General features: G+C 69.3%; 219 protein-coding genes, 2 tRNA genes, 3 rRNA genes and 1 pseudogene (2 of these 225 cut by a window edge). 101 read left to right on the top strand and 124 right to left on the bottom strand.

The window, feature by feature from the left end:
• From gltB to ACU6WY_RS06650, 5 genes are all read left to right on the top strand, one after another.
• Positions 1–1488, top strand: partial view of a glutamate synthase large subunit gene (gltB, locus tag ACU6WY_RS06670; RefSeq protein ID WP_483821664.1) — the 3' portion only. The gene continues 3090 nt to the left of window position 1, outside the view; only the last 1488 of its 4578 coding nucleotides appear in the window; its start codon lies off the left edge, out of view; it ends in the stop codon at positions 1486–1488.
• Positions 1481–2947, top strand: coding sequence for a glutamate synthase subunit beta (locus tag ACU6WY_RS06665; RefSeq protein WP_483821663.1), 1467 nt, complete (start codon positions 1481–1483; stop codon positions 2945–2947). Before gltB ends, ACU6WY_RS06665 begins: the two co-directional genes overlap by 8 nt.
• Positions 2948–3002: 55 nt before the next feature.
• Positions 3003–4448 carry a pyruvate kinase gene (pyk, locus tag ACU6WY_RS06660; protein ID WP_483821662.1) on the top strand — a complete coding sequence of 482 codons (1446 nt, stop codon included), beginning with the start codon at positions 3003–3005 and terminating at the stop codon, positions 4446–4448.
• Between the two features lie 84 nt (positions 4449–4532).
• A tRNA-Leu gene (locus tag ACU6WY_RS06655) sits at positions 4533–4615 on the top strand.
• A gap of 124 nt (positions 4616–4739) precedes the next feature.
• Positions 4740–5360 carry an ANTAR domain-containing response regulator gene (locus ACU6WY_RS06650; RefSeq protein ID WP_483821661.1) on the top strand — a complete coding sequence of 207 codons (621 nt, stop codon included), beginning with the start codon at positions 4740–4742 and terminating at the stop codon, positions 5358–5360.
• 52 nt (positions 5361–5412) lie between these two features.
• Here the strand turns inward: ACU6WY_RS06650 and ACU6WY_RS06645 are convergent, their stop codons facing one another.
• Positions 5413–5850 (bottom strand): hotdog fold thioesterase, encoded by a 438-nt coding sequence (locus ACU6WY_RS06645; RefSeq protein ID WP_483821660.1) that lies wholly within the window; start codon positions 5848–5850, stop codon positions 5413–5415.
• Positions 5851–5909: 59 nt separating this feature from the next.
• On the opposite strand from ACU6WY_RS06645, the gene polA reads away from it, so the two are divergent.
• The 13 genes from polA (at position 5910) to ACU6WY_RS06580 (ending at position 22625) form a co-directional block, all read left to right on the top strand.
• A complete protein-coding gene (polA, locus tag ACU6WY_RS06640; protein WP_483821659.1) occupies positions 5910–8549 on the top strand; it encodes a DNA polymerase I in 2640 nt (879 codons plus the stop codon).
• A 66-nt stretch (positions 8550–8615) separates the two neighbouring features.
• Positions 8616–10292 (top strand): DUF885 domain-containing protein, encoded by a 1677-nt coding sequence (locus ACU6WY_RS06635; RefSeq protein ID WP_483821658.1) that lies wholly within the window; start codon positions 8616–8618, stop codon positions 10290–10292.
• A gap of 107 nt (positions 10293–10399) precedes the next feature.
• Entirely contained in the window at positions 10400–11458 is a 1059-nt protein-coding gene (locus ACU6WY_RS06630) for an LLM class flavin-dependent oxidoreductase (RefSeq protein ID WP_483821657.1), read from the top strand.
• Positions 11455–12795: an MFS transporter gene (locus tag ACU6WY_RS06625; RefSeq protein ID WP_483821656.1), complete on the top strand. Its 1341-nt coding sequence runs from the start codon at positions 11455–11457 to the stop codon at positions 12793–12795. Before ACU6WY_RS06630 ends, ACU6WY_RS06625 begins: the two co-directional genes overlap by 4 nt.
• Before the next feature lie 54 nt (positions 12796–12849).
• Positions 12850–13614, top strand: a complete 765-nt coding sequence (locus ACU6WY_RS06620; RefSeq protein WP_483821655.1) for an SGNH/GDSL hydrolase family protein — start codon at positions 12850–12852, stop codon at positions 13612–13614.
• Between the two features lie 137 nt (positions 13615–13751).
• A complete protein-coding gene (locus ACU6WY_RS06615; protein ID WP_483821654.1) occupies positions 13752–14153 on the top strand; it encodes an arsenate reductase ArsC in 402 nt (133 codons plus the stop codon).
• 32 nt (positions 14154–14185) lie between these two features.
• Positions 14186–14989 (top strand): SDR family NAD(P)-dependent oxidoreductase, encoded by an 804-nt coding sequence (locus tag ACU6WY_RS06610; protein WP_483821653.1) that lies wholly within the window; start codon positions 14186–14188, stop codon positions 14987–14989.
• Between the two features lie 148 nt (positions 14990–15137).
• Positions 15138–16313, top strand: coding sequence for a glycosyltransferase family protein (locus ACU6WY_RS06605; RefSeq protein WP_483821652.1), 1176 nt, complete (start codon positions 15138–15140; stop codon positions 16311–16313).
• Entirely contained in the window at positions 16303–17541 is a 1239-nt protein-coding gene (locus ACU6WY_RS06600) for a glycosyltransferase (protein ID WP_483821651.1), read from the top strand. The genes ACU6WY_RS06605 and ACU6WY_RS06600 overlap by 11 nt, the downstream gene beginning before the upstream one ends.
• Complete coding sequence (locus ACU6WY_RS06595) at positions 17541–18677, top strand: glycosyltransferase family 4 protein (RefSeq protein WP_483821650.1); 1137 nt, start codon at positions 17541–17543, stop codon at positions 18675–18677. Before ACU6WY_RS06600 ends, ACU6WY_RS06595 begins: the two co-directional genes overlap by 1 nt.
• Positions 18620–20518, top strand: a complete 1899-nt coding sequence (locus ACU6WY_RS06590; protein ID WP_483821649.1) for an ABC transporter ATP-binding protein — start codon at positions 18620–18622, stop codon at positions 20516–20518. Before ACU6WY_RS06595 ends, ACU6WY_RS06590 begins: the two co-directional genes overlap by 58 nt.
• Positions 20515–21603, top strand: coding sequence for a phosphotransferase family protein (locus ACU6WY_RS06585; protein WP_483821648.1), 1089 nt, complete (start codon positions 20515–20517; stop codon positions 21601–21603). The genes ACU6WY_RS06590 and ACU6WY_RS06585 overlap by 4 nt, the downstream gene beginning before the upstream one ends.
• Complete coding sequence (locus ACU6WY_RS06580; protein ID WP_483821647.1) at positions 21600–22625, top strand: hypothetical protein; 1026 nt, start codon at positions 21600–21602, stop codon at positions 22623–22625. The genes ACU6WY_RS06585 and ACU6WY_RS06580 overlap by 4 nt, the downstream gene beginning before the upstream one ends.
• Here the strand turns inward: ACU6WY_RS06580 and ACU6WY_RS06575 are convergent.
• Together ACU6WY_RS06575 and ACU6WY_RS06570 are read right to left on the bottom strand one after the other, a co-directional pair.
• Positions 22610–23265, bottom strand: a pseudogene (locus ACU6WY_RS06575) (response regulator transcription factor). The gene ACU6WY_RS06580 and the pseudogene ACU6WY_RS06575 sit on opposite strands and share 16 nt — an antisense overlap.
• Before the next feature lies 1 nt (position 23266).
• Positions 23267–24799: a sensor histidine kinase gene (locus ACU6WY_RS06570; RefSeq protein WP_483821646.1), complete on the bottom strand. Its 1533-nt coding sequence runs from the start codon at positions 24797–24799 to the stop codon at positions 23267–23269.
• Positions 24800–24925: 126 nt separating this feature from the next.
• Between ACU6WY_RS06570 and ACU6WY_RS06565 the strand changes: the two genes are divergently transcribed.
• Positions 24926–25315 carry a hypothetical protein gene (locus ACU6WY_RS06565; protein WP_483821645.1) on the top strand — a complete coding sequence of 130 codons (390 nt, stop codon included), beginning with the start codon at positions 24926–24928 and terminating at the stop codon, positions 25313–25315.
• Between the two features lie 5 nt (positions 25316–25320).
• On the opposite strand, the gene ACU6WY_RS06560 is transcribed toward ACU6WY_RS06565, so the two are convergent.
• Positions 25321–25971: a hypothetical protein gene (locus tag ACU6WY_RS06560; RefSeq protein ID WP_483821644.1), complete on the bottom strand. Its 651-nt coding sequence runs from the start codon at positions 25969–25971 to the stop codon at positions 25321–25323.
• Positions 25972–26226: 255 nt separating this feature from the next.
• Here ACU6WY_RS06560 and ACU6WY_RS06555 point away from each other — a divergent pair, with 255 nt between their 5' ends.
• The 3 genes from ACU6WY_RS06555 to ACU6WY_RS06545 all read left to right on the top strand — a co-directional run bounded on the left by ACU6WY_RS06555 (position 26227) and on the right by ACU6WY_RS06545 (position 29573).
• Complete coding sequence (locus ACU6WY_RS06555; protein WP_483821643.1) at positions 26227–27933, top strand: sensor histidine kinase; 1707 nt, start codon at positions 26227–26229, stop codon at positions 27931–27933.
• Positions 27934–28025: 92 nt separating this feature from the next.
• On the top strand, positions 28026–28943 hold the full coding sequence (locus ACU6WY_RS06550) for an AEC family transporter (protein ID WP_483821642.1): 918 nt from the start codon (positions 28026–28028) through the stop codon (positions 28941–28943).
• Between the two features lie 78 nt (positions 28944–29021).
• Positions 29022–29573, top strand: coding sequence for an HdeD family acid-resistance protein (locus ACU6WY_RS06545; protein WP_483821641.1), 552 nt, complete (start codon positions 29022–29024; stop codon positions 29571–29573).
• Positions 29574–29636: 63 nt separating this feature from the next.
• Here the strand turns inward: ACU6WY_RS06545 and ACU6WY_RS06540 are convergent, their stop codons facing one another.
• Positions 29637–30401 (bottom strand): SDR family oxidoreductase, encoded by a 765-nt coding sequence (locus tag ACU6WY_RS06540; protein WP_483821640.1) that lies wholly within the window; start codon positions 30399–30401, stop codon positions 29637–29639.
• 208 nt (positions 30402–30609) lie between these two features.
• Between ACU6WY_RS06540 and ACU6WY_RS06535 the strand changes: the two genes are divergently transcribed.
• Together ACU6WY_RS06535 and ACU6WY_RS06530 are read left to right on the top strand one after the other, a co-directional pair.
• Complete coding sequence (locus ACU6WY_RS06535; RefSeq protein WP_483821639.1) at positions 30610–31407, top strand: glycerophosphodiester phosphodiesterase family protein; 798 nt, start codon at positions 30610–30612, stop codon at positions 31405–31407.
• 109 nt (positions 31408–31516) lie between these two features.
• Positions 31517–31885 (top strand): RNA polymerase-binding protein RbpA, encoded by a 369-nt coding sequence (locus tag ACU6WY_RS06530; protein ID WP_483821638.1) that lies wholly within the window; start codon positions 31517–31519, stop codon positions 31883–31885.
• A 15-nt stretch (positions 31886–31900) separates the two neighbouring features.
• Here ACU6WY_RS06530 and lnt read toward each other — a convergent pair whose 3' ends face one another.
• The 9 genes from lnt to ACU6WY_RS06485 form a co-directional block, all read right to left on the bottom strand.
• Complete coding sequence (gene lnt, locus ACU6WY_RS06525; protein WP_483821637.1) at positions 31901–33466, bottom strand: apolipoprotein N-acyltransferase; 1566 nt, start codon at positions 33464–33466, stop codon at positions 31901–31903.
• A gap of 32 nt (positions 33467–33498) precedes the next feature.
• Positions 33499–35973 (bottom strand): DEAD/DEAH box helicase, encoded by a 2475-nt coding sequence (locus ACU6WY_RS06520; protein WP_483821636.1) that lies wholly within the window; start codon positions 35971–35973, stop codon positions 33499–33501.
• Positions 35970–36728 (bottom strand): twin-arginine translocase subunit TatC, encoded by a 759-nt coding sequence (gene tatC, locus ACU6WY_RS06515; RefSeq protein WP_483821865.1) that lies wholly within the window; start codon positions 36726–36728, stop codon positions 35970–35972. The genes ACU6WY_RS06520 and tatC overlap by 4 nt, the downstream gene beginning before the upstream one ends.
• A 63-nt stretch (positions 36729–36791) precedes the next feature.
• A complete protein-coding gene (gene tatA, locus ACU6WY_RS06510; RefSeq protein ID WP_483821635.1) occupies positions 36792–37046 on the bottom strand; it encodes a Sec-independent protein translocase subunit TatA in 255 nt (84 codons plus the stop codon).
• Positions 37047–37124: 78 nt separating this feature from the next.
• Positions 37125–38108, bottom strand: coding sequence for a helix-turn-helix transcriptional regulator (locus ACU6WY_RS06505; RefSeq protein WP_483821634.1), 984 nt, complete (start codon positions 38106–38108; stop codon positions 37125–37127).
• Positions 38105–39097, bottom strand: coding sequence for a helix-turn-helix transcriptional regulator (locus ACU6WY_RS06500; protein WP_483821633.1), 993 nt, complete (start codon positions 39095–39097; stop codon positions 38105–38107). The genes ACU6WY_RS06505 and ACU6WY_RS06500 overlap by 4 nt, the downstream gene beginning before the upstream one ends.
• 27 nt (positions 39098–39124) lie before the next feature.
• Positions 39125–40081, bottom strand: a complete 957-nt coding sequence (locus ACU6WY_RS06495; RefSeq protein WP_483821632.1) for an FKBP-type peptidyl-prolyl cis-trans isomerase — start codon at positions 40079–40081, stop codon at positions 39125–39127.
• Positions 40082–40090: 9 nt separating this feature from the next.
• Positions 40091–41116: a tRNA (adenine-N1)-methyltransferase gene (locus ACU6WY_RS06490; protein ID WP_483821631.1), complete on the bottom strand. Its 1026-nt coding sequence runs from the start codon at positions 41114–41116 to the stop codon at positions 40091–40093.
• Positions 41113–41817 carry an HAD family hydrolase gene (locus ACU6WY_RS06485; RefSeq protein WP_483821630.1) on the bottom strand — a complete coding sequence of 235 codons (705 nt, stop codon included), beginning with the start codon at positions 41815–41817 and terminating at the stop codon, positions 41113–41115. Before ACU6WY_RS06485 ends, ACU6WY_RS06490 begins: the two co-directional genes overlap by 4 nt.
• A 96-nt stretch (positions 41818–41913) precedes the next feature.
• Between ACU6WY_RS06485 and ACU6WY_RS06480 the strand changes: the two genes are divergently transcribed.
• On the top strand, positions 41914–42780 hold the full coding sequence (locus tag ACU6WY_RS06480) for a PAC2 family protein (protein ID WP_483821629.1): 867 nt from the start codon (positions 41914–41916) through the stop codon (positions 42778–42780).
• Positions 42781–42838: 58 nt separating this feature from the next.
• On the opposite strand, the gene ACU6WY_RS06475 is transcribed toward ACU6WY_RS06480, so the two are convergent.
• Both ACU6WY_RS06475 and ACU6WY_RS06470 read right to left on the bottom strand, forming a co-directional pair.
• Positions 42839–43687 carry an undecaprenyl-diphosphate phosphatase gene (locus ACU6WY_RS06475; RefSeq protein WP_483821628.1) on the bottom strand — a complete coding sequence of 283 codons (849 nt, stop codon included), beginning with the start codon at positions 43685–43687 and terminating at the stop codon, positions 42839–42841.
• Positions 43688–43695: 8 nt separating this feature from the next.
• The gene (locus ACU6WY_RS06470) at positions 43696–44997 is read right to left on the bottom strand and encodes a M20/M25/M40 family metallo-hydrolase (RefSeq protein WP_483821627.1); all 1302 of its coding nucleotides are present in this window, start codon (positions 44995–44997) and stop codon (positions 43696–43698) included.
• 159 nt (positions 44998–45156) lie between these two features.
• On the opposite strand from ACU6WY_RS06470, the gene ACU6WY_RS06465 reads away from it, so the two are divergent.
• A tRNA-Leu gene (locus ACU6WY_RS06465) sits at positions 45157–45241 on the top strand.
• A 224-nt stretch (positions 45242–45465) separates the two neighbouring features.
• On the opposite strand, the gene ACU6WY_RS06460 is transcribed toward ACU6WY_RS06465, so the two are convergent.
• The gene (locus tag ACU6WY_RS06460; RefSeq protein WP_483821626.1) at positions 45466–46608 is read right to left on the bottom strand and encodes a sensor histidine kinase; all 1143 of its coding nucleotides are present in this window, start codon (positions 46606–46608) and stop codon (positions 45466–45468) included.
• A gap of 288 nt (positions 46609–46896) precedes the next feature.
• Between ACU6WY_RS06460 and ACU6WY_RS06455 the strand changes: the two genes are divergently transcribed.
• From ACU6WY_RS06455 to ACU6WY_RS06420, 8 genes are all read left to right on the top strand, one after another.
• Positions 46897–47598 carry a response regulator gene (locus tag ACU6WY_RS06455; RefSeq protein WP_483821625.1) on the top strand — a complete coding sequence of 234 codons (702 nt, stop codon included), beginning with the start codon at positions 46897–46899 and terminating at the stop codon, positions 47596–47598.
• 133 nt (positions 47599–47731) lie between these two features.
• Positions 47732–47902: a hypothetical protein gene (locus ACU6WY_RS06450; RefSeq protein ID WP_483821624.1), complete on the top strand. Its 171-nt coding sequence runs from the start codon at positions 47732–47734 to the stop codon at positions 47900–47902.
• A gap of 79 nt (positions 47903–47981) precedes the next feature.
• A complete protein-coding gene (locus ACU6WY_RS06445) occupies positions 47982–48515 on the top strand; it encodes a PH domain-containing protein (RefSeq protein WP_483821623.1) in 534 nt (177 codons plus the stop codon).
• A gap of 59 nt (positions 48516–48574) precedes the next feature.
• Positions 48575–49975, top strand: a complete 1401-nt coding sequence (locus ACU6WY_RS06440) for a PH domain-containing protein (protein ID WP_483821622.1) — start codon at positions 48575–48577, stop codon at positions 49973–49975.
• Between the two features lie 40 nt (positions 49976–50015).
• Positions 50016–50918 carry an ABC transporter ATP-binding protein gene (locus ACU6WY_RS06435; RefSeq protein WP_483821621.1) on the top strand — a complete coding sequence of 301 codons (903 nt, stop codon included), beginning with the start codon at positions 50016–50018 and terminating at the stop codon, positions 50916–50918.
• Entirely contained in the window at positions 50915–51673 is a 759-nt protein-coding gene (locus ACU6WY_RS06430) for a hypothetical protein (RefSeq protein ID WP_483821620.1), read from the top strand. The genes ACU6WY_RS06435 and ACU6WY_RS06430 overlap by 4 nt, the downstream gene beginning before the upstream one ends.
• 211 nt (positions 51674–51884) lie before the next feature.
• On the top strand, positions 51885–52541 hold the full coding sequence (locus tag ACU6WY_RS06425; RefSeq protein ID WP_483821619.1) for a 2-oxoglutarate and iron-dependent oxygenase domain-containing protein: 657 nt from the start codon (positions 51885–51887) through the stop codon (positions 52539–52541).
• Between the two features lie 9 nt (positions 52542–52550).
• Complete coding sequence (locus ACU6WY_RS06420) at positions 52551–52928, top strand: 2OG-Fe(II) oxygenase family protein (RefSeq protein WP_483821618.1); 378 nt, start codon at positions 52551–52553, stop codon at positions 52926–52928.
• Between the two features lie 234 nt (positions 52929–53162).
• Here the strand turns inward: ACU6WY_RS06420 and ACU6WY_RS06415 are convergent, their stop codons facing one another.
• Positions 53163–54242: a VIT1/CCC1 transporter family protein gene (locus ACU6WY_RS06415; protein WP_483821617.1), complete on the bottom strand. Its 1080-nt coding sequence runs from the start codon at positions 54240–54242 to the stop codon at positions 53163–53165.
• A 164-nt stretch (positions 54243–54406) separates the two neighbouring features.
• Entirely contained in the window at positions 54407–56323 is a 1917-nt protein-coding gene (locus ACU6WY_RS06410; RefSeq protein WP_483821616.1) for a DEAD/DEAH box helicase, read from the bottom strand.
• A 341-nt stretch (positions 56324–56664) separates the two neighbouring features.
• On the opposite strand from ACU6WY_RS06410, the gene ACU6WY_RS06405 reads away from it, so the two are divergent.
• Positions 56665–57525, top strand: a complete 861-nt coding sequence (locus tag ACU6WY_RS06405; RefSeq protein ID WP_483821615.1) for an SGNH/GDSL hydrolase family protein — start codon at positions 56665–56667, stop codon at positions 57523–57525.
• A 26-nt stretch (positions 57526–57551) separates the two neighbouring features.
• Here ACU6WY_RS06405 and ACU6WY_RS06400 read toward each other — a convergent pair whose 3' ends face one another.
• The gene (locus ACU6WY_RS06400; protein ID WP_483821614.1) at positions 57552–58358 is read right to left on the bottom strand and encodes a TrmH family RNA methyltransferase; all 807 of its coding nucleotides are present in this window, start codon (positions 58356–58358) and stop codon (positions 57552–57554) included.
• Positions 58359–58419: 61 nt separating this feature from the next.
• Positions 58420–59622, bottom strand: coding sequence for an amidohydrolase family protein (locus ACU6WY_RS06395; RefSeq protein ID WP_483821613.1), 1203 nt, complete (start codon positions 59620–59622; stop codon positions 58420–58422).
• Positions 59623–59740: 118 nt separating this feature from the next.
• Here ACU6WY_RS06395 and ACU6WY_RS06390 point away from each other — a divergent pair, with 118 nt between their 5' ends.
• Complete coding sequence (locus ACU6WY_RS06390) at positions 59741–60589, top strand: Sir2 family NAD-dependent protein deacetylase (protein WP_483821612.1); 849 nt, start codon at positions 59741–59743, stop codon at positions 60587–60589.
• Positions 60590–60632: 43 nt separating this feature from the next.
• Entirely contained in the window at positions 60633–61220 is a 588-nt protein-coding gene (locus ACU6WY_RS06385; protein WP_483821611.1) for a histidine phosphatase family protein, read from the top strand.
• 16 nt (positions 61221–61236) lie between these two features.
• On the opposite strand, the gene ACU6WY_RS06380 is transcribed toward ACU6WY_RS06385, so the two are convergent.
• On the bottom strand, positions 61237–61701 hold the full coding sequence (locus ACU6WY_RS06380) for a MaoC family dehydratase (RefSeq protein WP_483821610.1): 465 nt from the start codon (positions 61699–61701) through the stop codon (positions 61237–61239).
• A gap of 187 nt (positions 61702–61888) precedes the next feature.
• On the opposite strand from ACU6WY_RS06380, the gene ACU6WY_RS06375 reads away from it, so the two are divergent.
• Positions 61889–62362 carry an Lrp/AsnC family transcriptional regulator gene (locus ACU6WY_RS06375; protein WP_483821609.1) on the top strand — a complete coding sequence of 158 codons (474 nt, stop codon included), beginning with the start codon at positions 61889–61891 and terminating at the stop codon, positions 62360–62362.
• A gap of 19 nt (positions 62363–62381) precedes the next feature.
• Here the strand turns inward: ACU6WY_RS06375 and ACU6WY_RS06370 are convergent, their stop codons facing one another.
• Positions 62382–63374: an EamA family transporter gene (locus ACU6WY_RS06370; protein WP_483821608.1), complete on the bottom strand. Its 993-nt coding sequence runs from the start codon at positions 63372–63374 to the stop codon at positions 62382–62384.
• A gap of 71 nt (positions 63375–63445) precedes the next feature.
• Here ACU6WY_RS06370 and ACU6WY_RS06365 point away from each other — a divergent pair, with 71 nt between their 5' ends.
• Positions 63446–64009 (top strand): CGNR zinc finger domain-containing protein, encoded by a 564-nt coding sequence (locus tag ACU6WY_RS06365; protein WP_483821607.1) that lies wholly within the window; start codon positions 63446–63448, stop codon positions 64007–64009.
• Here the strand turns inward: ACU6WY_RS06365 and ACU6WY_RS06360 are convergent.
• Positions 63966–64862: an alpha/beta fold hydrolase gene (locus ACU6WY_RS06360; RefSeq protein ID WP_483821606.1), complete on the bottom strand. Its 897-nt coding sequence runs from the start codon at positions 64860–64862 to the stop codon at positions 63966–63968. The genes ACU6WY_RS06365 and ACU6WY_RS06360 overlap by 44 nt on opposite strands.
• A gap of 108 nt (positions 64863–64970) precedes the next feature.
• Between ACU6WY_RS06360 and ACU6WY_RS06355 the strand changes: the two genes are divergently transcribed.
• The 4 genes from ACU6WY_RS06355 to ACU6WY_RS06340 all read left to right on the top strand — a co-directional run bounded on the left by ACU6WY_RS06355 (position 64971) and on the right by ACU6WY_RS06340 (position 68997).
• Positions 64971–65705, top strand: a complete 735-nt coding sequence (locus tag ACU6WY_RS06355; RefSeq protein ID WP_483821605.1) for an exonuclease domain-containing protein — start codon at positions 64971–64973, stop codon at positions 65703–65705.
• 71 nt (positions 65706–65776) lie between these two features.
• On the top strand, positions 65777–67279 hold the full coding sequence (locus ACU6WY_RS06350; protein ID WP_483821604.1) for an HNH endonuclease signature motif containing protein: 1503 nt from the start codon (positions 65777–65779) through the stop codon (positions 67277–67279).
• Between the two features lie 121 nt (positions 67280–67400).
• Positions 67401–68348, top strand: a complete 948-nt coding sequence (locus ACU6WY_RS06345; RefSeq protein WP_483819342.1) for an IS481 family transposase — start codon at positions 67401–67403, stop codon at positions 68346–68348.
• Between the two features lie 49 nt (positions 68349–68397).
• Positions 68398–68997, top strand: coding sequence for a GNAT family N-acetyltransferase (locus tag ACU6WY_RS06340; protein WP_483821603.1), 600 nt, complete (start codon positions 68398–68400; stop codon positions 68995–68997).
• An 80-nt stretch (positions 68998–69077) separates the two neighbouring features.
• Here the strand turns inward: ACU6WY_RS06340 and ACU6WY_RS06335 are convergent, their stop codons facing one another.
• From ACU6WY_RS06335 to glgA, 3 genes are all read right to left on the bottom strand, one after another.
• Positions 69078–69329, bottom strand: a complete 252-nt coding sequence (locus ACU6WY_RS06335; protein WP_483821602.1) for a type B 50S ribosomal protein L31 — start codon at positions 69327–69329, stop codon at positions 69078–69080.
• A 108-nt stretch (positions 69330–69437) separates the two neighbouring features.
• Positions 69438–70223 carry an ABC transporter ATP-binding protein gene (locus ACU6WY_RS06330; protein ID WP_483821601.1) on the bottom strand — a complete coding sequence of 262 codons (786 nt, stop codon included), beginning with the start codon at positions 70221–70223 and terminating at the stop codon, positions 69438–69440.
• Positions 70224–70262: 39 nt separating this feature from the next.
• Complete coding sequence (gene glgA / locus ACU6WY_RS06325; protein WP_483821600.1) at positions 70263–71459, bottom strand: glycogen synthase; 1197 nt, start codon at positions 71457–71459, stop codon at positions 70263–70265.
• Between the two features lie 76 nt (positions 71460–71535).
• On the opposite strand from glgA, the gene glgC reads away from it, so the two are divergent.
• A complete protein-coding gene (gene glgC, locus ACU6WY_RS06320; protein ID WP_483821599.1) occupies positions 71536–72780 on the top strand; it encodes a glucose-1-phosphate adenylyltransferase in 1245 nt (414 codons plus the stop codon).
• 57 nt (positions 72781–72837) lie between these two features.
• Here glgC and ACU6WY_RS06315 read toward each other — a convergent pair whose 3' ends face one another.
• A complete protein-coding gene (locus ACU6WY_RS06315; protein ID WP_483821598.1) occupies positions 72838–73311 on the bottom strand; it encodes an S-ribosylhomocysteine lyase in 474 nt (157 codons plus the stop codon).
• A gap of 99 nt (positions 73312–73410) precedes the next feature.
• Here ACU6WY_RS06315 and serB point away from each other — a divergent pair, with 99 nt between their 5' ends.
• Together serB and ACU6WY_RS06305 are read left to right on the top strand one after the other, a co-directional pair.
• Positions 73411–74052 carry a phosphoserine phosphatase SerB gene (gene serB / locus ACU6WY_RS06310; protein ID WP_483821597.1) on the top strand — a complete coding sequence of 214 codons (642 nt, stop codon included), beginning with the start codon at positions 73411–73413 and terminating at the stop codon, positions 74050–74052.
• 211 nt (positions 74053–74263) lie between these two features.
• Positions 74264–74935: an alpha/beta fold hydrolase gene (locus ACU6WY_RS06305; protein WP_483821596.1), complete on the top strand. Its 672-nt coding sequence runs from the start codon at positions 74264–74266 to the stop codon at positions 74933–74935.
• Between the two features lie 15 nt (positions 74936–74950).
• Here ACU6WY_RS06305 and fabG read toward each other — a convergent pair whose 3' ends face one another.
• Entirely contained in the window at positions 74951–75661 is a 711-nt protein-coding gene (gene fabG, locus ACU6WY_RS06300) for a 3-oxoacyl-ACP reductase FabG (RefSeq protein ID WP_483821595.1), read from the bottom strand.
• Positions 75662–75796: 135 nt separating this feature from the next.
• Here fabG and ACU6WY_RS06295 point away from each other — a divergent pair, with 135 nt between their 5' ends.
• Genes ACU6WY_RS06295 through ACU6WY_RS06280 form a run of 4 tightly spaced genes read left to right on the top strand, consistent with a single transcriptional unit; the run spans position 75797 to position 77789 of the window.
• Entirely contained in the window at positions 75797–76300 is a 504-nt protein-coding gene (locus ACU6WY_RS06295; protein ID WP_483821594.1) for a DUF4190 domain-containing protein, read from the top strand.
• A gap of 42 nt (positions 76301–76342) precedes the next feature.
• Positions 76343–76711 carry a DUF3099 domain-containing protein gene (locus ACU6WY_RS06290; RefSeq protein WP_483821593.1) on the top strand — a complete coding sequence of 123 codons (369 nt, stop codon included), beginning with the start codon at positions 76343–76345 and terminating at the stop codon, positions 76709–76711.
• On the top strand, positions 76708–76914 hold the full coding sequence (locus ACU6WY_RS06285) for a hypothetical protein (protein ID WP_483821592.1): 207 nt from the start codon (positions 76708–76710) through the stop codon (positions 76912–76914). The genes ACU6WY_RS06290 and ACU6WY_RS06285 overlap by 4 nt, the downstream gene beginning before the upstream one ends.
• A gap of 35 nt (positions 76915–76949) precedes the next feature.
• Positions 76950–77789: an SURF1 family cytochrome oxidase biogenesis protein gene (locus ACU6WY_RS06280; RefSeq protein ID WP_483821864.1), complete on the top strand. Its 840-nt coding sequence runs from the start codon at positions 76950–76952 to the stop codon at positions 77787–77789.
• A gap of 42 nt (positions 77790–77831) precedes the next feature.
• Here ACU6WY_RS06280 and ACU6WY_RS06275 read toward each other — a convergent pair whose 3' ends face one another.
• Positions 77832–79430: an ABC-F family ATP-binding cassette domain-containing protein gene (locus ACU6WY_RS06275; protein ID WP_483821591.1), complete on the bottom strand. Its 1599-nt coding sequence runs from the start codon at positions 79428–79430 to the stop codon at positions 77832–77834.
• 235 nt (positions 79431–79665) lie between these two features.
• On the opposite strand from ACU6WY_RS06275, the gene ACU6WY_RS06270 reads away from it, so the two are divergent.
• Genes ACU6WY_RS06270 through ACU6WY_RS06250 form a run of 5 tightly spaced genes read left to right on the top strand, consistent with a single transcriptional unit; the run spans position 79666 to position 84543 of the window.
• Entirely contained in the window at positions 79666–80688 is a 1023-nt protein-coding gene (locus tag ACU6WY_RS06270; RefSeq protein ID WP_483821590.1) for an iron-siderophore ABC transporter substrate-binding protein, read from the top strand.
• Positions 80689–80710: 22 nt separating this feature from the next.
• Positions 80711–81754 carry a FecCD family ABC transporter permease gene (locus tag ACU6WY_RS06265; RefSeq protein ID WP_483821589.1) on the top strand — a complete coding sequence of 348 codons (1044 nt, stop codon included), beginning with the start codon at positions 80711–80713 and terminating at the stop codon, positions 81752–81754.
• Positions 81751–82800 carry a FecCD family ABC transporter permease gene (locus tag ACU6WY_RS06260; protein WP_483821588.1) on the top strand — a complete coding sequence of 350 codons (1050 nt, stop codon included), beginning with the start codon at positions 81751–81753 and terminating at the stop codon, positions 82798–82800. Before ACU6WY_RS06265 ends, ACU6WY_RS06260 begins: the two co-directional genes overlap by 4 nt.
• Positions 82797–83651, top strand: coding sequence for an ABC transporter ATP-binding protein (locus ACU6WY_RS06255; RefSeq protein ID WP_483821587.1), 855 nt, complete (start codon positions 82797–82799; stop codon positions 83649–83651). The genes ACU6WY_RS06260 and ACU6WY_RS06255 overlap by 4 nt, the downstream gene beginning before the upstream one ends.
• On the top strand, positions 83635–84543 hold the full coding sequence (locus tag ACU6WY_RS06250) for a siderophore-interacting protein (RefSeq protein ID WP_483821586.1): 909 nt from the start codon (positions 83635–83637) through the stop codon (positions 84541–84543). Before ACU6WY_RS06255 ends, ACU6WY_RS06250 begins: the two co-directional genes overlap by 17 nt.
• Before the next feature lie 122 nt (positions 84544–84665).
• Here ACU6WY_RS06250 and ACU6WY_RS06245 read toward each other — a convergent pair whose 3' ends face one another.
• From ACU6WY_RS06245 to sufB, 6 genes are all read right to left on the bottom strand, one after another.
• Positions 84666–85829: a MalY/PatB family protein gene (locus ACU6WY_RS06245; protein ID WP_483821585.1), complete on the bottom strand. Its 1164-nt coding sequence runs from the start codon at positions 85827–85829 to the stop codon at positions 84666–84668.
• A gap of 131 nt (positions 85830–85960) precedes the next feature.
• Positions 85961–86290, bottom strand: a complete 330-nt coding sequence (locus tag ACU6WY_RS06240) for a metal-sulfur cluster assembly factor (protein ID WP_013586729.1) — start codon at positions 86288–86290, stop codon at positions 85961–85963.
• Positions 86291–86299: 9 nt separating this feature from the next.
• Positions 86300–87070, bottom strand: a complete 771-nt coding sequence (gene sufC / locus ACU6WY_RS06235; protein ID WP_483821584.1) for a Fe-S cluster assembly ATPase SufC — start codon at positions 87068–87070, stop codon at positions 86300–86302.
• A gap of 47 nt (positions 87071–87117) precedes the next feature.
• Positions 87118–87447 (bottom strand): non-heme iron oxygenase ferredoxin subunit, encoded by a 330-nt coding sequence (locus tag ACU6WY_RS06230; RefSeq protein WP_483821583.1) that lies wholly within the window; start codon positions 87445–87447, stop codon positions 87118–87120.
• The gene (gene sufD, locus ACU6WY_RS06225) at positions 87444–88637 is read right to left on the bottom strand and encodes a Fe-S cluster assembly protein SufD (RefSeq protein WP_483821582.1); all 1194 of its coding nucleotides are present in this window, start codon (positions 88635–88637) and stop codon (positions 87444–87446) included. The genes ACU6WY_RS06230 and sufD overlap by 4 nt, the downstream gene beginning before the upstream one ends.
• On the bottom strand, positions 88638–90056 hold the full coding sequence (gene sufB / locus ACU6WY_RS06220; protein WP_483821581.1) for a Fe-S cluster assembly protein SufB: 1419 nt from the start codon (positions 90054–90056) through the stop codon (positions 88638–88640).
• Between the two features lie 254 nt (positions 90057–90310).
• Between sufB and ACU6WY_RS06215 the strand changes: the two genes are divergently transcribed.
• Positions 90311–91276 carry a COX15/CtaA family protein gene (locus tag ACU6WY_RS06215; RefSeq protein ID WP_483821580.1) on the top strand — a complete coding sequence of 322 codons (966 nt, stop codon included), beginning with the start codon at positions 90311–90313 and terminating at the stop codon, positions 91274–91276.
• Between the two features lie 112 nt (positions 91277–91388).
• A complete protein-coding gene (locus ACU6WY_RS06210; protein WP_483821579.1) occupies positions 91389–91886 on the top strand; it encodes a dinucleotide-utilizing enzyme in 498 nt (165 codons plus the stop codon).
• Positions 91887–91964: 78 nt separating this feature from the next.
• Here ACU6WY_RS06210 and ACU6WY_RS06205 read toward each other — a convergent pair whose 3' ends face one another.
• Positions 91965–92891 carry a heme o synthase gene (locus ACU6WY_RS06205; protein WP_483821578.1) on the bottom strand — a complete coding sequence of 309 codons (927 nt, stop codon included), beginning with the start codon at positions 92889–92891 and terminating at the stop codon, positions 91965–91967.
• A gap of 230 nt (positions 92892–93121) precedes the next feature.
• On the opposite strand from ACU6WY_RS06205, the gene tkt reads away from it, so the two are divergent.
• Genes tkt through pgl form a run of 6 tightly spaced genes read left to right on the top strand, consistent with a single transcriptional unit; the run spans position 93122 to position 101268 of the window.
• On the top strand, positions 93122–95218 hold the full coding sequence (gene tkt / locus ACU6WY_RS06200) for a transketolase (protein ID WP_483821577.1): 2097 nt from the start codon (positions 93122–93124) through the stop codon (positions 95216–95218).
• Positions 95219–95237: 19 nt separating this feature from the next.
• Positions 95238–96359 (top strand): transaldolase, encoded by a 1122-nt coding sequence (gene tal / locus ACU6WY_RS06195; RefSeq protein ID WP_483821576.1) that lies wholly within the window; start codon positions 95238–95240, stop codon positions 96357–96359.
• Complete coding sequence (locus tag ACU6WY_RS06190; RefSeq protein ID WP_483821575.1) at positions 96356–97981, top strand: glucose-6-phosphate isomerase; 1626 nt, start codon at positions 96356–96358, stop codon at positions 97979–97981. The genes tal and ACU6WY_RS06190 overlap by 4 nt, the downstream gene beginning before the upstream one ends.
• 4 nt (positions 97982–97985) lie before the next feature.
• Complete coding sequence (gene zwf, locus ACU6WY_RS06185) at positions 97986–99536, top strand: glucose-6-phosphate dehydrogenase (protein WP_483821574.1); 1551 nt, start codon at positions 97986–97988, stop codon at positions 99534–99536.
• Positions 99533–100480 (top strand): glucose-6-phosphate dehydrogenase assembly protein OpcA, encoded by a 948-nt coding sequence (locus tag ACU6WY_RS06180; RefSeq protein WP_483821573.1) that lies wholly within the window; start codon positions 99533–99535, stop codon positions 100478–100480. Before zwf ends, ACU6WY_RS06180 begins: the two co-directional genes overlap by 4 nt.
• Positions 100477–101268 (top strand): 6-phosphogluconolactonase, encoded by a 792-nt coding sequence (gene pgl / locus ACU6WY_RS06175; protein ID WP_483821572.1) that lies wholly within the window; start codon positions 100477–100479, stop codon positions 101266–101268. The genes ACU6WY_RS06180 and pgl overlap by 4 nt, the downstream gene beginning before the upstream one ends.
• A 60-nt stretch (positions 101269–101328) precedes the next feature.
• Here the strand turns inward: pgl and ACU6WY_RS06170 are convergent, their stop codons facing one another.
• From ACU6WY_RS06170 to ACU6WY_RS06120, 11 genes are all read right to left on the bottom strand, one after another.
• Positions 101329–101682, bottom strand: coding sequence for an RNA polymerase-binding protein RbpA (locus ACU6WY_RS06170; RefSeq protein ID WP_483821571.1), 354 nt, complete (start codon positions 101680–101682; stop codon positions 101329–101331).
• 1 nt (position 101683) lies between these two features.
• Positions 101684–101932 carry a preprotein translocase subunit SecG gene (gene secG, locus ACU6WY_RS06165; protein WP_292903004.1) on the bottom strand — a complete coding sequence of 83 codons (249 nt, stop codon included), beginning with the start codon at positions 101930–101932 and terminating at the stop codon, positions 101684–101686.
• A 112-nt stretch (positions 101933–102044) separates the two neighbouring features.
• Positions 102045–102833 carry a triose-phosphate isomerase gene (tpiA, locus tag ACU6WY_RS06160; protein ID WP_483821570.1) on the bottom strand — a complete coding sequence of 263 codons (789 nt, stop codon included), beginning with the start codon at positions 102831–102833 and terminating at the stop codon, positions 102045–102047.
• Positions 102824–104038: a phosphoglycerate kinase gene (locus ACU6WY_RS06155; RefSeq protein WP_483821569.1), complete on the bottom strand. Its 1215-nt coding sequence runs from the start codon at positions 104036–104038 to the stop codon at positions 102824–102826. Before ACU6WY_RS06155 ends, tpiA begins: the two co-directional genes overlap by 10 nt.
• Positions 104039–104044: 6 nt before the next feature.
• Positions 104045–105055: a type I glyceraldehyde-3-phosphate dehydrogenase gene (gap, locus tag ACU6WY_RS06150; RefSeq protein WP_483821568.1), complete on the bottom strand. Its 1011-nt coding sequence runs from the start codon at positions 105053–105055 to the stop codon at positions 104045–104047.
• A 103-nt stretch (positions 105056–105158) separates the two neighbouring features.
• Positions 105159–105785, bottom strand: a complete 627-nt coding sequence (locus tag ACU6WY_RS06145; RefSeq protein WP_483821567.1) for a superoxide dismutase — start codon at positions 105783–105785, stop codon at positions 105159–105161.
• Between the two features lie 173 nt (positions 105786–105958).
• Positions 105959–106936, bottom strand: a complete 978-nt coding sequence (gene whiA, locus ACU6WY_RS06140; protein ID WP_483821566.1) for a DNA-binding protein WhiA — start codon at positions 106934–106936, stop codon at positions 105959–105961.
• A gap of 83 nt (positions 106937–107019) precedes the next feature.
• On the bottom strand, positions 107020–107898 hold the full coding sequence (gene rapZ / locus ACU6WY_RS06135) for an RNase adapter RapZ (RefSeq protein WP_483821565.1): 879 nt from the start codon (positions 107896–107898) through the stop codon (positions 107020–107022).
• Positions 107899–107929: 31 nt separating this feature from the next.
• Positions 107930–109873: an excinuclease ABC subunit UvrC gene (uvrC, locus tag ACU6WY_RS06130; RefSeq protein WP_483821564.1), complete on the bottom strand. Its 1944-nt coding sequence runs from the start codon at positions 109871–109873 to the stop codon at positions 107930–107932.
• Positions 109874–109876: 3 nt separating this feature from the next.
• On the bottom strand, positions 109877–112816 hold the full coding sequence (gene uvrA, locus ACU6WY_RS06125) for an excinuclease ABC subunit UvrA (RefSeq protein WP_483821563.1): 2940 nt from the start codon (positions 112814–112816) through the stop codon (positions 109877–109879).
• 98 nt (positions 112817–112914) lie between these two features.
• Positions 112915–113349: a MarR family winged helix-turn-helix transcriptional regulator gene (locus ACU6WY_RS06120; protein WP_483821562.1), complete on the bottom strand. Its 435-nt coding sequence runs from the start codon at positions 113347–113349 to the stop codon at positions 112915–112917.
• Positions 113350–113383: 34 nt separating this feature from the next.
• Between ACU6WY_RS06120 and ACU6WY_RS06115 the strand changes: the two genes are divergently transcribed.
• Positions 113384–113620 carry a hypothetical protein gene (locus tag ACU6WY_RS06115; protein WP_483821561.1) on the top strand — a complete coding sequence of 79 codons (237 nt, stop codon included), beginning with the start codon at positions 113384–113386 and terminating at the stop codon, positions 113618–113620.
• Between the two features lie 60 nt (positions 113621–113680).
• On the opposite strand, the gene uvrB is transcribed toward ACU6WY_RS06115, so the two are convergent.
• Together uvrB and coaE are read right to left on the bottom strand one after the other, a co-directional pair.
• Complete coding sequence (gene uvrB / locus ACU6WY_RS06110) at positions 113681–115750, bottom strand: excinuclease ABC subunit UvrB (protein ID WP_483821560.1); 2070 nt, start codon at positions 115748–115750, stop codon at positions 113681–113683.
• Positions 115751–115847: 97 nt separating this feature from the next.
• The gene (gene coaE, locus ACU6WY_RS06105) at positions 115848–116447 is read right to left on the bottom strand and encodes a dephospho-CoA kinase (RefSeq protein WP_483821559.1); all 600 of its coding nucleotides are present in this window, start codon (positions 116445–116447) and stop codon (positions 115848–115850) included.
• Between the two features lie 126 nt (positions 116448–116573).
• On the opposite strand from coaE, the gene ACU6WY_RS06100 reads away from it, so the two are divergent.
• Positions 116574–116948 (top strand): response regulator transcription factor, encoded by a 375-nt coding sequence (locus tag ACU6WY_RS06100; RefSeq protein ID WP_483821558.1) that lies wholly within the window; start codon positions 116574–116576, stop codon positions 116946–116948.
• Positions 116949–116971: 23 nt separating this feature from the next.
• On the opposite strand, the gene ACU6WY_RS06095 is transcribed toward ACU6WY_RS06100, so the two are convergent.
• The 9 genes from ACU6WY_RS06095 to rpsA form a co-directional block, all read right to left on the bottom strand.
• Positions 116972–118135: a hypothetical protein gene (locus tag ACU6WY_RS06095; protein ID WP_483821557.1), complete on the bottom strand. Its 1164-nt coding sequence runs from the start codon at positions 118133–118135 to the stop codon at positions 116972–116974.
• A gap of 4 nt (positions 118136–118139) precedes the next feature.
• On the bottom strand, positions 118140–119744 hold the full coding sequence (locus ACU6WY_RS06090; protein WP_483821556.1) for a sensor histidine kinase: 1605 nt from the start codon (positions 119742–119744) through the stop codon (positions 118140–118142).
• A 242-nt stretch (positions 119745–119986) separates the two neighbouring features.
• Positions 119987–122290: a maltose alpha-D-glucosyltransferase gene (gene treS, locus ACU6WY_RS06085; protein WP_483821555.1), complete on the bottom strand. Its 2304-nt coding sequence runs from the start codon at positions 122288–122290 to the stop codon at positions 119987–119989.
• Between the two features lie 74 nt (positions 122291–122364).
• Positions 122365–123573, bottom strand: coding sequence for an MFS transporter (locus ACU6WY_RS06080; RefSeq protein WP_483821554.1), 1209 nt, complete (start codon positions 123571–123573; stop codon positions 122365–122367).
• 155 nt (positions 123574–123728) lie between these two features.
• Positions 123729–123845, bottom strand: a 5S ribosomal RNA gene (gene rrf, locus ACU6WY_RS06075).
• A 99-nt stretch (positions 123846–123944) separates the two neighbouring features.
• Positions 123945–127055: ribosomal RNA gene (locus ACU6WY_RS06070) — 23S ribosomal RNA — on the bottom strand.
• Positions 127056–127460: 405 nt separating this feature from the next.
• A 16S ribosomal RNA gene (locus tag ACU6WY_RS06065) occupies positions 127461–128982 on the bottom strand.
• Together the 16S, 23S and 5S rRNA genes form the textbook arrangement of a ribosomal RNA operon.
• A 570-nt stretch (positions 128983–129552) precedes the next feature.
• Positions 129553–129726, bottom strand: coding sequence for a hypothetical protein (locus tag ACU6WY_RS06060; protein ID WP_483821553.1), 174 nt, complete (start codon positions 129724–129726; stop codon positions 129553–129555).
• Between the two features lie 102 nt (positions 129727–129828).
• Positions 129829–131283, bottom strand: coding sequence for a 30S ribosomal protein S1 (gene rpsA / locus ACU6WY_RS06055; RefSeq protein ID WP_483821552.1), 1455 nt, complete (start codon positions 131281–131283; stop codon positions 129829–129831).
• 424 nt (positions 131284–131707) lie between these two features.
• Here rpsA and ACU6WY_RS06050 point away from each other — a divergent pair, with 424 nt between their 5' ends.
• Positions 131708–132697, top strand: a complete 990-nt coding sequence (locus ACU6WY_RS06050; RefSeq protein WP_483821551.1) for an aggregation-promoting factor C-terminal-like domain-containing protein — start codon at positions 131708–131710, stop codon at positions 132695–132697.
• Positions 132698–132775: 78 nt separating this feature from the next.
• Here ACU6WY_RS06050 and ACU6WY_RS06045 read toward each other — a convergent pair whose 3' ends face one another.
• The 5 genes from ACU6WY_RS06045 to ACU6WY_RS06025 all read right to left on the bottom strand — a co-directional run bounded on the left by ACU6WY_RS06045 (position 132776) and on the right by ACU6WY_RS06025 (position 138987).
• Complete coding sequence (locus ACU6WY_RS06045; protein WP_483821550.1) at positions 132776–134473, bottom strand: ABC1 kinase family protein; 1698 nt, start codon at positions 134471–134473, stop codon at positions 132776–132778.
• Between the two features lie 52 nt (positions 134474–134525).
• A complete protein-coding gene (locus ACU6WY_RS06040) occupies positions 134526–135104 on the bottom strand; it encodes a PadR family transcriptional regulator (protein WP_483821549.1) in 579 nt (192 codons plus the stop codon).
• 107 nt (positions 135105–135211) lie between these two features.
• Complete coding sequence (locus tag ACU6WY_RS06035; protein ID WP_483821548.1) at positions 135212–136114, bottom strand: aggregation-promoting factor C-terminal-like domain-containing protein; 903 nt, start codon at positions 136112–136114, stop codon at positions 135212–135214.
• A 404-nt stretch (positions 136115–136518) separates the two neighbouring features.
• The gene (pgi, locus tag ACU6WY_RS06030) at positions 136519–138198 is read right to left on the bottom strand and encodes a glucose-6-phosphate isomerase (RefSeq protein WP_483821547.1); all 1680 of its coding nucleotides are present in this window, start codon (positions 138196–138198) and stop codon (positions 136519–136521) included.
• 63 nt (positions 138199–138261) lie between these two features.
• Complete coding sequence (locus ACU6WY_RS06025) at positions 138262–138987, bottom strand: NUDIX hydrolase (protein ID WP_483821546.1); 726 nt, start codon at positions 138985–138987, stop codon at positions 138262–138264.
• A 109-nt stretch (positions 138988–139096) separates the two neighbouring features.
• Here ACU6WY_RS06025 and ACU6WY_RS06020 point away from each other — a divergent pair, with 109 nt between their 5' ends.
• Positions 139097–139387: a hypothetical protein gene (locus tag ACU6WY_RS06020; RefSeq protein ID WP_483821545.1), complete on the top strand. Its 291-nt coding sequence runs from the start codon at positions 139097–139099 to the stop codon at positions 139385–139387.
• A gap of 40 nt (positions 139388–139427) precedes the next feature.
• Here the strand turns inward: ACU6WY_RS06020 and ACU6WY_RS06015 are convergent, their stop codons facing one another.
• The gene (locus tag ACU6WY_RS06015; RefSeq protein ID WP_483821544.1) at positions 139428–140255 is read right to left on the bottom strand and encodes an SDR family NAD(P)-dependent oxidoreductase; all 828 of its coding nucleotides are present in this window, start codon (positions 140253–140255) and stop codon (positions 139428–139430) included.
• Positions 140256–140442: 187 nt separating this feature from the next.
• Here ACU6WY_RS06015 and msrB point away from each other — a divergent pair, with 187 nt between their 5' ends.
• The 3 genes from msrB to ACU6WY_RS06000 all read left to right on the top strand — a co-directional run bounded on the left by msrB (position 140443) and on the right by ACU6WY_RS06000 (position 141958).
• Positions 140443–140901 carry a peptide-methionine (R)-S-oxide reductase MsrB gene (msrB, locus tag ACU6WY_RS06010; protein WP_483821543.1) on the top strand — a complete coding sequence of 153 codons (459 nt, stop codon included), beginning with the start codon at positions 140443–140445 and terminating at the stop codon, positions 140899–140901.
• Between the two features lie 47 nt (positions 140902–140948).
• Complete coding sequence (msrA, locus tag ACU6WY_RS06005) at positions 140949–141503, top strand: peptide-methionine (S)-S-oxide reductase MsrA (protein ID WP_483821542.1); 555 nt, start codon at positions 140949–140951, stop codon at positions 141501–141503.
• 86 nt (positions 141504–141589) lie between these two features.
• Positions 141590–141958 (top strand): GntR family transcriptional regulator, encoded by a 369-nt coding sequence (locus ACU6WY_RS06000; RefSeq protein WP_483821541.1) that lies wholly within the window; start codon positions 141590–141592, stop codon positions 141956–141958.
• Here ACU6WY_RS06000 and ACU6WY_RS05995 read toward each other — a convergent pair.
• Both ACU6WY_RS05995 and ACU6WY_RS05990 read right to left on the bottom strand, forming a co-directional pair.
• On the bottom strand, positions 141955–142359 hold the full coding sequence (locus ACU6WY_RS05995) for a carboxymuconolactone decarboxylase family protein (protein ID WP_483821540.1): 405 nt from the start codon (positions 142357–142359) through the stop codon (positions 141955–141957). The genes ACU6WY_RS06000 and ACU6WY_RS05995 overlap by 4 nt on opposite strands.
• Positions 142356–142763, bottom strand: coding sequence for a MerR family transcriptional regulator (locus tag ACU6WY_RS05990; RefSeq protein WP_483821539.1), 408 nt, complete (start codon positions 142761–142763; stop codon positions 142356–142358). Before ACU6WY_RS05990 ends, ACU6WY_RS05995 begins: the two co-directional genes overlap by 4 nt.
• Positions 142764–142905: 142 nt before the next feature.
• Between ACU6WY_RS05990 and ACU6WY_RS05985 the strand changes: the two genes are divergently transcribed.
• On the top strand, positions 142906–144138 hold the full coding sequence (locus ACU6WY_RS05985; RefSeq protein WP_483821538.1) for an NAD(P)/FAD-dependent oxidoreductase: 1233 nt from the start codon (positions 142906–142908) through the stop codon (positions 144136–144138).
• Between the two features lie 40 nt (positions 144139–144178).
• Entirely contained in the window at positions 144179–144868 is a 690-nt protein-coding gene (locus ACU6WY_RS05980; protein WP_483821537.1) for a hypothetical protein, read from the top strand.
• Between the two features lies 1 nt (position 144869).
• Here ACU6WY_RS05980 and ACU6WY_RS05975 read toward each other — a convergent pair whose 3' ends face one another.
• Both ACU6WY_RS05975 and ACU6WY_RS05970 read right to left on the bottom strand, forming a co-directional pair.
• Positions 144870–145367, bottom strand: a complete 498-nt coding sequence (locus ACU6WY_RS05975; RefSeq protein ID WP_483821536.1) for an N-acetyltransferase family protein — start codon at positions 145365–145367, stop codon at positions 144870–144872.
• On the bottom strand, positions 145364–146116 hold the full coding sequence (locus ACU6WY_RS05970) for a sulfurtransferase (protein ID WP_483821535.1): 753 nt from the start codon (positions 146114–146116) through the stop codon (positions 145364–145366). Before ACU6WY_RS05970 ends, ACU6WY_RS05975 begins: the two co-directional genes overlap by 4 nt.
• 86 nt (positions 146117–146202) lie before the next feature.
• On the opposite strand from ACU6WY_RS05970, the gene ACU6WY_RS05965 reads away from it, so the two are divergent.
• From ACU6WY_RS05965 to ACU6WY_RS05955, 3 genes are read left to right on the top strand one after another with little or no spacing between them, the layout of a single operon-like run.
• On the top strand, positions 146203–146937 hold the full coding sequence (locus ACU6WY_RS05965) for a glycosyltransferase (protein ID WP_483821534.1): 735 nt from the start codon (positions 146203–146205) through the stop codon (positions 146935–146937).
• Positions 146937–147773 (top strand): endonuclease/exonuclease/phosphatase family protein, encoded by an 837-nt coding sequence (locus ACU6WY_RS05960; protein WP_483821533.1) that lies wholly within the window; start codon positions 146937–146939, stop codon positions 147771–147773. The genes ACU6WY_RS05965 and ACU6WY_RS05960 overlap by 1 nt, the downstream gene beginning before the upstream one ends.
• Positions 147770–148357: a DUF2238 domain-containing protein gene (locus tag ACU6WY_RS05955; protein ID WP_483821532.1), complete on the top strand. Its 588-nt coding sequence runs from the start codon at positions 147770–147772 to the stop codon at positions 148355–148357. The genes ACU6WY_RS05960 and ACU6WY_RS05955 overlap by 4 nt, the downstream gene beginning before the upstream one ends.
• A gap of 23 nt (positions 148358–148380) precedes the next feature.
• Here ACU6WY_RS05955 and ACU6WY_RS05950 read toward each other — a convergent pair whose 3' ends face one another.
• The 3 genes from ACU6WY_RS05950 to ACU6WY_RS05940 all read right to left on the bottom strand — a co-directional run bounded on the left by ACU6WY_RS05950 (position 148381) and on the right by ACU6WY_RS05940 (position 151815).
• Positions 148381–149910, bottom strand: a complete 1530-nt coding sequence (locus ACU6WY_RS05950; protein ID WP_483821531.1) for a catalase — start codon at positions 149908–149910, stop codon at positions 148381–148383.
• A 313-nt stretch (positions 149911–150223) separates the two neighbouring features.
• Positions 150224–151663, bottom strand: a complete 1440-nt coding sequence (locus ACU6WY_RS05945) for a cryptochrome/photolyase family protein (RefSeq protein ID WP_483821530.1) — start codon at positions 151661–151663, stop codon at positions 150224–150226.
• On the bottom strand, positions 151660–151815 hold the full coding sequence (locus ACU6WY_RS05940; protein ID WP_483821529.1) for a DUF2256 domain-containing protein: 156 nt from the start codon (positions 151813–151815) through the stop codon (positions 151660–151662). The genes ACU6WY_RS05945 and ACU6WY_RS05940 overlap by 4 nt, the downstream gene beginning before the upstream one ends.
• 113 nt (positions 151816–151928) lie before the next feature.
• On the opposite strand from ACU6WY_RS05940, the gene ACU6WY_RS05935 reads away from it, so the two are divergent.
• The 3 genes from ACU6WY_RS05935 to ACU6WY_RS05925 all read left to right on the top strand — a co-directional run bounded on the left by ACU6WY_RS05935 (position 151929) and on the right by ACU6WY_RS05925 (position 154097).
• Positions 151929–152060, top strand: coding sequence for a hypothetical protein (locus ACU6WY_RS05935; RefSeq protein WP_483821528.1), 132 nt, complete (start codon positions 151929–151931; stop codon positions 152058–152060).
• A 499-nt stretch (positions 152061–152559) separates the two neighbouring features.
• Positions 152560–152763 (top strand): cold-shock protein, encoded by a 204-nt coding sequence (locus ACU6WY_RS05930; RefSeq protein WP_026095524.1) that lies wholly within the window; start codon positions 152560–152562, stop codon positions 152761–152763.
• A gap of 239 nt (positions 152764–153002) precedes the next feature.
• A complete protein-coding gene (locus ACU6WY_RS05925) occupies positions 153003–154097 on the top strand; it encodes a fatty acid desaturase family protein (RefSeq protein WP_483821863.1) in 1095 nt (364 codons plus the stop codon).
• Between the two features lie 66 nt (positions 154098–154163).
• On the opposite strand, the gene ACU6WY_RS05920 is transcribed toward ACU6WY_RS05925, so the two are convergent.
• On the bottom strand, positions 154164–154769 hold the full coding sequence (locus ACU6WY_RS05920; protein ID WP_483821527.1) for a M15 family metallopeptidase: 606 nt from the start codon (positions 154767–154769) through the stop codon (positions 154164–154166).
• 77 nt (positions 154770–154846) lie between these two features.
• The gene (locus ACU6WY_RS05915) at positions 154847–155359 is read right to left on the bottom strand and encodes a metallophosphoesterase family protein (protein ID WP_483821526.1); all 513 of its coding nucleotides are present in this window, start codon (positions 155357–155359) and stop codon (positions 154847–154849) included.
• Positions 155360–155410: 51 nt separating this feature from the next.
• Here ACU6WY_RS05915 and ACU6WY_RS05910 point away from each other — a divergent pair, with 51 nt between their 5' ends.
• Both ACU6WY_RS05910 and ACU6WY_RS05905 read left to right on the top strand, forming a co-directional pair.
• Positions 155411–156079, top strand: coding sequence for a response regulator transcription factor (locus ACU6WY_RS05910; protein ID WP_483821525.1), 669 nt, complete (start codon positions 155411–155413; stop codon positions 156077–156079).
• Positions 156072–157151: a sensor histidine kinase gene (locus ACU6WY_RS05905; RefSeq protein ID WP_483821524.1), complete on the top strand. Its 1080-nt coding sequence runs from the start codon at positions 156072–156074 to the stop codon at positions 157149–157151. Before ACU6WY_RS05910 ends, ACU6WY_RS05905 begins: the two co-directional genes overlap by 8 nt.
• A gap of 31 nt (positions 157152–157182) precedes the next feature.
• On the opposite strand, the gene ACU6WY_RS05900 is transcribed toward ACU6WY_RS05905, so the two are convergent.
• A complete protein-coding gene (locus ACU6WY_RS05900) occupies positions 157183–157608 on the bottom strand; it encodes a VanZ family protein (RefSeq protein ID WP_483821523.1) in 426 nt (141 codons plus the stop codon).
• A gap of 111 nt (positions 157609–157719) precedes the next feature.
• On the opposite strand from ACU6WY_RS05900, the gene ACU6WY_RS05895 reads away from it, so the two are divergent.
• The 3 genes from ACU6WY_RS05895 to ACU6WY_RS05885 all read left to right on the top strand — a co-directional run bounded on the left by ACU6WY_RS05895 (position 157720) and on the right by ACU6WY_RS05885 (position 159251).
• On the top strand, positions 157720–158118 hold the full coding sequence (locus tag ACU6WY_RS05895; protein ID WP_483821522.1) for a DUF3054 domain-containing protein: 399 nt from the start codon (positions 157720–157722) through the stop codon (positions 158116–158118).
• Positions 158119–158146: 28 nt separating this feature from the next.
• Positions 158147–158434, top strand: coding sequence for a DUF6412 domain-containing protein (locus tag ACU6WY_RS05890; RefSeq protein ID WP_483821521.1), 288 nt, complete (start codon positions 158147–158149; stop codon positions 158432–158434).
• An 85-nt stretch (positions 158435–158519) separates the two neighbouring features.
• On the top strand, positions 158520–159251 hold the full coding sequence (locus ACU6WY_RS05885) for a YidC/Oxa1 family membrane protein insertase (protein ID WP_483821520.1): 732 nt from the start codon (positions 158520–158522) through the stop codon (positions 159249–159251).
• Here ACU6WY_RS05885 and ACU6WY_RS05880 read toward each other — a convergent pair.
• The 3 genes from ACU6WY_RS05880 to ACU6WY_RS05870 form a co-directional block, all read right to left on the bottom strand.
• A complete protein-coding gene (locus ACU6WY_RS05880) occupies positions 159233–160477 on the bottom strand; it encodes an MFS transporter (protein WP_483821519.1) in 1245 nt (414 codons plus the stop codon). The genes ACU6WY_RS05885 and ACU6WY_RS05880 overlap by 19 nt on opposite strands.
• Positions 160478–160589: 112 nt before the next feature.
• Positions 160590–160805: an SCO4848 family membrane protein gene (locus ACU6WY_RS05875; RefSeq protein ID WP_483821518.1), complete on the bottom strand. Its 216-nt coding sequence runs from the start codon at positions 160803–160805 to the stop codon at positions 160590–160592.
• 28 nt (positions 160806–160833) lie between these two features.
• A complete protein-coding gene (locus ACU6WY_RS05870) occupies positions 160834–161175 on the bottom strand; it encodes a TraR/DksA family transcriptional regulator (RefSeq protein WP_483821517.1) in 342 nt (113 codons plus the stop codon).
• 76 nt (positions 161176–161251) lie between these two features.
• Here ACU6WY_RS05870 and ACU6WY_RS05865 point away from each other — a divergent pair, with 76 nt between their 5' ends.
• Entirely contained in the window at positions 161252–161602 is a 351-nt protein-coding gene (locus ACU6WY_RS05865) for a DUF2834 domain-containing protein (protein WP_483821516.1), read from the top strand.
• Between the two features lie 15 nt (positions 161603–161617).
• Here ACU6WY_RS05865 and ACU6WY_RS05860 read toward each other — a convergent pair whose 3' ends face one another.
• Entirely contained in the window at positions 161618–162475 is an 858-nt protein-coding gene (locus ACU6WY_RS05860; RefSeq protein WP_483821515.1) for an SDR family oxidoreductase, read from the bottom strand.
• A gap of 93 nt (positions 162476–162568) precedes the next feature.
• Here ACU6WY_RS05860 and ACU6WY_RS05855 point away from each other — a divergent pair, with 93 nt between their 5' ends.
• Genes ACU6WY_RS05855 through ACU6WY_RS05845 form a run of 3 tightly spaced genes read left to right on the top strand, consistent with a single transcriptional unit; the run spans position 162569 to position 164719 of the window.
• The gene (locus tag ACU6WY_RS05855; protein WP_483821514.1) at positions 162569–162940 is read left to right on the top strand and encodes a winged helix-turn-helix transcriptional regulator; all 372 of its coding nucleotides are present in this window, start codon (positions 162569–162571) and stop codon (positions 162938–162940) included.
• Between the two features lie 22 nt (positions 162941–162962).
• Entirely contained in the window at positions 162963–164003 is a 1041-nt protein-coding gene (locus tag ACU6WY_RS05850) for an FUSC family protein (RefSeq protein ID WP_483821513.1), read from the top strand.
• A gap of 59 nt (positions 164004–164062) precedes the next feature.
• Positions 164063–164719: an LON peptidase substrate-binding domain-containing protein gene (locus ACU6WY_RS05845; protein WP_483821512.1), complete on the top strand. Its 657-nt coding sequence runs from the start codon at positions 164063–164065 to the stop codon at positions 164717–164719.
• Positions 164720–164784: 65 nt separating this feature from the next.
• Here the strand turns inward: ACU6WY_RS05845 and ACU6WY_RS05840 are convergent, their stop codons facing one another.
• The 3 genes from ACU6WY_RS05840 to ACU6WY_RS05830 all read right to left on the bottom strand — a co-directional run bounded on the left by ACU6WY_RS05840 (position 164785) and on the right by ACU6WY_RS05830 (position 166662).
• Complete coding sequence (locus ACU6WY_RS05840; RefSeq protein ID WP_483821511.1) at positions 164785–165453, bottom strand: SDR family oxidoreductase; 669 nt, start codon at positions 165451–165453, stop codon at positions 164785–164787.
• Positions 165454–165569: 116 nt separating this feature from the next.
• Entirely contained in the window at positions 165570–165839 is a 270-nt protein-coding gene (locus tag ACU6WY_RS05835) for a YchJ family protein (RefSeq protein WP_483821510.1), read from the bottom strand.
• Positions 165840–166122: 283 nt separating this feature from the next.
• The gene (locus ACU6WY_RS05830; RefSeq protein WP_483821509.1) at positions 166123–166662 is read right to left on the bottom strand and encodes a hypothetical protein; all 540 of its coding nucleotides are present in this window, start codon (positions 166660–166662) and stop codon (positions 166123–166125) included.
• Between the two features lie 73 nt (positions 166663–166735).
• Between ACU6WY_RS05830 and ACU6WY_RS05825 the strand changes: the two genes are divergently transcribed.
• Positions 166736–167662, top strand: a complete 927-nt coding sequence (locus ACU6WY_RS05825) for a 5'-3' exonuclease (protein WP_483821508.1) — start codon at positions 166736–166738, stop codon at positions 167660–167662.
• 10 nt (positions 167663–167672) lie between these two features.
• Here the strand turns inward: ACU6WY_RS05825 and ACU6WY_RS05820 are convergent, their stop codons facing one another.
• Together ACU6WY_RS05820 and trpD are read right to left on the bottom strand one after the other, a co-directional pair.
• On the bottom strand, positions 167673–168662 hold the full coding sequence (locus tag ACU6WY_RS05820; protein WP_483821507.1) for a PHP domain-containing protein: 990 nt from the start codon (positions 168660–168662) through the stop codon (positions 167673–167675).
• A 3-nt stretch (positions 168663–168665) separates the two neighbouring features.
• Positions 168666–169727, bottom strand: coding sequence for an anthranilate phosphoribosyltransferase (gene trpD, locus ACU6WY_RS05815; protein ID WP_483821506.1), 1062 nt, complete (start codon positions 169725–169727; stop codon positions 168666–168668).
• A 167-nt stretch (positions 169728–169894) separates the two neighbouring features.
• On the opposite strand from trpD, the gene ctaE reads away from it, so the two are divergent.
• From ctaE to ACU6WY_RS05790, 5 genes are all read left to right on the top strand, one after another.
• Positions 169895–170530 (top strand): aa3-type cytochrome oxidase subunit III, encoded by a 636-nt coding sequence (gene ctaE / locus ACU6WY_RS05810; protein WP_483821505.1) that lies wholly within the window; start codon positions 169895–169897, stop codon positions 170528–170530.
• Positions 170531–170546: 16 nt separating this feature from the next.
• Positions 170547–171356, top strand: a complete 810-nt coding sequence (gene qcrC, locus ACU6WY_RS05805; RefSeq protein ID WP_483821504.1) for a cytochrome bc1 complex diheme cytochrome c subunit — start codon at positions 170547–170549, stop codon at positions 171354–171356.
• Between the two features lie 38 nt (positions 171357–171394).
• The gene (qcrA, locus tag ACU6WY_RS05800; RefSeq protein ID WP_483821503.1) at positions 171395–172453 is read left to right on the top strand and encodes a cytochrome bc1 complex Rieske iron-sulfur subunit; all 1059 of its coding nucleotides are present in this window, start codon (positions 171395–171397) and stop codon (positions 172451–172453) included.
• Entirely contained in the window at positions 172450–174282 is a 1833-nt protein-coding gene (gene qcrB, locus ACU6WY_RS05795; protein WP_483821502.1) for a cytochrome bc1 complex cytochrome b subunit, read from the top strand. Before qcrA ends, qcrB begins: the two co-directional genes overlap by 4 nt.
• Positions 174283–174435: 153 nt before the next feature.
• Positions 174436–174843, top strand: coding sequence for a rhodanese-like domain-containing protein (locus ACU6WY_RS05790; RefSeq protein WP_483821501.1), 408 nt, complete (start codon positions 174436–174438; stop codon positions 174841–174843).
• Between the two features lie 73 nt (positions 174844–174916).
• Here the strand turns inward: ACU6WY_RS05790 and ACU6WY_RS05785 are convergent, their stop codons facing one another.
• The 6 genes from ACU6WY_RS05785 to ACU6WY_RS05760 all read right to left on the bottom strand — a co-directional run bounded on the left by ACU6WY_RS05785 (position 174917) and on the right by ACU6WY_RS05760 (position 180777).
• Positions 174917–175609: a PP2C family protein-serine/threonine phosphatase gene (locus ACU6WY_RS05785; RefSeq protein WP_483821500.1), complete on the bottom strand. Its 693-nt coding sequence runs from the start codon at positions 175607–175609 to the stop codon at positions 174917–174919.
• Positions 175610–175709: 100 nt separating this feature from the next.
• Entirely contained in the window at positions 175710–176129 is a 420-nt protein-coding gene (locus ACU6WY_RS05780; RefSeq protein ID WP_483821499.1) for a cytochrome c oxidase subunit 4, read from the bottom strand.
• Positions 176130–177893, bottom strand: a complete 1764-nt coding sequence (ctaD, locus tag ACU6WY_RS05775; RefSeq protein ID WP_483821498.1) for an aa3-type cytochrome oxidase subunit I — start codon at positions 177891–177893, stop codon at positions 176130–176132.
• 2 nt (positions 177894–177895) lie between these two features.
• Positions 177896–178777, bottom strand: coding sequence for an aa3-type cytochrome oxidase subunit II (gene ctaC, locus ACU6WY_RS05770; protein ID WP_483821497.1), 882 nt, complete (start codon positions 178775–178777; stop codon positions 177896–177898).
• A 167-nt stretch (positions 178778–178944) separates the two neighbouring features.
• Positions 178945–179310: an iron-sulfur cluster insertion protein ErpA gene (gene erpA, locus ACU6WY_RS05765; protein ID WP_483821496.1), complete on the bottom strand. Its 366-nt coding sequence runs from the start codon at positions 179308–179310 to the stop codon at positions 178945–178947.
• Between the two features lie 72 nt (positions 179311–179382).
• A complete protein-coding gene (locus ACU6WY_RS05760; protein ID WP_483821495.1) occupies positions 179383–180777 on the bottom strand; it encodes a M20/M25/M40 family metallo-hydrolase in 1395 nt (464 codons plus the stop codon).
• Positions 180778–180824: 47 nt separating this feature from the next.
• Here ACU6WY_RS05760 and ACU6WY_RS05755 point away from each other — a divergent pair, with 47 nt between their 5' ends.
• A complete protein-coding gene (locus tag ACU6WY_RS05755) occupies positions 180825–181397 on the top strand; it encodes a DUF3043 domain-containing protein (protein ID WP_483821494.1) in 573 nt (190 codons plus the stop codon).
• Positions 181398–181465: 68 nt separating this feature from the next.
• Here the strand turns inward: ACU6WY_RS05755 and ACU6WY_RS05750 are convergent, their stop codons facing one another.
• The 5 genes from ACU6WY_RS05750 to dnaE all read right to left on the bottom strand — a co-directional run bounded on the left by ACU6WY_RS05750 (position 181466) and on the right by dnaE (position 189170).
• Entirely contained in the window at positions 181466–182491 is a 1026-nt protein-coding gene (locus tag ACU6WY_RS05750) for a quinone-dependent dihydroorotate dehydrogenase (protein ID WP_483821493.1), read from the bottom strand.
• Positions 182492–182501: 10 nt separating this feature from the next.
• On the bottom strand, positions 182502–182993 hold the full coding sequence (gene nrdR, locus ACU6WY_RS05745; RefSeq protein WP_483821492.1) for a transcriptional regulator NrdR: 492 nt from the start codon (positions 182991–182993) through the stop codon (positions 182502–182504).
• 12 nt (positions 182994–183005) lie between these two features.
• The gene (gene hisD / locus ACU6WY_RS05740) at positions 183006–184307 is read right to left on the bottom strand and encodes a histidinol dehydrogenase (RefSeq protein ID WP_483821491.1); all 1302 of its coding nucleotides are present in this window, start codon (positions 184305–184307) and stop codon (positions 183006–183008) included.
• 63 nt (positions 184308–184370) lie between these two features.
• A complete protein-coding gene (locus ACU6WY_RS05735) occupies positions 184371–185609 on the bottom strand; it encodes a hypothetical protein (RefSeq protein ID WP_483821490.1) in 1239 nt (412 codons plus the stop codon).
• A gap of 96 nt (positions 185610–185705) precedes the next feature.
• Entirely contained in the window at positions 185706–189170 is a 3465-nt protein-coding gene (dnaE, locus tag ACU6WY_RS05730; RefSeq protein ID WP_483821862.1) for a DNA polymerase III subunit alpha, read from the bottom strand.
• Between the two features lie 98 nt (positions 189171–189268).
• Between dnaE and ACU6WY_RS05725 the strand changes: the two genes are divergently transcribed.
• The gene (locus tag ACU6WY_RS05725; RefSeq protein ID WP_483821489.1) at positions 189269–189745 is read left to right on the top strand and encodes an NUDIX domain-containing protein; all 477 of its coding nucleotides are present in this window, start codon (positions 189269–189271) and stop codon (positions 189743–189745) included.
• 21 nt (positions 189746–189766) lie between these two features.
• On the opposite strand, the gene ACU6WY_RS05720 is transcribed toward ACU6WY_RS05725, so the two are convergent.
• From ACU6WY_RS05720 to ACU6WY_RS05630, 19 genes are all read right to left on the bottom strand, one after another.
• A complete protein-coding gene (locus ACU6WY_RS05720; protein ID WP_483821488.1) occupies positions 189767–190690 on the bottom strand; it encodes an RluA family pseudouridine synthase in 924 nt (307 codons plus the stop codon).
• A gap of 1 nt (position 190691) precedes the next feature.
• On the bottom strand, positions 190692–191279 hold the full coding sequence (gene lspA, locus ACU6WY_RS05715) for a signal peptidase II (protein ID WP_483821487.1): 588 nt from the start codon (positions 191277–191279) through the stop codon (positions 190692–190694).
• Between the two features lie 9 nt (positions 191280–191288).
• Positions 191289–191900: a DivIVA domain-containing protein gene (locus tag ACU6WY_RS05710; RefSeq protein WP_483821486.1), complete on the bottom strand. Its 612-nt coding sequence runs from the start codon at positions 191898–191900 to the stop codon at positions 191289–191291.
• 120 nt (positions 191901–192020) lie between these two features.
• Entirely contained in the window at positions 192021–192323 is a 303-nt protein-coding gene (locus ACU6WY_RS05705; RefSeq protein ID WP_022877736.1) for a YggT family protein, read from the bottom strand.
• 6 nt (positions 192324–192329) lie between these two features.
• On the bottom strand, positions 192330–192800 hold the full coding sequence (locus ACU6WY_RS05700) for a cell division protein SepF (protein ID WP_483821485.1): 471 nt from the start codon (positions 192798–192800) through the stop codon (positions 192330–192332).
• A 31-nt stretch (positions 192801–192831) separates the two neighbouring features.
• Complete coding sequence (locus tag ACU6WY_RS05695) at positions 192832–193515, bottom strand: YggS family pyridoxal phosphate-dependent enzyme (RefSeq protein WP_483821484.1); 684 nt, start codon at positions 193513–193515, stop codon at positions 192832–192834.
• A 67-nt stretch (positions 193516–193582) separates the two neighbouring features.
• Positions 193583–194761, bottom strand: coding sequence for a cell division protein FtsZ (ftsZ, locus tag ACU6WY_RS05690; protein WP_483821483.1), 1179 nt, complete (start codon positions 194759–194761; stop codon positions 193583–193585).
• Between the two features lie 150 nt (positions 194762–194911).
• Complete coding sequence (locus ACU6WY_RS05685; RefSeq protein ID WP_483821482.1) at positions 194912–195910, bottom strand: cell division protein FtsQ/DivIB; 999 nt, start codon at positions 195908–195910, stop codon at positions 194912–194914.
• Between the two features lie 3 nt (positions 195911–195913).
• Complete coding sequence (gene murC / locus ACU6WY_RS05680) at positions 195914–197320, bottom strand: UDP-N-acetylmuramate--L-alanine ligase (protein ID WP_483821481.1); 1407 nt, start codon at positions 197318–197320, stop codon at positions 195914–195916.
• A gap of 53 nt (positions 197321–197373) precedes the next feature.
• On the bottom strand, positions 197374–198447 hold the full coding sequence (locus tag ACU6WY_RS05675) for a UDP-N-acetylglucosamine--N-acetylmuramyl-(pentapeptide) pyrophosphoryl-undecaprenol N-acetylglucosamine transferase (protein WP_483821480.1): 1074 nt from the start codon (positions 198445–198447) through the stop codon (positions 197374–197376).
• 84 nt (positions 198448–198531) lie between these two features.
• Positions 198532–199770 carry a putative lipid II flippase FtsW gene (gene ftsW, locus ACU6WY_RS05670; protein ID WP_483821479.1) on the bottom strand — a complete coding sequence of 413 codons (1239 nt, stop codon included), beginning with the start codon at positions 199768–199770 and terminating at the stop codon, positions 198532–198534.
• A gap of 11 nt (positions 199771–199781) precedes the next feature.
• A complete protein-coding gene (murD, locus tag ACU6WY_RS05665) occupies positions 199782–201308 on the bottom strand; it encodes a UDP-N-acetylmuramoyl-L-alanine--D-glutamate ligase (RefSeq protein WP_483821861.1) in 1527 nt (508 codons plus the stop codon).
• Complete coding sequence (gene mraY, locus ACU6WY_RS05660; protein ID WP_483821478.1) at positions 201305–202411, bottom strand: phospho-N-acetylmuramoyl-pentapeptide-transferase; 1107 nt, start codon at positions 202409–202411, stop codon at positions 201305–201307. Before mraY ends, murD begins: the two co-directional genes overlap by 4 nt.
• Positions 202408–203820, bottom strand: a complete 1413-nt coding sequence (locus ACU6WY_RS05655; RefSeq protein WP_483821477.1) for a UDP-N-acetylmuramoyl-tripeptide--D-alanyl-D-alanine ligase — start codon at positions 203818–203820, stop codon at positions 202408–202410. The genes mraY and ACU6WY_RS05655 overlap by 4 nt, the downstream gene beginning before the upstream one ends.
• A gap of 52 nt (positions 203821–203872) precedes the next feature.
• Positions 203873–205663, bottom strand: a complete 1791-nt coding sequence (locus ACU6WY_RS05650; RefSeq protein ID WP_483821476.1) for a peptidoglycan D,D-transpeptidase FtsI family protein — start codon at positions 205661–205663, stop codon at positions 203873–203875.
• Positions 205664–205667: 4 nt separating this feature from the next.
• A complete protein-coding gene (gene ftsL / locus ACU6WY_RS05645; RefSeq protein ID WP_483821475.1) occupies positions 205668–206285 on the bottom strand; it encodes a cell division protein FtsL in 618 nt (205 codons plus the stop codon).
• Entirely contained in the window at positions 206282–207235 is a 954-nt protein-coding gene (gene rsmH / locus ACU6WY_RS05640) for a 16S rRNA (cytosine(1402)-N(4))-methyltransferase RsmH (RefSeq protein WP_483821474.1), read from the bottom strand. Before rsmH ends, ftsL begins: the two co-directional genes overlap by 4 nt.
• A gap of 96 nt (positions 207236–207331) precedes the next feature.
• Entirely contained in the window at positions 207332–207763 is a 432-nt protein-coding gene (gene mraZ / locus ACU6WY_RS05635) for a division/cell wall cluster transcriptional repressor MraZ (protein ID WP_483821860.1), read from the bottom strand.
• A gap of 315 nt (positions 207764–208078) precedes the next feature.
• The gene (locus ACU6WY_RS05630; RefSeq protein ID WP_483821473.1) at positions 208079–208465 is read right to left on the bottom strand and encodes a DUF3040 domain-containing protein; all 387 of its coding nucleotides are present in this window, start codon (positions 208463–208465) and stop codon (positions 208079–208081) included.
• A 64-nt stretch (positions 208466–208529) separates the two neighbouring features.
• On the opposite strand from ACU6WY_RS05630, the gene ACU6WY_RS05625 reads away from it, so the two are divergent.
• Entirely contained in the window at positions 208530–209621 is a 1092-nt protein-coding gene (locus ACU6WY_RS05625) for a polyprenyl synthetase family protein (RefSeq protein WP_483821472.1), read from the top strand.
• Positions 209622–209639: 18 nt separating this feature from the next.
• Here the strand turns inward: ACU6WY_RS05625 and ACU6WY_RS05620 are convergent, their stop codons facing one another.
• Positions 209640–209984 (bottom strand): Rv2175c family DNA-binding protein, encoded by a 345-nt coding sequence (locus ACU6WY_RS05620; protein ID WP_483821471.1) that lies wholly within the window; start codon positions 209982–209984, stop codon positions 209640–209642.
• A gap of 137 nt (positions 209985–210121) precedes the next feature.
• Between ACU6WY_RS05620 and ACU6WY_RS05615 the strand changes: the two genes are divergently transcribed.
• Both ACU6WY_RS05615 and pknB read left to right on the top strand, forming a co-directional pair.
• Positions 210122–211114, top strand: a complete 993-nt coding sequence (locus tag ACU6WY_RS05615) for a LysM peptidoglycan-binding domain-containing protein (RefSeq protein WP_483821470.1) — start codon at positions 210122–210124, stop codon at positions 211112–211114.
• A gap of 54 nt (positions 211115–211168) precedes the next feature.
• Positions 211169–213100 (top strand): Stk1 family PASTA domain-containing Ser/Thr kinase, encoded by a 1932-nt coding sequence (gene pknB, locus ACU6WY_RS05610; protein ID WP_483821469.1) that lies wholly within the window; start codon positions 211169–211171, stop codon positions 213098–213100.
• A gap of 70 nt (positions 213101–213170) precedes the next feature.
• Here pknB and ACU6WY_RS05605 read toward each other — a convergent pair whose 3' ends face one another.
• Genes ACU6WY_RS05605 through ACU6WY_RS05595 form a run of 3 tightly spaced genes read right to left on the bottom strand, consistent with a single transcriptional unit; the run spans position 213171 to position 216169 of the window.
• Entirely contained in the window at positions 213171–214508 is a 1338-nt protein-coding gene (locus ACU6WY_RS05605; RefSeq protein WP_483821468.1) for a class II 3-deoxy-7-phosphoheptulonate synthase, read from the bottom strand.
• Positions 214509–214517: 9 nt separating this feature from the next.
• Positions 214518–215231 (bottom strand): lysophospholipid acyltransferase family protein, encoded by a 714-nt coding sequence (locus tag ACU6WY_RS05600; protein ID WP_483821467.1) that lies wholly within the window; start codon positions 215229–215231, stop codon positions 214518–214520.
• A gap of 2 nt (positions 215232–215233) precedes the next feature.
• Positions 215234–216169: an ROK family glucokinase gene (locus ACU6WY_RS05595; protein ID WP_483821466.1), complete on the bottom strand. Its 936-nt coding sequence runs from the start codon at positions 216167–216169 to the stop codon at positions 215234–215236.
• A gap of 156 nt (positions 216170–216325) precedes the next feature.
• Between ACU6WY_RS05595 and ACU6WY_RS05590 the strand changes: the two genes are divergently transcribed.
• Complete coding sequence (locus ACU6WY_RS05590; protein WP_483821465.1) at positions 216326–218152, top strand: AMP-dependent synthetase/ligase; 1827 nt, start codon at positions 216326–216328, stop codon at positions 218150–218152.
• Between the two features lie 129 nt (positions 218153–218281).
• Here the strand turns inward: ACU6WY_RS05590 and ACU6WY_RS05585 are convergent, their stop codons facing one another.
• From ACU6WY_RS05585 to ACU6WY_RS05575, 3 genes are read right to left on the bottom strand one after another with little or no spacing between them, the layout of a single operon-like run.
• Positions 218282–218773 carry a peptide deformylase gene (locus ACU6WY_RS05585; RefSeq protein ID WP_483821464.1) on the bottom strand — a complete coding sequence of 164 codons (492 nt, stop codon included), beginning with the start codon at positions 218771–218773 and terminating at the stop codon, positions 218282–218284.
• On the bottom strand, positions 218770–220803 hold the full coding sequence (locus ACU6WY_RS05580; protein WP_483821463.1) for a MinD/ParA family ATP-binding protein: 2034 nt from the start codon (positions 220801–220803) through the stop codon (positions 218770–218772). Before ACU6WY_RS05580 ends, ACU6WY_RS05585 begins: the two co-directional genes overlap by 4 nt.
• Positions 220804–220850: 47 nt before the next feature.
• Positions 220851–224258 (bottom strand): pyruvate carboxylase, encoded by a 3408-nt coding sequence (locus ACU6WY_RS05575; RefSeq protein ID WP_483821462.1) that lies wholly within the window; start codon positions 224256–224258, stop codon positions 220851–220853.
• 68 nt (positions 224259–224326) lie between these two features.
• Here ACU6WY_RS05575 and ACU6WY_RS05570 point away from each other — a divergent pair, with 68 nt between their 5' ends.
• Complete coding sequence (locus tag ACU6WY_RS05570) at positions 224327–225139, top strand: ParA family protein (protein WP_483821461.1); 813 nt, start codon at positions 224327–224329, stop codon at positions 225137–225139.
• A gap of 142 nt (positions 225140–225281) precedes the next feature.
• On the opposite strand, the gene ACU6WY_RS05565 is transcribed toward ACU6WY_RS05570, so the two are convergent.
• From ACU6WY_RS05565 to ACU6WY_RS05555, 3 genes are all read right to left on the bottom strand, one after another.
• Positions 225282–225827: a MerR family transcriptional regulator gene (locus ACU6WY_RS05565; protein WP_483821460.1), complete on the bottom strand. Its 546-nt coding sequence runs from the start codon at positions 225825–225827 to the stop codon at positions 225282–225284.
• 96 nt (positions 225828–225923) lie between these two features.
• Positions 225924–226610: a transcriptional regulator FtsR gene (gene ftsR / locus ACU6WY_RS05560; protein WP_483821459.1), complete on the bottom strand. Its 687-nt coding sequence runs from the start codon at positions 226608–226610 to the stop codon at positions 225924–225926.
• Positions 226610–227104, bottom strand: coding sequence for an FHA domain-containing protein (locus ACU6WY_RS05555; RefSeq protein WP_483821458.1), 495 nt, complete (start codon positions 227102–227104; stop codon positions 226610–226612). The genes ftsR and ACU6WY_RS05555 overlap by 1 nt, the downstream gene beginning before the upstream one ends.
• 260 nt (positions 227105–227364) lie before the next feature.
• Between ACU6WY_RS05555 and ACU6WY_RS05550 the strand changes: the two genes are divergently transcribed.
• On the top strand, positions 227365–227471 hold the beginning of the coding sequence (locus tag ACU6WY_RS05550; RefSeq protein ID WP_483821457.1) for a copper resistance CopC family protein. It continues 547 nt past the right edge of the window; 107 of the gene's 654 nt are visible here — the first part of the coding sequence; its start codon is at positions 227365–227367; its stop codon lies beyond the right edge, outside the window.

Here is a 227471-nt window from a genome sequence, read left to right as displayed (position 1 = left end):
CAGTCGGGTATCGGTGCGGTTGCGGCCGGCGTCGCCAAGGCGTTGAGCGATGTCATCCTCGTCTCGGGACAGGACGGCGGCACGGGCGCGAGCCCGATGAACTCGCTCAAGCACGCGGGCACCCCGTGGGAGCTGGGCCTGGCCGAGACGCAGCAGACGCTCATGCTCAACGGCATGCGCGACCGCGTCGTGGTGCAGGTCGACGGTCAGATGAAGACCGGTCGCGACGTCATCATCGGCGCGCTGTTGGGCGCCGAGGAGTTCGGTTTCGCGACCGCTCCGCTGGTGGTCTCGGGCTGCATCATGATGCGGGTCTGCCACCTCGACACGTGCCCGGTGGGTGTCGCGACGCAGAACCCGGTTCTGCGCGAACGCTTCACCGGCAAGGCCGAGTACGTCGTGAACTTCATGGAGTTCATCGCGCAGGAGGTGCGCGAGTACCTCGCCGCCCTCGGCTACCGTTCGATCGACGAGATCGTCGGCCGCTCCGAGCTCCTCGACGTCAACGGCGCCGTGGAGCACTGGAAGGCCCGGGGCCTCAACCTCGCCCCGATCCTCGAGGGTCCGCGCTTCGCCGACGACGAGCCCCGTCGTCACGGTCGCAACCAGGACCACGAGCTCGACGAGCACTTCGACGTGCAGCTCATCGAGCGCGCGCAAGACGTCATCGCCCACGGGGGACAGATCACGATCGAGCTCCCGGTGCGCAACACCGCGCGCGCGGTCGGGACCATGCTCGGTCACCACGTGACCAAGGCCCACGGCGAGCACGGCCTGCCCGACGGCGCGATCGACGTGCGCCTGACCGGCTCGGCCGGACAGTCGTTCGGCGCGTTCATGCCCGCCGGCATCACGCTGCGCCTCGAGGGCGACTCCAACGACTACGTGGGCAAGGGACTCTCGGGCGGCAAGATCGTCGTGCGTCCGCCGCGTGGGTCGTCGTTCGCGGCGTCCGAGAACGTCATCGCCGGAAACGTCATCGGCTACGGCGCCACGCAGGGGCAGATGTTCCTCAATGGCGTCGTCGGCGAGCGGTTCCTCGTGCGCAACTCCGGGGCGACCGCGGTCGTCGAGGGCGTGGGCGACCACGCGCTGGAGTACATGACCGGTGGTCTGGCCGTCATCCTCGGCGAGACCGGCCGCAACCTCGGCGCGGGCATGTCCGGCGGACAGGCCTACGTGTACAAGCTCGACGTCGACCTGGTGAACCGCGAGGCCATGGCATCCGGTGAGCTCGAGCTCGGCGCCCTCGGATCGGGGGATGCCGAGATCCTGCGCGACCTGCTTGAGAAGCACGTCGCCGAGACCGATTCCACGCTGGCCCGTCGTCTGCTCGCGGACTTCGAGGTCGAGGTGGAGAACTTCGTCCGGGTACTGCCGCGCGACTACGCCGCGGTGCTGCAAACCCGCCAGGAGGCGGTCGCCGAGGGGCTGGACCCCGACGGCGACGTCGTCTGGACGCGCATTCTGGAGGTGACGGGTGGCTGACCCGAAGGGCTTTCTCAAGACCACGCAGCGGGAGCTTCCGCCGCGTCGTCCCGTTCCCGTGCGGATCATGGACTGGAAAGAGGTGTACGAGCCGGGTGACCAGGCCGTCCTCCGTCGCCAGGCCGGCCGCTGCATGGACTGCGGCATCCCGTTCTGCCACCAGGGCTGCCCGCTGGGGAACCTGATTCCCGAGTGGAACGACCTCACCTGGCGCGGCGAGGGGCGTGCGGCGATCGAACGCCTGCACGCGACGAACAACTTCCCGGAGTTCACCGGGCGGCTGTGCCCGGCGCCGTGCGAGAGCTCGTGCGTACTGGGCATCAACCAGCCCCCCGTGACGATCAAGCAGGTCGAGGTCTCGATCATCGACGAGGCGTTCTCGAACGGCTGGGTCGAGCCCGAGCCGCCGGAGCGCCTGACCGGCAAGACGGTCGCCGTCGTCGGCTCCGGCCCCGCCGGTCTCGCCGCCGCCCAGCAGCTCACGCGCGCCGGACACACGGTCGCCGTGTACGAGCGCGACGACCGGATCGGCGGACTGCTGCGCTACGGCATCCCCGACTTCAAGATGGAGAAGCGCCACCTCGAGCTGCGCCTGCGCCAGATGCAGGCGGAGGGCACCCGCTTCCGCGCGGGCGTCCAGATCGGCACCGACATCTCGTGGAGCGACCTGCGCGCGCGCTACGACGCCGTCGTGGTGGCCACCGGTTCCACGGTGCCGCGTGACCTGGCGATCCCCGGCCGCGACCTCGACGGCGTGCACTTCGCGATGGAGTACCTCGTCGAGGGCAACAAGGCCGTCGCGGGTGACCAGGTGCCGCAGCAGATCAGCGCCGAGGGTAAGCACGTCGTCGTCATCGGCGGTGGCGACACGGGCGCCGACTGCATCGGTACCGCGCACCGGCAGGGCGCGCTGAGCGTGACCAACCTGGCGATCGGCACGCAGCCGCCGTCGGAGCGGACCGCCGATCAGCCGTGGCCGATGATGCCGAACCTGTTCGAGGTCACCTCGGCGCACGAGGAGGGCGGTGAGCGCACCTTCCTCGCCTCGACGGTCGAGTTCCTCGGCAACGCCGCGGGCGAGGTCCGGGCGCTCCGCGTCGCCGAGACCGAGTACGTCGACGGCCGTCGCGTACCCAAGAGCGGCACCGAGCGCGAGATCCCCGCCGACCTGGTGCTCATCGCGATGGGCTTCACGGGTGCCGAGCGCGAGCACCTCGAGCACCAGCTGGGGGCGCAGTTCACCGGGCGCGGCAACGTCGAGCGCGACGCCACCTACGCCACGACCGCCCCGGGCGTGTTCGTGGCCGGCGACGCGGGACGCGGCCAGTCGCTCATCGTGTGGGCGATCGCCGAGGGTCGCGCCGCGGCCGCGGAGGTCGACACGTTCCTCATGGGCGAGACGGTGCTGCCTGCACCGGTGCGCCCAACCGATGTCGCCATCGGCCTCCTGCCCGCCTAAGCTGGCAAGGGCCGATCGGCCACTTCCCGAATATCCTCACGGAGCTTGAAAACGGATGAGACGCGCCAAGATCGTCGCAACACTCGGGCCCGCCACGTCGTCGTACGAGATGGTTCGCGCCATCATCGACGCCGGCGTTGACGTCGCCCGCCTAAACCTGAGCCACGGAGACTACTCCGTGCACGATGCCAACTTCGCCAACGTGCGCAAGGCGGCCGAAGACGCCGGCCGCCCGGTCGCCGCCCTCGTCGACCTGCAGGGGCCGAAGATCCGTCTCGGAAAGTTCGAGAACGGCCCCCACCACCTCGCCCCCGGCGACATCTTCAAGATCACCGTCGAAGACATCCTCGGCACGAAAGAGATTGTCGGCACGACGTTCAAGGGTCTGCCCCACGACGTTCGCCCCGGCGACTTCCTGCTGATCGACGACGGCAAGGTGCGCGTCGAGGTCGTCGAGACCGACGGCACCGTCGTGACCACCAAGGTCATCGTCGGCGGTCCGGTGTCCAACAACAAGGGCATCAACCTCCCCGGTGTCGCCGTCAACGTCCCCGCCCTGAGCGAGAAAGACGAGGCGGATCTGCGCTGGGGCCTGCGCGCCGGAGCCGACCTGATCGCGCTGTCGTTCGTGCGGGATGCCAAAGACATCGAGCGCGTGCACGAGATCATGGGCGAAGAGGGCCGGTACGTGCCGGTCATCGCCAAGATCGAGAAGCCGCAGGCGGTCGACAACCTCGAAGAGATCATCGATGCGTTCGACGGCATCATGGTCGCGCGCGGCGACCTGGGCGTGGAGCTTCCCCTGGAAGCCGTGCCCATCGTGCAGAAGCGCGCGGTCGAGCTGTCGCGCCGCATGGCCAAGCCCGTCATCGTCGCGACCCAGATGCTCGAGTCGATGATCAGCAACCCGGTGCCGACCCGCGCCGAGACCAGCGACGTCGCCAACGCGGTGCTCGACGGCGCCGACGCGGTCATGCTCTCGGGCGAGACGAGCGTCGGCACCTACCCGGTCGTCGTCGTCGAGACGATGGCGCGCATCGTGCAGTCCACCGAAGAGCACGGTCTCGAGCGCATCGCGCCGCTGACGAACAAGCCGCGCACCCAGGGTGGCGCGATCACGCTCGCTGCCGTCGAGGTCGCCGAGTTCGTCGACGCGAAGTACCTCTGCGTGTTCACCGAGTCCGGTGACTCCGCCCGCCGCATGTCGCGTCTGCGCTCGACGATCCCGATGATCGCGTTCACGCCGGAGCCCGGCATCCGTCGCCGCCTCGCTCTCACGTGGGGCGTCCGCTCGACCCTCGTCGAGCACGTCTCGCACACGGACAAGATGTTCCTGCAGGTCGACGACTACCTGCTGTCGAACGACCTCGCGAAGGTCGGCGACAAGGTCGTGGTCATCTCCGGTTCCCCTCCCGGAATCGCGGGCTCGACCAACGACCTGCGCGTGCACCGCGTGGGTGACGCCGTGCACGGCGCGGCGCCCGGTTACCAGGAGTCCTGATCCTCACGGCGCCGCGCATCCCTCGGGGTGCGCGGCGCCCCGAGGGATCGGCCCGTACGCTAGGGTCGATCCGCGCGACACCCGGCCGGTGTGGCGGAATGGCAGACGCGGGGCACTCAAAATGCTCTGTCCGAAAGGGCGTGTGGGTTCGAATCCCACCACCGGCACGATGACGGGTCGGCCCCCACTGGGGTCGACCCGATACTCTTTCCCCCCGCGGCGTCGTACGACGTCGCCACACGCGGGCCCCGATTCAGGGGACTCCCGCCCCCACAGACTTAGGATGGAACCGTGACAGATCACGAAGCCGCGCCGGTGGGCGCGCCCACCGCCCCCCGTCGCGTCGTCGTGGCGGAAGACGAGTCGCTCATCCGCCTCGACATCGTCGAGATCCTGCGCGACAACGGCTTCGACGTCGTCGGTGAGGCCGGCGATGGAGAGACCGCCGTCCAGCTGGCCACCGAGCTGCGTCCCGACCTGGTGATCATGGACGTGAAGATGCCGCAGCTCGACGGCATCAGCGCCGCCGAGAAGCTCAGCAAGAACCACATCGCGCCGGTCGTGCTGCTGACCGCGTTCAGCCAGAAAGAGCTCGTGGAGCGGGCGAGCGAGGCCGGTGCGCTGGCCTACGTCGTCAAGCCCTTCACGCCGAACGACCTGCTTCCCGCGATCGAGATCGCGCTGGCCCGCTACGAGCAGATCATCACGCTCGAGGCCGAGGTCGCCGACATGGTCGAGCGCTTCGAGACCCGCAAGCTCGTCGACCGGGCCAAGGGCCTGCTCAACGAGAAGATGGGCCTGTCCGAGCCCGAGGCCTTCCGCTGGATCCAGAAGGCGTCGATGGACCGGCGCCTCACCATGCAAGACGTCGCGAAGGCGATCATCGAGCAGCTCGCACCCAAGAAGGGCTGATCGACCCCGATCTTTCGAAGGGATGCCACTGCGGTGGCATCCCTTCGTCGTTTCACGCCTCGCGGACCGGTGCGTCCTTGATGAGGTTGGTGATGCGGATGGTGGAGCAGCGACGGCCCTGCTCGTCGGAGACGGCGATCTCGTGAACGGTCAGCGAGCGACCGAGGTGGATCGGCGTGCAGACGCCGGTCACGATGCCCGAGGTGGCAGAACGCGTGTGCGTGGCATTGATGTCGATGCCGACCGCGAGGCGCCCCGCTCCGGCGTAGAGGTTGGCGGCCATCGACCCCAGCGACTCGCCGAGCACGACATACGCCCCGCCGTGCAGGAGCCCGACCGGCTGTGTGTTGCCTTCGACGGGCATCGTGGCGACGCTCCGTTCGACCGAGAACTCCACCCATTCGATGCCCATCTTCTCGGCGAGGGCGCCCATTCCGCGCTCCTTCGCCCAGTCGAGGCCGGGGGTGGTGTCGGGGGTCGTAGAGGTCATCGTCGCCTTCGAGGAGCCGGGGCCGGGGGAGTGTCCGTGGTTCTCGTTACGCTGGTCGAGTGACGGATGCCGAAAAGCCTACTCTCCTCGTCGTCGACGGCCACTCGCTGGCCTACCGAGCGTTCTACGCGCTGCCGGTCGACAACTTCTCCACGAAGGACGGCCAGCACACCAACGGCATCTACGGCTTCTTGTCGATGTTCGTCAATCTCGTCAAGGCCGAGAAGCCCACGCACCTCGCGGTTGCCTTCGACACGTCGCGGCAGTCGTTCCGCACGCGCGAATACACCGAGTACAAGGCCAACCGCAGCGAGTCACCGGCCGAGTTCAAGGGTCAGATCCCGCTGCTCCAGGACTGCCTGCGCGCACTGAACGTGACGGTGCTCACGAAAGAAGACTTCGAGGCCGACGATATCCTCGCCACCCTCGCCACCCAGGGCGCCGACCAGGGCTTCTCGGTGCTGGTGTGCTCGGGCGACCGCGACACGATCCAGCTCGTCACCGACGACGTCACGCTGCTGTACCCGAACGTGCAGGGGGTGTCGCAGCTCAAGCGATACGACACCACTGCGGTGATCGAGAAGTACGGGCTCCCGCCGGCGCAGTACCCCGAGATCGCCGCCCTCGTCGGCGAGACCAGCGACAACCTCTCGGGCGTGCCGAAGGTCGGCGAGAAGACGGCGGTCAAGTGGCTCACGCAGTGGGGCTCGCTCGACGCGCTCCTCGAGAACGCCGACAAGGTCACGGGCGTCGTGGGCAACAACCTCCGCGAGCACCTCGACGACGTCAAGCGCAACCGGACGCTGAACCGCCTGCTGCGCGACGTGGAGCTGCCCGCCGGCCCCGCCGACCTCGCCGTGCAGCCGATCGACACGCAGGCGGTGCGCGACATCTTCGCCCGACTGGAGTTCCGCACCCTCCTCCCGCGAGTGTTCGACGCCTTCGGCGCCGACCCGGCGTCGGCGACCGAAGAGGCCCGGCCCACCGCGTCGGCCCCCGTTCCGGCCGTTCTCGACGCCGCCGCCCTCGCCGCGTGGGCGGCCGATGCCGAAGGAACGGTGGGAGTCACCGTCACCCTCGACGGCGGTACACCCGCCCGCATCGGCCTGGCGACCGCCGACGCCGGGGTCGAGGCCGAGTGGAGCGACGCGGTGCGCGACGCCCTCGCCGGGTGGCTGGCATCCGACGCGCCGAAGGTGCTCGCCGGGGCGAAACCGCAACTCAAGGCGCTCGCGCGCGAGGGCATCGAACTCGGGGGCATCGCCGACGACGTCATCGTTTCGGGGTGGCTGGTGCGCCCGAGCTTCCCCGACAAGACGCTGGCCGATCTGGTCGACCGAACCCTGGGGGAGAAGCTCCCCGAGGCCGATCCCACCCAGCTCGTTCCCGAGACCGAGGGCGCCACTCCGGCGCAGCTGTCGTGGTTCGTGCGGCGCGTGTCCGAGGCGCAGCGCGCCGATCTGCCCGAGAGCGTCGCCCGCGTTCTCGACGACATCGAGCTGCCCACCCTCGGTGCCCTGGCCGGCATGGAGCTCGCGGGCGTTGCCGTCTCGCACGAGAAGCTCGCCCGGTTCTCGGCCGAGCTGGCCGAACGCGCCGAGGGCCTCGCGCAGCAGGCCTACGCCTCCATCGGACACGAGGTGAACCTCGGTTCCCCCAAGCAACTGCAAGAGGTCCTCTTCGACGAGCTGCAGCTGCCGAAGACGCGCAAGACCAAGAGCGGTTACACGACCGATGCCGCCGCCCTCGCCGATCTGCAAGAGAGCGCGCCGCACCCCTTCCTCGACCTGCTGCTGCGTCACCGCGAGGCCACGAAGCTCAAGCAGATCATCGACGCTCTCGACGCCGCGATCGGCACCGACGGGCGGATCCACACCACCTACGTGCAGACCGGTAGCCAGACGGGACGCCTGTCGAGCACCGACCCGAACCTGCAGAACATCCCGATCCGCACCGAAGAAAGCCGTCGCATCCGCGCCGCATTCGAGGTGGGTGAGGGCTACGAGACGCTGCTGACCGCCGACTACTCCCAGATCGAGATGCGCATCATGGCGCACCTCTCGGGCGACCCCGGTCTCATCGAGGCGTTCCAGTCCGGCGAAGACCTGCACCGATTCGTCGGCGCGCGGGTGTTCGGCGTCGAGCCGTCCGAGGTCACGCCGGCGATGCGCACGAAGGTCAAGGCGATGTCGTACGGCTTGGTCTACGGGCTCTCCGCTTTCGGCCTGTCGAAGCAGCTGCGTATCGAGCAGTCCGAGGCCAAGCAGCTCATGCTGGAGTACTTCGCCCGGTTCGGGGCGGTGCGCGACTATCTGCGGGGCTCCGTCGAGCAGGCGCGCCAAGACGGGTACACCGAGACGATCTTCGGCCGTCGCCGTCCCTTCCCCGACCTCACGAGCATGAACCGGGTGCTGCGCGAGAACGCCGAGCGCGCGGCGCTCAACGCCCCCATCCAGGGCAGCGCCGCCGACATCATGAAGATCGCCCTGTTCCGCATCCGCGACGAACTGGCATCCGCGGGCCTGCGCTCGCGCGTGCTGCTCCAGATCCACGACGAGCTCGTCGTCGAGGTCGCCGCGGGGGAGTGGGACGCCGTCGAGGGCATCGTGCGGGCGCGCATGGCCGACGCCGCCGAGCTGTCGGTCCCCCTCGACGTGCAGATCGGCCGCGGCGGCGACTGGGACGAAGCGGGCCACTGATCGCGACCCGGGGCGGATCACCCGCCCCGGGTGGTCACGCCCCCGGGCCTTGCCTAGGCTCGGTGTATGACTGATGCACAACGCACCCGCACGCCGATCGACACGATCGCCGACGCGTGGGTGGACACCCTGGCCGAGCGGGTCCCGACCCTCGCCACCTACATCGGACGCACCGAGTACAACGACCGCTTCGGCGACTACAGCCCCGAGGGCGCCGAAGAACTGGCCGATCAGGCCCGCGCGACGAAGGCGGCGCTCGACAACGCCACTCCCGTCGACGCGATCGACGAGGTCACGAAGATGGACCTCGGCCGCGAACTCGACCTGCACGTCGAACTGCACGGTGCTCAGACGCACCTGCGCGACGTGAACGTGATCGCCTCGCCCGCACAGGATCTGCGCCAGGCATTCGACCTCATGCCCACCGCGACGGTCGAGGACTGGTCGACGATCTCGACGCGACTGAAGTCGCTCCCGGGCGCGATCGACGGCTACATCGAGACGCTGCGCGAAGGCATGTCCCGCGGTGTGGTCCCCGCCCGCCGTCAGGTGATCGAGGTGGCCACGCAGATCGGACGCTACACCGCCGACACGGGCTTCTTCGCGGAGTTCGTCGGCGACGCCGCCCCCGCGGAGGGGCAGCTCCCCGCCTCGCTGGCGCGCGACCTCGCACAGAACTCTGGAGCGGCCCGGGTCGCCTATGACGGCCTGGCCTCGTTCCTGTCGTCCGAGCTGGCTCCGGTGGCGGGCGAGACCGACGCGGTGGGGCGCGAGCTCTACGCGCTGCATTCCCGCCAGTTCCTCGGCGCGACGATCGACCTCGACGAGACGTACGAGTGGGGCGTCGAAGAACTCGCGCGGATGGTTGCCGAGCAGGAGTCCATCGCGAACGAGATCCTGCCGGGCGCGAGCGTCGAAGAGGCCGTCGCCTTCCTCGAGAAGGACGACTCACGCAAGCTCCACGGCACGGCAGCCCTACAGGAGTGGATGCAACGCACGAGCGACCGGGCCGTCGAGGAGCTGGGGCGCACCCACTTCGACATCGCCGACCCGATCCGACGCCTGGAGTGCATGATCGCCCCCACCAACGAAGGCGGCATCTACTACACCGGTCCGACCGACGACTTCTCCCGCCCCGGCCGTATGTGGTGGTCGGTGCCCGAGGGTGTCACCACGTTCGACACGTGGCGAGAGCTCACGACCGTCTATCACGAGGGTGTTCCGGGCCACCACCTGCAGATCGCCCAGGCCGTGTACAACCGCGGTGAGCTCAACTCGTGGCGCCGGCTGCTCGCGGGCACGAGCGGCCACGCCGAGGGCTGGGCCCTGTACGCGGAGCGCCTCATGGAGCAGCTCGGTTTCCTCGATGACCCCGCCGACCGCCTCGGCATGCTCGACGCGCAGCGCATGCGCGCCGCCCGCGTGGTGCTCGACATCGGCGTGCACCTGGGCAAGCCTCGCCTCGACGGTCAGGGCGTGTGGGACCACGACTACGCGCTGGCGTTCATGTTGCGAAACGTCAACATGCCCGAGGAGTTCGTGCGCTTCGAGGTCAACCGCTATCTCGGCTGGCCGGGTCAGGCTCCGTCGTACAAGGTGGGCCAGCGCATCTGGGAGCAGGTGCGCGACGAGTACCGTGAGCGCGCCGGTGCCGACTTCTCGATGAAGGCGTTCCACACGAAGGCGCTGGACATCGGCGGCGTCGGGCTCGACACGCTGCGCGCGGCTCTGGCATCCGCCTGACACGAATCGGGGCGCCGCACGGCCGGTGACGCCCCGATTCACGGGAATACCGCCGGGGGGCATAAAGTTCATTCATCCGAATGCTTCTCATTCGGCAAGGAGACGCCATGAACGATCACCCGCTCGAGCTCGGTCTCGACACCTTCGGAGACATCTCGCGCGGCCCGGACGGAACCCTGCTGTCCGACGCGCAGACCATTCGCAACGTCGTGGAGCAGGCGGTGCTCGCCGATGAGGTAGGACTGTCGTTCTTCGGCGTGGGGGAGCACCACCGCAAGGACTTCGCCGTCACGAGCCCCGAGATCGTGCTGGCGGCGGCGGCGGCCCGCACGAAGAACATCCATCTCGGTACCGCCGTGACGGTGCTGTCGTCCGACGACCCCGTGCGGGTGTACGAGCGGTTCGCGACCCTGGATGCCGTGTCGAACGGCCGTGCCGAAGTGATCCTCGGGCGCGGCTCGTTCATCGAGTCCTTCCCGCTGTTCGGCTACGACCTGCGCGACTACGAGCAGCTGTTCGAGGAGAAGCTCGAGCTCTTCTCTCTGCTGCTCGACGAGAAGCCCGTCACGTGGTCGGGCCGTACGCGCGCGGGCCTGCAGGACGCCGACGTGTTCCCGAAGACCGAGAACGGCCTGAAGGCGTGGGTCGGCGTCGGCGGCTCGCCCGAATCGGTCGTGCGCGCTGCGCGCTACGGCTACGGCCTGGTGCTCGCGATCATCGGTGGGTCTTCCGCCCGTTTCCGCCCGTTCGCCGACCTGTACCGCCGCTCGCTCGACGAGCTCGGCAAGGCGCAGATGCCCATCTCGGTGCACTCGCCCGGCCACATCGCCGAGACCGACCAGCAGGCCTGGGACGAGGCGTTCGAGGGCGTCGCCGAGCTCAACAACACGATCGGCCGTGAGCGCGGATGGCCCGAGTACAACCGGATGCGCTTCCAGCACGACGTCGGCCCCGAGGGCTCGATGTACATCGGCTCGCCCGAGACCGTCGCCCGCAAGATCGCCGCGACCGTGCGGGCGCTGGGCAACACGCGCTTCCAGATGAAGATCGCCAGCGGCTCGATCTCGCACGAGCGGCTCCTCACGAGCATCGAGCTGTATGGCACGCGCGTCCTTCCGCTCGTGCACGAGATGCTCGCCGACAGCGAGACGGCCGGCATCCGGTGACCACCTCGACCGACGTCGCGCGCATCGCCGACCGCCTCGACGCCCTCCCGTTCACCCGTCGCCACGCGCGGGTGCTCGGCGGGTCGGGTCTGGGCTGGGCACTGGATGCCATGGACGTCGGGCTCATCTCGTTCGTCATCGCCGCCCTCGCGGCGCAGTGGCAGCTCGCGCCGACCGAGGCGTCGTGGATCGCGTCGGCGGGATTCGCCGGCATGGCGATCGGCGCGAGCCTCGGGGGACTCCTGGCGGACCGGTTCGGCCGTCGCCATGTGTTCGCGCTGACGCTTCTCGTGTACGGTCTCGCGACCGGGGCGAGCGCGCTGGTCGGGGGACTCGCGGCGCTGCTCGTGCTGCGGTTCGTGGTCGGTCTGGGTCTCGGCGCTGAGTTGCCCGTCGCCTCGACCTACGTCAGCGAGTTCGCTCCGGCGCGGATGCGTGGGCGGGTCATCGTCTTCCTTGAGGCGTTCTGGGCGATCGGCTGGACGGCCGCCGCGCTCATCGGCTTCCTCGTGGTGCCGGCTTCCGCTGACGGCTGGCGCTGGGCGTTCGCGCTCGGGGCCATCCCCGCGGCCTACGCGCTCGTCGTGCGATGGGGGCTCCCGGAATCGCCGCGCTGGCTGGCGAGCCGGGGCAGGGATGCCGAGGCCTCGGCGATCGTGCGCGACTTCGAGGCCGCGGCGGGTCGGGTGTCACTCTCGCCCGCGCCGGCCATCGACGAGCGCGGATCGCACGTGCAGCACACCCGCGTGCGAGCCCTGTGGGCACCGCGCCTGCGCGCGCGGACCGCGGCCCTCTGGGTGCTGTGGTTCTGCGTGAACTTCTCGTATTACGGCGCGTTCATCTGGATCCCGACGATCCTCGTCTCGCAGGGCTACGACCTCGTGCGCTCCTTCGGGTTCACGCTCATCATCACCCTCGCGCAGCTTCCCGGGTACGCCGTCGCGGCGTGGCTCATCGAGGCGTGGGGGCGCCGGGCGACCCTCGCGACGTTCCTCGCCGGTTCCGCGGTGGCCGCGGTGTTCTTCGGTACCGCCTCCGGCGAGGCCGCGATCATCGCGGCGGGCATGGCCCTGTCGTTCTTCAACCTCGGCGCCTGGGGTGCCCTGTACGCGGCGACGCCCGAGACCTACCCGACGACGCTCCGCGCGACCGGGGCAGGGTGGGCGGCCGGAGTGGGACGCATCGCCTCGATCCTCGCGCCCCTGAGCGTTCCGCCGCTGCTCGGGATGGGCGGCGCGCCGCTCCTGTTCGTGGTGTTCGCCGCGTTCTTCGCGATCGCTGTCGTCGCGGCGCTGACCCTGCGCGAACAGCGCGGCCGCACCCTCGCCGAGCACTGACGCGCCCGCAGCACGCCGCGGCCCACGACCGCGACCCGCGCGTAGGCTGGCGCGATGGCATCCGTACGCTACGTCGCCCTCGGCGACTCGTTCACCGAAGGCGTCGGCGACGAACTGCCCGACGGCACCGTCCGCGGCTGGGCCGATCTCGCAGCCCAGGGGTGGGCGGATGCCGCGGGCGAACCGATCCAGTACGCCAACCTCGCGATCCGCGGAAAGCTCATCCGGCCGATCGTCGACGAGCAGCTGGAACCGGCGCTCGCGCTGAAGCCCACGCACCTGTCGTTCAACGGCGGCGGCAACGACATGCTGCGTCCGCGCACCGGCATCGAGCGGATCGTCGACGTCTTCGACCACGTCGTGCGCCGCTGCGACGAGGAGGGGGTGCAGCTCATCGTACTGTCGGGAGCGAACCCGTCGGCGGGCCTGCCGTTCGGGCGGGTCGTCCAGGGGCGAGGCGATCGCCTCTCGCACGCGGTCGAGGAGCGGCTGCGCTCGCGCCCCGACGTGATCACGGCCTACAACTGGTTCGACCGCGAGCTCGCCGGAGCGGAGTTCTGGTCTGTCGACCGCCTGCACATGAACGGCCGCGGTCATCACCGGGTCGCTGCCCGCGTGCTCGAAGCCGTCGGCGCGTCCGCTCCGCAGGACTGGTGGCACCTGCGCGAGATCCCCGAGAGCGAGCGGCTTTGCGGAACCGCGTATTACCGCGAGCACGTCGGCCCGTGGGTGCGCCGGCGCCTCACCGGAACGTCCTCCGGCGACGGCCGCGCCGCGAAGTTCGGCGGCGGGTGGGTGAAGCTGGCGCCGCGGGCGTAAGCCGCGCGCATCCGTGGACATCTGGGGTGTCCGCTTGCGCCGACCCCATTACCTCAACGATGATTGAGGCAATCGCATCCATTCGTCCCGTGCCGGATCGCACACATGCGCATCCACGAGCCCACGAAAGAGACCCCATGTCCCGTCCCACCGTCTTGTTCGTCTGCGTCCACAACGCCGGGCGCTCGCAGATGGCCGCCGGCTACCTGCAGCACCTCGCCGGTGACCGTATCGACGTCCTCTCTGCGGGCTCCGAGCCCAAGGACCAGATCAACCCCGTCGCGATCGAGGTGATGGCCGAAGAGGGCATCGACATCGCGGGCAACACCCCGAAGATCCTGACCGTCGAGGCCGTCCGCGAGTCCGACGTCGTCATCACGATGGGGTGCGGCGATGCGTGCCCGATCTTCCCCGGCAAGCGGTACGAGGACTGGCAGCTCGACGACCCCGCCGGGCAGGGTGCCGACTCCGTGCGCCGCATCCGCGACGACATCCGCGGGCGCATCGAGACGCTCATCGGCGAGCTCACCGCCGAGTGACCGGGCCCGCACCGCGGGTCTAGGGTCGGAGCATGAGCATCGCCCTCGTGACCGGAACGTCCAGCGGCATCGGTCTGCACACCTCCGTCGGTCTCGCCCTGGCGGGCGTCTCGGTGGTCGCGACGGTCCGCGATCCCGCCCGCGCCGAGGCCCTCCGCGCCGCGGCGGACTCGGCGGGCGTGCCTCTCGATATCCGCGCGCTCGACGTCACCGACGCCGATGGTGCGCGAGCACTCATCGACGACCTCGGCCCGCTCGACATCCTCGTCAACAACGCCGGGCGCGGCGCGGTCGGCACCCTCGAACAGCTCTCGGATGCCGACCTTCAGGCGCAGCTCGAGACGAACTACCTCTCGGTCGCGCGGTTGACCCGCCTCGTGCTGCCCGGCATGCGCGAGCGTGGTCGCGGCCGCATCGTCACGGTCACGAGCGTCGGGGGAGCGGTGGGGCAGCCGTTCGCCGACGCCTACTGCGGTGCGAAGTTCGCGGTCGAGGGCCTCATGCAATCTCTCGCCCCGGTCGTCGCGCCCTTCGGCATCGACGTCGCGATCGTCGAACCGGCAGCCGTGGCGTCGTCGTTCACCGAGTCGGTCGACCGGTACGACGGCGGCGCCTACCAGGCGCAACTCGATGCGTACCTGGAACGCACGACCACCTCCTTCGCTCAGGCCCAGTCGGCGGAGGATGCGGCGAAGACCGTCGTCGAGGCCGCGATCACCGACACCCCGAAGTTCCGCTGGCAGACCTCCGAAGCGGCGGTCCGCTTCGCGGGGCTGTCACTCGGTGACCTCGACGGATCGCGCGTGATCGACGTGACGTCGACCTGGATCCGGTGACACCCGTACCGCCCCGGAGCTGGCGAGCGAACATAAGAACCGTCTCGTCATCGGCTTAGGCCCGCTTTACCCCTGATCTCCAGCATGGGGTGAGCGGGACGTTCCCGCACTCGCGGGGCGTCCCGCGTCACATCGACTGGAGAGTGCCGTGGTCTTTCGAATCGCCCTTTCGTCCCACGACTCCGTGGGGCTCGGACACGTGCGGCGCAACCTCGCCATCGCCCACGCCCTCACGCGAACTCTCCCGGAGCTCACCGGGGAAGAGGTCACCGGCCTGCTCATCACGGGCCAGGCCTCGGCGACCTCGTTCGCGGCGCCGCCGGGCTGGGACTGGGTCGTGCTCCCCAGCGTCACGGTCGGCGAGGGCGGCTACCGCTCCCGCCACCTGTCCGCGGGAATCGACCGGGTCACCGGTATGCGGGCCGGGGCGGTCGCCGGGGTTCTGCGTGCCTTCGGGCCCGACCTGTTCGTGGTCGACCGTCATCCGTTCGGCGTCCACGGAGAGCTGCTCACCGCCCTGCGGGAGCTCCGGGCCACGCGGCCATCGTGCGCCATGGTGCTGGGCCTTCGCGACGTGCTCGACGAGCCCTCCGTCGCGCGTGCCGAGTTTCGCGCGCTCGGCGGCGCCCGCGCCATCCGTGAGCACTTCGACGCGGTGTGGGTCTACGGCGACCCCGCCGTGCACGATCCGCGCGAGAGCGGCGAGACGCCGCCCGGGCTGGCGCCGCTCATCCGCCACACCGGCTATCTGTCCCACGGACGCCCCTCGGATGCCGCTCCGTCGGTCAGCGGCCCCTTCGTGCTGACCACGGTCGGTGGGGGCTCCGACGGCGTCGACATCGCCCGGGCCGCGGCCGCGGCATCCCCTCCGGCCGGACACACGCACCTCATCGTGACGGGGCCGCAGATGTCGGAGGCCGACCGCACCCGCGTGCGGGCAGCCGCCGGCGCCGCCACCGAGGTCGTCGAGAGCGTCCCCGACATGCTCGGCCTTCTCCGTCAGGCGTCCGCCGTGGTGACCATGGGGGGCTACAACACCGTGTGCGAGGTCATGAGCACCTCGACCCCGACGCTCGTGGTCCCGCGCTGCGGCCGGCGCGACGAGCAGCGCATCCGCGCCCGCGCACTGGAGCGCATCGGCGCGATCGAGAACGTCGAGGCGTCGCTCCTCGACGGCGCAGTCGTCTCCGACTTCTTCGACAGAGCCCACCGCACCCGCGTCGACCGCAGCGGCATCGATCTCGACGGGCTCTCGGCCGTGGCCCCGCTCGCCGCACAGCTTCTCACCCGATCGACACAGGAGGTCGTCGCTCATGCCGTCTGAATCCGCCCCCCTCATCGGGTACGTCCTGAAGATGTACCCGCGCTTTTCCGAGACGTTCGTCGTGACCGAGATCCTGGCGCGCGAAGCCCGCGGCGAGCGCCTGGAGATCTTCGCGCTCCGCCCGAACGACGACACCCGCTTCCACGCCGAACTGGCCCGCGTGCAGGCTCCCGTGCGCGCCGTTCCCGTTCCCCGCCGTCTGTCGTCCGCCTGGGAGGGTCTGCGCGGTGCGGCCCGAGAGCCCGAGCTTTCGGCGGCCGTAGCCCGTCACCTCCCCGAGCTGCTCGCGGCCGACGCCGATGACGCCCTGCAGGCGATCGAAGTCGCGCGCCAGGCTCACCGGCGGGGGATCACGCACCTGCACGCGCACTTCGCCTCGACCGCGACGACCGTCGCCCGGCTGGCGGCTCTGCTCGCCGGCGTCCCGTATTCGTTCACGGCGCACGCGAAAGACATCTTCCACTCCTCGGTCGACCCGATCGACCTGGAGCAAAAGCTCGCGGATGCCGCGTTCGCGGTGACCGTGAGCGACTTCAACCTGCACCACCTCCAGCGCACCTCCCGCGCCACCGCCACCGTCGCGCGCGTGTACAACGGCCTCGACCTCGACCGGTTCCCGTTCGTGCCGCGCCCGGCGCGCGGCGGAACCCTGCGCCTGCTCGCGGTCGGCCGGCTCGTGGAGAAGAAGGGCTTCGCGCTGCTCATCGACGCCGTCGCGCGCCTTTTCGGCGACGGGATCGACGTCACGCTCGACATCGTCGGCGACGGCGAACTCTCCGCGTCGCTCCGGGCACGCGCGGAGGCGTCGGCGGCGAGCGCCGCGATCCGCTTCCTCGGGCCGCTCCCTCAGGGCGAGGTGGCGACCCGGCTGCGCGAGGCGGACGTCTTCGTTGCCCCGTGCCTCGTCGGGACGGACGGCAACGCGGATGGGCTGCCCACTGTCCTCCTGGAGGCCATGGCCACCGGCATCCCGTGCGTCTCTACCGCGGTCACGGGCATCCCCGAGATCATCGTCGATGGCGAGACCGGCGTGCTCTGCACTCCCGGCGACGTCGAGTCTCTCGTCGAGGGGCTCCGACGGGCCACCCGAGCGGATTACCCCGTGGAGGAGACCACGCGGCGGGCGCGGGCGCTGATCGAGGAGCGCTTCGACGCGCGACGCCAGGCCCAACAGCTCGCCGAGCTGACAGCCGCGTGCGCGGCCGCCGAGGACCGGGAGGTGGCGTGATGCGTGTCGCGTACATCGTCGCCGACCCCGGTGTGCCCGTCTTCGGCACGAAGGGAGCGAGCGTGCACGTGCAGGAGATCGTGCGGTCTTTCCGCGCCCGGGGCGCCGAGGCGACGGTCTACGCCACCCGTCGGGGTTCGCACGTTCCCGCCGACCTCGCCGATCTTCCCGTGATCGAGCATCGCGTGAGCGGAGCCGACACGGCCGAACGTGAACGCCGCATCCAGGCCGCCGCACGAGCGCTCGCCGCCGCCGCCGTCGAGGACGGGTGCGACCTCGTCTACGAACGGTTCTCGCTGTTCTCCGACGCGGCGGCGCAGGTCGCCGAGGCGCGCGGGGTGCCCGCGGTCCTCGAGGTGAACGCTCCGCTGATCGACGAACAGCGACTCCACCGCGAGCTGATCGACGAGCGGGGAGCGGTCTCGACGGCGCACCGCGCGTTGAGCACCGCCGATGTCGTCGCGTGCGTCTCCCGACCCGTCGCCGCCTGGGCGGCAGAGCACGGTGCGCGCGACCCGCTCGTCGCCCCCAACGGGGTGAACACTGACCGCATCCGGCCCGCCCTCGCGCGCCGCCCCGTCGGCGCGGTGCCCGTCATCGGTTTCGTCGGCACCCTCAAGCCCTGGCACGGCGTCGACGTGCTCGTGGATGCCATGGCCGACCTCGCGCGTCGGGGGCGGCGTGCGCGACTGCTCGTCGTCGGCGACGGCCCCGAGCGCGCGGCGCTGCAGGAGCGAGCGGACGCGCTGGGCATCGACGCGGAGTTCACCGGTGCGGTCGCCCCCGAGCACATGCCGACCCTGCTGACGCATCTCGATGTCGGTATCGCGCCGTATCGCGCGGCCGACGACTACTTCTCGCCGCTGAAGGTGTGCGAATACCTCGCCGCGGGCGTCCCCGTGGTCGCGAGTGACGTGGGCCAGGTGCCCGACCTCGTCCAGCACGGACGGACGGGTCTCCTCGTGCAGCCCGGTGACGCGCCCGCCCTGGCGGACGCCCTGCAGCTCCTGGTCGACGATGCCGTGCTGCGCGACCGGATGGCCGACGGCGCCCGTCATCACGCGCTCGCCGAACTCGGATGGAACGGCGTGCTCGATCGCATCCTCGACGGCGTCCGCGAGCGGGTGACGTCGTGAGGGGCGGCCGGAAGCGGGCACAGCGCCCCTCGCCGCGCGCACTGCGGCGCAGCCTCACCATCGTGCGGCCGCACCTGCGCGGCAAGGCCTCGCTCATCGTCCTCGGCATGGTGGCCCTGCTCGCCGACGTCGTCTTCCGGGTGCTCGAGCCCTGGCCGCTGAAGTTCGTCGTCGACTCCGTCTCGGTGAGCCTGGGCGCCACCGCGGGCGCGGCCGCCGGCATCCCTCAGGCCTCCCTCGGTCTGCTCGTCGCCTGCGCCACGCTGCTACTCGGACTCATCGCTCTGCGCGCGGTGTCGGCGTACGCCAGCACGGTCGCGTTCGCCCTGGTGGGGTCGCGCGTCGCTACCGAGCTGCGGTCCCGCGTCTTCGCCCACGTGCAGGCCCTGTCTGCTCGATACCACTCCACCGCGTCGTCGGGCGATGTCGTCCAGCGCCTCGTGGGCGACATCGGACGGCTGCAAGAAGTCGCCGTGACCGCCGGGCTCCCGCTCGTGGGGAACCTCCTCACCCTGGTCGTCCTGATCGTCGTGATGTCGTTCATGGACCTCCTCCTGACCGCGGTGGTCGTGGTCGCCGCCCTTCTGTACGCGGTGATGTCGCGGAGCAGTTCCACGCGTATCACCGCGGCGTCCCGGACCACCCGCAAGGGCGAAGGGGACCTCGCCGACACCGCGTCCGAGGCGTTGGGCGCCATTCGCGTGGTTCAGGCCTACGGCCTCGAGGACCGGGTGGGCGGAGCCTTCGCCGCGGGGAACGACCGCGCGTTGACGCAGGGGGTACGCGCACGGCGTCTTGCCGCGGGCCTCGAACGTCGCACCGATCTCATCGTGGGCCTGGCGACGGCGGCCGTTCTCCTCGGCGGAGGATGGCAGGTGCTCTCGGGCACGATGACTCCGGGCGATCTCGTCGTGTTCGTGGCCTACCTGAAGCTGGCCATGCGGCCGCTCAAAGACCTCGCGAAGTACACCGGTCGCATCGCCCGCGCCACCGCCTCCGGCGAGCGCGTCGCGGATCTGCTGGACGAGCCCGTCGAGATCGCCGACGACCCGTATGCCGCACACCTCCCGCGTCTGCGCGGCGACGTCTCGTTCGAGGGCGTCTCGGTCGATGACGGCCGCGGCCGCGCGATCTTCGAGGATCTGACGCTCCGCATCCCGGCCGGACAGAACGTGTGCCTTCTCGGCCCCTCCGGGGCGGGAAAGTCCACCCTCGCGGGGCTGCTCGTGCGGTCCGCGGACCCCCGCGCCGGACGGGTGCGGCTGGACGGCGTCGACATCTCCCGCGCGACGCTCACGAGCGTCCGAGCATCGGTATCGCTGCTGCTGCAGGAGTCGGTGCTCTTCGCCACGACCGTGCGCGAGAACATCCGCTTCGGTCGACTGGATGCCACGGATGCCGAGGTCGAGGAGGCTGCGCGCCGCGCCGATGCCCACGACTTCGTGGCGGCGTTGCCCGAGGGGTATGACACCGTGCTCGGTGCCCGCGGAGACACGCTCTCGGGTGGGCAACGCCAGCGCCTCGCGATCGCCCGCGCGATGCTGCGGGACAGCCCCGTCGTCGTCCTGGACGAAGCCACGACGGGATTGGACCCGCAGTCGCGCGCACAGGTGAGCGCGTCGCTGACCGCGCTGACCCGGGGCCGCACGACCGTCTCGATCACCCACGACGTGACGCAGGCCCTCTCCGCCGACCGCGTCGTGTGGCTCGAGAACGGACGCATCGTCGAAGACGGGGCGCCCGACGAGTTGCTCGCCTCCGGCGGCTCGCGCCTGCACGCGTGGGTGCAGCGCGCGGCCGACGACAGCACGGTCGCTCTTCCCGCGGGGGTGGGCGCATGAACGCCGCCGTGCACGAGCTCGCGCAGCGCGACCGCATGCTGGACGGACTCGGTCTGCTCCTCGACCCGGTGGCTCTCGGCGACCTCCTCGGTACCCCCGCCCGGATCCGCCACGTCCGATACAAACCCGGGACCAGCCTGCTCGCCTCATTCGACACGACGCACGGGTCGTTCTGGGCCGGGGTCTGGCAGGACGGAGACAAGGCGCAGTCCGCGCGACACCGGAGCAGCGCGGTCTCGGCTCTCCCCGGCATTGCCCACTCCGCCATGGGGCCTGCGCGCAGCGATCGTGTCCTGATCGCGGCGATCGCCCGGGCCGAGCGCGCGGAACCCGCGTTGCGCGACGCGTCGGTCGTGCGGCACAACCCGGGGCGCCGGCTCGTTCTCCGTACTCGTGACGCGTACGTGAAGACGGCCCCCGGCCGTGCCGAGGCGGCGCTCCTGCACGCCCGCCGACTGCAGAGCGCCGGTATTCCGACCATCGAGGCGCGGCGGATCTGCGGCGACCACACGTGGGCCTCGACCGCCTGGGGGAGCGGTGACCTCGCGTCTCACCCGTCCGAGGCTCACGCGACGGCCGCGGGGGAGGCGCTCGCCCGCGTGCATGCTCAGCCCTCGAGCGCCCCGGTCGACGAGACGACGGACGAGCGCGCTGCAAGCGCCGTGCGCGCGGTGCGCACCGTCCTTCCCGCACTGGGCGACCGCGCCCACGCATTGTCCCTCCACCGGCCGATCACCGGCCGTCGCGCCCTCGTGCACGGCGACTTCAGCGCCGATCAGGTGCTCGTCGACGGTCGAGACGACGTCCGCCTCATCGATCTCGATCGCATGGGCACGGGTGACCCGGCGCGAGACCTCGCCACCTTCGCCGTCGAGGAGCAGATGCGCACCGGCGCTCTGGCGCTGACCGACGCGCTCTTCGCCGCGTATCGCTCGAGCGGCGGCACCGTCACCGAGGGGGAGTGGCGGTCGTGGATGCCGCTGTGCGCCCTCGAGCGCGCCATCGAACCGTTCCGGCACTGCGAGCCGGACTGGCCGACTCTCGTCGAGTCGCGGCTGCGCCAGGCGGAGGAGGATCTCTCATGATCCTTCCCCCCGCACACGTGGACGACGCCACCGGCGCCTGGACGGTCCGCCGCGCCTGGCCGTCCTCGACCGGGTGCGACCTCGAAGTGGTCAGTCGTCGCGACGGACGGATCCGGGCCGCTCGCTGGCGCGACGGCCACGCGGAGATCGCCCCCGCCGCCCACGACCGTCACCTCCCGGGTCTGGCTCACGCGGCGGCGGAGGGCACCATCGTGTCGTGGCGCCGCGGGCGCCGGGTGGTCGTGCACGCGCATGACGGCACGGGGTACCTCAAGGTCGTCCGCGGCGACACCGTGGCATCCGTCGTCGATTCCCACGCCCGCGCCGAGGTGTTCCGCAGCGGCTTCCGCACGCCGGATGTCACGGTGCGCGACCCGGAGGGCTGCGTTCACCTCTCCCGGGTGCCCGGACGCACGTTGCACGACCTCGGCGCCGACGCCGCCGTGGGCGATGCCACCGTCGCACGGGCGTGGTCGGCCTGGGCGCGGGGGTGGACCGAGGTACTCGCCGCCGCGCCGGCGGCCGATGCCGCGCGCCATACCCACGCGGAGGAGATCGCGGTCCTGTTGCGGTGGCGCGACCTCGCGCTGCGCGCCGGGGTCGACGCCCGTGTCGCGACGGCGTTCGATCACGCCGCGGCCCGGCTGGACCACGCGCCGGGGGAGGCCTCGGTGACCGCGCACCGCGATCTGCACGACAAGCAGGTGCTGTGGGACGGCCGAGAGGGCGGCCTCATCGACCTCGACACCGCCGCCCGGGCGGAGCCGGCACTCGACCTGGCGAATCTCCGCGCGCACGTGTCCTGGCGCCACGCGCAGGGGCGGCTCTCGACGCCCCGCGCTTCCCGGGCGCGCCACACCGTCGATGAGGTCGCGGCCCGTGCAGGCGTCGCCCCGGAGCGGATGGCCGCGTACGAGGCATCCACTCGCCTGCGCCTCGGTGCCCTGTACCTCTTCCGGCCGGCCTGGCGCTCCCTTGCGACGCGCTGGCTGGCGCGGGAGGCCGCTCAGACCAGTCGGTAGCCCACCCCGCGGACGGTCTCGATCCGGTCCGAGCCGAGCTTCTGGCGCAGGTAACCGATGTAGACGTCGGCGACGTTGGATCCCGGATCGAAATCGAAACCCCAGACGCGGCTCAGCAGCTGTTCGCGGCTGAGCACCTGTCCGGCGTGACGGATGAGCTCTTCGGCGAGGGCGAATTCCCGCGCAGACAGCACGACGTCACGGCCGCCGACGAGGCGGTCCGCTGTCGCACGTCGAGCTCGACGTCGCCGTGGCGTAACTGGGGAGCCGCGGCGGTCGGCTCACGCCGGATCCGTAGACGAATGCGGGCGACCAGTTCGTCGAAGCGGAAGGGCTTGCCGAGATAGTCGTCGGCCCCGCCCTCCAGGCCCGCCACGGTGTCTTCGAGCTCGATGCGCGCCGTCAGCATGATCACGGGCACGTCGGAGCCGGAACCGCGGAGGTGCTCGAGCACCTCGAAACCGGTCATCCCCGGCAGGTTGACGTCGAGCACGACCAGATCGAACTCGCCCGAGAGTGCGAGGTCGAGCGCTTCGCTCCCGTTCCCCGTCACCCGCGTGGCGAAGCCGGCGGCACGCAGCCCCTTGTCGATGAAGGCGGAGATCCGCGTTTCGTCGTCGGCGATCAGAATGGATGCCACGTCAGTCCTTCCGGTCGTCGAATACGGGGGCGGTCGTCGGGGGAGCGGGACGAGGCGGAACGACGATGGTCGTGCCGCGAGCGCGAATGACGTCGTGCACGGCCGCGTCGTCGGGCAGGGGAACGGCGAGCACGAACTCCGCGCCCGGGCCGTCGGCGGGATCCTGCACCCGGACGGAGCCGCCGTGGCCCTGCGCGATCGCGGACACGATGCTGAGTCCCAGGCCGCTGCCTCCGACGCCGCGCCCGTCGGTCCCATCGCCCCGGTGAAAGCGGGCGAAGACGCGCTCGCGCTGGTCGGGGGCGACGCCGGGTCCGTGATCGCGCACCACGAACTCGAGCGTGCCGGAGCGTCGACGGCTACCGATGACCAGATCGCCACCACCGTGGCTCACGCCGTTCTGGGCCAGCTGCAGGATGGCCTGGGTGATCCGGGCGGAATCGATGGGGGCGCGAACATCGGCGACGGGCCCGAGGCGCACGATGGCGCCGTCGATCCCGCGCGCCTTCACGGCCACCCGGCGCACCAGCTCCCCGGCATCCGTCTCTTCGAGCCGAAGAGGACTCGGGCCTCGGAGCGCCGCCTCCTGAGCGAGATCCTGCACGAGCCGGCCCATCCGGGCCAGCTCGTCGAGAGCGAGCGCGCGCGTCGCGCGCACGTCGTCGGGGTCATCGGCATCCATGACGTCGAGGTGGCCGCTGACGATGGTGACCGGCGTCTTCAGCTCATGCCCCACGTCGCTCAGCAGGCGGCGCTGGGCCCCGAGGGCGTCGTCGAGTCGGTCGAGCATGTCGTTCATCGTCGCCGCCAAGGCGGAAACGTCATCGGTGCCGCCCACGGGCAGGCGCTCCGCCAGCGACCGCGCGGACACCCGCGCCGCCGTCTCCCGCATCTGGCGCAGCGGACGCAGCAGCCGCGCGGCGACGATACCGGCGCTCGCGGCGATCAGGGCCAGAGCGATGGCGGCCGCGACGAGATACACCCGCGCGGGGTCGTCGATCTCGGCGAGCTCGCCCTCGAGGTCGTAGGCGGTGACGAACAGGACCCGCGAGGGCTCTGCCGACCCTTGGACGGTGATGGGGGCGGCGAGGTAGCGCCAGGCCACGCCCTCCTCGGCGTAGGTGCCGATCACGGGGGAGTCGGCCACCGCCGCGCTGACGTGCGGCACGAACCCGGGGGCGGACTGGAGATCGACGTCGAGCGGCACTCCCGGGATGAAGGCGGCCGCGCCGTCGATCACCCCGAGCGCGCCGGTGTTGTCATCCGGACTGATGCGGGTGACGGTGGCCTCAAGAGCCGCGGTCGACGACGGCCACGGTACGTCGGCGTTCCCGGCGGCCACGAGCGCGCGCGCCGATTCCAGCGCCGCTTCGAGACGCACGTCGACCGCGGCGAGAATGCGCGAGCGTTCGACGACATACACCGCCGCCCCGACCGACAGCATGCCGAGGGCGGCGACGACCGTGATGACGATCACGATCCGCGTGCGCACCGTCCATCCGCCGCGCGTGTCAGACGCGGGGGAGGGGGGCATGGTTCTCAGTATGCCGGGGCGCGAGGGCGGGTCCGCCTCGTCTAAGAGCCCTCTCATGTGCGTCTTCCTGCGGGCTTACGGCCCGTCTGCACCATGGAGGTATCACCGAACAGGGGAGAGATCGCCATGTCACGCCGCACGTGGGTTGCCACCGGGCTCATCGCCCTCGCCGCGCTGGGAGCGGTCGGCGCCACCGCCGCCGTTGCCTCCGCCTTCGAGCCGCGCACCGTCACCGATCGGGAACTGTCCGGGGGGACGCTGACCAGCGACCCCGCGCTCGGCACACCACCGCCCGAGCCGACCCCGACCCCGACGAGTCCGGATGACGGCGGGGGAGCCGGAGCCCCGGTGGAGCAGCCGGCGCCGGCGGAACCCGCTCCCGCCCCGCCGGCGGCGCCTCCCGCTCCGCAGCCGGTCGAGCCCCCGGCGCCGCAGCCCGTCGCGCCCTCCGACGATGATGACGACGACGACTTCGACGACGACGACGATGATGATGACGACGACGGAGACGACTGAGCGGGTCAGTTCGAGCGGAAGATCTCCACGCTGCCGTTGCCCACACGAGAGGCGAGCATCAGCGCGATGACCCCGAGGCCCAGAGTGTGTGCGAGAAAGCCCAGCGCCCCCACGATGATCGCCGCTTCCGCGAAACTCTGTGCCGCGACAGGGCCCGCGGAAACATAGATCAGCTGGGGGATTACCCCCGCCAAGACAGTGGCGATCACCGCCCACATCGGCGCCCACCGCCAGATTCCCGGGACGGTTCCGGCCCGAGCGATCTGCACGGCCGCGATCACTGCCGCGGCGAACGACACGATGGCACTCGTGTAGAACACCGTCGTCAGGAGGCTCTCCGACTCCCGATACGCGTCCAGCCCCGCGGTGAACGCCGCGTTGTCCATGCGCGGGAGGAGCGGCTCAACAAGGCGAATGACCAGCGGCCACAGGGCGACAACGAACAGGGCGATCACCCCGAGCGGACGCCGCGCGACGACGCTCGCCTGCCGCGACAATCCGATCGCGAACAGCAGGACCGACGCGGCGAAGACAATCTCGAGCGCGACAGCGAAATGAGGTCTCCATCCCCACGTGGCGTACTGCAGCATCCCGAGGACCGCGCACAGCGAGAGACCAGCGCCGCCGATCGCCCAGGTCAACCGCACTCGTCGCATGCGCCCCACCCTAACCGGCGAGGAAAACCCCACGCCTCCTCGGGGAGGGCCTCCTCCTCGCAAACTGACATAATGTGCATTATCGGCGTTCCCTCACCGAGCCGTGATTCTCGACACGGAAGCCTCCTCACCCGCGGTCGACCACTGGGACAGAATGCTGTCCCCCCGGCTTACGCGCGTGTTCCGTGCGCAGGCCGCTCGGATGAAGTAGCTTTCCGATACCGAAACATTGGGTTCAGGTCAGGTTTTGCTGCGATGACGCTGCTGGAAATGAAAAGCGTGCGAGGTCGCTTCCGCGTGTTCACGCTCACACAGCTTCCTTTTGTTTCGGGGGTCGCTTTCCTCACCGCGGTCACCGCTCTTGCTCGACCAAGCCTTCTCGGAACGTGGCCCGTTCTCCTCGGAATCGCGCTGAGCGCTGCAGCGACGATCGCGTCGCTGCTGGTCCCCTGGGAGAAGCACGCAGCGTCATCGATGGTCACCATTGCCGTCGTCGACCTCGTCGCCGTCGCCCTCTTGAGAGCAGAGTTGCTGCCCGTCGTGCCGGCAGTGACGATCTTGGCGATCTTTCCGATCTGGTGGTTGGCCTACGGTTTTCCTTGGTGCGGCACTGTCATCGCGGTGCTCGGTGCCGGTTTCATCACCTCATTCCGATTCGCCTACGTCGGCGCATGGCCGGCCACAGCGCTCGAGTGGGCCAATGTGGTGACTCTTCCCACATTCATCATCGGCGTGGCGATGGTCGCCTCGTCCGCAGCGCAGCATTTGCGCCGGAAATCGTGGAAATTGGAGCAGGCCTATCGTGCGCAAGCTCTGGCCCTGGAAGAAGCCCGGAACGCGGAATCCATCGCGCTCGGGATTCTGAACGCGGTCAACGCGGGAGTCGCTTTCTACGACGACATGGGGCGCCTGGACGCCGCGAATACCTACGCGTATGAACTGGCAGAGATGGTCGGATTCCGGCTGGATGAGCCGCCTTATTCTGGCGACGGCGTCCTCGCCGCCGACCGAGCAAGCGCCATCCCCCACGACGAACAGATCATTCCGCGCTCTCTGGCGGGCGAGACCGTCGCCGATCATCTCGAGTGGATCGGGCCGCCCGATTCGCAGGTCGCCATTCTTGCCTCGTCGAATCAGGTGTACCGCGAGGATGGTCGGTTCCTCGGGACGGTTGTCGTCGCGCACGACGTCACCGAGTTGCTGGAAGCGGTCGAGGTGCGGGAACAGTTCCTGCGCACGGTCTCGCATGAACTACGCACGCCCATCACGAGCATCACGGGCTTTCTCGACCTGATCGATGACGCGATTCCCGCCGAGGATACGAGGCTGCGGCGCTACCTCGACGTGGTCACACGGCGCACCAACGATCTGCTCCACCGCGTCAGCGATCTCCTCGCGGCGAATGACACGCCGAAGGCGGTGTATGTCACCGACTTCGACCTCCGGCACGTCATCGACGATGCGGTGCTGCGAGTGGCCAGCCTGGCCGAACGCCGATCGAGTCAGATAGAGATCGCGGGCCCCGACCTCCTTCTCACGCACGGTGACCGCGCGCAGCTGACGAGCGCGATAGCCGAGCTCCTCACCAACGCGATCAAGTTCGGGGCGCCGCACGCCCCGATCACCCTTGCGCTCGAGTCGGGAGGAGGCCGGGTGATGATCTCCGTCACGAACGAAGGCCACGGCATCACGCACGCTGAGCAACGACAGGTGTTCGACCGGTTCTACCGCACGCGCTACGCGAGGTCCCACGAGATCCAGGGGTTCGGCCTGGGCCTCACCGAGGTTCGCGCGATTGCCGTCGCCCACCACGGACGCGTTCGAATCGACAGCGAGCCCGGCACCCGGACCACGATCACCCTCGACCTTCCTGCCACAGATAGGCACAGTCTCGATCCCGGGGCGACCACCCACGACACTCCCCTGCCCGGTCAAACGGCCCCGCAGTCCCCCGCGCTCTGATCCGCGACGTCCGGAGGCCGCCCCGATAGGCTCACTCCAATGGAATCGCGACGTCGCCCCCGCGGCGCGCGGGCCTGCCCGGGAGCCGCACCGTGAGCGGCATCCTCACCGGCTTCGCCGTCGTGGGCCTGGCCGTCGTCGTCGGCTACGTCATTGCCCGCATCGACCTGCTCGGTCCGCACGCCCGCCCGGTGCTGAGCCGCCTGACATTCTTCGTGCTCTCGCCGTTCCTCCTGTTCGTCGTGCTGGCCCGCGCCGACGTGAAGACGCTCTTCTCGGCGCTCCTGCCGGTCTCGATGCTCTCCGCCGCCGTCATCATCCTGGGCTACGCGCTCGTCTCGGCGCTCGTGCTGCGTCGCCGCCCCGCCGAGACCGTCATCGGCGCGCTGGCGGCGGGTCAGGTGAACAGCAACAACATCGGCATCCCGATCTCGCTCTACATGCTGGGCAACGCGGCCTACTCGGCCCCCGTCATCCTCTTTCAGCTGCTGATCCTCATGCCGATCGCCCTGGCGATCCTGGATGCCGCCACCTCGGGGTCGCGCTCCCCTCGCCGCATCCTCGTGCAAACGGCGAAGAACCCGATGCTCATCGGCTCCGCGCTCGGGGTGCTCGTGGCCGTGCTCGACATCGACCTGCCGCCGATCGTGATGGACCCGCTCGCGTTCTTCGCCGCCGCGTGCGTTCCGATTCTGCTGATGTCGTACGGCATGTCGCTCTACGGGCAGCGGGTTCTCACCGACCCGGGTCGGCGCGTCGACGTCGTGATCGCCTCCGTTCTGAAGCTCGTCGTCATGCCCGCGGTGGCCTGGGCGATCGCGGTGGCGTTCGCCCTGCCGTCCGACCAGGTGTTCATCGTCGTGGTGCTGGCGGCGCTGCCGACCGCGCAGAACGTGTTCAACTTCGCTCAGCGATACGACGTGGGCGAGATCCTCGCTCGCGATGTGGTGTTCATCTCCACGGTCGGATGCCTGCCGGTGCTCTTCGGCGTCGCTCTGCTGCTCGGGTGAAAGGAGTCCCCCACCGCTTTCGACTCAGGGTCTAAGGTGGGGATGCACTTCTCAGCGTTCACTCAGGAAAGGCTCGCCATGTCCACCTCTACCTCGTCCAGTACTCCCGCGGTCAAGGCTGTGCGCACCGCCCTGGCCGTTAGCGGGGCGCTGTCCCTCGTCGTCGGTCTCCTCATCCTCCTGTGGCCCGGACGCACCGCCGAGGTCGCCGTCGGGATCATCGCCGTCTACGTCATCATCGCCGGTGTCGTGAACATCGGCATCGGCATCTTCTTCCGCTCCGGCTGGTCCCGCGTCGGCTACATCGTGCTGGGTCTGCTCTTCATCGTCGCCGGCATCTTCTCCTTCGCGAACCTCGCGGCCACGACCGCCTGGTTCGGCGTGTTCATCGGCACCCTCGTCGGCATCCTCTGGATCATCGAGGGCGTCGTCTCGCTCACCACGATGGGCGACACCTCCTCCAAGGCCTGGACGATCTTCTTCGCGATCATCAGCATCCTCGCCGGCATCGTGCTGCTGTTCTCCCCGCTGCTCGGCGCCGTGACCCTCTTCCTCCTGATCGGCATCTCGCTCATCGTTCTGGGTGTGTTCCAGATCGTGCGCGCGATCCAGTTCGGCAAGAACGCCTGACGCACCAACGAGAACGGGCTCCGGATGCCATGGCATCCGGAGCCCGTTGTCATGAGCGCGCGCTCACTCGGCGAGGAACGAGTCCGTGTCTCCCACGAGGCGGGTGTTGTCGGTCGGGACCGGGTCGACGGCGGCACGCGCCACCTCGGCGGCGAACTCCGACACGTTGTAGAGCTTGCCGGCGTCTTCGCGGCGAGCCGCGATCGCGCCCGGGTTCGCCCGCTCGAGCAGCGTCGCGGTGATGGTGCCCTCGATCATGTCGCCCGAGACGACGGTGAATCCGATCCCCCGCTCCTGGAGGGCCGGGATCTTCTCGCGCAGCGCGTCTTCCCCGGCGCGCTTGGACAGGGCGACCGGCTCGTACTCCGGCATCGTCGGGGTGGTGCGGATGAAGTGCGCCTGGTGGCTCGTGACGAACACCACGCGCGAACCGTTGCGCAACAGCGGCAGGGCGGTCTCGAGCACGTTGACCTGCGCGTCGCGGTTGAGCTTCAGCGCGTAGTCCTCCGCCATGCCCGACTCCATGCCGCCGGAGGCGTTGAGCACGAGCACGTCGAGTCCGCCGAAGGTGCGCTCGACCTCGTCGAACATCGCCTGCACCGACGCGGGGTCGGTGAGGTCGGCGCCCACGACGAGCGCCTCGACGCCCAGCTCGCGCAGCTGGGCGGCGAGCTTCTCGGCGCGGGGAGCCTTGTTGCGGAAGTTGATGACGACGTTCGCGCCGGCCTCGGCGAAGTAGCGGACCGTGTCGGCACCGATGCCGCGCGACGAGCCGGTGACGAGGGCGGTCTTGCCGCTCAGGGAGCCGGACGGAAGGGTCTGGGACACGGGAACTCCTGACGATTCGAGATCGGATGCCACTCACCGACGAGGGTGAGGGCGACCTCCCCACCCTACCCAGGCGGGCCACAGCGACCGCGGACGCGCGCGGCTCGGTGCTGCTCAGCGCCGCGACACCGGACCGCCCCGAGCGCGCCCGTTCCGCGTCACGAGCAGGTCCGACCCGCGTGCTACCGTCAGCCCGGAGGCCCCCGTCATGCATTCCCCGTCTCACGCACGTCACCCCTACTTCGTCGGTGATCCGCCGCGTGTGCTGGCCCACCGCGGGCTGGTCACCCCGGATGCCGCGGCCCGCGGCGTCGTCGAGAACTCCTTCGCCGCGGTGGCCGAGGCGCACGCCGCCGGCGTCGTGTACGTCGAGTCCGACTGCCATCTCACCGCCGACGGCGAGGTCGTGCTGTTCCACGACGCCGACCTCACGCGCGTGACCGGTGACCCCCGTGCCCTCGCCGACGTGCGGCTGCACGAACTCGAGGAGCTGATGTCGGAGCGCGGCGGACTCCTCACGCTCACACAGGCGCTCGAGTCCTTCCCCGACGTGCGTTTCAACCTCGACGTCAAGGCGGCGGCCGCCGCGGTGCCCGTCGGCCGTCTCGTCGCCGCGCACGCCGAGCGCGTGCTCGTGACGAGCTTCTCCGACGATCGGCGACGCGAGGCCCTCGCGGCCGCGCAAAGGGCCGGCGCCCGGATGCGCCCCGCCACCTCGCCCGGATCCGCCACCGTGGCGCGGCTCCTCGCCGCCGTCACCGTGGGCCTCGGCTCCGTCGCTCGGCGCCTGCTCACCGACCTCGACGCCCTGCAGATTCCCGAGCAGCAGGGCCCCGTCCGGGTCGTCACCCCCCGCCTCCTCCGCGCAGCCCACGCGGCCGGGGTCGAGGTGCACGTGTGGACCGTGAACGCCCCGGCCGACATGCGCCGACTGCTCGATCTCGGCGTCGACGGCCTCGTCACCGATCGCGCCGACGTCGCCCTCTCGGTCGTGAACGGACGCTGAACAGACGATGTCCTGAGCATCGTCTGTGAATACTGCCGCTCGAGCCTCTTTTCGAATAAAGCGCACAGGTGCGGTCGTTATACATGGGGACCGACGAGAGGACCACACAATGGCAGATCGCAGTCTTCGAGGAATCCGACTCGGCGCACAGAGCCTTCAGAGTGAAGACGGGGTCGTGTTCCACGACCGAGCACAGCACACGTACGCCTGCAGCACCTGCGGGCGCGAAACGGTGCTCACCTTCGCCGCGGACGCCGAGGTGCCGCCGGCCTGGGAATGCCGCACCTGCGGTGCCGAAGCCCTGCTCCGGATCGGTGAGGGCACGGCGACCGTCGACCACAGCGACGACAAAGCTCCGCGTACCCACTGGGACATGCTCCTGGAGCGTCGCACCATCCCCGAGCTCGAAGAGCTCTTGGAGGAGCGCCTGGCCTTCGTGCGCGCCCGCCGCGGCGGCGAGCAGAAGATCAGCGCCTAACGCGACGTCGCGAACTCAGACGCCGGTTCCCTCGGGAGCCGGCGTCTTCTTCGTGTTCCGGGAGCGCACGAGCACCAGCGCCCCAGCGGCGGCGAGAGCGGCGATACTCCCCCACCCGAGCACGATCTTCACCGCGGGACCGATCACGACCGCGGGGGTGAGGCCGGTGCGCAGGGGCACATTGATGAGCATGTGGCCGGCGACGTCGACCGGCAGCTCGTCCATCGTCGCGCCGTCGGGGGCGATGACCTGGCTCGTTCCCACCGTCGAGAGGTTCACCACCGATCGCCCGGTCTCGATCGCCCGCATGCGCGCGAACGCGAGCTGCTGGAGGTTCTCGTCCGTACCGCGGAAGTCGGCGTTGTTCGTCTGGAACATGTAGGCCTCGGCGCCGCCGTTCGCCCCGTCCCACACCACGTCGTCGTAGATCACGTCGAAGCAGATGGCCAGTCCGACCCCCACGCCGTTCAGGTCGAACACGGGGCTCGCCGTCCCCGGTGTGTACTCGCGCCCGATGAGCCCGATGAGGTCGGGGGCGAGCGGCTCCCAGAACTCCCGGTCGGGCACATACTCACCGAATGGCACGGGATGCCGTTTGTCGTAGGTCTGCGCCGGCACGCCGTCGCCCGTCCACAGAAGGGCCGAGTTGAACAGCGACGGTCCGCGCTCGGTGACCGCCGACACGATCAACGGCGCCTCCACACGGCGGGAGAGCTCATCGAGGACCGCCGCCGTCGCGGGGACAGCCGTGGGGTCGGAATCGACACCGCCCTCCGGCCACAGCAGCACGTCCATGCGCTCGCCGAACAGTGGGGCGGATGCCGCGAGCTGCGCGTTGAGAACCGCGTTGCGCGAACGCGGGTCGAAGTACCCCGCGGGGCCATTCCCCTGTGCGGCTCCGACGCGGAGGGAGCCGGCGGCGGCGGTCGGGAACTGGGGCACGACCAGAAGAACGAGCAGCAGGATCGCTACCGGGACGGCCGCAACCACACGGCGAAACCGGACGCGCCGGGCGTACTCGATGACCATGGCGCACAGGAGCACGATCAGGAAGGTCAGACCTGACATCCCCACCCACGAGGCCGCCTCGGCGAACGGACCGTTGACCTGCGAGACGCCGATACGCCCCCACGGGAAGCCGCCGTACGGCCAGGAGCCGACGATCTGCTCGCGGAGCGTCCAGAGCCCCGCCACCAGTGCGGGCAAGAGCAGCAGACGTCCGACGCGGCCGGGGACGATGCGTGGCATCCATCGATAGGCCAGCGCGATTGGCGCCGCGAACACGGCCGTGAGGAGCGCCTCGAGGAGAGACAGGGCGATCCACGGGATCGGCCCCAGGTAGCGGGCGGTGAAAAGCAGATTCACCGAGAAGAAAGCCGCCCCGAACAGGAATCCGACGAGCACGGCCGCCCACACGCGGCGTCCGGCCAGGGCGACGAGCGCCATCGCCACCGCCGGCAGCGCCATCGGCCACCACGACAGCGCGGGGTACGCGGTGACGAGGAGGAGTCCCGCCGCCGTCGACAGCGGTGCGGCGATCGAGAGGGGAACGATCGGTCGCGGCGGGTCGGCGAGGGGCACCCGTCCAGCCTAAGCGGCTCTGCGGTGGGGGCTCACGCCGAGGTGTAGGCGACGATCCCGCGGCGCACCGAGTCCAGCGCCGTGCGGGCGGTCTTGGCGAGCGCGGGCTCGGCGACGAGCGAGATCTGGTCGAGCAGGTCGATCGTCTGCTTTGCCCACCGGACGAAATCGCCCGCGGCCATGTCGGCGAGGGTCAGCACGCTGTCCAGCGGAAGCCCGCGCGCCCACCCGTGCATCGCTGGCGCGAGTCCGGATGCGGGCGATTCCGATCCGGGCAGGCGGTGGTCGCGCTCGAGATCGTCGAGCTCCTGCCACAGGGTCTGCGTGGCGTCCAGGGCTCCCCGGAAGGCTCCGCGCGGAAGACCCCTCTCCCCCGGCCCCGCCTCGTCGCGACGCGGCTCGTAGACGAGACAGCACGCCAGAGCCGCCAGAGAGGGAGCGTCCAGGCCCTTCCACAGCCCCTGGCGGAGCGATTCGGCCACCAGCAGATCGCGATCGCCGTAGATGCGTCGCATGGTGCGCCCGGCCGGCGTGAGGACCGTGGTGCCGTCCGCCTCGATCGCGACATACTCCAGGGCGGCGAGCACATCGACGACCCGGTCGAACACGCGCGCGACCGTACCGGTGCGCTGATCGATCTGCTGACGCGTCTTGTCGGTGGAACGCTTGAGCTTCCAGTAGCGCTCCGCCCACCGGGCGTGCGCCTCGCGGTCGGGACACGACTGACACGGATGCCGCTGCATCCGGCGCCGCAGCGACTGGATCTGCTGCTGGCGCTCATCGCGGAGCCGCCGGGGAGCGGTCGCATCGCGACGGTTGATCTTCTCGAGGTCGGAGAGCTCGCGGCGGATCATGGAGTACTCGCGGAAGTCGCCGCGATCACACGTCATGGCCGTGTCGTAGCCGGCGAGCGACTCCTCGGCCTCTTTCACCTGCCGAGCCAGCCCCACAACCGACCGGTCGGCCTGGAACTGGGCGAACGAGGACTCGAGGATCTCGCGCGCCCGGGCGCGTCCGAACCGATCGATGAGGTTCACGGCCATGTTGTACGTGGGCCGGAAGCTGGAGTTCAGGGGATACGTGCGGCGCGAGGCGAGGGCGGCCACGGACTGCGGCTCCAGTCCCTCGGTCCACTGCACGACCGCGTGCCCCTCGACATCGATCCCGCGACGCCCCGCGCGCCCCGTGAGCTGGGTGTACTCCCCCGAGGTGATCGCGACGCGGGCCTCGCCGTTGAACTTCTCGAGCTTCTCGAGCACGACGGTGCGCGCGGGCATGTTGATGCCGAGGGCGAGCGTTTCGGTGGCGAAGACGACCTTCACGAGCTTGCGGCGGAAGAGCTCTTCGACGACCTCTTTGAAGGCCGGCAGAAGGCCGGCGTGGTGGGCAGCGATGCCGCGTTCGAGATTCTCGCGCCACTCCCAGAAGTGCAGCACCGCGAGGTCTTCGTCTTTGAGGGTGAACGTCAGCTCATCGACGACCCGGCGGATCTCGGCGCGCTCCTCCGGGGTGGTGACGCGGATATCGGCGCGACGCAGCTGCTGCACAGCCGCATCGCACCCGGCGCGGCTGAAGATGAAGAAGATCGCCGGGAGCAGGTGATTGCGGCGCAGCAGATCGACGACCTGCGGGCGGTCGATGCGCTCGATGCGCGGGGCGTGCGCGGCTCGCAGTGGCCGTTGTCCGCCGCGCGGTTGCCGACGCCCTCCCGCGTGACGAGAGGACCGGGACTCCTGCGCACGACGGTTGCTCTCGAATGTCGAGGCATGCCCGCCGCGGATGCGCAGCAGTTCTTGGTTGACCTGGGCCGTGGCCACACCCGCACGATCGTCGAACAGGGGCAACAGATCGCCCCGCACCAGAACGTGCTGCTCCAACGGGACCGGGCGCGTCTCGGACACGATCACCTCGGTATCGCCGCGGACGGTGTCGAGCCAATCGCCGAACTCCTCGGCGTTGGAGACCGTCGCCGAGAGCGAAACCAGCTTCACCGAGCGAGGCAGGTGGATGATGACCTCCTCCCACACCGCCCCACGGAAGCGGTCAGCGAGGTAGTGCACCTCGTCCATCACGACGAACCGCAGCCCGCGCAACGCCGGTGAATCGGCGTAGAGCATGTTGCGCAGCACCTCGGTCGTCATCACGACGATGCGCGCCGAGGCGTTGATGTTCGTGTCGCCGGTGAGCAGCCCCACCTGGTCGTCGCCGTAGACCTCCTGCAGCTCGTGGAACTTCTGGTTCGACAGCGCCTTGATCGGCGTCGTGTAGAACGCTTTGTCGCCCGGTTCGAGCATCGCGAGGTGGATCGCGAATTCTCCGACGATCGTCTTCCCCGCACCCGTCGGCGCGGCGACGAGCACACTTCGCCCGTCTTCGAGCGCTTCGCATCCGGCGATCTGGAAGGCGTCGAGCTCGAACCGCTGCGCCTCCGCGAAATCGGCCGTCAGCGGATGGCGGGAACGGGCGGAGGCTCGCGCAAAACGGTCGGCAGGGCTCAGTCCACTCACGCGGTCGATCCTGGCAGCCCCGTCGCCGCTTCGCGACGAGACTTGCGGTGATCGAACAGCATCGAGAGGCCGGCGGCGGCGAAGAACAGGACGATCAGGATCCCGGCGAGCATGAGCATGCTGACGACGTCGGCGGCGGGAGTCGCCAGGGCAGCGAAGACTGTGGCGATGAGGATCGCCACACGCCATCCCTTCAGGATGGCTTTTCCGCTCATGACTCCCGCGACGTTGAGGGCCACGAGGAACACCGGGAGCACGAATGCCACCCCGATGACGATCATCAGCTTGAAGACGAAGTCGTAGTACTCGGAGGCGTTGTAGAAGTTGACCGCGCCGTCGGGGGTGAAACCCCACATGAGTTCGATCACGTGGGGAACGATGAGCGTGCCGACCCAGCAGCCGAGGAAGAACAGGGGCACGGCGGAGGCGACGAAGCCCACCGTGTAGCGGATCTCTTTCTTCGTGAGCCCGGGCATGATGAACGCCCAGATCTGCCACAACCAGATCGGGGCGGACAGGAAGATGCCGATCGAGAAGGCGATCCGCATGCGCAGATCGAACGCGGACGTCACGTTCGTGAAGTTCAATGCCGAGAAGTCATCGCCGCGTTTCTCGGTGATGTATCTGATCGGTTGGGTGATCCAGTCGATGACCGGATCGGTGATGATGAAGGCGACCACCATACCCACGACAAGACCCGCAGCCGCGAGGATGAGACGCTTGCGCAACTCGACGAGGTGCGCGCCGATCGACATGCGCTTGTCGCGTTGCGGCCCCTCGGGCACCTCGAGCCGCGGCGGTCCTGCCGTCGCCACGTGCTACGCGGACGTGTCGCTGGACTTGCGCGGTTCCGGAGCCGCGGACGACGCCGTTCCTGCTTCCGTCGAACGCGGAAGGTCGCTGGAGGACGAGGCGACCTCGTCGTCGCGCTTCATCTCCTTCATCTCGCTCTTGAAGACGCGAGCGGACTGACCGACGCTCTTCGCGAGCGCGGGAAGCTTCGCCGCGCCGAACAGCAGAAGGATCACAGCGAGGATGATCAGCAGGTGCCATCCATTCAGATTGCCGAGCATGAGGACTCCTCGTTTCTGTCGGGCTGATCTTCAGTGTAACCCTGTGAGCTTGGGGCACGGCGGGCGCAAGCCCTATGTTCACCCTGTGGGCGAAGCCCCCGGTCCGTACTGCGCCAGACCCGCGGCGGCCCACGCCGCCGCGGCTCGTCGCGCTCCAGTCGGCTCGAGCAGTTCGACCTCGCCGCCGCGCCGCGCGGCCAGTCGCTTCAGGCTCTGTTCGTCCGCCAATTGCAACGACGCCACTGCCGTGTCGCCCTCGCCCTCGATCGTGGCGCGCTCGAGATAGTCGGACAGCAGCGGGGCTACCGATCGCGGGAAGCGGAAACGCGCGACCACCTCGTCGGCGGCGGGAGCGAACAGGTCGGGCACGGGATCGGCGCCGTGCTCGGCGACGATGTCGGTGAGCTCCGGATCGCTCACGCGCTCGAGATGGAAGGTGCGGACGGCCCTTCGGGTGTGGCACCACCCCTGCAGATACCACTGCCCGCCCGCGATGTGCACCTTGATGGGGTCGACCGTCCGCATCGTAGGTTCCGCGCCGGGCGCGCGATACGTGAACGAGACCGCCACCCGAGCGCGCAGCGCCCGATCCACCATGTCGCGAACGCCGTCCACGGGGCCGGGCGCGACGACCACCGGGGCCGGCGTCGACGACGCGCCCCGCGCGAGCTTGGCGAGCAGGCCCGAAACCAGGGCGCTGTCTCCCACCCCCGGAAGGGTGCGGGTCAGCTGAAGCCCCGCCAGCAGCGCGGCGGCCTCGCGCGCGGTGAGCCGCGGGGAGCGCTCGAGTCCCACCGTGTTGGTGATGGAGATGACGTCATCGCGGTCGAGGAGGTCCCAGTCGATGTCGAAGAGCTCGTTGGGTAGTTGCCAGTAGCCGCCCTCGCCGGGAAGTCCGATGACGGTCAGACGCTCGACCATCCCCCGCATCTGATCGGGTGTGACGTCGAAGTCGGCGGCCGCCTCGGCAACCGAGACCTCACCCTTACCGACGATGTACGGAACGAGTTGCAGCAGCAGAGCTGCGCGGTCGAGGGCGGGCAGCGACCGGTCAGCACTCACGACGCTCCCCCATGCAGTTCGAGAGTCGCACGTAGGCGGCGGATCACTTCGTCGCGCAGGTCGTCGGGCGCGACGACGCGCACCTCCGGGCCGTACGAGGCGAGTTCGTCGGCGAAGACGTGACGGTCGACGTACGGCACGACAATGCCCTGCGGGGCCGGGTGCGCGCGGCGCGACAACCGCAGGGCCGCCTCCGTGCCGGGATGCACCTCCAGCAGCGCCTGTTGTCCGCGCGCGACAGCCTCGAGTCCCTCGAGCGCGCGCTCACCCGCACCCACCCGCAACGCCTCGTCGAAGCGCTCGCGCGCCAGCGTCACATCGCCCACGATCCGCGACAGCAGGAAGGTGCGGTCGGCATCCATCGTCAGGTCGAAAGCGAAGACGTGCCACCGGGCCTCGTACTCCACGAGGGCGAGCGGACGGATGCGACGCTCTCGCGCGCGAGCATCCCCCGGACGCAGGTAGGGAAAAGTCACCACGCGACACTGCTCGATCGCTCGCTGGAGCGCGGGGAAGGCGGCATCCCGTGCCCGGATGCGAGGCGCGTACCCGATGATCGGCTCATCGACCGCGATGCCGAGCGCGCGGATCTTTCGCAGCCCGCTGCGGGCGTCCACCGAGAGCGATTCGCTCCCCCAGACACTCCCCGCGATGTTGAGCAGCGCGACTTCGGCAGGGCTGAACGAGATGTCGTCCGGGAGGGCGTACTCGGCGGTGGGCACCCGGTAGCGCGCTTCACGCAGGTCGTCGGGGTCGGCCCGATCGCCGATCGTCTCGATGGGCACGCCGAGACCGCGCAGATTCTCTTTGTCGCGCTCGAACATCTTCTCGAGCGCGTCCTTGGACGCTCCCGCCTCGTACTGTTCGCGGTAGCCGGCCACCGACGACAGGATCGTGTCTTTCGTCAGCCCTTGCTCGGTCGCCATGAGGGCGACGACGAGGTTGACCAGACGCTCCTCGGGAGCAGGTCGTGAGGCGGTGGCGGGCACCCGCCCATCCTAGGCGCGGGGCCGGAGTCAGGCGTCGACGCCGAGGATGTCGAAGACGTAGACCAGGGCGGTGTCGGCGGGGGCCCGGAAGGCCGTCTGGTCGTCGGTCGTCTGGTCGGCCGGAACCACGACGAGCACCTGCGAACCGACCGTCTGCCCCTCGAGGGCCGCGGCGATGTGTGCGGGCATGCGCGACGGAGCGGCCGAGATCGGGGCCTGGCCCCACGTCGATGCGAACGGCTCGCGCCCGTTCCAGGCGACACCCAGCACGTGCACACGGGCGACCTCGTCGGCGGTCAACGCCGGGCCGTTGCCCTTCTTCAGCGTCTGGACCGTGACCTCGGTGGGCGCGTCACCGTTGGGGATCGTCACTCCGGGCTGGCCGTCCGGGGCGCGAACCACGGAGGGCAGACCGAAGCCGGCGGTGAACTGGTCGGCGCCGTCGGCGGCGGGCAGGTACACCCGTTCGACATCGGCCACGACGACCGCCGAGCCACCCTCGGGGATGCCGAGACCCTGGGCGGCCTGCGGACCGACGCTGTCGTAGGGCATCGCCACGACGACACGGGAGCCCTGCGTGGAGCACAGCATCGCGGAGGAGAAGTCGGGGAAGGTCGCATCCCACTCCGAGAGCGGCTGGGCGTTCTGCACGTTGCCGTCGTAGCGGGAGCCGACGATGCGCTCGCCCGTCACGCCGTTGTAGACCGTGAGGTCGAGCAGCACGAGCTGATCGGGCTGCGTGATGCGCTCACCGTCACCCGCGACCACCGTGTGCACCGAACGCTCGGACGGCAGGAACGGCGAACGCACCTGGGCCTCGGGCGCCGTGCCCACTTCTCCGTCGACGGAAACGGCCTCGACGGCGCGCGGGTCGGCGGTGGGGGCCGCACAGGCGGAGGCGTCGGTTCCGGGGGATGCCGTGCATCCGACGAGGCCGAATCCGGCCAGGGCGGTCACGGCGACGAGGGCGGGAAGTCTGCGCACCGGATTAGTTTAGGCGGTCGGCTGGGCGGGCTCCGTCGGCGCCTGCCCGGGTTCGCTCCGCCGTCGCACGCCGTCCGCGGCTTTCTGTGCCTCGCGGACCCGCTTGCGGAGGTTCTTGTCGGTGATCTCACGGTCTCCCACGGCGCCCGGGGTCCACAGCTCGACGTCCTCGTCGCCGTAGCTGGACTTCGACGCGCGGCGCTTCACCTCGGGCGGAACCGCGCCCGGAGCCAAGCGTCGGGCGGTGAGGAGGAATCCCGTGTGCGCGACCATCCGGTGATCGGGGCGAACGGCCAGACCCTCGACGTGCCATCCGCGCACCATCGTCTCGGAGGCATCGGGGTCGGTGAACAGCCCCGTACCGCGGATGTACTCCGCGACGCGGCTGAGCTGCGTGGCCGTGGCGACGTAGCAGAGCACCACACCGCCGGGGGTGAGCGCGTCGGCGGCGACGTCGATGCACTCCCACGGCGCGAGCATGTCGAGCACCACACGGTCGACGGATGCCGGAGCGACGACGTCCGGCAGATTCTCGACGAGGTCGCCGACGACGACCTCCCACGTCGCGGGCGCGGTGCCGAGGAAAGTCTCGACGTTGGCGCGGGCGACGTCGGCGAACTCCTCGCGGCGCTCGAACGACACGAGGCGGCCGGCGGGGCCGATCGCCCGCAGGAGCCAGAGCGAGAGCGCCCCCGAGCCGACCCCGGCCTCGACGACGGTCGCGCCGGGGAAGATGTCGGCCTGGGAGAGGATCTGCGCGGCATCCTTCGGGTACACGATCGCGGCGCCGCGCGGCATCGACATCACGAAGTCCCGCAGTAGCGGACGCAGGGCCAGGTAGTCGTGACCGGAGCTGTTCGTCACGACGCTGCCGTCGGGCTGGCCGACCAGCAGGTCGTGTCGGAGCACGCCGTTGTGGGTGTGCAGTTCGCCGTCCTCGCGGAGCGTGATGGTGTGCATCCGCCCCTTCGGCCCGGTCAGCTGCACGCGGTCGCCGACCCGGAAGGGTCCGCTCAGGTGCGGGGTCTCGCTCATCGGGGCTCCTGCGGGTTCGTGGCGGTGGAAAGGGCGGGGGCGTGCGCAGCGTGAAGTGCGCGCAGGTCGGCGGCGGTGCGGCCTTCGAGGGTCGGCCAGAGCGCGTGGGCTCCGACACCGTCGAGCGGCACCATGAGGGGAACACCGAGCGTCACAGCGCCGCTGGCGAGCGCCGAACGCAGACCGTTGGGCGAGTCCTCGATGGCGACGGCGTCGGCGATGTCGATGCCGAGCGCCGCGCACGCCTGGAGGTAGGGGTCGGGGTGGGGCTTGGGCCGTTCTACGTCGTCGCCCGCGACGACCACGTCGAACGCCGGGAAATCGATGAGCTCGACGATCGAGAGCGCCATGCGGCGCATCGACATCGTGACCAGGGCCGTCTGGATACCCTCGCGCCGCAGGTCAGCGAGAAGCTCGCGCGCGCCCGGCCGGAACGGCACTCCCTCGCGGGCCAGCTGGCGCAGAACCTCGTCGGTCAGGTGGGCGATGATCTCGTCGACACCCCACGGCACTCCGGCGTTCTGCAGCAGCCGCGCCGAGTCCTCCAGGGCCAGGCCCACCATGCCGAGCGCATCCGCGTGCGTCCACGTACCGCCGAAGCGCTCCACGAGCGGGGTCTCGGCGGCCATCCAGAACGGCTCGGTGTCGACCAGGGTGCCGTCCATGTCCCAGAGGACCACGGCGGGGGCGGAAGAAGTCATCGTTCCATCGTATCGAGGGCGCCGGGCGCTCCGAGCGCCCCCTCGGGCGCATACGCCTATCCTGGAACCCAGCCCCGCAGGGGCAGAGGAGGTTGCGTGGACGCACTGGGTCGCCGGATCATCGTCGCCGCTTTCGACGGCTGGAACGACGCCGGAGAGGCGGCGTCCGCCGCCGCGTCGATGCTGCGAGCGAGCACCGAGTACGAGGTCGTGCATACGGCCGATCCGGAGCTGTACTTCGACTACCAGTACACGCGCCCGCAGGTCGGCGTCGACGCTGAGGGACGGCGCACCCTCACGTGGCCGGAGGCGACCCTGCTCCGCCCCACCCAGCGCACGGAGGAGCCCGAGATCTGGCTTCTCGTCGGGGTCGAGCCGGCGCGCGCCTGGCAGGCCTTTGCGGCCGAGTTCATCGACGTGGCCCTGCGCGAAGACGTCACCGGGTTCGTCGCCCTGGGCTCGATGATGTCCGATGTCCCCCACACCCGGCCCATCTCGGTGTTCGGCGGGAGCGACAACGAGGCGGTACGCCAGTCCCTCGGGCTCGAACGCAGCCTGTACGAGGGCCCGGTGGGCATCCTCAGCGCGATCGGCTACGCGGCCGAGGGCGTCGGCATCCCGACCGCCAGCCTCTGGGCCAGCGTGCCGCACTACGTCGCGGGCCACACGCCCTCCCCCAAAGCCACCCTGGCCCTGCTCGACCGGCTCGAGACGATCACCGGCATCGGCGTCCCCCGCGGCGAACTCGCCGCCGAGGCTCTCGCCTGGGAGGCCTCGATCGACGCCGCGGCCGCCGACGACGACGAGATGCGCGACTACATCCACCAGCTCGAGCAGACCCGCGACACGTGGGACTCGCCCGAGGCCTCGGGCGACGCGATCGCGCAGGAGTTCGAGCGGTACCTGCGCCGCGGGGGCGAGGGACCGGCCAAGCCCGGGCGCGACGACCCGCCCCGCCGCTGAGCGAACGCAACGACGGCGCCGTCCCCGAGGGGGCGGCGCCGTCGTGATTCGTGCGAGCTCAGCCGGCGATGATCGCGGACTCCGCCGGGACGACGCCCGTGAGCAGCAGGACGATGACCACGATGCCCAGCACCACGCGGTAGATCACGAACGGCAGGAAGCTGCCCTTCTTGAGGTACTGCATGAGGAACGCGATCACGAGGTATCCCGCAACGAAGGCGATCACGGTCGCGATGCCCGTCTCGCCGAGCGTGTACGGGCCCGTGCCCTCGTCGAAGCTCTTGTACAGCTCGTAGAACCCGCTCGTGAACACCGCCGGGACGGCGAGCAGGAAGGCGTACTCGGCCACCGCCGTGCGGTTGTACCCGAGAGCGCGACCGAGGGTGGTCGTTGCGCCGGAGCGTGAGACGCCCGGTACGAGGGCCAGCGCCTGAGCGAACCCGTAGGCGAGGCCGTGCGGGTAGGTGAGGTCGTCGAGGTCACGGCGCCGCTTGCCGTAGTGGTCCGCCAGGCCGAGCAGGATGCCGAACACGATCAGCACGACCGCGGTGATCCACAGGCTCCGGAAGTTGTCGCGGATCAGGCTCTGAAGCAGGAACCCCAGCACGGCGATGGGGATGGTGCCGATGATGATCAGCCACCCCATGCGGGCGTCGGGGTCGTTGCGCGGCACCTTGCCGGTCAGCGAGCGGAACCAGCGGGAGATGACGCGGCCGATCTTCTTGCGGAAGTAGATCAGCACCGCCAGCTCCGTGCCGATCTGGGTGATCGCGGTGAAGGTCGCTCCCGGGTCGGTCTGTGACGGCAGGAACTCGCCCACGATGCGCAAGTGGGCGCTGGAGGAGATGGGGAGGAACTCGGTCAGGCCCTGGACGAGCCCGAGGATGATGACCTCGAAGATATTCATGAAGTCCTTCAGTACGTCCGGATGAGGTCGGCGAGGACTCGACGACCGAACTCGAGCGCGTCGACGGGAACGCGCTCATCGACACCGTGGAACATCCCGGTGAAGTCGAGATCGGACGGGAGTCGCAACGGCGCGAACCCGTAACCGGAGATTCCGAGGGAGGCCAGGGCCTTGTTGTCGGTGCCGCCGCCCATGAGGTACGGGATGACCGGGACGCCAGGGTCATGCCGTCCGAGCTGCGCCACCATGGCATCCACCAGGTCGCCCGAGAACGGCACCTCGAGCCCGATGTCGCCGTGCACGAGCTGGATCTCGATGTCGGGCCCGACGATGCGCCGGATGTCGGCGAGCGCCGCCTCCTCGGTGCCCGGCAGCACGCGCACGTCGATGAGCGCCTCGGCCCGGTCGGGGATGACGTTGTGCTTGTACCCGGCTGTCAGCCCCGTCGGATTCGTCGTCGTGCGCAGCGTCGACCGCAGGAATCCGGATGCCGCCCCCGCGCGCAGGGCGAGCGCATCGGGATCGCGGTCGTCGGCGCCGGTGATCTCGGCCAGGCCCGCGAGCAGCTGCGTGGTCGTCTCGGTGAGCGTGATCGGCCACTCGGTGCGGCCGAGCGCGGCGACCGCCTCGGCCAGAACGGTGACGGCGTTGTCCGGGTGCACCGCGCTCCCGTGACCGGCTCGTCCGCGCGCGACCAGCTTGATCCACAGCAGAGCCTTCTCGCCGACCTGCAGGAGGTAGGCGCGGCGATCGTCGACCGTGATCGAGTAGCCGCCGACCTCGCTGATGGCCTCCGTCGCCCCGGCGAACCACTCGGGGCGGTCGCGCACGACCAGGGCCGAGCCCTCGACCCCGCCATTCTCCTCGTCGGCGAAGAACGTCACGACGATGTCCCGCTCGGGCTGCTCCCCCGCGCGCAGCACGTCGGCGACGGCCGTGAGGATCATGGCATCCATGTCTTTCATGTCGACCGCGCCACGACCCCACAGGATGCCGTCGCGGATCTCTCCCGCGAACGGATCGACGCTCCAGTCTTCGGCGACGGCGGGCACGACATCGAGGTGACCGTGGAGGACGAGTGCGGGCTTGTCGGGGTTGCGGCCGGGCACGCGCGCGCAGACGTTCGTGCGGCGTTCGACCGGCTCGTAGTACTCGGTCGCCAGCCCCAGGCCCTCGAGGTAGGCGCCGACGTACTCCGCCGCCTCGCGCTCGCCGTTCGAGCGGCCGCCTCCGTAGTTCGTCGTGTCGAACCGGATGAGGTCGGCGGCCACGCGGGCGACCTCGGGAAGGTCGGGCTCGTGCTCGGACATGCGCTCTACGGTACCGGGGCCGGCCCCCCTTCCCCGCCCACGCCCCCTCTCCCGGCCGCACACCGGGGCGGGACGCGCCCGGGGTGCGGCCTCGGTTTAGGACGGGGTCTGAGGCGTGGTAATGTCGTTCTTCGTTGCGAAAGCGACAGACACCCAGATGCGCGGGTGGCGGAATAGGTAGACGCGCTAGCTTGAGGTGCTAGTGCCCGTATAGGGCGTGGGGGTTCAAGTCCCCCCTCGCGCACAGAATGAAGGCCCCGGATTCGTCCGGGGCCTTTTTCGTTGGCTCCAGGAGCGGATGGGCTGCGGACTAGGGCGGGGTTGAGCCCACGCCGCCGCAGACTCCGCGTGCCGCACAGCGGGGCGAGGAGGGGCGGTGGGAACGCCCCTCCTCGTGCCCGGAAACGACAGACCGTACACGGTGGGCCCCGCCCCCGGAGACTCCGCACAGTCACGCATTCGGCAGACTCAGCGCGCAGGGAGACGGGCGGTAAGCGTCCACCGCCCACCGTCGACGTTCGTGTGCAAGTTCCCACCGAGAAGGGTCACACGCTCGCGCAAGCGGTCGAGCCCGTATCCCGACGAGGGAACGTGCGTCGCGCGATGTGGGCCGCCGATCGAATTGGATATCTCGACGAGGACTCCGTCGTGTATCGATTCCACGACGATCGACACGGTCGGGTGTTCGGGCGCGTGCTTGGCGATGTTGGTCGCGCCCTCGCGGAGCAAGTGCACCAGCGTCTGCTCCACCGCCGCCGACAATTTGTCTTCAATGGGAGCCCGCACGGTCACGCTCGCGCCCAGTCTCTCAAGAGAGCTCCGCACGTCCTCCAAGGCGCTCACTGCGCTAGCCGGGGCCTCGCCTGCCACGCTCGCCGTGACGCGATCGTCGCGGACGATGCGCAGCATGCGGCGGATGTCGGCCAGCGCCTGGTCGGCGCTGGATCGAATGGCCCGGATTGACTGCTCACGCAGGTGCGGGTCGTCGACGCGCTCGAGCACGCGGACGTGCATCGACACGAGGGTGACGTCATGCGCGATGATGTCGTGGAGTTCGTCGGCGATTCGTTCACGCTCCGCCTCGATGGCGGCCGCACGCGCCCCCTCCAGCCGCTCGATGTCCCGCGCGAAGCGGCGCTCCCGGCCGTGAGCCGCCCTCAGTGCCCACCCGATACCCGCCGAGACGGCCAGCACGAGAGCCAAAGCGGGAAGTGCAGTGCTCGACAACGCGCCCGGCGCACTCGCGGCGAACGCTGCCAAAGCGGCGGTCGCCGCACCGTAGATGCCGACGAACCAGCCGGGGCACGTATAGACGACGAGACCGGCGACGATGACGAGGTAGAGAAACTGCGGTCCGCTCTGACCCGACGCAGTCTCCACGAGTGCGGTCAGCAAGAGGCTCACCACCGCGACCGGCGGCCACCAGACGAACAGCGACGTCGCGAGCGTCGCCGCGAGCCCGAGCGCCATCCCCTGCCAGGACACCGCCGATCCGTTGAAGTAGAGGATCACGTCGACGATCAGGACGATGCCCAACAGAGTCAGCAGTGCGATCCGCCCGCGCAAAGGAAGGCGTGTGAAGCCCGCGCCCGCATCTGCGTCTGACGGCACACCCGACCCTCGCACGGGACGACGGTGCTCCTTCACCGTCCCATCATGACCGGTCCCCGCCCGTCACACGCAGATACCGAGCATCTTGCACAACTCCGTCATGATCGGCCCTGCGGGGGTCAGCTGGGCCGAGAGCAGAGCGAAATCAGCGAACATGTGTCCTCCTCGAAACGGTTAACGAGTCACACCCTGACGAACCGCGCCGGCTCTCACCGCCCCCAAAAGCACTCCGAACGAGAGACTTTCGTATGCAGTGCCCCCGCACGGCGGGCACGTAGCATGATCGCGATGGAACCGATCCGCGTGCTCATCGCCGATGACGAGGCACTCGTCCGACATGCGCTGCGGATCTTCGTCGACACGGGCGGAGACACGACCGTTGTCGGAGAGGCCTCCGACGGCGACGAGGCGTTCGCTCTCGCGGGACGCCTGCGACCGGACATCGTGCTGATGGACCTGCAGATGCCCCGCGTGTCGGGCATCGAGGCGACTCGTCTGATCACCGCGGCGTTCCCGGAGGTGCGCGTACTCGCCGTCACCACCTTCTCGACGCAGCGCCACGTCATCCCGGCTCTACGTGCAGGGGCGTCGGGATACCTGGTGAAGGACACCGATCCCGACGACATCGTCGATGCGATCCGCGAAGTGGCGGCCGGGCGCTCGGCCATGTCCCCGCGGCTGACACGTGAGCTCATCCTCTCGTTGAAGAGCGACACCGAGCAGGCGCACGGCGCTTCCCCGACTCCCGAAGCCCTCACGCCCCGAGAGCTGTCGGTCGTTCGGGCGATCGCGCAGGGTCGCTCCAACGCGGAGATCGCCCGCCAGCTCCATCTTGCCGAGCCGACAGTCAAAGCGAACCTCGGCCGGGTGATGTCGAAATGGGGCGTGCGGGATCGAGTCCAGGTGCTCATCTACGCCATCACGAAGAGCGTCATCGAGGTCGACTCCCTCGACCTCGGCGAGAGCGAGCGACGGGAAATGAACGGATGACCGTCATCGATACGAACGGTTGCGGGGCGAGACTTTCGAAGCTGCCGAGGCAGATATCGCGCTCACGAAGCTGTGACCAGGCGGTCCCGGGTGGTCCGGGGACAACCACCGCCTCGCAGCAAAGGAACGCACCATGTGGGCAGTCATCAAGAGAATCCTCGACCTGGCGTGGAAGTACGGAGTCAGCGCGGTCAACGCGGTGGCCGCTTGGGTCCAGCGCAACTGGGCGACGGTGGAGGTCTGGCTGCGTCGCCTCACCATTGAGCAGGTCATCGAGCGCATTCTCAACATCCTCGGGCTGTGACGGGGTGAGGTGCGTGCCGTGACCCTGTGGAGCGGTTCCCGCGCGACGGGGTCACGGCACGCCTTCCGAGAACGCGGAGATGAACGAAACCCAGGGCGAGGAGCCGCGGATGATGGTTACGACGGACACACGAGCCGGTGTGGCCACGATGGATGAGAGCGAGAGCCTGCCACCGGCGGCCCTCAGCTACGAGAACCTGCGCACCCTCGTAACGGCGGTCCCGGTGGCCGCCGCACTGGCGGCTGCGGGCATCCTCATCGGAGCGGAGGTGGTCACCGTGGCCACGTTGTGGGTGCTGCTCCCCCTCTGTGTGATCGGCACCGCCCTCGACCTCGCCGTGATCAACCGGCTGCAATATCGCGCCTATCGCTTCAGCGTTGTGCGCGGAGCCGTCGAGATCCAACACGGTATCGTGCTGCGCTCCCGCACCACCGTGTCCGCCGTCCAGGTGCTGAGCGTCGACCTTGTGCAAGGTCCGCTGTTGCGGGCGAAGGGACTCACCGTCGTCGCACTGCGCACCGTCGGCGGCTCGGTCAAACTCGGGCCCGTTTGCCCGGCGACGGCCGATCGCGTGCGCTCGCAGGTACTGAAGGCCCTGGACGGCGCGACGTGACCGCGCCGGCCGGACGGCGCTCCTCCGCATGGCTCCTCATGGTCGAGGGTGCACAGTTCATGGCATCCTTCGTAGTTCTCGGAGTCGCGCTGTGGTTCTGGGCCGGCCACGGCAGCGCGCTCGCAGCGGTCCTGCTCCCCATCGCCCTCTTCGGCTACGGTCCCCTGAGACTGGGGTGGATCGTCGCGCGCTGGATCGTCGAGACCTACAGCTGCACGGAGGACGCCCTCACTGCCCGTTCCGGCGTCTTCCGCCGACAAGAGCGGCACTTGCCGTGGAGTGCCGTGGTGGCGGTGGACGAGCAGGCGGGGCTGCTCTTCCGGCTCTTCCGCATCCGACGCCTCCAGCTTGCACCATCCGACGCCGCGGGAGGATCGGTGGTGTTGCGGGCCCTGGATGCCGCGTCCGCCGCCGAAGTTCGCCGCCGTGTCCACACGAACCGGCGGGGCGACGCGATGGGCGAATCGACGCACACAGCGGGTGTGATCTACCGCACCTCCTGGCGGGAACTCGCGCTGATGAGCGTCGTCAACGGGCGCTTCGCCCTTCTCGCGCCGCCGGCGCTGTTCGCTGCGTGGACGTTCCTCGAAGACGTCGGCGTCAGCACGTTCGCCTTCGAACTGTTCCGCCGACTCCCGGCGGCCGTGCTGGCGCTCGTGTCGGTGCTCGCCTTTATTGTTATCGGCACCCTCGCGACGATCTCGCGCTATCAGGGTTTCTCGGCCCGGGTCAGCGCGGAACGCACCCTGGTGCTCAGCTACGGCCTCGTCGAGAAGCGCGAACGGCACATCGACCTCGCCTCGATCGAGGGCATCGTCTTGCGCCGGTCCCTCGTCGAGCAGCTGTTGCGTCGCTCACGGCTCGCGGTCTTGACGTTCAAGGGGGCGGATGATGTCGGCGCGAGCCACGTGCTCCCCTCGCTTCCCGATGGGATCGTCCGCCGGATCGCCCGATCCCAATTCGCCGACCTCACCGGGGAGTCCGCCATCCTGCCCGATCGTCCGCCGCGACTGTTCCGTCAGGTGGCGCGGGCCGCGGCGATCCTCGCCGGCCCCGGCGCTGTCGGCGCGTGGCTCCTCGGCCTCGGCGTCAGCATCGGGCTGACCGCGGCGGCCTCCCTAGCGGCTCTGGGGATCGTGACGACGATCGCCCGGGTGCTCGTGCTCTCGCTCGAGGTAGGCACGACAGACGTGATGAGGATCGAGCGCCACATCGTCACAGAGACCGAGACGTTCGTGCGGGCACGCTCGTGTCACAGCGTCTCGAGCGTGCACGTGCGTGAGACTGCGCGTCCGCTGTTGTTCTCGGTCCACCTGTACGCAGGCGGCGCCCGACACTACCTGGGCACGCGGTGCTCCGGCGAGAGCATCCGTCGTCTGCGCGATGTCGCCCGGCGCGCGTCACGGTCGAGCGCACAGCGGCAGAAGCAACTCGCCACGACATCTGAACCACGATCGTGACCACCGCGGCATCACCCACTGACTCCGAGGAGCAGCTCTCGTGATTACCTTCGAGAACGTGTCGAAAAGCGTCGGCGCCCGCCGACTTCTCGACGATGTGTCCTTCGCCGTCCCTCGAGGACGGATCACCGGCTTCGTCGGCCCCAACGGCGCGGGCAAATCAACCACCATGCGGGTCGCCCTCGGTCTGACCTCGGCGCAGACGGGGCGGGTGCTCTTCGATGGACGCCCCTACCGTTCCCTGCGCGCGCCGCTCCGAGAGGTCGGCAGCCTCCTCGACGCGCGTTGGCTCATGCCTCACCTGCGCACCCGGGACGTGCTCGACTACGTCGCACGCACGCAAGGCCTGCGCCCCGACAGCGCCGCCCTGCTGGCGATGACCGGGCTCAGCGACGCGGCGGATCGGCGCGTCCGTCACCTGTCCCTCGGCATGCGTCAGCGTCTCGGCATCGCGGTGGCGCTCATCGGCTCGCCCCGGTACCTCGTGCTAGACGAACCGCTGAACGGTCTCGACCCGGGCGGCATCGCCTGGCTCCGCGACACCCTGTCACGGTTGCGCGCGGCGGGCGTCGGAATAATGCTGTCTTCGCACATCGTGAGCGAACTGGCCCTCATCGCCGACGACGTCGTCGTGATCGACAGGGGTCGGATCGTGCTCACCGGCACTCTGGACGACCTCGCCGCCCGGGGCCGCCCGCACGTGCTGGCGCGTGCGGACGCGCCTGACGACTTGCTCGCCGCAGCCGCGGACCACGGCGGGACGCCCTGGACCGACGGCGCCGGACTCGTCGTCATCGCGGACATGACCGCAAGGGAGGTGTTCGCGCTCGCCGCACACCGCGGGATCGTGCTCGAGGAGCTGTCGACGCGACACCGTTCGCTGGATGACATCTATCGCGACGCGATCGGCGAACAGACGCGGGAAAGACTGGGTGCACCATGACGATTCACGACCAGGAGGCGCCCTCACGCGGCATCCGCACCGCCGCGCTCTTCCGCGCGGAGTGGGGGCGCGCCACGCGCACGCGGTCGACCGTCGTCCTCCTTGCCCTGGCGGCGCTGGCGACCCTCGCGATCTTCGCCACTCGTGCCCTTCTCGTCGGCAACACCGAAGATCCTCTCGAGGGCGATCTGGTCGTTCTCAGCGCAGATGTCATCGGCTTTTCCGTCTTCCTCGCCGCGGCGCTCGCCATTTCACGTGATCACCAATCGGGGTCCGTCGAACTCGTGCGCGTGCTCGTTCCCACCCGTGGACGCCAGCTCCTGGCGTTCGCCGCGGCACACGCGGCTCTCGCCGTCGCCGTCGTACTCGTCGTCATCACCGTGGGAATCATCGTCAGCCTCGCAGTCGATCCGTCGACGGGTGTCAGCGCGCGCTTCGTCGATGGCGCGGGCCGCCTCATGCTGACGACCGCACTGCTTGCCGTTGCCGGCAGCGGCCTGGGCTCCCTATGCCGGTCGTCAGCGCTTGCGACCTTCGTCGCCCTCGCCCTGTACCTGCTTCTGCCGATCGCGCTGGTCGTCGCCGGTTTCACCGGCCAGCCCTGGGCGAGCTCCGTAGCCGACGGCACCCTGGGGGTGCTCGCTTCCACCGCGATCTCGTCCGCGCCCGGCGCGTGGGTGGCCGTTGCCGGTGTGATGGCGTGGGCGGCGGCGCTCATGGCCCTCGGCCTCGTGCGCGCCCGAACGGATTCCTAGCGCCACAGGCGTCGTCTTCGGCGCCGGGCACGCCGTTGCCTCGATGGCGTTGCCGTGCCGCGGGCCGACGGGGGCCGGCGCCCTCCGCAGCCGCCCGGAACGAGGCGGGGATGCCGGGCGCCAGTGCTGTCGCGCATCCCGTGACGCCACGGAAATATGAGCGTGACATCCACCGCTTAGCGTCGAGGCATACCGCAAGAACGGATGCCACATGTACCGGTTCCACGTTCCCACCATTGACATCTCCCCCTGGGTCGGCCCGGGGCCCGACCACGCACGCGACGCCATCGTCGCGGCCGTCGACCACGCCTGCCGCACCGTCGGGTTCATGCAGATCGTGGGTCATGGCATCCCGAACGTCGTCATCGACGACCTCGAAGCCGGGATCGATGAGTTCTTCGCGCTGCCGCTGGAAGTCAAGAAGCAGTACGTGCGACCCGCGTCCGAGAACCGCGGATACACCCCACCCAAGAGCGAATCGCTGAGCTACAGCCTCGGCGTCGACCCGGTGACGCGCATGAACGACTTCTTCGAGGCGTTCAACGTCGGGACGTCGTGGCGGGAGTATCCCGGGACCGCGGCGACCGCCGCCGACTACGCCGAGAACACGTGGCCGGATGCCGTTCCTCCCTTCCGCTCCGCGGTCGAGGAGTACTACGTCGAGGCGCGGCGGGTCGCTCGCACCCTGACGCAGATCTTCGCGGCCGCCCTGCGCGTGCCCGAGGACTTCTTCGACGCCCTCACCGACCACTCCATCGACGTCTTGCGGATGAACAACTACGCCCTGCCGCCGGGCTCGATCGAGCTCGGTGCCGAGCTGACGGGCATGGGCGAGCACACCGACTTCGGCCTGGTCACCGTGCTGTAGGCCGATCAGGTGGCCGGGCTCCAGGTGCTGGGACTGGACGGATCGTGGAACGACGTCATGCCCGCGGACGGGGCGCTGCTGGTGAACATCGGCGACGTCGCCGCGCGTCTGACCAACGACAAGTGGCTCTCGACGCTGCACCGCGTCAAGCCACCCGTGATCGACGGGACGATCGAGCGGCGCCGGTCGGCGGCGTTCTTCCACGACGGGAACGCGGATGCCGTCGTCGAGGTGCTCCCCCACTTCGTGACGCCCGAGGCGCCGGCACTGTACGAGCCGGTCACCGTCGCGCAACACATCGCCGCGAAGCTCGCCGGCTCCCGCGCCGGCCGCAAGAACGTCAGCGCGGTGCGCGAAGCCGCGCGCGTGCACGCAAGCCGCGGCTGACCCCGCCCCGCTCCCCACCGCCGCGCCCGCGCCCGCGCCGCCCACCCCGCGCGCGCCCGCGCCGCCGCCGCCCGCGCCGCCGCCGCCCACCCCGCCGCGTGCCCGCGCCCGCGCCCGCGCCCGCGCCCGCGCCGCGCACACCCCACCCCACGCGATAAACGCGATCTGCGGCGAAACACGCCGCGAGAGCGCGTTTCCCGGCGCAGATCGCGTTTATCGATGGATGCCGGGGCCTCAGGCCGCGGACACCCCGAACAGCAGGCCCAACACGTACGTCACGGCGGCGGCGCCGAAACCGATCGCGAGCTGACGCAGACCGCGCTTGAGCGGCGATGCCCCGGAGAGCAGCCCCACCATCGCGCCGGTGCCGAGGAGGGCGACGCCCACGAGCACGAGGGCGACCACGACCGCAACGAGACCGCTCAGTCCGAACAGCCACGGCAGCACGGGGATGATCGCGCCCGAGGCGAAGAACAGGAAGCTCGACAGGGCCGCCCCCCAGGCGCTCCCGACCACATCGCGCGAGGACTCGCCGGGAGCGGCCGCCACCGGCGCGGTCCCGTTCTGCGCGGCCGAGACAACCTCGCGCGCCGTCTCGAGAGCCCGGTCGGCGTCCATGCCGCGGGTGCGGTACACGAGCGCGAGCTCGTTGGCATCCAGGTCGAGGTGCGGCAGCGCGGAGTGCGCGTAGTCGCTCTCCTCGGTGGCCTCGAGGAGCTCCCGCTGCGAGCGCACCGAGACGAACTCGCCCGCGCCCATCGACAGGGCGCCCGCGAGGAGGCCCGCAATCCCGCTGAACAGGACGAAGCTCGGCGCAACGCCGGTCGCGCCCACACCCATCACGAGCGCGAGGTTCGATACGAGGCCGTCGTTCGCGCCGAACACGGCGGCGCGGAACGTCCCCGACAGGCGGCGGCGGCCGCGAGCGGCGAGCCCGCGCACGACCTCGTGGTGCACGCGCTCATCGGCGGCCATCTGCGCGGTCGCGTACGGCTCGTCGGCGTAGGGCGAGCGCGCCTCGGCGTTCTGGGCGAGGGCGAGCACGAAGATCGAGCCGAAGCGGCGCGCCATCCACGCGAGCATCGTCGTGCCGATACCCGGACGCGGCAGACGCTGCGGGGTGTCGCCGAGCAGGTCGAGCCAGTGCTGCTCGTGGCGTCCCTCGGCTTCGGCGAGCGCGAGCAGGATCTCCCGCTCCTCCCCGCTGCGCCGGCTGGCGAGATCGCGGTACACGCGGGCCTCGGCGCGTTCGTCGACGAGATACCGCGCCCAGCGGCGGCGGTCACGGGCGGTGGGTGTGGCGGCGATCGTCACGGTGCTCCTTCTCGGGTCGACCCCACGTTAGGGGGCGGCATCCGCTCCCCCGGGCGCGTCGGGCGAGACTGACAGCATTTCGGTCCTCCGAAGCCCGAAAAGACGCGGATGCCACGGGCTCCGTGCCAGCATTTCGGGGCCGCGAAACCGTCCCCCGCGGCGGGTCAGGACCGCACGCGCTTGCGCAGCACCTCGATGCGCGCCTGGAGCTGCGCGACGGTGGCGTGCGACACGGCGGGGCCTCCGCAGATGCGTCGCAGCTCGGCGTGCACGAGACCGTGCGCCTCGCCGGTCTGGCGGGCGTAGAGCCCGACGAGGCTGTTCAGCAGCTGGCGCTGCTCTTTGAGCGTTCGGTGCAGCGGCTGTGGCAGGCCGCCCTCGTCGACGCTCGGCGGCTCCTGGCCGCTCTCCTTCTCTTTGGCCTCACGCGTGGAGCGGTGCCGGGACTGCCGCGTTGCCCGCGACATGAGCACCTCGTGCACCTGTTCGGGTTCGAGCAGACCCGGGATGCCGAGGAACTCTTCTTCCTCCACGGTTCCGGGCACCGCGAGCTGGCCGAACTCCTGTCCGTCGAAGAGCACGCGGTCGAAGTGGGCGAGTGAGCCGAGAGCCTGGTACTCGAACTCCTGCTCGAGCGCGTCGGAGGCTTTGTCCTCGCGCTCGGCGGCATCCATCATGTCTTCTTCGGCGTTCCACTGATCCTCGGCGTCGCTGTCGCGATCGAGGGCGTGGTCGCGCTGAGCCTCCATCTCGCCCGCGAGGGCGAGCAGCGGCGGGACGTTGGGGAGGAACACGCTGGCGGTCTCACCGCGGCGCCGGGCGCGCACGAAACGGCCGATCGCCTGGGCGAAGAACAGCGGCGTCGAGGCGCTCGTGGCGTACACGCCGACGGCAAGGCGCGGGACGTCCACGCCCTCGGACACCATGCGGACGGCGACCATCCAGCGGCTCGTGCCCTTCGAGAACGTCTCGATCCGGCCCGAGGCCTCGGCTTCGTCGGAGAGGACGACCGTGACCTTCTCGCCGCTGATGTCTTCGAGGATCGTGGCGTAGGCGCGCGCCGCGGTCTGATCGGTCGCGATGACCAGACCCCCGGCATCGGGGACCGTCTCGCGCACCTCGGTGAGCCGCCGGTCGGCGGAGCGGAGGACCGCGGGGATCCAGTCGCCGTTGGGGTCGAGCGCGGTTCGCCAGGCCTGGGAGGTGATGTCTTTGGTGTTGTCCTGCCCGAGCTGGGCCTCCATCTCTTCGCCGGCCTTGGTGCGCCACCGCATCTGCCCGGCGTAGACGAGGAAGAAGACCGGACGCACGACCCCGTCGTCAAGGGCGCGGCGGTAGCCGTACGCGTAGTCGGTGCGCGAGAGGCGGATGCCTTTGTCGTTCGGGTGGTACTCCACGAACGGGATGGGGGCGGTGTCGCTGCGGAACGGCGTGCCCGAGAGCAGTAGGCGCCGAGTCGCGCGGCCGTACGCCTCGCGCAGGGCATCACCCCAGCTGAGCGCGTCGCCGCCGTGGTGCACCTCATCGAGGATCACTAGGGTTCTGGCATCCATCGTCAGGCGCTGGTGCACCTCGGCCTTGACCGCGACCTGGGCATAGGTGACCGCGACGCCGTGGTACTGCCGCGAGGGCGTGGCGTGCCGGTTGGAGAAGAAGGGGTCGAGACGGATGCCCACGCGAGCGGCGGCCTCGGCCCACTGGGTCTTGAGGTGCTCGGTGGGGGCCACGACGACGATGCGGTCGACGACCCGGCGGCGCATGAGCTCGCTCGCCAGACGCAGAGCGAAGGTCGTCTTTCCGGCGCCAGGGGTGGCGGCGGCGAGGAAGTCGCGCGGGCCCTTCCCCTCGCCGTCGGGTCCGTCGAGGCCGAAGTACTGGTCGAGCGCCTCGGCCTGCCACGCGCGCAGGCGCTGCGCGGTTCCCCACGGGGCGCGCTGCGGGAATGACGGCGACAGGTGCTCGGCGGCGAAGCTTCCGAAGTGGGGCTCGGTGCCGTCGGAATCGCGGGGCTCGACATCGAACGGCGGCGTGCCGTCGGGCGTGTCGGAGAGGGGCGAAGTGCCGGTGTCGTCTTGCAGCATCGAACCTCCATCCCTCGCGAGCGCGAACATCAACGATAGGTCACCGGGCCGGGCCACGGCGCCGCACTGTGGAGCGTTCCCCCGCCCCACCGGCGCCGCGGTGGGGACGGTTCCGCCACCCCACCAGCGCCGGGGTAGGGACGGTTCCGCCTCCCCACCAGCGATAAACGCGATTCACGCCCAGACACGGCGCGCCACCGCGTTTCTCGGCGTGGATGCCGTTTATCGACGGGGAGGGGACCGGTCGCGGCGCCGCCCCCGCAGCACGCGCGCGCGCACCCCCGCCGGACGGCGCCCTTGCCCTGTCGGAGCCCCGCGTTAGCCTGGGAGCGGAGGTTTCGATGACACTCGACCCGCACTCGCCCGGCGTCCCGTCCGCGTCCGACAACCCCGGCCCGCACCCCTGGCGCCGGTTCGTCGCCCTCGGCGACTCGTTCACCGAAGGCATCGGCGACCCTCTGCCCGACGGTGGTCACCGCGGCTGGGCCGACCGCGTCGCCGAAGTGCTGGCCGCCCAGGTCGGCGACTTCGCCTACGCCAACCTCGCCGTGCGCGGCAGGCTCATCGGTCAGATCGTGGCCGAGCAGATCGAGCCCGCCCTGGCGCTCAAGCCCGACCTGGTCACCTTCTCGGCCGGCGGCAACGACGTCATCCGCCCCAAGTCCGATCCCGACGCCGTCGCCCAGCAGTTCGAAGATGCGGTGGTCCGACTGAGCAGCGGCGGCGCCACGGTCGTGGTCTTCACCGGCATCGACACGGAGTTCACGCCCGTCTTCCGCGGCATCCGGGGCAAGGTCGCGATCTACAACGAGAACATCCGCTCGATCGCCGACCGCTACGACTGCATCGTGGCGAACCAGTGGGGCCTCAAAGAAGTGCAAGACATGCGCTTCTTCGATGACGACCGTCTGCACTACAACTCCCTCGGGCACCACGAGGTCGCGCGCATGGTGCTGCGCGCGCTGAACGTCCCCAACGACCTTCAGCCCATGCAGCCCGAGGCGCTGAAGGCGACGACGTGGCGCGCCGCGCGCGAGAAAGACCTCGTGTGGGCACGCGAGTACCTGGTGCCCTGGGTGCTTCGACGCCTGCGTCACCAGTCCTCGGGCGATCACATCCTCCCCAAGCGACCCGATCCGCTGCCCGTGGTGACCCTCGCCCCGGGGCAGGATGCCACGGCCCCCCGCGGGACGCAGGTCTGAGGCCCCGGTCGCCGACGCCACGCGTCTCAGCGCAGCGCGCGCCCCAACTCCCAGAGCGCCACGGCGCTCGCCGCGGCGACGTTGAGGGAGTCCACTCCCCCGGCCATCGGGATCGTCACGACCGTGTCGGCCGCGGCGAGCGCCCCGCGGCTCAGACCGTCGCCCTCGGCGCCCATGAGCAGGGCGACACGCTCGTGCCCGGCGGCGGCGAAGGAGTCGAGCGTCACGGCGTCGTCGGCGAGCGCGAGGGCCGCGAGGTGGAGCCCCGCGTCATGCAGCAGCGGCTTCGCCTCGGGCCACTCCGGCAGCCGCGTCCACGGCACCTGGAACACCGTGCCCATGCTCACCCGGACGCTCCGCCGGTACAGCGGATCGGCGCAGCGCGGGGTCACGAGCACCGCGTCGGCCCCGAGCGCGGCGGCCGAGCGGAACGCGGCTCCCACGTTGGTGTGATCGACGATGTCTTCGAGGATCACGACGAGCCGCGCGCCCGCGACCACGTCGGCGACCGGGGCCAGGACGGGTCGGTGCATGGATGCCAGAAGCCCCCGGTGCACGGTGTACCCGGTGACCTGCTCGGCGATCGCGGCGGAAACGACGTAGATCTCGGCATCCTCGCCCACGAGTGCGAGGGCGTCGGCGAGGAACTTCTCCTGCACGAGCACGGAACGCGGACGGTGCCCGGCGCGGAGCGCGCGGTCGAGCACCTTCGCCGACTCAGCGATGTAGAGACCGCCCGCGGGCTCGCTGACGCGCCGCAGGGACACGTCGGTGAGGTCGCGGTAGTCGGCCAGGCGCGGGTCGTCGGCGGAGTCGAGCGGGAGGACGGGCATCGTCCCACTCTGCCAGGCGCGGCCGGGAGCGTGCCCGCCCGCCGAACCGACGCGCCCGGCCTCACGCCACGTGCAGCACGCGCCCTCCCGCGACCACGAGCACGCGCTCGGGCTGGCGCACGAGGGCGTCCATCGGGTTCTCGGCATCCATGAGCACGACGTCGGCCCGGGCGCCCTCGACGAGGTCGTGAGTTTCGCGCCCCACGGCCCACCCCGCGGCGCTGGTCGCGAGCCGCACGACCCGCAGCAGATCGTCATCGCGCACGAGACCCCCGGCGCGGGCGTACTGCGCCGCGGTGCCGAGGGTGTCACCGGTGCCGTAGGGGCTCCACAGGTCACGGATGCCGTCGGTTCCAAGCCCCAACCGGACGCCGGCCGCGTCGAGTTCGGCCAACGGCAGCTGCGGCAGGCGCAGCGGTGCGACCGTGGTCATGCTGACGCCCGCCTCCCCCATCGCGGCGAGCAGATCGCGGCGGTGCGCGGGATCGAGCTGCGCGACGGCGAACCCGTGGGCGATGTTCACGCGTCCCCGGAGGCCGAGGCGCACCGTGCGGTCCACGATGAGCTCGATCTGGAACGCGCCCAGGTCGGCGGGGTCGTGCAGGTGAATGTCGACCCCCGTGCCCGTGTCGGCCGCCACGCCGAGCACGGCCTCGATCTGTCCCACCGGGTCGCGGTCGATCGTCGCCGGGTCGAGGCCGCCGATCCACCGGACGCTGTCGCGGCCGGCCGCCTCCCGCAGTAACTCGAGCACCCCGGGCCGGCGCAGCACGCCGTCTTGCGGGAACGCCACGATCTGTACGTCGAGCGCACCCCCGTACGCCGCGGCGGCGCCTTCGACGGCGTCGATACCGCGCAGCCCGATCTCCGGGTCGACGTCGACGTGCGTGCGGATCGCGGTCGTGCCGTGGCGAACCAGTTCGCGCAGCACCGCGGCCGCGCGAACAGCGGACGGGATGCCGAGCGCGTCGCGCTGAGCGCGCTCGTGCCGGATGTGACCCTCGACGGAGGCATCACCGCCGGACGACTGCCACGGCAGGCCCCACCACGATTTGTCGACGTGGGCGTGCGCGTTGACGATGCCCGGGAGGGCGAGCAGGCCGCGTCCGTCGAACTCCCGCACGCCGACGGGATGGGCGGCGGCGGGGCCGATGCGGGAGATGCGTCCGCCCTCGATGTCGATGTCGACGGGGTCGCCTCCCCAGGGGCGCACGCGCCGCAGCGCGGTGATCTCGAGCGAGGGCACGGGGGGTGTGGAGCGCATCGCCTCATTATCCGTCGCCCACCCGCGCACGCCACGGGCTCGACAGGGCCCGCTCGTCGTGCGCGCGCGGGCGAGGGTGTCCGCCGCCGGTCCTAGACTCGACCCGACGGAGGTGTGCATGACCGACACGACGAAGGATGCCGAGACCCTGGCATCCATCGATCACGCCGTCGAGGTGCTGGCCGGGCGCCGTCTAGCGGTCCTCACGGGTGCGGGGGTGTCCACCGATTCGGGAATCCCCGATTACCGCGGGAAGGGGGCACCGACCCGCACGCCGATGACGGCGCAGCAGTTCCTCACCAGCGCGGACGCGCGCCGCCGCTACTGGGTCGGCAGCCACCTCGGGTGGAGAGTGTTCGCCGCCGCCGAGCCCAACGACGGCCATCGCGCGCTCGCCGCGCTCGAGAGCGCGGGGATCGCGAACGGCGTGGTCACGCAGAACGTCGACGGCTTGCACGTGCGCGCCGGGAGCCATCGCGTCGTCGAGCTGCACGGCACGATGCGCCGCGTGGGCTGCCTGCACTGCGGCCAGGTGTTCGACCGCCGCGATCTCGCCGCGCGCGTCGAGGCCGACAACCCCTGGATCACCCTCCCCGAGAACGTCGAGCTCGGGCCCGATGGCGACGTGGCGCCCGCATCGGCCGACGGGTTCATCGTGCCGGTGTGCTCTGTGTGCGGGGGCACGCTCAAGCCCGACGTGGTCTTCTTCGGCGAGTACATCCCCGTCGAGAAGTTCCGCGAGGCCGAGCAGCTCGTGCACACGAGCGAGGCCCTCGTGATCGCCGGGTCGTCGCTCGTGGTCAACTCCGGCATCCGCCTGGTGGAGCGGGCGCGCCGACGCCGCTTGCCGGTCGTGATCATCAATCGCGGCGCCACCCGGGCCGACCAGCGTGCTGCGGTGAAGATCGACGGTGGCACCACCGACGTCCTCCGGGCGTTCGCCGAGCGACTGCCGCTCCTGGCGTGACGCCCGCAGGACTCCCCCGGGGAGCGCGGGCTAGGCTCGACTCGTGACGATCCTTACCCTCGTGCGCCACGGCGAAACCGACTGGAATGCCGGCGGACGCATTCAGGGCTCGACCGACATCCCCCTCAACGACACCGGGCGCGCTCAGGCCCGCGAGGTGGCCGCGCGCCTGGCCGCGGACGCCGTCGGGAGGGAGGTGCGCGTCGTGTCGAGCGACCTCTCCCGTGCCGCCGAAACCGCCGACGTGATCGCCGACGCGATCGGCATCACGGTCGCGCGGAGGATGCCGGGACTCCGCGAGCGCTCCTACGGTGACGCCGAGGGCATGGATGCCACGACCTTCGCCGAGGCCTATGGCCCGTGGCACGCCGCCGCCGTGCCGGGTGCCGAGGCGTGGCCCGAGGTGCGGACACGAGCGCTCGCCGCGATCGCCGAGGTCATTGCCGAGACCCCCGCGGATGTCGATGTCATCGCGGTGGCGCACGGAGCCCTCATCCGCGAGGTCATCATGCACGCCACCGACGGCGCGTTCCCCCGCGTCGGCGAACGGCTGCCCAACTGTTCCGCGACGGTCTTCCGCCTCGACGGCGAGGCGTGGGAGATGCTCGCGTACGCCGGCGTCGCGAGCTGAGAGATTCTCCGCCCGCTCACACCGAGTCACACGACCGCATCAGCACCGTCCGCGTCGCCGTCGCCACGACCTCGTCGTTCTGCGACCGGCCGGTGTGCGCCAACACGACGACGCCCTGCCCCGGGCGCGAGACCGACGGACGCACCGAGATCACCTCGGTCTCGGCCGTCAGGGTGTCACCGACGAACAGCGGAGCGGGAAAGCTGACGTCGGTCAGTCCGAGTTGCGCGACGAGGGTCCCCTGCGTCAGCTGCGCAACCGAAAGTCCGACGAGCGTCGAGAGGGTCCACATCGCGTTCACCACGGGCCGGCCGAAGGGCTGCGTCGCCGCATAGTCGGCATCCAGGTGCAAGGCCTGCGCGTTCATCGTCAGGGTCGTGAACAGCACGTTGTCGGCGTCGGTCACCGTGCGCCCCGGTCGGTGGGCGTACCGCTCACCCACGACGAATTCCTCCACATACAAGCCGCGCTGCTCGATCATGCGGTAACCGTACTCCCCGGGGAGCTCCGAGACCCGGGATATCGACCTCGAGGGGCGGGCCAGGAATTTCCCGGTGACCGACGCGGGCCCTGCTCGCGAACGGACAGGGCAGGGCGCTCAAGAGCAGTGGTACAGAGAAAGCAATGTGCGCATCGCTCCCCCGCGACTCCTGCTACTGTTTCGCATCATGACCAAGCTCGACGCGGTCGACCTCGACCTCCTCCGCGCCCTGTCCCGCGATCCGCGTGCCACCGTCGTCGCGCTCGCGGAGAAGCTCGGCCTCTCGCGCAACACCGTGCAGGCGCGCATGGGCCGCCTGGAGAAGAACGGGGCGTTCCTGTCGTACGAGCGCACGCTCTCGGCCGAGGCGCTGGGCTTCCCGATCGAGGCGTTCCTGCAGGTCACCGTGCGCCAGGCCGAACTCCCCGCGATCCGCGAGGCGCTCGCCCAGGTCCCCGAGGTGCTGCAGGCGCACGGCATGAGCGGCCCGGTCGACCTGCTCGTGCGGGTGGCGTGCCGCGATACCCAGCACCTGTTCGACACCGATGCGCGCATCCTGTCCATCGAGGGCGTCGAACGTACCGAGACCTCGCTCGTGATGGGCGAGGTGATCGGCTACCGGGTGGGTCCGCTCATGGATCTGCTCCGGCGCGTCGACTGACCCCGCGCCACCGATCACGTCAGGGCGCGGGCACCACCGGGATGCTCGCGGTCTCGGTGCGCGGTTCCACCGGCCCCGTGGCATCCAGACGCACGAGCACGACGCCGGCGAGCACGAGCGCCCCACCGACGAACTGCACCGGTGCCGGCGTCTCGCCCAGCAGCAGCCACGCGAAGCCGAGCGCGAAGAGCACCTCGCTGAGCCCGACGAACGACGCCAGCCGCGAGCCGATGAGCGGCACGGCGATGACCCCGAGCGCGTACCCCAGCGTCGTCGCGACGCCACCGACCCACAGCAGGGGCAGGATGCCGGGAACCTCCATCCCCAGCAGCGACACCGTGATCGAGGGGGCGGCGAAGGGCAGGATGCCGGTGAGCACGAGGATCCCCATGAGGAGCGTCCCCGTCAGCAGGCCGCCGGCAGCGAGGGCGAGGGGCGGGAGGTCATCGCCCGCGCGTGCGGCGATGACGAAGTAGGCCGCCGCGCACACCGCGGCGCACAGGGCGAAGACCGTGCCGAGCAGATCGAAGCGGGCGCCACTGATGTCGACCACGAGCACGAGACCGACCATCGCCACGACCGAGCCCACGAGCACGAGCGCCGATGGCGCGCGGCGCGTCCGCGCCCACACCGCGATCACGAGCAGCACGGGGGCGATGTACTGAATGAGCAGGGCGACGGCGACCGGCATCCGCTGCATCGCGGCGAAGTAGAAGAGCTGGCAGCCCGCCACCGCGGTGAGACCGAACGCGACGATGAGCAGTCCGTGACGCCGGAGGAAGCGCGGCTGGCGACGCATCGCCCGAACGAGCGCGGGCGAGAGCACCAGAGTGGCGAGCCCCATGCGCACCAGCAGCACCGCGCCGAGCGACCAGCCGCCGTCGAGGAGCGGCTTGACGAACGGGCCGCTGGAGGAGAACGCCAGGGCCGACGCCAGCGCGATCACGAGACCCGTGGCGGCGCCGGAGCCGCGGCGCGTGGGCCGCGGGAGGGTGACGGAGGAAGTGGTCATGCGATTCCGATGTCAGGGGTGAAATGCGTTTACACTCGTGACAGTAGAGCCTCCGACTGTCAGGAGTCAACATGGTCTTCATCCGTGACACCGAGCTCGTCCTCCGCGCCACGGTCGAGCTGGTCAACACCCTCCCCGAGACCGACACGAGCGGTGTCGACTCTCTGGTCGACCTCGATCAACTCGAGGCCTTCACGGAGCGCCACGGCTACACCGGCTCGCGCACGCACGACGCCCGGGAGCTGGCGGCGGTCCGCGGCATCCGAGGTCGTCTGTGGGATCTGTGGCGCGTCGATCGCGACGCCGCCGTGCCGCTGGTCAACGCCATGCTCGCCGATGGTCGCGCGCTCCCCCAGCTCGCGCGCCACGACGACATGGACTGGCACATCCACGCCAGCGACCCCGACGAGCCCCTCGCCCGCCGGATGCTCGTCGAGGCCGCGCTCGCGTTCGTCGACGTCATCCGCGCCGACGAATATGCGCGGGTGCGGGTGTGCGACGCCGACGACTGCGACGGCGTGTACATCGACTTCTCGAAGAACGGCTCGAAGCGCTACTGCGATGCGGGCAACTGCGGCAACCGCATGAACGTCAACGCGTATCGCCGGCGGAGGGCCCGCGCAGGAAGCGAGTGATCGCGGATGCCGCCGCGGCCGGCGTCTCGTAGTGGATGAGGTGCCCCACGTCGGGGATCTCCACGAGCTCGGCGCGCGGGAAGAGCGTCGCGAGGTGCCGCTCGGCCTCGATGGGCGTGATGTCGTCTTTCTGGGCCGCGACCAGCAGGGTCGGCTGGGCGATCCGCGGCGCGAACTCACGCACGTCGTGCGACACGCTCGTGACGAACGCCTCGTGCAGCACATCGCGGTCGGCGAAGCGCGAGAAATAGGTGTCGTGCTGCTCGTGCACGAAGCGGCGCAGGCCCGGGTCGCGTGTCTTGGCCATCGCGGCGCTCATGACCCGCACGATGACACCGTTGCGCAGCAGGGCATCGCCGAGCGGGCGGGGAAGCCGCGCGCCGGCGAGGTAGTAGAAGACGGCGAGTCGGGTGAGCACGCCGCGCGGGCCCTCGAGGGCCGGAGCGCCGATCGGGTTGACCAGGATCAGCTTCGGCGTCGCAAGGCCCTGCGCGACGGCCGCGGCCGACACGATCGACCCGAACGAGTGCCCAAGCACCACCGCACCCGGCGCGACGGACTCGACGAACGCCCGCAACCACGCGGCATACCCGTCGAGATCGTGGGCGCGCCCCGGGAGGGGGGCCGTCTCACCGAAGCCCGGCAGGTCGGGCGAGATCACCCGGATGCCACGCAGGTGCGCCACGACCGGCTCGAGGCCGTGGTGCTCACCGCGGAACCCGTGCACCGCGACGATCGTCGTCTCGGCGGCCTCCTCGCCGTAGGTCCAGTACGCCGTCGTGCCGCCGAGGATCTCGGCCGTGCGCCGCTGGACCGGGATCTCGGCGAGCAGCGCGGCGTAGGGGTTCGGCATCCGTCGAGTCTACGAGAGGGGCGCGGATCGCGGCTTCGGGGGGCTTTCGGAGGGCGCTACCGGGAGAGCCTCCGCGGCCGTGTCGGAGCCCCGTTCTAGCATGTGCGCATGACCCTGTGGCAGGCCGAGCCGCTCCCGCTCTTTCAGATCCCCGAGTGGGCACGCGTGGTCGGGGTGTTCGACCTCGAGACCACCGGGGTCGACGTCGTGAACGATCGCATCGTCACCGCCCACGTCGGGGTCCTCGACGCCGACGGCCGCGTCGTCGACGCGCGCGACTGGCTCGCCGACCCCGGGGTCGAGATCCCCGCGGGCGCGGCCTCGATCCATGGCGTCACCACCGAGCGCGCGCGTTCCGAGGGCGCGCCCGCCCGCGCGGTCGTCGCCGAGGTGGTCGACGCGCTGCGCGCACTGTTCGCGGCCGGCATTCCGGTCGTGGCCTACAACGCCCCGTTCGACTTCTCGATGCTCAAGCACGAGGCGCGGCGTCATGGCATCCCTCCCATCGAGGCCCCCTCGCCGGTCATCGACCCACTGGTAGTCGACAAGACCTACGACCGGTACCGCCGCGGAAAGCGCACGCTCACCGATGTCGCGGCGCACTACGCCGTTCCGCTCGACGCGGCGCACGAAGCCTGCGCCGACGCGGTCGCCGCGGGGCGCCTGGCTCTCGCGCTCGCCGAGAGATTCGGCTCGGTGCTGCCGGCCACCGCCGTCGAACTCCACACGAGCCAGATCGCGTGGGCACGCGCGCAGGCGGCGAGCCTGACGGAGTACTTCGTCGCGATCGGGCGGCTGGATGCCACGGCTCCCCCGCTCGATGGCGCCTGGCCGATCCGCTGAACGTGCCCGCCCTCCTGCCCGTCCGGCTCCCCCGCCGGGGCGATGTCGGAACCCCTCGTTAGTGTTCGAACATGGGAATCACGGCACCGCTGAACGACCGGTCGCAACCGGCCGATCCGTGGCGCGGGGTGCCGTGGCCCACCGACGACGAGACACAGACAGAGGCCGACACCGCGTGGGCGGTCGAGCTCGGCCTGCTCGACGGCGGTGAGACGGAGCAGGCTGAGGACAGCCCCGCGGCCTCCTCTCTCGACGCTCTCCTCGATGACCTCGAGAACCGAGCCGCCGAACACCATCGGGCGACGGCCGCCGAGTACGGCCTCATCCAGCGTGTGCTGCGCGATGCGGCGTTCGATCCGATCCCGTGGGTCGGTCCCGATCCGACGCTCGATCTCGCCTGGTCGGATGTGCGCGGGCGCACGGTCGCCGCGGTACGGCGAGACCGCCGCGACATGGCCGAGCGCGCGGCCGTCGCCGAGATCGCGGTGCGCCTCAGACTCTCGGAGCAGACCGTGCGCGCACGGGCATCTCATGCCGAGGTTCTCCAGTCCCGGTGTCCACGCCTGTGGCGCGACTTCACGGCCGGGTGGGTCTCCGAGCGTCACGCGGTCGAGACCGCCCGTCTCGCCGCGTCGCTTCCCGACGAGCCGCGTTCTTGGGCGTTGTTCGATGAGGGAGCCCGCGAACGTGCCCTCCGTCTGACCCCCGCGCGGTTCGCCGTCTCGGCGCGCGCCCTGCGCGAGAGGGTGCACGCCGAGTCGCTCGAAGTGCGGCACCGCCGTGCCGCGCGAGACCGGGGCGTCTGGCTCACGCCGGAGCTCGACGGCATGGCCACGCTGACCGCCCTTCTTCCCGCCGATCGCGCCCATGCCGCCATGGCACAGGTCGATCGCGCCGCCCGGCACCTGCGCACCGCGCCCGACGAGGAGCGCACGCTCGCCGAGCTCCGGGCCGATGTGTTCGCCGACCTGCTCACGGCCGATGTGGTCGCGGCCGGCCGCGGAGCACGGCGTGCCCCGGAAGACACTGCCGGATCCGACAGCGGCCGCGCGGGTGCGTCAGGAGGGTCGGCCGCAGGTGCAATCCCCGACCCCCGGCGCGGGCGCGCAACCGTCGTCATCACCGTCCCCGCCCTGACTCTTCTCGGCGCCGGCACCGAGCCCGCCACCCTCGACGGCTACGGCCCGATCGACCTCGACACCGCTCGGCGCCTGGCGGGCGAGGCATCCTCGTGGATCCGAGTGCTCACCCACCCCGTCACGGGTGTGCCGGTTGCACTCGATCGGTCGACCTACCGCGTTCCCGCCGCGCTGCGGCGCTGGCTCGGCGTCACCTCCCCGACGTGCGTGTTTCCCGGGTGCGGTCGTCCCGCGCGGGAGTGCGACCTCGACCACCTCAGGGCGTGGAGCGAGGGCGGGGGCACCGATGACGAGAACCTCGAACCCGAGTGCCGCCACCACCATCGCATCCGGCATGAGACGCTCTGGCGCCCCTCTCGAGATTCCGACGGCGGCGACCTCCGCTGGATCTCTCCCCTGGGCACCGAAGTCGGGGCCGATCCGCCACCGTTCTAGATGTACTCGGTCGGCACGTTGGTGACACTCGGATAGGGAGAAGGCCTCCACGATTGGTGGTGTCTAACGTCACCGAAGTGGAGGCCTTCTCTTGGTCCACCGTAATGCGCGGCTCACTGTCATGGGCCGTCTGATTCTCGTGCGCCGGGTCCTCGCCGGCCGACCTGTTTCACATGTCGCGAAGGAGATGGGCGTCTCGCGACAGTGTGCCCATCGCTGGCTTGTCCGCTACCGTGCGGCGGGCGAGGCGGGACTGTCGGATCGGTCCTCGCGTCCCATCTCGTCGCCGACGGCGACTCCCGTGGCGACAGCGGCCGCCGTTGTCGAGCTGCGCTCGCGGGAGCGGCTCGGGCGCGACGATATCGCCCGCCGTTGCGGTGTCAGCCCGCGCACAGCCTCCCGGTTGATCGCGAGGGCGGGCCTTCCGGCGTTGCATGAGCTGGACCCGGTCACGGGGATCGCGTTGCGCGCATCGCGGCGCACCCAGATCCGTTACGAGCGCGCCACCCCGGGGGATCTGATCCACATCGACGTCAAGAAGCTCGGCCGCATCCCCGCCGGTGGCGGCTGGCGCTCCCAGGGTCCTGACTTCATCGATCACAACCACGGCAGGGACCGCCGGGTGAAGCTCGGGTTCGACTACGTCCACGTCGCCGTCGACGACCACTCCCGACTCGCGTTCGCGCAGATCCTCCCCGATGAGAAGGGCACCACCTGCGCGGCGTTCCTCCCCGCCGCGGCGGAGTTCTACGCCCGCCACGGCATCCGGATCCGCGAGGTCATGACCGACAACGCCAAGAACTACACGGTTTCGGCCACGTTCCAGGGGCAATTGGCCGCACTCGGCGCGAAACACATCACGACCAGGCCGCACTGTCCCTGGCAGAACGGCAAGGCTGAACGCTTCAACCGCACCATGCAGGACTACTGGGCCTACCGCGCCCCCTACGTCTCTAACCAGCATCGCGCTGAAGCGCTCGCACCCTGGCTCGAGCACTACAACTACGATCGACCACACACCGCCTGCGGCGGCCGACCTCCGATCAGCCGACTGTCACCAACCTCATGACCGAGTACATCTAGAACGACGACACGGCTGAGGCTCCTACGATTGCGAGGTGGAGTTTTTCGCCGCGCCTGTCCTGAGCAATGATCGCGTGCGCCTGGAACCGCTGAGCGAGACACACCACGACGACCTCGTCGACGCCGTCCGGGCCAAGGATCTCTGGAAGACCTGGTACACCGACGTCCCGTCCCCCGACGCGATGTCCGCGGCGATCGAGAAGCGTCGCTCCGCTCACGCGGACGGCTCGCTCGTCCCCTGGGCCGTCATCGACACCGCCTCCGGCCGCGCCGTGGGCATGACGACGTATCTGAACATCGACCCGGCGAATCGACGTCTCGAGATCGGTTCGACGTGGCTCGGCGTCGACGCGCAGCGCACCGGAATCAACACCGCATCCAAGCTCCTGCTCCTGAGCCGCGCATTCGATGCGCTGGGGTGCGGCGCGGTCGAATTCCGCACCCACTGGCACAACCGGCAGTCGCGCGCCGCCATCGAGAGGCTCGGTGCGAAGCAGGATGGAGTGCTGCGCAACCACCGCATTCTCGCCAACGGCACCGTTCGCGACACGGTGATCTATTCGATCATCGACGCCGAATGGCCGGCCGTGAAGTGCGGGCTCCACGCGCGTCTCAACCGCACTCCTCTACGCTGACCGCGCACGCCCTGCCGCACGCGCACACAAGAAAACCCCCCGTCCCGAAAGACGAGGGGTTTTCGAAGAACCGGTGCGGATCAACGACCGCCAAAGTTCTTGAAGCGCTGGTTGAACTTCTCGACGCGACCGGCGGAGTCCATGATGCGCTGCTTACCCGTGTAGAAGGGGTGCGAGGCCGACGAGATTTCGACGTCGATGACGGGGTACTCCACGCCATCGAGCTCAATCTTCTTGTCGCTGCTCACCGTCGAACGGGTGAGGAAGGTCTCGCCCGAGCCGAGGTCGCGGAACACGACGGCGCGGTAGTCCGGGTGGAGGTCAGTCTTCATGGGAGGTCCTTTGAGAAGTGGTGCCCTGGATTCTGCCAGGACGGTCAAAGTCTGCGGCACCGGAGGCGCCAAAGGACGAGTCTACCAGGCGAACGGCGGGAGCACGACTCAGGACGATGCGCGCGCCGCGTAGCGGCCGGCATCCTGGGTCAGCGTGATGTCGACACCGAACGTCGTCGAGAGGTTCTCGGCCGTGAGCGCCTCGCCGAGCGGGCCGGATGCCACGATCTCGCCGTCGCGCAAGAGCAGGACGTGCGTGAAGCCGACGGGGATCTCCTCGACGTGGTGGGTCACCATGACCATCGCCGGGGTCGTCGGCGCCTGGGCGTACCCCGACAGCAGCGACAGCAACTCCTCGCGCGCCCCGAGGTCGAGGCTCGCGGTCGGCTCGTCGAGCAGGAGCAGCTCGGGGTCGGTCATGACCGACCGCGCGATCTGCACACGCTTCTGCTCACCGTCGGACAGCGTGCCGAACGTCCGGTCGGCGAGGTGGTCGAGACGCCACTCGGCCAGCACGCGCAGCGCGCGACGCTCGTCGATGTCGTCATAGTCCTCGCGCCAGCGACCCACGACCGAATAGGCGGCGGTGAGCACGACGTCGAGCACGGTCTCCTCGGGCGGGACGCGCCGGGCCATCGCCGACGACGCGAATCCGATGCGCGGACGCAATTCGAACACGTCGGTGCGTCCCAGCTGCTCACCGAGGATCGTCACCGAACCCGAGGTCGGGTGCAGAAGAGTGTCGGCGAGCTGGAGCACCGTGGTCTTCCCCGCACCGTTGGGCCCGAGAACGACCCAGCGTTCATCGTCCGAGACGGACCAGTCGAGGTGGGACACGATGTCCCGGGCGTTCCGGCGGACGACGACGTCGGAGAACTCCAGAACCTGCGGCATGCCCCCAGCCTAACGGCCGTCGGCGAGGAACACGGGCACCTACCGGTCGGCTCCGGCGACCTCCGCGTACAGCGCCGCGGTGGTCTGGGCGATCGCCGTCCAGCTGAAGTCGTCGATGGCGCGCTGGCGCCCGGCCTGGCCGTACTGCGCCGCGCGCGTGGCATCCGTCACGACCTCGGTGAGGACGCGAGCGAGGTCGTCGACGAAACGCTCGGGGTCGACGGGCGTGCCGGTTCCGTCCTGCACCTGCTCGATCGGCACGAGGCGCCCGGTGACACCGTCGACGACGACCTCGGGGATGCCGCCGGTCGCGGTACCCACCACCGCGGCACCGCACGCCATCGCCTCGAGGTTGACGATGCCGAGAGGCTCGTACACCGACGGGCACACGAACGTCGTGGCCGACGTGAGGATCGCGCACAGCTCGCGACGGGGCAGCAGCCGGTCGATCCACACCACTCCGTCGCGCGTGGCCTGGAGCCCGCGCACGAGCTCTTCCACCTCGGCGAGGATCTGCGGGGTGTCAGGGGCGCCGGCGCACAGCACGAGCTGCACCTCGGGCGGCAACTGCTCGGCCGCGCGCAGCAGGTACGGCAGACCCTTCTGCCGCGTGATGCGCCCGACGAAGACGACCGACGGCCGTTCGGGATCGATCCCGAACGACTCCAGCAGGGCGGGATCGTCGACCGGATGCCACGCCTCGGTGTCGATGCCGTTGTAAATGACGCGCACCTTGGCCGGATCCAGCGACGGGTAGCTGCGCAAAATGTCCGCGCGCATCCCCTCGCTCACGGCGACAACGGCCGCCGCGCCCTCGTAGGCGGTCTTCTCGATGTAACTCGACACGGCGTAGCCGCCCCCGAGCTGCTCGGCCTTCCAGGGGCGCAGCGGCTCCAGGCTGTGCGCGGTCACGACGTGCGGGATGCCGTGCAGGAGCGCCGCGAGATGTCCGGCGAAGTTCGCGTACCAGGTGTGCGAGTGCACGACATCGGCGCCGGCGACGTCGGAGACGATCTCGAGATCGGTGCCGAGAGTCTGGATCGCGCCGTTGGCGGAGGCGAGCTCTACGGGAACCGCGTACGAGGTGGTGTCCACCTCGTCACGCGACGCTCCGAAGGCCCGCACCTGGACCTCGGTGCCCTCCGCGCGCAGCGCGCGCACGAGCTCCGTCGCGTGAACCCCGGCCCCCCCGTAGATCTCCGGCGGGTACTCCTTGGTGACGACATCGACGCGCATGGAACGAACCGTAGTACAGGCAAAGGCGCGCCGCGCACGTGTTCCCGCATCCGCATCCGACCTTTAGTGTGGTGCCATGCCTGCAGCGCCGAAGGTCTTCGGAATCATCCTCGCCGGCGGCGAGGGAAAACGACTCATGCCCCTGACGGCCGACCGCGCGAAACCGGCCGTTCCCTTCGGCGGCCAGTACCGCCTGATCGACTTCGCCATCTCGAACCTCATCAACTCGGGTCTGCGCCAGCTCGTCGTCCTGACGCAGTACAAGTCGCACAGCCTCGACCGCCACATCTCGCAGACGTGGCGCATGTCTCCCATGCTCGGTGCGTACGTGGCATCCGTTCCCGCTCAGCAGCGGCTCGGCAAGCGGTGGTTCTCGGGATCGGCTGACGCGATCCTGCAGAGCATGAACCTCATCCGCGACGAGAAGCCCGACATCGTCGTCGTCATCGGCGCCGATCACGTCTACCGCATGGACTTCGCGCAGATGCTCGAGGCGCACATCGCCTCCGACGCGCGAGCCACGGTCGCCGGCATCCGTCAGCCGATCTCGCTCGCGAACCAGTTCGGCGTGATCGACACCGACCCCGACGACCCGACGAAGATCCGCGCCTTCCTCGAGAAGCCCCAGAACCCGACGGGGTTGGCCGACGCGCCGCACGAGGTGCTCGCCTCCATGGGCAACTACATTTTCGACACCGACGCCCTCGTCGAGGCCGTCACGCACGACGGCGAGCTGCCGACCTCCGCTCACGACATGGGCGGCGACATCGTGCCCTACTTCGTCAACCGCGGCGAGGCGGCCGTCTACGACTTCCAGCGCAACGACGTTCCCGGGTCGACGCCGCGCGACCGCTCGTACTGGCGCGACGTGGGCACGATCGAATCGTTCTACGACGCCCACATGGACCTGATCTCGACCCTGCCGATCTTCAACCTCTACAACACCGACTGGCCGATCTACTCGCAGACCTTCAACGCACCGCCGGCGAAGTTCGTGCGCGACTCTGTCGGCCGCATCGGCAACGCGATCGACTCGATCGTGTCGCTCGGCTCGGTGCTGTCGGGAACGCATCTCGAACGCAGCGTCGTGGGCCCCTGGGCTCTCGCGGGCGGCGGGTCCACGATCACGGACTCCGTGCTCTTCGACGGCGTGCAGGTGGGCGCGGGCGCGCGCATCCACCGCGCGATCCTCGACAAGAACGTGACCCTCGCCCCGGGCGCCACCATCGGCGTCGACCGCGACCGCGACATCGCACGCGGCTTCACGGTGACCGAGACCGGCATCACGGTCGTCGGGAAAGACGTGCGCGTCGACGCCTGACCCGAATGCCAGAAAGGGCGGTGACCGCGATGGTCACCGCCCTTTCGGCATCCGGAATCAGACCCCGACGCGCGCGAAGGCGTCGCGACTGATCCCTTGAGCGAGCACGGCCTTCGACCACTCGCGCGCGGTGTGCAGGCTGTGGTCGCGGTAGTTGCCGCAGCTGAAGGCGTCGGTGCCGGGCACGTCGTCCCACTCCACGTCTTCGGCGATGGCGCGGAGCGACTCGGTGACCGCCACCACGACGTCGCCGAGGTCGGGCTCGCCCCACATGATGAGGTGGAAGCCGGTGCGGCAGCCGAACGGAGAGATGTCGATGACCCCGTCGATGCGGTCGCGCAGCAGGCTCGCGAGCAGGTGCTCGATCGTGTGGATGCCGGCGGTGGGGATCTCGCCCTCGTTGGGCTGCACGAGGCGCACGTCGAAGTTGGAGATGACGTCGCCGCGCGGGCCCGACTCGGTGCCGATCAGGCGGATGTACGGGGCGAGGACGGCGGTGTGGTCGAGCGTGAAGCTCTCGACGTCGGCCATGGGGTTCCTTTCGACACGCGGCACGGGCTTTCGAGCCTACGCGCGAGCGGGCGGGCGAGCGCCGCGTGCGTCCCCGCGTGACGCGCTAGGGTCGAGGCCGTGCCCGCGCCTGCTCGTTTCCTCGTCGTGCTCGATGCCGACTCCACCCTGATCCGCAACGAAGTGATCGAACTCCTCGCCGACGAGGCCGGCCGCGGGGCCGAGGTCGCCGCCGCCACCGAAGCGGCCATGCGGGGCGAGGTCGACTTCGCCACGAGCCTGCGCTCGCGCGTCGAGGCGCTCGCTGGGGTTCCCGTCGCCGCCTTCGAAAGAGCCATCGCGCGAATCGAACCGACGCCGGGCGTACGCGAACTCATCGACGCGGTGCACGCGCGCGGCGGGCAGGTCGGTGTCGTCTCGGGCGGATTCCACGAGGTGCTCGACACCGTGGCCCCCGACCTCGGCGTCGACGTGTGGCGCGCCAATCGCCTCGTCGTCGCCGACGGCGTCCTCACCGGCGCGGTCGACGGACCGATCGTGGATGCCACGGCGAAAGCCGACACCCTGCGCGAGTGGGCGGCCGCCCACGGCGTGCCGCTGACCCTGACGTTCGCGATCGGCGACGGCGCGAACGACCTGCGCATGATGGAGGCCGCCGGCCTCGGGATCGCGTTCAACGCCAAGCCCGCCGTGCGCGCGCAGGCCGACGTGGTGATCGGCCGCGTCGACCTGGCCGAGGTCATCGCCCTCCTGCCGCGCTGACAGTCGCGGGGGCGGCCGCGTCGACAGGGCCGAGGCACGGCATCCGTGTCTCTGTCACGAGAACAGGCGATGCGGCGGAACAGGCCGCTATCCGCAGAATCGGCCTGTTTCGGGCGCAAGCCCTGTTGTCGTCGCGGCTCTGAGGCGCGCGGTCCCGCACCCGTCCGCGGCGGCGGTGGCCGATGTCGGAGGCCCGGCCTATCGTGTCGCCATGGACGTCATCCTGGTTCCCGGCCTCTGGCTCACGGCATCGTCGTGGGATGCCGTGCTGCCCACGCTTGTCGCGGCGGGTCACCGCCCGCACCCCCTCACGCTGCCCGACGACCCGGGCGCGCGTATCGATGACTGGGTCGATGCGGTGGTGCGGCAGATCGATGCCCTCGACTCCCCCGTCGTGTTGGGGGGGCATTCCGGCGGCGGCAACGTCGTGTGGGGTGCGGCCGACCGACGTCCCGAGCGCGTGGCGCGCGTCGTGTTCGTCGACACGATGCCGACCCCGCCGGGCGGGATGATCTCCACGTTCCCCGTCGTCGACGGTGTCGTACCCTTCCCCGGGTGGGAGTTCTTCGACGAGCCCGACGTAGCCGACCTCGACGAGGCGACGCGCGAGCGCACCGCGTCCGACACCGTCGCCGTGCCGGCGCAGGTGCCCACCGACCGCCTCACACTCGCCGACGCGCGGCGTTACGGCATCCCCGTGACGATCCTGTCCGGACGTCTCGATACCGAGAGCCTCCCCGCGGTGCTCGCCGAGTGGGGCGAGTGGGCCGAGGAGTTCGAGCGTATCCGCGAAACCGAAGTGGTGCACCTGAACTCGGGCCACTGGCCGCAGTTCTCACAGCCCGCGGCGTTCGGCGAACACCTCCGGCGCTCCGTGCGCTGACGGTGGGGGCCGCGGTCAGTGCCCCATGCCGAGTCCGCCATCGACGGGGATGACGGCGCCCGAGATGTAGGCGGCGTCGTCGCCGGCGAGCCACGTCACGACACCGGCGACCTCATCGGCGGAGGCGAAACGACCGGCGGGGATGTTCTTCTTGTACTCGGCCTGGGTGTCGGCGGGCAGTTCCGCGGTCATGTCGGTCTCGATGAACCCGGGAGCCACGACGTTCGCGGTGATGCCACGGCCGCCGAGCTCCCGCGTCAGGGAGCGGGCGAAGCCGACGAGCGCGCTCTTGGACGCGGCGTAGTTGATCTGTCCCGCCGAGCCGTAGAGCCCCACGACGCTGGAGATGAGAATGACGCGGCCCCAGCGTGCCTTGAGCATTCCCTTCGACGCGCGCTTGACCACGCGGAACGCGCCGCCGAGGTTGGTCGAGACGACGCTGTCGAAGTCGTCTTCGCTCATGCGCAGGAGCAGCGTGTCCTTGGTGATGCCGGCGTTAGCCACGACCACGGCGATCGGGCCGAGCTCGGCCTCCACCCGCGTGAACGCCGCGTCGACGGCCGCGGCGTCGGTGACGTCGGCGCGCACGGTGAGCGTTCCCTCCGGCCCTTCGCCGGAGCGTGCCGTGACGGCCACCTTCCAGCCCTCGGCGACGAAGCGCTCGGCGATGGCGCGCCCGATGCCGCGGTTTCCTCCGGTGACGACGACGACACGGTCCTGGGACATGTGAGACTCCTGCGGTGCGAAAGACGGAACCGGCCCAGCCTACCGACGAGGCACCACTCCCCCACCGCCTCGGCGTTTGACACGGGCTGCGGCACGCTGAAACGCTGAGCACACCTGCCGACGAAAGGGACGCCCGTGAGCGACGACCAGAACCCCGCCCCTCGCCGCGGAGACGACGTGCCCGCGGCGCCGGCATATGACGCGCCGTCCGCGCCCGCCTACGGCACGCCCGCGGCACCCGCCTACGGCGCACCCTCGGCACCGCCGGCCTACGGCACGCCCGCGGCACCACCCGCCTACGGCACGCCCGCGGCACCCGCCTACGGTGCGCCGGCGTACGGCGGCCCCACCCCCGGCTACGGCGCGGAGGTGCGCACGAACGTGCTCGCGATCATCTCGCTCGTGGCATCCGTCGCCGGATTCCTCATGATCCTGCCCCTGATCGGCCCGATCGCCGGTGTCGTCACCGGTCACATCTCCCTCGCCCAGATCAAGCGGACGGGCGAGAAGGGTCGTGGCCTGGCGCTGGCCGGAACCATCGTCGGCTGGGTGAGCATTGCCATCGCCGTCGTGCTCATCATCATCCTCTCCATCGCTTTCGCGATCGCGGTGAACACTTCTTCTCGATACGGCGCCTAACCGGGGCTCGCCCGTTCCCGACGGGCGTACCCTGGGGGGACCGTGAAGACATCGCCCAACGCCCAGTCAGCGACGTCGCTCCCGCAGGCCCCGCGAGACGACGCCGGATCCCGCTTCGCCAAGTACATGGTGATGATGGGCATCCGCATCGCGTGCTTCGTGGCGATGGCCGTGGTAACCCCGTACGGCTGGTACACCTTCGTCTTCGCGGCGGGCGCCATCTTCCTCCCGTACCTCGCGGTGATCGTGGCCAATGTCGGACAGGATGGCGCGGTGACTGGTGCGGTGAATCCCGAGCGCACGCTCGAGGCCGCGGCGCCCACAGCTCCCGCGCCCGCGGCCGACGCGCCGACCGTGATCCGCATCTCCGAGACCCCGCGCCTCGACCCTCCGCGCGACGACCGGTCGTGACCGACGAGGCTGTCTCGTGCTCGCGCGCCGGATGCCGCGCCCCCGCCGAGTGGGCCATCCGGTGGCGCAACCCGCGCATCCACTCCGCCGATCGTCGGAAGACCTGGGTCGCGTGCACGGCGCACGTGTCGTACCTCCGAGAGTTCCTCGCCGCTCGCGACTTCCCGGTCGAGGTCGCCGCTCTCGAGGGGGATGCCGCGTGAGCTCCCGGCCCCTGCCCGCCGTTGCACGGTGGGCGATGTACGTGGGCGTGGCGATCCTCTTCGCCATCGCGTGCGGAGCCCTCTCCAACTGGCAGTTCTCACGTAACGCGGAACGCTCGGAACAGCTGCGTCTGGTCGACGAGAACTACGGCGCTGACCCGGTCGCGCTCGGTGACCTCCTCGCTCCCGACGCCGACCTCGCCCCGGGCGACGAGTGGCGGCCGGTACGGCTCAGCGGCCAGTACCTCGCCGACGAGGAGCTGCTGGTGCGCAACCGTGCGCACGGCGGCTCCGCGGCCTATGAGGTGCTCGTGCCGTTCCGCGACGCCGACGGTCGTGTGCTGCTGGTCGATCGCGGCTGGCTCCCGCCCGGCGAGCGGCAGCCCGCACCGGATGCCATTCCCGCCCCGCCGACAGGGACGGTCGAGGTGGTCGTGCGCCTGCGCCCGAGCGAACCCGTGCCCGCGTCGGGGCGCACCGCCGAGGACGGTCAGGTTCCCACGATCAATCTCGGCCTCGTGTCCGAGCAGACCGGGCCCGTCGAACAGGGCGCGTATGGCCTGCTGGTGTCGGAAGACCCCGCGCCCGCCGCGGCGCCGCTGCCGATCGACCCGCCGAGTAACGACCCGGGCCCGCACCTGTCGTACGCGATCCAGTGGATCCTCTTCGCCGTCATGGGCTTCGCGTTCCTCGTGTACGTCATCGTCAACGAGCGTCGGATTCGCCGTGAAGAGATCGAAGAGGCGCGGGAGCGCGGCGAACAGCCGCCCGAGCCCACACGCGAAAAGCTCGACCCCCTGGCCGCACACCGCACCCGAAAGCGTCCGCGCGACCGCGACGCCGACGACGAAGACGCCCTGCTCGACGCACGGTGACAGGATCGGCCACGCGAGGGCGTGGCATCCGGATGCCGGAGCTTACGCGAGCGTGATCAGGTCGGCGTAGTCGCGACCCCAGATGTCTTCGACCCCGTCGGGGAGGATGAGCACCCGCTCGGGGTTGAGCGCCTCGACGGCACCCTCATCGTGCGAGACGAGCACGACAGCGCCCTCGTAGTGCGCGAGCGCGCCGAGGATCTCTTCGCGCGAGGCGGGGTCGAGGTTGTTCGTCGGCTCGTCGAGCAGCAGCATGTTCGCCGACGAGACCACGAGGGTCGCCAGCGACAGACGCGTCTTCTCGCCACCGGAGAGCACACCGGCGGGCTTGAGCACGTCGTCGCCGACGAAGAGGAATGATCCGAGCACCTTGCGTGCCTCGGTCGCGGTGATGTCGGGGGCGGCCGACATCATGTTGTCGAGCACCGAACGGTTGACGTCGAGGTTCTCGTGCTCCTGGGCGTAGTAGCCGATCTTGAGGCCGTGTCCGGGCTCGAGCTGGCCCGTGTCGGGCTGGTCGACACCGGCGAGAATGCGCAGCAGCGTCGTCTTGCCCGCACCGTTGAGGCCCAGGATCACCACGCGCGACCCGCGGTCGATCGCCAGGTCGACGTCGGTGAAGATCTCGAGCGATCCGTACGACTTCGACAGCCCCGAGGCCATGAGGGGGGTCTTGCCGCAGGGGGCGGGCTTGGGGAACCGCAGCTTCGCGACCCGCTCGTCCTGACGAACGTCGTCGAGGCCCGACAGCATCTTCTCGGCGCGCGCGACCATCTGGTGCGCGGCCGCCGCCTTCGAGGCCTTCGCTCCGAAGCGCGCGGCCTGCAGCTGCAGCGCGGTGGCCTTCTTCTCGACGTTGGCGCGCTCCTTCTTGCGGCGCTCTTCGTCGGCCACCCGCTGGCGCAGGTAGTTCTTCCAGTTCATGTTGTAGACGTCGATGACCTGACGGTTCGCGTCGAGGTAGAACACGCGGTTGACCGTCTCGCCCACGAGTTCGACGTCGTGCGAGATCACGATGAGCCCGCCCTTGTAGCCCTTGAGGAACTCGCGCAGCCACACGACGCTGTCGGCGTCGAGGTGGTTCGTGGGCTCGTCGAGGATCATGGTCTGCGCGTCCGAGAAGAGGATGCGCGCGAGCTCGATGCGCCGGCGCTGACCACCCGAGAGGGTCTTCAGCGGCTGGTCGAGGATGCGGTCGGGGAGCGACAGGTTGTGGGCGATGGATGCCGCCTCGGCCTCGGCCGCGTAGCCACCCTGGGCTTCGAATCGCTCGGTGAGCGAGCCGTAGCGCTTCATCGCCTTCGCGGCGACGGCAGGGTCGGCGTCGCCCATCGCCATCGAGGCTTCGTGCATGCCGAGGGCGAGGGAGCCGAGTCCGCGGGCGTCGAGAATGCGCGTGCGCGCGAGCATCTCGGGGTCGCCCGAGCGCGGGTCCTGCGGCAGGTAGCCCAACTCGCCGCTGCGGTCGACGCCGCCGTTGGCGGGCAGAAGATCGCCGGCGAGCACCTTCGTGAGCGTGGTCTTGCCGGCGCCGTTGCGCCCGACGAGGCCGATCTTGTCGCCGTCGGAGACGCGGAACGCCACGTCGGACATGAGCACGCGGGCACCCACGCGGATCTCGAGGTCGTGCACGGCGAGCACAGCGAACGTCCGTTCAGTCGGGGAAGAGGGGTGGCCGAGTGATGGCCAGCCACCCAGTATAAGTCGGCTTCCCGAACGCCGACCGACAGTCCCGTCGTGTGGGGAGTCGGAGAGCCGGATGCCGGTGCCTCGACGTCGAGAGGATCTCCGGCGTTCTCGACCCCCGGGTTTGCACTCCCACCCGATCCCTGACCTAAACTAAGCCTATCCTTACCTAACACGCAGGAGGCTCTTCGTGTCCCGATTCCGCGCGCTGGCGGCACTCGCCGTCGGTTCCGCCCTCGTCCTCACCGGCTGCGCCGGCACCTCGGCCGCCCCCGGCGGCGACGCGGCGCCCGGCTCCGACGGCGTCTTCCCCGTGACGGTCGACAGCGCCTTGGGCCAGGCCGTCATCGAGAAGAAGCCCGAGCGCGTGGCGACCGTCGCGTGGTCGAACCAGGAGGTCCCCCTCGCACTCGGTGTCGTTCCGGTCGGAATGGCCAAGGCCACGTGGGGCGACGACGATGGCGACGGCGTGCTGCCCTGGGTCGAAGAGAAGCTGACCGAGCTCGGCGCCGAAACGCCGGTCCTGTTCGACGAGACCGACGGCATCGACTTCGAGGCCGTCGCTGACACGCAGCCCGACGTCATCCTGGCCGCCTACTCGGGTCTGACACAGGAGGACTACGACACCCTGTCGAAGATCGCACCGGTTGTCGCCTACCCCGACGCACCGTGGGGCACGACGATGGACCAGATGATCGAGATGAACTCGAAGGCCCTCGGGCTCGAGAGCGAGGGCCAGGCCCTCATCGAAGAGATTAAGACCGAGTCGCAGGAGGCCTTCGACGCCCACCCGGCCCTCGCCACCGTCAAGCCGGTCTTCGCGTTCACCGACCCGACCGACCTGAGCACGATCACGTACTACACCGCGCACGACCCCCGCCCCGGGTACCTGCACGCGTTCGGCATGCCCGAGCCCGAGCAGGTGACGACCGCCACCGCCGACACCGACGCGTTCTACACCGAGATCAGCGCCGAGAACGCCGACGCGTTCAGCGACGTGGGGCTGTGGATCACGTACGGCGCCACCGACGGCTCGCTCGTCGCGCAGCTGCAGGCCGACCCGCTGCTGTCCACCATTCCCGCGATCGCCGCCGGTCGCATCGCGGTGCTCGAGGACGGCACCCCGCTCGCCGCCTCGGCGAACCCCTCCCCGCTCTCGGTGAGCTGGGGCCTGTCGGCCTACCTCGACGTCCTGACCTCGGCCGTCGGCTGACCTCCTCCGCACCACGCCCCTCGTGACCTCCCCCACCACCGTCGCCGCCCTGCCGGACACCGCATCCCTGCGGCGTCCGGCAGGGCGGCGGCTCGCGTGGATGCTGGCGCTCGGGGTGGGCGTGGTCGTGGTGTCGGCGGCATCCGTCGCCATCGGCACCCGCGATGTCTCGCTCACCGAGATCATCTCGGCGTTCACCGGCGGCTCCGGCGTGGGGGAGGCCGCCGTCCTCACCCGTCTCCCGCGCACGGTTCTCGGACTCCTCGTCGGTGCCGCCCTGGCAATGGCGGGGCTGACGATGCAGGCCGTCACCCGCAATCCCCTCGCCGATCCCGGCATCCTCGGGGTCTCCGCGGGGGCGTCACTCGCGGTGGTGACCGGCATCGCCTTCTTCGGGCTGTCGGGCGCGCTCGGCTACCTGGGCTTCGCGATCGTGGGGGCCGCGGCGGGAGCGGTGTTCGTCTACGCCGTCGGTTCTCTCGGCCGCGGCGGGGCGACCCCGCTGAAGCTCGCCCTGGCGGGCGCCGCGACCACCGCCGCGTTCGCCTCCCTGTCCAGTGCGATCCTGCTCCCCCGCGTCGACCTGCTCGAGGTGTACCGGTTCTGGCAGATCGGCGGCATCGGAGGCGCGACCTGGGACCGGATCGAGATCGTGCTGCCCGTCCTCGCCGCCGGCGCGCTCGTCTGCGTGATGTGCGCACGCGGAATGAACTCCCTCGCCCTCGGCGACGACGTTGCGACGGGGCTCGGCGAGCACACCGGCCGCACGCGCATCGTCGCATCGGCGGGTGCCGTGGTCCTCGTCGGCGCGGCCACCGCGGTCGCCGGACCCATCGCGTTCGTGGGCCTCGTGATCCCCCACGTGTGTCGCCTCCTGGTGGGCACCGACCACCGCTGGCTCGTCCCGTTCTCGGCGCTCGGGGGCGCGATCCTCCTCGTCGGCGCCGACGTCGTGGGACGCATCATCGCGCGTCCCACCGAGGTCGAGGTCGGCATCCTGACCGCCCTCATCGGTGCACCGTTCTTCATCTGGATCGTGCGTCGGCAGAAAGTGCGGGAACTGTGAGCACGGTCGTGGCCCCCGCCTCCGATGTCGCCGCCCTCGTGCGGGGGCGGCGCTCGCGCGCGCGTCGCCGGACGAGCGTGACTCTCGTGCTCGCCCTCGCCGCCGCGGCGCTGTTCGTGACGACCCTCATGGTCGGCAACACCTTCTACACGCCCGATCAGGTCGTCCGCGTGCTCCTCGGCCAGACCGTTCCCGGCGCCTCCTTCACCATCGGTGAGCTGCGCCTGCCTCGCGCGACGCTGGGCCTGCTCGCCGGCCTCGCCTTCGGCATGGCCGGTGTCACGTTCCAAACCCTGCTGCGCAATCCGCTGGCCTCCCCCGACATCATCGGCATCTCCTCAGGGGCGAGCGCGGCCGCCGTGATCGCCATCATCGGCTTCTCGCTGTCCGACACCCTCGTCTCGGTGTTCGCCCTCGTCGGTGCCCTCGCCACCGCCGGAGCGATCTATTTCCTCTCGCGCGAGGGCGCCTTCACGGGAACGCGCCTCGTGCTCATCGGCATCGGTGTGGCCGCGATGCTCGACAGCGTCACCACCTGGATGCTGACGCGCGCGGCCAACTGGGACCTCCAGACGGCGATGCAGTGGCTCACCGGTAGCCTCAACAACGCCGCGTGGGGCCGCGTGCTCCCCCTCGCCGTCGCGATCGCCGTAGTGGTTCCGCTCATGGTCGCCAACACCCGCGGCCTCGCCGTGCTGCGCCTCGGTGACGACTCCGCGGCGGGACTCGGCGTGCACGTCGAACGCACGCGACTCCTGCTCATGGTCGGCGCCGTCGTGCTGCTGGCCGTCGCCACGGCGGCATCCGGCCCGATCGCCTTCGTGGCATTCATGGCCGGCCCCATCGCCGCCCGCCTGATCGGACCCGGTGGCTCGCTGCTGCTTCCCGCGGGCCTCGTCGGCGCGCTGCTGGTGATGGCCTCCGACCTCCTCGGGCAGTTCGCCTTCGACAACCGCTACCCGGTCGGCGTCATCACCGGCGTGCTCGGCGCGCCCTACCTCATCTACCTGCTCATCAGGACGAACCGCTCCGGAGGCTCGCTATGACCGCGAACCGCACCCTCTCTGCCGAGAGCCTGACTCTCGCGTACGCCGACCGCACGATCGTTGACGACCTCGATCTGGTGCTCCCCGCCGGCCGCATCACCGCGATCGTGGGCGCCAACGGCTGCGGCAAGTCGACGCTGCTGCGGGCGCTCGCGCGCCTGCTGCCCCCGAAAGCCGGGCGCGTCGTGCTCGACGGCAAAGCCCTCCATGAGCGGCCGTCGAAAGAGATCGCGCGCATCCTCGGGCTGCTCCCGCAGAGCCCGATCGCGCCCGAGGGCATCGTCGTCGCCGATCTCGTCGGCCGCGGCCGCCACCCCCACCAGCGCGCTCTCGCACGCTGGAGCGCGCGCGACTACGAGGTCGTCGCCGAGGCCCTCGCCGCCACCGGCATCAGCGACCTGGCCGACCGCTCGATCGACGAGCTCTCGGGCGGTCAGCGTCAGCGTGTCTGGATCGCGATGGCGCTCGCGCAAGAGACCGACATCCTGCTGCTCGACGAGCCGACGACGTTCCTCGACGTCGCGCACCAGGTCGAGGTGCTCGACCTGCTCACCGACCTCAATCGCGAGCGCGGCACGACGACGGTCATGGTGCTGCACGACATGAACATGGCCGCCCGCTACGCCGACCACCTCGTCGCGCTCCGCGACGGGCGGATCGTCGCCGCGGGCGACCCGACCACCGTGATGACCTCCGAGCTCATCGCCGACGTGTTCGGACTCGACGCCCTCGTGGTTCCCGACCCGGTGTCGGGTACCCCCCTGGTGCTCCCCCGCGGCCGTCACCACGTCACCGCCCGCCTCCAGCCCGCCGTCGACACCCGAGAGACCCACGATGCCCTCCAGCCTTGAGACCTCGCGGTTCTTCCGCGTTCGCGTCGCCCGCATCGCCGACCTCACGCCGAGCTTCCGTCGCTTCACCTTCGTGGGCGACGACCTGCACGAGTACGGCGACCCCGGCTTCGACCAGCGCGTCAAGATCGTCTTCCCCACCGACACCATCGGGCTGGATGCCATGCCCGTCGGCGGCGACTGGTGGACGCAGTGGCGCGAGCTCCCCGACGATTGCCGCCCGCCGTTTCGCACGTACACGACCCGCGCTGTGCGCCGAGCCGAGCGCGAGGTCGACATCGACATGGTCGCCCACGAGGTACTCGGACCGGCCTCGGCCTGGATCGAGAACGCACGTCCCGGCGACGAGGTGCTGATCTTCGCGCCCACCGTGGCACTGACCGACGTGAGCTTCGGCGTCGACTTCGTCCCGCCCGCCCAGACCGGCGACTTCCTCCTCGCGGGAGACGAGACCGCCGCCCCGGCGATCGCCGTCATCCTCGAGCAGCTGCCGTCCGAGGCCACCGGGACCGTCGTGCTCGAGGTACCCACCCCCGAGGACTGTGCCTACCTCCCCCGGCATCCCGGATTCGCCTACCACCTCGCCGCGCGCACCGCCGGCACCCGGCACGGCCACCTGGTGTCGGCCACCCGCGAGGCCGCGTTCGCCCTGACCCCCGAGGGCCACGGCGACGAGGTCGAGGAGGTCGACATCGACGAGGGCCTGCTGTGGGAGGTCCCGCGCACGGCCAAGGGCGGCGCGGCGCTGAAGAAGGCGCCGCTGTACGCCTGGCTGGCCGGGGAGGCATCGGCGATCAAGGCCCTCCGCCGTCACCTCGTCACCGAGCGCGGCGTCGACCGCCGCGCCGTGGCCTTCATGGGGTACTGGCGCACCGGCCGCGCGGAGTGCTGAGGGAGCACCGGATGCCACGGCTGCAGCGAGACGTCAAGCGCACGGCACGAGCGCGCGGATCCGCACAGCGCGGATCCGCACAGCGCTGACCAGGCACCCCACGCCACGGCCACAGCGCGCCGTCAGGCGCGCGGAACCAGCGCGCCGATCCGCTCGATCGCCTCGCTCAGCACCTCGGGCGCGCAGCCGACGTTGATGCGGACGTGTCCCACACCCTCGGCGCCGAACAGCGGCCCGTGGTGCAGGGCGACCTTCGCCTCGCGGCGGAGGAACGGCGCGGGGTTGTCGCCCCACCCGTACGCGGAGACGTCCACCCACGCGAGGAACCCGGCGTCGGGGATGCGGTAGCGCGCGAGCGGGAGGTGCTCGGCGAGTAGATCGGCCAGGAGGTGCCGGTTCTCGTCGAGCGCGGCCCGCAGAGAGTCGAGCCACGCGTCGCTCTCGGGCGCGAAGGCCGCGACCGCCGCGCGTGCGCCGAACAGCCCCGTGCGCCACTCGACCTCGGCCGGCAGCCCCGAGACGACGGCGGTGCGCTCTTCCGCGGCGGTGACCATGAGCGCGCACTTCAGCCCGGCCAGGTTGAAGGCCTTGCTCGCACTCACAAGCGCGAACCCCACGCGCGCGGCGGCCTCGGACGCCGCCAGGAACGGGGTGAAGACCGCCCCGGTGTGGATGAGCGGAGCGTGGATCTCATCGCTGACGACGACCGCGCCGTACTCCTCGGCGATCTCGGCCAGGCGGGCGAGCGCGGCGCGCGAGTGCGCGGTACCCGTCGGGTTGTGCGGGTTGCACAGCAGCACCGCGCGAGCTCCGGATGCCAGCGCTGCAGCGATCCCGTCGAGGTCGAGCTCCCACCCCTCCCCCGTGTCGCGCAGCGGCACGCGCTCCACGACACCCCCGGCCTCGGGAACGCAGTCATAGAACGGCGGGTACACCGGCGGCGTCACGACCACCCGGTCGCCGGGCGACAGCACGGCGCGGAGGATCTCGACGACGCCCATCATGACGTCGCAGGTGTTGCGGATGCGCGCGGGGTCGACCGTCCAGCCGAACCGGCGCTCGGCGAAGGCGGCGTACGCGCGGGCGAGGCCCGGGTCGGGCGGGGTGTACCCCGTGTCGCCGCGCTCGACGAGGGCCGTCAGCTCTCTCGTGATCGCGGGAGCGAGAGGGAAGTCGGTTTCGGCGACGAACAGCGGCAGAATGTCGGCGGGATAGGTCTGCCACTTGGAACTGGACCGCTCGCGCAGACTCTCCAGCGGAAGGGCACGCAGGGGGGCGACGCTCATGGCCCCGAGATTACCCGCTGCGGCCTCCGCGCTCGCGGGACGAGACACACCGCGTCATCGCGGGCGCACCGCACGCCGAAACGACGACGTCCCCGGCGTGTACCGGGGACGTCGTGGTGTGTCGATTCTGGTCAGATCGCGAAGCCGAGGGCGCGCATCATGTCGCGGCCGTCGTCGGTGATCCGCTCGGGACCCCACGGCGGCATCCACACCCAGTTGATGCGGAAGCGATCTACGACGTTGTCGAGGGCTTGGGCGGTCTGCTCCTCGAGCACGTCGGTCAGCGGGCAGCCCGCGGACGTCAGCGTCATGTGGATGACGAGCGCGTCGTTCTCGTCGTCCCACGCGAGGTCGTAGATGAGGCCGAGATCGACGACGTTGATCCCCAGTTCGGGGTCCATGACGTCTTTCAGGGCCTCGGTGACCTCGTCGTACTTCTCGGGAGCGAGGGTTGCGGTCATGTAACGATCCTACGCGTCTACCGGGGTACCGGCGTCGAGGAAGCGGTCGTAGCCCTCTTCCTCGAGACGGTCGGCGAGCTCGGGGCCACCCTCCTCGACGATCCGACCCTTGACGACGACGTGCACGAAGTCGGGGCGGATGTAGCGCAGGATGCGGGTGTAGTGCGTGATGAGGAGCACGCCGAGGTCGGTCTGCTCTTTCGCGCGGTTCACGCCCTCGGACACGATCTTGAGCGCGTCGACGTCGAGGCCCGAATCGGTCTCGTCGAGCACGGCGATCTTCGGCTGCAGCAGCTCGAGCTGGAGGATCTCGTGGCGCTTCTTCTCGCCGCCCGAGAAGCCCTCGTTGACGTTGCGCTGCGCGAAGGCGGAGTCCATGCGGAGGTTGCCCATGGCCGACTTCACGTCTTTGGTCCAGGTGCGAATCGCCGGCGGCTCGCCGTCGATCGCCGTCTTGGCGGTCCGCAGGAAGTTGGTGACCGTGACGCCCGGGATCTCGACCGGGTACTGCATCGCCAGGAAGAGGCCCGCGCGGGCGCGCTCGTCGACGCTCATCTCGAGCACGTCTTCGCCGTCGAGGGTGATGGAGCCGCTCGTGACGGTGTACTTGGGGTGACCGGCGATCGTGTACGCCAGGGTCGACTTGCCGGAGCCGTTGGGGCCCATGATGGCGTGGGTCTCGCCGGTGCGCAGCGTCAGCGTCACGCCGTTGAGGATCGGGGTCGTGCCGGCATCCGTCTCGACCGTCACGTGGAGGTCGCGGATCTCGAGGACAGACATGGTGTTCCTTACTCGGTAGTTCGGGGAGTCGGTGGGGGCGAGGGCCGTCAGGCCGTCGCCTTGGTGACGGCGGGGTCGATGAGCACGTCGTCGCCGTCGATCACGACCTCGTACACGGGGACCGGCTCGTAGGCCGGGAGGTTGAGGGGGCGACCGGTCTTCAGCGAGAACGCCGAACCGTGCGCCCAGCATTCCAACGTCTCGCCCTCGACGAAGCCGTCGGACAGCGAGATGTCGCCGTGGGTGCAGACGTCTCCGATCGCGTGCACGTCGCCGTTGCCGTCGAGCACGACAGCCATCGCGACGCCGTCGACCTCGACCCGGCGGGCCTCGTCCTGGACGAGGTCGCTCAGCGCGCAGACACGCGACGCGGTCACGCCGGGGCTCCCTCGGCCAGCTCGCGCTCGATGGCCTCGATCAGCTCGGTCTCGAGCTCCGGGATGCCGATCCGCTGGACGATCTCGCTGAGGAACCCGAGCACGACGAGACGGCGCGCCTCGCCCTCGGCGATACCGCGAGCCTGGAGGTAGAACAGCTGCTCATCGTCGAAGCGACCGGTGGCGCTGGCGTGGCCCGCGCCCTGGATGTCGCCCGTCTCGATCTCGAGGTTGGGGATCGAGTCGGCGCGCGCACCGTCGGTGAGCACGAGGTTGCGGTTCGCCTCGTACGAGTCGGTGCCGGTGGCCTCGTGTCCGATGAGCACGTCGCCGATCCACACGCTGCGCGCACTCTCGCCCTGCAGCGCGCCCTTGTAGAGCACGTCGCCGACCGTGTGCGGACCCTTGTGGTGCAGGTACACCTGCGACTCCAGGTGCTGGCCGGCGTCGGCGAACGACAGACCGTACAGCCGCCCCTCGCTGCCGGCACCCGAGAGCTCGACCGACGGGTTCACCCGGACCACGCCGCCGCCGAAGCTGACCACGACGTGCGTGAGCTTGGCGTCGCGGTCGACCCGCGCCTGGTGGGACGCGGCGTGGAGGGCGTCATCGTTCCACTTCTGCACCGACACGACCGTGAGGTCGGCTCCGTCGCGCACGAGAATCTCGACGTTCTGCGCGTGGTGCGCCGTGCCCTCGTGACGCAGCACGACGGTGCCGCGCGAGTTCGGCTGCGCCTCGATGACGACGTGGGCGTGCGCGAGGCCGCCCGTGCCGGTCAGGCGCACGACGATCGGCTCGTCGAGCTCGACGTTCGCCGGAATCCGCAGCAGGGGCGCGTCGGGCTCGTGTGTCCATGCCAGGGCCGCAGTGAGATCCTCCGGGCGGAAGTGCTCGCCCCGGGGCGCGTCGCCCGCGGCGAGGCGAAGCTGCTGCACCGCCTCGGGCGCGGACACGTCCACCTGTATGACGCCCTCGGCGCCGGCCTCGTCGGCGAACAGCGGCGCGAGCCGGTCGATCGGGGTCAGCTTCCAGTTGACCTCACGGCCAGTGGGCGTGCCGAAGTCCGCCGGGTCGAACGAGGTCGGACGCTCCGAGCGCGTCTGCACGGGAACGACGGATGCCACGAGCGCGGCCGGGTCGATGTGACCCTCCGCGGCGCCCGCGGGGGTCTGGGTCGCAGTCGTCATTTAACCGACGGATCCTTCCATGCCCATCTCGATGAGCTTGTTGAGCTCGAGCGCGTATTCCATGGGCAGCTCGCGCGCGATGGGCTCGATGAACCCGCGCACGATCATGGCCATGGCCTCGTCCTCGGGGAGACCGCGGGACTGCAGGTAGAACAGCTGCTCTTCGCTGACCTTCGACACGGTGGCCTCGTGACCGAGCTGCACGTCGTCGACGCGAATGTCGATCGCGGGGTACGTGTCGGAGCGCGAGATCGTGTCGACCAACAGAGCGTCGCACCTCACGGTGTTCGCGGAGTGGTGCGCATTGGCATCCACTCGCACTTCGCCCCGGTATCCGGCACGGCCACCGCCGCGGGCGATCGACTTGGAGACGATCGAGGACTGCGTGTACGGCGCCATGTGGATCATCTTCGCGCCGGCATCCTGGTGCTGACCCGGGCCCGCGAAGGCGACCGAGAGCGTCTCGCCCTTGGCGTGCTCGCCCATGAGGTAGATCGACGGGTACTTCATCGTCACCTTGGAGCCGATGTTGCCGTCGACCCACTCCATCGTCGCGCCCTCGTGGGCGACGGCGCGCTTGGTGACGAGGTTGTAGACGTTGTTCGACCAGTTCTGGATCGTCGTGTACCGCACGCGGGCGTTCTTCTTCACGATGATCTCGACGACGGCCGAGTGCAGCGAGTCGCTCTTGTAGATCGGGGCCGTGCAGCCCTCGATGTAGTGAACGTAGCTGTCTTCGTCGGCGATGATCAGGGTCCGCTCGAACTGACCCATGTTCTCGGTGTTGATGCGGAAGTACGCCTGCAGCGGGATCTCGACGTGCACGCCCTTGGGGACGTAGACGAACGAACCGCCCGACCACACGGCCGTGTTCAGGGCCGCGAACTTGTTGTCGCCCGCGGGGATGACCGTGCCGAAGTATTCCTCGAAGAACTCGGGGTGCTCGCGCAGCGCCGTGTCGGTGTCCATGAAGATGACACCCTGCTGCTCGAGGTCCTCGCGGATCTGGTGGTAGACGACCTCGGACTCGTACTGGGCGGCGACGCCGGCGACGAGACGCTGACGCTCAGCCTCGGGGATGCCGAGCTTCTCGTAGGTGTTGCGGATCTCCTCGGGGAGGTCCTCCCACGTCTGCGCCTGCTTCTCGGTCGAGCGCACGAAGTACTTGATGTTGTCGAAGTCGATCTCCGAGAGATCGGCGCCCCACGTGGGCATGGGCTTGCGCCCGAAGAGCTGGTAGCCCTTGAGACGCGTCTTCAGCATCCACTCCGGCTCGGACTTCAGAGCGGAGATGCCACGCACGACGTCTTCGTTGATGCCGCGCTGGGCGAGTGCGCCCGCGGCATCGGTGTCGTGCCAGCCGAACTCGTATTGCCCCAGGCTTTCGAGCTCTGGTCGGTCGATGAGTACATCGGACATGGTGATCACTCTCCTTCTCGGGCCTCAACGGTGTCATCCGTCCCGACATTCCAAGAAGAACTCCGGTTGGAGTCACAGGAAGGTCGCTGGTGGGCCCGCTCGAAGGCGCTGGCTGCGCGCCTAGACTGTCAGGGTGCGGAACGCGTGAGCGCCGCATCCCGAAGACCCTTTGATTCTACAGGCAACACCCGCTCCCGGCACGGCGCGCACCCGGCGCATCGCCCCGAGCGCTCCGCCGCCAGGAGGCTGCGCGCATGTCCACTGCCCCGTCCCCCCGCGCCTCGCGCCTCATCGACTGGCTCCCGACCGACGTCGACCGTCGCGTCCGGGTCTTCGCATGGCTGTCGTTCCTCGCCGAGGTGCTCATCATCGGCACCGGCGGGGCGGTGCGCCTGACCGGGTCGGGCCTCGGCTGCCCGACGTGGCCCCGGTGCACCCCCGACTCGCTCGTGAACACCCCCGAGATGGGTATCCACGGGATCATCGAGTTCGGCAACCGCACTCTCACCGGGCTCGTCGGCATCCTGGCCCTGGCCGTCGTCGTGCTCGTGTGGCGGATGCGTCGCGAGCGCCGTGCGCTCTTCGTGCTCTCGCTCATCGTGCTCGGCGGCATCGTCGCCCAGGCGATCGTCGGCGGCATCACCGTTCTCACGGGCCTGAACCCCTTCATCGTCGGATTCCACTACCTCGCCTCGGTCGCCCTGGTCACGGTGTGCGCGGCGTTCCTCACCCTCATGTATCTCCCCGCGGGTCCGCGGGCCCGGGCGGTGCCGGGCTGGTTCGCCGGGCTCGTCCACGCCACCACCGCCGTGCTCGCGGTCACGATCGTCTTCGGGGTCCTCACCACCGGCGCAGGCCCCCACTCGGGCGACGCCGCCGCCGTCCAGCGCAACGGCTTCGACGCCGAGATCCTCGAGCACGTCCACGCCTGGCCTGGGTACGCGCTGTTCGCGCTGACCCTCGCGGTCGTCGTGGCGGCCTGGCGCCTCCGTCTGCGGGTCCGCCGGTGGGCGACGGCACTGCTGGCGATCGAGGTGGTGCAGATCGCCGTCGGCCTCTACCAGGCGCGCAACGGGCTGCCGGAGTTCGCTGTGGGCACACACATGGTGCTCGCCGCCCTCACGGCCGCGGCCATGACGGTCGTGGTCTTGCGACTGAAGAGCCCCGCGGTGGCACCCGGTGTCGACGCCCGCGAAACGGTCGCGACGGCGCGCGGCTGACACCCGACCGTTCATAGCCGATTCATCGGCGGCACAGAGCTGGCGTTCCGGCGCGTGCGAGACTGTGGACCCTCCGGTGCCGACCGTGCCCGGAATCGAAGGAGTTCATTCCATGCAGACTCGTCCCCGCCTGGTCACCAGCATCCCGTTCTGGGTGCTCGTGGCCGGCTCCCTGGCCGCCGTCATCGCGGGGCTCGTGATCGTCCTCCGGGGGATCGACGCGATGCAGGCGGTGCTCAATGACCCCAACGCGACGGTCGTGACCGTCTACGTCGCCCAGTCGTGGGTCACCGTGGGAGCCGCCGTGGTCGGAGCGGGTGCTCTCGGTCTCGTCGCCGCCCTCGCTGTGGCCGCCGTCGTGACCACCCGCCCCCGTCCCGATGTGGCCGTCGAAGCCATCGACTGGACGAGCGATGAGGAAAGCGCACCCGAGCCCGCGGTGTTCTCCGCCCCGGCCGCATCCGCGGTTCCCGCCGCTCCGAGCGCTCCGGCCCCCAGCACCGCACCCGTGGCTCTGGAGGACGCCGACGTCGAGACCCCGTCCGACGCCCCCGCGCCGCCGCAGGCAGCCGCCGCCGTCGACACGGACGAAGACCCGACGCGCCGCTGAGCGCACGCCGCACAGACGAAACCGCCCGCCCCCGAGCATTCGGGAGCGGGCGGTTTCTCGTGAACGGGGCGACCGGCCTCAGAAGGGCAGGAGCGGGTCGACCGCGATCGCCACGAAGAGCAGCGTGAGGTACGTGATGGAGGCGTGGAAGACGCGCATGGGCCGCGGCTCGCCGCCCTGCACGGCACGCGAGTACAGGCGGTGCGACTCGTAGATGAACCACCCACCGAACACCAGAGCCGAGACGGTGTACACCACACCCATGGATGCCACCGGGATGAGCAGCAGCGAGCACGCCACCGTCGCCCACGCGTACAGGATGACCTGCAGACCCACCTGCGACCCGCTGCGAGTCGCGCCGAGCATCGGCACGTCGACCTCGTCGTACTGGTCGGCGTACTTCATGGACAGCGGCCAGTAGTGCGGAGGGGTCCAGAGGAACACCAGGGCGAAGAGGATGAGCGCGGACCAGGACAGCGAGCCCGTGACCGCCGACCACCCGATGAGCACCGGGAAGCAGCCCGCGATGCCGCCCCAGACGATGTTCTGCTCGGTGCGACGCTTGAGGATCATCGTGTAGATCACGACGTAGAAGAAGATCGCGCCGGCGGACAGTGCCGCCGCGAGCGGATTGGTGAAGGCCCACAACCACACCGTCGAGCCGACCGCGAGCGTCCACGCGAAGGTCAGCGCGCCGCGGGGCGAGACCTCGCCCGTGACCAGCGGCCGATTCACGGTGCGCTGCATGTGCGCGTCGATGTCGCGGTCGAGGTACATGTTGAACGCGGCGGCCGAACCGGCGCTCAGCGAGCCGCCGATGACCGTGGCGAGAATCAACCACAGGTCGGGCAGGCCACGCGCGGCCAGGATCATCACCGGAACGGTGGTGACGAGCAGAAGCTCGAGAACCCTCGGCTTCGTCAGGGCGACGTAGGCCCGGACGGTGCGTCCGACGGAGCGGCGATCGGTCGTCGCAGTGACGTGCGACGTCGTCGAGATGTCCATCGTCCCCCGGGGTAGAGCGTTGCGGATTCCTCTCGATTCTATGGCATCCCGTGCATACCTCCGCCCGCCTGTCGACCCCCGTCACGAGGAGGCGCCGGGCCGCGCCGATCTCGCTATGCTGGCCCTGAATGCGCGCCCAGCGCCGACACCCCCACCCCACTCCCACCCCTACGGCGGTGAGTGCGGCGTCGGATCGTGACCGGGGCGCTCTATCGAGAAAGGCGACCGTGTTGTCGGACTTCGAATGGGATGAGATCGATCGGCGCGCGGTGGACACCGCCCGCATTCTGGCGGCAGATGCCGTCGAGAAGGTGGGCAACGGACACCCGGGCACCGCGATGTCACTGGCACCGGCCGCGTACCTGCTGTATCAGCGGGTCATGCGCCACGACCCGGCCGACGTGCACTGGCCCGGGCGCGACCGTTTCATCCTCTCGGTGGGCCACTCCTCGCTCACCCAGTACGTGCAGCTCTACCTCGGCGGATTCGGCCTCGAGCTGAAAGACCTCGAGGCTCTGCGCACGTGGGGCTCGCTGACCCCCGGCCACCCCGAATTCGGCCACACCGACGGCGTCGAGATCACGACCGGCCCGCTCGGTCAGGGCCTGGCATCCTCGGTCGGGTTCGCGTACGCGGCGCGCTACGAGCGCGGGCTGTTCGACCCCGAGACTCCGGCCGGTGAGAGCCCCTTCGACCACTACGTGTACGTCATCGCCGGTGACGGCGACCTGCAGGAGGGCGTCACGAGCGAGGCCTCCTCGCTCGCCGGTCACCAGGAGCTCGGCAACCTCATCGCGATCTACGACTCCAACCAGATCTCGATCGAGGACGACACGAACGTCGCCTTCACCGAAGACGTGCAGAAGCGGTACGAGTCGTACGGCTGGCACGTGCAGACGGTGGACTGGAAGAAGACCGGCGAGTACGTCGAAGACGTCGCCGAGCTCCACGCGGCCATCGAGGCCGCCAAGGGCGAGACGAGCAAGCCGTCGCTGATCGTCCTCAAGACGATCATCGGGTGGCCCTCCCCCGGCAAGCAGAACTCCGGCAAGATCCACGGTTCGGCGCTCGGCGCCGACGAGCTCCGCGCCACCAAAGAGGTTCTCGGTTTCGACCCCGAGCAGAACTTCGCCGTGGCCGACGAGGTCATCTCCCACACCCGCCAGCTCGTGGAGCGCGGCGAGGCCGAAAAGGCCGCCTGGCAGGAGAAGTTCGACGCCTGGGCTGCGGCTCACCCCGAGCGCAAGCAGCTCTGGGACCGCCTGCAGGCGCGGGAGCTCCCCGCCGACATCGCCGACGCGCTCCCCGCATTCGAGGCCGGTAAAGACGTCTCGACGCGCGCCGCGTCGGGCACGGTCATCAACGCCCTCGCCGCCGAGCTCCCCGAGCTCTGGGGCGGTTCGGCCGACCTCGCCGAGTCGAACCTCACCACGATCAAGAACGCCAAGTCCTTCATCCCATCCGAGTGGTCGACGCACGAGTGGTCGGGCGACCCCTACGGCCGTGTGCTCCACTTCGGCATCCGCGAGCACGCGATGGGCGCGATCCTCAACGGCATCGTCCTGCACGGCCCGACGCGCCCCTTCGGTGGCACGTTCCTCATCTTCAGCGACTACATGCGCCCGCCGGTGCGCCTGGCCGCCCTGATGAACATCCCGACGATCTTCGTCTGGACGCACGACTCGGTCGCGCTCGGCGAAGACGGCCCGACGCACCAGCCGATCGAGCAGCTCGCCACCCTGCGTGCCATCCCGAACTTCGCGATGGTCCGTCCGGCGGACGCCAACGAGACCTCGGTCGTGTGGCTCGAGATGCTCCGTCGCACCGCCGGTCCCGCGGGTATCGCGCTCACGCGTCAGAACATCCCGGTGTTCCCGCGCGGCGCGGGCGAGGCCAGCGGCGACGAGTTCGCCTCGGCTGCCCACGCGGTCAAGGGCGCGTATGTGCTCGCGGAAGCCGCGAACGGCGAGCCCGATGTCATCCTCATCGCCACCGGCTCCGAGGTGCAGCTGGCCGTGCAGGCGCGCGAAACCCTCGCCGCCGAGGGCGTTCACGCCCGCGTGGTGTCCGCGCCGTCGCTGGAGTGGTTCGCCGAGCAGGACGAGGCGTACCGCGAATCGGTGCTGCCGTCGTCGGTGAAGGCCCGCGTGTCGGTGGAGGCCGGTTCGGCGCTCAGCTGGCACGGCATCGTCGGCGACGCCGGCCGTTCGGTCGCCATCGAGCACTTCGGTGCCTCGGCCGACTACAAGACCCTCTTCCAGAAGTTCGGCATCACCGCCGAGGCCGTTGTGTCGGCCGCGCGCGAGTCGATCGCCGCCGCGAAGTAAGACCAGGAGAACCAGAACAATGAGCACTCCCACCCAGCAGCTCTCCGCCGAGGGCGTCAGCATCTGGCTCGACGACCTCTCGCGTCAGCGCATCCAGTCGGGCAACCTCGCCGAGCTCATCGCCCAGCGCAACGTCTCCGGCGTCACGACCAACCCCACGATCTTCGCCGGCGCCCTCTCCAAGGGTGAGGCGTACGAGGGTCAGGTCCACGAGCTCGCCGCCGCCGGCGCGAGCGTCGACGAGGCGATCTTCTCGATCACCACCGACGACGTGCGCGACGCGTGCGACATCTTCCAGCCCGTCTTCGAGCAGACCAACGGCGTCGACGGTCGCGTGTCGATCGAGGTCTCCCCCGACCTCGCGCACGACACCGAGGGCACCATCGCGCAGGCCAAAGACCTGGCGGCGCGCGTGGACCGCAAGAACGTGCTGATCAAGATCCCCGCGACCAAGGCGGGCCTGCCCGCGATCACCGAGGTCATCGGTGCGGGCATCTCGGTCAACGTCACGCTCATCTTCAGCCTGGAGCGGTACGCCGAGGTCATCGACGCCTACCTGGCCGGTGTCGAGAAGGCCCGTGACGCCGGCCACGACATCGCCACCCTCCAGTCGGTCGCGTCGTTCTTCGTCTCGCGCGTGGACACCGAGGTCGACAAGCGCCTCGCCGCGCTCGGCACCGACGAGGCCGCCGCCCTCAAGGGCACGGCCGGAATCGCCAACGCACGCCTGGCGTACGAGCTGTACGAGCAGAAGTTCGCCGAGGAGCGCGCCACGCAGCTGCTCGCCGCCGGTGCCACCGTGCAGCGTCCGCTGTGGGCCTCGACCGGCGTCAAGGACCCGGCGCTGCCCGACACGCTCTACGTGACCGAGCTCGTCGCTCCCGGCACCGTGAACACGATGCCCGAGAAGACGCTCGAGGCGACCTTCGACCACGCCGTCATCGCCGGTGACACCATCACCGGCGCCTACGCCGAGGCACACGACGTGTTCGACCGCCTCGCCGCGGTCGGCGTCGACCTCACCGACGCGACCCAGACGCTCGAAGACGAGGGTGTCGAGAAGTTCATCGCCTCCTGGCACGAACTGCAGGACACCGTCGCCACCGCGCTCGAGGCCGGAAGCGCCCAGGCCGCGAAGTGAGCTTCGCCGTCAAGGTCACCGGCCACGTCAAGTCGGTCGTCGACGCCGAGCTCCCGGCACTCACCGGCTCGCTCGTCGCCTCCGGCATCACCGCGGGCGACCCCACCCTGTGGGGCCCCGCGGCGGAGGACGAGGCGTCGCGCCGTCTGGGGTGGGTGCAGGCCGTCGCCGTGTCGCGCCCGCTCGTGGCCGAGATCACCGCCCTGCGCGACTCCTATGTCGCGCAGGGCGTGACGCGCGTGGTGCTCGCGGGCATGGGCGGATCGTCGCTCGCGCCCGAGGTCATCGCGCAATCGGCCGGCGTACCGCTGGTGATCCTCGACTCGACCGCCCCGGGCCAGGTGCTGGCCGCCATCGACGGAGACGCCGAAGCAGGGGGTCTGCGCGAGACGGTGCTCGTCGTTTCCAGCAAGTCGGGCTCGACGATCGAGACCGATTCGGCAAAGCGCGCGTTCGAAGCGGCATTCCGTGATCTCGGCATCGACCCCGCCGAGCGCATCGTTGTGGTGACCGATCCCGGCTCACCACTCGAGCAGTCGGCGCGTGCCGACGGCTACCGCGTCTTCACCGCCGACCCCACCGTCGGCGGGCGGTACTCGGCGCTCACCGCCTTCGGGCTGGTCCCCGCGGGCCTGGCGGGCGTCGACATCGACGACCTCCTCGACGAGGCGGATGCCACGCTGCTCGAGGTCGCCATCGACTCCCCCGAGAACCCCGCGCTCGTGCTCGCTGCAGCCATCGCCGGTGGTGGAGCCCAGCGCCGAGACAAGCTGGGCCTCGTCACCGACGGGGGCCATCTTCCGGGTCTGCCGGACTGGATCGAGCAGCTCGTCGCCGAGTCCACGGGCAAGGACGGCACCGGCATCCTGCCCGTCGTCCTGCTCCCGGTCTCGCCGGAGCTCGACACGAAGCCCGACGATCTGCAGATCGTGCGCTTCGTCGATCACGCCGACGCGTTCCACCTCTTCGACCGGCACGAGGGCGAGGTGCTGGTCAGCGGCTCGCTCGGCGCGCAGTTCGTGGTGTGGGAGTACGCCACCGCGATCGCGGGTCGCATGCTCGGCATCGACCCGTTCGATCAGCCCGACGTCGAATCCGCAAAGAGTGCGGCGCGGGGACTGCTCGATGCGCAGCCCGCCCCCACGGCCGCGGCGTTCGTCGCCGATGGCGTCGAAGTCCGTGTGTCCGACCCGGCCCTCGCGGCCTCGGGGACGGTCGCCGGCGTGCTGGAGGCCCTCTGGGCATCGGTTCCCGCCGACGGGTATGTCAGCATCCAGGCGTACGTGAACCGTCTCGATCTCCCGCAGCTCGCGGGTCTGCGCGAGCTGGTGGCCGCGGACGCCGGGCGCCCCACGACCTTCGGGTGGGGGCCTCGGTTCCTCCACTCCACGGGGCAGTACCACAAGGGAGGCCCCGCCAACGGAGTCTTCCTCCAGATCACCGAACGCACCGATGTCGACCTCGAGATTCCGGGTCGCCCGTTCACGTTCGGTCAGCTCATCCACGCACAGGCCGCGGGCAACGCGAGCGTGCTGGCGGAGGGCCACGGCCGTCCCGTCGTCACGCTGACGCTGACCGACCCGCAGGTCGAGGTGCTTTCACTCTTCGAGGCGGCGCAGTAACAGCATGGTCGTAGAGATCTCACCCGGACACAATCCCCTCCGCGATCCCGAGGATCGACGCCTGAACCGCATCGCCGGTCCCAGCGCGCTGGTCATCTTCGGCGTCACCGGAGACCTTTCCCGTAAGAAGCTCATGCCGGCCGTGTACGACCTGGCCAACCGCGGGCTCCTTCCTCCCGGATTCGCACTCGTCGGCTTCGCCCGCCGCGACTGGGAGGACCAGGACTTCGCGAAGGTCGTGCACGAATCGGTCCAGAAGTACGCCCGCACGGAGTTCCGCGAGGAGACGTGGCAGGAGCTGCTCGAGGGCATCCGCTTCGTCCAGGGCGAGTTCGACGACCCCGAGGCGTTCCGTCGTCTCCGCGAGACCGTCGACAATCTCGACACCGAGCGCGGCACGATGGGCAATCACGCGTACTACCTCTCGATCCCGCCGAAGGCGTTCCCGCTCGTCACCACGCAGCTCAAGGCCTCCGGCCTCGTGGGAGACGGCGCCGACGGCGCGACCGGCTGGCGGCGCGTCGTCATCGAGAAGCCGTTCGGCCACGACCTCGCCTCGGCCCGGGAGCTGAACGAGGTCGTCGAGAGCGCGTTCCCGGCAGACTCGATCTTCCGCATCGACCACTACCTCGGCAAAGAGACGGTGCAGAACATCCTGGCGCTGCGGTTCGCGAACGAGCTGTACGAGCCGATCTGGAACCGCAACTACGTGGACCACGTGCAGATCACGATGGCCGAAGACATCGGCGTCGGTGGACGAGCCGGGTACTACGACGGCATCGGCGCGGCGCGCGACGTCATCCAGAACCACCTGCTCCAGCTCCTGGCGCTCACCGCGATGGAGGAGCCCATCAGCTTCAACGCCGCAGATCTGCGCGCCGAGAAAGAGAAGGTGCTCGCCGCGGTCCGGCTGCCCGAGAACCTCGCCGAGGCGACGGCGCGCGGGCAGTACGCCGGCGGCTGGCAGGGCGGTGAGAAGGTCCTCGGTTTCCTCCAGGAAGACGGCATGAACCCGGAGTCGGTCACCGAGACCTACGCGGCGATCAAGCTCGAGATCAACACGCGCCGCTGGTCGGGCGTGCCGTTCTACGTCCGCAGCGGAAAACGTCTCGGACGCCGCGTCACCGAGGTCGCCGTGGTCTTCAAGCGTGCTCCGCAGCAGCTGTTCTCGCGCAGCCAGACGCAGGAGCTCGGGCAGAACGCCCTCGTCATCCGTGTGCAGCCCGATGAGGGCGTCACGATCCGGTTCGGCTCGAAGGTCCCCGGTGACGGCACGCAGGTGCGCGACGTGACGATGGACTTCGGCTACGGCCATGCCTTCACCGAGGCCAGCCCCGAAGCCTACGAGCGCCTCATTCTCGACGTGCTCCTGGGTGACCCGCCGCTGTTCCCGCGGCACGAAGAGGTGGAGCTCAGCTGGAAGATCCTCGACCCGATCGAGGAGTTCTGGGCCGCCCAGGGCGGACCGCTGGAACAGTACTCACCCGGATCGTGGGGGCCGGCATCCGCCGATGACCTTCTCGCCCGCGACGGCCGCACCTGGAGGCGCCCGTGATCATCGACCTGCCCGACACCACCGTCAGCGCCATCTCGAAGAAGCTGGTGAGCGTCCGCGAAGAGGGCGGCGCCGTCGCTCTGGGCCGCGTGCTGACGCTCATCATCGTGACCGACCGCGGCGCCGAAGAAGAGGTCATCGAGGCCGCGAACGACGCCTCGCGCGAGCACCCGATGCGCGTCATCGCCGTGCTCTTCGGCGACGAGAACGACGAGCCTCGTCTCGACGCGCAGATCCGCGTGGGCGGCGACGCCGGCGCGAGCGAGGTCGTCGTCCTGCGCGCCCACGGAGCGGCCGCGTCCAACGCCGAGAGCCTGGTCACCGGCCTTCTGCTCCCCGACGCTCCGGTCGTGGCCTGGTGGCCCGGCGGGGCTCCGGCCGATCCGGCGCGATCCGAGATCGGCCGCATCGCGCAGCGCCGCATCACCGACGCCTCATCGCAGCCCGACCCGACGGAGTGGGTCGCGCACCTGGGCGAGCACTACGCTCCCGGCGACACCGACTTCGCGTGGACCCGTGTCACCCGCTGGCGCGAGCAGCTGGCCGCTGTCCTCGACCAACCGCCGTACGAGCCGGTCACCGCGATCGACGTCGCGGGGTCGAGTGACTCGCCCTCCACGGCCCTCCTGGCTGCGTGGCTCGGGCTGAAGCTCGAGGTCCCCGTCTCCTACCGCTACCTCCCCGCCGAGGAGTGGGCCGGCGGCATCAAGTCGGTGCGCCTGGTCCGTGCCAGCGGCGATACGCTGCTGGAACGGCCGACGCCCGGCGTCGCGGTGCTCACGCAGCCCGGTCAGCCCACGCACGAGCTCGATTTCCCGCGCCGCACCCTCCGCGAGTGCCTGGCCGAGGAGCTGCGCCGGCTCGACCCCGACGTGCTCTACGGTCGCGTACTCACCGAGTGCACCCACCTGCTGCGGACCCTCGACGAGCGGAGCGGGCGATGACCGAGAACGGCTCCACCAAACAGGTGATCATCAAGCAGGATGCCGAGGCTCTCGCCGACTACGTCGCGACGCGGTTCATGAACCGTGTCGTCAAGCGCGTGGCCGAGGGCAAGCGCATGCACATCTGCCTCACGGGCGGAACGATGGGCGGAGCGGTCCTGCGGTCTGCGGCGCGCGACCCCCGCGCGGCCGAGATCGATTGGTCGCTCGTGCACTTCTGGTTCGGCGACGAGCGCTTCGTGCCGCGCGACTCCCCCGACCGCAACGACGCTCAGGCGCGGGCAGCGTTCCTGGACGCCCTCGACATCCCCGTCGAGAACGTTCACTCGGTCGCCTCGACCGACGACGGTCTCGATCTGGATGCCGCCGCCATCGCGTACGCCGACGACCTGGCGCAGTTCGCCCCGTCGGATCGCAGCGAGACGGGGCCCTGGCCCTCGTTCGACATCTGCTTCCTGGGCGTCGGACCCGACGCCCACATCGCGTCGCTGTTCCCGGATCGCGCGGAGATCGCCGTCACCGACCGGGCGACCGTGCCGGTGCGCGACTCCCCCAAGCCGCCGCCCGAGCGCATCTCGCTCACGCGCCCGGTGATCAACTCGTCCAAGCGCGTGTGGATGGTCATCGCCGGCGCCGACAAGGCCGCTGCTCTCGGGCTCGCCCTCGCCGGCGCGAGCTACCAGAGCGTCCCGGCCGCCGGAGCCAAGGGCCGCCGGCGCACGGCCTTCTTCGTCGACGAGGCCGCGGCCGACCAGGTGCCGCCGCAGCTCATCGACCGCGAGTACTGACTCCGTGACAAACAGAAGAGACCGGATGCCATGGCATCCGGTCTCTTCTGTTTACGGGCGTTACTGGCCGCGGCGCTCGCGCAGCTGCTGGAGCGCGTCGTCGAGAAGCGACGCCGCTTCTTCGTCGGTGCGGCGCTCCTTCACGTAGGCCAGGTGCGTCTTGTAGGGCTCGGTCTTGGCCAGAGCCGGGGGGTTCGCCTTGTCGCGACCGGCGGGAAGGCCGGAGTGGGGCGAGTCGATGGTCTCGGGGATCTCGTCGTCGGGGATGCCCGCGGCGAAATAGCGGACCGTCTCGTTACCGAGGGCGTCCCAGTACGAGACCGCGACACGATCGGCGTGGAAGCCGTGGTCCTGTTCTCCCATCGGACCCGCGCCGACGCGCGTGCCGCGGATGGCGTTGCCACCAGTGGCCATGTCAGAGCTCCGCGAACTTGGTGAGGAGACCGAGACCGACGATGGTGACGAACCACACCAGCGCGAGCACGATCGTGAATCGGTTGAGGTTACGTTCGGCCAGGCCGGAGGACCCCATCGCCGAACTCATGCCGCCGCCGAACATGTCGGACAGGCCGCCCCCACGTCCTTTGTGAAGCAGGATGAGCAGGGTCAGCAGGAGGCTGGTCACGCCCAGGAAAACCTGCAGGACGAACTCGAGAATCTGCACTGTCGAAAGCCTTTCGCAGCGGCCGGAACGACCGCACAAGCGTCAAGTATACGGGGAGGCGGGCCGGGCACACGGATGCCCGCGGCGGTGAGCCGCGGGCATCCGACGGGGATCAGACCCCGACGTGCTTCTGGTAGCGGATGATCGCGGCGAACTCGTCCACGACGAGGCTCGCCCCGCCCACCAGGGCGCCGTCGACGTCGGGCTCGCGCATGAAGCCGGCGATGTTGCCCGACTTCACCGAACCGCCGTAGAGGATGCGCGTGCGCGCAGCGGCGTCGGCGCCCAGCTTCTCAGCGATGACGGCACGGAGCTTCGCGCACACGTCCTGCGCCTGATCGGGGGTCGCCGCCTGGCCCGAGCCGATGGCCCAAACCGGCTCGTACGCCACCACGATGTCGGCATCGGATGCCACGCCCTCGAGCGCGACCTCGAGCTGCCCCACGGGCACGGCGCTGGCGCCGAACTTCTCGAGGTCCTCCGAGGTCTCCCCCACGCAGATCACCGGAACCAGACCGTGACGGAGGGCCGCCTGCGTCTTGGCCGCGATGACCTCGTCGGTCTCGTGGTGGAACTGACGACGCTCGGAGTGCCCGATGATGACGTAGGTCGCATCGAGCTTGGCCAGGAACTGGCCCGAGATCTCACCGGTGTACGCGCCGGAGTCGTGGGTCGAAAGGTCCTGACCACCGAGCGCGAACTCGATCTTGTCGGCGTCCAGGAGCGTCTGCACGGTCCGCAGGTCGGTGAAGGGCGGGAAGACCGCCACCTCGACGCTCGCGCTCTCGTGCTTGGCTTCCTTCAGCGTCCAGTGCAGCTTCTGAACGAACGCAACCGCCTGAAGGTGGTCGAGGTTCATCTTCCAGTTGCCGGCGATGAGAGGGGTTCTATTCACTGCCATCCGAGGACCTCCAGTCCGGGGAGCTTCTTGCCTTCGAGGAACTCCAAGCTGGCGCCGCCACCGGTGGAGATGTGACCGAACTGGTCATCCGTGAAGCCGAGCTGACGCACGGCCGCGGCCGAGTCACCACCACCGACAACGCTGAGACCATGGACCTCGGTGAGGGCTTGAGCAACCGTCTGGGTACCCGCGGCGAACGCGGCCATCTCGAACACACCCATCGGGCCGTTCCAGAAGACGGTGCGCGAGCCGCGGATCGCCTCGGCGAAGAGGTCGGCCGTGCGGGGCCCGATGTCCAGGCCCAGCCCCGAGGCGCCGAAGGGGGTCTCCTCCAGCGCGACGGCGTCGGCGACCACGTGCTCGGCCTCGGCCGAGAACGACGCCGCCACAACGGCATCCACGGGCAGGACGATCTCGACGCCGCGCTCCTTGGCCGTGGCCAGGTAGCCCGTCACGGTGTCGATCTGGTCCTTCTCGAGCAGGCTCGCGCCGACCTTGTTGCCCTCGGCGGCGAGGAACGTGAACATCATTCCCCCGCCCACCAGCAGCCGGTCCACGCGCGGAAGCAGGTGCTCGATGACACCCAGCTTGTCGCTGACCTTGGATCCGCCGAGCACGACCGTGTACGGGCGCTCGGGGTTCTCGGTCAGACGGTCGAGAACCTCGAGCTCCTTCTGAATGAGGAGCCCTGCCGCGGAGGGCACGATCTGGGCGAGGTCGTAGACGCTCGCCTGCTTGCGGTGCACGACGCCGAAGCCGTCGGACACCAGCGCGTCGCCCAGCTCGGCGAGCTGGCGCGCGAACGCCTGACGCTCGATCTCGTCTTTGGAGGTCTCCCCCGCGTTGAAGCGGAGGTTCTCGATGACGGCGACCTCACCGTCTTCGAGCGAGGCGACCGCCTCGCGGGCGGAGTCGCCCACCGTGTCGCGGGCGAACGCGACCGGCTGACCAAGCAGCTCGGACAGACGCTGCGCGACCGGCTCGAGGGAGTACTTGGGGTCGGGCGATCCGTCGGGGCGCCCGAGGTGTGAACACACGACGACGCGGGCGCCGGCGTTGATCAGGGCGTTGAGGGTTGGAAGCGAGGCGCGCACGCGGCCATCGTCCGTGATGACGCCGTCCTTGAGGGGGACGTTCAGGTCACAACGGACGATGACGCGCGTGCCGGCCAGCGACCCCAGCGATTCGAGGGTGCGCAGAGCCATGGAGGGTCAGAGACGCTCGGCGACGTACTCGGTCAGGTCGACGAGGCGGTTCGAGTAGCCCCACTCGTTGTCGTACCACGACGAGACCTTGACGAGGTTGCCACTGACGTTGGTCAGCTCGGCGTCGAAGATCGACGAGTGCGGGTTGCCCTGGATGTCGCTGGAGACGATCGGGTCCTCGGTGTACTGCAGGATGCCGTTGAGGCGACCCTCGGCAGCGGCCTTCTTGTAGACCTCGTTGACCTGGTCGACCGTCAGTCCCTCGGTGGGGGTGACGATGGTGAGGTCGACGATCGAGCCGGTGGGGACCGGAACGCGGTACGACGAGCCGCTGAGCTTGCCGTTGAGCTCCGGCAGGACCAGACCGATGGCCTTGGCGGCACCGGTGGAGGCGGGGACGATGTTGATCGCCGCGCCGCGCGCACGACGCAGGTCGCCGTGCGGGCCGTCCTGCAGGTTCTGGTCGGCCGTGTAGGCGTGGGCCGTCATCATGAAGCCGCGCTCGATGCCGAAGGCGTCGTTGAACACCTTCGCCAGCGGGGCGAGGCAGTTCGTGGTGCACGAGGCGTTCGAGATGATGACGTCGGTCTCGGGGTTGTACGTCTCTTCGTTCACACCCATGACGATGGTGGCGTCGTCACCCGAAGCCGGAGCCGAGATGAGCACCTTCTTGGCGCCACCGGCGACGTGCTTCTTGGCGTCTTCGGCCTTGGTGAAGCGGCCCGTCGACTCGATGACGATGTCGACACCGAGCTCGCCCCAGGGGAGGTTGGCGGGGTCGCGCTCTTCGAAGACCTTGATGGTCTTGTCGCCGACGGTGATGGAGTCTTCGGTGTACGAGACCTCTTCGCTCAGGACGCCTCCGACGGAGTCGTACTTGAGCAGGTGAGCCAGGGTCTTGTTGTCGGTGAGGTCGTTCACCGCCACGATTTCGAGGTCAGCGCCCTGCGCGAGAGCCGCGCGGAGGTAGTTGCGTCCGATACGGCCGAAGCCGTTGATTCCGATCTTGACGGTCACGGAATTTCTCCTGAATCAGTCATGCGCGAGGTGCGCGAGAGTGCGGTATTCGCTGGCGGACAACGGCGTCCCGGCGGGGTGTCCACCGGGACGCCCGCGCCGTTTACGACAGTACCAGCAGACCCGCGGTCTTCTCACGGGCGGCCGAGAAGCGCTCCTGCGCATCGGCCCAGTTGGCGATGTTCCAGAACGCCTTCACGTAGTCCGCGCGCACGTTCTTGTAGTCGAGGTAGTAGGCGTGCTCCCACACGTCGAGCAGCAGCAGCGGAACGGTGCCCGCGACGATCTGACCCTGCTGGTCGAAGAACTGCTGGATGACCAGGTTCTCGCCGATGGAGTCCCAGAACAGTCCGGCCCAGCCCGAGCCCTGCACACCGAGCGCGGCGGCGGTGAACTGACCGCGGAAGGCGTCGAACGAGCCGAACTGGTCGTCGATCGCGGCCTCGAGGTCGCCGGTGGGCTTGTCGCCACCGTTGGGCGAGAGGTTCGTCCAGAAGATGGAGTGGTTCGTGTGGCCACCGAGGTTGAACGCGAGGTCCTTCTGCAGGCGGTTGATGTTCGCGAAGTCGCCCTTCTCGCGCGCTTCGGCGAGCAGGTCGAGCGCGGTGTTCGCGCCGTTGACGTACGTCTGGTGGTGCTTGCTGTGGTGCAGCTCCATGATGGTCGCGCTGATGTGAGGCTCCAGCGCGGAGTAGTCGTAGGGCAGTTCGGGCAGCGTGTACTTCGCCATGTTCTCTACTTCCGAATCGGCGCTGCACCGAGACCTCGGCGCAGCGAGGGTGACGTGTTCATCCTACCGAGGGGCAACGCACGGACCACGGGGTTGCTTCCCCGAATGACGCCCAGTAACGCAAAACGGATGCCGAGGGTCTCGGCATCCGTTCTTCGTGGCAAGGAACGCGGTCAGTCGTCCGCACCCACCGGCACGGCCGCTTCCGTCCCGGGGATCCCCTCGGCCTCCGCCTTCTTGTCGGCCATCGCGAGGAGCCGACGGATGCGACCGGCGACGGCATCCTTCGTCAGTGGCGGATCCGCGTGGTGCCCGAGCTCGTCGAGGCTCGCGTCACGGTGCGCCAGGCGCAGCTCACCCGCCTGCTGCAGGTGATCGGGAACCTCGTCGCCGAGGATCTCCAGGGCGCGCTCGACGCGCGCGCACGCGGCGACGGCCGCCTGCGCGGAGCGACGGAGGTTGGCGTCGTCGAAGTTGACCAGTCGGTTGACACCGGCGCGCACTTCGCGGCGCTGGCGCATCTGATCCCACTCCCCCGCCGTGCGGCGGGCGCCCATCTCGTACAGGGCTCCGCGGATCGCTTCGCCGTCGCGCACGACGACGCGCGGGACGCCGCGCACCTCGCGGGCCTTGGCCGGGATGCCGATGCGGTGCCCGGCGCCCACGAGAGCCATCGCGGCCTCCGACGACGGGCAGGAGATCTCCAGCGCAGCCGAACGGCCGGGGTCGCTGAGCGAGCCGCTGGCCAGGAACGCACCACGCCAGATGGCGCTGAGGTCGGGGCGAGACCCCGTCGTGAGCTTGTTGGGGAGTCCGCGCACCGGGCGACGGCGCTGGTCGAGCAGACCCGTTTGGCGCGCGAGGGTCTCTCCGGCCTCGATCACGCGCACGGCGAAGTGACCGCCCGTGCGCCCACCGGATCCCTGCACGTGGTGCAGTTCGGGACGGACGCCGTAGAGCTCCATGAGGTCGCGCGCAACGCGGCGGGCGAGGACGTCGGAGTCCAACTCGGCCTCGACGGCGACGCGGTTCGCGATCGAGTGCAGGCCCCCGGAGAAGCGCAGGATCGCCGTGAGCTCGGCGACGCGCGCCGTCGGACGCGGGTCGCGTACGGTGATGAGCTCGGCCTTCACGTCGGCGGTCAGCGGCACGGTTCTCCTTGGTTCAGGACGAGGGGGCAACGCGGTCGACAACGCGGGTGAGGCTGTCGAGGCGGCGGGGACGAGGGTACAGCCTACTCGCGGCCGAGGTCGCGATCGGCCACTCGAACGGCGACGCCGGAGACGTCGGCGAGACGCTCCGCGAGTTCTCGCGCCATGACGACGGACCGGTGCTTGCCCCCCGTGCAGCCGATCGCCACGACGGAATGCCGTTTGTTCTCGCGCTGGTACCCCTCCAGCACCGGGCGTAGAGCGGCGGCATACGCCTCGAGGAACTCCGCCGCCCCCTCCTGGCCGAGCACGAAGTCGCGCACCGTGGCGTCCTCGCCCGTCAGGGGACGCAGCTGTTCGTTCCAAAAGGGATTGGGAAGAAAGCGCATGTCGGCGACCAGGTCGACATCGGTGGGGAGCCCGTACTTGAACCCGAAGCTCATGAGCGTCACCGTGTGGCGAGCCGCGCCCTCCTCGCCGAAAAGCTGGACAGTCCGCAACGACAGCTGGTGCACGTTGTACGCCGAGGTGTCGATCACGACGTCGGCGGCCTCGCGGACGGGCGTCAGCCGCTCTCGTTCGCGTCGGATGCCGTCGAGAATCGTGCCATCGCCCTGCAGAGGGTGCGGTCGACGCACGGCCTCGAACCGCCGCACGAGCACCGCGTCGGAGGCATCCAGGAACACCACGCGCACTTGCCGCGCCGCCTGGAGCGCGCGCATCGCCTCGGGAAGATCGCCGAAGAGGCTGCGGCCGCGCACATCGACCACGACGGCGACCCGGGGCACGGCCCCGCCGGCCCGCTCGGTGAGCTCCAGCAGCGGGCGCAGCATACGCGGGGGGAGGTTGTCGACGACGTACCAGTCGAGGTCTTCCAGCGCGTTGGCAACCGTCGAGCGTCCGGCCCCCGACATCCCCGTGACGATCAGCACCTCACCGGGCGCCTCCCGGGCCTCCTGCATGATCTTCGCCCTTTCGTCGGGGATCCCCAGCCTATCGAGACAAGCGCGTGTGGATCGCCTCGGCGAGGGTCGGACCGATGCCGGGAAGAGCCGTGATTTCGTCCGGCGTGGCGTTCTTCAACGCCGTCACCGAACCGAAATGCCGAAGCAGCGCCTTGATGCGGGTGTCGCCGAGCCCGGGCACCTCGGTCAGCACGCTCGTGATGTCGCGCTTGCGGCGCTTGCGCTGATGCGTGATGGCGAACCGGTGCGCTTCGTCGCGGAGCCTCTGCAGCAGGTACAGCGCTTCCGAGGTGCGCGGAAGGATGACCGGATACTCCTCCCCCGGCAACCACACTTCTTCGAGCCGCTTGGCGATGCCGCACAGCGCGATTTCCTCGTGACCGGCATCCGCGAGGGCCCGGGCCGCCGCCGCCACCTGCGGTTGCCCACCGTCGACCACGAGCAACTGCGGCCGGTAGGCGAAGCGCGGGCGCTTGCGGATCGTCACCACCTCGCCCTCGGCCGTGGCGTCGGGGCTCTCGGCGTCGGCGACGATCGCCCCGCCGAGCGTCTCGGGCTCGTCGTCATCGGGTCGGTCGAGGTACGCGAGTCGCCGCTTCAGCACCTGGTAGAGCGAATCGGTGTCGTCGGTGGTTTCGGCGACGCCGAACGAGCGGTACTGGTCTTTGCGGGGCAGACCGTCTTCGAAGACGACCATGGATGCCACCACGTTGGTGCCCGCCAGGTGCGAAACGTCGTAGCACTCGATGCGCAACGGTGCCTCGGTCAGGCCGAGTGCCTCCTGCAGGTCGGTGAGCGCTTGAGACCGCGCGACGTAGTCACTCGTGCGCCGCGTCTTGTGCAGCATGAGCGCCTGCTGGGCGTTCAGCGTCGCCGTCTTGAGCAGATCGGACTTGGGACCGCGCTGGGCCACCTGCACGCTCACCGGCCGCCCACGGCGTTCGCGCAGCCACGACTCGATCTGCTCGGCGTCGTCGGGCAACTCGGGCACGAGCACCTGCCGGGGGATATCGCCGGGCGCGGCGTCGCCGTACGTGCGCTGGAGCACCTGATCGACCAGATCCGCGCCGGAGATGTCGAGTTCTTTCTCGATCGTGGTCGCCCGCACACCGCGCACGCGTCCGCCGCGCACGACGAAGTGCTGCACGGTCGCGGCCAGCTCGTCTTCCGCGATCCCGAAGAGGTCGGCATCCGTGTCGGAGGCCAGCACGAGCGCGCTCTTCCCGAGCACCGCGTCGATGGCCTGCAACTTGTCGCGATAGCGGGCGGCAGCCTCGTAGTCCATGGCGGCCGAGGCCTCCATCATCCGGGCGGTGAGCGCCTTGGCGAAGCGCTGGTCGCCGCCCGACATGAACGCGACGAAGTCGTCGACGATCGCACGGTGCTCCTCGATCGTGACCTCCATCGAGCAGGGGCCGCCGCACCGGCCGATCTGGCCCGGGAAACAGGGCCGGCCCGACTGCATCGCCTTTCTGTACGAGGCGTCGCTGCACGTGCGGATCGGGAAGACCTTGATCATCAGGTCGATCGTGTCGTGCACCGCCCACACCTTCGGGTACGGCCCGAAATACTTGGCCCCGCGGATCTTGGCGTTGCGCGTGACGATCACGCGTGGCGCCTCATCGGCGAGCGTGATCGCCATGAACGGGTACGACTTGTCGTCGCGGTAGCGCACGTTGAAGGGCGGATCGAACTCCTTGATCCACATGTACTCCAGCTGCAGCGAGTCGACGTCGCTGGGGACGACCGTCCACTCGACCGACGACGCCGTCGTCACCATCCGCCGCGTGCGCTCGTGTAGCGAGTACAGCGGGGCGAAGTAGTTCGACAACCGGGCGCGCAGGTTCTTCGCCTTGCCGACGTACAGCACGCGCCCCTCGGCGTCGCGAAAGCGGTACACGCCCGGATTCGTCGGGATCTCCCCCGGCTTCGGTCGGTACGGCAGGTGCGACACCCGTTCTCGGGATGCCACGGCTCAGGCTCCCGCGCGGGCCAGTTCCGGCTCGCGCTCGGCGGTGTTGCGCTGCGCACCGGTACGACCGGTCTCGAGAAGCTCGGCGAGGAACGCCCCCGTGTGGCTCTCGGCGACCGTGGCCACCTGCTCGGGCGTCCCGGTCGCCACGATCGTGCCGCCGCCGGCACCCCCCTCGGGTCCGAGGTCGATGACCCAGTCCGAACTCTTGATGACGTCGAGGTTGTGCTCGATGACGATGACCGTGTTGCCCTTGTCGACCAGCCCGTTCAGCACCTTCAGCAGCAGCGACACGTCTTCGAAGTGCAGACCCGTCGTCGGTTCGTCGAGCACGTAGATCGACCGGCCGTTGCTCCGCCGCTGCAGCTCGGTCGCGAGCTTGACGCGCTGTGCCTCGCCGCCCGACAGCGTCGTCGCCGACTGCCCGAGCCGGACGTATCCGAGTCCGACGTCGACGAGGGTCTTCAGGTAGCGGTGGATCGCCTGGATCGGCTCGAAGAACTCCGCGGCCTCGGAGATGGGCATCTCGAGCACCTCGGCGATGTTCTTGCCCTTGTAGTGCACCGAGAGCGTGTCGCGGTTGTACCGCTTGCCGTGGCAGACCTCGCAGTCGACGTACACGTCGGGGAGGAAGTTCATCTCGATCTTCAACGTGCCGTCTCCGGAGCACGCCTCACAGCGGCCGCCCTTGACATTGAAGCTGAAGCGCCCGGCCTGGTAGCCGCGCACCTTTGCCTCGGGCGTCTCGCTGAAGAGCGTCCGGATGCGGTCGAACACGCCGGTGTAGGTGGCGGGGTTCGACCGCGGGGTGCGGCCGATCGGCGCCTGGTCGACGTGCACGACCTTGTCGAGGTTGTCGAGGCCCGTCACGCGGGTGTGCTTGCCCGGCACGCGCCGTGCACCGTTGAGCTTGGACGCGAGTACTTCGTACAGGATGCCGTTGACCAGCGTCGACTTTCCCGAACCGCTGACGCCGGTCACCGAGGTCAGCACCCCGAGCGGGAAGTCGACCGTGACGTTCTGCAGGTTGTTCTCGCGAGCGCCGACGACCGTCACCTGCCGCTTCTTGTCGATCTTGCGTCGTGTCTTCGGCGCTTCGATCGACCGACGTCCCGACAGGTAGGCGCCCGTCAGCGAGCGGTCGTCGGTGAGCAGCTCGGCCAGGGGGCCGGAGTGCACGACGTTGCCGCCGTCGACGCCGGCACGCGGGCCGATGTCGACGACCCAGTCGGCGGCGTGGATGGTCTCTTCGTCGTGTTCGACGACGATGAGGGTGTTGCCGAGGTCGCGCAGGGTTTCCAGCGTCTGGATGAGGCGTCGGTTGTCGCGCTGGTGCAGGCCGATGGACGGCTCGTCGAGCACGTACAGCACACCGGTCAGACCCGATCCGATCTGCGTGGCCAGACGAATACGTTGCGCCTCACCGCCCGAAAGAGTGCCGGCGGCGCGCCCGAGGCTGAGGTAGTTCAGTCCCACCTGCAGGAGGAAGTCCAAGCGCGCACGGATCTCCCGGAGCACGGCCGCCGCGATCGTGGCCTCACGGTCGGTCAGCTCGAGCTGCGAGAAGAACTCACGCGCCTCGGACAGGCTCATTCGGGATGCCGCGGCGATCGACGTGTCGTGCACGAGCACCGCCAGCACCTCGGGCTTGAGACGGTCGCCGTCGCACACCGCGCACGGCACTTCGCGCAGGTACTCCGACCACCGCTGGCGCTGGGTGTCGGACTCGGCCTGCAGATACTGCCGTTCGATGTAGGGCACGACACCCTCGAAGCCCGACGAGTACCGCATCTCGCGGCCGTACCGGTTCTTCCACTTGACGGTGACCTTGTAGTTCTCCCCGCGCAGGACGGCGTTCTGCACGTCTTTCGAGAGGTCTCGCCACGGGGTGTCGAGCGAGAAGTCGAGGTCGCGGGCGAGCCCTTCGAGCAGACGCTCGTAGTACTGGAAAAGGCCCTTGCCCTGCGTTGTCCACGGCAGGATCGCACCGTCGCGGATCGAGAGCTCCTCGTCGCCGAGCATGAGGTCGACGTCGACGGACATGCGGGTGCCCAGACCCGAACACACCGGGCACGCGCCGAACGGCGCATTGAACGAGAACGTCCGCGGCTCGATCTCGGTGAGCTGCAGCGGGTGACCGTTGGGGCACGCGAGCTTCTCGGAGAACGACTGCCAGGCGGCATCGCCCTCTTCGTCGACGAAGTTGACCTGCATGATGCCGCCGGCCAACCCCAGGGCCGTCTCGACCGAGTCGGTGACGCGACCGAGGATGTCTCCGGATGCCACGAGCCGGTCGACGACGACGGCGATGTCGTGCTTGTAGCTCTTCTTCAGCACGGGCGGCTCGGCGAGCTGAACGAGCTCGCCGTCGACGACGGCGCGGGCGTAGCCCTTTGCGCTCAGCTCCTTGAAGAGGTCGACGAACTCTCCCTTTTTCTGGGTGACTACCGGCGCGACAATCTGGTAGCGCGTGCGCTCGGGCAGCTCCATGAGCTGGTCGGCGATCTGCTGCACGGTCTGACGCTGGATGCGCGCACCGCAATCGGGGCAGTGCGGCACACCGATGCGGGCCCACAGCAGACGCATGTAGTCGTGGATCTCGGTGATCGTGCCGACGGTCGACCGGGGGTTGCGGTTCGTCGACTTCTGGTCGATCGAGACCGCGGGGCTCAATCCCTCGATGAAATCGACGTCGGGGCGATCAACCTGCCCGAGGAACTGGCGCGCGTAGGCGCTCAGGGATTCGACGTAGCGGCGCTGACCCTCGGCGAAGATCGTGTCGAAGGCCAGGCTCGACTTCCCCGACCCCGAGAGGCCGGTGAACACCACGAGCGAGTCACGCGGAATGTCGAGGTCGACGTTCTTCAAGTTGTGGACGCGGGCACCGCGAACACTGAGCTTTCCGCTGGTGTTTCCGGGGGACGAGACAGGAACGATGGGCACCCGTCAAGTGTAGGTTCCCCCTCCGACATCGGCCCCGGGTTCGCCCCGGGCGCACACGCCGAGCGAGCACGCGGAGCCCGCGACCCGACACCGCGGTCTCAGCCCTCCGCGTCGACCCGATTCGCGAAGGGGGCCAGTCCGTCCCGCAGGGCCACGAGCGCGCGTTCGTCAACGCCGACCCGCGCCATGATCTGGGCCGGCACCTCGAGCGCACGCTCGCGCAGAGCCCGACCCTCGTCGGTGAGGTCGATATCGAGGACGCGCTCGTCGTCGGCACGCCGCGCCCGTCGCACCCGCCCCTGCGCCTCGAGTCGCTTGACGAGCGGCGAGAGCGTCGCCGGCTCCATGGCCAGCTCCGCCGCGAGGGTGCCGAGCGATCGCGGGGACTCCTCCCACAACGCGAGCATCACCAGGTACTGCGGGTGGGTGAGCCCGAGAGGTTCGAGGACCGGGCGATAGATCGACACGACGTTGCGCGCCGCGGTCACGAGCGCGAAGCACACCTGATTCTCCAGCCGCAAGCGATCGTCCATGCCCATCTCCGATTTCGTTAGTACACTAATCATCATGACACAAAGGGATGCCGAGCGGCCCCCGCTCCGCGAGCGGGTGCGCGAGGCCGGCGGCTGGTACCAGTACCTCAACACACGGCTCATCCGTGTCGCCGGGCCGGCCTCCGTCGGACCGTACGAGACGACCCCCGAACCGGTGCGCACCGGGCGACCCTGCCCGCTGTGCGGTCACCCGATGTCGGAGCACTCCGTCGACCGCTCGGGCCCGAAGCCTCTCCTGCACTGCCCGTAAGCGCGGTCCTGCCTCGACAGGACCGGAACGGGGACGGGGCGTCCCCGCGCCGTCACCGCGTCAGGCGTGGCCGGCGCGTTCCATCGCGCGCAGTTCCTTCTTGAGGTCCTGCACCTCGTCACGCAGACGGCCGGCGAGCTCGAACTTCAGTTCGCTCGCTGCCGCGAGCATCTGCTGCGTGAGATCGGCAATCGTCGACTCCAGCTGATCCGCACCCTCGGCGGCGATCCCCGTCCGACGCAGCTGGGGCGTCGGCGACTTGCCCTTGCCCGCCTTGTCGTTGCGCGACAGGAGCTTGCGCGTATCGGTCGCCTCGCGGGCGAGCACCTCGGTGATGTCGGCGATCTTCTTGCGCAGCGGCTGCGGGTCGATGCCGTGTTCGGTGTTGTAGGCGACCTGCTTCTCGCGCCGACGCTCGGTCTCGTCGATGGCCTTCTGCATGGAGTCGGTGATCTTGTCGGCGTACATGTGCACCTCGCCCGACACGTTTCGGGCGGCGCGTCCGATCGTCTGGATGAGCGAGGTCCCGCTGCGGAGGAACCCTTCCTTGTCGGCATCCAGAATCGCCACGAGCGAGACCTCGGGGAGGTCGAGACCCTCGCGGAGCAGGTTGATGCCGACCAACACGTCGTACACGCCCGCGCGCAGCTCGGTGAGCAGCTCGACGCGGCGAAGCGTGTCGACGTCGGAGTGCAGGTAGCGCACGCGCACCCCGTGCTCACCGAGGAAGTCGGTGAGCTCCTCGGCCATCTTCTTGGTGAGGGTGGTCACGAGCACACGCTCATCGCGGTCGACACGGAGACGGATCTGTTCGAGCAGGTCGTCGATCTGCCCCTTGGAGGGCTTGACCACGATCTCGGGGTCGACCAGGCCCGTCGGACGAATGATCTGCTCGACGATGCCGTCGGCGATACCCATCTCGTAACGACCGGGGGTGGCCGAGAGGTAGACCGTCTGGCCGACACGGTTCTTGAATTCGTCCCACCGCAGGGGGCGGTTGTCCATTGCACTGGGCAGGCGGAAGCCGTGCTCGACGAGCGTGCGTTTGCGAGATGCGTCGCCCTCGTACATCGCGCCGATCTGCGGGACCGTGACGTGCGACTCGTCGATGACGAGGAGGAAGTCGTCGGGGAAGAAGTCCAACAGCGTGTGCGGCGGGTCGCCCGCGGAACGGCCGTCGAGATGGCGCGAGTAATTCTCGATTCCCGAGCAGAACCCGAGCTGCTGCAGCATCTCGAGGTCGAAGGTGGTGCGCATTCGCAGGCGCTGGGCTTCGAGGAGCTTGCCCTGCGACTCCAGCTCTTTCAAGCGCTCAGCGACCTCGTGCTCGATCGTGCCGATCGCGCGCTGCACGGTGTCGGTGCCGGCCACGTAGTGCGAGGCCGGGAAGATCGGCACCGATTCCATCTTCTGGATGACGTCGCCGGTCAGCGGGTGCAGCATGTACAGCGCCTCGATCTCATCACCGAACATCTCGATGCGGATCGCAAACTCCTCGTACACCGGGATGATCTCGATCGTGTCGCCGCGCACGCGGAAGTTGCCGCGGGAGAAATCGACGTCGTTGCGGTTGTACTGCATGGAGATGAACTTGCGGATGAGCGCGTCGCGGTCGTACCGCTCTCCCACCTGGAGCGCGACCATGGCGCGCAGGTACTCTTCTGGCGCGCCGAGACCGTAGATGCAGGAGACCGTGGAGACCACGACGACGTCGCGGCGCGAGAGCAGCGAGTTGGTCGTGGAGTGCCGGAGTCGCTCGACCTCGGCGTTGATGGACGAGTCCTTCTCGATGAACGTATCGGTCTGCGGGACGTACGCCTCAGGCTGGTAGTAGTCGTAATACGACACGAAATACTCGACGGCGTTGTTCGGCATGAGCTCGCGGAACTCGTTCGCCAGCTGCGCGGCGAGGGTCTTGTTGTGAGCGAGGACCAGTGTCGGACGCTGGACGGCCTCGACCAGCCATGCCGTGGTGGCCGACTTTCCCGTCCCCGTGGCGCCGAGCAGGACCACGTCGGTCTCGCCCGCATTGATCCGTGCGGCGAGGTCGGCGATCGCGTGCGGCTGGTCACCGGACGGGGTGTAATCGCTGACGACCTCGAAGGGGCGGACGGAACGCGTGGCCTGCATGGTTCCAGCGTAGGCGGGGCCTCCGACATCGGGGCCAACCGGCGTTCGCCATCCGCGAGCACCGTCACCCGCCCCCCCCGCGAGAGGGAGGCGACCGTCAGGGGCGCGTGAGCCGCTCCCAGAGCGCGTCGACCTGGCGGCGCGTGGCATCCATGTCGCCGGTGGTGTCGATCACCACGTCGGCAAGCGCCAGACGCTCGTCGTCACCAGCCTGCGCGGCGATGCGCGCGCGGGCGTCGGCCTCGGCGAGGCCGCGCTGCGAGATCAGCCGTTCCACGCGTTGCTCGGCGGGGGCGTGCGCGACGACGACGACATCCCACTCGCCTGTCCCGCGGGCTTCGGCCAGCAGCGGCACGTCGTAGACGACGACGGCGTCCGCGTCGTCGTCAAAGGCGGCACGGAACCGCCGCTGCGACTCTTCCCGGACCGCCGGGTGCACGAGCGCGTTCAGTGCTGCGAGGCGGTCGGGGTGCCCGAACACCCGGGCGCCGAGCGCCGGGCGGTCCAGGGTGCCGTCGGGCCGCACCACGTTCCCGCCGAACTCGCCCGCGATGGCGGCGAGCACCGGGGACCCCGGTGCCTGGACCTCACGCACGATGGCATCCGCGTCGACGACGACCGCCCCCTTCGCCGCGAGCATCCGTGCGATCGTGGACTTTCCCGACGCGATTCCGCCGGTGAGCGCGAGAAGAGGCACCCCACGAGGATGCCACACGGCCGGTCGTTCCGGTCCGTCGTTCCGACACGCCCCGCGGGCCCCCGTGGGTTAACATTCCCTCAGGGGGTGCACCCGTGCTCCCGCCCGTTTGGCGAGAGTTCCCCCATGCCGAATCCCCACATCGTGGTCGTCATCGAAGACGACGTCGATATCCGCTCACTGATCGTCGCTGTCCTGGAGCCCTCCGGATTCGTCGTTCACACCGCCGTCGACGGCGCCGACGGCATCGAGGTGGTGCGCCGCACCGATCCCGCGATCACGACGCTCGATGTGAGCATGCCGGGGCTCGACGGCTTCGAGACGGCTCGCCGCATCCGGGAGTTCAGCACGACACGCATCCTCATGGTGAGTGCACGTGTGGACGACGCGGAGGAGCAACGCGCGCGTGCGGCCGGTGCCGACGATTACCTGACCAAGCCCTTCCGCCCGCGTGAGCTCCGGGCGCGCGTCCAGGCGCTCGCTGCCGACGACAGTTCCTGAAACCGGAGTGGATCCGCGTCGGTTCAGGTGCCCATGATGCCACCGGGATGCCCCCCGGTCGCTTCGGGGCGGCTCGCTTCGGCATCCGCGCGGTCGATGAGACGCGGCCCGTCCGTCCCCACCTCGGACGCGAGGACGAACCCGATTCCCACCACCGGCACCACCGAGGTCGCCAGCGCCGACAGATCGGTGACCACGCGCTCGTGGAGGACCCGGACCACACGTCGCACATCGGTGGTGGCGTTCGTGGCGAACGCCACCGAGAGTCCCGCGGCATCCGCCATCCCGACGAGGGCCATCGTCGGAGCGTGCCGTCGCACCGACGCGCGAAAAGCTCGCGCAATGTCATCGGCCTCTTCGGGCCCGAAGGCCGTCGCGACGCGCTTCAGATCGTCGACCCGGATGCCGATGACGCAGAGGTCCTCGCCCGCGTCGTGCGCTCGAGCGGCCACAATCGTCAGCGTCGCGGCGAAGGAACCGCGCAACAGGATGCCCTGTCGATCGATGGCCAGGTGACGTGTCTCAGGCGGGCCTCTCAAGGCCGATTCACTGGTGCGGAGCACCGAGGTGACGACGACCGCGGCGACGACGAGGGTCATCGTGAGCAATGCGGAGACGCTCGTGCCGAAGTACCTGAGGAAGAAGGGGTCATCCCATCCCACCGCCAGAAGCACTGCCGTGCGCACGACGAACCACACGGCTTCGACGCAGAGCACGACCGTCAGACCTGCGGCGCTCCACCGACGGCCGATCGCGCCACGTCGCGTCTCGATCGCCCCGAGAATGGCGAAGAACGCATTCCCCAGGAAGAGCGGAACCGCCCCGGCCCAGTCCCCCGCGATCACACCGTCCACGAGGGCGGAGACGACCACGACGAGCACGACCAGGGCGGCCACGGTGACCGGGCCCCGCAGCGAGCGTCCGTTGAACGCCGCACACCCCAGCCAGATGAACGAGGTCGCCGCGACGAACGCCCCGTTCCCCAGCGCCACAGAGGCGAGGGCGCCGGGTGCTGCGAACCAGACGAGGTAGCAGCCCGCGGAGAAGACGGCGGCCAAGAAGGCCGTTGCCCACAGCCGTCCGGGCAAGCCGTCCTTCAACATGAGCGTGTCGAGAAGGTACATCACCGCCGACACCAGGATCACCAGGGATGCCGCGATCTGCAGACTCAGCACGTCGAGGACCATGACGTCATCCCTCCCTCTGCGGCAGACGCACCGTGAAGACCGCGCCCTGCCCTGGTTCGGACCGCACGGTGATGTCGCCCCCGTGCGCGCGCACGATGTCACGGCTGATCGACAGGCCGAGCCCGCTTCCGTGCACCGAGGAATTGCGAACCGCGTCGGCGCGGAAGAAGCGTTCGAAGACGCGGCCCTGATCGTTCGTGGAAATCCCGGGTCCATCGTCCGCGACGCAGATCGCGATCGCCGCGTCGGCCCGATCGACGGTGACGACCACCGCACCACCGCGGGTGTTGTACTTCACCGCGTTGGAGAGAAGATTGTCGACCACCTGGCGCAGGCGGTGTGCGTCTACCACTGCCGCGCACGGTCGCACCCCCGACGCGTCGATCCGGATGCCGTGAGCGGCCGCGCGCGGAGCCACCGAGGTGGCCGCTGCCCCGACGATCTCGGAAACATCCGCCGGCGCGGGATTCAGGATGAAATCGACGCCGTGACGCGAGGCGGCCGACATCGCCAAGATGTCGGCGACCAGCTCTCGCAGTCGGGCCGCATTGCGTTGAGCGATCTCGAGCTGATTGCGGGTCGCGGTGTCCAGGCCGGTGTCGTCGAGGGCGAGCTCGAGGTAACCGATGATCGAGGTGAGCGGGGTACGCAGTTCGTGCGACACACTGGCCACGAGATCCTCCCGTGCCCGGAGAGCCTGCTCCTCGGCGGTGACGTCGCGCGAGACCACGACACTCCCCGCGTCGACGTCATCGCGAGCGGGGAGCCGCCGCGCGGTGACGTTCAACGCGCGCCGGTCTTCGCCCGGGCCTCCTCCATACCAGACCAGTTCCCCTTCGAAGACTTCTCCCGCCCGAGCGCGTGCCAAGGGCGTGGCACCCGGCGGGATCGGCGTGATGCCGTCGCCAGCGAATGCGGCGGGAGAAGACCCCCAGGCGTCGGGCGCCTGCAATCGGGCGTGCGCCTCATTGCTCACGACGAGCTCTCCCGCGGGCGTGATCCGGATCACGCCGAAGTCGACCGCATCCAAGACCTGAGTGACGAGGTCTTCCTGGCGCCGCGCACGTTCGACCGAGCGGCGCAGTTCGTCCGCGTGGTTCTCCAGGAGCGCGCGCTGCGCACGCGTACGGCGGGCAGCGAAGTGCGACATGGCGGCCAGCGAGGCGACGGCGAAGGGGAGCGCGAGAGTCGCGGCGGCGAGTTGCTGCGCGTCGAAGGCCTGGTGGACCATGATCACCAACACGCTCGCGGTGACGGCCACGACCCCCGGGATCCCGAGCACGGCACCGATCCAGAAGGCCGGGAATGCCCAGAGCAGGCCGACACCGGCCGCCGGTGCGCTCTCGCGCAGGATCCCGATCGCCACGACGTCGACCATCGGCGTGCAGAGGCCGACCCACGACGGCATCCGGTCGCGCGGGGCGAGGAGAATGACGGCGACGCTGCAGAAGATCATCGCGGCACCGATGACGAACAGCGTCATGTCCGTCACCTGCCCCGCGATCACGGTCACCACGGTGCCCAGGACCGTCGCCGACGCCAACAGCAGCTGATTCACCAACAGGTTGCGGTGCAGACCGAGCCGTTCGCTCGGCAACGGGCCGGACATCGCCTCGACCCTAGCGCGCGAAGGCCGCCGGCGCCGGGTCCCGCCGCACGGCTCGCCGGTGTTATATCGCCCCGCACCCGCCGCGACGGCGGCGGGCCGACAATTTCACCCCTGTCGCGCGTGGCCCTCACTCGTGCCCATCGCGAACGAGTGCCATGGATCGTCGACACCCGCACGCAGGCCGGCGACATGCGTCACGAGTGCTCGAAGAGGACGACGGGCCCCCGCCACCGTGGCCCGGATCACTCCTCGACCGGCTCGGGCGCCTGCATCCGGAGGAACAGTCCCGCGTAGGGACCGAGCTCCAACGCGAAGCTCTGCAGCTCGTCGACGCGACCCAGGACGTCGCCGCTCGCGGCGTCGATCGCGGTGCTCTGCGGGACGAGCCATTCGGAGCGGACTGTTCCCTCGATCGTCTCGCCCGAGAAATTGAGCACGGTGAGCTGGAGAGGGGCGTCCTCGATGCGTCGGTCGCCGCCGTCGAGTCGGTGGACCATGACGAGCATGCTCGGGTGTCCCACCTGAGGGATGTCGACCTGGGAAGCGACCGCGATATCGTTCTCGCTGCGAATGCGGAGGATCTCACGCAACCCCGAGAGGAAGGATGCGGGATCAGCCTGCTGCGTGCCCAGCGACCCGTAGAGCGACCGAGCTCGCGGCATCCCCGACGACGAGGTCGTCGCGTCGGGTGCGATGTCGAGGAGATCGTGCGCGCCGCGTTCGATCCACCGGGTGTCACCCGATGAGATCAGGTGCCGCACATCGTCAGCGGGGAGGGTCAGCGAGCCGGTGAGGTCCCACCCGGACAGAGCGAAGACACCCGGCTGCCAGGAGTTGTACTTCGCCAGGAGCAGGTGCGCGTCGCGGATGTGCGGAATGTCCGCCTCCGTGATGTCCTCGAGCGTGGCCTTACCCTGCGTCGCGGCGATGAGTGACGCCGTCGTGCAGGCGATCCCGTTCTGCGTGAAGACGAGGTTGTAGTCGGCGTCCACCGTGAGCGCCTGGGTGAGGTCGGCGCGGACGGCCTCCGCGATCTCCCCGCCGGTGTACTCACCGTGACGGAACGGGTACACCGTGTCACGGTGGCTCGTCGCCCAGTGGACGAGCTCGTACGTCAACTCGTCGTGGTTCTGCATTCCGTGCACGAGCTGGACCGGCTCCACGCCGGTCTCGAGCGCCGTCGTGAGCGCGAGACGCAAGAACTCGGTATTCGCTGTCGCCAGCGCATGGTGGTAGCCCGGGCGCGTGACGAAGTCGTAGGACAGATCTGCACCGACAGCCGAGGTGTCGCGGATGTCCTCCATCGTGAGGTTCAGCTCCTGGAACGTGAAGCCGCCCACCTTTCGCACCATGCCGGCGATGATGTGGTTCGCCGCGTGCGAAAGCGGGTGCCCCTCGGACCACGCCGGCAGCCCCTCTGCGCTCTTCTCGACGCCGAGGAACCCATTGGCGTCCAACCGCAGAGCGCTGGTGCCCAGGTCGCCGAGCGAATGCAGCGCGTCGCCGATCACCAGCCGCATGCCCGCGAACGTCGGGTCGAGCCAGTTGATCGACGGCTGGCCCTCCTTGAAGTAGTGCAGGTAGACCCAGCGTCGTTCCAGCCCGTCGGTTCCGACCACGGGAGCCGTGGCGCTCCAGTTGGTCTCTTTCACGCCGGGCGTGTAGAAGATCACTCGCTGGAGTTCGCCGATGATGTACCCGCGGGCGCTGAGCTCACGCTCGGTCTCGGAATCGAGGTTGACCGAGTCGCGCCCGGACGGGACTTCGGGGAGCATGCCCCAGTCCTCCCGGGGGATCTCGACCATGTGATAGATGCCCGGATAGTCCTTGTACGCCATCTCGGCGAGCCGGAAGTCGGCGCCCTTGCCCGTGTGACCGGGAACGATGTCGTCGATCACGCTGCCGCCGTGGGCGTCGGCCATGTCGGCGATGCGCCGGAACGCATTCTCGTCACCGAACTCGGGGTCGATCTGCGTGCTGATCCGGTCGAAGTGACCGTCGACGCTCGGGGTCTCCTGCCATCCGCTGATACCGCCCGCACGCTTGACCGGACCCGTGTGGATGCCGTTGATCCCGACCCACTCGAAAGCCTTCCACAGCGCCTCGTGTCCGAGCGCGTCGAGGAAGGACTCGCCCGGCCGCGCGATCAGCGAGATCGGATAGGCCGTGAACCAGACGTCGGTCGACTCGATGGCCCGGCGCGCGTCGGGGCGAGCGTAGGGATTGCGCCACATCGACGGCTGGCCCGACAGCTGACGACTCAGAACGTCGGCGTCCTTCAGCATCGACTGACGGACGAGCCACTCCACGTACGACGGGTTGGCGCCGTTCGCGTTGCGGGGATCGGTGAGGAAGCGCCGGAGCGTGCCGCCGCGGAACTGATCCCGAGGTCGGAGTCGACGAGGTCGCGCCGGGTAGCGCTGCTCGTCGTAGCTGATCTCGGCCACCGCCTCAGCGATCTCTTCGTCGGCTCCTCCTTGCGCGGCGCCTTCCGGCGCCCCCGATGATGCCCGCTCGTCGGCGTCGTCCACTCGCGACCTCCTCATGTCGTCCTACCGACGCTACTGGGAACGGGTGACATCGTGGCCGGGGATTGACCGCGCCCCGCGCAGAGGTCACCTCAGACAGGTCGAGCGGTCCGCAGAGCGCTCCACGCCCACGCCGCGGCGGCACCGCACATGACCACGACGACCACGACGAACCAGCCCCACCCCGCGAGAGCGAAGATCACCCCGAGCACCCACCCGAAGAAGCTGGATCCTCCGTAGTACCCGAGGTAATAGAGCGAGGACGCTTGTGCACGCGCGTCCGGATCGGCCGCGACCGGCGTCCACCCCGATGCAACGGCGTGCGCGCCGAAGAATCCGGCCGTGAACACCACCAGGCCGACGATCACGATCGCCAGGCTGGGTACGGCAAGGAGCACGGCGCCGAGGGCCATCACCCCCACCGAGCCCAGGAGCACCACGAAACGTCCCCGACGAACGGCCAGCGCCCCCGCGCGCGGCGAGGACACCGTCCCGGCCAGATAGGCGAGAAAAAGCAGCGTCACCGCTCCCGGAGCGAGGGAAAACGGGGAATCACTCAGGTGGAATCCGAGGTAGTTGTAGACCGCGACGAACGCGCCCATGAGAAGAAAACCCTGCGCATACAGCGCGACCTGGACCGGTGAGCGCAGATTCACCCCGATCCGCGCCACCACCGACGGGCCGCGCACACTCCGCAATCGGCCCGGTGCGAACCCCCGCGCCCGCGGGATGAGAATCAGGAAGATCGCGGATGCCGCGGCACACACGACAATGACGGATGCCACGCCCCACCGCCAGCCGAGCACCTCGCCCACGGGACCGGAGACGAGCCGGCCCGTCAGCCCACCGACGGTGGTGCCGGCGATGTAGGATCCCGCCGCCGCTGCCACGTGCCGGACGTTCACCTCTTCGCTCAGGTACGCCAGCGCAACGGCCGGGACAGCCCCCAGCCCGATCCCCTCGAGCAGTCGAAGCACCAACAGCACGGACACGTCGGGAGAGAACGGGGCCGCAGCCCCCAGGCCCGTGGCCGACAGCACGCCGATGGCCATCGCCGGGATCCGGCCGATCCGGTCGGCCACGACCGACCACGGAATCACCGCGGCCGCGAGACCGAGAGTGGATGCCGACACCGTCAACGCCGCGGTCGCCGGCGGAACGCCCACATCCCGCGTGATCTGCGGCAAGACGGCCTGAGTCGCGTAGAGCTGCGCGAAGGTCGCCACTCCCCCGAAGAACAAACCGATCAGTAGGCGGCGGTACTCGCGACTGCCCGGCAGATGTCCCGAGAAGGCGTTCACCGTCCGACCATATCGAGTGGGCGTCTGGTGACGACGAAAAGCGTCGACCGCGTCCCCGGTTTCGGGGTGCGATCGACGCTGTATCCACGGATCACCTATCCGCACAAATGCGAAATGGCCACCCAACAGTGGGTGGCCATTTCGACTTAAAAGAAGTCCGGCGGTGTCCTACTCTCCCACAGGGTCCCCCCTGCAGTACCATCGGCGCTGAGAGGCTTAGCTTCCGGGTTCGGAATGTAACCGGGCGTTTCCCTCTCGCTATGGCCGCCGAAACACTATTGATGTTTCAAAAACCAACAACGAATGTCATTGTTGTGTTCCCGACCGTACATCGAGAACCACTCAGTGGACGCAAGCACCAAAAACGGTGTGTTATCAAGTCATCGGCTTATTAGTACCGGTCAGCTTCACGTATTACTACGCTTCCACATCCGGCCTATCAACCCAGTAGTCTGGCTGGGAGCCTCTCACCCCGAAGGGTATGGAAGTCTCATCTTGAGGCCGGCTTCCCGCTTAGATGCTTTCAGCGGTTATCCATCCCGAACGTAGCTAATCAGCGGTGCTCCTGGCGGAACAACTGACACACCAGAGGTTCGTCCAACCCGGTCCTCTCGTACTAGGGTCAGATCCTCTCAAACTTCCTACGCGCGCAGCGGATAGGGACCGAACTGTCTCACGACGTTCTAAACCCAGCTCGCGTACCGCTTTAATGGGCGAACAGCCCAACCCTTGGGACCTACTCCAGCCCCAGGATGCGACGAGCCGACATCGAGGTGCCAAACCATGCCGTCGATATGGACTCTTGGGCAAGATCAGCCTGTTATCCCCGAGGTACCTTTTATCCGTTGAGCGACAGCGCTTCCACAAGCCACTGCCGGATCACTAGTCCCGACTTTCGTCCCTGCTCGACCTGTCAGTCTCACAGTCAAGCTCCCTTGTGCACTTACACTCGCCACCTGATTGCCAACCAGGTTGAGGGAACCTTTGGGCGCCTCCGTTACATTTTGGGAGGCAACCGCCCCAGTTAAACTACCCACCAGGCACTGTCCCTGAACCGGATCACGGTCCTAAGTTAGATATCCAGAGTGACCAGAGTGGTATTTCAACAATGACTCCACGAACACTGGCGTGTCCGCTTCACAGTCTCCCACCTATCCTACACAAGCCACACCGAACACCAATACCAAGCTGTAGTAAAGGTCACGGGGTCTTTCCGTCCTGCTGCGCGTAACGAGCATCTTTACTCGTAATGCAATTTCGCCGAGTTCGCGGTTGAGACAGTTGGGAAGTCGTTACGCCATTCGTGCAGGTCGGAACTTACCCGACAAGGAATTTCGCTACCTTAGGATGGTTATAGTTACCACCGCCGTTTACTGGGGCTTAAATTCTCAGCTTCGCCTTACGGCTAACCGGTCCTCTTAACCTTCCAGCACCGGGCAGGCGTCAGTCCGTATACATCGTCTTGCGACTTGGCACGGACCTGTGTTTTTAGTAAACAGTCGCTACCCACTAGTCTCTGCGGCCACCACACCCTTTCGGAGCAAGTCCTAATAAGTGGATGGCCCCCCTTCTCCCGAAGTTACGGGGGCATTTTGCCGAGTTCCTTAACCACGATTCTCTCGATCTCCTTGGTATTCTCTACCTGACCACCTGAGTCGGTTTGGGGTACGGGCAGCTAGAACCTCGCGTCGATGCTTTTCTCGGCAGCATAGGATCACCCACTTTTTATCCGCATCGTGTCTCAGCCTCAATGAGTGACGGATTTGCCTATCACTCGGCCTACGCACTTGCACCAGGACTACCATCGCCTGGCTTGGGCTACCTTCCTGCGTCACACCTGTTAATACGCTAGCCGCACCAGCATGGGGTCGAGCGTTCACACAGACGTTCATCACCCCGAAGGGATCCGACCATTCCATGCTAGGACTCTTAGCACCACTGGATTAGCTTGGGCGGTTCTTCGCCGGTACGGGAATATCAACCCGTTGTCCATCGACTACGCCTGTCGGCCTCGCCTTAGGTCCCGACTTACCCAGGGAAGATTAGCTTGACCCTGGAACCCTTGGTCTTTCGGAGGACATGTTTCTCACACGTCTTTCGCTACTCATGCCTGCATTCTCACTCGTGTCGCGTCCACGGCTGGGTCACCCCGCCGCTTCACTCGCGACACGACGCTCTCCTACCCATCAACACGGCTGGACCACGAAGGCCTACCAAAAATGTCAATGCCACAACTTCGGTGGCGTGCTTGAGCCCCGTTACATTGTCGGCGCGGAATCACTTGACCAGTGAGCTATTACGCACTCTTTCAAGGGTGGCTGCTTCTAAGCCAACCTCCTGGTTGTCTAAGCAACTCCACATCCTTTCCCACTTAGCACGCGCTTAGGGACCTTAGATGGTGGTCTGGGTTGTTTCCCTCTCGACTATGAAGCTTATCCCCCACAGTCTCACTGCTGCGCTCTCACTTACCGGCATTCGGAGTTTGGCTGACGTCAGTAACCTTGTAGGGCCCATCGGCCATCCAGTAGCTCTACCTCCGGCAAGAAACACGCAACGCTGCACCTAAATGCATTTCGGAGAGAACCAGCTATCACGAAGTTTGATTGGCCTTTCACCCCTATCCACAGCTCATCCCCTCAGTTTTCAACCTAAGTGGGTTCGGTCCTCCACGACGTCTTACCGTCGCTTCAACCTGGCCATGGATAGATCACTTCGCTTCGGGTCTAGGACACGCGACTGAATCGCCCTATTCAGACTCGCTTTCGCTACGGCTACCCCACACGGGTTAACCTCGCCACGTATCGCTAACTCGCAGGCTCATTCTTCAAAAGGCACGCTGTCACCCCTACTAAGGAGGCTCCAACGGTTTGTAAGCAAACGGTTTCAGGTACTATTTCACTCCCCTCCCGGGGTACTTTTCACCTTTCCCTCACGGTACTTGTCCGCTATCGGTCATCTGGGAGTATTTAGGCTTATCAGGTGGTCCTGACAGATTCACACGGGATTTCTCGGGCCCCGTGCTACTTGGGATACTCTTCACGCCAAGAACAGGCATTTCGACTACGGGGTTCGCACCCTCTATGACCGGCCATTCAAAACCGTTCGTCTATACCCTCTTGTCACGTCGACTGCTCGGCAGAACAATCAGAAAAGTCCCACAACCCCCAACATGCAACACCTGCCGGCTATCACACACGCTAGGTTTAGCCTCTTCCGGTTTCGCTCGCCACTACTCACGGAATCGCTTTTGCTTTCTCTTCCTGTGGGTACTGAGATGTTTCACTTCCCCACGTTCCCTCTACCCGCCCTATATATTCAGGCGGGAGTCACCAGGCACGCACGCGCCCTGGCGGGGTTTCCCCATTCGGACACCCTCGGATCAAAACTCGCTTATCAGTTCCCCGAGGCTTATCGCAGATTGCTACGTCCTTCTTCGGCTCCAGATGCCAAGGCATCCACCGTTTGCTCTTAAAGACTTGAAATCACATGAGTTGAATCGTCAAAAAATTGACTAATGATCTTTAAGATCATCTTCACGACACCATCCCCTAAAGGATCATGTCGAAGATGCTCGCGTCCACTGTGTAGTTCTCAAAGTACGGGCGGTACCCCACACCACCACCAACCGGCAGCAGCACAAGGCCCAAGAGGAACAACCACCAACCACACCCAAAGATGCGATCAGCGCCCGGCCCCTCAGGACCCAACAGCGTGCATGTACCAACCAGACCCACCCCATCTCATTCCCACCGCAAACGGCGTACTAAAGACCAGGCAAACCCAACCAGCACCTCATCAAACGTTCCACCCATGAGCTAACCGGCAGACACATTCGGTCTGATCCGGCGCCTGAACAACCCCATCACAGGGCGTCAGATGCTCCTTAGAAAGGAGGTGATCCAGCCGCACCTTCCGGTACGGCTACCTTGTTACGACTTAGTCCTAATTACCGATCCCACCTTCGACGGCTCCCTCCACAAGGGTTGGGCCACCGGCTTCAGGTGTTACCGACTTTCATGACTTGACGGGCGGTGTGTACAAGACCCGGGAACGTATTCACCGCAGCGTTGCTGATCTGCGATTACTAGCGACTCCGACTTCATGAGGTCGAGTTGCAGACCTCAATCCGAACTGGGACCGGCTTTTTGGGATTCGCTCCACCTCACGGTATTGCAGCCCTTTGTACCGGCCATTGTAGCATGCGTGAAGCCCAAGACATAAGGGGCATGATGATTTGACGTCATCCCCACCTTCCTCCGAGTTGACCCCGGCAGTATCCCATGAGTTCCCACCATTACGTGCTGGCAACATAGAACGAGGGTTGCGCTCGTTGCGGGACTTAACCCAACATCTCACGACACGAGCTGACGACAACCATGCACCACCTGTTTACGAGTGTCCAAAGAGTTGACCATTTCTGGCCCGTTCTCGTATATGTCAAGCCTTGGTAAGGTTCTTCGCGTTGCATCGAATTAATCCGCATGCTCCGCCGCTTGTGCGGGTCCCCGTCAATTCCTTTGAGTTTTAGCCTTGCGGCCGTACTCCCCAGGCGGGGAACTTAATGCGTTAGCTGCGTCACGGAAACCGTGGAATGGTCCCCACAACTAGTTCCCAACGTTTACGGGGTGGACTACCAGGGTATCTAAGCCTGTTTGCTCCCCACCCTTTCGCTCCTCAGCGTCAGTTACGGCCCAGAGATCTGCCTTCGCCATCGGTGTTCCTCCTGATATCTGCGCATTCCACCGCTACACCAGGAATTCCAATCTCCCCTACCGCACTCTAGTCTGCCCGTACCCACTGCAGGCCCGAGGTTGAGCCTCGGGATTTCACAGCAGACGCGACAAACCGCCTACGAGCTCTTTACGCCCAATAATTCCGGATAACGCTTGCGCCCTACGTATTACCGCGGCTGCTGGCACGTAGTTAGCCGGCGCTTTTTCTGCAGGTACCGTCACTCACGCTTCTTCCCTGCTAAAAGAGGTTTACAACCCGAAGGCCGTCATCCCTCACGCGGCGTTGCTGCATCAGGCTTCCGCCCATTGTGCAATATTCCCCACTGCTGCCTCCCGTAGGAGTCTGGGCCGTGTCTCAGTCCCAGTGTGGCCGGTCACCCTCTCAGGCCGGCTACCCGTCGACGCCTTGGTGAGCCATTACCTCACCAACAAGCTGATAGGCCGCGAGCCCATCCCAGACCGAAAAATCTTTCCAACCCCCACCATGCGATGAGAGCTCATATCCAGTATTAGACGCCGTTTCCAGCGCTTATCCCAGAGTCCAGGGCAGGTTGCTCACGTGTTACTCACCCGTTCGCCACTGATCCACCAAGCAAGCTTGGCTTCACCGTTCGACTTGCATGTGTTAAGCACGCCGCCAGCGTTCATCCTGAGCCAGGATCAAACTCTCCGTAAAAGAAAAAAGCCCACCCAACCGGAATAAGGTCAGGGCAGACGAGTTCAATCTGACCAAACAGGAAGTCAAAACTGACTATCCAGATGCCAACCAAAAAAGGTTGGACTTTGATCCAAAGGAATTCTCACCAGACCCGAAGGCCCGACGAGGAATAAATTGGCATTTGACAAGTGCACGCTGTTGAGTTCTCAAGGAACGGACGCACCCACAGAACCAATCTTCCGACCGTACCCGTGAGGCAAGTTCACAACCATCCAGACCCCGACCCAGGACCTGACAGTGGGACCTCACGAAGAGATCAACGTCGCAGAACCAGTCGAAGACCAGAACCAAGACTCTACACCATCAGGAGCAGACCTTGGCTTCGTTCACCACTTGAGAGGACGCGGGGCCTTCCGGCCGCTCCGCTCTCCCCTGTGGGGCGAACAAGGAATAACTTACGCGGAACCCCCACACCCGTCCAATCCGCCACACACCCCGGGCGTGTCGCACACCGCACGCGCGGAAACCCGCGGAAGACGCCGCAGGCCCGGTCGACTCAGAGGTCGATCGGGCCCACGGTGAACTGCGCTATGCCGCGGTGGTGAAGACGACGCGCGCGGCGGTGGCATCCCCGTGCCCTCCGGAGAATTCCAGGCCCCCGAGGAACATCGCCCCAAGGACGAGTGCGAACACGAACGCGATCGAGAGAAACAGCACGGCGACGCCTGCGACGGTGATGAGAAACGGAAGTCGTGAAGCCATGACCCCATTGTCGACGCAGCCAGGCCTCGGAAACCAGGGCTTGCGCGCAAACGACCGAAGGCCGGCACCCACACGGGGTACCGGCCTTCGATGTGAAGAGGATCAGCGACCGCTGAGCTTCTCACGCAGAGCGGCGAGGGACTCGTCGTCGGCGAGGGTGCCCTGGACGGGCGACTCCGACGAGAAGTTTCCACCGAACGAACCCGAGTCGATCGGGTTGGCGGCCTCGGCCTCGAGAGCCTTGGCAACGGCGGCCTTGTGAGCCTCCCAGCGACCCTGGGCAGCGGCGTACTCCTGCTCCCACTGCTCGCGCTGAGTGTCGAAGCCCTCGAGCCAGGCACCCGACTCGGGGTCGAAGCCCTCGGGGTACTTGTACTCGCCACGCTCGTCGTACTCGGTGACCATGCCGTACAGCGCCGGGTCGAACTCGGTGCCGTTGGGGTCGACCGACTCGTTGGCCTGCTTGAGCGACAGCGAGATGCGACGACGCTCGAGGTCGATGTCGATGATCTTGACGAAGACCTCTTCGCCGACCGACACGACCTGCTCGGCGAGCTCGACGTGCTTGCCCGAGAGCTCCGAGATGTGCACGAGGCCCTCGATGCCGTCGGCGACGCGAACGAACGCACCGAACGGAACGAGCTTGGTGACCTTGCCCGGAGCGATCTGACCGATCGCGTGGGTACGGGCGAACACCTGCCACGGGTCTTCCTGCGTCGCCTTGAGCGACAGGGAGACGCGCTCGCGGTCGAGGTCGACCTCGAGGATCTCGACGGTGACCTCCTGGCCCACCTCGACGACCTCGGAGGCGTGCTCGATGTGCTTCCAGGAGAGCTCGGAGACGTGAACGAGACCGTCGACGCCACCCAGGTCGACGAACGCACCGAAGTTGACGATCGACGAGACCGTGCCCTTGCGGACCTGACCCTTGTGGAGGTTGTTGAGGAACGTGGTGCGCGACTCGGACTGCGTCTGCTCGAGCAGGGCGCGGCGCGAAAGCACGACGTTGTTGCGGTTCTTGTCGAGCTCGAGGATCTTCGCCTCGATCTCCTGGCCGAGGTACGGCGTGAGGTCGCGGACGCGGCGCAGCTCGATGAGCGAGGCCGGGAGGAAGCCACGGAGGCCGATGTCGACGATGAGACCACCCTTGACGACCTCGATCACGGAGCCGGTGACCACACCGTCGTTCTCCTTGATCTTCTCAACGTCGCCCCACGCACGCTCGTACTGCGCGCGCTTCTTGGACAGGATGAGACGGCCTTCCTTGTCCTCCTTCTGGAGAACGAGGGCCTCGACGTGATCGCCGACGTTGACGACCTCGTTGGGGTCGACGTCGTGCTTGATCGAAAGCTCGCGGGAGGGGATGACACCCTCGGTCTTGTAACCGACGTCGAGGAGGACCTCGTCGCGGTCGATCTTCACCACGGTGCCTTCGATGAGGTCGCCGTCGTTGAAGAACTTCAGGGTCTTCTCGACCGCGGCCAGGAAGTCTTCAGCAGAGCCGATGTCGTTGATCGCGACCTGCTTGATGGCCGGGGCGGTCGTTGCGGTAGTCATGTAGTGGGTTGTCCTAGTGGGGTTGGTGTCGGGCTTCGACTCCCGCGGGAGATCCAGGTGGACCCCGGTCGAGCACACGCGCGTCGGAGACGAACGGATGCCGCGAGCCGAAGCGAAGCGGATTGATGTCGTGCGATGGCACTCGTCTCTCGTTCGGGCATGCAGAACGACTCACACGAGTGACACTTCAGCGTAGCGCACCGAACCCGTCCCCGCCATCGATGCCGGGGCCGTCCTCAACGGCATCCGTCGGGTCAGCTCTCTCCGGATGATCTGTCCCGGATCGGCCCTTTCTCGACCGGGCGGGAGGCCCGGCCGCCCAGGTACCGTCCAGAATCGCGTGCCAGGCTCGCGGACTTGTGCCCGCTCACACGCGGACGTGACGGCGACACCCGAGCCGTCCTCCCGATACGAAACCGGTTTTATGCACTCTGATTCGACACCCTCGTCCAACCGCCGCGAGCGTCGCCGGGCCTCCCGCCGACTCCGCCGCCGCCCCGCGCTCGCGGCCGGTACTCTCGCCCTCGGCGTGCTCGCGACCGCCGCGCTCACCGGCACCGCTCCCCTGCCCTCGGCCGCCACGACGTCGGCCGATCTGTCGTCGGCCACGTTCCAGCTCGCGTCGTTCTCCACCCCCGCGGTGTCGTCGGCTCCCGAGACCGTCCAGGCGCGTTCGGTTGCCGCTGCGGCGGCCGCCAGCCTCGAGTCCGCCACCGTGGTCCAGACCGACATCGCGGCATCCGGTCTCGACATCGGGCGCCCCGCCGACATCGACACGACCGCTCTCGACGCCGCAGCCGACCGGCTGGTCGCCGCACAGGATCTGTCTCCGACCTTCCTCCCCGAGCTCGCCGCCGCGGCGAGCGAGCACAGCTCGGCGGTCGACCAGCGTGTCGCCGAACTTCGCGGAAGCCTCGACGCGGCTGTGGCGAAGCAGCAGGCCGAAGAGGCAGCAGAGAAGGCACGGCTCGAGGCCGAAGCTGCGGCCCGCGCCCAGGCCGAAGAAGAGGCGCGAGCCACCGCGTCGTCGTCGAGCGGGTCGTCCTCGAGCGGTAGCACCCCGCGTCCGGCGCCGCCGATGGCCAGCGGCGGCGGCTCGGGCGACAACAGCCCCGGCGGCGCACAGGCGACCGCACGCGGCATGCTCGCCGGCTATGGCTGGGGCGACGACCAGTTCTCCTGCCTCGTTTCGCTGTGGAACCGCGAGTCGGGCTGGAACTACCAGGCGTACAACTCCAGCAGCGGCGCCTTCGGCATCCCCCAGGCCCTCCCCGGCAGCAAGATGGCGTCGGCCGGCGGCGACTGGCAAACCAACGCCGCCACGCAGGTGTCATGGGGCCTCGGCTACATCTCGGGTCGCTACGGCAGCCCGTGCGGAGCCTGGGCAAAGTCGCAGTCCGTCGGCTGGTACTGAGGCCCGTTCCGCGAACACAGAAGCGCGCCGCTCCGGAATCCCGGGCGGCGCGCTTCTGCGTGTGAGGGGAACGTCGCGTCAGGCGCCGGCGCGCCGAGCGATGATGCCAGCCAGCAGCGCGTGCGAGAGCGGGGCGATCGAGGCGACCATCAGGACGGTACCGACCACCGCCTGCTCGGCCTGCAGCAGGATGCCGCCGATCAGCAGCCCCGTGAACAGCACCGCCGAGACAACTCTCCGCACCATGCGTTCGAGGTCACGCAGGCGCCGCTCGATGCGCGGCGTCTGCACCGAGACGGCCCCCTCCTCGATGCGCGACACGAGCGCGTCGACGCGCCGCGGCAGGCGGGCAGTGAGAGCCGCGACGGACACCGCCTCGCGCGCAAAAGCCTGCACCACGTTGCCGCTCTCTTCGCGGATGAGCCGCTGGGCGTAGGGCTCCACGGCATCCCAGATGTTGAAGGCCGGGTCGAGGGAGCTGCACATTCCGCTGGTCAGCGACATCGCCCGCACGATGAGGAGGAAGTTCTCGGGGAGCTGGAACGGCAGAGCACGCACGACGTCGCCGAACTCGACCGCGAACGCGCGGAACTCTCGCGGATCCACCTCCTGCAGCTCGGCGAAGCCCATTCCCCCGAATCGCGAGAACAGCTGCGTCATCGCCCGCTCGAGCTGCACCGTGTCGGCGGAGGGAAGGAGGACACCGATGTCGCGGATGCCGTCCACGAGGCCCTTGCCGTCGCGCGAAGCCGCGGCGATGAGGACACGACGCAGACCACGGCGCAGGCCCGGGGGCACCTCGCCCATCATTCCGAAGTCGATGAACGTGAACCGCCAGGCCGGGGAGGGGGCATCCGGAGCCGTGGGGAGCGGGGTGACGAACACATTCCCGGGGTGCGGATCGGCGTGGAAGAACCCGTCGTCGAACAACTGGTCGAACATGACCGCCGCGAAGCGGGCGGCGACCTCGGACGGGTTGATCCCCGCGGCGCGCAAGGCCTCGACGTCGTTGATCTTGATCGCCGTGACGTCCTGCAGGGTGAGGAGTCGGCGGGTGGTGCGTTCCCAGACCACCTCGGGGACGGCCACTCCCCCCTCTCCCCCGAAGTCGGCGGCGAAGCGCTCGGAGTTCGCAGCCTCGTGGAGGTAGTCGATCTCTTCGAGGCTGGTCGCGGCGAACTCCTCTACCAGCGCGGGCATGTCGACGCGGTCGCGCACGAGCGAAACCCGGCTCAACCAGCGCCCGACCTTGCGCAGGGCGCGAAGATCGACGTCGACGATGCGGTCGATCCCGGGGCGCTGGATCTTCACCACCACCTCGCGGAGCCCCGTCTCCTCTGCCAGTTCGTCGGAGAGCACCGCTCGGTGGGCCTGCCCGAGCGAGGCCGCGGCGAGGGGCCGCTCATCGACCGTCGCGAATGCGCGTTCCAGCGGCATCCCGAGCTCTTCCTCCGCCCGCGCCCGCATCTGCGCGAACGGGACCGCGGGAACCTCGTCTTGCAGGCCCTCGAGCTCTTTCGTGATGACCGGCGGGAGCACGTCGAGGCGCGACGACATGAACTGTCCGACCTTGATCATCAGACCACCGAGGTCGACCGCCAGGCCGTGGAATCGCCGGGCGATGCGCTGCAACCGCCGGGTTCGGCCCCGAGCGGAGAAACGCTCGAGACCGAACCGCGGCAGGAACAGCTCATACCACCAGGCCTGGACCAGGTAGCGCGCGGCGAACCGGGTGATGCGCCGGTAGCGGGCGCGCATGAGGGCGTCGTCGGTCATCGGATCTCCGGGATGCCGAGGACCCCACGACGGCCGTCGGGCTCGGGCACCCTCAGCTCTGGGCGAGGATGGAGTAGAGCTTACGGCGGGCGTCGTCGAGGATTTCGACCGCCTGCGCGACCTGCTCCTTGTTGCCCGTGCGCGCCACCTGGGCGGCGGCCTGCGCCAGCTCGACACCGGCCTTCGGCAGCGCCGTCATGCGGCCGCCGTCACGCGACCCGGCTGCCTCCCACGGCGCCGTGCGCTCGGTGGTCTCGTCACCGGCGGCGGCGCGACCCTCTTCGGTCAGCGAGTAGGTCTTGCGCCCGCCGGACTCCTCGGACTGGACGAGACCCTCGTCGGTGAGCAGCTGCAGGGTCGGGTACACCGAACCGGGGCTCGGCTTCCAGGTACCGCCGCTGCGCTCCTCGATCTCCCGGATGATCTGGTAGCCGTGCATCGGCTGCTCGAGCAAGAGCGAGAGCACGGCGGAGCGCACGTCACCCTTGTTCATCCGCGGACTGGTGGACGTCTTCTGCTCGAACTGGGCGCGCAACTGCTCCATGGCGTCGAGGATGTTGGACATCGGCCAGCCCTGACCGGCGGAACCGCCGCGTGCGCCGAATGCGTCTCCCAAGAATGAACCACTCATGCTGACCTCCCGATACGGGACCCCGGATGGGTCCAGCGATATACAACGATATATCGCTGAGAGCGACAGATGGCTGGGAATCGGCGGTCAGTGGGACCGGCTTCTGGTCAGTACCAGTTGACCGCCTCCGAGTGACCCCACGCGCTGCACGGCGTCCCGTATCCGCGGGAAATGTAGTCCAGCCCCCACGCGATCTGGGTCGCTGCGTTGGTCTGCCAGTCGTCGCCGAACGTGGCCATCTTGCTCCCCGGGAGCGACTGCGGGATCCCCGTCGCGCCACTGGGGTTGTAGGCCTGGTAGTTCCAACCGGACTCCCTGGTCCACAGGGACTCCAGGCACGAGAACTGATCGGAGCCCCAGCCGTACTTCTCGGCGGCGAGCGTCGCCGCGAACTGCTTCGCCCCCTCGGGCGTATTGACCCGGGCGAGGGCCTCGGCGGCCTCCTTCTGACGCTGCGCCTCCGCGGCCGCGGCGGCTTCGGCCTGGCGCTGCGCCTCGGCAGCGGCATCCGCGGCCGCCTTCGCGATGACGGCCTCGTCGAGGCTCGCGCGCAATTCGTCGACGCGGTCGGCGACACGGTCGGCCTCGCTCGCCGCGTTCTGGCTGAGGGCGGGCACCAGGACGACCGGGAGGAGCGCCGAGGACGACAGACGGTCGGCGGCGTCTCGAAGTGCCGCCGTGTCGACGGCGGTGTCGCCGACCGAGAGCGGGAGGCCCGTGCGGGCGATGTCGGCCTGGACGGCCGCGGCATCGGCGAGCGTCGACTGCGCGCGGGTGCGAGCCGAGTCGGCGGCGCCGACGATCCCCTCCAGGGTCGGGGCGGCCACCACGACGCGAGACGCGGGTGTCGAGAAGGCGGATGCCGAGGCATCGGGCGCGGAGAGGGGCGCGGCGGCGGCGAGCCCCGTCGTCGCCACGAGCCCCAGCGCTAGTCCGGCGCACGTTGCCGCGGTGGCGAGGGTGCGGCGGGCGCGATGGACGTGGGTGAGCTTTACATCGGAACGCAACAAGTCAGGGGGATCCTTCGACGTGGACGCGGCTCGACAGATGCGAGCGCGGAATCGTGCCGTCGGGTCGGCACAAGTCCCCGAGTGTGAGTGGCGGTTCTGAGCGTTATCTCTTCGTTACCTGGGAGGCGCGTGGGAGGCGCGCGCCGGCCGCGTCCGCGCCCACCGGCGCGATAGAGCGCAACGTGGCTGGAGAATTCCCTTTCCTCCGAGCGGATGAATACCTGGCTTCACCAGGGATTCATCGGGTCAGGAGCCGCTGCGAGCATCGGCGCCGCCGCCCCCGCCCGCGACGGTCACGCCCGGAAAGACGAACGGGCCGATTCGGCGAGAGAAATCCTCGCAAATCGGCCCGTTCACCCGAAGCTCCGACGCGGACACGCGCCCGCGCTGAGGCGCGCCCGAGGTCAGGAGCGGTGCGTGCGGTAGTACGTCAGCAGCGCCGCCGTGGAGGCATCCTGAGCCGCCAGCGCCTCGTCGTCGCCCTCGATCGCCGGCGCGATCTGCAGCGCCAGCTGCTTACCGAGCTCGACGCCCCACTGGTCGAAGGAGTTGATGCCCCAGATCGTGCCCTGCGTGAAGGTGATGTGCTCGTAGAGCGCGACCAGCTGGCCGAGCACCGCCGGCGTGAGCGACGGCGCGAAGATCGAGGTCGTCGGACGGTTGCCGGGGAATGTGCGAGCGGCGACGAGCGCTCCCGTCGTGCCCTCGGCCTCGACCTCGTCGGCCGTCTTGCCGAACGCGAGCGCCTTGGTCTGGGCGAGGAAATTCGCCAGGAACAGGCCGTGCACGTCGCGGCCGCCGTCGTCGAGCGGATACGCCGGGTTCACGAACGCGATGAAATCGGCCGGGATCAGGCGGGTCCCCTGGTGGATGAGCTGGTAGAAGGCGTGCTGGCCGTTCGTGCCCGGCTCGCCCCAGAAGATCTCGCCCGTGTCGGTGGTCACCGGCGAGCCGTCCCAGCGCACCGACTTGCCGTTGGACTCCATCGTGAGCTGCTGAAGGTAGGCGGCGAAACGGCTGAGCTGCTGGGCGTACGGCAGCACGGCGTGCGACTGGGCCCCGAGGAAGTTGGTGTACCAGACGTTGAGCAGGCCCATGAGGACCGGGACGTTGCGCTCGATGGGGGTCGTGGCCACGTGCACGTCGACGGCGTGGAACCCGGCGAGCAGCTCTCGGAACGCCGCCGGGCCGAACGCGATCATGAGCGAGAGCCCGATCGCGGAGTCGACGGAGTAGCGCCCGCCGACCCAGTCCCAGAAGCCGAAGGCGTTCGCCGGGTCGATGCCGAAGGCCTCGACCTTGTCGAGCGCCGTCGACACGGCGACGAAGTGGTGTGCGACCGCGTCCGTGCGCGCAGACTCGGTGTCATCCATCGCTCCGGCCGCCGCGAGCCCGGCCCACAGCCAGTCGCGCGCGAGGCGGGCGTTGGTGAGGGTCTCGAGGGTCGTGAAGGTTTTGGATGCGACGATGAACAGCGTCGTCTCGGGGTCGAGGTCGGCGGTCTTCTCGGCGATGTCGGTCGGGTCGATGTTGCTGACGAAACGCGCCTGGATGCCGGCATCCGCCAGCGGCTTGAGCGCCTCGTAGACCATGACCGGCCCGAGGTCGGATCCGCCGATGCCGATGTTGACCACGTGCGTGACCTTCTTGCCGGTCACTCCCTGCCACTGTCCGGAGCGGACGCGGTCGGCGAAAGCGGTCATGCTCTCGAGCACGGCCTGCACGTCGCGGTCGACCTCCTGCCCGTCGACGACGAGCGACGGGTCGGCGTCGGCCGGACGACGGAGTGCGGTGTGGAGCACGGCGCGGTCTTCGCTCGTGTTGAGGTGGACGCCGCGGAGCATGTCGGCGAAGCGCTCGCGCACGCCGGTCTCGTCGGCGAGCGCCACGAGCGCGTCGAGAATCTCGGGGGTGACGAGGTTCTTCGACAGGTCGACGTGCAGGTCGCCGACCGTTCGCGTGAGGTCGTCGACGCGCTGGGGGTCGGCGGCGAACCAACCGCGCAGATCGGGCTCGAAGCCGTCGCGCAGTGCCGTCAGGCGGGTCCAGGCGGAGGTGGTGGTGGGGTCAACGGGCGCAGTCACGACGTCCACGCTAGCGATCCCGGCGCGTGTGCGTGAGCAGGATGACGAAGAGCCCGGAAAGCGCTACGGGCGGGCGGCCCGGGGAGGAGGAGTGGACGCCACCGCTCCCGTGTCGGGAAGGGCGATCTCGCGCGCGCGATCCCACGGCTCGGTCCAGCGCAGCCGGTCGAAGATGCCGTCGAGGATCATGGCGGTGAAGCCCCAGACGAGGTGCTCCCCGGTGGCGTGCGGAACGAGGAACGCCGGGCCGCGCCACGTCCGTCCGTCACGCTGGAGCACGGTCACCCCGCGCCGCGCGGGATCGAGCAGATCGCCGACGGGAGCGCGGAACACGGCGGCCGACTCAGCGGCGTCGACCGCGCGCACGGGTGTCGGCCGGGTCCACCACCCCACGACCGGCGTCACGAGGTGCCGGGAGAAGGCCAGCGGTACGCGGGGAAGCGTGCCCAGCACCTCCACCCCCGACGGATCGAGTCCGGTCTCCTCGCGAGCCTCGCGCAGCGCAGCCGCGACGGGGCCTACGTCCCCCGGGTCGACGCGTCCGCCGGGGAAGGCCACCTGACCCGGGTGCGCCCGGAGCGTGTCAGCGCGGGCCAACAGGAGCACATCGAGGTCGCGCGGCACCGCCGCCGTCGTGTGCGCGCTGGGGACGGCATCCAGCGCCCCGAACAGGAGGAGGACCGCCGCCTCGCGCGCCGCGCCGTCCACTGGGAGCGCGCGCAGCTCGGCGAACATTTCGACGGTCGCGGTGCGGACGAGCGCTTCCAGGTCGGCGCGGGGCGAGGGCATGCGACGAGGCTAGTCGCGCGGCCAGCCGGAAGCCCCGCACCGCCCTCGCCCGCGCCGCGCGTGTGAGGATGATCCCGGGAGGTGCCCGATGACCGAAAGACTCCATGCCGTGACCCTCGTCGTCGACATGCCCATCACCAAGCTCGACGCGCTCGATGTCATCGCGTTCGCCGCCGACGGGGCCGTCGACGGGGCACGGACGCCGCGCCCGCGCGTCTGGCTCGCGCCGCGGGCGTGGGCCGAGGTCGAGATTCCGAAGTTCGGGGACCCGCCGCCCTTCGTCGTCGACGTGTACTCCGACGTGTCCGGCGCGATCGCGTGGGCGCAGGGGCGCCGACTGCACGCGGCCCTCGAGCGGCTCGGGTGGACCATCGAGCCACCGCGCGCGGGAGTGGGCTGAGGCCCCGTCACACCCTCCGCCCGCGCGAGCTACGGGATGGCTACTCCGGCAGACCGACCAGCTCCGCACTGCGGTCCCACAGCAGGCGTGCCAGCGCGGGATCGTCGGCGCGGCGGTGGGTCTTCCCCGGTTTGTTGTTGGCGTAGAAGCCGCCCGGCATCCAATCCACCCCCGGTTTGCCGAGCGCGAGCCACGTCAGACGGGCACCACCCACGTCGGTCGAGGTCAGCAACCGCTGCGCGAGCTGGCCGCCGTAGAGGAACTTCCACGAGCCGCTCCCCGTCGAGCCGAAGCTCGAGGCGATGACGCCCGGGTGGAAGGCGACGGCGGAGAGGCCCGCGTCGCCGTAGCGCCGGTGCAACTCCTTCGTGAACAGCACGTTCGCGAGCTTCGCGTTGCCGTACGCGCGCGAGGCGGAGTAGCGGCGTTCGCCCTGCAGGTCATCGACGTCGAAGCGCGAGAACAGCCGCGCGGCGGCGCTGGAGGTCTGGATGACCGAGGCGCGGGAGTCGAGGAGCCGCTCGCGCAGCAGGTTCGTGAGCAGGAACGGCGCCAGGTGATCGACCTGGAACGTCACCTCGAACCCGTCGACCGTCGTGCGGCGCTCGTCGAAGATCCCACCGGCGTTGTTGGCGAGCACGTCGATCCGCGGGTACGCCGCGAGCAGGGAGGCCGCGAGCTCGCGCACCTGGGCGAGGTCGGAGAAGTCGGCCACGAACGAGGCCGCGCCCAGCGCATCGGCGACCCGGTGGGTCTTGTCGGGGTTGCGCCCGACGATGACCACCTCTTCACCGATCTCGTGGAGCTGTCGGGCGGACGCGGCACCGATGCCGTCGCTGGCACCGGTGATGACGATCGTGCGGGGCATGAATCCTCCTGGGGGTCGAGGGGCCACGGTACCGAGCGCACCCGGACGAACGGCCGGGGTTGCCCGTGGCCACCGGAACCGTCGACAACTCACAGCCCGCTCCCAGCCCCGCGGGACCAAATCCGCATCGTCCGGCGTTCTTCTGGGTGATGCCCGCACCGGGCATCGCAGCGAAGGGATGCACACCGTGAGCACGGAGTACCGGAAGACGTCGGCCGCCCTCGGGCGCCTCACCGACCGCCAGTTCGCCGTCACGCAGGACGACGCAACGGAGCCGCCGTTCCGCAACGAGTACTGGGACAACCACGAGGCAGGGATCTACGTCGACGTCGTGTCGGGGCAGCCACTGTTCTCGTCGACCGACAAGTTCGACAGCGGATCGGGCTGGCCGAGCTTCACCAAGCCCATCGACGACACCGCCGTCGTGGAGAAGACCGACCGCACCCTCTGGATGAGCCGCACCGAGGTGCGCTCGAGCGGGGCCGACAGCCACCTCGGTCACGTCTTCGACGACGGCCCCCGCCAGGCCGGCGGGCTGAGATACTGCATGAATTCGGCAGCACTGCGTTTCGTGCCCGTCCACGAACTCGAGGCTCAGGGCTACGGGGCCTATCTGGCGCTGTTCAGCGAGAGCCAGGCCTCATGAAGCTCTTCGACCTCATCTTTCCCCGTCACCCCCAAAGGAGCCAGAACATGACCAGCGGACCCACCGACACCGGCGAGATCACCCGCCGCCCCGGCACCGAAACCGCCGTCCTCGCGGGCGGCTGCTTCTGGGGTGTCGAAGACCTCATCCGCCGCCAGCCGGGCGTGCTCGACACGCGCGTCGGGTACACCGGCGGCCAGAACGACCACGCGACCTACCGCAACCACCCCGGCCACGCCGAGGCGGTCGAGATCGTCTTCGACCCCGCGAAGACGAGCTACCGCGACATCCTGGCGTTCTTCTTCCAGATCCACGACCCGTCGACCCTGAACCGTCAGGGGAACGACATCGGCACGAGCTACCGCTCGGCGATCTTCCCGCTCTCCCCCGAGCAGGAGGAGGTCGCCCGCGACACGATCGCTGACGTCGACGCGTCGGGCATCTGGCCCGCCAAGGTGGTCACGACGATCGAGCCCGAGGCCCCCTTCTGGGAGGCCGAGCCCGAGCACCAGGACTACCTGATCCGCATCCCGAACGGCTACACGTGCCACTTCGTGCGGCCCGGTTGGGTGCTGCCCAAGCGCGAGGACGCGACCGCGTAAGTCTCGGACGAGGGCCCGGATGCCATGGCATCCGGGCCCTTTCCGTTGCCGGCCGCGCCGGCCGCGGTTGATACGGTGGCGGCACCATGGACATCCGACTGGACCCCGCATCGACGACTCCCCCGTTCGCGCAAGTGCGGGTTCAGATCATCGCGATGATCGAGAGCGGCGCGCTGCCGACGGGGACACGGCTTCCCCCGGTCCGGACGCTCGCCATCGACCTGGGTCTGGCCGCCAACACCGTCGCGCGCGTTTACAAGGAGCTCGAAGAGGCGCGCTTCGTCGAGACCCGCGGGCGGGCGGGCACGTTCGTATCGGCGGGCACGGATGCCACGAGGGAACGCGCCGCCCGGGCCGCCGCCGAGTTCGCCCGCGCGATGCACACCCTGGGGGTCGAGCCGTCGGATGCGCTCGACCTGGCTCGAGCAGCGCTGACGAACGACGCGGGCCGTTAGCCGACGAGCAGCAGTCCGCGGTCGGCGAAGACCTTCTTGGCGACGAACGTCGCATTCAACGCGCGGGGGAAGCCGCAATAGACGGCGCTGTGCAGCAACGCCTCAACGATCTGTTCCGGGGTGAGTCCGACATTCAGCGCGGCGTGGATGTGGACGTCGAGTTGCGGTTCGCAGCCGCCGAGCGCGGTGAGCATCCCGAGTGTCACCAGCTGTCGATCCCGGGGCTCCAGTCCGGGGCGGGAGTAGATCTCACCGAAGCCCCACGCGACCACCTGATGGGCGAGCTCGGGCGAGATCCCGGCGAGCGCATCGATGACGTTCGCACCGGCGGCCCCGTCGACCGCGTCGAGAACCTTCTTGCCGTGTGCAAATCTCTGCTGTCGTTCCGTCGTATCGGTCATCGGTCGTTCCGTTCTGTCGAAGCGTCGATCGCGGCGAGGCCGTCCCGGTAGGTCGTGATCTTCTCGATCAGCGCCGTCTCGTGGGCGCGCAGACGGGCGATCTGCTCATGCAGACCTGCCTGGTGCGCCTCCAGCAGCCGAAGACGCGGTTCCGTCGTCGCGGGCCCCTGCTCGCGAAGCGCGGCGTATTCGCGTATTCGCGCGATCGGCATCCCCGTCTCACGGAGCCGGAGGAGGAACCTCACCCACTCCACGTCCGCAGCGGAGTACCGCCGCTGATTGCCCGAACTCCGGGCCACGGGCCGAACCAGCCCTGCCCGCTCGTAATAGCGCAGCGTGTGCGCCGTCACCCCGGTCGCCACGCTCATCTGCCCAACCGTGAGACCTGTGTGTTCCTGTGCCACACCTGCAGGCTAGGAGTTCGAGCGCGCTCGAAGTCAACCTCGGCGCGTCGGTCCGTGACGGAGCGGGCCGACGCGGTCGAGGCGCTGAGCTGAAGAGCCGCAATCCCCCCTGTCGACCCGAGAGCGCTCCTACGCTGAAACCATGAGCACCTACGACGTCATCGTGATCGGCGCGGGACTCGCGGGCCTTCGCTGCGCCACGCGGCTCGCCGAGGCCGGACGCGATGTCGTCGTGCTCGAGGCGGACGACGCCGTCGGCGGGCGCGAACGCACCGATATCGTCGACGGCTTCCGCCTCGACCGCGGCTTCCACGTGCTCAACCCCGCCTATCCGGCGATCCGGCGGTGGGTCGACCTCGACGCCCTCGCACTGCGGCGCTTCCCCGTCGCCGTCGGCGTGAAGCTCGACGACCGGGTCGCGCGGCTCGCGCATCCCCTCCGGCATCCGGGGTCGATTCCCGCGACGCTCGCGAGTGGGCTCGTCCGCCTGACGGATGCCGTCGCTCTCGCCCGCTGGGCGGCGCCGGTGATCCTGTCGGCCCGCGCCGCGAAGACCGGGCCCGATCGGAGCCTCGACGAGGCGTGGGATCGCGCGGGGGTGCGCGGTCCGCTGCGCGAGAGCGTGCTGGAACCGTTCCTCGCGGGCGTGCTCGCCGACGATCAGCAGGAGACCTCCGACGCCTTCGTTCGGCTCCTGATCCGCAGCTTCGCGCTCGGGCGCCCGGGCGTTCCGGCCGCGGGCATCGGCGCCCTTCCCGCCCACCTCGCCGACACCGCTCGCCGCGCGGGAGCCGGCATCCGCCTCTCCCACCGCGTCACCGCGACGCGCCGCCGGGGCACGGGATGGAGTGTCGAGATCGAGGGGGCGGATGCCATCGACGCCCGGGCGGTCGTGATCGCCACGGGCCTGGCATCCGGACTCGATGTGCCGCTCCCCCGACCGCGCGGCCTGCAGACCTGGTGGCTCGCCGCCGACGAGGCGCCCACGACCGATGCCGCGCTGCGCGTCGACGGACGCCGCCGCGGGCCGATCGTCAACACCGCCGTGATGTCGAACACCGCACCCGCGTACGCTCCGCGCGGGCAGCACCTCATCCAGGCGACGTGCGTGCTGCCGTCGGCGGCGACCGAGACCGACGTTCGGCGGCAGCTCGCCGAGGTGTGGGAGGCCGACACGCGTCCGTGGCGGTTGCTCCGCCGCGACGACATCTCGGGAGCCCTTCCCTCGCAGGAGCCGTCGCTCCAGCTGCGCCGCCCGGTGCGCCTCGGCGGACGCTACGTCGCGGGCGACCACCGCGACACCGCGTCGATCCAGGGCGCCCTCGTGTCGGGGCAGCGGGCGGCGGACGCGGTGCTGCGGGATCTGGGGCGCTGACCCCCTGGGAATCCGGGCGCACCCGAGCCAGACTCGACCCATGGAATATCGCGGAGTCGTGCCCGAGGACGCCCCCGATCCGGGCATCGCGTCCGACGCTCGACTGCGCGCGATCGCGTTCCCCGTGTTCGAACTTCAGCCGCAACGCTCCCTCACCCGCGCACCCATCACGGGGTTCACCGAAGCTGGCGGGCCGAACGGCGTGGACGAGCTCTCCGTGCAGTTCACGTACACGCTGTGGAGGTATCCCGACGACCGCTCCGATCCACGGAACGAGGTCGATCTCGACGACCGGACGCGGCATGCGGTCGAAGACGAGCCCCCGTGGGGTCGTCCCACCTGGCTGAAGGAGCAGGCGCGGATCTTCCTCTATCCGATGCTGTGGGAAGCGACCCGCACCGCGTGGCACGCATCACCCGACCGCGATCGACACTCCCTCTCGCAGCAGCTCCTCGACCACACGAATCACGTCCTGCGGAACAGCTTCCGCGAGGAACTCGGGCTTCCGGCCGGCCCGACGACAGCGGACGGGTGGAAGGTGAAAGCGAGCGCTCTCGCCGATTCCTCGATCAGCGTGGACGGAGAGGAGCGTCCGGGAGTACACATCGACACTGACCCCTTCGTCTATGCCGTCGGCTTCCGGGTGAACGAGCACGTCGTCTGCACCACGGTGCTCCCGCGGGACAGCCTGCCCTTCCTGACGCTCTCGCTCGCGCGCATCGAGTCGTAGCTCAGCGGGCCGCCAGCGCCTCGAGCGCCTCGCCCGTGACGCGGCGGGTCGTCCACTCCTCCATCGCCTCGGCACCGAGCGCGCGGTAGAAGCCGATCGCGGGCTCGTTCCAGTCGAGCACCGTCCACTCGAGGCGAGAGTAGCCGCGCTCGAGGCACTCCGCGGCGAGCGCCGACAGCAGCGCGACGCCGTACCCGTGGGAGCGATACCGCTCGTGCACGTAGAGGTCTTCGAGCCAGATCCCGTGGCGCCCGGTCCACGTGGAGTACGTGAGGAACCAGATCGCGATGGCGCGGATCTCACCGTCGCCACCGTCGACGACGAGCGCGAACGCGCGGGGGTCGTCGCCGAAGAGCGTGGCGGTGAGCATGTCGACCGTGTTGTCCACGGCATCCGGTTCGCGCTCGTAGTCGGCGAGCGCCTGGATGCAGGCGAGGATGCCGGGCTCGTCGCCCGGGCGGGCCCGGCGCAGCTCAGCGCCATCGGTCAGCGAGGTCATGCGTCGAGGCTAGCCCGGGCCGACAGCGCCGCGTCGAGGGCCTCGCGCTCGTCGAAGACGAAGCAGTCGCCGTCCCAGTGTGCGTCGCCCTGGTCGGCGAACCAGCCGAGGATGCCGCCGTCGAGCTGGTACGCGTCGAGCCCCTCCTCGCGGAGGTACAGCGCGGCCTTTTCGCACCGGATGCCGCCCGTGCAGAAGCTCACGACGGTCTTGCCCGCGAGCTCGTCGCGGTGGGCGGTCGCGGCATCCGGGAACTGGGTGAACCGCTCGATGCGCCAGTCCTTCGCCCCCGCGAACGTGCCGTAGTCGACCTCGAACGCGTTGCGCGTGTCGACGAGCACGATCTCGCGGCCCTCGTCGTCGGCGCCGCGGTCGAGCCAACGGCGGAGCGTCGCGGGCGACACGGCGGGCGCACGGCCGTCCTGCGGGCGCACCTCGGGGCGGTCCATGCGGATGATCTCCCGCTTGACCTTCACGAGGAGCTTGCCGAACGGCACCGCGTCCGACCAGCTCTCTTTCGTCGTGAGCGCGGCGAAGCGGACGTCGGCGCGCAGGTCGGCGATGAAGCCACGTACGGCGTCAGCCTCGCCCGCGAGGAAGAGGTTGATGCCCTCCTCGGCGAGCAGGATCGTCCCGCGCAGCCCCGCCGCCGCAGCGCGTTCCTTCAGCAGCGGGCGTAGCCCCGCGGGGTCGTCGATCCGCGTGAAGAGGTACGCCGAGACGTTGAGGACGGATGCCGCGGATGCCATGGCATCCAGGGTACGCAGAGCGCAAGGCGGTCAGAGCCCGCCGCCGCTGTCGCTAACGTGGCAGGACCGTCCCCCCTGGAGGATCCGTGCCCGAAGATCCCACTGTGTCGGTCGTGATCCCCGTTCGCGACGACGCCGTCCCCCTCGCCGCCTGCCTGCGGGCACTCGCCGCACAGTCGCGCTCCGCTGACGAGATCGTCGTGGTCGACAACGCCTCCGCCGACGACAGCGCCGCCGTCGCGCGGGCCGCGGGTGCCCGCGTGGTGTTCTGCGGCGAGCGCGGTATCCCCGCCGCCGCGGCCGCCGGCTACGACGCCGCACAGGGCGACCTCATCCTGCGGTTGGACGCGGACAGTCTTCCCGCCCCCGGGTGGATCGCGAGCATGGTGGAGGCCCTCGCCGACCCGGAGGTGGATGCCGTCACCGCCGGCGCCGTGTTCCACGACGGTCCTACGCGGCAGCGGCGGCCGATGGCGTGGGCGTTCCTCGGGACCTACACCGCCTTCGCGTACCCGGCACTCGGTCACGCCCCGCTGTGGGGCTCGAACATGGCGTTCCGGCGCCGCGCGTGGGAGAGCGTGCGGGATCGGGTGCACCTCGACCCCCACCTGCACGACGATCTCGACCTCGCGTTCCACCTCGGCGAGAGCCACCGGATCCGGATCGTCGCGGCCCACCACCAGATGCGCGTGTCCTCGCGCACGGTGCGGCCGCGGCGGTTCGCCCGCAGCTTCTCGCGGGGCATGGGCACCGTGTTCGCGCACTGGCCGCGCGAGTTCCCTCCCCTGCGGTGGGCTCGTCGGCTCGGCGGACGACGCTGATGGCGGCCGTGCTGTTCCCGAACGTCGAGGCACCCGACCTGCACGTGATGAGCCTCAACGTCCGCCGTCGGTTCGAGCGGATCACGTGGCCGCCCGCCGACCGGTGGGGCCTGCGCAAGGAGCGCTTGCGCACATTCCTCGGGGCAACCCGCCCGCACCTGCTCGGGTCGCAGGAGGCGATGCCCGACCAGGCGCGGTGGGTGCAGGGGGCGCTCGGGTCGTCGTACGGCCGCGTTGGCCTCGGTCGCGGGAAGGACCTCGGCGGAGAGGGCACGCCGATCTTCTACGACCGCGATCGGCTCGAGGTCGAGGACTGGGAGCAGGTCGCGCTCTCCGACACGCCCGCCGTGCCCGGTTCGACCGGATGGGGCAACACGATCCCCCGCATCGCGGTGATCGCCCGGATGCGCGACCACGTCACGACCGCGCGCTTCGTGTTCATCAATAGTCACTTCGACGCGTTCTCTCGCGGCGCCCGCCGTCGCTCGGCACGCTGGCTGAACGACGTCGTCGCCGATGAAAGCGGCCCGCTGCTGTTCACCGCCGACATCAACGCGCACGTGCGCTCGACGGAGCTTTCCGCCATGTTCGACGACGGCCGGCTCGTCGACACGTGGGCCTCCACTCCGGCCCGCCGCACGGCCGAGTGGGGCACGTACAACAACTACCGCCGGCCGAAGCTCGGGGCTCGGCGTATCGATGCGATCCTCGCGACCCCCGATGTGGGCGTGCGCGCGGTGGGCATCGACCCCCGGCCCACGGGGACGAGCTGGCCCTCCGACCACCTGCCGATCCAGGCCGTGGTGCGCATTCCGGTACGGGCGGAGAGCCGATGATCCGCGCGATGTACGCCAACCTGAAGCGGCCACCGCGCACGACCACGGAATGGACGACGGATGCCGTGCGCGCCGTCGCCATCCTGATCGTGCTCGTGGCGGCTTTTACTCTGCCGGTGACCGACACCGCGGTGCTCTCGATGGCGCTCCCCGCGGTCATGCTCTCGCGCATGCTGGGGCTCCGCGCTGGCCTCGACCTCGCCACCTGTGTCACCGTCCTCGTCGCGGCCGGGAGCAACGTCCTCGACCTCTACCGCGCGTGGACCGGATGGGACCTCATCGTGCATGCCGTGTGCACGGGTGTGCTGGCGGCTGTGACCCTCGTGGTGCTCGACGACACGGGCGTCATCGCCCGCACCGCCCGTCGCCGCACCCCGATCGTTGTCGCGTCGATGGCAGGACTGGCGCTCAGTGCCGTGTGGGAGATGGTCGAGTGGTTCGGCTACCGCTTCATCACCGACAGCATCTTCGTCACCTACGACGACACGATCGGCGACATGGCTGCGGGCGGGATCGGCGCTCTCGTCGTCGGCATCCTGGCATCCCGGGTCCGGCTGACCCGGGTCGACCGCGCGGCCCTCTGACCGCGCGGTCGACCCGGAACCAATCAGACGCGTCCGGCGACGTCGCGTCCCACGAGGTCGCCGTCGGGGTTCGGCTCGCTGAGCTTTTCGCCCGGGGCCGTCGAACCCTCGAGCGGCGGCAGCGCCGCCGCCACACGGGCGCCGAGCTCGGCATCCACGTTCGTCCAGTACTGCACGGCACGATCACGCACCTCGGCGCGGGTCACTCCCCCGACGTGCCCCGCGATCGTCTCGACGAGACGGTCGCGCTGCTCGGCCGACATGATTTCGCGCACGAGCGTGCCCGCCTGCCCGAAATCGTCGTCCTCGGGGTGCAGGGTGGCGGCGGAGCGGACGAGTTCGCCGTCGCTCTGCCACCCGCCGTCACCCGTGCGCCACGGCTCGGCCGCGGGCCCGCCGGCGGAGTTGGGCGCATACACCGGCACCTCGGGCGGGTTGTACTCGTAGCGCATCGCGCCCTCCTTGGAATAGGAGTGCACCTCCGTGTGAGGACGGTTCACCGGCAGCTGCTGGTAGTTCGTGCCCACGCGGTAGCGGTGCGCGTCGGCATAACTGAAGATGCGCGCCTGCAGCATCTTGTCGGGGCTGGCGTCGATGCCGGGCACGAAGTTCGACGGTTCGAACGCGGCCTGCTCGATCTCGGCGAAGTAGTTGCCCGGGTTGCGGTTGAGCTCCATCGTGCCGACCTCGATCTCGGGGTAGTCGCTGTGCGGCCACACCTTCGTCAGGTCGAACGGGTTGAAGCGGTAGGTCTTGGCATCCTCGTACGGCATGATCTGCACCTTGAGGGTCCACGTGGGGAACTCGGCCCGCTCGATCGCGGCGTACAGGTCGCGGATGTGGAAGTCGGCGTCCTGGCCCGCGATTTGGTCGGCCTCGTCCTGCGTCAGCGTCTTGTGGCCCTGGTCGGTGTGGAAGTGGTACTTCACCCAGAACCGCTCGCCGTCGGCGTTGATCCACTGGTACGTGTGCGAGCCATAGCCGTTCATGTGTCGCCACGACGCCGGGATGCCACGATCACCCATGAGCCACGTGACCTGGTGGGCGCTCTCGGGCGAGAGGGTCCAGAAGTCCCACTGCATCGTGTTGTCGCGCAGATGGCTGCCCGGGAGGCGCTTCTGCGAGCGGATGAAGTCGGGGAACTTGATGCCGTCCTTCACGAAGAAGACGGGAGTGTTATTGCCGACGAGGTCGTAGTTGCCCTCGGTCGTGTAGAACTTCAGCGAGAAGCCGCGCGGGTCGCGCCACGTGTCGGGGCTCCCCTGCTCGCCGGCGACCGAGGAGAAGCGCGCGAGCATCTCGGTCTCGACGCCGGGCTGGAACAGCGCCGCGCGAGTGAAGGCCGACACGTCGCCCGTCGTGCGGAACGTTCCGAACGCCCCGCCGCCCTTGGCGTGCACGACGCGCTCGGGTACGCGCTCACGGTTGAACTGCGCGAGCTTCTCGATGAGGTAGTGGTCGGTGAGGGCGATGGAGCCGTCGGCTCCGACGCTCTGCGAGTGCTCGTCGCTGGCGACGGGCGCCCCGTTGTTCGCGGTGGTGGGGGTGGTCATGGCTCTCCTCGCGTCGGGGGTCGGTGGGATGCTTCGACGCTACGCAGGGCGTCCGACACGGGCGACCTGTTGCGCTTCTCGGCCCGGTCGCCTACGGTCCGACGGCCTACATCGTGAAGTCCGAAAAGACCGACGCCACGGCCGCCCACAAGGGCTCGGCGCTCCGCAAGCTGAAAGGCTGACCTGTGCCGAACTCCTGAGTCATCGCCGCACATCGCCCACCGACGCCGCGGGAGCCGGGTTCGGCGCCGGTTTCTCAGGAGTTCGGCCCGCGCCCCCTCGCCCAGCCCGTCGAGAAGACCGGTCCGCCGCGCTACCCCGCGGCGTCCCTCCGCTGTCGCATCTGCGCGAGCGGCAGAGACAGCCGGTGGTTGCCGGAGAGCGCGTCCTCGTGCCGCTCCAGGAACGCCCAGTACGCCTCGGTGAACGCCGAGTCCTTGGCATCCTGGGCCGACGGCCACCACGACCCCATCTTCTGCAGATACGCCCCGCCCGAGACGTAGGGCTTGGTCGCGACGAACCCGCCGTCGGCGTACTGGCTCATGCCCATGACGTTGGGCACCATGACCCAGTCATACGCGTCGACGAAGAGCGCGAGGAACCACCGGTTCACGTCGCTCGGCGCGTATCCCTGCAGCAGGAACCAATTGCCGAGCACCATCAGTCGCTCGATGTGGTGCGCGTAGCCCCACCGGTGCACGCGCTCGAGCACGGTGCGCACCGGGATCGGCAGATCGTCCGGAATCCCCTCCCCCGAGTACCAGTAGTCCTCCACGCGCTTCTCGAGGTGCAGGGCGTTGACCCGTTCGAGCTTCGGGTGCGCGCGGTACATCCCGCGCATGTACTCGCGCCAGCCGATCACCTGCCGCACGAACCCTTCGACGGATGCCAGGGGTGCATCGGTGCGCGTGACGGCGGCGATCACCTCGTCGACGGTGAGCAGTCCGATGTTGAGCATCGGGGAGATCACGGCATGGAAGAGGAACGGCTCGTCGGCCTTCATCGCGTCTTCGTACCGGCCGAAGTCGTGGAGGCGCTCGGCGACGAAGACGTCGAGCCAGTCCCGGGATGCCTCGGGTGTCACCGGCAGCCAGAAATCGGCGGCACGGCCCGGGTGGTCGGGGAAGCGCTCGTCGACCTCAGCGATCACCGCCGCGGTGATCTCGTCGTGATCCGGGCGGGGAAGCGCCGGAATGTCGACGCCCTTCCTCGGCAGCGGCTTGCGGTTGTCGGCGTCGAAGTTCCAGCGTTTCCCCGCGGGGACGCCGCCGTCCATGAGGATGCCGGTGCGGCGGCGTTGCCAGCGGGAGAAGTCCTCCATGAGCGGGGTCGGATGGTCGGCGAACCACGCGTCGAGCTCATCCTCGGGGGTGAGGAAAAGCGCGTCGGGGACGATGTCGGTCTTGACGCCGCGTTCTTCGCACAGTCGGGCGATGCGCTCGTCGACCGGGCGGTTCGGGTCGCTCATCCACATCAACTCGGTCACCCGATGCTCCGTCAGAAGGCGCGTGAGACCGTCGGCGAACCCGAGGTCGTCGTCGAGCCCGATCCTCCGCACCGTGCGCCCCTCGGCCTCGAGCCGCGCCGCCGTGTGCCGCATCGCCGACAGCAGGAGCACGATCTTGTGCCGGTGGTACGGGAGCTTCGCGAAGCGGGCCGCCGACTCGATGAAGAAGAACTCCTCGACGCCGTCGTCGGCGTACGCGGGGTGGTCGGCGAACTGCTGCGTCGCGAGGATGAGTGCCGCCCTCATGCGCCCCGCCGCTCTTTCGCCGCATCCGCCCGGCACCGGCGAGAGCAGTACCGCACCTCATCCCATTGATCGCGGCCGCTCCACCGCTTGCGATCCGAGAACGGGCGGCCGCAGGAAGCGCAGGGCTTGGTGCGCCGGGGTGGTCGTGCCATAGAACCATCGTGGCAGCGCTCCTCACGACGAACTCGGGGCTTGCGCTGAGCACATCGCCCGCCGTCGCGCAAGGGTCGTGCGCGCGTCCGCGCGTACTGATCGAGTGGATGCCATGACTGCTACACCCGATCGCACCCCCGACACCGCCGACCAGCCCGATGAGCTCGAGACGGCCGACGCCCCCGAGATCCCCCGCACGACCGACGACGACGACGCCCCCGTCGACAACCCGTCGGGTGGCTGAACGCACCTCCTCTCGCGGTAGCACGGTATTCGTGCTACCGTGAAGTATTCGTTCTGGGACCAGCTTCATCGACGTCCGCCTCATCGCTGAGATGCCGGGCGCACGGCACCGAGCCGTTATCGATCGCTTCCGTTCCTCTTCCTCTTGCGCTGTTCATGCGCACGCGACCAGCGCCTCGCGCGTCTCGCGGAAAGTTCTCGTGTCACTGCTTCACCCCTCGCCCCTCGCGTGGCGACAGGCCGATCTCGGCGTGTACGTCGCGATGGTCAATACCGACTACGCCGGTTTCGTCGGCGCCGCCCCCTCCGGCTACGAAGCCCAGGGACCCTTCGGCGAAGACCTCGGCATTCACCCGTCCGTCGACGCGGCGCAGTACGCCGTCGACCGCCACCGCTCACGCCTCGCCGTCCCGGCGATGCGTCGTCACCGTCCGCTCCGTGCATATCGGAGCGGCGCCCCCGGCCGCAGTTGCGGCCCGAAAAGAAAAAGGAAGAACACGATGGCCACTGGCACCGTGAAATGGTTCAACTCCGAGAAGGGCTACGGGTTCATCGCACCCGACGACGGCTCGGCCGACCTGTTCGCGCACTTCAGCGCGATCCAGGGCAATGGCTTCAAGGAGCTGCAGGAAGCACAGAAGGTCGAATTCGACGCTGAGCAGGGCCCCAAGGGCATGCAGGCGGCGAACATCCGCCCCCTCTGAGCTCACAGCTCCTCGGTGAAGGCCGGGTACGTCGCCGCGCGACGTCCCGGCCTTCGCTGCGTCCGGGCCGCGGTCGTCCGGCATGTCCGCAACGTGTCCGGTTTCGGTGAGTATGCGGTGAATGCCGACGTATACCGGTGGCCTCATACACCCCGACGTAGTGTGGGGCTCAGCCCGGGCAGTCGCCTCGGTTCCCGACTACGGTCATCACTGCGAGGAGCATCTTCATCGCCTCCACCATCGTCGAGTCCCGTCTCGGCCCCGTTCGTCAGACCTACTCCGGCACCACCGAATTCCCCCCGATCGCGAAGGCCTACACGGAGCTGTCCCAGGTCGTTCGCGAAAGTGGACTCCTCGTCCGCACCCGCATCTTCTACGCCCTCGTCGGCACCGCCATCGTCCTCGGCTTCGGCGGCGCCATCACGGGCTTCGTTCTCCTCGGCGACAGCTGGTTCCAGCTCTTGATCGCCGCCGCGTTCGGCATCCTGTTCACGCAGGTCGCGTTCCTCGCGCACGAGGCCAACCACCGGCAGATCTTCGCCTCCGGTCGCGCCAACGACCGGCTCGCGCTCTGGATCGGTAACGGCATCGTCGGGATGAGCCAGTCGTGGTGGGCGACCAAGCACACCCGCCACCACGCCAACCCCAACCGCGTCGGCAAAGACCCCGACATCGAGATCGACACGATCTCGTTCCTCGACGAGGATGCCGCCACCGCCCGCGGTCTCCGCCGCTGGATCACCCAGCGTCAGGGCTGGCTGTTCTTCCCGCTGCTGACGCTCGAGGGCCTGAACCTCCACGCTCTGGCCATCCGTCACCTGCTCTCGCGCGGCGAGGTCAAGGGACGCTGGACCGAACTCGCGCTCATCGCCCTGCGCTTCGCGGTGTTCGTGGCCCCGGTGTTCATCTTCCTCCCCGTGGGAATGGCGTTCGCGTTCCTCGGCGTGCAGCTCGCCGTGTTCGGCGTCTACATGGGTGCCTCGTTCGCCCCGAACCACAAGGGCATGGCGGTCATCGCCCCCGGGGCGAAGCTCGACTTCTTCAGCAAGCAGGTGCGCACCTCCCGCAACATCTCGGGTGGATGGTGGGCCACGTGGCTCATGGGAGGCCTGAACTACCAGATCGAGCACCACCTGTTCCCGAACATGCCCCGGCCGCACCTCAGCCGCGCGCGGGCGATCGTCCGCGAGCACTGCGAGACCCTCAACGTGCCCTATGTCGAGACGACTCTTCTGCAGTCCTATGGCATCGTCATCGCCTACTTGAACCGCGTGGGCCTCGCCGCCCGCGATCCGTTCGAGTGCCCGATGACCTCGGCGGCACGCCGCATCTGACACGCGCCCCATACGACAGCGCCGCCTCCGGATCCCGGGGGCGGCGCTGCGGCGTTCCGGGCCCGCTCACCCGCGCGCGTCGAGGTGCGGTGTGGGGCACTCTCCCCCGGCATCCGTCGCCCTCTCGAAATGCCAGCGCTCGTTGGCGTAGGTCTGGCACAGTCCCCACTGGCGGCCGTGCTCCATGAGCCAGAGTTGCGCGTCGAGCGAGCCGATGTCGACCGCGTGTCCGGTGACATGGCTCGAGCCCTCCGGGGTGGCCACGTACTCGCGGGCGATCTCCTCACTGCCGTAGGTGCGGATCGCGTCGTCGAGCAGCCAGCGCTGGTAGTCGGCGCTGCGCCATCCGCTCGTGACGTCGAACGTGATTCCGTCACGCGCAGCCGCCTCTTGCGCGGAGCGGAGGGCGTCATGCAGGGCGGGGTCGAGCTGCTGCATCGCGGGGTGGGTGTCGTTGTCGACCGTGAGCGGACCGGCGGCGTCGATCATGCCGTCGTCCTCGGTCGGGGTGAACACCACCCCCGCCAGCACACGCGCGGTGAACGACGAGGCGGTCGCGGATGCCAGAAGCATGATGACCGAGATGAGGATCAGGATCAGCCCGCCGGCTATCGCCAGCAGAACCAGCCGATGACGGAGGGGGCGAACGCGAGCGGTGAACGGGGATGCCATGACCCCAGTCGAACGCCCGCCCCGTTGCCGGGGCGTAAGCCCGCGGGGATACGCCGACGATACGCGCCGGTCAACGGTCAGCGTTTCGGGTCGCGAGGTACCTCGTGCAGACGCGCATCGTGGAGCCCGCCGTCGGCGAGTGTGGCGGTCATGAGTGTGCACGCGGGCTGGCGACGTCGATCGGTCGGCGATCCCGGGTTCAGCAGGCGCAGACCCCGCGGCGTCACCGAGTCCCACGGGATGTGGCTGTGCCCGAACACGAGCAGATCGGTGTCGGGGAAGGCGGCATCCATTCGCTTTTCACGACCCGTGGCCGCGCCGGTCTCGTGCACGACCGCGACCCGCACCCCCTCGATCTCGGCACGGGCCACCTCCGGGAGCCGGGAGCGGAGGTCGTCGCCGTCGTTGTTGCCCCAGACGCCGAGCACTGGCCCCAGAGCACGGAGCTCGTCGAGCACCCCCGCCTCGACCCAGTCGCCCGCGTGCACGATGAGGTCGACCTCGGATGCCGCGCGGCGCACCGCCTCGGGAAGCACGCGCGCGCGTTTCGGGACGTGCGTGTCGGCGACGAGCAGGAGTCGGGTCGGCATCCCTCCACGCTACTTACACCCGCGATACATCGGCCCGCCTACGATGACGGCATGCGCGTGCTGATCGTCGAGGACGAACCCTTCCTCGCCGAGGCGATCCGCGACGGCTTGCGCCTCGACGCCATCGCCGCCGACATCGCCGGAAACGGCGACACCGCGCTCGAGCTTCTCGGCTACACCGCCTACGACGTGGTGATCCTCGACCGCGATATCCCCGGCCCGAACGGCGACGAGATCGCCCGGGAACTGTCGACGCGGCCCGCGGCACCGCGCGTGCTGATGCTCACGGCCGCCGACCGGCTCGACGACAAAGCGACAGGCTTCGAGAGCGGTGCCGACGACTATCTCACGAAGCCGTTCGCGCTGCGCGAGCTCGTGCTGCGCCTGCGTGCGCTCGCGCGCCGTCCGACGGCCGGAACCCCGCCCGTGCTCGAGCAATACGGCATCCGACTCGATCCGTTCCGACGCGAGGTGTATCGCGACGGCCGGTACGTCCCGCTCACCCGCAAGCAGTTCGCGGTCCTGGAAGTGCTGATGAACGCCGGAGGGGGCGTGGTCAGCGCCGAGGCCCTTCTGGAGCGGGCGTGGGATGAGAACGCCGATCCCTTCACCAACGCGGTGCGGATCACGATTTCGACGCTGCGTAAGCGCCTCGGCGAGCCGTGGCTCATCCAGACGGTGGCGGGCGTCGGCTACCGGATGGGCCCCGCGGATGCCTGAGCGAGCGCCCGGCCCGTCCGTTCGCCTCAAGCTCACCCTGAGCTACGCCGTGTTCGTGGTCCTCGTGGGCATCGCGGTGTTCGCGCTGGGGTTCCTCGTGCTGCGCTTCGTTCCCGAGGGCAACCTGTCCTCGGACAGCGGGGAGTTCACGCCGGCCCGCCGAGATCTCCTCGAGGCGTTCGTGCGCTACGCGTGGTTCACCATCGGCGGTCTGGCGGTCGTCGGCCTCGGCGGCGGATGGATCGTCGCGGGCCTCATGCTGGGCCCGCTCACCCGGATCACCGACGCCGCGCGGGCCGTCCGCGACGGCGACCTGTCTCGCCGCGTCGAACTCGCGGGGCGCCGTGACGAGCTCACCGATCTGGCCGACACCTTCGACGCCATGCTCGCCCGCGTGAGCGAGACGATCGACGAGCAGGAGCGCTTCGCCGCGAACGCGTCGCACGAGTTGCGCACGCCCCTGGCGACGATGCGAACGCTGCTCGAGGTGGCGCGCGCCGCCCCGGACGCCGTCGACCTCCCCGTTCTCGCGCACCGCCTCGAGGTCACGAACGAGCGGGCCATCCGCCTGACGGAGGCACTGCTGGTGCTCGCGCGCGTGTCGAGGGGCGGGGCACTCGCGCGAGAAGCGATCGACATCGGCGCGCTGGTGGGATCCGTCGTCGCCGAGGCCCGCCCCGACGCCGACGCGGCGGGGGTCGGCCTCACGATCACGGGGTCTACCGGCGTCGCCGAGGTCGACCCGATGCTCGCGCGCCAGGCGGTGACGAACCTCGTCCGCAACGCCGTCGCGCACAACACCGCCAGCGGATGGGTGAAGGTTGCGGTCACCGAGGATCGCAACGCGGTGATCGTGGACGTCGTCAACACCGGGCCGGTGCTCTCCCGAGAGCTGGTGGCGACCCTGCCAGAGCCCTTCGTGCGCGGGGCCGGACGTACGCGCGGCTCCGCCGACGGCACGGGGCTGGGGCTCGCGATCGTCGCCTCCATCGCGCGCGCGCATCACGGCCACCTCGAGCTGTGGCCGCGCGAGGGCGGCGGCCTGCACGCGCGCCTGCGGTTGCCGCGCTGAGCGCCCCCTCGATCGGGGACACCGCGCTCGGTCACCGTCGCGCGATGGTCCGGAGCACGACGACGAGGATCGTTCCGACGAGGGCGCCGACGGTGTTGGCCAGGACGTCGCCCGGATCGGGGACACGCCCCGGGATCACCGCTTGCGCGCTCTCCACGATCACCGACACCACGGCCCCGATCACCACGGATGCCGGCGACCACCGCAGCGGCAGCAGCAGCGCCAGCGCCATCCCGAGGGGCACGTAGAAGGCGATGTTGAGCGCGAGATCAGGGCCACCGCTGAGCAGCACCTCGGTCCATCTCGCGGGAAGGTGCGCGAGGGCGTCGAGGAGCAGCGTGCGCGCGGGCCACGCGATCGTGCGGGGTGCCAGGGTCAGCGCCGCGATGCCGGCGAGTACGCCGGTCGCGACGAGGACGCGTGGGGTGGTGAGGATGCGGGCGGGACGGTCGGACACGGGGCCTCCAGCGGTCGAGAAAGTCCAGCTGACCGGATCCGGTGTTGCGGGCTCGTCTGCGCCGACGCATACGCTCGCGATACCGCCGGGTCCGGGTGCGAGGATGGAGAAGTGCCGACCCCCCGCCGCTCCCCCGCCTTCGCGCTCATCGTCGACGTCATGCTCGTCGTCGTCTTTGCGGGGATCGGCCGGGCCACGCACGACGGCGATGTCCTCGGGCCAGCCGGCGTCGGACTGGCCACCACGGCGTGGCCGTTTCTGGCGGCGCTGCTGCTCGGCTGGACCGTCAGCCTCGGGTGGCGCCGCCCCCTCGCGCCGCTGCGCACGGGCCTCCCGGTCTGGGCGGTCACGATCGTGGCGGGCATGGCGCTACGCGCGCTGAGCGGTCAGGGGATCGCGGTCGCCTTCGTCGTCGTCGCCGCGGTCACGCTGCTGCTGTTCCTCGTGGGATGGCGTGCGCTCGTCGCGCTCGTGAGGCGGGTGCGGCTCGATCGATCGCTGGTAGCGTGACCGTCAGGTCGACGGGAGGAGGTGCGCAATGGTCGCGTCTGTCCTCACCGCGCTGAATCTCCTCCTCGTCGCGGCCGAGATCTCTCTCGTCCCCGACGGTGGCTCCTCTCCCGCTCCCCTCCTGGCCCTCGCGCTGGCTGCGGCGGTCGTGCTGACGGCGGCGATCGCGGTCATCGTGTTCCGCCTCGCGGCCAGCCCGCCGCCGACGCGGGCGACGCGCCCCATCGATCCCTCCGTTCCGCTCACGCAGAGCGATCCCGACGCCGACGGGCACCCCCGCCCGCGAGCTCCCGGACACGCGGCCCTGGCCGCGTAACCCGCCCCTGCGCCGTTCCGGTGCGGTCCTGGCATCCCTTCGCGGCCGATCACGCCCTGATCGCTCCCCACGAACGGACACTGCCTTGGACCCCTTCGCCCTGCCGCCGCTGGCGGCCCTGCTCGACCTCACCACCGGGGGCCTGCTGGCCCTCACCGCCCTCCTCTCCCCCGTGGCCGGCAGCGCGGCCGCGGCTCTCGCCGTCGTCATCGTGACCCTTGTCGTCCGTGCCGTCCTCCTCCCCGTCGGCGTAGCGCAGGCGCGCGCGGAACGCGACCGCGCACGTCTGGCCCCGCGCGTGCGTCTCCTCCGCGAACGGTGGGCGAAGAACCCCGAACGCCTGCAGCGCGAGACGATGCAGCTCTACCGCGACGCCGGCGTCTCCCCCGTCGCGGGATGCCTGCCCTTGCTCGCGCAGGCCCCGGTCGTGGGCCTGCTGTATGCCGTGTTCGTCCACCCGACGATCGGCGGGCACGCCAACGCTCTGCTCGCCGAAGAGCTGGTCGGAGTGCCGCTCGGTGCGAGCCTGCTCACGGCCGTCACCGGCGGGACGGCGGATGCCATGACTCTGGCGCTCGTGGGTGTGGTGGTGGCCGTGACCGCCGGGGTCGGGGAGTTGACCCGGCGTTTCCTTCGCCCGACGTTCGACCCGACCACGCCCGCCTGGGCCGCACGGTTGACGGCGATTCTGCCGTTCACGACCGCGGTGATCGCGCTCTTCGTCCCGCTTGCCGCTGGCCTCTACCTCGCCGTCACCACGGCCTGGACGTTCGCCCAGCGGTGGGTGCTGCGGCGGGTCTATCCGATGCCCGCGTGATCCCACCGTCGGGCGTGCACGGCGTTCAGCGCCGCCATCGCGAGCACGAGCAGGGCCGCACCCGCCGGGAAGAGCATCGCCGTCTCGACCGACGCGCGCTCGGCGACGGCACCGGTGACTGCCGACGACAGCGCCTGCGCGAGGGTGAGCGCCGAGGCGAGAAGTGTCATCGTCGTGGCCGTGCGCCCCGCGGGCGCGCGGTGGCCGGCGAGGCTGAACAGCGTCACGAGCGAGGGCCCGACACCGATGCCCATGAGGCAGAGCACGACCGTGACGGTGACCACGGATCCGCCGACCGAGTAGGCACCCGCCGAGGAGAACAGGAGGATCGCGAAGATCACGAGGCGCCACCGCAGCGAGAACCGGGCGGGGAGCACCGCAACCGCGAGGGCGAGGACGGCCGAGCCGACCCCCATGACCCCGTACAGCAGCGCTCCGGCCTCGGGAGCGCCGCGGGCCTCCATGAACGCCGTCAACGACGTCAGAGTCGAGCCGAAGAACGCGCCCACCCCGAACACCGCGACGACGAGCATGAGCATGCGCGGACGCAGCAGCTCGCGGGCCGGCGCCATCGCGGTGCGCTCGGAACCGACCGGGACCGCGCGACCGGTGGGGTGCAGGGCGAACGCCGTGACGAAGACGAAGCTCAGCACGGCGGCCGCGGCGATCGGCGCCCACGGTGCGACGACGGCCGCGAGGACCCCGACGACGAACGGCCCGATGACGAACGCCGTCTCATCCGCGGCCGATTCGTACGCCATGGCCCGCGAGAACGTCCGTTCGCGCCGGTCGGCGGCGATCCGTGACCCGATGAGCGCCATGACGCGGCTGCGCGACATCGCTGCGGTCTGCGGTCCGGTGAGCCCGATCGCCGTGGCCGCGGCCAGGAGTAGCCCGTCGGGCGCGGGAGACGACACCACGACCGGGAACAGGGCGAGCAGGATGCCGTTGGCGATCCCCGACGGGACGAGCACGCGCGTCTGCCCGAACCGGTCGGCGAGGTCGCCGAGCACGGGCCCGGCGACGACCACGCCGATGCCGACCGCAGCCGAGGTCAGTCCGCCGAGGGCGACGGAGCCGCGGACGGCGACGACGAGCGCCAGCACCCCCACGGTCATCATCGCGAAGGGCAGGCGGGCCACGAAGGCGACCGGGAAATACCAGAACCCCGTGTGGTGCAGGAGCGAACGATGCTCGAGGGTCGGGGGACGGTGGGGCGTGGTCATGCGGATCTCCGGGGCGTGGGGCGGTGCCGCCTTGCCGGTCCGGTAGGTAGATGCACGAGGTGCGGCGGGCGAACCCGCACCCCCATTCTACAGCGCCGCGCTCTGGTGGGACCTAGGAGACCAGGGCCGCGACCGCCGCGATGGCCGACGCGAGCGCCAGGACGAGGGCGATCGCGATCAGAACGGTGTGGACGATGAGGAACGGCGTCGGTGCGCCCTCGGCGGTCCGCGCGCGGGGATCCTTCGCGATCCGCGGGTAGAACCGCGGCCACACGACCGCGTTGAACACGGCGTTGAGGAACAGGAGGACGATCAGGAGGGGCTCCACCCTGCAAGCGTACGCGCGGCACCCCCGGTCACGACGCGCACACGATGCACCGGCGGGCGGTGGGCCGGGCCTCGAGCCGCGCGTCACCGATCGGCCGCCCGCACACTTCGCAGATCCCGTAGACACCGGACGCCACCCGCTCCCGAGCCGCGAGGATCTCCCCGCGTTCCGCGCGGGCGGCGCGCTCCAGCGCGTCGACCTGCGCCCACTCCCCCGACAGCGTCGATCCTTCCGGGTCGTGCTCATCGTCGGCGGTGGCATCGGCTCGGTCGTGGCGCAGGCTCTCGGCGTCGGAACCGAGTCGCTTCAGGCGCCGGTCGACCGAGCGTTCGAGTTCGTCGAGCAGAGCGCTCGCCCGCGTGGCATCCATGCGCCCGACGGTACCCGCGCCCACCGACATCGGGGCCGGGCTGGATCGAGATCGCCCCGCGCGCGAGGATCACGGCATGGCTGATCTCTCGAAGCACTGGAGCCCCCTCGCGGTGGCGTTCGTCGCCCTCGCCGTCGCCGGCCTCGTCGGCACAGGCATCTTCAACGCGCTGGCGATCGTGCAGATGACCGATTTCCTCGGCGATCTCGTCTCGAGCGGGCCGGCGGTGTCATCGATCACCGTCGACCTGCTCGTGGTGGCCGTCGCCGGGAGCATCTTCATCCTGGTCGAGGGGCGGCGCCTGGGCATGCGCGGCGCGTGGGTCTACGTCGCCCTCTCGGCGGTGACCGCCTTCGCCTTCACGTTCCCGCTCTTCCTGGCGATGCGCCAGCGGCGGATGACGGCCCGGGCCCGCGCCGACGCGTGAGCCCGGGCCGCGGTGTCAGCGGTTCAGGCCCGCGCGCAGCCCCTCGATGAGCGGCGTGGTGGGGCGACCGATGACGCGGGAGAGGGTCCCGTCCGTCTGCGACAGCGCACCCCGGGCGATCGCGTCGTCGATGCCGGCCACGAACGCCGCGGTGCCGGCATCCAGCCCGGCCTGCTGCAGACCCGCCGTCAGATCCGCGATCGAAACCTCCTGGTAGGCCACGTCGCGGCCGAGCACCTCGCCCGCGGCGGCGGCGAGCTCGTGGTACGTCCAGGCGACATCCCCACCGAGTTCGAGGGTCTGTCCGCGGAACTCGTCGGTGGTGAGCGCCACCGCGGCGGCCTCGGCGTAGTCCCGGCGGCTCGCGCTGGCAACGCGGGCGTCACCGACGGCGGCCACGATCACGCCGGTCTCGACGGCGCGCGAGACCGCGTCGAGGTAGTTCTCGGTGTACCAGTTGTTGCGCAGGATCGTGGCATCCACCCCCGCCTCGGCGATCGCACGCTCGGTGGCGAGGTGATCGGCGCCGAGGGCGTAGTCGATCTCATCGACGCGCGGGGCGCTGGTGTAGACCAGGCGCTCGATCCCCGCCTGTTGTGCGGCCGCGATGACGTTGCGGTGTCCGGTGACGCGATCGGCATCGGTGCCCGAGATCAGCAGCACGCGCGTCACTCCCTCGAGGGCGGGGGCGAGGGTTTCGGGGCGGGAGTAGTCGAGTTCGACCACCCGGATGCCGCGGGCGGCGAGGTCGTCGGCCTTCGCGGGCGTGCGAACGCCCGCGACGATGTCGGATGCCGCGACCCCGCGATTCTGCAGGGCATCGATGGCGAGGCGGCCGAGGTGTCCGGTGGCGGCGGTGACGAGGAGGGTCATGGGGGTGTCCTTTCGGTCGGTACGCCCGACCCAACGCGCTGCGGTGAGACACATTCCGGAATGTCGGTACCCACTTTTCGGTTAGGTACTCACATGACGGTGAGTCTTGCGGATCTGCGGGCAGAACGGCCCGGACTCTTTGCAGACGGGTGTCCCACCCGGACGGTGCTGGATCACATCATGGGCAAGTGGGGAGTGCTCGTGCTGGTCGCGCTCTCCGACGGCACCCAGCGGTGGGGAGAACTGCGTCGCACCATTTCGGGCATCAGCGAGAAGATGCTCGCCAGCACCCTGAAGACGCTCGAGGCCGACGGTCTCGTGCAGCGCACGGCGTACCCCGAGGTCCCGCCCCGGGTCGAGTACGCCCTGACCGACCTCGGCCGCGATCTCATGGAGCGACTCCTCCCGCTCATGGAGTGGGTCGCCGATCATGCCGACGGGATTCAGCAGCGCTCCGCGCGTTAGCCGGTCGCCCTACGCTCGAACTATGCGACTTCCGCGCGAAAGCCTGACCTTCCGGTCTCCGCGACGCGGGCCGTTCCTGCAGGTCGCCAAGTCAGCGGTGGCGATGGTGGCGGCCTGGATCGTCGCGGACCTCCTCGTTCCCGGTCCGCCCCCGATCTTCGCCGCGATCGCGGCGGTGCTCGTGGTGCAGCCGAGCATCAATCAGTCGTTCACCCGCGCTGTCGAGCGCAGCGTCGGCGTCATCGTGGGCGTCGTCATCGCTTCGGCGCTCGGGATCGCGCTCGGCTCCCCCACCTGGGTGATTCTGCTCGCCGCGGGGGTGTCTCTGCTGGTGGCCTGGGCCTTGCGCATGTCACCGGGCGCGAGCAACCAGGTCGCGATCAGCGCCGTCCTGGTGCTGGCGCTCGGCACCGCGACCCCGAACTACGCGGTCGACCGGGTGCTCGAGACGATCATCGGCGCGGCGATCGGCATCGTGATTAACACCGCCCTGGTCCCTCCCGTGCTCGTGCCGCCCGCGCGGGAGAAGGTCGATGTGCTCGGTCGCGAACTCGCCGCGGCGATGGAACGTCTCGCCGACGCCCTCGAGGCTCCGCAGACCCGCGAATCGCTGGAGGGCCTGCTCCTGGAAGCGCGGCTGCTCCGGCCGGTTCGGGATGCCGCGGCCGACGCCATCCGCGATGGAGCAGACTCGCTCTCGCTCAACCCCCGCAGCTCGCGCCACCGCGCCGATCTCGCCGGCATGCAGCAACGTCTCGACCGTTTCACTCCGGTCGTCACGCAGACGGTGGGGATGACCCGAGCGGTGTACGACGGCTACACCTCTACGATCGCGGACGACCCCTCGGTCCGGGCGATCGCCGAACAGCTCCACCGCGCCGCGCACGACGTGCGGCTCAGCTTCGCCCTGGATCCAGCCGTGCCCGAGCCGGTCGCGGAGGAGCCGGCCCTCACCCGACCCCTGGAGATCCGCACGCCGTCCACCGAGCACTGGGTCCTCGTGGGGTCGCTGCTGATGGACCTGCACCGCATCCACGAGTCACTGAGCGAAGAGTCGGCCTGAGCCGAGACGACCCGCGGGGAGACGGCCCCGAGAGCGCGGAGCGCTGGTTGACTGGTGCCATGGGTACCGCGATGTTCCCTCTGGGAGCCGTTCTCTTCCCCCACACGCCGCTCGCGTTGCGCATCTTCGAGGAGCGTTACCTCGTGATGCTCGGGCGGCTGCTCGATGAGACCGATCCGGCCTTCGGTGTCGTGCTCATCGAGCGTGGTGTCGAAACCGGCGGCGGAGACCAGCGCTTCGCTCTGGGAACCATGGCGCGCCTCAGCCACGTCGTCCCCGAGGCGGGCCAGATGTCGATCGTCGCGCGCGGCGAGGAGCGGTTCGAGATCGTCGAGTGGCTCGAGGATTCTCCCTACCCGCGCGCCACTGTTCGGCCCCTCCCCGACCTCGAGTGGACCGAGGCCCTGGCGCCCCTCCTCGACGAGGCGGAGAACATCGTCCGGCGCGTACTCGGGCGGGCCCGCGAGTTCGGGGGCACCCGGTGGGATCCCGACGTCGAGTTGTCGGAGGAGCCGCTCGAACGCGCCTGGCAGGTGGCCGCGATCGCCCCGCTCGGCGAACTCGATCAGATGGAGCTCTTGCGCTCCCCCACCCTCGGAGGGCTCCTGCGCGCCACGATCGACCTGACCCTCGCGGCGGAGCCGCTGCTGGGCGACCCCGTCCCCGACGGCGTGATCGTCGTCATGGACGACCCCGACGCCGACGACGAGGTCTGAGCGCGGCGGGCGCAGATCGATCGCGTCGGCGCGGAGGGCGCCCCGCGGGAGAAACTGTCAGGCGCTCACTCGGTGTCGGCGGCCGATGATCCGCCCGCCACCGCCTCGGCGATGAGTGTCTCGCCGGCGCCGAAGCGCAGGAAGCGTCCGACCGATACCGACTGCACCAGGGTGGCCGCGATCACGGCGGCGACATCGGCGCGGCCGACCTCGCCCTTCCCCTCCGGGGCCGTCGTGATGCGGCCGGTGGGCGGGTCGAGCGTGAGCGTGCCCGGGCCGAGGATCGTCCAGTCCAGGTCGCTCGCGCGAAGATAGTCGTCGGCGGCGAGCTTGGCGTCGGCGTAGGCGAAGAACGGGTCGTCCTTCGGGATGCCGTGATCGGGGGTCGACCCGATCCACGACAGCATGACGAAGCGGCGCACTCCGGCCCGCGCGGCCGCGTCGACGGCTCGCTGGGCCGAGTCACGGTCGACGGCGTAGGTGCGCGCGGCAGAGCCGCCGCCGGCACCGGCCGCCCAGACGATCGCGTCGGCCCCGCCGAAAGCCTCGGCCATCTCCTCGACGTCGGCCTTCTCGACATCGAGCACGAGGGGCTGCCCGCCCGCGCCGACGACGTCGTCGCGGTGGTCGGGATTGCGGACGACAGAGATCGCCTCGTCGCCGCGCTCGGCCAGCAGTCCCGCCAGGTGCAGGGCGACCTTGCCGTGCCCTCCGATGATCACGATGCGTTCCATGTCACTGTCCTCCGACTCTCTCGACCGACATCTTCAGGATCGCGCGGTCCCGATCGGGAATCACGCGGTCACGACCCTACGCGCGACCGCCGACACGCCCCCCGGGGGTTGACGGCTCAGGTCACGTCGCCGTCGACGTAGACCCACCGGCCGCCCCGCCGGACGAACCGGCTGCGCTCGGCCAGGACCCCGCGCTCCCCCGCGCGACGCCACGAGGCACGGAACGCCACGACCGCGGCATCCCCGTCTTCGGCGGCGTGCTCGATGACAAGCCCTTCCCAGACGGTGTCGTCGAGGGTGAGGTCAGCCGGACGCGTCTTCGGATGCCACGACCGCGCGAGGTAACCCGCATCGCGGACCGCGAACGCGGTGTACCTCGACCGCATCAGGCGCTCCGCAGACGGCGCGGCCTCTCCCTCGAGCAGCGGACGGCAGCACCTATCGAAGCGGGCGCCTCCGCACGGGCACGGTGACGCTGCGGAGGGCCGGAGGGAGGGGGCACCGAAGGACACCCCGCCACTCTAGGTTCTCGTCTCCCCCACGACTTCCTGCGAGGGGGCGGCCGGCAAGACGTGGATGCCCTTCGTGCGAGACTGTCGCCGTGACCGACCGCCTGATGCTGCTCGACACCGCGTCGCTGTATTTCCGCGCGGGCGCCGCCGCGGCGGTCTAGCTACTCCATTCCGCCAGGAGTGCGCGCACGGTCGTCTCGTACTGCCTGCGATCGAAGCGCAGCGTGAACGCGGACACCTCGTATTGTCCGACCTGCCCTGTCATGCCGTCCTGATAAGCGACACTGCGCCATTCCACCGTCGTGTCCGTGAAATGCACGTCCGTACTCACGGCGCCGCAATCCAGACTGCCGCACACGGGGCAGAAGAGCACCCCGGCACGGCCGTCGTCGTACTGAACCCATGGATCCATGCCGGACGTGTTCTCCCGGAGAAGCGCGCGAAGACTCTCGATGGCGAAGGGATCGCCGTGAGAGCCTTCCGTCAGGAACGTGTTGTCCTCGCACGCTCGACCGTTCGGAAACGCGAGCCTGTCGCGGAGCAGCAAGCCGTCGATCGTCCAGTCAAGAAACCTCACAGGCGCAAGGGCGACCAGCTCAGTGCGTAAGCGGAAGAACCCCAGCCGTTTCCTGTCCCAGCGCGCGTGCTCCGTCCAGCGCGTACCGAGCATCGCGAGCGGGTCGGCGTCGGAGGACATGCGCCCGAGCCTAGCGATGGCGAATGACCCAGACGACGCCATCGATCGGGGATGGCGTCACTACGCTGAGCACATGGCACCACGGCCCGAGAAGTTGCTTCTGCTCGACACCGCGTCGCTGTATTTCCGCGCCTTCTACGGCGTGCCCGATAAGGTGCACGCCCCCGACGGCACCTCGGTCAACGCCGTCCGCGGTCTGCTCGACATGATCGCCAAGCTCGTCGGCACGTATGAGCCGACGCGGCTGGTGGCCTGCTGGGACGACAACTGGCGCCCCGAATGGCGTGTGGCACTCCTGCCGAGCTACAAGGCCCATCGTGTCGTCGAGGCCGTCGCGGACGCGCCCGATATCGAGGAGGTGCCCGCCGGGCTCACCGCGCAGATTCCTCTCATCCGTGACGTGCTCACGACGCTCGGCATCCCGGTCGTCGGCACCGCCGACCACGAGGCCGACGACATCATCGGCACGCTCGCCGAACGCTCCGACGTTCCGGTCGACATCGTCACCGGCGACCGCGACCTGTTCCAGCTCGTCGACGACGAGCGCGGCATCCGCGTCGTCTATACCGCCCGCGGCATGAGCAATCTCGAGATCGTCGACGACAACGCCGTGCATGCCCGCTACGGCGTACACGCGGCGCAGTACACCGACTTCGCGGTGCTGCGGGGCGACCCCTCGGACGGACTCCCCGGCGTCGCGGGGATCGGAGAGAAGTCGGCGGCGACCCTGCTGGCCGCGTGCGGCGACCTCGATGGCATCCGCTCCGCCGCCGCCGCCGGGACCGCCGGCACCCCGTCGCAACGCGCCAAGATCCTCGCCGCCGACGATTACCTCGACGTCGCGCCCGCGGTCGTGCGCGTCGTACGCACGCTCGACCTCGGCTCCGTCGACGACCGCATTGCCGTCGACGATTCCCGAGCGACCGCAGCGACGGAGCTGGCCGAGAGGTGGAATCTCGGCACGTCCATGACCCGGGCCCTCGCCGCGCTGCGGCACTGACGACGCGGGGTCAGCGCTCGCGCGTGAGCCACTCGCGCACCCGCGGCAGCGGCCACGTCGTGACAATGCGTTCGGCGGGGACTCCCGCCGCCTCGGCGCGCGCGGCGCCGTGGTCCAGCAGCGAGAGCTGACCCGGTGCATGCGCATCCGAGTCGATCGAGAAGAGGCATCCCTCCGCCAGCGCCAGCGCCAACAGGTCGTCGGGCGGGTCCTGCCGCTCCGGCCGGGAGTTGATCTCGACGGCGACTCCCGACGCGGCACACGCCGCGAAGACCGCGTGCGCGTCGAACTCCGAGGGTGGACGAGTTCCGCGCGCCCCCTCGACGAGTCGGCCCGTGACGTGGCCCAGCACATCGACGCGCGCGTCGCCGACCGCGGTCACGAGTCGGCGCGTCATCGCGGCGCTGTCCATACGTAGCTTCGAGTGCACCGAGGCGACGACCACGTCGAGCTCGCGCAGGAGCGCATCTTCCTGATCGAGCGCCCCGTCGTCGAGGATGTCGACCTCGATGCCCGTGAGGAGCGTGAACCCCTCGCCGGACAGCCCCCGGACAATGTCGATCTGCGCACGGAGTCGCTCGGGCGACAGCCCGTTCGCCACCGTCAGCCGCGGCGAGTGATCGGTCAGTGCCAGATATTCGTGCCCCAGGCGCCGCGCCGCATCGACCATCTCCGGAATCGACGTCAGCCCGTCGGACCAGTCGCTGTGGCTGTGCAGATCACCGCGGAGCGCCCCGCGCAGTTCTCCGACGACGATGCCCGAGGCTGCGCGGAGGTCGGCCAGGCGTTCGGGCACACCGCCCGCCAGCGCTTCCTGGATCACGGCGAACGTGGAGTCGCCGATACCCGCGCGACGACGCAGGCCCGGATCCCGCAACTCCGCGTCGCTCAGCCCCTCGATCGCCGCGGCGGCCGTCCGGAACGCCTTCGACTTGTAGCGCGAGGACCTCTCCCGCTCGAGCAGATACGCGATCTCGGTGAGGGCGTCGAGCGGGTGCACGGGCTACTCCGCCAAGGCCTGCGTCGTCGCGACCCAGTCGTCGAGCTTCGCCAGCGCGCGGCCGTCGTCGACCGCGGCCGCCGCGTCGGACATCGCCTCGGCGAGACGTTCCAGAATCGGACGCTGCACCTGCGCGGCATCCTGGAACAAGCGATACGACACGAGACCGGCCGCCGCGTTCAGAAGCACGATGTCGCGCACCGGCCCCGACTCGCCCGCGAGCGTGCGCCGCACGACCGCGGCATTGTGGTCGGGAGTGCCACCGAGCAGATCAGCGATGTCGGCCAGGGGGATGCCAAGATCTCGAGGATCCAGATCGTGCTCGTGAACGTCGCCGCGGCTGATCTCCCACACGCGGCTGTGCCCGGTCGTGGTGAGTTCGTCGAGCCCATCATCGCCACGGAAAACCAACGCGGTCGCGCCGCGGGTGCGGAATACGCCGGTGATCAAAGGCACACGATCCAGGTGCGCCACGCCGACGGCGTTGGCCTCGGCGCGCGCCGGGTTGCACAGCGGGCCCAGGAAGTTGAAGACCGTCGGGACCCCGAGCTCGGCACGAGTAGGCCCGGCGTGACGGAATCCCGGGTGAAAAGCGGCGGCGAAAGCAAAGGTGATGCCGGTGCGCTCGAGAGTCTCGGCGACGGCAGCCGGATCGAGCGTGAGGGCGATCCCCAGAGAAGAGAGGACGTCGGACGACCCGGACGCCGAACTCGCCGCACGATTGCCGTGCTTCACGACGGGAACCCCGGATGCCGCCGCAACCACGGCCGCCATGGTGGAGATGTTGACCGTGCCGTAGCGATCGCCGCCCGTCCCGACGATGTCGAGCACCTCGGCTCGAACGGGGAGGGGAACCGCCGACTCGAGGATCGCATCGCGAAAGCCGACGATCTCTTCGACCGTCTCACCCTTGGCACGCAGGGCGATGAGAAACCCGGCCAGCTGCGACGGGGTCGCCTCTCCCGACATGACACGCCGCATGGCCCACGTGGACTCCGAGACGCTGAGGTCGCGGCCCTCCAGGAGCGAGGTGAGCAGATCGGGCCAGGTCAAGCGTTCCGCCATGCCATGATCCTTCCACACGGCGGTGCCCGCACGCCGCCGTGCTCGACCCGCGGAACCCCATGCGCACCGGGGATTCGTTGCTGATTCTTAGGCTTCCCTAAGTCTCGACGATGGAATATCTCCAGCTGGAGGTGCGAATATCGCGCTCTCGGATCGCGCATAATGGGATGGTGACGACCCCAGCGACGTATTCCCAGGCCGTGCGTGCCGTGAAGCGGCCAGACCCGGTCGCTGTTGGCACCATCGTGTGGCTGGGCAGCGAGGTCATGTTCTTCGCCGGCCTGTTCGCGATCTACTTCACTCTGCGCAGCACGTCCGCGCCCCTCTGGGCCGAAGAGACGCAGCTGCTCAACGTTCCCTTCGCGACCGTCAACACGATCATCCTCGTGTTGTCCTCGGTCACGTGTCAGATGGGCGTGTTCGCCGCCGAGCGGTACCAGCCGTACACGGTGAAGACGAACAGCTTCTGGCAGCGCTGGGGCATGGTGCAGTGGTTCTACCTCACCTTCATCCTCGGCGCGATCTTCGTGTCGGGTCAGGTGTGGGAGTACGCGACGCTGGTGGCCGAGGGCATGCCCATCAGTGCCAACCCCTACGCCTCGGCCTTCTACCTGACCACCGGCTTCCACGCCCTGCACGTGACGGGTGGCCTCATCGCCTTCCTCCTCGTCATCGGCCGCGCGTACGCCGTGAAGAACTTCGGGCGCAAAGAGATGACCACCTCGATCGTCGTGTCGTACTACTGGCACTTCGTCGACGTCGTCTGGATCGCGCTGTTCTTCGTCATCTACTTCCTGAAGTAAGAGAGCTGCACCTCCCATGGCACGAGAGAAGAAGCCGCGTCGGTCCCACGGACGCCGCAGTCCCCTGGCCGCCGCCGCACTGATCGGCATCGGCCTCCTCCTCACCGGCGGCGTGTACGCCGGTGCGTCGGCGGCGATGGCCGCCACCGACACCCCGACGAGCGTGGCGAATTCGGCCAGCTCGGTCGAAGAGGGCGAGAAGCTGTTCCAGGCGAACTGCGCCACCTGTCACGGTCTCGATCTGCAGGGCAGCGAGCAGGGCCCGTCGCTCTTCGGCGTCGGTGAACTGTCGGTGCACTTCCAGGTCTCGACCGGCCGCATGCCCCTCCAGGCGCAGGGCCCTCAGGCCCCGCAGAAGCCGGTGCAGTTCACCGAGGAGCAGATCAACGCGATCGCGGCCTACGTGCAGTCGTCGGCCCCCGGCCCGACCTACCCGACGGCCGACATCGTCGACGGCGAGGGCGACCTCTCCCGCGGTGCGGAGCTGTTCCGCATCAACTGCGCCATGTGCCACAACGTCGCCGGCGCGGGCGGTGCCCTCACCGAGGGCAAGTGGGCTCCCGACCTCCACACGGTCACGCCGGTCAACATGTACGCAGCGATGGTCACGGGCCCGCAGAACATGCCGGTCTTCAACGACCTCAACCTCACGCCCGAAGACAAGCGCGACGTCATCTCGTACCTGATGTTCCTTCAGAAGTCCGAGTCCCCCGGCGGCTTCGCGCTCGGATCGCTCGGTCCGGTCTCGGAGGGCCTTTTCATCTGGATCTTCGGCATCGGAGCGCTCATCGCGCTCACCGTGTGGATCACGGCGAAGTCCAACTGATCGTCGTCATCGACATTACGTAACGTACGAGGAGCACCATGGCACACGAGGAAGACGCACTCGAGCACGAGAGGGCTTCATGGAAGCCCGCCTCCGGGCTCGCCGTCGCGGTTCCCGACCCCGTGGACAACCCCGGTCTCCCGGGGCACCGTCAGCGCATGACCGACCAGGATCCGCAGGCGATGAAGCGTGCGGTCCGCACGGTCTACACACTGTTCTACTTCTCGGTCGCCGCGAGCATCTGGGCGAGCATCGCCTACATGATCTTCCCGATCGAGTCGGGCGCGCTGATCGACATCCGCTACAACAACCTCTTCATCGGTCTGGGTATCGGGTTCGCCCTGCTGGCCATCGGTATCGGAGCCATTCACTGGTCCAAGGCCGTGATGTCCGACAAGGAGTACATCGAGGACCGTCACGCCACCCGTGGGCGCGACACCACCCGTGAGGGTGCGGTCAACGTCTTCGTCGAGGCCAACGAGGAATCGGGCTTCGGTCGCCGCGAGATCATCCGCAACTCGATGTTCGCTGCTCTCGCGGCCTCGATCATCCCCGGCATCACTCTGTTCCGCGGCCTCGCGCCGCAGGACCAAGACCCGGTCGAACTGCTCAGCCACACCATGTGGGAGGGCGGCATGCGCCTGGCGCACGACCCCTCGGGGCGCCCGATCCGCGCCGCCGATGTGACGCTGGGATCGGCCTTCCACGTCATCCCGGAGGAGCTCGCGGGCCTCGGCCACGACGAGGGGTACCTCGAAGAGAAGGCGAAGGCCATCGTGCTGCTCATGCGTATGCAGCCCGAGCAGCTGAACCCCGAGACCAACCGCATGGATTGGACGTACGACGGCATCGTCGCGTACTCCAAGGTGTGCACGCACGTCGGGTGCCCGGTCGCGCTCTACGAGCAGCAGACCCACCACCTCCTGTGCCCCTGCCACCAGTCGCAGTTCGACGTCGCCAACGGCGCGGCCGTCATCTTCGGCCCGGCCGCCCGTCCCCTGCCGCAGCTTCCGATCACCGTCGACGCCGAGGGCTACCTCGTCGCGCAGAGTGACTTCCAGGAGCCCGTCGGCCCCAGCTTCTGGGAGCGCTCATGAGCACCACTCATCCCACGGAGAACGTGACCACCGAACCCGCCGTGCACTCCGGCCCCTCGAACGGCGGTCGTGACGGCAAGCCGCTCGGCGGCCGGTTCGTCGGCGCCGCGGCGAACTACCTCGACGAGCGCACCAGCGTGTCGGGCATCGTCAAGGAGCTCGGTCGCAAGATCTTCCCCGACCACTGGTCGTTCATGCTCGGCGAGATCGCCCTGTGGAGCTTTGTCGTCGTTCTCCTGTCGGGGACGTTCCTCACGTTCTTCTTCCAGGCGTCGATGGTCGAGACGCACTACAACGGCGCCTATGAGCCCATGCGCGGTATCGCGATGTCGGCGGCCATGGAGTCGGCCCTGCACATCTCGTTCGACCTCCGCGGCGGTCTGCTGGTGCGACAGATCCACCACTGGGCGGCACTGGTCTTCGTTGCCGGCATCGGTGTGCACATGCTCCGCGTGTTCTTCACCGGTGCCTTCCGTAAGCCGCGCGAGCTCAACTGGGTCGTCGGCTTCATCCTCTTCATCCTCGCGATGGCCGAGGGCTTCACGGGCTACTCCCTCCCCGACGACCTGCTCTCGGGCAACGGTCTGCGCATCATCGACGGCATGATCAAGGGTCTGCCTGTCATCGGCACCTGGACCTCGTTCCTCCTCTTCGGCGGCGAGTTCCCGGGTACCGCGATCGTCGGTCGTCTCTACACGCTGCACATCCTGCTGCTGCCCGCGATTCTGGTGGCGCTGCTGGCTGTGCACCTCATGCTGATGATCATCAACAAGCACACGCAGTTCGCGGGCCCCGCCCGGACGAACAGCAACGTCGTGGGCTACCCGATGCTCCCCGTCTACGCCTCGAAGATGGGCGGCTTCTTCTTCATCACGTTCGGTGTGATCGTGCTGATCGCTGCGCTCGTGACGATCAACCCCATCTGGAACTACGGTCCGTACGACCCGTCGCCGGTGTCGGCGGGTACCCAGCCCGACTGGTACATCGGCTTCGCCGACGGCATGCTGCGACTCATTCCGCCGCACCTCGAGTTCGTGCTCTGGGACCGCACCTGGTCGTGGAACATCATCATCCCCGTCGGCGTTCTGGGCCTGTTCATCGTCACTGTGATGATCTACCCGTTCATCGAGGCGTGGATCACCGGTGACAAGCGTGAGCACCACATCGCGCAGCGCCCGCGTAACGCCGCGACCCGGACCGCGATCGGTGCCGCCGGCGTGACCTTCTACGCCGTCATGTGGGCCGCTGCCTCGTCCGACATCATGGCGACGCACTTCCACCTCACGATGGAGGGTGTGATTCACGCCCTCCAGGCTCTGCTGATCCTGGGCCCGATCGTCGCCTACTTCGTCACCAAGCGCATCTGCATCGCGCTGCAGAAGAAGGACCGCGAGATCGCCCTGCACGGCTACGAGTCGGGACGAATCGTCCGCCTCCCCGGCGGCGAGTACATCGAGGTGCACCAGCCCGTCGATGAGTACGAGCGGTGGAAGCTGGTCGACAACGAGACGTACGAGCCCCTGGTTGTGCGTCCGAACGATCGTGGCCAGATCTCTTGGCACCAGAACTTCCGTGCGTCGCTTTCGCGCTGGTTCTTCGAGGACCGCCTCGCGCCCCTCACCCAGGCCGAGATCGATGCCGCGGTCGCCCACCAGCACCACGAGCTCGATCACATCGACCACGAGGAGACCGACGAGATCGCCGGCGCGAACGCCCGTGCGGACGCCGATGGCCGCCCGCGGATGGCGATCGGTGAGCGGACCGAGGTCGAGTTCCCCGCCCCCAAGGGCCTCGACGAGAAGAACCACCCGAACGACAAGGGCGAATGACCCGAGACGAAACCCCGGTGCTGATGCACCGGGGTTTCGTCGTTTCCACGTGGCGTCACTCCAGCGACACGGAACGCCGACTGGCAGGATGGCGCGGATGAATGGCATCCGTCCCTCTCCCCCACTTCTCACCCCGCGCGATATCGTCACGCTATGACCGACGCCCTCGCGTATTTCTCTGCCCGGCTCGCGCACGAGACGGACCCCTCGGACGTCTACGCCGCCCAACGGGCCGGTGACGCCTTCGTGCTCGTCGACGTCCGCGGCGACGCTGCCTGGACCCAGGGACGCATCACAGGCGCCATCCACATGCCCTACGCAGAGATCCCCGACCGTGCCCTCCGGGAGATTGACCCGGAGACACCGGTGGTCGTCTACTGCTGGAGCCCGGGGTGTAATGCCGGTCAGAAGGGCGCACTGGCCTTCGCACAGCTCGGGTACCGCGTCCGGGAGATGATCGGCGGGTATGAGTACTGGGTCCGAGAGGGGCAGCCGTACGAGAACGACGAAGGTCCGTGTGAGCGCGTCTTCGACCCCACGGTGATGGTGGTCCGCCGCTGACGCTGCGCGCTCCGCGCCGCAGCTCGGGCAGGTCTCCACGTCACAGCAGCCGGAAGGCGCCGTCGGGAGCCGCTCAGGCGGTCTCTACGTCCTCCGTGAACCACCGGGCGGCAGAGCCGAAGAAGACCGGATCGCTGCCGTTCGCGCTCTCGTCGACGACATCACAGACGACGACCGTCACGTTGTCACGGGTTCCCGCCTCGAGAGCCACGGCGACGGCAGAGGCCGCCGCTGCCCGCGGGTCTTCCGCCTCCGCGATCAGCCGGGCGATATCGACCTCCGGAACGTAGTCGGTCAGGCCGTCGCTGCAGAGCATCCACCGATCCCCCGGGAGGGGAACGTGCTCGGCAACCGAAACGACGTCGCCCTCGGAGCCGGCAAGCGACGCCGTGATGATGTTGCGGCGTGGGTGTGCGGCCGCAGCCTCCGGCGAGAGCAGTCCGTGGTCCACCAGCGCCTGAACGTACGAGTCGTCTCGGGTCTGGCGTCCGAACTGACCGTCGCGCAGAAGGTAGGCACGAGAGTCACCGGTATGGGCAAGGAGCAGCTCCTGGTTCACACCGAGGAAGACACCCGTGAACGTCGTCGCCATGCCCTGCAGGGCGGGGTCGCGCTCGACGTGAGCCCTAATGTCCCAGTTCGCTTCGCGGATGCGAACCAAAAGGCCGTCCGCGTCGAGGTCGGAGCCGCGCGTTGCAACGAGGCGGTGCACGAGGGCGGCCGAAGCAAGATCCCCCGACGGGCCGCCACCGACACCATCAGCCACCGCCGCACCCCAGGACGCCGCAAAAGCGGCGTCCTGGTTGGTGAGACGGTGGGCGCCGACGTCGGAAACGGCGGCCGCATTCAACCGAAGGGGCACGGGATCAGCGCGCGAAGTACCCGCGGTAGTACTCGTATACCCAGCCAACGATGGCGATCGCGAAGATGCCGAACGCGATGGGGAGCATCCAGCTGCCCACGGCCAGACCGATGGCGGCGACGGCCGCCGAGCCCGCGAGCACGATGGGCCACCACGACCACGGGCTGAACTCGCCCATCTCGGGGTCGCCGTCGTCGATGTCGGCGGTCAGGGAGTCTTCGGGCAGATCAGCACCGTTTTGTGCCTTGAGCACACGGCTGATGTAGAACCCGATCATCGCGCTCATCAGGCCCATGAAGACCAGAGCGACCGTGCCGACCCACTCCACCCCGCCGTGACCGACGAGGCTCCACACCACATACACCGCGGCGATGAAGAAAGCGAAGCCGGTGAGGATCCACCAGAGATTGACGTTGGTGCGCACTTACTTGACCTCTCCAGCAGCCGCGTCGACGACGGGCGTATCGGGGGCGTCCTTGGCCGGGCCCACACCGACCGGGATACCGGCCTCGGGGTGGTTCAGGTCGAAGGCGGGGCGCTCACTACGGATGCGCGGGATGGAGGTGAAGTTGTGACGCGGCGGGGGGCACGAGGTGGCCCACTCCAGCGACGCGCCGTAGCCCCACGGGTCGTCCACCGTCACGCGCGGCGCCTTGCGCGCGGTGATCCAGACGTTCAGCAGGAACGGGATCATCGAAGCACCGAGGATCATCGATCCCACCGTGGAGAGCTGGTTGCCCCACGTGAATCCGTCCGCGGCCGCATAGTCGGCGTAGCGCCGCACCATGCCGTCGACACCCAACCAGTGCTGGATGAGGAAGGTCATGTGGAAACCGATGAACAGCATCCAGAAGTGGACCATGCCCAGACGCTCGTTCAGCATCTTTCCGGTCCACTTAGGCCACCAGAAGTAGAAGCCGGCGAACATCGCGAAGACGACGGTTCCGAACACGACGTAGTGGAAGTGCGCGACGACGAAGTACGAGTCCGACAGGTGGAAGTCCAGCGGCGGCGACGCGAGGATCACACCGGTCAGTCCGCCGAACACGAACGACACCAGGAATCCGAGAGCGAACACCATCGGGGTCTCGAACGTCACCGAACCGCGCCACAGCGTACCGATCCAGTTGAAGATCTTCACGCCGGTCGGAACCGCGATGAGCATCGTCATCAGCGCAAAGAACGGCAGGAGCACGCCACCGGTCACGTACATGTGGTGGGCCCACACGGCGACAGAGAGAGCCGCGATCGCGATCGTCGCGTAGACGAGAGTCTTGTATCCGAAGATGGGCTTCCGGCTGAACACGGGGAAGATCTCGGAAACGATGCCGAAGAACGGCAGCGCGATGATGTACACCTCGGGGTGGCCGAAGAACCAGAACAGGTGCTGCCACAGGAGCACACCACCGTTCTCGGGGTTGTAGATCTGTGCGCCGAGCACGCGATCCGCGGCCGCGGCGAAGATCGCGGCGGCGAGAACCGGGAAAGCCAGCAGAATCAGGATGCTCGTGATGAGCGTGTTCCACGTGAAGATCGGCATGCGCCACATGGTCATACCCGGCGCGCGCATCGTCAGCACCGTGGTGATGAAGTTCACCGCACCCAGGATCGTGCCGAAACCACTGATGCCGAGTCCGAGCATCCAGAGGTTTCCGCCGACACCCGGCGAGAAGCTGGCGTTGGCCAGCGGCTGGTACGCGAACCATCCGAATCCGGCGGCACCCTGCGGGGTGAGGAAGCCCGACACCGCAATAGTGGAGCCGAAGAGGAACAGCCAGAACGCGAACGCGTTCAGACGAGGGAACGCCACGTCGGGCGCACCGATCTGCAGCGGCAGCAGTGCGTTGGCGAAACCGGCGAACAGCGGCGTCGCAAACATCAGCAGCATGATCGTGCCGTGCATGGTGAACAGCTGGTTGTACTGCTCTTTGGTCGGGATGATCTGCATACCGGGCTCGAACAGCTCGGCGCGGATGATGAGCGCCATCACGCCACCGAGCATGAAGAAGATCACCGACGCGATCAGGTACATGTACCCGATCGTCTTGTGGTCGGTGGAGGTGATCCACTTGACGACCAGGTTTCCCTTCTGCTCAACACGGGTCGTGCTGAGCAGAGCGGCTTGACGCGGCGGGAGAGTCGTCGGGCGCGAAGAGCCCGTCCCCTGGAGCGGAAGCGTCGTGGCCATGATCACTCGTTCCCTTCGGTGCCGGCCGTGCTGAGGTTCTGCAGGCGCGACAGGTCGCTGATGTCGCCGACATCGCCGGCCGCGCGAAGCGTGTCGAGGTAGTCCTCGTACTCGGCTTCGCTGACGACCTTGACGTTGAACAGCATGGCGGAGTGGTATTCGCCGCACAGTTCGGCGCACTTGCCCTCGTACGTGCCTTCACGGGTCGGGGTGAACGACCAGAAGTTCTCGCGGCCGAGGTACATGTCTTTCTTGTATAGGAAGTCGATGATCCAGAACGAGTGGATCACGTCGCGCGAGCGCAGCTCGATCTGCACCGTCTTGTTGACGGGGAGGTAGAGCGTCGGGACGTTCTCCAGGTCGTAGCCGTCGGCGGTCGCGTCGGCCTGGACACCCATCGAGTAGACCGCGTCGGAGTTGTCTTCCTGCTCACCGTTGTACTGGAAGTCCCAGGCCCACTGCTTGCCGTACGCGGTGATGGAGACCTCGGGGTCTTCGTACTGCGTCTCGAGCGTGTTCTGGTCACGCGCGGTGAACGCGAAGAATCCCACGACGAGGATCAGCGGCACGACCGTGTAGAAGATCTCGACGGGCATGTTGTACCGCAGCTGAACCGGCAGGCCCGACTGCCCCTTGCGGCGACGGTAGGCGATGACGGCCCACAGCATGAGGCCCCACGTGATGACACCGACCGCGAGGAGCACGATCCACGAGTTGACCCACAGACCGGCCACCATGTCGGTGTGGTTCGTGGCGGGAGTGCCGTCGTCGACGAAGCCCGGCAGGAAGCCATGGAGCTGCGACGTGGTGCAGCCGGAGAGGAGTGCGACGGAAGCGATCCCGACGGGGACGGCTGCCCAGCGAAGGCGACGTTTGGAGGGCACAGGGCACCTTTCCGGGTCGTGGATGTTGCTCTCGACAGTCTAGAGCAACCTCTTACGGTTCTCTGGCCATTCGTCCAGCACCGAAGCATCGAAAACCCCCGGGTTTCACGGTGTGATCCGCGATTCCCGGGGGTCGTCGAGTTCGGCGCCGGAGCGTCGTGCGAGCGTCAGTGGAAGCTGTCGCCGCACGCGCAGGAGCCCTGCGCGTTGGGGTTGTCGATCGTGAAGCCCTGCTCCGAGATCGTGTCCTTGAAGTCGATGCTCGCACCGTCGAGGTACGGCACGCTCATGTCATCGACGATGACCTCGACGCCGTCGAAGTCGACGACCTTGTCGCCGTCGAGATAGCGCTCGTCGAAGTACAGCTGGTAGATCAGGCCCGAGCATCCGCCCGGCTGCACGGCGACGCGCAGACGCAGGTCGTCGCGCCCCTCCTGGGACAGCAGGCTCTTCACCTTGTCGGAGGCGGCGTCGGTGAGGGCGACTCCGTGCTCGCGGGTAACGGCGTCGGACGACAGTGTCGTGTCGGTCATGGCGTGGCCCTTCGGGTCGTTCGGTCGCGGGGACGAGATGATTCTACGCCCGCCTCGCCCCCGCGGCCCCGATCAGACGGTACGGCGGTTCAGGCGCTCCAGCAGAAGTGCCTCCGAGACGAGGGCGTTGCCGAACGTCTCGAGGTGGAGCGACTCGTTCGGACTGTGTGCGCGAGCGTGCGGATCCTCCACGCCCGTCACGAGAATCTGCGCGCCGGGGAACTCTCGCACCAGGTCCGCGATGAACGGGATGGACCCCCCGACGCCGACGTCGACGGAGTCGACGCCGTACCCCTCCGCGAAGGCGGCACGGGCATCCTCCACGGCCCAGCCGGAGGTGTCGACCAAGAAGGCGTCGCCGCAGTCGACGTCGCTGAACTCCAACTGCGCACCGAAGGGGGCGTGCGCACGCAGATGCGCCTCGACAGCGGCATACGCCTCTTCGGCGGACTGGCCGGGCGCGACCCGCGTGCTGATGACCACGCGGGTCTGCGGGGCCAAGGTGTTCGACGCAGACGCCACCGGGGTGGCATCCCATCCCGTGATCGTGACGGACGGCTTGTTCCACAGGCGGCTAAGGATGCTGTCGCGCCCGATCGGCGACACACCCTCGAGCAGTCCGGACTCGGCGCGGAGCGTGTCCTCGTCGTAGTCGGGAGTCTCAGCCTCCCGCACCTCGAGGCCCTCCACGGCGACGGCGCCGTCGTCGTCCCACAGCGTCGCGAGCAGCTTGACCGTGGCGAGCATGGCATCCGGCACCGCACCGCCCATCATCCCCGAGTGCGAGGCGTGGGCGAGCGTGCGCACCGTGAGCGTGAAGCGCGCGTTGCCGCGCAGCGAGACCGTCAGCCCGGGCGTGCGCTCGTCCCAGTTGCCGGAATCGGCCACAACGATCACGTCGGAACGCAGAACGTCGGCATGATCAGCGAGGAACTGCGCGAACGAGCGGGAGCCGTACTCCTCTTCTCCCTCGATGAACACGGCGAGGCCGAGGTCGAGATCGTCGCCGAGCGTGTCGGCGAGAGCGCGGATCGCTCCCACGTGCACCATGATTCCCGCCTTGTCGTCGGCGGCACCGCGGCCGTAGAGACGACCATCGCGCACCGTCGGCTCGAAGGGCGGGGACTCCCACAGCTCGTCGTCGCCGGGGGGCTGGACGTCGTGGTGCGCGTACAGGAGGACCGTCGGGCGACCGTTCCGCGCCGGACGGGAAGCGAGCACCGCCGGCTGCCCCGTCTCGTCGGTGCCGGGGATCGCGGCGCGCGCCACCTCGACGCGGTCGAAGACGCCCGTGCCACGCAGGAGCTCGGCCACGGCGTCGGCGCTCCGCGCCACGGCGGACTGGTCGAACGCCGGCCAGGCGACGGAGGGAATGCGCACGAGGGCGCCGAGATCGGCGAGGGCGGAGGGGATGCCGGCGGACGCGGTGGCGCGCACGGCGTCCTGCCGGGACAGGTCGAGGGTCATGCGGGTAATCTTAAGTCTCCCGATCCAGCGATCTCTCGAGGTTTCCCGTGGCCAAGTCCCCCGCACCCGTTCCCAATGACACGCCCGTCGAGCCGGCGTTGACCGGTTCGGGGAAGGGACGCGCGACGCCCTCGCGCGCCGAGCAGGAGGCCGCGCGCAAGCGACCGCTCGTGCCCGACACCAAAGAAGCCAAGGCCCGCGCACGCGCCGAACTCTCCGCGCAGCGCGAAAAGGCGCGGGTCGGCATGGCCGCCGGCGACGAGCGCTACCTCCCGGTACGTGACAAGGGTCCGCAGCGTCGGTTCGCGCGCGACTTCGTCGACGCCGGCTGGCACCTCGGCGAGGGCGTGATGCCCTTCATGATCCTCGTCATCGTGCTGACGCTGGTCCCGAACGGCTTCTTCCAGTACTGGTCGTTCGTGGCGCTGTGGATCTTCATCCTCTTCGTCATCGGCGACATGATCATCACGTCGATCCGCGTCAAGCGCGCCGCGAAAGAGAAGTTCGGCGAGGGCAACCTCGAGAAGGGCCTCGGCTGGTACGCCGCTATGCGCACGGTGCAGATGCGCTTCATGCGTCTCCCGAAGGCACAGGTCAAGCGCGGACAGCACCCCGCCTGATCCGCCGATTTCACGGCGGCGCGTCTCCGGGCGCGCCGCCGTTTTTCGTTCCGGGCGCGGGGCCCGACTCAGCGAGGCCCGGCGAGACCGCGATTGATCTGCCGCGCCCACAGCGGGCCGCGGTACAGGAACGCCGTGTACCCCTGGACGAGGGTCGCCCCGTGGGCGAGCCGCTCGCGGACATCGTCGGCGGTGCCGACTCCCCCGGCCGAGATCACCACGAACTCCTCCGGAACGACCTCGCGGACGAGATCCAGCACCTGGAGCGCCCGCTCCTTCAGCGGGGCTCCGGAGAGTCCGCCGGCCCCCGCGGCCTCGACCACCGCATCGGGGGTGCGAAGACCGTCGCGCGCGATCGTGGTGTTCGTGGCGATGATGCCGGCCAGCCCCGCGTCGACCGCGAGCCGCGCGATGTCGCGCACCTCGTCGTCGGCCAGGTCGGGGGCGATCTTGACCAGCAGGGGCGTCTCGCCCGCCGCATCGCGTACCGCCGTCAGCAGCGGCCGGAGGGTTTCGACCGCCTGCAGCCCCCGCAAGCCGGGAGTGTTGGGCGAGGACACATTGACGACGAGGTAGTCGGCGAGCGGCGCCAGCAGACGCGCACTCCGGACGTAGTCGGTCGTAGCATCCTCGACCGCCACCGCCCGGCTCTTGCCGATGTTGACGCCGATGACGGGGCGGCGGCGCGACCGGCGCAGGGCCCGCAGGCGCCGTGCCGCAGCCTCGGCTCCCTCGTTGTTGAACCCCATCCGGTTGATGACCGCTCGATCTGCCACGAGGCGGAAGAGCCGCGGCTTCGGGTTTCCCGGCTGCGGCAGCGCCGTGACCGTACCGACCTCGACGTGACCGAAACCGAGCGCACGCAGCCCGAGACCCATCGTGACGTTCTTGTCGAACCCGGCGGCCACGCCGAACGGAGAGTCGAACGTGAGCCCGAGCGCGTCGACGCGCAGTGACGGCGCGGGGGCCGTGGTGCGACGGACGACGGATGCCACGGGTGCCAGGCCCGCGGCCCGGATGACGACAGCCCCGAGGTGGTGGGCGAACTCGGGGTCGAGGCGGCTCAGGACCGAGCGAAAGAGAAGGGGATACATCCCCGCCAGGCTACTGGACGTCGTCGGTGATGCTCAGCCCCGCCGCCGCCCGCGCAGCGTGGTCGGCGCGCAACTGCGCGATCGCGGCATCGAAGTCGTCGAGCGACTCGAACGCCTGGTAGACGCTCGCGAACCGGAGGTAGGCGACCTCGTCGAGCTCGCGCAGCGGCCCCAGAATGGACAGGCCGATCTCGTTCGCCTCGATCTGCGACGAGCCCGTCTGGCGGATCGCCTCCTCGACCTGCTGAGCGAGCATGGCCAGATCGGCATCCGTCACGGGTCGCCCCTGGCATGCCTTGCGCACGCCCGACATGACCTTCTCTCGGCTGAACGGTTCGACGACGCCGGAGCGTTTGATCACGTTGAGACTCGCGGTCTCCACCGTCGAGAAGCGGCCGCCGCACTTCGGGCACTGCCGACGGCGACGGATGCTGAGTCCGTCATCGCTCGTGCGGGAGTCGATGACGCGCGAGTCAGGGTTGCGGCAGAACGGACAGTGCATGGCGGACCCCGATCAGTCGACGAAGCGTGCCGTGACGGCCTCGCCGTGCGCGGGCAGGGCCTCGGCGTCGGCGAGAGTGACGATGGCCTCGTGCACCGCCGCCAGGGCATCGCGGTCATACTCGATGACCTGCTGAGGACGCAGAAAGGTCGCCGCCGACAGACCCGCGCCGTAGCGCGCCTGGCCCCCGGTGGGGAGGACGTGGTTGCTTCCGGCGAGGTAGTCGCCGAGACTCACCGGCGTGTAGGGGCCCACGAACACCGCACCGGCATTGACGTAGTCCTCGGGGCGGGGATCGGCCAGGTGGAGCTCGAGGTGCTCGGGGGCGTAGGCGTTGCTGAATGCGGTCGCCTGCGCGATGTCGTCGACGAGCACGATCGCCGACTGCGGGCCGTCGAACGCCGCCCGGACACGCGCGGAGTGCCGCGTGGCCTCCACTCGCGGCTCGAGCGCCGCGCGCACGGCGTCGGCGAGACCCGGGGTGTCGGTGACGAGGACCGCCGAGGCCTGCTCGTCGTGCTCTGCCTGGCTGACCAGATCGGCCGCCACCAGTGCGGCATCAGCGGTGGCATCGGCCACGACGAGGATCTCGGTGGCTCCGGCCTCGGAGTCGGTGCCCACGCGCCCCGCAACGGCGCGCTTGGCGGAGGCGACGAAGTTGTTGCCGGGCCCGGTGACGACGTCGACCGGATCGAGCCCGAGTGCCGCGATGCCGTGGGCGAAGGCGCCGATGGCACCCGCTCCCCCCATCGCGTACACCTCGGTCACGCCGAGCAGACGCGCGGCGGCGAGGATCACCGGGTGCACGCGCCCCCCGAACTCGGCCTGGGGCGGCGACGCGAGGGCGACTTCGCGCACCCCGGCCACCTGGGCCGGGACGACGTTCATGACGACACTGGAGGGGTAGACGGCCTTTCCACCCGGCACGTACAGACCCACGCGCCGCACCGGCTGCCACCGCTGGGTGACGCGGGCACCGGGGCCGAGCTCGGTGACCGAGGGAGCGGGAATCTGGGCAGCGGAGGCCGCACGCACGCGGCGGATCGCCTCGTCGAGCGCGGCGCGGATACCAGGGTTGAGGCCGGCCACTGCCTCGTCGAGGTGTGCCGCGGGGACCGCGATCGCGTGGTCGCTCACACCGTCGAACCGCGCCGCCTGCTCGCGCAGGGCCTCTTCGCCGCGGTGCGCGACGTCGTCGACGATCCGGGCGGCCGTGGCCAACGCCTCATCGCGGGCGGCATCGGCCCGAGGAACCACGGCGAGGAACTCGGCCGGTGAGAGCACACGGCCGCGTAGATCGATGGTGCGGAGCATTCGTCCAGGCTACCGCCCGACAGCGAGCCGCCCGTCGGGGAACGGGCGGCTCGCCGGGGTTGCTCAGCCGCGCGTGACGCCGGAGACGTCGTGGAGGTAGCCGATACGCCCGTCGTCGTGGCGGATGACGAACGTTTCTCCGCGATCCTCGATCACGAGCGCCCACGCCGAGGGCCCGATGCGGAAGATCGGGGTGCCGTAGTCGTCGACGACCTCGCGCTCCTCCGGCGACAGAGCCCAGAACGCCTGGGGCTGCGCCTGCCGAGCCGACGGGTCGTGCGCCGCGCGCGGTTCGTGCTCGCCCGACGACGCCGAAATCACGTCGGTGTCGTGGGTGTCACCGTGCGTCGGGAGCACCGAGGTCGCGGGCTCGGCGTCGGTGTGCGACGGCTCGGTCGAACCCGTGTAGCTGCCCGGGCCCGCACCGTGCGAGACGAACTCGTCGGCCCGGGACGGCTCGGGGTCTGCCGCGGGCGTCGCCGTGCGCGCCGGGCGGGGCTGGGGCGGGCGCGGGGTGACGGGACGGACGGGGCGGGCGTTGCGGTGTGCAGGAGCGTCGGGGCGACCCTGGAAGTCCTGCTCGAACGGCGGGATCACGGGCGCGAAGACCGTCAGAACGACGCCCGCCAAGGTGAAGACGGCGCCCACCCACACGACCCACGTACGTGTCCACAGACCGGTCTCGATCGCGACCGCCACGGTGTCCCACACCCAGGCCACCCACACCAGGGCGGCGACCGAGAACGCCACCGAGGCGAACTGATCGATGCCCAGGGAGCCCACCCGGCGGATTCCCTGCGGCGAGAGCCGACGCAGCACCAGGAGGCCGACGGCCACGGTGGGAAGGGCGACCGCGGGGATCCACCAGAGTCCGGACAACCAGACGTTGGACCCGCCACCGAGGACCCTCACGTTGGCCGGGAGGTTGTTCAGGGGGAAGAAGGACACGAGGAAGGTCACGGCCCAGAGGCCCAGGAGCGAGACCTCGCGCACAGAGAACGGCCCGACGCCGTATTGCGGCGCCTCGCTGGGCAGGGCGGCGCCTTCGGTCGCCGGGGAGCGGTGCGCGTTGACGTGGTCGCGCGCGCCGAACTGTCGCGCGGGTGCGGCAGAGGCTACCGCGTCCTCGCGCACGGCGTCATCGTCGCTGTCGAGCGACGACGGGCGTTCGGCCTCCTCGTGGGCGGCCGACCGGGTCTGGTCGTGCGCGACCGCGTCCCGCTCGTCCGGCTCCCGCGCGGAGTCGATCTTCGTCGCCGGGTCGGCCGGCTCGGCGGGGAGGTCGTCGTAGCGATCGGTCACGATTGTCCTTTCCTCGGGCGCCGGAGCGTCCGTCGTCTTTCTGAGGATGGCCACTGCCGGCCCCGGATGCCGCGGGTTGACACTACGCGGCTCGACTCACCCCAGGCAGTTCGGGCCGAGCAGTCCCTTCAGCTCCCCGAAGAGGTCGGCCGTCACACGGACCGGCAGGGGCACCTCGAAGACCTTCGCGGTCCCGCCTTTGTGGAGCTTGAGAGTCACCTCCGTGTCTCCCGCGTGCCGCTGGAGCATCTGGGCGAGCTCACCGACGAGGGTCTCGTTCGCCCGTTGCTCGGGCACCACGAGGGTCAGTCCGCTGAGGGCGTCGAAGCCCTCCAGGTCGGGGGTGAACGCAGCCTGGGCGTGCAGGTTCAGTCCGTCGTCGCGCCGAGACACCCGGCCCCGGACAACGAGGATCGAGTCGGCCTCGAGGATCGGCGCGAATTCGGCGTATGTCTTGCCCATGAACATGACCGTCACCTCGCCATTGAAGTCCTCGACCGTGACCATGCCGTACGGGTTGCCGCTCTGCTTCGCCACGCGATGCTGGACGCTCGTGAGCAGCCCCGCCACCGTGACCTGATCGCCGTCTTGCACGTCGTCGGAGGCCAGGAGGTCGTGGATCGAGGTCGACGCGTGCTTGGCGAGCGGAACCTCGAGGCCGGCCAGGGGGTGGTCGGACACGTAGAGCCCCAGCATCTCGCGCTCGAAGGCGAGCTTGTCTTTCTTGGTCCACTCGGGACGCTCGGGGACCTTGGCTACCTGCTGCGGCTCGTCCCAGAGGGAGTCGAAGTCGAAGCCGACCTCGCCGTTGGCCTCTCGACGCTTATCGAGGACAGCCCCCTCGCACGCATCCTCGTGCACCTCGACGAGCGCCCGGCGAGTCGATCCGAGCGAGTCGAAGGCCCCCGCCTTGATGAGCGACTCGACGGTGCGCTTGTTCGCCACGTGCAGGGGCACCTTCGACAGGAAGTCATGGAACGAGGTGTAGGGCGCCTCTTGCCGCGCCGCGACGATCCCGTCGACGACGTTCGCGCCGACGTTGCGAACGGCGCCGAGCCCGAAACGGATGTCTTCGCCGACGGCGGCGAAGTAGCGGATCGACTCGTTGACATCGGGCGGGAGCACCCGGATACCCATTCGGCGACACTCGTTGAGGTACACCGCCATCTTGTCTTTCGAGTCGCCGACGCTCGTCAGCAGCGCGGCCATGTACTCGGCCGGGTAGTGCGCCTTCAGGTAGGCCGTCCAGTACGACACGAGCCCGTAGGCAGCGGTGTGCGCCTTGTTGAAGGCGTAGTCGGCGAAGGACTCCAGAACCTTCCACAGCGTCTGTTGCGCCACCTCGCCGAAGCCGCGTTCGGTCATGCCGCCGAAGAAGATCTCTTTCTGCTTGTCGAGCTCGCTCTTCTTCTTCTTGCCCATCGCGCGGCGGAGCAGATCGGCCTGGCCCAGGGTGTAGCCGGCCACTCGCTGAGCCACCGCCATCACCTGCTCCTGGTACACGATCAGGCCGTAGGTGGTGTCGAGGATGTCGGCGAGGGGCTCTTCGAGCTCGGGGTGGATCGGCTCGATCTCCTGCTGCTTGTTCTTGCGCAGCGCGTAGTTGATGTGCGAGTTCACGCCCATCGGGCCCGGGCGGTAGAGCGCGAGGACGGCCGAGATGTCTTCGAAGTTGTCGGGGCGCATGAGCCGCAGGAGCGAGCGCATCGGGCCGCCGTCGAGCTGGAACACCCCGAGCGTGTCGCCCCGGGCGAGCAACTCGTACGACGCTGCGTCGTCGAGGGCGAGGTCTTCGAGCACGAGCGGGTGGCCGCGGTTCGCCTCGATGTTGTCGAGCGCGTCGTTGATGATCGTGAGGTTGCGCAGCCCCAGGAAGTCCATCTTGATCAGCCCGAGCGATTCGCAGGCGGGGTAATCGAACTGCGTGACGATCTGGCCGTCTTGCTCGCGGCGCATGATCGGAATGATGTCGATCAGCGGCTCGCTCGACATGATGACACCCGCGGCGTGCACGCCCCACTGGCGCTTCAGGTTCTCGAGCCCGAGGGCGGTGTCGAAGACCGTCTTGGCCTCGGCATCCGTCTCGATGAGCGTGCGGAACTCGCTCGCCTCTTTGTACCGGGGGTGCTCGGGGTTGAACATGCCGTCGAGCGGCATGTCTTTGCCCATGACCGCCGGGGGCATGGCTTTGGTGAGCTTGTCGCCCATGCTGAACGGGAAGCCGAGCACGCGCCCGGCGTCTTTGAGGGCCTGCTTGGCCTTGATGGTGCCGTACGTGACGATCTGCGCGACGCGCTCGTCGCCGTACTTCTCGGTGACGTACTGAATGACCTCGCCGCGGCGACGGTCGTCGAAGTCGACGTCGAAGTCGGGCATGGAGACACGGTCGGGGTTGAGGAAGCGCTCGAAGATCAGACCGTGCTGGAGGGGGTCGAGATCGGTGATCTTCATGGCGTAGGCGACCATGGACCCCGCGCCCGAACCGCGACCGGGACCCACGCGGATGCCGTGGTCTTTTGCCCAGTTGATGAAGTCGGCGACGACGAGGAAGTAACCGGGGAAACCCATCTGCAAGATGACGCCGGTCTCGTACTCGGCCTGCTTCCGCACGGCATCCGGGATGCCGCCGGGGTAACGATCGCGCAGGCCGTTCTCGACCTCTTTGATCATCCAGCTGTCTTCGGTCTCGCCATCGGGGACCGGGAAGCGCGGCATGTAGTTGGCCGAGGTGTTGAACTCCACGTCGCAGCGCTCGGCGATGAGGAGGGTGTTGTCGCACGCCTCGGGGTTGTCGCGGAACACCTGCCGCATCTCGGCGGGCGACTTGACGTAGTAGCCGTCGCCGTCGAACTTGAATCGCTTGGGGTCGTCGAGCGTCGATCCCGACTGCACGCAGAGCAGCGCCGCGTGGCTCGTCGCGTCGTGCTGGTGCGTGTAGTGGAGGTCGTTCGTGCCGACGAGAGGGATGCCGAGGTCTTTGGAGATCCTCAGCAGATCGCCCATGACGCGCCGTTCGATCGACAGACCGTGGTCCATGATCTCGGCGAAATAGTTGTCTTTGCCGAAGATGTCTTGGAACTCGGCGGCCGCGGCGCGGGCGGCGTCGTACTGCCCGAGCCGGAGGCGCGTCTGCACCTCGCCCGAGGGGCACCCGGTGGTCGCGATGAGACCCTTGCTGTACGTCTGCAAGAGGTCGCGGTCCATGCGGGGCTTGAAGTAGTACCCCTCCATGCTCGCCTTAGACGACAGCCGGAAGAGGTTGTGCATGCCCTCGGTCGTCTCGGACAGCAGAGTCATGTGCGTGTACGCGCCGGAACCGGAGACGTCGTCGCTCTGCTGCTCGGGAGTACCCCAGCGCACGCGCGACTTGTCGGAACGGTGGGTGCCGGGGGTCACGTACGCCTCGATACCGATGATCGGCTTGATTCCGGCGTCTTTCGCGGTCTTGTAGAACTCGAATGCGGCGAACGTGTTGCCGTGGTCGGTCACCGCGATCGCGGGCATGCCCTGTTTGACGGCCTCGTTGACCATGGGTCCGATGCGAGCGGCACCGTCGAGCATGGAGTACTCGCTGTGCACGTGAAGGTGAACGAAGGAGTCTGCTGCCACCCGTCGAGTGTACGTTCCCCCTCCGACATGGCATCCGTTACCGTGGGCGCGTGCCCACACCCAACTTCGTTCTGGAACTCCGCCGCCACGTCGGCACCCGCCCGCTCCCCCTCGTCGGCGTGACCGCCGTCATCGTGCGCGGCGATGAGCTGCTGCTCGGCCGGCGCAGCGACAACGGACGGCTCACCCCCGTGACCGGCATCGTCGACCCGGGTGAAGAACCGGCGGATGCCGCGGCGCGCGAGGCCGAAGAGGAGGCGGGCGTCCGCATCCGGGTCGCGCGTCTGGCCTGGGTGCACCAGATCCCCCGGGTCACCTACGACAACGGAGATCAGAGCGACTACCTCGATCTGACCTTCGCGTGCGACTGGATCTCGGGCGATCCCGTGCCCGTCGACGGCGAGATGACGGAGGTCGGGTGGTACCCGATCGCCGGGGCGGACGACATCTTGGATGCCGATATGGCAGACCGTGTGCGCGCCGCACTGACCGACGGTCCCACGCGGTTCGAGTTCCGAGACCGCTGAGCCGAGCCGCGCGAGTGCGGGTCAGGCCCCGTCGCGGAGAACGTCCAGCGCGTGCTGGAGATCAGCGGGATACGGGGACTCGAAGCTCGACCATTCCCCCGTGGCCGGATGGGCGAACGCCAGCCGGTGCGCGTGCAGCCACTGGCGAGTGAGCCCGAGGCGAGCGGAGAGCGTCGGGTCGGCGCCGTAGAGCGGATCACCGGCGCACGGATGCCGGTGCGCGGCCATGTGGACGCGAATCTGGTGCGTACGGCCGGTCTCGAGGTGAATCTCCAGCAGCGACGCCCGCGGGAAAGCCTCGAGGGTCTCGTAGTGCGTGACCGAGTCCTTGCCGTCGGGGGTGACGGCGAACTTCCACGAGTGACTCGGATGCCGTCCGATGGGGGCATCGATCGTGCCGGCGAGCGGGTCGGGGTGCCCCTGCACGACGGCGTGGTAGATCTTGTCGACCGTCCGCTCCTTGAACGCAGCCTTCAGGACCGAATAGGCATGCTCGGTCTTGGCGACCACCATGAGTCCGCTGGTCCCCACATCGAGACGGTGCACGATCCCGCGGCGTTCGGCGGCACCACTGGTCGCGATGCGGAACCCCGCGGCGGCGAGGGCGCCGAGCACCGTCGGTCCTTCCCACCCGATCGAGGGGTGGGCTGCGACCCCCGTGGGCTTATCGACCACGACGATGTCGTCGTCGTCCCACACGATGCCAAGATCGGGGACCGCGACGGGCACGACCTCAGGGTCGCGTTTGGGTTCCCACTCGACACTCAGCCAGTCCCCCGCCCGCAGGCGGTCGGAGCGTCCGACGGCGCGGCCGTCAACGCTCACGCCGCCGGCGTCGGCAACCTCGGCCGCGAACGTGCGAGAAAAGCCGAGCATCTTCGCCAGCGCCTGGTCGACGCGCGTTCCCTCGAGCCCGTCAGGAACGGGCAGGCTCCGCGACTCCATGTCAGCGCGAACCCTGCTCACCGGGTGCGTCAACGGCGTCGTCCGCGGCGGCCGCATCGGCGTCGCGTGAGGCTTGCGTCTCACGCGTGCCGTCGAGACGGAGACCGAACAGCACCAGGAGCGCGACGGAAATCATCATCGACACGATGAAGATGTCGGCCACGTTGTAGATGGCGGGCATCATCCAGGGGGTGGAGATGAAGTCGACGACGTGCCCGACCGGGAAACCGGGTGCGCGCAGCAGACGGTCGGTCAGGTTGCCCAGCACACCACCGAGCAGCAGACCGAGGACAACGGCCCACAGCCGCGACCGGACGCGCGTCGCCGCGAGATAAACGATGACTCCCGCCACTACCGCGAGGGCGATCGTGAAGATCCACGTCACCCCCTCGCCGAGCGAGAAGGCGGCGCCCGGGTTTCGGACGAGATAGAACTGCAGGGCGTCACCGAGCACCGGGACGACCCGCTCCGGGGGGAGCGTGTCGATGGCGATCATCTTCGCCACCTGGTCGGCGGCCAGCACCGTCACCGCGAGGATCGCGACGAAGGCGCCGGCCGCCGCCGAACGCAGAGGAGATCGACTGCGCAAAGAGTCGGCCTACAGACCGATCGCCGAGACGGGCGTGGAGCCCGACGACGAACCCGCGGTGTCGAGATCGCGGAGCTGGCCCTCGATGTAGGAACGCAGCTGCGAACGGTAGTCGCGCTCGAAGTTGCGAAGCTCGGTGATGCGACCCTCGAGCGTGGTGCGCTCCTTCTCGAGACGGGCACGCTCTTCGCGGCCCTTCTTCTCGGCCTCGGCCACGATCGAGGCGGCCTGGGCCTGAGCCTCGGAGACGAGCTGGTCGCGCTGGGCCTTACCTTCGGCGACGTGCTCGTCGTGGAGGCGCTGCGCCAGCTCGATGATGCCCGCGCTCTGCGCGGCGGCGGGAGCAGCCTCACCCTCGGTGGCGGGGGCCACTGCGGGAGCCGGGGCGGGCACATCGGCGACGACGGGCTCCTCGGCCTCGGGGGCCGCAGCGGCGGGCGCGGCGTCACCGGACTCGAGCGCGGCAAGCTTGGCCTTCAGCTCTTCGTTCTCGGCGATCGTCTTGCGCCACTCAACGACGATCTCGTCGAGGAAGTCGTCGACCTCATCGGGGTCGAAACCCTCCTTGAAGCGAACGTGCTGGAACTGCTTGGTGACGACGTCATCGGGGGTCAGTGCCATGGTGTTTCCTCTTTCGAGAGCTCTGAATGGGAACTGGGGGGGTGTCGCACCGGGGCACACCGCTTCGGAACAGCATAGCCGCCGCCCTTCTCCGGTGTCGAAGGGCGGCGGCGGGTGAGGTCACAGGGCCGCGAGCGACCGCGTCACACTCAGTAGGAGGAAGCACGCGAACATCGTGATCGCGAAGGCGAAGTCGATCGCGATACCGCCGATGCGCAGGGGCGGAATCACCCGACGCAGAAGGCGGATCGGCGGGTCGGTGACGGTATAGACGATCTCGGCGACCACCAGCATCGCCCCGCGAGGCCGCCACTCACGATTGAACATCGGGATGTACTCGAGCACCAATCGTGCCAGCAGCAGCACGATGTAGATGAACAGGAGCGCGCTGAGAATGGAGCCGACCAGGCTCAGGACGGCCACGATCGCTTACTGGGCAGCGAAGGGCGCGACGTCGGGGTCGGCCTGGGCGATCGCACCGTCGCCGGAGACGGCGATGTTCTCGGGCGAGAGCAGGAAGACCTTGCTCGTGACCCGCTCGATGCGTCCGTACAGACCGAGCGAGAGTCCGCTCGCGAAGTCGATCAGGCGACGCGCGTCGGCATCGCTCATCTGCGACAGGTTAATGATGACCGGAATACCCTCGCGGAAGTTCTCGGCGATCGTCTGCGCGTCGCGGTACTGCTTCGGGTGCACCGTGAGGATCTCGCTCACGGGGCCGGCGGCAGGCTGGCGCACGACGGCCGGGCGGTGCAGCGGGGTCACCGGAGCAGCTTTCTCGACCGGCGCAGGCGAAGCGGACTGCTTGCGCGCGACGGGCTGCGGTGCCGTCTCCTCATAGGTCTCCTCCTCGTCGGCGAGTCCCAGGTACACCATCGTCTTCTTGAGCGGGTTCGACATCGCATCCTCCGTTCGCTCGTCTGGTTCGAGGCTAGTCGCGTGGGGGCCTCGGGCCCGTGATTGCGGAACCGATCCGCAGGTGTGTCGCGCCCATCGCGATCGCTTCCGGGAAATCCCCCGTCATGCCCGCCGAGATCCAGTCCGCGTCGGGGACGACACGCCGTACGTCGTCGGCGCAGGCACGCAGCCGTTCGAAGGCGCGGGCGGGCATCTCGTCCAGCGGCGCGACGGCCATGACGCCGCGCAGCCGCAGACCCGCGAGCGACCGCACGTGCGCGGCGAGGGATTCGACGCCCGTCGGAGCGACACCCCCGCGGCCGGCGTCGTCGGTGAGATTGACCTGCACCAGCACGTCGAGCAGGTCACCGTCGCCCGCGGCATCCAGGGCGTCGGCGATCCGGGTGCGGTCAACCGAATGGACGACGTCGGATGCCGCGCGCACCGCGCGCGCCTTGTTCGTCTGCGCTTGCCCGATGAAGTGCCAGCGGAGGTCGTCGAAAGCGGCGAGTTCCGCGCGTTTGGCCGTGAGCTCCTGTTGACGGTTCTCCCCCACGTCACGGACGCCGAGAGCGTGCAGATCGGCGACGAGCGAGGCGGGGTGGAACTTCGTCACCACGATGCGGGTGATGCCGGAGGGGTCGCGGCCGGCCGTGCGGGCGGCCTCCGCGATCCGAGCGTCGACCGACGCAAGCCGATCAGCCAGGGCGGTGTCCATGTGTGCTCTCCTTCGACGACGCAGCGGGCCCGGTGGAGACCGGACCCGCTGCGTCTGTCGCTCGCGCTTACTTCAGGAAGTCGGGCACGTCGAGGTCGTCGTCGGCGAAGCCGGCGTCGTACGAAGTCTCGGGCACGTGCGCGGCGACCGGCGCCGGTTCGGGCTTGCGCTCGGTCGTCTGGGCCTTCTGCTCCTCGGCCGCGTCGAGGTCACGCGCGACATCGTCGGCGGGGATGGCCGGAACGGCCGGGGAAGCGACCGCGCGCTGCGCGCCGACGGCGTCGATGCGCAGCGACGGCTCGCCACCGTCGAATCCGGCCGCGATGACCGTGACGCGCACTTCGTCGCCGAGGGTGTCGTCGATCACGGTACCGAAGATGATGTTGGCCTCGGGGTGCGCGGCCTCCTTCACCAGCTGGGCAGCATCGTTGATCTCGAAGATGCCGAGGTTCGACCCACCCTGGATCGAGAGCAGGACGCCGTGCGCCCCCTCGATGGAGGCTTCGAGCAGCGGCGATTCGACGGCGAGCTCGGCGGCCTTGATGGCGCGATCGGCACCGCGCGACGAGCCGATGCCCATGAGCGCGGAACCCGCACCCTGCATGACCGACTTCACGTCGGCGAAGTCGAGGTTGATCAGCCCCGGCGTGGTGATGAGGTCGGTGATGCCCTGCACACCGGCCAAGAGCACCTGGTCGGCGGTCGCGAAGGCCTCGATCATCGAGATGCCGCGGTCGCTGATCTCGAGGAGGCGGTCGTTCGGCACGACGATGAGCGTGTCGACCTCTTCCTTCAGGCGGGCCACTCCGCCCTCGGCCTGGCTCTGGCGACGACGCCCCTCGAACGAGAAGGGCTTGGTGACGACGCCGATGGTCAGGGCGCCGATCGATTTCGCGATCTTGGCCACGACGGGAGCACCACCGGTGCCCGTGCCGCCGCCCTCACCCGCGGTCACGAAGACCATGTCGGCCCCGCGCAGGGCCTCCTCGATCTCCTCGGCGTGGTCCTCGGCGGCACGACGGCCCACCTCGGGATCCGCGCCGGCGCCCAGGCCGCGCGTCAGTTCGCGACCGACGTCGAGCTTGACGTCGGCGTCGCTCATCAGCAACGCCTGCGCGTCGGTGTTGATCGCGATGAACTCGACGCCGCGCAAGCCCAGCTCGATCATGCGGTTGACGGCGTTGACGCCGCCTCCGCCCACGCCGACGACCTTGATCACGGCGAGGTAGTTCTGGTTGTGGCTCATGCCGGCCTCCGTTATCCCCGAACCCGAAACTCTAAACCTCATGTTGAGGGTTAAAGAATTGCCCGGTATGCAATTCCTTAGCTCGAAGTTAGGCCGCGGATCCGGTGGCGGGGGCCCGACACGCGGCGTGTCGGAACATCGCCCGTCGGATCAGCGAACGACGCCCGCCTCGGGCGACGTGACGTCGTACTCGCGCGTCTGGTCGGGCGGGCTCTTCTGCATGAGCAGGTCGAGCACCCGGGCCTTCTCGGCCGATCGGTCAGCACTCCCCCACGCCACGCGCGAGTTCGTCGCTCCGAGCGTCAGCGTGACGTCGTCGGGCGTCGAGGCGGCCACCGCCGTCACCTGAGAACGGATGCCATCGGGCAGCGCGCGCACGACGCGACCCGCGGCCCGGAAGGGCTCCGCGCCGGTTCCTCCCGCGATCTCCAGCACCGGTTGTCCGGCCGGGATGTCGGGGGTCGTCGCCAGGACGACGCCCGCGGCGTCGACGAGCGTGTAGCCCGCGGGCGTCTGGACCACGCCGATCGGTGTGCGCTCGACGATGCGTACCACCAGATCGTGCGGCGGGCGCGCCTCCAGCGTGTACGACTCGACGAGCGGGAAGCGCACGAGCGCCGCCTTCACGGCACTCTCGTCGACCATCGCCAGCGGCGTGCCGACCTGCGTGCTCAGCGCATCCGCCACGGCGGCGGCATCCATCTGCGAGGTGCCCACGACCTCGATGCGTTCGACGGCGAACAGCGGACTGTAGGCCGCTCCCACCGTGCCGAGCACCATGAGCAGGAACGCGGCACCGACGCCGATCCAGATTCGGCGGCGACGGCGCTGACGCACCGTGAATCGGCGAACCTCGGCGCGCAGCGCACGGCGACGCGCGCGCGAGGCACGCCACACGTCTCGCAGTCCCGTTGCCTCCGCGTCCCCAGCCGGCGTCGGCTCCTCGTCCGGCACGGCGCGGGCGGGATCGCGCGGCCCGGTGGGCAGCGGCAGGATCGGCGCGGTGGCCTCGGGGCCGGTCTCGGGGCGCGGGACGTCCAGCGCGGCGGGAACATCTCCCCCGCGCCCGTGCCCTCGACCCTCGCCGTGCGACGGCGCGGAGGAGCGCTCCGACCCCGGGGGCGTGGGCAGGGGCGACGGCCGGCGCACGGGTCAGACCGCCGCGGCCTCGGTGCGGGAGAGCGCCTCGAGCACCTGCGGAATGATCTGGTAGACGTTGCCGCAGCCCAGGGTGATGACGTAGTCGCCCGGTCGGGCGATCTGCGCGGTGTAGTCCGCTGCGCTCTGCCAGTCGGGCACGTAGTGCACGTTCGCCGGGTCGGCGAAGGCGCCGCTGACCAGTTCGCCGGTCACCCCGGGGACGGGATCTTCGCGCGCGCCGTACACGTCGAGCATGACGGTGTGGTCGGCCAGGGTCTCGAGCACCTCGGCGAACTCGCGGTACATCTCTTGCGTGCGCGAGTAGGTGTGCGGCTGCTGGATCGCGATGAGGCGCCCCTCGCCCACGACCGTGCGGGCCGCCGACAGGGCCGCCGCGACCTCGGTGGGGTGGTGGGCATAGTCGTCGTAGACACTCACGCCGCGCTGCACGCCGTGCAGTTCGAACCGGCGCACGGTGCCGCCGAACCCCTCGACCGCACGGGCCGCCTCGGCGAGGCCGTACCCGAGCACCCGCAGCACCGCGACCGCGCCCGCCGCGTTCACCGCGTTGTGGGCGCCCGGGACGCGCAGTTGCACGTCGACGCTGTCGCCGTCGGCCGACAGTGTGAAGGCGACCGGCCCGTCGGTGCGGATGCCCGACAGCCGCACGTCGGCGGTGGCATCCTCGCCGAAGGTCACCACATTCCGGTGCGTCAACCGCTCGGTGACGCTCCGCGCGCCGGGGTCGTCGGCCGAGACGACGACCGCCTCGCGGGCCCCGTCGGCGAACCGGGCGAACGCCGCGTCGAACGCGTCGCGAGAGCCGTAGTGATCGAGATGGTCGGGGTCGACATTGGTGATGAGGGCGACCGAGGTGTCGTACAGCAGGAATGTGCCGTCGGACTCGTCGGCCTCGATCACGAAGAGCTCGTCGGACCCGGTTCCGCTGGAGGCGCCGAGATCGGCGATGACCCCGCCGTTGACGAACGTGGGGTCGGCCTCCAGGGCGCGCAGAGCGGTGACGATCATGCCCGTCGAGGTCGTCTTGCCGTGGGCGCCGGCCACCGACACCAGACGCCGACCACCGATCAGCCAGTGCAGCGCCTGCGAGCGGTGGATCACGTGCAGACCGCGCGCCTTCGCCGTGACGTACTCGGGGTTCTCGGGCCAGATCGCCCCGGTGTGCACGACGGTGTCGGCGTCGCCGAGGTGCGCGGCGTCGTGACCGACGTGCACCGTCGCGCCGCGCGCGGAGAGGTCGCGGAGGGCCGCGCTGTCGGCGCGGTCGGACCCCGAGACCCGGATGCCGCGGTCGAGGAACATGCGGGCGAGTCCGGACATGCCCGAGCCACCCACCCCGATGAAGTGCGCGGAGGTGATGGTCTCAGGAATGGGGAGGCTGAGGTCGGGTCTGATCATGACCTTGCGATCCTACGTCGCCGGGGTGACCGCCCGCCCCCGGCGCGCCCGCGTCACCGGGCCAGGGCGGCGTCCACCAGCGCGAGGACGTTCTCGGTGCCCGCGCGCGTCCCCGTGCGGCCTGCGGCGGCGCGCAGCGCGTCGCGCGCGGCGGTGTCCCGCAGCAGCGGCACGATCTCGGACCGCACACGGTCGGCCGTGAACTCCGCGTCGGGGATCACGCGTGCCGCCCCCGCCCGCACCGCCGACGCGGCGTTCAGGCTCTGCTCGCCGTTACCCACGGCGTAGGGCACGTAGATCGCCGGGATGCCGAGGGCACTGATCTCGCTCACCGTCGCCGCACCCGACCGCGAGACGATGAGGTCGGCCAGGGCGAAGGCGAGATCCATGCGGTCGACGTAGCGGACGAGGGCGTAGCCGGGAGCACCCGGGTCGGCCAGGTCAGAGGTCTGCCCCGTCACGTGCAGCAGCTGCCACCCGGCCTCGAGCACGTCGCCCCAGGCCGCACCGAACGCCTCGTTCAGGCGTTGGGCGCCGAGCGAGCCCCCGAAGACGAGGAGCGTCGGGCGATCGGCATCCAATCCGAAGGACGCGGCCGCCTCGGCGCGCAGCGCCGCCGGATCGAGATCGACGATCTCACGGCGCAGCGGCATGCCCACCACCCGGGCTCCTCGCAGAGGCGTCCCCTCGAATGCCACGCCCACGCTCGCGGCGGCACGCGCGCCGAGGACGTTCGCGAGCCCCGGCTTGGCATTGGCCTCGTGCACCACGAACGGCACGTTCTCGAGCCGCGCCGCGACATAAGCGGGGGCCGACGCGTACCCGCCGAAACCGACGACCACCTCGACACCGCGTTCGCGGATGATGCGCCGCACCTGGCCCACGGCCCGCCCGAAGCGCGCCGGGAACGCCGCGGCCGCCCGATTCGGTCGACGCGGGAACGGCACCTTGTCGACGAAGAGCAGTTCGTAGCCGCGCAGCGGAACGAGGCGGGCCTCGAGACCCTCGCGCGTGCCGAGCACGAGCACCTCGTCGCCGGCGTCGCGCGCGCGCAGGCCGTCAGCGACGGCGAGGAGGGGATTGACGTGCCCGGCGGTCCCGCCGCCGGCCAGAAGCGTGGTCGTCACCCCTCGACCCTAGCCAGCCTCACGCGTCCTGGATGCCGCGGAGCGCCCCGCTCCCCCGAGAGAACCGCCCGCGCGGGCGCGGCGTCAGGCCGAGCGACGGCGAGTCGCCCGGGTGGGCGTCGCCGCGGCGGGACGGCGATCCGGCAGCGTGCGGGCGCACGAGAGCAGGACACCGCACGCGATGAGAACCGACAGCAGCGACGTGCCGCCCTGCGACATGAACGGGAGCGGCACGCCGAGCACGGGGAAGATCCGCAGCACGACACCGATGTTCACCAGCGCCTGTCCGACGATCCACAGCGTGATCGCTCCGGCCACGATACGGACGAACGTGTCGTCGGTGCGACGGATGATGTGGAAGGCTCCCACGGCGAACAGCGCGAACAAGACCAGCACCACGAGGCATCCGATGAGTCCGAGTTCCTCGCCGATGATCGCGAAGATGTAGTCGTTCGCGGCGGCGGGCAGCCAGTCGTACTTCTCTTTCGAGTTGCCGAGGCCGAGCCCCAGCACTCCCCCGCTCGCCAGCCCCCACACCCCGTGCAGCGATTGGTAGCACGAGGTGTAGTAGCACGACGCGTCGTCGGGGTCGAACAGGCTCGCGATCCGCGCCATGCGGTTCTCGCTGCCGAGGGCCGAGACGAGCACCACGACGATCGAGAGGACCGCGGGCACGATGAACATCCGCAGCTTGATGCCCGCGAAGAACAGCGCGCCGAGCACCACGAGCACGAGGATCATCACCGTGCCGAGGTCGCGGCCGCCGAGCACCGTCCCGATAACGAGGACGGCGACGGGCACGACGGGAATGAACACGTGCTTCCACGAGGTGAGCAGGCGACGCTTCCGGTAGAGCACCGCCGCCATCCACAGCGCGAGCGCAAGCTTGAGGAACTCGGCCGGCTGGAACTGGAGCCCGGCGATCTGCACCCAGTTGCGGTTTCCGTACGACTCGACACCCAGTCCCGGCACGTACACCAGCAGCTGGAACAGCGTCGCGAGGATCAGCGCGGACCACGCGATGCGTTTCCAGAACTGCATCGGCGCGCGGCTGAGCACGAACATCAAGGGGATGCCGACCACGGCGAAGATGCCCTGCTTGAGCACGTGGTCGAACGGGTTCTGACCGCCGTCGACCGCGGAGGTGGCCGACAGCACCATGACCAGCCCGAAGCCGGTCAGCAGGAGGGCCGCGGAGGCGATGAGCAGGAACTCGCTCGGCACAGGCTGGAAGGCACGGCCGAGCGACACGCGCGCGGCGAGTCCGGTGCGAGCGGGCTCTCCCTCGGGGGCCTGGCGGGGTGGGGGTGCGGTCGTGGTCACGCGGGTCCCCCTCAGTCCTGCCGTCGAGCCGTTCCGTCGTCGTGACCGGCGATCCACGCCCGCACCGCCTCGGCGAAACGCTCGCCGCGGTCGGAGTAGGAGGCGAACTGATCGAACGACGCCGCCGCGGGGGCCAGGAGCACAGTGTCTCCGTCCCGGGCCACGTCGGCCGCCAGTTCGACGACCCGTGCCATGACGTCTTCAGTCTGAGTGTGGTCGACCTCGAACAGGGGAACCGCCGGGGCGTGTCGCTCGAACGCCGCGACGATCTCGCCGCGGTCCGCGCCGATCACGATGGCCGCCCGCGCGGCCGTTCCGCGCGCGCGCACGAGGTCGCTGAGATCGACGCCCTTGAGCAGGCCCCCGACGACCCACACCGCGCCCGGGTAGGCCGCCAGCGAGGAGCCCGCGGCGTGGGGGTTGGTCGCCTTGGAATCGTCGACCCAGGTGATCCCCCGGTGCGCGCCCACGACCTGGATACGGTGCGGGTCGAGGCGGAAGCGCTCGAGCGCGCCGTGGATCTCGGCCGGGGTCACGCCGAGGGAGCGCGCGAGCGCGCTGGCGGCGAGGATGTTGGCCACGATGTGCGGCGCAGCGAGGCCGTTCGCCGCCAGATCGGCGACGGTCGTGAGCTCGAGCGCCGAGGTTGCGCGCTCCTCGAGGAACGCGCGGTCGACCAGGATGCCGTCGACGACACCGAGATCGCTGGGTCCGGGCACACCGAGGTCGAAGCCGATCGCGCGGGCGCCGTCGATGACTTCGGCGTCCTCCACCATCTCGCGCGTCGCGACGTCGGCCTTGTTGTACACGCAGGCCACCCGCGTGCGCGCGTAGACGCCGGCCTTGGCGTCGCGGTAGGCCTGGGCACCCCCGTGCCACTCGAGGTGGTCGTCGGCGAGGTTCAGGCACACGGCAGCGTGCGGCGAGAGGGCCTCGTCGCCGGTCTGCCGATTGAGGTACCACAGCTGGTGGCTGGAGAGTTCGACGACCAGGGCGTCGAAGCCATTCGGATCCCGCACGGCGTCGAGAACCGGCGTGCCGATGTTCCCCACCGGCACCGCGCGGAGCCCCCCGGCCACGAGCATCTCGGCGGTCAGGCGCGTGGTCGTGGTCTTGCCGTTGGTTCCGGTGAGGAGGATCCAGTCGGCCGGGCGGCCGTCGGGGCGCACGACCTTGTCGCGGACACGCCACGCGAGCTCGACGTCGCCCCACAGGGGGATGCCGTTCTCGATCGTCCAGGCGATGACCGGGTGCGACGGGGGGAAGCCGGGCGAGGCCACCACGACATCGGGGGCGAAGCCGCTGAGCTCCCCGGGCACGGCATCCAACGGCCCGACGTGGAGCTCCACACCGATCACCGGGAGGAGCCGGGCGTATTCGGGGTCGGCCTTCTCGGTGACCACGAGCACCTCGGCGCCGAGTTCGGCGAGCGTGTCGGCGGCGGAGAAGCCCGTCACCGACAGACCGAGGACGGCGACCTTGAGGCCCCGCCACTCGGCGTACCAGCTGTGCAGGGATGCCACCCGCTCGGCGCTCATACTCGCGACAGCCATTCGACGTAGAAGAATCCGACACCCGAGACCGCGAGTAGGCCCGCGATGATCCACATGCGCACGACGATGGTGACCTCGGGCCACCCGCGCATCTCGAGGTGGTGGTGCAGGGGGCTCATGAGGAACAGGCGCTTGCCGCGGGTGACCTTAAAGTACGCGCGCTGCAGGATCACCGACCCCGAGGCGATGACGTACACGCCGGCGATGAGCACGAGAAGCAGCTCGGTGCGAGTGAGGATCGCGAGAGCCGCGATGACGCCGCCGATCGCCATGGAACCGCAGTCCCCCATGAAGACCTTCGCCTTGGGAGCGTTCCACCACAGGAAGCCGACGAGCGCACCGACGAACGACGCCGACACGATCGCCAGATCGAACGGATCTCGCACCGCGTAGCATCCGCCCTGGACGCTCGGATCGAGCACGTCGGCGCACATCTGCTTGTTCTGCCAGAACGCCATGAGGCTGTACGCCCCGATGACGAAGATCCCGGACCCTGCCGCCAGGCCGTCGAGTCCGTCGGCGACGTTGACCGAGTTCGATGTGGCGGTGCCGATGAGGGAGATCCAGGCGAGGTACAGCAGCCAGCCGAGCACCGGGCCGAGGGCGAACAGCGACAGCACCTGGATGTCGCGGAAGATCGAGATGTACTCCGAGGCCGGGGTTTGGCCGTAGGCGTTGGGGAAGTTCAGCGCCACGATTGCGAACGGCACGGCCACGATCACCTGGCCGGCGATCTTGCGCCACCCCGAGAGTCCGAGGCTCTTCTGCTGGCGGATCTTCATGTAGTCATCGATGAAGCCGACCACGCCGAACCCGAGCATGAGCCACAGCACGAGCAGCCCCGAGATCGTTGGGGGGTTGTTCCCCGCGTAGGCACCGATGAAGTAGCCGATGATCGTGCCGGCGATGAAGATCGTGCCGCCCATCGTGGGCGTCCCGCGCTTGGCCCCGTGCGAGGGGTTGTGCACGTTCTCGGGCGTGCGAATGACCTGCCCCCAGCCCCACTTGCGGAAGCTCCGGAGGAACACCGGGGTGAGGAAGAGGGTGAAGGCCAGCGAGATCCCCGCGGACGTCAGAAGTGATCTCACGCGAACGATTCTCCCAGACGGTCGCCGAGGAACCGCAGCCCCGCCGAGTTGGACGACTTCACCAGCACGCGGTCGCCCTCGCGAAGTTCGGTCCTCAGGTAGTCGAACGCCGTATCGGCGTCCGGGAAGAAGACGGCTTCGCCGTCCCACGAACCCTGCGCGATCGCCTCGAGGTACATGCGGCGGGCGTCGGCGCCCACCACGACGATGCGCTGGATGCGCAGGCGGACCGCGAGCAGGCCCACGCGGTCGTGCTCCTCGTCGGCGTACTCCCCCAGCTCGCTCATCGCCCCCAGCACCGCGACAGTGCGCTCATCCGGGCCGGTGATCTGCGCGAGCGTGCGCAGGGCCGCGGCCATCGAGTCGGGGCTGGCGTTGTAGGCGTCGTTGATGATGCGCACGCGGTCGGAGCCGAGCGGCTGCATGCGCCACCGCTCGGCGATCTCGACGGTCTCCAGTCGCGCGATGGCATCCGTCGCCGTGACGCCGAGGGCGGTGGCCGCGGCGATCGCCGCGAGGGCGTTCATGACGTGATGCTCGCCGAGCACGCGGAGCGCGAGGGTGTGCTCTTCTCCGTCGACGACGAGTTGGGCGCGGGTACCGGATGCCGAGACCTCGACGTCGACGGCACGCACGGTCGCGCGGTCGCCGCGGCCGAACCAGCGCACGTCGAGGCCGCGTTCGCGGGCGATCGGCTCCATCGCGGCGACGCGCGGGTCATCGGCGTTGAGCACGGCGAGACCGCCGGGGCGGGTCGCGCGGACGAGCTCGCTCTTGGCGTGGAAGGTCGACTCGATGCCGCCGAAGCCGCCCGCGTGGGCCATGCCCACCATGAGCACCACACCGATGTCGGGCGTGACGAGACCCGCGAGGTGCGCAATCGCGCCCGGCGCGCTGGCACCGAACTCGCTGACGAGGAACCGGGTGTCGTCGGTGACTCGGAGCATCGTGAGCGGCGCCCCGACCTCGTTGTTGAAGGAGGCACGCGGGGCGACGGTCGAGCCCTCGTCCTCGAGGATGCGCGCGAGGAGGTTCTTGGTCGTCGTCTTGCCGTTGGAGCCGGTGATCCCGACGATCTGCAGGTCGCCCGCCTCGCGCACGCGCGCGACGACGTCGCGGGCGAGCGCGGACAGCGCCGCGACGACGTCGGGCACGACGATCTGGGTCACGGGGTCGTCGAGCTCGCGCTCGACGAGGGCGAGAGCCGCGCCGCGCTCGATCGCGGCGGGCACGAACAGGTGTCCGTCGGTGGTCTCGCCGGGCTTGGCGACGAAGATGCCGCCCGGCTCGATCAGGCGGGAGTCGGTGTCGACGTCACCCGTGACGGTGCGGTCGGGGGTGTCGTCGCCGCGCAGGACGAGACGGCCGCCGAGAACGGCGGTGATGTGGGAGAGGCTCGTGGAGATCATTGCTGTGTACGGACGCCCTTTCCGTGTCGGGAGGAGACCGGCATCCGGCGTCTCAGCCGAACTTGGGCAGTTCGGGGGTCGTGGTTCCGGACGGGATCACCCGGTAGTTCTTCAGCACCTGGGTGAGGGCCTTCTGGAAGGCGGGAGCCGTGGCCGCAGACGACTTTACCGTCCGCGGTTCGTCGAGGTTGACCGCGACGACGTACTGCGGGTCATCGGCGGGCGCGAAACCGATCATCGTCGTGAAGTAGGCGTCGGGCTTATACGCGCCGGTGTCGGGGTCGGTCTTCTCGCCGGTACCGGTCTTGATGGCCACCCGGTAGCCCGGCACGGCGACCTGCGAAGCGAGCGTGCCCTGCGTTGCGACGTTCTCGAGCATCTGCGAGACCGTGTGCGCGGTGTCGGTGGACACCACGCGCACCCCCTCCGTCGCGGGAACATCGGTCACGGTGCCGTCCGCGGCGGTGCATCCCTCGACGAGCGACAGCGGCATCCGCACTCCCCCGTTGGCGATGGTCTGGTAGGCACCGACGAGCTGAGGGACGGTCACCGACAAGCCCTGACCGAACGTGGTGTTGTAGAACGTCTGGTCATCCCACTTGTCTGCCGGGTGGAGGATGCCGCCGGATTCGCCGGGGAACCCGATCGCGCTGGGGGTACCGAGTCCGAACTTCTCGAGGTAGTCGTACCGGGTCTCCCGGGGGATCTTCTCGCCGAACTTCGAGATGCCGACGTTCGAGGAGTCGATCAGGACGCCGGTCAGCGTGTACGTGTTCTCGGGGTGCGAGAACGAGTCCGACACGCGCGCGTTGCCGAGCGTCTCTCTCGAGGCGGCCGTGACCGTGGTGTCGCTCGTGAACGCACCGCTGTCCAGGCCGATCGCGGCCGTGAGCGCCTTGAAGGTCGATCCCGGCTCGAACGGGCTGGAGAACGCGTTGCTCCCCCGCTCGGTCTCGGGCGTCGACGTGGGGTCGTTGGGGTCGACGGTGGGGTACTCCGCCAGCGCGCGCACCTTGCCCGTCTTGGCCTCGACGACGGTGATCGTGCCGCGGAGCGACCCCGTGTTCTGCACCTGTTCGGCGATGAGCTGGCCCATGTACCACTGCAGGTCACGGTCGATCGTGAGCTTCAGCGTGCCGCCGTCGACGGCGGGCTTGGTCTCGACCGCGGTACCCGGGAGAACGACGCCGTCGCGCCCCTGTTGGAAGACGACCTCGCCGTTCTGCGACGCGAGGCACGCATTGTCGGCGAGCTCGAGGCCCGCGAGCGCCTGCCCGTCGCCACCGACGAATCCCAGGAGGTTGCCGCCGACCGCACCGCCGGGGTACACGCGCCCGGCCTTCGGCGGGAAGGTGAGGAAGGGCAGACGGAGCTCCGCGAGAGCACGGTACTGCTGCGTCGAAACGTCCTGCGCGAGGAGCGCGTAACGCGAGCCGGGATCGGCGGCGACAGCGTCGGTGACGATCTGCTCGACCGTCGCGGTATCCTGACCGGTGACCCCCGCGATCTGGGCGGCGAGTTCCGGCCACGCACGGGTGGTCTGGGTGCCGTCATCGGCGCGTTCGCTGACCCCCTCCACGGCGAGCATCGGATCGACCTGGACGTCGTAGCGATGGACGCTGGAGGCGAGCGTCACCCCGTTCTCGTCGACGATCGCGCCGCGGGAGGCGTACTCGACGCGGGAGCTCTGCAGCCCCATCGCGAGCGAGTCGTCCACGTGCTCCCGCGCATTGACGACCTGGATGTCCAGGAGGCGAACGACGAAGGCGATCAGCACGATGAGCACCACCAGCAGCGCGGCCACGGTGCGGCGGCGCGGCGAGCGGGAGAGCGTCGTCGTCATGGGCTTATCGTGTCGCGGGGGTGGGCAGACCGTCGCTGATCGGCGGGGGTGTCGCCGAACCCGTGGCCGGGATCTCCCCCTCCGCGGGTGTACCGGCGTCGGTGGCGGCGGGCGCCTGCGGGGCGGGCTCGGCGTCCTGCTTCGGGTCGGTGACCAGCGGCACCCCCGAGATCAGGGCGTTGCGCACCGACCCCCGACCGATGGCATCCACCGAGGACGCTCCCTCGGCGGGCTTTCCCGAGCCGATGATCGCGCCGTCGCTGAGCCGCAAGTAGGTGGGTGACTCGTCGATCACCATCCCCAGGGCGGCGGCGTTGGCGGCCAGGTACTGGGGCGAGTTGAGGCCGGCGACCTCGTCGTCGAGCATCTGCTTCTGGTAGGTCAGATCACGTTGCTGCTGCGTGAGCGACGCGATCTCGAACGAACTCTGCGTCGTGAGGATGGACAGCCCCATCTGCACGAGAGCGATCGTCACGGCCCCGAGCACGGCGATGACACCGAAAGCCCGCCGCGGAACGCGTCGGCGAGCCGGCGCCGGAACCGCGTGCAACCGGCGCGGCTCGCGCACCGGGACGGGAAAGTCCGGCAGGAAGGCCGCGTCGATGGTCTGGGGAGCGCTCATGCGTCCTCCTGGATCCTCTCGGCCGCGCGCAACCGCACGGGGGTGGCGCGCGGGTTCGCCGCGCGTTCGTCGTCGCTGGCGAGCTCGGCCCCGCGCACGAGCAGCCGGAACTTGGGCGCATGCTCGGGAAGCTCGACCGGGAGTCCCCGGGGAGCGGTGGATGCCGAAGCCTCGGCGAACACGCGCTTGACCAGGCGGTCCTCGAGCGACTGGTACGACATCACCACGATGCGCCCGCCCACGCCGAGCACCCGCAGGGCCGCGGGGATGGCCCGCTCCAGGACCGCGAGTTCCGCGTTGACCTCGATGCGCAGCGCCTGGAAGACGCGCTTGGCGGGATGCCGCTCGCGCAGCACCGCGGCGGGCGTCGCCGCCTGCAGCACGTCGACGAGCTGACCCGAACGTTCGAGCGGCGCCGTCTGCCGCGCCGCGATGATCGCGCGGGCGTAGCGACCGGCGAGCTTCTCTTCGCCATAGCGCTCGAAGATGCGGCGCAGGTCGCCCTCACCGTAGGTGGCGAGCACGTCGGCGGCGGTGACACCGGAGGTCTGGTCCATGCGCATGTCGAGGGGCGCGTCCTGCGCGTAGGCGAAACCTCGCGAGGCCTCGTCGAGCTGGAGCGAGGAGACGCCCAGGTCGAACAGGATGCCGTCGACCTTCTCGACGCCGGCGGAGGCCACGGCCTCGGCGATGCCGTCGTAGACGGTGTGCACGAACGTGGTCCGGCCCGCGAAGCGTGACAGACGCTCCCCCGCGATGCGGAGAGCGTCGGTGTCTCGGTCGAGGCCGATCAGCCGGGAGGTGGGGAAGCGCTCGAGAAAGGCCTCGGAGTGCCCACCCATGCCGAGGGTCGCGTCGACGAAGACCGCGCCGTCGCGCTGCAGCGCAGGCGCGAGGAGCTCGGCGCAGCGGTCGAGCAGGACAGGGGTATGGATGTCGCGGATGTCCATGATGACGGGAGGAGCTCGTCGGCTCTGATCCCCATCCGCTCGACCTGGCGCCGGGGAAGTGCGTCAGGGCGTGCGGCTGGGAATCACAGCCGGCGATCAGAACAGTCCCGGGATCACCTCCTGCTCCAGCTCGGCGTACGTCTCTTCGTTGCTCTCGGCGTAGGTGTTCCACGCCGTGGCGTCCCAGATCTCGGCGTGGGCTCCCACACCGGTGACGACCAATTCGCGGTCGAGGCCGGCGTAGGCGCGCAGCGCCGGGGGGACGGTGATGCGGTTCTGGCTGTCGGGCTTCTCGGCGCTGGCCCCCGAAAGGAACATGCGCAGGAAGTCGCGAGCCTGCTTGTTGCTGAGCGGCGCCTCGCGGATCCGCTCGTGGACGCGCTCGAACTCCTCGGTGCTGAACACGTAGAGGCAGCGGTCCTGCCCCCGGGTGATCACCACTCCGGCGCCGAGATCGTCTCGGAACTTCGCGGGCAGGATGACGCGACCTTTGTCGTCGAGCTTGGGAGTGTGCGTGCCGAGCAGCATTCGGGCGTCCACCCCCTTCGTCCGGCCTGCGAAGTTTCCCCCACTTTACTCCACTCACCTCCACTTCGCTAGAGAAATCCGCCCTCCGCCCGGGGGATTCGCGGCCGTGTAGAGTGCACGCTCCCCCGCAGATGGCGTGTCAGAACCGCGTGATTTCGCCCCGAGGGCGAGGGCGACGCGATCATCGCGGCCGCCGGTGGAGGAAAAGGGAGGCGCCGCAGCCCCCACCTTCATCACCCGGACGCTCACCCCGCGCCGGGCACACAAAAAAACACCGGCTCCGAAGAGCCGGTGTTTTGGATGAGGTGGAGGGGGTCAGCGTCCTTCGTTGCGGCGATCCCAGCGATCGTTCATGCGGTCCATGAACGACGCCCCCGAGGCACGGGGCGCCCGTGAGGTCGACGCGGAGTTCGCGCTGGGGAGGCGCGAGGAGTTCCGTGTCGGGGTGACGGCGAAGACCACCCCGCCCACCATGAGGAGGAACCCGACGACGCCGATCGCGATACCGAGGATGCCGGTGTTGAACCCGATCGAGACACCCGCGATGAGGGCGCCGAGGCCCGCGAGCACGAGGATGGAGCCGTACACGATGTTGCGATAGCTGAGGGCGCGCCCGGGAGCGGTCACGACGTCGGCGTCGTTGCTCATGAGATGGCGTTCCATCTCGTCTAGCAGACGCTGCTCCTGTTCGGAGAGTGGCATGCATCCCCCTCTATTGCTCAGTGCGTTCGATTCTACGCGGGGCGTGGATCACTAGGCTAGGCCCGTGGTGACCTCCCCGGAACCGATCGAGGCTGTTTCTCAGCGACTCGACAAGTTCGTTTCTGAGCAGATATCGTACGCCTCCTCTCTGGGATCGGAGGCAGAGACGATGACCCGGGCGGGAGCGGCCTCCCTGCGCGGAGGAAAGCGGCTGCGCGCACGGTTCCTGCTCACCGGTCGACGCGCCATCGATGAGGTCTCCCCCGAGCCCGCGGCCGCCTCTGACGACGCCGCGATCGGCGTCGCCGCCGCCCTGGAGGTCTTTCAGGCAGCGGCCCTCGTCCACGACGACCTCATCGACAACTCCGACACCCGGCGCGGGCAGCCCGCCGCCCACCGGGCACTGGAGGCCACCCACCGCGAGGCGGGCTGGGCCGGCGATGCCGAGACCTTCGGCCGGTCCGCCACGGTGCTCCTCGGAGACCTTTTGGTGGCGTGGAGCGACGACCTCCTCGAGGAGTCGCTCGACGGTGTGGGGACGGCCGCCGCGACGCGCCGGCAGTACGCCGAGATGCGCCGAGACGTGACCATCGGGCAGTTCCTCGACGTGGCGGAGGAGTCGGCCTACGCCGTCCACGCCGACGAAGCTCACGCCGAGCGCGCGCTGCGGGTGGCGTCCTACAAGTCCGCGCGGTACAGCATCCAGAAGCCGTTGCAGATCGGCGCGGCCCTCGCCGGCGCCGACGACGCGCAGCAGGCCGCCCTCGCTCGGTTCGGACACGACATCGGCATGGCGTTCCAGCTCCGCGACGACGTCCTCGGCGTCTTCGGCGACACCGCCGTGACCGGCAAGCCCTCCGGAGACGATCTGCGCGAAGGCAAGCGCACGGTTCTGGTCGCCTACGCGCGCCAGGGTCTCCCGGCGCCGCGTCGCGCGGAGTTCGACGCGCTGCTCGGCGACCGCACGCTCGATAGCGCGCGCATCCGTGACCTGCAGCACATGATCGTGTCGACCGGCTCGCTCGCGCGCACCGAGAAGCTCATCGCCGAGTACGAGCGCCGCGCCGAAACCGCCCTCGACGGGGCGCCGCTGGGCATCGGCGCCGTGGCCGAGTTGCGGGCGCTCGCCCGCGCGGCGACGCAGCGCTCGTCCTGACGGAGCCGGACGCCGGGATCAGGCCAGGCTCGCCGCTACGCGGCGCACCTCGCTCTTACGACCGGCCAGAAGCGCCTCGATCGGGGCGACCCCGATGGACTCTTCGGGAGTCAAGAGCCAGTCGATCGTCTCGTCGGCGTCGAAGCCGGCGTCGTGCAGCACCATGATCGTGCCGCGCAGCGACGGCAGCGGACGATCGTCGACGATGAACACCGCGGGAACGCGCAGCACACCGTCACGGCGGGAGCCGACGAGGAAGCTGTCGTCGAGCAGTCGGCGGACGCGCCCGAGCGGCTCGCCCAAGATCTCCACGAGGTCGGGAAGGGTCAGCCAGTCGGTCGCGTAACGGGATGTCTCGGTCACGATGCCACTATCTCATTCCCCGACGCCGTCGAGGGGCCGGGGCCCCGTGCTCACTTCCGTCACACGAGCACCACGCGTTGACATCCGCACCTCGTCGTGCGACCGTTTCGGCCAGTCGGAAGAACGGATCCCCCACCATGCGACGACTCCCCTCCTCCCCCCTGCCCTCGCGCACCCGCGCCGTCTGGCCGGCCGCGGTCGCTGGCACGATCGCTCTCGCCCTCTCGGGCGAGAACGCCGCGCACGCCGCTCCCCCCACCCCGGCGCTGGCGTCCGTGCCCCCGACCCCGCGCATCGCGGGCACTCCGGCGCTCACGGCCGTCGGCGCGCCGATCTCGTACACGGTTCGGCCCGGCGACACGGTCTGGGCCATCGCCCGGGCCCACGGGCTCGACACCGCGGCCGTCCTGGCGGCCAACGGCTTAGACTCCTCGAGCATCATCCGCCCCGGCCAGGTGCTCGCGCTGGCGACGCCGACGGCCGCGACACCCCCGGAGGCGCCCGCACCGGCTCCTGCCGCAGCGCCCCGCACCCACGAGGTGCGCCCCGGCGACACCGTTTCGGCCATCGCGGCGTCTACCGGCGTCTCCCTCGACGCCGTCCTCGCGGCCAACGGCCTCACGCGCGCCTCGATCATCTACCCCGGCGAGATCCTCGAGATCCCCGCTCCGGCCGACACGGCGGGGGCCGCCCCCGCGTCCGCCGTAGCGACGACCGCTCCGGGACTCGACGCCGAACAGTCCGAGAATGCCCGCCTCATCATCCGCATCGGCCGGGAACTCGGCGTTTCCGACCGTGGCATCCTGATCGCCCTCGGCACGGCGATGCAGGAATCCTGGCTGCGCAACCTCGAGTGGGGCGACCGTGACTCGCTCGGCCTGTTCCAGCAGCGCCCGAGCAGCGGTTGGGGCAGCCCCGACCAGATCCGCGACCGTGACCGGTCGACGCGCGTGTTCTACGGCGGCGCCTCCGACCCCAACGGCTCCGCCACGCGCGGATTGCTCGACATCGCCGGATGGGAGACCCTGTCGTACGCCGATGTCGCGCAGGCCGTGCAGATCTCGGCGTACCCCGACCGCTACGCGCAGTGGGAGCAGCCGGCGACGACCTGGCTGGCCGTTCTGGGGTGAGCAGACGGTGAGCCGTTCCCCCGGCTCCCAGGGGGCGCTCCGTAGACTCGACACGTGAGCACGAGTCAGCAGGCCGACCCGCTGATCGGTCGTCTCGTCGACGGCCGATACCGGGTCCGTGCGCGCATCGCGCGCGGGGGGATGGCGACGGTGTACGTCGCCACCGACCTGCGCCTCGAACGCCGCGTCGCGCTGAAGGTCATGCACGGGCACCTCAGCGACGACACCGTCTTCCAGAGTCGGTTCATCCAGGAGGCGCGTTCGGCCGCTCGCCTGTCGGACCCGCACGTGGTCAACGTCTTCGACCAGGGCCAGGACGGCGAGATGGCCTATCTGGTCATGGAGTACCTGCCCGGCATCACCCTGCGCGAACTCCTGCGTGAGCACCGCCGCCTCACCGTCGATCAGACCCTGACGATCATGGATGCCATCCTCTCGGGGCTGGCCGCGGCGCACCGTGCCGGGATCGTGCACCGTGACGTCAAGCCCGAGAACGTGCTGCTGGCCGAAGACGGCCGCATCAAGATCGGCGACTTCGGCCTTGCGCGCGCCACGACGGCCAACACGGCCAGTGGAGCACAGCTGATGGGCACGATTGCCTACCTGGCCCCCGAACTGGTCACCCGCGGCACCGCGGACGCCCGCAGCGACATCTACTCGCTCGGCATCATGCTGTACGAGATGCTCGTCGGCGAACAGCCCTACAAGGGCGAGCAGCCGATGCAGATCGCCTACCAGCACGCGACCGATTCGGTGCCGCGTCCGAGCGCGAAGAACCCGGGCGTGCCCGAGCAACTCGACGAACTCGTCCTGTGGGCCACCGAGCGCGAGCCCGCCGAACGCCCGATCGATGCCGCGGCGATGCTCGACCGCCTGCGCGAGGTCGAGAAGGAGCTGGGCCTTGCCCCCCAGGTGGCCCGGGCAGTGGCGGTCGGCACCGCTTCACCGGCCAGCGGTGCGGAGTCGCGCGAGCTCACCAAGGTTCTCCCGCAGACCGCGACCGTGCCCTCCGCCCCGGTCGACGACGCCGACAACGCCACGCGCCTGCGCGCGCGCACGCGCAGCGGCACGACCCGCGGCATGTGGTTCTTCGCCCTGGTGCTCATGCTCGCGGCGGCCGCCGCCGGCACCGGCTGGTGGTTCGGTTCGGGTCCGGGGTCCCTCGTGGCGGTGCCCGATGTGTCGCGCATGACTCTCGCCGACGCGGAGGCGCTCCTGAGCGAGCAGCAACTCGCCGCTCAGGCGCAGGAGGTCACCGATCTCGAGATCCCCTCCGGCACGACGGTCGGCTCCGATCCGGCGATGGGCACGCGCCTCGACAAGGGCACGGTGGTCACCGTGTTCGTCTCGATCGGCCCTGCCCCGCACGACATCGAGGGGCTGGGAGGTCGGCCGGCCGACGACGCCCGCGGCATCCTGAACGCCGCGGTGGTGACCGTCGGCGACGACGCTCGCGAGTTCTCCGATGCCGACGAGGGCACGGTGCTCGCGGTCACTGTCACCCCGCGCGCGGGCGGAGAGCCGTTCGCGTGTACCGACGGCTGCACCGTCTACGAGGGCGACTCCGCGTCGATGCTGGTCTCCAGCGGCCCCGTGCCCGACGTCACCGGACTCGGCGTCGACCGGGCGGTCCGCGAGCTCGAAGCCGCGGGACTCCAGGTGTCGGGCGATCGCCCCACCGAGTACAGCAACTCGATCGATGAAGGCGCGGTCATCGGCATCCTGGATCGACCCGAGGACGGCAACTGGCGCCCCGGTGAGACCGTCACCCTGCTGATCTCGGAGGGCCCGCGGCCGATCGTCGTGCCCGATGTCTCGGGCCGTACGGTCGCCGAGGCGATGGACGCGCTCCGTTCCGCCGGCTTCGAGCCGGGCACGGCTCTGCCCGAACTGGTGTGGGGCATCTTCACCGTCAGCCGCACCGATCCCCAGCCGGGAACGAGCCACCGCCCCGGCACGTCGGTGCGGGTGTTCAGCACCGGCTGATCCGCCCGACTCAGACGAAACGCCCCCGGTCGAGGACCGGGGGCGTTCTGTCTGGGCGCGTGGCCGCGGGTCAGCGCTTCTCGAGCTCCTCGGCAACGAGGAAGGCCAGCTCGAGGCTCTGACGGTGGTTCAGACGCGGGTCGCACAGGCTCTCGTACCGCGTGGCGAGGGTCGCCTCGTCGATCATCTCGGACCCGCCGAGGCACTCGGTGACGTCGTCGCCGGTGAGTTCGACATGGATGCCACCGGGGTGCGTGCCCACCTGGCGGTGCGCGTCGAAGAACCCGCGCACCTCGTCGACGACGTCGTCGAAGCGACGGGTCTTGTACCCGGTGGGCGTCGTGATGCCGTTGCCGTGCATCGGGTCGGTGACCCACAGCGGAGTCGCCCCCGAGTCGCGGACGGCCTCGAGGAGCGGGGGCAGGGCGTCACGGATCTTGCCCGCCCCCATGCGAGTGATGAAGGTCAGGCGACCCGGCTCGCGCTCGGGGTCGAGCTTGTCGATGAGCGCCAGCGCCGTCTCGGGCGTGGTGGTCGGTCCGAGCTTCACCCCGATGGGGTTGCGGATCTTGGAGAAGTAGTCGACGTGCGCGCCGTCGAGTTCGCGCGTGCGCTCACCGATCCACTGGAAGTGCGACGACGTGTTGTACGGCAGCCCCGTGCGCGAGTCGATACGCGTCATCGGGCGCTCGTAGTCCATGAGCAGGCCCTCGTGGCCGGTGTAGAACTCCACGCGCGTGAGCTCGTCGAAGTTCGCTCCCGCGGCCGCCATGAACTTGATGGCCCGGTCGATCTCGGCGGCCATGCTCTCGTAGGCCTGGTTGGCGGGGTTGCTCGCGAAGCCCTTGTTCCAGCTGTGCACCTCGCGGAGGTCGGCGAAGCCGCCCTGCGTGAAGGCGCGGATGAGGTTCAGGGTGGATGCCGCGGTGTGGTAGCCCTTGAGCAGTCGCGCGGGGTCGGCCTTACGGGACTCTTCGGTGAAGTCGTACCCGTTGACGATGTCGCCGCGGTACGCGGGCAGAGTGACCTCGCCGCGGGTCTCGGTGTCGCTGGAGCGCGGCTTGGCGAATTGGCCCGCCATGCGGCCCATCTTCACCACCGGCATCGACGCGCCATAGGTGAGAACGACGGCCATCTGCAGCACCGTCTTGATGCGGTTGCGGATCTGCTCGGCCGTGGCGCCCGCGAAGGTCTCGGCGCAGTCGCCGCCCTGGAGGAGGAACGCCTCACCGGCGGCGGCGCGCGCCAGGCGGTCACGGAGGTTGTCGACCTCGCCGGCGAAGACGAGCGGCGGGAGGGTGGCCAGTTCGGCGGATGCCGCGGCCACCGCGGCCTCGTCATACCACTGCGGCTGCTGCTTGATGGGCAGGGTCCGCCAGTGGTCGAGGTCGTGGAGCTGCTGATTCACCCCTGAAGTCTAGTGGCGCGCCGACGGCGCCTTCGCCGCCTGCGCCGTGGCCAGACGGTCTTTCACCGTAGAGGCGTAGACGTCTTCGTAACGCTGCTCACCGAGACGCTGGAGAGCCACCATGATCTCGTCGGTGACCGAGCGCAGGATGTAGCGGTCGCTCTCCATACCCTCGAAGCGCGAGAAGTCCAGGGGCTCTCCGATGACGATGCCCACGCGGCCCACGCGGGGAAGGCGCTGCCCGATCGGCATGACCGCTCCGGTGTCGACCATCACGACGGGGATGACGGGGACACGTGCCTCCAAGGCCATGCGCGCGATGCCCGTGCGCCCCCGGTACAGCGTGCCGTCGGGGCTGCGCGTGCCCTCGGGGTAGATGCCGAGCAGCTCACCGCGGCCGAGCACCCCGAGGCCGGTGTTGAGCGAGGCTTCGGAGGCCTTTCCTCCCGAGCGGTCGATGGGCAGCTGACCCGTGGCGGTGAAGAACACCCGCGTGGCCCACCCCTTCAGGCCGCGCCCGGTGAAGTAGTCGCTCTTGGCGAGGAATGCCATGCGCCGGTCGATCATGAGCGGCAGGAAGATCGAGTCGGAGAACGACAGGTGGTTGCTGGCGAGGATTGCCGCGCCCTCCCGGGGGATGTTCCGGCGGCCCACGATCCACGGGCGGAACACGGCCTTGATGACCGGACCGATGACCACGTACTTCATGAGCCAGTAGAACATCGTCAGCGCTCCTTCCCGGCGAGGTCGGCGACCCCGATGAGACCGGCGTCGTTGCCCAGTCGCGCGATCGTGAACTCGGCCACCGGACGATCACCGTATCCCGGAAGCGACGTCTCGTACGCCAGCTTCACCGGCGCGAGGAGGTCGGCGCCCAGTTGGGCCACGCCACCGCCGATGACGAAGAGCTCGGGATCGAGCACGGCCTGGAATCCCCCGCACGCCTCGCCGAGGGCCGTGGCCACGCGGCGCAGGGCCTCCACGGCACCCGGGTCGCCGGCCAGCACCAGACGCGAGACCGCGGGTCCCGGGATCGCGCCCTTCTCCGCGCGCACCGCCGCGAGGGCCGCACCGATGCCGGGCTCGTCCGCGATCGCGTTGGCCTCGCGCTGCAGCGCACGGCCCGAGGCGTACTGCTCGAGGCATCCATTCTGTCCGCACCCGCACGGGTGACCGCCGCGCACGAACCGCATGTGGCCGAGTTCGCCGCCGATGCCGTGCCCGCCGCGGAAGAGCTCCCCGTTCGTGACGACCGCACCGCCCACGCCGGTGCCCATCGTCAGCATGACCATGTCGCGCACGCCCCGGCCGGCACCGAACCGGTACTCGCCCCACCCGGCCGCGTTGGCGTCGTTCTCGATCGTCACGGGCGCGTCGAGGCGGTCTTCGAGCCGCGCGCGCAGCGGCTCGTTGCGCCAGTCGATGTTGGGGGCGTAGATCACGGTGCTGCGGTCGGAGCTGATGAAGCCCGCGGCAGCCACCCCGATCGCGTGCACGTCGTAGGCGCGGCGGAGGTGGTCGGCCATGTCGACGACGGCGTCGACGAGAGCCGCCGGGTCGATGGGGGTGTCCACCCGGAGCTTCTCGACGATCGTGCCGTCTTCCTCGACGACGCCACCGGCGATCTTCGTGCCTCCGATGTCGATACCGACGTTGCGCACCGCGCTCCCCTCCGGCCCGCCCCGCGGCACGGCCCACGGCAGTCTAGCCACCGTCGTCCGGCCACGCCGAAACCCGCCGACCGGCGGTTGCGCCGACCCGTGCGACTAGACTCTCCCCACCGATCGACCTTCTTTCCGGTACACAAAGGAGTTGCCGTGATCCAGTTCGACCTTCCCGCCGTCGTCCCTGCCGACCCGTCTGCGAATGTCTCCGACCTGCTTGCCGATCGCGTTGCCGCGACACCGGATCGTGCGCTCTTCGCCGTCCCAGACGGAGGTGGATGGCGCGACGTGACGGCGCGCGCGTTCGAGCAGCAGGTCATCGCCCTCGCGAAGGGCTTCATCGCCGCCGGCATCCAGCCCGGTGAGAAGGTGGCGTTCATCGCCCGCACCACCTATGACTGGACGCTCGTCGATTTCGCGCTCTTCTACGCCGGCGCGGTGATGGTGCCCGTGTACGAGACCAGCTCGCCGACACAGATCTCCTGGATTCTGTCGGACTCGGGGGCGATCGCCGCGATCGTGGAATCCTCCGACCACGGTCAGCGACTCGACGAGGTGCGCAGCGACCTCCCCCTCGTGCGGGACGTCTGGGCCATGCACGCCGGCGACCTCGACGCTCTGGTGACGCGCGGCGCCGACATCGACGACGCCGAGATCGCGCGGCGCCGGGCGATCGCCAACGGCTCCGACATCGCGACCCTCATCTACACGTCCGGCTCGACGGGCCGACCGAAGGGGTGCGTCCTCACCCACGCCAACTTCGTCGAGCTGGCCCGCAACTCCGCCAAAGCCCTGCACGAGGTGGTCGAGACACCGGGGTCCTCGACCCTGCTGTTCATCACCACGGCGCACGTGTTCGCGCGGTTCATCTCACTGCTGAACGTGCACGCCGGCGTCAAGACCGGCCATCAGCCCGACACGAAGCAGCTGCTGCCCGCGTTGGGCAGCTTCCGTCCCACGTTCCTCCTGGCCGTGCCGCGCGTGTTCGAGAAGGTCTACAACTCCGCCGAGCAGAAGGCGGAGGCCGGCGGAAAGGGAAAGATCTTCCGGGCCGCCGCGGCCGCGGCGATCGAGCACTCCGAGCGTGAGCAGGACGGAAAGTCCATCCCCCTGCTGCTGAAGATCAAGTTCGCCCTGTTCGACAGGCTCGTGTACTCGAAGCTCCGGGAGGCCATGGGCGGACGCGTCGTGTACGCGGTCTCGGGTTCGGCTCCCCTGGGTCCGCGCCTCGGTCACTTCTTCCGCAGCCTCGGCGTCGTGATCCTCGAGGGCTACGGCCTCACCGAGACCACCGCGCCCGCAACAGTCAACCTCGCCACGAAGTCGAAGATCGGCACGGTCGGCCCCGTGCTCCCCGGCGTGAGCGTGCGCCTGGCCGACGACGGCGAGATCCAGGTGCGCGGCGTCAACGTCTTCTCGGAGTACTGGCGCAACCCCGAGGCCACCGCGGAGGCCTTCGACGGCGACTGGTTCAAGACGGGCGATATCGGGTCGTTCGACGCCGACGGCTTCCTCACGATCACCGGGCGCAAGAAAGAGATCATCGTCACCGCGGGAGGAAAGAACGTCGCCCCCGCCGCCCTCGAAGACCCCATTCGGGCGAACCCCATCGTGGGTCAGGTCGTCGTGGTCGGCGACCACAAGCCGTTCATCTCGGCGCTGGTGACCCTCGACCCCGAGATGCTGCCGACGTGGCTGTCCAACAACGGGCTGCCCGCCGACATGTCCCTCGCCGACGCCGCGACCAACGAGAAGGTGCGAGCCGAAGTGCAGGCCGCGATCGACCGGGCCAACACTCACGTCTCGCGCGCGGAGTCGATCCGCAAGTTCACGATTCTGCCGACGGAGTGGACCGAGGCCAGCGGTCACCTCACCCCCAAGATGAGCATCAAGCGCAACGTCATCGTCGCCGACTTCGCCGACGCGATCGAGGACATCTACGCCGTGCCGATCAACACCTCGAACCTGTCGCTGCCCTGACACGCTCCCCCGCTCGTCGCGAAAACAGGCGGCGAGACCGAAACAGGCCGATCCCGCGGGGATCGGCCTGTTTCGTGGCATCGCCTGTTCTCACGACACGACGATGGCGGGACGACACCCGCGAATGTCTCAGAACCAGTCGCTCTCGCGGATCTGCCGCATCGCCTCACGCCGCGTCTCGGCGGGAAGACGCGTGAGGTAGAGCTTTCCGTCGAGGTGGTCGGTCTCGTGCTGCAGCGCCTGAGCGAGCAGCCCCTCCCCCTCGAGAACGACCTCGTTGCCGTCGAGGTCGGTCCCCACGACCTTCGCCCAGGGGTACCGGACCGCGTCGTGCCAAAGGCCAGGCACCGAGAGGCATCCTTCCCCCACGAGCTGCGGCTCGCCGCGCGTCTCGACCAGCACCGGGTTCAGGACGTATCCGATGTCGCCGTCGATGTTGTAGCTGAACGCGCGCAACCCGACACCGATCTGCGGTGCGGCGACGCCCGCGCGACCGGGGGGCTCGACGGTGTCGAGGAGATCACGCACGAGGGCACGGATGCCGTCGTCGATCTGGTCGATCGGCGCGCTGGGCGCGCGGAGGACGGGGTCGCCGAACAGGCGAATGGGCCGGACCGTCATGCCGCCGCCACCGGCGATCGCAGGTCTTCGACCACGGCCGCGGCGATCTCGCGCGCAGCCTGGCGGGTGGTGGGCTGGAGATCGCGGAACGCGATGGCGCTGCCCGCGGCGATGTGCGCGTCGTAGGGCAGGCGGATCACCGCGCGCACGCGCGTGCGGAAGTGCGCCTCGAGTTCGCTCTCGCGCACCAGCGGAGCTCCCGGCCGGGCGTTGTTCAGCACGACGACCGCTTTGCGGACCCGATCGGCGTAGCCGTTCGTCTCGAGCCAGGTGAGGGTCTCGGAGGCCAGGCGTGCCTCGTCGACCGACAGACCGGCGACGACCACGAGCGAGTCGGCGAGCTCGAGGGTCGCCTCCATCACCGAGTGGACGATACCGGTGCCGGTGTCGGTCAGCACGATCGAGTAGTAGTGCGCCGCGACGTCGGCGACCTGGCGGTAGTCGGCGTCGCTGAAGGCCTCGGACACGCGAGGGTCGGAATCGGATGCCAGGACGTCGAGGCGCGTGGCATCCCGGGCCACGATCGACGAGACATCGCCGTACCCGCCGACCTCGTCGTGCGCGCGCACCAGGTCGCGAACGGTGCGGCCGTTCGCGCGCCCGACGCGGTCGGCGAGCGTGCCGCGATCGGGGTTGGCGTCGACGGCGATCACGCGATCGTCGCGCGCGTCGGCGAGGGCCATTCCCAGGAGGGAGGTGACGGTGGTCTTTCCCACCCCGCCCTTGCGGGAGAGGACGGGGACGAACCGGGCCGCACCCGAAAGCGGCGCGGCGATGCGACGGTCGAGGTCTTTGCGCTGACGCGCGCGACGACCATCGCCGAGATTGATGCGGTGACCCGAGACGGAATACACCAGCTGCTGCCACAGGCCCTCGGGCTCGGGACGCGCGATCTGGCGGGGGTCGAGCAGACGATCGGCGGTGAGGAGCTCGGAACTCTCCCGCGCGTCGTCGACCTCGCCCAGGCGCTTGGAGGTGAGCGTGACGTCTGTCCCCGGCGTGTGGACCCGTTCACTCGCGTGCACGCGAGCCGACCGGGCAGCATCGTCGACCTGGTGCGCTTCGCGGCGGGTCAACGGCAGCGTGCCGATGGCGCCGGTCGCGGCACGCTCGGCCCGCGTGAGCGGCACGGACCCGGTGAGGGGAGGAACGGCGGCCTCGGGTACGGCGGCCTCGGGCGCAGCCTCGGGTACGACGGGCTCGGGTGCGGGAAGGGACTCTGCGGCAGAGGGCTCGGCGGCGGGGGCCTCGGGCGCGGCGGGGGCCTCGGAGGCGGGATCCGGCTCCGGCTCCCGCTCGACGGTGAGGGATGCCGAGGCCACCGGCTCGTCGGAGACGGGCTCGTCTGCGTCCGCGATGTCGGCGTCGTCAAGGTCTGTGTCCTCGACGTCTACGTCCTCGACCTCTGCGTTCGCGACGTCTGCGTCCGCGGCGTCTGCGTCGTCGATCGCCGAGGCCTCGACGGCGGCCTCATCGATGTGTGCGTCCTCGTGGGCGGGGGTGTCGACACCGTCGACGGCGTCGGCATCCTCACCCACCGGCGTCTCGACGGGAACGGGAACCTCGGACTCGTCACTCGCGACGGCGGCGTGCGCGCCATGCTCGTCGTGCACGATGTCGGCATCCCGCACGTCGTCGGTGACGTCGGCCTCGGCGGCCTCGTCGTGCGGCTCGAGGATGATGTCGCCGGTCGGAAGCTCCTCGACCACGTGGTCGTGCGTCACGGGAGCGGACTCGGTGGGGGCGGGATCCGGCACGTGCGTGAGGGGCGGCATATCGTCGGGGTCGGGAACGTGAACGATGCCCACGACCTCGAACGCGCGAGACTCGGCGTCGATGACGGGCAGCTCGTGTTCGACCACGTCGGTGTCGTCGACGTCGTCGTCCTCGGCCACCGGGAGGTCGACGTTAACCTGCGCGATGTGTCCGCCGAGCATGCTGATACTGGCCGTGTCGAGAGTGCCGCTGTGGTCGAGGACGCCGTGTTCGGCGCCCTCGTCAGGGGTCTCGTCGGTGCGGTCGGGGGTCACTGCAGTCTCCAAACGGAAAGGGGGCGCGAAAAGCGCCCCCTCTCAGGCTACTGCGCGGGACGGACGACGAGCAAAAGGTCTCCGGCCTCCACCTGCTGGGTCGCTCCGACCGTGAGCCTCTCGACCACGCCGTCGATGGGGCTCGTGATCGCGGCCTCCATCTTCATCGCCTCGATCGACGCAACGGCCTGCCCCGCCGAGACCCGGTCGCCCACGGCGGCCTTGAGAGTCACGACCCCCGAGAACGGCGCCGCGACCTGACCGGGCTTGGAGGTGTCGGCCTTCTCGGCCTGCCGCGCCTCGACATCGATCGATCGGTCGCGCACGAACACCGGGCGCAGCTGCCCGTTGAGCGTGGTCATGACCGTGCGCATGCCCTTGTCGTCGGCGTCGCCGATGGCCTCGAGCCCCACGAAGAGCTGCACACCGCGTTCGATCTCCACCGTGTGCTCGCCCCCGGGCCGGAGTCCGTAGAGGTAGTCGGCGGTGTCGAGGACGCTCAGATCGCCGAACCTCTCGCGCATCTCCCGGAAGGTACGCGTGGGTGCGGGGAAGAGCAGAGCGTTCAGACGGTCGCGGCGCGTCGCCGAGTCGCCCGCGAGGGCCGCCGAGTCGTCGTCGGTGAGCGACGTCACGCCGATCTTGACCTCACGGCCGGCGAGCACCTTCGTGCGGAACGGCTCGGGCCACCCGCCGGGGAGGTCGCCGAGCTCGCCCGCCATGAACGACACGACCGAATCGGGAACGTCGTACTTCTCGGGGTTGCGCTCGAAGTCGGCCGGGTCTGCCTTGACCGCGGCGAGGTGGAGCGCCAGATCGCCCACGACCTTCGACGACGGCGTCACCTTGGGCACGCGTCCCAGGATGCGGTCAGCCGCGGCGTACATGTCTTCGATCAGCTCGAAGTCATCGGCGAGGCCCAGGGCGATGGCCTGCTGACGAAGGTTGGAGAGCTGTCCGCCCGGGATCTCGTGGTGGTACACGCGCCCGGTCGGGCCCGGAAGCCCCGACTCGAACGGGCGGTAGAGGTGGCGCATCGCCTCCCAGTACGGCTCGAGGTCGGACACCGCCGACAGGTCGAGTCCCGTGTCACGCTCGGTGTGCGCGAGCGCGGCGACCAGCGCCGAGAGCGACGGCTGGCTCGTGGTGCCCGACATCGGTGCGGCGGCCGCGTCGACGGCATCCGCCCCCGCCGCCGAGGCGGCGAGCAGGGTCGCGAGTTGACCACCGGCGGTGTCGTGCGTGTGCACGTGAACGGGCAGATCGAAGCGCTCGCGCAGCGCCGAGACCAGGCGTGCCGCGGCCGCCGGACGCAGGAGGCCCGCCATGTCTTTCACCGCGAGCACGTGTGCGCCCGCCTCGACGATCTGCTCCGCGAGACGCAGGTAGTAGTCGAGCGTGTAGAGATCTTCCTTCGGGTCGAGCAGGTCGCCGGTGTAGCAAACGGCCACCTCGGCGACCGTGGTACCGGTCTGCAGCACGGCGTCGATCGCGGGGCGCATCTGCGCGACGTCGTTGAGCGCGTCGAAGATCCGGAAGATGTCGACCCCGGATGCCGCGGCCTCGGCGACGAAGGCATCGGTCACCTCAGTCGGGTACGGGGTGTAGCCGACGGTGTTGCGGCCGCGCAGGAGCATCTGGATCGCCACGTTCGGCAGCGCCTGGCGGAGCGCGTCGAGACGCTCCCAGGGGTCTTCGCCGAGGAAACGGAGGGCGACGTCGTAGGTCGCGCCTCCCCAGGCTTCCACCGACCACAGCTCGGGGGTGAGGCGAGAGACGTAGGGCGCTACCCGCACGAGGTCGCGGGTGCGGACGCGGGTGGCCAGAAGGGACTGGTGCGCGTCGCGGAAGGTCGTCTCGGTCACCGCGAGGGCCGTCTGCTCGCGGAGGGCGCGGGCGAAGCCCGCGGGTCCGAGCTCGAGCAGGCGCTGACGCGATCCCGCCGGAGCCGGTGCCGTGAGGTCGAGCGCCGGAAGCTTCGCCCCCGGGTCGACCGAGAGCGGGTTCTCGCCGTTCGGGCGGTTGACCGTGGTGTCCACGAGCCACGACAGCACCTTGGTGCCGCGGTCCTTCGACTCGCGACCGCGCAGCAGCTCAGGACGCTCGTCGATGAACGACGTGCTGAGATCACCGGCGACGAAGGCGGGATCGTCGAGCACGGCCTGAAGGAACGGGATGTTCGTCGAGACCCCGCGGATACGGAACTCCGCCAGGGCCCGGCGCGCGCGGGCGACCGCCGCGCCGAAGTCGCGACCACGGCACGTGAGCTTGGAGAGCATCGAGTCGAAGTGCGGGCTGATCTGGGAACCGGCCGCGGTGGTTCCGCCATCGAGACGGATGCCGGCACCGCCGGGCGAGCGGTACGTGGTGATCTTGCCCGTGTCGGGACGGAAGCCCTGCGTCGGGTCTTCGGTGGTGATGCGGCACTGGAGCGCCGCTCCGCGCAGACGGATCTGGTCTTGCGTGAGGTGGAGGTCGACCAGGGTCTCCCCCGCCGCGATGCGCATCTGCGACTGCACGAGGTCGACGTCGGTGACCTCTTCGGTCACGGTGTGCTCGACCTGGATGCGCGGGTTCATCTCGATGAAGACCACCTCGCCGGTGCGGGGACCGGCCGTCTCGAGGAGGAACTCCACGGTGCCGGCGTTCTGGTAGCCGATCGACCGGGCAAAGGCCACGGCGTACCGGTGCAGATCCTCGCGCACCGCGTCATCGAGGTTCGGCGCCGGGGCGATCTCGATGACCTTCTGGTGACGACGCTGCACCGAGCAGTCCCGTTCGAACAGATGGACCGTCTCGCCCGTGGCATCCGCGAGGATCTGCACCTCGACGTGCCGCGGACGCTGGACGGCCTGTTCGAGGAACATCCGCGGGTCGCCGAAGGCGCTCTGGGCCTCGCGCATGGCCTCGGCGAGGGCCGGGGCCAGCTCACCGATCGACTCCACGCGCCGCATGCCACGCCCGCCACCGCCGGCGACCGCCTTGGCGAAGAGGGGGAAGCCGATCTCGGGGGCCTGGGCGACGAGCGCGTCGACATCACCGGAGGCGGCCGTCGAGCGCAGGACCGGCACTCCGGCGGCGATCGCGTGCGTCTTCGCCGTGACCTTGTTGCCGGCCATCGACAGCACTTCGGCGGACGGGCCGATGAAGGTGATGCCGTTGGCGGCCGCCTTCTCGGCGAGTTCGGGGTTCTCCGAGAGGAAGCCGTACCCCGGGTAGATGGCATCCGCCCCGCTCTCGCGGGCGACACGGATGATCTCGTCGACGTCGAGGTAAGCCCGCACGGGGTGACCCCGCTCACCGATCTGGTAAGCCTCGTCGGCCTTGAGGCGGTGGAGCGACGACCGGTCCTCGTAGGGGTAGACCGCGACGGTGCGGGCGCCGACCTCGTAAGCGGCGCGGAACGCACGAATCGCGATCTCTCCGCGATTGGCGACCAGGATTTTGGAGAACATGCGCACCTCACGTCACGCTGGCGGAGCTGAATGTGCTCACAGCCTAGGGGAAGGTAACGTAGACGCTCGTGCACGTACTCTCCGTCAGCTCTTTGAAAGGCGGGGTCGGCAAAACGACCGTGACGCTCGGGCTGGCCTCCGCCGCCTTCGCGCGTGGCGTTCGCACTCTCGTCGTCGACCTCGACCCGCAGTCCGATGTGTCCACCGGCATGGACATCCAGGTCGCCGGCCGTCTGAACATCGCCGATGTCCTCGCCAACCCGCGCGAAAAGGTCGTGCGCCAGGCGATCACCTCGAGCGGCTGGGCCAAGGTGCACCCGGGCACGATCGACGTGCTGATCGGCAGCCCCTCGGCGATCAACTTCGACGGCCCGCACCCGAGCGTCCGCGACGTGTGGAAGCTCGAAGAGGCCCTGGCCACGATCGAATCCGACTACGACCTCGTGCTCATCGACTGCGCACCCTCGCTGAACGCGCTCACGCGCACCGCGTGGGCGGCGAGCGACCGCGTCATCGTCGTCACCGAGCCCGGCCTGTTCTCCGTCGCCGCCGCCGACCGCGCCCTCCGCGCCATCGAGGAGATCCGCCGCGGCCTCTCGCCTCGCCTCCAGCCGCTGGGCGTTGTGGTCAACCGCGTGCGCCCCCAGTCGATCGAGCACCAGTTCCGCATCAAAGAGCTGCGCGACATGTTCGGCCCCCTCGTGCTGAACCCGCAGTTGCCCGAGCGCACGTCACTGCAGCAGGCACAGGGTGCGGCCAAGCCCCTGCACGTCTGGCCCGGCGACTCCGCGCAGGAGTTGGCCGCCGACTTCGACGCGCTGCTCGACCGGATCGTGCGCACCGGCCGCATCCCGGTCGCGGGCGACGCTCCGCAGGCGTAGTCCTCTCGAGAAACGCCGTTCTCGGCGAGAAACGCCCTCTCTCTGCGTTTCTCGTTCGGAACGGCGTTTCTCGTCGAGGCGCCGAACGAAAGAGAACCCCGGATGCCGTGGCATCCGGGGTTCTCGTGTCTGTGGGGCCGCGTCAGGCGGTACGCGCAGCGCGGCGGGCGGCGAGTTCGTCGACCGTCTCGGCGGTGGCGGATTCGAAGTCGACGAGGGTGGACTCCACTTCACGGAGCACCTTGCCGACCGCGATGCCGAACACCCCCTGGCCGCGGCTGACGAGGTCGATGACCTCGTCGTTCGAGGTGCAGAGGTAGACGGAGGCACCGTCGCTCATGAGCGTCGTTCCGGCGAGGTCGCGGATCCCCGCGGCCCGCAACTGGTCGACCGCGGTGCGGATCTGCTGCAGCGAGATTCCGGTGTCGAGCAGACGCTTCACGAGCTTCAGCACGAGGATGTCGCGGAAACCGTAGAGGCGCTGCGAGCCGGAACCGCTCGCTCCGCGAACGGTGGGCACGACCAGTTCGGTGCGAGCCCAGTAGTCGAGCTGACGGTACGTGATTCCCGCGGCGCGCGCCGCGACTGCGCCGCGATAGCCGGTGTCGTCGTCCATCTCGGGCAGACCGTCGGTGAAGAGGAGTTCGGTGGCGAACCGGGGTTCACCGAGTGCATCGCCAGCGTTCATGCTCGCGTTCCTCCTCATCGGCTCGTTGCTTCCACGCTAGATCAGCGAGGGGTCCCCGGCAACGACATCCGCTCCGAGGGGGTCGGCGTGTCGCGGTCAGGAGAGAACCCGGTCGATGGCCTCGCGCACGAACACCGTACGCACCTCGTCGAGGCGCGCGGCGAGCTCGGGCGCGAGCTCGCTCGCCCGCGCGCGGGAGGCCGCATCGGGGCGACGGAGCAGGGCGGCGAGGGCCGATTCGACGAGGGATGCCTCGCGTTCGGCGCTCTGCCGGAGCGAACGCACGTGACGGGGCTCGATGCCGTGCCGATCGAGGGCGACGAGCGTGCGGAGAAGGGCCACCGTCTGCTCGGGATAGGTCTCGGCTCCGGCGATGACACCGGTGCTGATCGCATCGTTCAACAGCTGGGGAGCAGCGCCCGCGGCCGACAGCAGTTCGTCGCGACGGTAGCGACGCGGGGCCGTCGTCATCGACGGGATCGAGGTGGGCGGCGCGGGATTGCGGCCGGCATCGACGTCGGCGAGGTAGTCCCGGATGACCGCCAGCGGCAGGTAGTGGTCGCGCTGCAGGGTCAGAGCCAGACGCAGGCGCTCGAGGTCGGCCGGCGAGAATTTGCGGTAGCCCGAGTCCGTGCGCGTGGGCGACACAATTCCCTGCACCTCCAAGAAGCGCAGTTTGCTGGAGGTGAGCGCAGGAAAATCGGGGGTCAGGCGCGCGAGCACCTGTCCGATACTCAGCAGCCCCGAGGCCGACGGACGACCGCGGGCGGGGGCTGCCGCCATCAGTGCTCTGCCGGCGGAAGGTCGACCGGCGAACCGAAGAAGTTGAGGCGGAACTTCCCGATGCGCACCTCGGAACCGTTCACCAGCGCGGAGCGATCGACGCGCTCACCGTTGACGTAGCTGCCGTTGAGGGAGCGCTGGTCGACGATCTCGAACGCGGTGCCGGTGCGGGTGATCTCGGCGTGACGACGCGAGACGGTGACGTCGTCGAAGAAGATGTCGGCCTCGGGGTGGCGCCCGACGGTGGTCACGTCGGTGTCGAGAAGGTACCGCGCACCGGTGGTGGGGCCCGAGCGGACGATCAGCAGGGCGACACCCGAGGGCAGCGCGTCGATGGCCTCGAGCTCGGCCTCGGTGAGGTCGGCACCGAAGGGGACGAAAGAGAGATCGGCGTCATGGCCGAAGGTCTGGGTCGTGTCGTGCGAGCGAACCGGCGCGGCGGCGTCGGCGGCGCGGCGAATGTCGTCACGCTCGAATCTGCGGGTCTCGTCCACGGCTTCTCCTTCTTCTCCACCATAGCCGACCGCTTCCGAGCCGGAGCGGTCGATCGACCCTCGCGAAGGTCGGGGAATGAACGTTTCATCCACCATCGCTGGGGCGAACCGTCGTTCGGGCAACGGTTCGGGACGACGGGGGACACTCGAACCTATCGACCCGGGGTGGGACGTGTCGAGTCCGCATCACCCCGGGACATCTCGCGTCCCGCGGTCGACGCTCCCAGGCCCCGCTCGACCGGCCTCGTTAGGCTCGGAGGGTGACTTCCTCCTCCGCGCCCCTCGCCGCGCCGCGCCGGCGTCTGCTCCCCGCCCTCCTGGTCGCCGCCGCCGTCGCGCTGGCTGCGCTCGTCGTCCCCGCGGCCCC

The organism is Microbacterium sp. ZW3a (assembly GCF_057167165.1).
Note: the sequence above shows the minus strand (reverse complement) of the source record. Positions and strands in the feature narration are given on the sequence as shown.

Bases quoted from the DNA above. Each gene is read 5' to 3' on its own strand.
- pyk (WP_483821662.1), top strand. From the start codon at position 3,003: ATGAGACGCGCCAAGATCGTCGCAACACTCGGGCCCGCCACGTCGTCG.
- ACU6WY_RS06645 (WP_483821660.1), bottom strand. From the start codon at position 5,850: ATGACCTCTACGACCCCCGACACCACCCCCGGCCTCGACTGGGCGAAG.
- ACU6WY_RS06635 (WP_483821658.1), top strand. From the start codon at position 8,616: ATGACTGATGCACAACGCACCCGCACGCCGATCGACACGATCGCCGAC.
- ACU6WY_RS06630 (WP_483821657.1), top strand. From the start codon at position 10,400: ATGAACGATCACCCGCTCGAGCTCGGTCTCGACACCTTCGGAGACATC.
- ACU6WY_RS06620 (WP_483821655.1), top strand. From the start codon at position 12,850: ATGGCATCCGTACGCTACGTCGCCCTCGGCGACTCGTTCACCGAAGGC.
- ACU6WY_RS06615 (WP_483821654.1), top strand. From the start codon at position 13,752: ATGTCCCGTCCCACCGTCTTGTTCGTCTGCGTCCACAACGCCGGGCGC.
- ACU6WY_RS06610 (WP_483821653.1), top strand. From the start codon at position 14,186: ATGAGCATCGCCCTCGTGACCGGAACGTCCAGCGGCATCGGTCTGCAC.
- ACU6WY_RS06600 (WP_483821651.1), top strand. From the start codon at position 16,303: ATGCCGTCTGAATCCGCCCCCCTCATCGGGTACGTCCTGAAGATGTAC.
- ACU6WY_RS06595 (WP_483821650.1), top strand. From the start codon at position 17,541: ATGCGTGTCGCGTACATCGTCGCCGACCCCGGTGTGCCCGTCTTCGGC.
- ACU6WY_RS06590 (WP_483821649.1), top strand. From the start codon at position 18,620: ATGGAACGGCGTGCTCGATCGCATCCTCGACGGCGTCCGCGAGCGGGT.
- ACU6WY_RS06585 (WP_483821648.1), top strand. From the start codon at position 20,515: ATGAACGCCGCCGTGCACGAGCTCGCGCAGCGCGACCGCATGCTGGAC.
- ACU6WY_RS06580 (WP_483821647.1), top strand. From the start codon at position 21,600: ATGATCCTTCCCCCCGCACACGTGGACGACGCCACCGGCGCCTGGACG.
- ACU6WY_RS06570 (WP_483821646.1), bottom strand. From the start codon at position 24,799: ATGCCCCCCTCCCCCGCGTCTGACACGCGCGGCGGATGGACGGTGCGC.
- ACU6WY_RS06565 (WP_483821645.1), top strand. From the start codon at position 24,926: ATGTCACGCCGCACGTGGGTTGCCACCGGGCTCATCGCCCTCGCCGCG.
- ACU6WY_RS06560 (WP_483821644.1), bottom strand. From the start codon at position 25,971: ATGCGACGAGTGCGGTTGACCTGGGCGATCGGCGGCGCTGGTCTCTCG.
- ACU6WY_RS06555 (WP_483821643.1), top strand. From the start codon at position 26,227: ATGACGCTGCTGGAAATGAAAAGCGTGCGAGGTCGCTTCCGCGTGTTC.
- ACU6WY_RS06545 (WP_483821641.1), top strand. From the start codon at position 29,022: ATGTCCACCTCTACCTCGTCCAGTACTCCCGCGGTCAAGGCTGTGCGC.
- ACU6WY_RS06535 (WP_483821639.1), top strand. From the start codon at position 30,610: ATGCATTCCCCGTCTCACGCACGTCACCCCTACTTCGTCGGTGATCCG.
- ACU6WY_RS06530 (WP_483821638.1), top strand. From the start codon at position 31,517: ATGGCAGATCGCAGTCTTCGAGGAATCCGACTCGGCGCACAGAGCCTT.
- tatC (WP_483821865.1), bottom strand. From the start codon at position 36,728: ATGTCGATCGGCGCGCACCTCGTCGAGTTGCGCAAGCGTCTCATCCTC.
- tatA (WP_483821635.1), bottom strand. From the start codon at position 37,046: ATGCTCGGCAATCTGAATGGATGGCACCTGCTGATCATCCTCGCTGTG.
- ACU6WY_RS06490 (WP_483821631.1), bottom strand. From the start codon at position 41,116: ATGAGCGAGACCCCGCACCTGAGCGGACCCTTCCGGGTCGGCGACCGC.
- ACU6WY_RS06485 (WP_483821630.1), bottom strand. From the start codon at position 41,817: ATGACTTCTTCCGCCCCCGCCGTGGTCCTCTGGGACATGGACGGCACC.
- ACU6WY_RS06475 (WP_483821628.1), bottom strand. From the start codon at position 43,687: ATGAATATCTTCGAGGTCATCATCCTCGGGCTCGTCCAGGGCCTGACC.
- ACU6WY_RS06470 (WP_483821627.1), bottom strand. From the start codon at position 44,997: ATGTCCGAGCACGAGCCCGACCTTCCCGAGGTCGCCCGCGTGGCCGCC.
- ACU6WY_RS06455 (WP_483821625.1), top strand. From the start codon at position 46,897: ATGGAACCGATCCGCGTGCTCATCGCCGATGACGAGGCACTCGTCCGA.
- ACU6WY_RS06450 (WP_483821624.1), top strand. From the start codon at position 47,732: ATGTGGGCAGTCATCAAGAGAATCCTCGACCTGGCGTGGAAGTACGGA.
- ACU6WY_RS06445 (WP_483821623.1), top strand. From the start codon at position 47,982: ATGAACGAAACCCAGGGCGAGGAGCCGCGGATGATGGTTACGACGGAC.
- ACU6WY_RS06440 (WP_483821622.1), top strand. From the start codon at position 48,575: ATGGCATCCTTCGTAGTTCTCGGAGTCGCGCTGTGGTTCTGGGCCGGC.
- ACU6WY_RS06430 (WP_483821620.1), top strand. From the start codon at position 50,915: ATGACGATTCACGACCAGGAGGCGCCCTCACGCGGCATCCGCACCGCC.
- ACU6WY_RS06425 (WP_483821619.1), top strand. From the start codon at position 51,885: ATGTACCGGTTCCACGTTCCCACCATTGACATCTCCCCCTGGGTCGGC.
- ACU6WY_RS06410 (WP_483821616.1), bottom strand. From the start codon at position 56,323: ATGCTGCAAGACGACACCGGCACTTCGCCCCTCTCCGACACGCCCGAC.
- ACU6WY_RS06405 (WP_483821615.1), top strand. From the start codon at position 56,665: ATGACACTCGACCCGCACTCGCCCGGCGTCCCGTCCGCGTCCGACAAC.
- ACU6WY_RS06400 (WP_483821614.1), bottom strand. From the start codon at position 58,358: ATGCCCGTCCTCCCGCTCGACTCCGCCGACGACCCGCGCCTGGCCGAC.
- ACU6WY_RS06395 (WP_483821613.1), bottom strand. From the start codon at position 59,622: ATGCGCTCCACACCCCCCGTGCCCTCGCTCGAGATCACCGCGCTGCGG.
- ACU6WY_RS06390 (WP_483821612.1), top strand. From the start codon at position 59,741: ATGACCGACACGACGAAGGATGCCGAGACCCTGGCATCCATCGATCAC.
- ACU6WY_RS06380 (WP_483821610.1), bottom strand. From the start codon at position 61,701: ATGATCGAGCAGCGCGGCTTGTATGTGGAGGAATTCGTCGTGGGTGAG.
- ACU6WY_RS06375 (WP_483821609.1), top strand. From the start codon at position 61,889: ATGACCAAGCTCGACGCGGTCGACCTCGACCTCCTCCGCGCCCTGTCC.
- ACU6WY_RS06370 (WP_483821608.1), bottom strand. From the start codon at position 63,374: ATGACCACTTCCTCCGTCACCCTCCCGCGGCCCACGCGCCGCGGCTCC.
- ACU6WY_RS06365 (WP_483821607.1), top strand. From the start codon at position 63,446: ATGGTCTTCATCCGTGACACCGAGCTCGTCCTCCGCGCCACGGTCGAG.
- ACU6WY_RS06360 (WP_483821606.1), bottom strand. From the start codon at position 64,862: ATGCCGAACCCCTACGCCGCGCTGCTCGCCGAGATCCCGGTCCAGCGG.
- ACU6WY_RS06355 (WP_483821605.1), top strand. From the start codon at position 64,971: ATGACCCTGTGGCAGGCCGAGCCGCTCCCGCTCTTTCAGATCCCCGAG.
- ACU6WY_RS06350 (WP_483821604.1), top strand. From the start codon at position 65,777: ATGGGAATCACGGCACCGCTGAACGACCGGTCGCAACCGGCCGATCCG.
- ACU6WY_RS06345 (WP_483819342.1), top strand. From the start codon at position 67,401: ATGGGCCGTCTGATTCTCGTGCGCCGGGTCCTCGCCGGCCGACCTGTT.
- ACU6WY_RS06335 (WP_483821602.1), bottom strand. From the start codon at position 69,329: ATGAAGACTGACCTCCACCCGGACTACCGCGCCGTCGTGTTCCGCGAC.
- ACU6WY_RS06330 (WP_483821601.1), bottom strand. From the start codon at position 70,223: ATGCCGCAGGTTCTGGAGTTCTCCGACGTCGTCGTCCGCCGGAACGCC.
- glgA (WP_483821600.1), bottom strand. From the start codon at position 71,459: ATGCGCGTCGATGTCGTCACCAAGGAGTACCCGCCGGAGATCTACGGG.
- glgC (WP_483821599.1), top strand. From the start codon at position 71,536: ATGCCTGCAGCGCCGAAGGTCTTCGGAATCATCCTCGCCGGCGGCGAG.
- ACU6WY_RS06315 (WP_483821598.1), bottom strand. From the start codon at position 73,311: ATGGCCGACGTCGAGAGCTTCACGCTCGACCACACCGCCGTCCTCGCC.
- ACU6WY_RS06305 (WP_483821596.1), top strand. From the start codon at position 74,264: ATGGACGTCATCCTGGTTCCCGGCCTCTGGCTCACGGCATCGTCGTGG.
- fabG (WP_483821595.1), bottom strand. From the start codon at position 75,661: ATGTCCCAGGACCGTGTCGTCGTCGTCACCGGAGGAAACCGCGGCATC.
- ACU6WY_RS06280 (WP_483821864.1), top strand. From the start codon at position 76,950: ATGTACGTGGGCGTGGCGATCCTCTTCGCCATCGCGTGCGGAGCCCTC.
- ACU6WY_RS06255 (WP_483821587.1), top strand. From the start codon at position 82,797: ATGACCGCGAACCGCACCCTCTCTGCCGAGAGCCTGACTCTCGCGTAC.
- ACU6WY_RS06250 (WP_483821586.1), top strand. From the start codon at position 83,635: ATGCCCTCCAGCCTTGAGACCTCGCGGTTCTTCCGCGTTCGCGTCGCC.
- ACU6WY_RS06245 (WP_483821585.1), bottom strand. From the start codon at position 85,829: ATGAGCGTCGCCCCCCTGCGTGCCCTTCCGCTGGAGAGTCTGCGCGAG.
- ACU6WY_RS06240 (WP_013586729.1), bottom strand. From the start codon at position 86,290: ATGACCGCAACCCTCGCTCCCGAGAAGTACGACGAGGTCACCGAGGCC.
- sufC (WP_483821584.1), bottom strand. From the start codon at position 87,070: ATGTCTGTCCTCGAGATCCGCGACCTCCACGTGACGGTCGAGACGGAT.
- sufD (WP_483821582.1), bottom strand. From the start codon at position 88,637: ATGACGACTGCGACCCAGACCCCCGCGGGCGCCGCGGAGGGTCACATC.
- sufB (WP_483821581.1), bottom strand. From the start codon at position 90,056: ATGTCCGATGTACTCATCGACCGACCAGAGCTCGAAAGCCTGGGGCAA.
- ACU6WY_RS06215 (WP_483821580.1), top strand. From the start codon at position 90,311: ATGTCCACTGCCCCGTCCCCCCGCGCCTCGCGCCTCATCGACTGGCTC.
- ACU6WY_RS06210 (WP_483821579.1), top strand. From the start codon at position 91,389: ATGCAGACTCGTCCCCGCCTGGTCACCAGCATCCCGTTCTGGGTGCTC.
- ACU6WY_RS06205 (WP_483821578.1), bottom strand. From the start codon at position 92,891: ATGGACATCTCGACGACGTCGCACGTCACTGCGACGACCGATCGCCGC.
- tal (WP_483821576.1), top strand. From the start codon at position 95,238: ATGAGCACTCCCACCCAGCAGCTCTCCGCCGAGGGCGTCAGCATCTGG.
- zwf (WP_483821574.1), top strand. From the start codon at position 97,986: ATGGTCGTAGAGATCTCACCCGGACACAATCCCCTCCGCGATCCCGAG.
- pgl (WP_483821572.1), top strand. From the start codon at position 100,477: ATGACCGAGAACGGCTCCACCAAACAGGTGATCATCAAGCAGGATGCC.
- ACU6WY_RS06170 (WP_483821571.1), bottom strand. From the start codon at position 101,682: ATGGCCACTGGTGGCAACGCCATCCGCGGCACGCGCGTCGGCGCGGGT.
- tpiA (WP_483821570.1), bottom strand. From the start codon at position 102,833: ATGGCAGTGAATAGAACCCCTCTCATCGCCGGCAACTGGAAGATGAAC.
- ACU6WY_RS06155 (WP_483821569.1), bottom strand. From the start codon at position 104,038: ATGGCTCTGCGCACCCTCGAATCGCTGGGGTCGCTGGCCGGCACGCGC.
- ACU6WY_RS06145 (WP_483821567.1), bottom strand. From the start codon at position 105,785: ATGGCGAAGTACACGCTGCCCGAACTGCCCTACGACTACTCCGCGCTG.
- rapZ (WP_483821565.1), bottom strand. From the start codon at position 107,898: ATGCAGGAGGCCCGGGAGGCGCCCGGTGAGGTGCTGATCGTCACGGGG.
- ACU6WY_RS06120 (WP_483821562.1), bottom strand. From the start codon at position 113,349: ATGGACGATCGCTTGCGGCTGGAGAATCAGGTGTGCTTCGCGCTCGTG.
- ACU6WY_RS06115 (WP_483821561.1), top strand. From the start codon at position 113,384: ATGACACAAAGGGATGCCGAGCGGCCCCCGCTCCGCGAGCGGGTGCGC.
- uvrB (WP_483821560.1), bottom strand. From the start codon at position 115,750: ATGCAGGCCACGCGTTCCGTCCGCCCCTTCGAGGTCGTCAGCGATTAC.
- ACU6WY_RS06100 (WP_483821558.1), top strand. From the start codon at position 116,574: ATGCCGAATCCCCACATCGTGGTCGTCATCGAAGACGACGTCGATATC.
- ACU6WY_RS06095 (WP_483821557.1), bottom strand. From the start codon at position 118,135: ATGGTCCTCGACGTGCTGAGTCTGCAGATCGCGGCATCCCTGGTGATC.
- ACU6WY_RS06090 (WP_483821556.1), bottom strand. From the start codon at position 119,744: ATGTCCGGCCCGTTGCCGAGCGAACGGCTCGGTCTGCACCGCAACCTG.
- treS (WP_483821555.1), bottom strand. From the start codon at position 122,290: ATGAGGAGGTCGCGAGTGGACGACGCCGACGAGCGGGCATCATCGGGG.
- ACU6WY_RS06060 (WP_483821553.1), bottom strand. From the start codon at position 129,726: ATGGCTTCACGACTTCCGTTTCTCATCACCGTCGCAGGCGTCGCCGTG.
- rpsA (WP_483821552.1), bottom strand. From the start codon at position 131,283: ATGACTACCGCAACGACCGCCCCGGCCATCAAGCAGGTCGCGATCAAC.
- ACU6WY_RS06050 (WP_483821551.1), top strand. From the start codon at position 131,708: ATGCACTCTGATTCGACACCCTCGTCCAACCGCCGCGAGCGTCGCCGG.
- ACU6WY_RS06045 (WP_483821550.1), bottom strand. From the start codon at position 134,473: ATGACCGACGACGCCCTCATGCGCGCCCGCTACCGGCGCATCACCCGG.
- ACU6WY_RS06040 (WP_483821549.1), bottom strand. From the start codon at position 135,104: ATGAGTGGTTCATTCTTGGGAGACGCATTCGGCGCACGCGGCGGTTCC.
- ACU6WY_RS06025 (WP_483821546.1), bottom strand. From the start codon at position 138,987: ATGCCCTCGCCCCGCGCCGACCTGGAAGCGCTCGTCCGCACCGCGACC.
- ACU6WY_RS06015 (WP_483821544.1), bottom strand. From the start codon at position 140,255: ATGCCCCGCACGATCGTCATCACCGGTGCCAGCGACGGCATCGGTGCC.
- msrA (WP_483821542.1), top strand. From the start codon at position 140,949: ATGACCAGCGGACCCACCGACACCGGCGAGATCACCCGCCGCCCCGGC.
- ACU6WY_RS06000 (WP_483821541.1), top strand. From the start codon at position 141,590: ATGGACATCCGACTGGACCCCGCATCGACGACTCCCCCGTTCGCGCAA.
- ACU6WY_RS05995 (WP_483821540.1), bottom strand. From the start codon at position 142,359: ATGACCGATACGACGGAACGACAGCAGAGATTTGCACACGGCAAGAAG.
- ACU6WY_RS05985 (WP_483821538.1), top strand. From the start codon at position 142,906: ATGAGCACCTACGACGTCATCGTGATCGGCGCGGGACTCGCGGGCCTT.
- ACU6WY_RS05980 (WP_483821537.1), top strand. From the start codon at position 144,179: ATGGAATATCGCGGAGTCGTGCCCGAGGACGCCCCCGATCCGGGCATC.
- ACU6WY_RS05975 (WP_483821536.1), bottom strand. From the start codon at position 145,367: ATGACCTCGCTGACCGATGGCGCTGAGCTGCGCCGGGCCCGCCCGGGC.
- ACU6WY_RS05970 (WP_483821535.1), bottom strand. From the start codon at position 146,116: ATGGCATCCGCGGCATCCGTCCTCAACGTCTCGGCGTACCTCTTCACG.
- ACU6WY_RS05960 (WP_483821533.1), top strand. From the start codon at position 146,937: ATGGCGGCCGTGCTGTTCCCGAACGTCGAGGCACCCGACCTGCACGTG.
- ACU6WY_RS05955 (WP_483821532.1), top strand. From the start codon at position 147,770: ATGATCCGCGCGATGTACGCCAACCTGAAGCGGCCACCGCGCACGACC.
- ACU6WY_RS05950 (WP_483821531.1), bottom strand. From the start codon at position 149,910: ATGACCACCCCCACCACCGCGAACAACGGGGCGCCCGTCGCCAGCGAC.
- ACU6WY_RS05945 (WP_483821530.1), bottom strand. From the start codon at position 151,663: ATGAGGGCGGCACTCATCCTCGCGACGCAGCAGTTCGCCGACCACCCC.
- ACU6WY_RS05940 (WP_483821529.1), bottom strand. From the start codon at position 151,815: ATGGCACGACCACCCCGGCGCACCAAGCCCTGCGCTTCCTGCGGCCGC.
- ACU6WY_RS05935 (WP_483821528.1), top strand. From the start codon at position 151,929: ATGACTGCTACACCCGATCGCACCCCCGACACCGCCGACCAGCCCGAT.
- ACU6WY_RS05930 (WP_026095524.1), top strand. From the start codon at position 152,560: ATGGCCACTGGCACCGTGAAATGGTTCAACTCCGAGAAGGGCTACGGG.
- ACU6WY_RS05920 (WP_483821527.1), bottom strand. From the start codon at position 154,769: ATGGCATCCCCGTTCACCGCTCGCGTTCGCCCCCTCCGTCATCGGCTG.
- ACU6WY_RS05915 (WP_483821526.1), bottom strand. From the start codon at position 155,359: ATGCCGACCCGACTCCTGCTCGTCGCCGACACGCACGTCCCGAAACGC.
- ACU6WY_RS05910 (WP_483821525.1), top strand. From the start codon at position 155,411: ATGCGCGTGCTGATCGTCGAGGACGAACCCTTCCTCGCCGAGGCGATC.
- ACU6WY_RS05905 (WP_483821524.1), top strand. From the start codon at position 156,072: ATGCCTGAGCGAGCGCCCGGCCCGTCCGTTCGCCTCAAGCTCACCCTG.
- ACU6WY_RS05890 (WP_483821521.1), top strand. From the start codon at position 158,147: ATGGTCGCGTCTGTCCTCACCGCGCTGAATCTCCTCCTCGTCGCGGCC.
- ACU6WY_RS05880 (WP_483821519.1), bottom strand. From the start codon at position 160,477: ATGACCACGCCCCACCGTCCCCCGACCCTCGAGCATCGTTCGCTCCTG.
- ACU6WY_RS05870 (WP_483821517.1), bottom strand. From the start codon at position 161,175: ATGGATGCCACGCGGGCGAGCGCTCTGCTCGACGAACTCGAACGCTCG.
- ACU6WY_RS05865 (WP_483821516.1), top strand. From the start codon at position 161,252: ATGGCTGATCTCTCGAAGCACTGGAGCCCCCTCGCGGTGGCGTTCGTC.
- ACU6WY_RS05860 (WP_483821515.1), bottom strand. From the start codon at position 162,475: ATGACCCTCCTCGTCACCGCCGCCACCGGACACCTCGGCCGCCTCGCC.
- ACU6WY_RS05855 (WP_483821514.1), top strand. From the start codon at position 162,569: ATGACGGTGAGTCTTGCGGATCTGCGGGCAGAACGGCCCGGACTCTTT.
- ACU6WY_RS05850 (WP_483821513.1), top strand. From the start codon at position 162,963: ATGCGACTTCCGCGCGAAAGCCTGACCTTCCGGTCTCCGCGACGCGGG.
- ACU6WY_RS05845 (WP_483821512.1), top strand. From the start codon at position 164,063: ATGGGTACCGCGATGTTCCCTCTGGGAGCCGTTCTCTTCCCCCACACG.
- ACU6WY_RS05840 (WP_483821511.1), bottom strand. From the start codon at position 165,453: ATGGAACGCATCGTGATCATCGGAGGGCACGGCAAGGTCGCCCTGCAC.
- ACU6WY_RS05835 (WP_483821510.1), bottom strand. From the start codon at position 165,839: ATGCGGTCGAGGTACACCGCGTTCGCGGTCCGCGATGCGGGTTACCTC.
- ACU6WY_RS05830 (WP_483821509.1), bottom strand. From the start codon at position 166,662: ATGTCCTCCGACGCCGACCCGCTCGCGATGCTCGGTACGCGCTGGACG.
- ACU6WY_RS05825 (WP_483821508.1), top strand. From the start codon at position 166,736: ATGGCACCACGGCCCGAGAAGTTGCTTCTGCTCGACACCGCGTCGCTG.
- trpD (WP_483821506.1), bottom strand. From the start codon at position 169,727: ATGGCGGAACGCTTGACCTGGCCCGATCTGCTCACCTCGCTCCTGGAG.
- ctaE (WP_483821505.1), top strand. From the start codon at position 169,895: ATGGTGACGACCCCAGCGACGTATTCCCAGGCCGTGCGTGCCGTGAAG.
- qcrC (WP_483821504.1), top strand. From the start codon at position 170,547: ATGGCACGAGAGAAGAAGCCGCGTCGGTCCCACGGACGCCGCAGTCCC.
- qcrA (WP_483821503.1), top strand. From the start codon at position 171,395: ATGGCACACGAGGAAGACGCACTCGAGCACGAGAGGGCTTCATGGAAG.
- qcrB (WP_483821502.1), top strand. From the start codon at position 172,450: ATGAGCACCACTCATCCCACGGAGAACGTGACCACCGAACCCGCCGTG.
- ACU6WY_RS05790 (WP_483821501.1), top strand. From the start codon at position 174,436: ATGACCGACGCCCTCGCGTATTTCTCTGCCCGGCTCGCGCACGAGACG.
- ctaD (WP_483821498.1), bottom strand. From the start codon at position 177,893: ATGGCCACGACGCTTCCGCTCCAGGGGACGGGCTCTTCGCGCCCGACG.
- erpA (WP_483821496.1), bottom strand. From the start codon at position 179,310: ATGACCGACACGACACTGTCGTCCGACGCCGTTACCCGCGAGCACGGA.
- ACU6WY_RS05760 (WP_483821495.1), bottom strand. From the start codon at position 180,777: ATGACCCTCGACCTGTCCCGGCAGGACGCCGTGCGCGCCACCGCGTCC.
- ACU6WY_RS05750 (WP_483821493.1), bottom strand. From the start codon at position 182,491: ATGTATCCCCTTCTCTTTCGCTCGGTCCTGAGCCGCCTCGACCCCGAG.
- nrdR (WP_483821492.1), bottom strand. From the start codon at position 182,993: ATGCACTGTCCGTTCTGCCGCAACCCTGACTCGCGCGTCATCGACTCC.
- hisD (WP_483821491.1), bottom strand. From the start codon at position 184,307: ATGCTCCGCACCATCGATCTACGCGGCCGTGTGCTCTCACCGGCCGAG.
- dnaE (WP_483821862.1), bottom strand. From the start codon at position 189,170: ATGCTCGACGGTGCCGCTCGCATCGGACCCATGGTCAACGAGGCCGTC.
- ACU6WY_RS05720 (WP_483821488.1), bottom strand. From the start codon at position 190,690: ATGGAGTCGCGGAGCCTGCCCGTTCCTGACGGGCTCGAGGGAACGCGC.
- ACU6WY_RS05710 (WP_483821486.1), bottom strand. From the start codon at position 191,900: ATGGCACTGACCCCCGATGACGTCGTCACCAAGCAGTTCCAGCACGTT.
- ACU6WY_RS05700 (WP_483821485.1), bottom strand. From the start codon at position 192,800: ATGTCGAACCCGCTCAAGAAGACGATGGTGTACCTGGGACTCGCCGAC.
- ACU6WY_RS05695 (WP_483821484.1), bottom strand. From the start codon at position 193,515: ATGGACACCGCCCTGGCTGATCGGCTTGCGTCGGTCGACGCTCGGATC.
- ftsZ (WP_483821483.1), bottom strand. From the start codon at position 194,761: ATGAGCCACAACCAGAACTACCTCGCCGTGATCAAGGTCGTCGGCGTG.
- murC (WP_483821481.1), bottom strand. From the start codon at position 197,320: ATGATCAGACCCGACCTCAGCCTCCCCATTCCTGAGACCATCACCTCC.
- murD (WP_483821861.1), bottom strand. From the start codon at position 201,308: ATGAGCGCCGAGCGGGTGGCATCCCTGCACAGCTGGTACGCCGAGTGG.
- ACU6WY_RS05655 (WP_483821477.1), bottom strand. From the start codon at position 203,820: ATGATCTCCACGAGCCTCTCCCACATCACCGCCGTTCTCGGCGGCCGT.
- ACU6WY_RS05650 (WP_483821476.1), bottom strand. From the start codon at position 205,663: ATGACGACGACGCTCTCCCGCTCGCCGCGCCGCCGCACCGTGGCCGCG.
- ftsL (WP_483821475.1), bottom strand. From the start codon at position 206,285: ATGAGCGCTCCCCAGACCATCGACGCGGCCTTCCTGCCGGACTTTCCC.
- rsmH (WP_483821474.1), bottom strand. From the start codon at position 207,235: ATGGACATCCGCGACATCCATACCCCTGTCCTGCTCGACCGCTGCGCC.
- mraZ (WP_483821860.1), bottom strand. From the start codon at position 207,763: ATGCTGCTCGGCACGCACACTCCCAAGCTCGACGACAAAGGTCGCGTC.
- ACU6WY_RS05630 (WP_483821473.1), bottom strand. From the start codon at position 208,465: ATGCCACTCTCCGAACAGGAGCAGCGTCTGCTAGACGAGATGGAACGC.
- ACU6WY_RS05615 (WP_483821470.1), top strand. From the start codon at position 210,122: ATGCGACGACTCCCCTCCTCCCCCCTGCCCTCGCGCACCCGCGCCGTC.
- ACU6WY_RS05600 (WP_483821467.1), bottom strand. From the start codon at position 215,231: ATGTTCTACTGGCTCATGAAGTACGTGGTCATCGGTCCGGTCATCAAG.
- ACU6WY_RS05585 (WP_483821464.1), bottom strand. From the start codon at position 218,773: ATGACGGTCCGGCCCATTCGCCTGTTCGGCGACCCCGTCCTCCGCGCG.
- ACU6WY_RS05575 (WP_483821462.1), bottom strand. From the start codon at position 224,258: ATGTTCTCCAAAATCCTGGTCGCCAATCGCGGAGAGATCGCGATTCGT.
- ACU6WY_RS05565 (WP_483821460.1), bottom strand. From the start codon at position 225,827: ATGAACGCTGGCGATGCACTCGGTGAACCCCGGTTCGCCACCGAACTC.
- ftsR (WP_483821459.1), bottom strand. From the start codon at position 226,610: ATGGCGGCAGCCCCCGCCCGCGGTCGTCCGTCGGCCTCGGGGCTGCTG.